A 224421-nucleotide genomic window follows, 5' to 3' on the forward strand; every position below is an offset into this window, starting at 1 on the left:
GCGCGTACCGGAGGTGAAGACGGTGAAGAACCGCCTGCACATGGACGTCCACGCGGCCCCCGGGGAGCGCGAGGCCGAGGTGGAGCGGCTCGTGCGCCTGGGCGCGGGCGTGCTGCGGACCGTCGACCACCCCGGGGGGTCCTGGCAGGTGCTCCTGGACCCGGAGGGCAACGAATTCTGCGTCCACTGACAGGGCCGACCGTCCCCGCAGGTCAGCGGCGTACGGCGGGAGGCCGATCTCTCTAGGCTGACCCTCATGTTCACGCCACTCGCCGCATACACCCTCGTCGCCACGGATCTGGACGGCACCCTGCTGCGTCCGGACGACTCGGTGAGCCCCCGCTCCCGCGCCGCCCTCGCCCGCGCCGCGGGGGCGGGCGCGCGGCATCTGATCGTCACGGGGCGCCCGGTGCCCGGCATACGCGCCCTGCTGGCGGACCTCGGTTACGACGGCCTCGCGGTCTGCGGACAGGGCGCGCAGGTGTACGACGCCGGGGCGGGCCGCATGGTGAGTTCGGTGACGCTGGACCGGGACCTGGCGGACACGGCGCTCGGCAAGATCGAGGCCGAGGTGGGCCAGGTCTTCGCCGCGGTCGACCAGGACGGCGCTGAGGGCAGGACCCTGATCGAGCCGGGCTACCGCATGCCGCACCCCACCCTCCCCGCCCGGCGGGCCGAACGGCGCGAGGAGCTGTGGGCGGAGCCGGTCGTCAAGGTGCTCATACGCCACCCCGCGCTGACGGACGACGAGCTGGCCGCCGCCGCGCGCGGCGCCGTCGGTGACCTGGCCTCCGTCACGATGGCGGGGCCGGGCACGGTGGAGCTGGCGCCGTACGGCGTCGACAAGGGCACCGGGATCGCGCGGGCCGCCGGGCTGCTGGACCGCGATCCGGCCGGGGCGGTGGCGTTCGGCGACATGCCCAACGACCTGCCGATGTTCCGGCTCTGCGGGCACCGGGTGGCGATGGCCGGCGCGCACGCGGAACTGAAGGCCGAGGCCGACGAGATCACCCTGTCCAACCGCGACGACGGGGTCGCGGTCGTCCTGGAGCGGCTGTTCGCCTGAGAGCAGGCTCCCCCGCGGAAGCGACGGCCGAAAAGCATCCCCCAAAACTTCATGCACGTGCACCTTCCTCTTCCTGCTCGGCAGCAGCCGCTCCGGCGGCAACACGGAGACCCTCGCCCGGCTCGCCGCCGAACAGCTGCCGCCCGGCACCCAGCAGCGATGGCTGGACCTGCGGGACCTCCCGCTGCCCGACTTCGAGGACCGGCGGCACTCGGACGGCCACACCAGCCCCACCGGGCACGCGGCGATCCTGCTGGAGGCGACCCTCGCGGCGACGGACGTGGTCGTGGCCTCACCGCTCTACTGGTACGCCGTCTCCACCTCCACCAAGCGCTACCTGGACCACTGGTCGGGCTGGCTGGAGACACCCGGGGTCGGCTTCGAGCGGCGGATGGCGGGGAAGACCCTCTGGGGCGTCACCGCACTCGCCGACCCCGACCCCGGAGCCGCCGACCCTCTCGCGGGCACCCTGCGCAGTGCGGCGCGCTACCTCGGGATGCGCTGGGGCGGGGTGCTGCTGGGCAACGGCAGCAAGCCCGGTGACGTACTGTCCGACACCGCGGCCACGGCCCGGGCGAAGGACTTCTTCGACTGAGACGGCCCGGCGGCAGGCGTCTTCAGCCGCCGGTAGCCGCGGGAGCGTCCACGGCGGGATCGGCCGGGACGGCGCGCAGGGACCGCAGGACATGGGCCACCAGCGCGGCGACGGTCTCCTCGTCCTGAGGGGGCTTGCGCAGCACCAGGCGGTAGTAGACCGGGCCGTAAATCATCTCCACGGCGAGCGGCAGGTCGGCGCCGGCGGGTATCTGCCCCTGCTCCTGCGCCCTGCGCATGCGCCCCACGGCAGCCTCGAAGCGCGGGCCGACGACGTCCTCGCGCACGGCCCGCCCGAGGACGTCGTCGTGGTGCAGCTCCGTGAGGATGCCGGCGTAGGCGGGTCCGTAGGGGGGCGTGGAGAGCAGCTTCACCGCCCCGGTGACATGGGTCCGCAGGTCGGCGTCGATGTCACCGGTGTCGACGAACGGCGTGGCGTTGACGAAGACTTCCGCGAACGCCTCCAGCAGCACCGCGCCCTTCGACGGCCACCAGCGGTAGATCGTCTTCTTGCTCACACCGGCGCGCGCCGCGATGGCCTCGACGGTGACGCGGCCGTAACCCCTCTCCGTGCACAGCTCCAGAGCGGCGTCCAGCGTCGCCCGCCGTGACCTCTCACTGCGACGCAGGGAACTCGGCGATGTGATCATTCGGTGAGCATAGGGGGATTCCACCCACCGCTTGTTGACAGGTCGTCGCCAGAAGTCGAACAATGACCAGGCTGGAAACGGAACGTACCGTGTCGTGACGCTCCGTCCCGCACACCGTTCGTGCCGTTCGTGCCGCGACGAGCCGATCGGGGGACGGCTCGACCGGCCGACGGCGCGCACGGAACGTGCGAGGCTCTCAGACGGTGATGTCCTTCGTCGTGAACCGCGCCCAGGCCGCTGAGCCGAACACCGCCGCGTAGAGCGCCTGCAGACCCAGGTTGCGCACCATCTCGTCCCCGTAGACGGGTTCGCGCAGCAGGTCCGTGAAGGACAGCCAGTAGTGCGGGAAGAGATACGGATGGATCGCGTGCAGCTGCGGCATCGTGTCCAGGATCTGCACGGTGACCAGGACTCCCACGGTGGCGGCCATCGCCGCGATCCCGCTGCCGGTGAGCGTCGAGACGAACAGCCCCAGCGCCGCGAACCCTGCCAGGGACACGGCCACCACCAGCGCGATCAGGCCCGCCCGCAGCAGTCCCTCACCGAAGCCGATGCGCGTCCCCGAGATCGTCGTGACCTCTCCCACCGGGAAGAGCAGCGCTCCGGTGGCGAGCGCCGACGCCGCCACGACGAGGGTGGCGAGCAGGCAGAACACGAGCACGGACGCGTACTTCGCGAGCAGCAGCCGGGTGCGGCCCGCCGGGGCGACCAGGAGGTACCGCAGGGTGCCGCCGCCGGCCTCGCCCGCGACGGAGTCCCCCGCGACGACGCCGACGGCCATGGGGAGGAAGACGGGGAGCGTCGCGGAGAGGGCGGCGAAGACGAGGAACAGGCCGTTGTTGGTGACCTGGGAGAGGAACGCGGGACCGCCTCCCCCGCCCCCGGGACCGCCCTGCGGCCCGTCGCCCGTCTCGATCCGGACGGCGATCCCGATGAGGACGGGCACGGCCGCGAGCACTCCGAGGAGCGCCACGGTGCGCCACCGGCGGAGCATGGTGGCCAGCTCGGAGCGGAGGATCCCGAGGCTCCACAGCGCGTGGCGCGGTGTGCGGGGCGCGGACGGGGCGGTGAGCTCAGCCTGCGACATCGAATCCCTCTCCGGTGAGTGCGACGAAGGCGTCCTCCAGCGAGGCCCGTTCGACGCCGAAGGCGCGTACGCGGACACCCCCGCGCACCAGGGCGGCGTTGAGGTCGGCGAGTTCCACCTCGCCCGGCGGCGCTTCGGCGCTGACCCGGTCCCCGTCGGTGACGAGCCCCTTCGCGCCGTGCTCCGCGAGGATGCGGGCGGCCGGGCCCGGGTCCGGAGTGGTGACCGCGAGCCGGCCCCGGGTGCCCGCGGCGAGCGCGGCGACGGGGCCCTGGACGAGGAGCCGGCCGCGGGCCATCACCGCCGCGTGGGTGCAGACCTGTTCGATCTCGTCGAGCAGGTGGGAGGAGAGGAAGACGGTGGTGCCCTCGGCCGCCAGTTCCCGGATCAGCGAACGGATCTCGCGCATGCCCTGCGGGTCGAGGCCGTTGGTCGGCTCGTCCAGCACGAGCAGTTTGCGCGGCCGGAGCAGCGCGGCGGCGAGCCCGAGGCGCTGCTTCATCCCGAGCGAGTACGCCTTGGCCTTCTTGCCCGCCGCGGCGGCGAGACCGACCCGTTCCAGGGCGTTCTCGACGCGGGCGCGCCGGGTGCGCGGATCGGCCGTCGGGTCGGCGGAGTCGAAGCGTACGAGATTGGCGCGGCCCGTCAGGAAGCCGTACAGGGCGGGGCCTTCGATCAGCGCGCCGACCTGGGGGAGCACGGTCCGGGCCGCTCCCGGCATGGCACGGCCCAGGACGTGGGCGGTGCCGGAGGTCGGGTCGATGAGGCCCATGAGCATCCGGATCGTGGTGGTCTTGCCCGAGCCGTTGGGTCCCAGGAAGCCGAAGACGCTGCCGCCCGGGACGGTGAGGTCGAGGCCGTCGACGGCCGGCTGCCCGCCGCGGTAGCGCTTGGTGAGACCACGGGTCTCGATCACGGCGCCGCGCCCCGGCCCCGCCTCCGGTCCGGCCACCGCGGCCTGTGTGTCGGTCATGCGCACTCCCGGTCCTGTCCCGCCGTGTGCGGGGAATCCCTCCGGCCTCCGGCGCCCCGTCCCGGCGTGTCCCGCCGCGCACGGCTCCCGCTCCGGCCGCGTACGGCTCCGCCCCGCCGTACGGAGCGTACGGCGGGGCGGGGGCGTACGGTGCGCCTTACCGGGCGGTGTCGGCCGCCTTCACCAGGGCGTCGGGGGTGACCGCGCCGACGTAGACCTTGCCGTCGTCCGTCATCAGCGCGTTGACCAGGCGCGTCTTGAAGACCGTGCCCGAGCCGAACGAGCCGGTGACCTTGTCGCCGAGGGCGTCCAGGAACTGCTGTGCCTGGGCCGGCATGTCACCGGAGCCCTGCGTGGGGAGGCCGGCGCCGCCCGGGATCTCGATCTCGGCGACGGTGTTCCAGCCCTCACCGATGACGTCGGGGCCCTTGAAGTCCTTCAGGGCGCCCAGGTCCTCGTGGGCCTTGTCCCCCGCACCGTGCTTCCCTGCCTCGTCCTTCAGCTCCTCGGCCTCGGTCACCTTCGCGCCCTTGGGCGGGGTGAAGGTGAAGGAGGACGCGTCGGGCTTCGAGAAGTCCACCTTGGTGAAGCCGGCGTCGATCGCGGCCTTGCCGCCGCTGGTCGGGGCCAGGGTGAACTTCAGCGGGACGCCGGTCGAGGCGTCGACCGCGACGGTGACGGACTTGACGGTGGAACCGGACTGCTTCGGCTTGATCAGGAGCTGGTAGGCGTCGCGCCCCGCCACCTGTGCCGTGCCGTCGACCGTGACGGACGTGGTGTCACCCGCCGCGGCGAGCGCCTCCTCGGCGAGCTCCTTCGGGGTGGTGGGCACGCCTTCGGGGGTCGCGCGCTTTTCGGTGCCGGCCTTCTCGGCGGACCGCGCGTGGTAGACCTCGTTGCTCTCGCTGTCGTATCCCCAGACGTCGTCGCCGTTGTGGACGACGCTGTACTCGGAGCCCTCGCCGAGGATCGAGAGCCGCTGCTTGTCGGGGCCGTCGACCGCCACCCGGAGCGTGTGCGTCCCGGAGGCGAGCTCCATGAGCTTCGCGTCCGGGGAGGCGCTCGACCCGTCGCCGCCCGTCTCCGGGGCGAAGGAGCCCGCGAGTCCGCCGAGCGCGGGGATGCCGAGGTCGGTGCTGACCTTGAGCGTCCCGGAGAGCTGCTCCTCGTCCGATGCGGCGATCTTCTCGATCAGTTCCTGCGCCGTGATGTCAGGGAGCTCGGGGTCTCCGGAGTCCGCGAGTGCCGGGACGAGTCCGATCGTCGCCGCCGCCACTCCCGCCACCGCGAAGGGGACGATGTAGCGCGCCGCCTTCCGGCGGCCCACGACAGTGCCCGTGGCCTCGCCGTTGGTCTCTGCGCTGTCGTTCGGTGCCATGTGTGCTCTACCTCCGTGGTCGGCGGCTGCCATCCCGTTGCACGTCCACTCCCCGCCGCCATTCTCACCCGATGTGGTCAGGAGTGGTTGTCATCCATCTGACCAAATCGGGCGCGAACAAGCGTCAGTCCTCGGGAGCAACTCCGTGTACCTCTCCGGGATGACCCGGGAGCACGGAGGGCGCGGGCACCCCTAGGGGTTCAGCCCGCGCGGTGCACCACAGCGTCGCACAGCTCTTCGAGCGCCGCCTTGGCATAGCACTCGGGCAGCGGTGCCAGGGTCGCCCTGGCCTCCTGGGCGTAGCGGACGGTGTCCCGCCGCGCCTGCTCCAGCGCGGGGTGGGCGCGCAGCCGGCGCAGGGCCTCCGCGAGCCTGTCGTCGTCACCGAGGTCGCCGTCCAGGAGCTCCACGAGCTCCTTGTCCTGCGGGTCGTCCCCGGCCGCCGCCCGCGCGCGCAGGTGGAGTACCGGCAGGGTGGGGATGCCCTCACGCAGGTCGGTGCCGGGCGTCTTGCCCGACTCGTGGGAGTCGCTGGCGATGTCCAGGACGTCGTCGGCGAGCTGGAAGGCGATGCCGAGGCGTTCGCCGTACTGGGTGAGGATGTCGACGACCGACTCGTCCGCTCCGGCCATCAGGGCACCGAACCGGCCCGAGACGGCGACCAGGGACCCGGTCTTGCCGCCCAGCACGTCCATGTAGTGGTCGACCGGGTCGCGGCCGTCCCGCGGGCCCGCGGTCTCCAGGATCTGGCCGGTGACCAGGCGTTCGAACGCCTCGGCCTGGATACGTACGGCTTCCGGGCCGAGGTCGGCCAGGATGTGGGAGGCGCGGGCGAAGAGGAAGTCGCCCGTCAGGACGGCGACGGAGTTGCCCCAGCGCGTGTTGGCGCTGTCCACCCCGCGGCGCACGTCCGCCTCGTCCATCACGTCGTCGTGGTACAGCGTCGCCAGGTGCGTCAGCTCGACGACGACGGCCGCGGGGACGACCCCCGGGGCGTCGGGGTCGCCGAACTGCGCGGCGAGCATCACCAGCAGCGGCCGGAAGCGCTTGCCGCCCGCGCTGACCAGGTGCTGTGCGGCCTCCGTGATGAAGGGGACCTCACTCTTGGTCGCGTCCAGGAGCCCCGCCTCGACAGCGGCCAAACCGGCCTGGACATCGGCCTCAAGCGCCTGGTCCCGCACGCGCAGTCCGAACGGCCCGACGACGGTCACGAGGGGATCTCCTGTCTGCTGACGATCACACTGAATGTCGATGTGTCGCTGTCATCACTCAACTCAGCGTATCCGGTCCCCTTTGGATCACCGTGGGCGCCTTCCCGCCACCGCCGGTATGTTCGGGATCAGCTCATACGATCAGGAGTTGTCGCTTTGTCCCACACCGCGACCGGTACCGAACCGGCCCAGCCGCCGCCCGGAGACGACACGGCCTTCTTCGGCCAGCCACGGGGGCTGATGACCCTGTCCGGGCTGGAGGTCTGGGAACGCTTCTCGTTCCTCGGGATGCAGGCGATCCTGGTCCTCTTCTTCGCCGACACGGTCTCCGGCGGCGGCATGGGCATGGAGCCGGGCACCGCCGCCTCGGTCTCCGCCGCCTACGGCACCCTGGTCTATCTGGTCTCGGTCGCCGGCGGCTGGCTGGCCGACCGGATCCTCGGTTCGTACCGTGCCGTGCTGTACGGCGGCATCCTCATCGCCTGCGGCCACTACGCCATGGCCGTGCCGACCGCCACGATGACCTGGGTGGGCCTCGGGCTGATCAGCGCGGGCACGGGTCTGCTCAAGCCCAACGTGGCCTCGATGGTCGGCAAGCTGTACCGCACGGAGGACGACCGCAGGGACGCCGGCTTCGCGCTCTACTACATGGGCATCAACATCGGCGCCTTCGCCGGCCCGCTCGTCACCGCCTGGCTGGGTGACCACGCCGGCTGGCACTGGGGATTCTCGGCCGCGGCGTTCGGCATGACGCTCGGCCTGATCCAGTACGTCGCGGGCCGGCGTCACCTGGCCGGGCGAAAGCACGGCGCGGAGTACGCCCTCGCGCCCGGCCCGATGCGCCGGGCCGTGCTGCTCATCGTGGCCGGCGTCGTGGTGGCCGCCTTGGCGGCGACCGCCCTGACGCTGGCCGGGTGGCTGACCATGGACCGCTTCGTCGACGTCCTCACCCTCGTCTCGGTGATCGCGCCCGTCGTCTACTTCGTCGTGATGTTCAGGAGCCCGCGGGTCAGCCCGGAGGAGCGCGGCAGGCTCAGGCCGTACGTCGTCCTCTTCCTGGCGTCCGTCGTCTTCAACTTCATCCTCTTCCAGGCGTACTCCACGATGATGCTGCTGGCCTCGACGAACGCCCGTACGGAGATCTTCGGCTTCCACTTCCCGGCGGGCTGGTACGCCTCCGCGCTGGGCGCCTTCGAGGTGGCGCTCGCACCCGTCGTGGCGGCCGTCTGGGCCCGGATGGGACCGCGCCAGCCGCACGCGTCGAACAAGATCGCGATCGGCGTGATCCTCGGCGGTCTCTCCTTCCTGCTGATGGTCCTGCCGACCTCCGGGCACGCCGACGACACCTACCGGATGACCGCCTGGTGGATCGTCGGCTCCTACCTGCTGCTCGGACTCGGCGACATCCTGCTGGAGACCTCCGGCATGTCCGCCACCACGAAGCTCGCCCCCAAGGCGTTCGCCAGCCAGACGATGGCGCTGTGGTTCCTGTCCCTGGCCCTCGCCAACGGCATCCAGGCACAGATCGTGAAGCTGTACGGCGAGGTCTCCAACCCCGCCTACTTCGGTGTCAATGGTGCCGTCGCGGTGGTGGCCGGTCTGGCCGTCGTCGCCGCCGCTCCCTGGCTCAGGCGCACCATGCACCCCGTCCACTGAGGTACGCCATGCACATCCGCACCGCATTCCCGTACGAGACCATCCACGAGGACCTGTACATCCCGCTGGCGGACGGCACCCAGCTGTACGCACGGATCTGGCGGCCGGTCACCGACGAACCGGTGCCCGCCCTGCTGGAGTACCTGCCCTACCGGCTGAGCGACTGGACCGCGCCGCGCGACTGGCAGCGCCACCCCTGGTACGCGGGCCACGGCTACGCCTCCGTACGCGTCGACGTACGCGGGCACGGCAACAGCGAGGGGATGCCGGGCGACGAGTACGACGCGACGGAGCTCGCCGACGGGGTGGCGGTCGTGCACTGGCTCGCGCAGCAGGAATGGTGCTCGGGCCGGGTCGGCATGTTCGGCATCTCCTGGGGCGGCTTCAACTCGCTCCAGATCGCCGCCCTCGCCCCGGAACCGCTGAAGGCCATCGTCACCGTGTGCTCGGCCGACGACCGCTACGACAACGACGTGCACTACATGGGCGGCTCGGTCCTCGGCGTGGACATGCACGCCTGGGCCTCCACCATGCTGGCGTTCGTCTGTCGGCCCCCGGACCCGGCGGACGTCGGCGAGGACTGGCGGGACATGTGGCTGCGGCGGCTGGAGAAGGTCGATCCGTTCATCCACACCTGGCTGGCGCACCAGACCCGTGACGACTACTGGAAGCACGGCAGCGTCTGCGAGGACTACGGCGCGATCAAGGCGAAGGTCCTGGCGGTGGGCGGCTGGCACGACCCGTACCGCGACACGGTCCTGCGGCTCGTGGAGCACCTGGACCCCGGGCAGGTGCGCGGGCTGATCGGCCCCTGGTCGCACCAGTACCCGGACCGCGGGCTCCCGCCGGGCCCCGCGATCGGCTTCCTCCAGGAGACGCTGCGCTGGTGGGACGAGCACCTCAAGGACAAGGACACCGGGGTGATGAACGAGCCGCTGCTGCGGTCCTGGATCAGCGGCTCGCACCCTCCCGCCACGGTCTACGAGACGCTGCCCGGGCGCTGGGTCGGCGACGCGGCGTGGCCCTCGGAGAATGTCGCGCCGGTGGCGTACGCGCTGGCGGGCGGCCCGCAGACCGTCCGCTCGCCCCAGCAGACGGGACTGGACGCGGGACGCTTCTTCCCCTTCGGCAACGAGGCCGACCTGCCGCCGGACCAGCGGGACGAGGACGCCAAGTCGGTCTGCTTCGAGTTCCCCGTCGAGGACGCGCCGATCGAGATCCTCGGCCGACCCCGGGTGTCGCTGCGCATCCGGATGGACGTACCGCGCGGGCAGGTGATCGCGCGGCTCTGCGACGTGGCCCCCGACGGCGCCTCGACCCTGGTGACCCGGGGCGCCCTCAACCTGGCCGCCCGTCACGGACGCGACCGCTCCGACGACTGGCCCGCCGGGGAGACCGAGGACGTCAGCTTCGAGCTCAACGGCATCGGCCACACGTTCCCGCCCGGGCACCGCATCAGGATCGCGGTCTCGTCCTCCTACTGGCCGTGGATCTGGCCGCAGGCCGGCTCGGAGGGCTTCACCCTGAAGGCCGACGGGAGCATCGTCGAGCTCCCCGTCCGCCGGCACACCGAGGACCCGGGGATCACCTTCGGCGAACCGGAGCAGGCGGAGCCGCTCGGTGTCGTGTATCCGGTGACGCTCGAAGAGCCGCGACCCGAGCGTCTGGTGGTCCGTGACGTCGCCAAGGGCGAATGGCGTCTGGAGGTCGATCCGCGCTACGGCGGCACACGGGTCTATCCCGACGGGCTGGAGTTCACCGAGGACGCGCTGGAGACCTACACGATCCAGCAGGACGACCCGCTGTCGGCCCGGGCCCGCTCGGACTGGACGATCCGGCTCCACCGTCCCGAGATGGCCTGGGACGTGCGGATCGAGACGCGTTCGGAGACGAGCGCGGACGCGGACGACTTCATCACCTCCAACGAGGTCGTGTGCAAGGACGGCGAGGAGGTCGTCTTCCACCGGACCTGGGAGAAACGCATCCCCCGCACGGCGGGCTGACCAGGGTTATCACGTAACTTTCCGGGCATTACGCCTACTTGAGGCACTGCCGCCGACCGGCGCCGCCGACGTACCGTGTTCCTCAAGCCACTGGAAAGGGGCAGCGACAGATGCCCGAGCAGAGCAGTCCGCTCGATCTGGCCGAGGGTGATCCCTTCGGCCCGCACAATCTCCCGTACGGCGTGTTCTCCACCCCTGGGCACCCGCAGGAGCGCAGGGTCGGCGTCCGCGTCGGCGGTCATGTACTGGACGCGGGAGCGGCGGCGCACGCGCTCGGCTCGCCGTACGCCCGGCTGCTGGCGCAGCCGAGCCTCATGCCGCTCCTGGCGGCGGGACGGACCGCGTGGCGGGACGTGCGGCGGGCCCTGACGGCCTGGGTGACCGTCCCGGCGCACCGCGCCGACATGGAGCCCCTGCTGTATCCGCTCGACGGGGTGACCCTGCACCTGCCGTACGAGGTCGCCGACTACGTCGACTTCTACGCCAGCGAGCACCACGCCACCAACGTGGGGAAGATCTTCCGTCCCGATGGCGCGGCCCTCACACCCAACTGGAAGCACCTGCCCATCGGCTACCACGGCCGGTCCGGCACCGTCGTCGTCTCCGGCACGGACGTGGTGCGCCCCTCCGGGCAGCGCAAGGCACCTTCCGATCCGGTCCCCGTGTTCGGCCCCTCGGCCAAGCTGGACATCGAGGCCGAGGTCGGCTTCGTCGTCGGCGTCCCCTCGGACCAGGGCGTCCCCGTGGCGCTCGGCGACTTCAGGGACCACGTCTTCGGGCTCTCGCTGCTCAACGACTGGTCGGCGCGCGACATCCAGGCGTGGGAGTACGTGCCGCTCGGCCCCTTCCTGGGCAAGTCCTTCGCCACCTCCGTCTCGGCGTGGGTGACTCCGCTGGAGGCCCTGGACGCGGCCCGTACGGCACCACCCGCCCGGGACTTCGCACTGCTGCCGTATCTCGACGACGCGGAGGACGAGGAGCTGGGCGGCTTCGACATCCGGATCTCGGTCGCGATCAACGGCCAGGTGGTGTCCGAACCGCCGTTCTCCTCCATGTACTGGACGGCGGCGCAGCAACTGGCCCAGATGACCGTCAACGGCGCCTCGCTGCGCACCGGTGACCTGTACGGCTCGGGGACGGTCAGCGGCGCCGAGCCCGGGCAGCGGGGCTCCCTGCTGGAGCTCACCTGGAACGGTCGCGATCCGCTGGACCTGCCCGAGGGCAAGCGGACGTTCCTGGAGGACGGGGACACCGTCACCCTGACCGCCTGGGCACCTGGTCCGCACGGAACCCGGGTCGGGCTCGGGGAGGTCACCGGACGGATCGTCGCCTCGCCGTGAGCGACCCGGCGCCGACGCCCCCCGAGGGTCGCCGCTGCTCGCCCTGGATCCCGTCCGCGGGAAGCCGTACCGCTCCGGGAGTACGGCGTCGCCGGGGCCGTCCTGGCGGAGCCGGGCCGTCCTGGCGGAGCCGGGGCTCCCGGTGCGGGGCGCCGGCGCAGCGCTGGCAGTGGCGGCCCGGGCGACGACCGAGGAGTAGGGCCGAGGAGTAGGGCCGGGATACCGGCCCCGCCCTGGGATCACCCGAGGATCAGTCGAACTCCGGCGGCTCCTCGTCCCAGCCGAACTCCGGGTCCGATTCCTGCGTGGCCGGCCGGGCCGCCGGCACCGAGGCCGGTGCGGGGGCCGCTGCCGTATCCGGAGCGGCGGACGGTTCCATGTCCCCCAGCCCCGCCAGCACCTCCAGCACGCCTTCGCCGTACGTCGCCAGCTTCTTCTCGCCGAGGCCGCTGACCCCGCCGAGCTCCGCGAGCGACCCGGGGCGCAGGGTCGCGATCTCCCGCAGGGTCGCGTCGTGGAAGATCACGTACGCCGGGAGGCCCAGCTCCTTGGCCTGGGCGCCGCGCCAGGCGCGCAGGGCCTCGAAGACCGGGACGGCCTCGGCCGGCAGGTCGGCCGCCACGGCGGCCTTGCCCTTGCGCTCGCCGCCGGAGGACGACCGGGACGTGGGGCGCTTCGGCTCCTTGCGGAGCATCACCTCGCGCTCCCGGCCGAGCACGGAGCCGCTCTCCTGCGTGAGCACCAGCGTGCCGTACTCGCCCTCGACGGCCAGCAGTCCCTGGGCCAGCAGCTGGCGCACGACACCCCGCCACTCGGCCTCGGACAGCTCCTCGCCGATACCGAAGACCGAGAGTTGGTCGTGGTCGAACTGGATCGTCTTGGCCGTCTTGCGGCCCAGCAGGATGTCGATGATCTGACCGGCCCCGAACTTCTGGTTCCGCTCGCGCTTCAGCCGGACCACGGTGGACAGCAGCTTCTGGGCGACCACCGTGCCGTCCCAGGTCTCGGGCGGGGTGAGGCAGGTGTCGCAGTTGCCGCAGGTCTGCTCGCCGGGTTCCTGGCCGAAGTACGTCAGGAGCTGGGCGCGGCGGCACTGCACGGTCTCGCAGAGCGCCAGCATGGAATCGAGGTGCGAGGCCGCCCGGCGCCGGAAGGCCTCGTCGCCCTCCCCGCTCTGGATCAGCTTGCGCTGCTGGACGACGTCCTGGAGTCCGTACGCCATCCAGGCCGTGGACGGCGCACCGTCACGCCCGGCACGGCCCGTCTCCTGGTAGTAGCCCTCGACGGACTTCGGCAGGTCGAGGTGGGCGACGAAGCGCACGTCGGGCTTGTCGATGCCCATGCCGAAGGCGATCGTCGCCACGACGACGAGGCCCTCCTCGCGCAGGAAGCGCGCCTGGTGGGCGGCGCGCGTCCCGGCGTCCAGACCCGCGTGGTACGGCACGGCCTCGATGCCGTTGCGGCAGAGGTACTCGGCGGTCTTCTCCGTGGAGTTGCGCGAGAGGCAGTAGACGATGCCGGCGTCCCCCGCGTGCTCCTCCTTGAGGAAGGTGAGCAGCTGCTTCTTCGGGTCGGACTTCCCCACGATGCGGTACTGGATGTTGGGACGGTCGAAGCTGGCCACGAAGTGCCTGGCCTCGGGCATGCCCAGCCGCTGGGTGATCTCCCGGTGGGTCGCGTCGGTCGCCGTGGCCGTCAGCGCGATGCGGGGCACGTCGGGCCAGCGCTCGCCCAGCACCGACAGGGCCAGGTAGTCGGGGCGGAAGTCGTGGCCCCACTGGGCGACACAGTGCGCCTCGTCGATGGCGAAGACGGAGATCTCACCGCGGGCCAGCAGCGAGAGCGTCGAGTCGAGACGCAGCCGCTCCGGGGCCAGGTACAGCACGTCGAGCTCACCCGCGAGGTACTGGGCCTCCATCGAGCGGCGCTCGTCGAAGTCCTGGGTGGAGTTCATGAAGCCCGCGCGGACACCGAGGGCGCGCAGGGCGTCCACCTGGTCCTGCATGAGCGCGATCAGAGGGGAGACGACGATGCCGGTGCCGGGCCTGACCAGGGCGGGGATCTGGTAGCAGAGGGACTTGCCGCCGCCGGTGGGCATGAGCACGACCGCGTCGCCGCCCCCGACGACGTGCTCGATCACCGCGCCCTGCTCGCCGCGGAACGCCTCGTACCCGAACACCCGGTGCAGCGTCTGCTGCGCAGCGCTCTCGGTCGTCACACTCATCGTCCGCCCGCTCCGTTCCGTACCGCCGCACCCGTCCACTGCAACCATAGGCGCCCCCTACGACAACGCCGGACGGGCTTGACTTCCAGGGCCCGTCCGGCGTCGTCGTGGTGCTGCCGTGCGTCACCGCACGAACACGCCCGCCTGGCTCGCCAGGTCGAGGAAGTACTGCGGGGCGAGGCCCAGCACCAGGGTCACGGCGACCCCGACGGCGATCGTGGTCATGGTCAGCGGGGAGGGGACGGCGACCGTGGGGCCGTCCGCCTTCGGCTCGCTGAAGAACATCAGGACGATGACCCGGATGTAGAAGAACGCGGCGATGGCCGACGAGATCACACCGACCACGACGAGGCCGCCGGCTCCGCTGTCCGCCGCCGCCTTGAAGACGGCGAACTTGCCGGAGAAGCCCGAGGTGAGCGGGATGCCGGCGAAGGACAGCAGGAACACGGCGAAGACCGCCGCGGTCAGCGGGGAGCGCCGGCCGAGGCCGGCCCACTTCGACAGGTGGGTGGCCTCGCCGCCCGCGTCGCGTACCAGCGTGACGACGGCGAAGGCGCCGACGGTCACGAAGGAGTACACGCCGAGGTAGAAGAGGACCGAGGAGACACCGTCGGGGCTGGCCGCGATCACACCGGCGAGGATGAAGCCGGCGTGCGCGATCGAGGAGTAGGCCAGGAGCCGCTTGATGTCCGTCTGGGTGATCGCCACGATCGCCCCGCCCAGCATCGTGACGATCGCGACGCCCCACATGACGGGACGCAGGTCCCAGGTGAGGCCGGGCAGCACGACGTAGAGCAGGCGCAGCAGCGCGCCGAACGCGGCCACCTTCGTCGCGGCGGCCATGAAGCCGGTGACCGGGGTCGGGGCGCCCTGGTAGACGTCCGGGGTCCACATGTGGAACGGCACCGCGCCGACCTTGAACAGCAGGCCCATGAGGATCATCGCGCCGCCGATCAGCAGCAGCGCGTCGTTGCCCATGGTGTCCGCGAGCGCGGGGTCGATCTCCTGGACCGTGCCGTCCACGACGTTGGCGATGCCGGCGTACGAGACGGTGCCCGCGTATCCGTAGAGCAGGGCGATCCCGAAGAGGAGGAACGCCGAGGAGAACGAACCCAGCAGGAAGTACTTCACCGCGGCTTCCTGCGACATCAGCCGCTTGCGGCGGGCCAGGGCGCACAGGAGGTAGAGCGGGAGGGAGAAGACCTCCAGCGCGACGAACAGGGTCAGCAGGTCGTTCGCCGCGGGGAAGACGAGCATGCCCGCCACGGCGAAGAGGGCCAGCGGGAAGACCTCCGTCGTGGTGAAGCCGGCCTTGACGGCGGCCTTCTCCCCGTCGCTGCCGGGGACCGCTCCGGCCTGTGCGGCGAAGGAGTCCACGCGGTTGCCGTGGGAGACCGGGTCGAGACGGCGCTCGGCGAACGTGAACACGGAGATCATCGAGACGAGCAGGATGGTGCCCTGGAGGAACAGGGCCGGTCCGTCGACGGCGATGGCGCCCATGGCGGCGACGTGCGCGCTCTTCGCGGCGTAACCGTCGGCGGCGAGCCCCACCACCGCGGCGAACGCGGCGGCGAGGGCGACGACCGTGAGGAACACCTGCGTGGTGTAGCGCGCCCGGCGCGGGAGGAAGGCCTCCACCAGGACGCCGAGGACGGCGGCGCCGACCACGATCAGGACAGGGGCGAGCTGGGCGTACTCGATGTCCGGTGCGGTGAACCTGTCCCCCGCGGCGGCCGATGTCACCTCGCCCGCCGTCGTCCACAGGCTGTGGACAGCTGTTGCGCTCACTTGGCGGCCTCCACCTCGGGCTGGGGGTCCTGCTTCTGTACGTCGTGCATGGTGTGCTGGACCGCGGGGTTGACGACCTCGGTGAGCGGCTTCGGGAAGACGCCCAGGAAGATCAGCACGGCGATCAGCGGGAGCGCCACCGCGAGCTCACGGACCTTGAGGTCGGGCATGTCCCCGATCCCCTCCCTGACCGGCCCCGTCATCGTCCGCTGGTAGAGGACCAGGACGTAGAGGGCCGCGAGCACGATGCCGACGGTCGCGATGATGCCGACCACCGGGTACGCGCTGAACGCGCCGACCAGGACCAGGAACTCACTGACGAACGGGGCGAGTCCGGGCAGTGAGAGGGTGGCCAGACCGCCGATCAGGAAGGTCCCCGCCAGCAGGGGCGCCACCTTCTGGACCCCGCCGTAGTCGGCGATGAGACGCGAGCCCCGCCGTGTGATCAGGAATCCGGCGACCAGCATCAGCGCGGCCGTCGAGATGCCGTGGTTGACCATGTAGAGCGTGGCACCCGACTGTCCCTGACTGGTCATCGCGAAGATCCCGAGCACGATGAAGCCGAAGTGCGAGATCGACGCGTAGGCGATCAGCCGCTTGATGTCGCGCTGGCCCACGGCGAGCAGGGCGCCGTAGATGATGGAGATCAGCGCCAGGACGAGGATCACCGGCGTCGCCCACTTGCTGGCCTCCGGGAAGAGCTGGAGGCAGAAGCGCAGCATCGCGAACGTGCCGACCTTGTCGACGACCGCGGTGATGAGGACGGCTACCGGGGTGGTCGCCTCCCCCATCGCGTTGGGGAGCCACGTGTGCAGCGGCCAGAGCGGGGCCTTCACCGCGAAGGCGAAGAAGAACCCGAGGAACAGCCACCGCTCGGTGGAGCTCGCCATGTCCAGCGAGCCGTTGGCCCGTGCCTCGGCGATCTCGGAGAGCGAGAAGCTCCCCGCGACGACGTAGAGCCCGATGACGGCGGCCAGCATGATGAGCCCGCCGGCCAGGTTGTAGAGGAGGAACTTCACCGCGGCGTAGCTGCGCTGCGCCGCGGCGTTCTCGTCGCTGCCCGTATGGGCCCGGTCCCCGAAGCCGCCGATGAGGAAGTACATCGGGATGAGCATGGCTTCGAAGAGGATGTAGAAGAGGAAGACGTCGGTGGCCACGAAGGACAGGATCACCATCGCTTCGACCATCAGGATCAGGGCGAAGAAGCCCTGGGTCGGCCGCCACCGGCTCGAGTTGGTCTCCAGGGGGTCGGCGTCGTGCCAGCCCGCCAGGATGACGAAGGGGATCAGCAGCGCGGTGAGCGCCAGGAGCGCCACCCCGATGCCGTCGACGCCCAGTTCGTAGCGGACGCCGAAGTCCTTGATCCAGGCGTGCGACTCGGTGAGCTGGTAGCGCTCGCCGCCGGGCTCGAAGCGGGCGAACACGATGCCGGCCAGGACGAGCGTGGCCAGCGATACGGCCAGCGCGAGCCACTTGGCCGCGGTGCGCCGGGCGGCCGGGACCGCCGCGGTGGCGATCGCGCCGATCGCCGGGAGCGCCGCCGTCGCTGTCAGCAGGGGAAAGGACATGGGATCAGACCGCCCTCATCAGCAGGGTCGCGGCGATGAGGACCGCCGCACCGCCGAACATCGAGACCGCGTAGGAGCGGGCGTAGCCGTTCTGCAGCTTGCGCAGCCGGCCGGAGAGCCCGCCCATCGTCGCGGCCGTGCCGTTGACGACGCCGTCGACCAGGGTGTGGTCGACATAGACCAGGGAGCGGGTGAGGTGTTCGCCGCCGCGGACCAGGACCACGTGGTTGAAGTCGTCCTGGAGGAGGTCCCGGCGGGCCGCCCTGGTGAGCAGGGAGCCGCGCGGGGCGACGGCGGGGACGGGCTTGCGCCCGTACATCGCCCAGGCGATGGCGACACCGATGACGAGCACCACCATGGTGGCGGCGGTGACGGTGGTGGCGCTGACCGGGGCGTGTCCGTGCTCGTGCCCGGTGACCGGCTCCAGCCAGTGCATGAAGCGGTCGCCGATGGAGAAGAAGCCTCCGGCGAAGACCGACCCGAAGGCCAGCACGATCATCGGGATGGTCATGGACTTCGGTGACTCGTGCGGGTGCGGCTCGTGGCCCTCGGCGTCCGGCTGCCAGCGCTTCTCGCCGAAGAACGTCAGCAGCATCACGCGCGTCATGTAGAACGCGGTGATCGCGGCGCCCAGCAGGGTGACCGACCCGAGGATCCAGCCCTCGGTGCCGCCCTTGGCGAAGGCCGCCTCGATGATCATGTCCTTGGAGAAGAAGCCGGACAGGCCGGGGAAGCCGATGATCGCGAGGTAACCGAGGCCGAAGGTGACGAAGGTGACCGGCATGTACGTCCGCAGGCCGCCGTACTTCCGCATGTCCACCTCGTCGTTCATGCCGTGCATGACCGAACCGGCGCCGAGGAAGAGCCCGGCCTTGAAGAAGCCGTGCGTCACCAGGTGCATGATCGCGAAGACGTAGCCGATGGGGCCGAGGCCCGCGGCGAGGATCATGTAGCCGATCTGCGACATCGTCGACCCGGCGAGGGCCTTCTTGATGTCGTCCTTGGCGCAACCGACGATGGCACCGAACAGGAGCGTGACGGCGCCGACGACCACGACGACCAGCTGCGCGTCGGGCGCGGCGTTGAAGATCGCGCCCGAGCGGACGATGAGGTAGACGCCCGCGGTCACCATGGTGGCCGCGTGGATGAGGGCCGAGACCGGGGTCGGGCCCTCCATCGCGTCACCGAGCCAGGACTGCAGCGGGACCTGGGCCGACTTGCCGCAGGCCGCGAGGAGCAGCATCAGGCCGATCGCGGTGAGCTTGCCCTCGCCGGTCTCCCCGGTCGCCTCCAGCACCGGCCCGAAGGCGAAGGTCCCGAAGGTGGTGAACATCAGCATGATCGCGATGGACAGGCCCATGTCGCCGACGCGGTTGACCAGGAAGGCCTTCTTGGCGGCCGTGGCCGCGCTGGGCTTGTGCTGCCAGAAGCCGATCAGCAGGTACGACGCCAGGCCGACGCCCTCCCACCCGACGTACAGCAGCAGGTAGTTGTCGGCGATGACCAGCAGGAGCATCGCCGCGAGGAAGAGGTTCAGATAGCCGAAGAAGCGGCGCCTGCGCTCGTCGTGCTCCATGTAACCGATGGAGTAGATGTGGATCAGCGTGCCCACACCCGTGATCAGCAGGACGAACGTCATCGACAACTGGTCGAGCTGGAAGGCCACGTCGGCCTGGAACCCCTCGACGGGGATCCAGCTGAACAGCTTCTGGTGCAGGGCGCGGTCCTCGGCGCCCTTGCCCAGCATGTCGGTGAACAGCACGACGCCGACGGCGAAGGAGGCGGCGGCGAGCACCGTGCCGATCCAGTGTCCGGTCCGGTCGAGCCGACGGCCGCCGCAGAGCAGGACCGCCGCTCCGAGCAGGGGCGCCGCGACCAGCAGCGCAATCAGGTTTTCCACGATTCCGACCCCTTACAGCTTCATCAGGCTGGCGTCGTCGACCGAGGCCGAGTGGCGGGAGCGGAACAGCGACACGATGATCGCGAGCCCGATGACGACCTCGGCGGCGGCGACGACCATCGTGAAGAAGGCGATGATCTGGCCGTCGAGATTGCCGTGCATCCGGGAGAACGCGACGAGCGCGAGGTTGCAGGCGTTGAGCATCAGCTCGATGCACATGAACACCACGATCGCGTTCCGCCTGATCAGCACGCCGGAGGCGCCGATCGTGAACAAAAGGGCCGCGAGGTAGAGGTAGTTGACCGGATTCACTTGGCGACCTCCTCCTCTTCCTCTGCCGCGTCACGGCCGAGCCGCTCCCCGGACCGCTGTTCCAGCGCCTTGAGTTGGGCGAGCGATTCGCTGGACACGTCGCGGATCTGGCCGCGCCGGCGCAGCGTCTGCATGACGGTGAGCTCGGACGGCGTGCCGTCCGGGAGCAGTCCGGCGATGTCCACGGCGTTGTGCCGGGCGTAGACGCCGGGGGCCGGCAGCGGCGGTACGTGGCTGCTGCGCACCCGCTCCCGGGAGAGCTCCCGCTGGGTCTTGGCGCGTTCGGTGCGCTCGCGGTGCGTGAGCAGCATCGCGCCCACGGTCGCCGTGATCAGCAGGGCGCCGGTGATCTCGAACGCGAAGACGTACTTGGTGAAGATGAGGTTGGCGAGGCCTTCGACGTTTCCGCCGTGCCGGGCGTTCGCCGTGCCGAGACCGTTGAAGGTCCGCAGCGAGGCCTGCCCGATCCCCGCGATCAGCAGGACACCGAAGCCGAGACCGCAGGCGGCGGCCAGCCAGCGCTGTCCCTTCAGGGTCTCCTTCAGGGAGTCCGCCGCGGTGACGCCGACGAGCATGACCACGAAGAGGAACAGCATCATGATCGCGCCGGTGTAGACGACGATCTGGACGATGCCGAGGAAGTACGCGCCGTTGGCGAGGTAGAAGACGGCCAGCACGATCATCGTGCCGGCCAGCGACAGCGCGCTGTGCACCGCCTTCTTCATCAGGACGGTGGAGAGCGCGCCGATGACGGCGACCGAACCGAGCAGCCAGAACTGCACGGCCTCGCCGGTCGACGTGGCGGTGGCGGCGGCCAGGGCGGGGGTCATGCGTCCACCTCCGTGTCCGCTTCTCCCTTGGACACGGCGGTCTGGCGCTCCGTGCCGGGTGCGGCCTGGGTCACCAGGCCCCGGTAGTAGTCCTGTTCGTCCATGCCCGGGTAGATCGCGTGCGGGCTGTCGACCATGCCTTCCTCCAGCCCCGCGAGCAGCTCGTCCTTGGTGTAGATGAGGCTCTCGCGCGTGGTGTTGGCGAGCTCGAACTGATTCGTCATGGTCAGTGCCCGGGTGGGGCACGCCTCGATGCAGAGCCCGCACAGGATGCAGCGCGCGTAGTTGATCTGGTAGACCCGGCCGTAGCGCTCCCCCGGGGAGTAGCGCTCCTCGTCGGTGTTGTCCGCGCCCTCGACGTAGATAGCGTCCGCCGGGCACGCCCAGGCGCACAGCTCGCAGCCGACGCACTTCTCCAGCCCGTCCGGGTGTCGGTTGAGCTGGTGGCGCCCGTGGAAGCGCGGCGCCGTCACCTTCTGCGTCTCCGGGTACTGCTCCGTCAGCCGCTTCTTGAACATGGCCTTGAAGGTCACGCCGAAGCCGGCCACAGGATTCTGGAACTTCTCCCCTGAGGGCTCTGAGGACTCAGACATCGTCGGCCTCCCTTCCGTCACTCGCACTTCCGGCGGTCGCCGGGTCGTCACTCTGAGTATCCGGTCCGCCACTGACAACGAGCTCCCGCTCGCGTCGCGGCCTGCGGCGCGGCACCGGCGGCAGGGTCTGGCCGGGCAGCGGCGGCACGGGATATCCGCCCGCCATCGGGTCGAAGGCCGGCTCGGGCCCGGCCGCCTCCTCGGCGGCCTTCGCCTTGCGGTCCCTGAAGACGTCGGCGACGAAGGAGAGCAGCAGCACCGCGATGACGGCTCCGGCGACGTACAGCAGGATCTGCGAGAAGTCGTAACCCTCGTTGTTCAGCGCCCGCACGGTGGCGACCATCATCAGCCAGACCACGGAGACCGGGATCAGGACCTTCCAGCCGAGCTTCATCAGCTGGTCGTAGCGGACGCGGGGAAGCGTGCCGCGCAGCCAGATGAAGAAGAAGAGGAGCAGCTGCACCTTGAGGACGAACCAGAGCATCGGCCACCAGCCGTGGTTCGCGCCCTCCCAGAAGGTGCTGACCGGGTACGGAGCCCGCCAGCCGCCGAGGAAGAGGGTCACGGAGACCGCGGAGACGGTGACCATGTTCACGTACTCGGCGAGCATGAACATCGCGAACTTGATCGACGAGTACTCGGTGTTGAAGCCGCCGACGAGGTCGCCCTCGGACTCCGGCATGTCGAACGGGGCGCGGTTGGTCTCGCCGACCATCGTGACGATGTAGATGATGAAGGAGACCGGCAGCAGCAGGATGAACCAGCGGTCCTCCTGCGCCGCCACGATCTCCGACGTGGACATCGACCCGGAGTAGAGGAACACCGAGGCGAACGCGGCGCCCATGGCGATCTCGTAGCTGATCATCTGGGCGCACGAGCGCAGACCGCCGAGCAGCGGGTACGTCGATCCGGAGGACCAGCCGGCCAGCACGATGCCGTAGATGCCGACCGAGGCCACCGCGAGGATGTACAGCATCGCGATCGGCAGGTCGGTCAGCTGCATCGTCGTGCGGTGCCCGAAGATCGAGACCTCGTTGCCGGCCGGGCCGAACGGGATCACCGCGATCGCCATGAACGCCGGTGCGGCGGCGACGATCGGGGCCAGGACGTAGACGACCTTGTCGGCCCGCTTGACGACGACGTCCTCCTTCAGCATCAGCTTGACGCCGTCGGCGAGCGACTGGAGCATGCCCCAGGGTCCGTGCCGGTTGGGGCCGATGCGCAGCTGCATCCAGGCGACGACCTTGCGCTCCCACACGATGGAGAAGAGCACGGTCACCATCAGGAACGCGAAGCAGAACACCGCCTTGACGACCACGAGCCACCAGGGGTCCGTGCCGAACATCGAGAGGTCCTCGGCCGCGAGGACGGCGCTGTGCGGTGCCGCGGCGAGTTGGGCGAGGCCGGTCACTCTCCTACCTCCGATGTCACGACGTGGGAGCCCGGGGCCGCGGGGCCGATCCGGACGAGTCCGCCCGGCTGGACGCCGGTGTCGGCGGGGACGCCCCGCCCGACGGAGTTGAGCGGCACCCACACCACCCGGTCCGGCATGTCGGTGACCACGAGCGGCAGTTCGGTGGAGCCCGCGGGTCCGGTGACGGCCAGCAGATCGCCGTCCTTGACCCCGGACTCGGCGGCGGTGGCCGGGGAGAGCCGGGCGACGGCCGCGTGCCTTGTACCGGCCAGCGCCTCGTCGCCCTCCTGGAGCCGGCCGCGGTCGAGCAGCATCCGGTGGCCCGCGAGGACCGCCTCGCCGTCGCCGGGCCGGGGCACCGGCCGGGACGTCGCCCGCGGGTCCTGGGCGTGGCCGCCCTCCCGGCCGCCGAGGCGGTCGAGTTCGCGGCGCGCGGCCTTCAGATCGGGCAGGGCGAGCGAGACGCCGAGGGCGTCGGCGAGCATGTGCAGCACCCGAGCGTCGGTCGGGCAGAGCGTCCTCGGCAGCTGCTCGGGCTTGAGCGCGGCCTCGAACATCCGGGCCCTGCCCTCCCAGTTGAGGAAGGTGCCGGGCTTCTCCGGGACGGCGGCGACGGGGAGGACCACGTCGGCGCGCTCGGTGACGGCTCCGGGGCGCAGCTCCAGCGAGACGAGGAATCCGACCTCGTCCAGGGCCTGAAGCGCCCGGGCGGGGTCGGGCAGGTCCTCGGGGTCGACCCCCGCGACCAGCAGTGCGCCCAGCTCGCCGGTGGCGGCGGCCTCCACGATCTGGCCGGTGTCACGACCGAAGCGCGAGGGCAGCTCGGCGACGCCCCAGACGGAGGCCACCTCCTGCCTGGCCCGTGGGTCCGTCGCGGGACGGCCACCCGGCAGCACCGACGGGAGCGCGCCCGCCTCCAACGCGCCGCGTTCGCCGGCCCGGCGCGGGATCCACACCAGCGCGGCGCCGGTGGCGGCGGCGGTGCGCAGCGCGGCGGTGAGTGCGCCGCGTACTGCGGCGAGCCGCTCCCCCACCACGATCACGGCGCCCTCGCCGCGCAGCGCCTCGGCCGCCACGGCCCCGTCGCCGTCCAGGCCGACACCGCCCGCGAGCGCGTCCAGCCATTCGGTCTCGGTGCCCGGTGCGGCGGGGAGCAGGGTGCCGCCCGCCTTCTCCAGACCCCGGCTGGCGTGCGAGGCGAGCGCGAACGTCCGCTGCCCGTGCTTGCGGTGGGCCTTGCGGAGCCGCAGGAAGACGCCGGGCGCCTCCTCCTCGGACTCGAAGCCCGCCAGGAGGACCGCCGGCGCCTTCTCCAGCGAGGTGTACGTGACCCCGCTGCCGTCCAGGTCGCGTCCCCGCCCGGCCACACGGGCGGCCAGGAAGTCGGCCTCCTCACCGCTGTGGACCCGGGCCCGGAAGTCGATGTCGTTGGTGTCGAGGGCCACCCGCGCGAACTTGCTGTACGCGTAGGCGTCCTCGACGGTCAGCCGGCCGCCGGTGAGCACGCCCGTCCTGCCGCGGGCCGCAGAGAGCCCTGCGGCTGCCGCCTCCAGCGCCTCGGGCCAGCTCGCCGGTTCCAGCACCCCGTCCGCGGAGCGCACGAGCGGCGTGGTGAGCCGGTCGCGCTGCTGGGCGTACCGGAAGCCGAAGCGGCCCTTGTCGCAGACCCACTCCTCGTTGACCTCGGGGTCGTTGGCGGCGAGCCGCCGCATGACCTTGCCGCGCCGGTGGTCGGTGCGGGTGGCGCAGCCGCCGGCGCAGTGCTCGCACACCGAGGGCGAGGAGACCAGGTCGAAGGGCCGGGAGCGGAAGCGGTACGCCGCCGAGGTGAGCGCCCCGACGGGACAGATCTGGATGGTGTTGCCGGAGAAGTACGACTCGAAGGGGTCGCCCTCGCCCGTACCGACCTGCTGGAGCGCGCCGCGCTCGAGCAGCTCGATCATCGGGTCGCCCGCCACCTGGTTGGAGAACCGGGTGCACCGCGCGCAGAGCACGCACCGCTCACGGTCCAGCAGCACCTGGGTGGAGATGGGGACGGGCTTCTCGAAGGTGCGCTTCTTCCCGTCGAAGCGGGATTCCGCGCCGCCGTGCGACATCGCCTGGTTCTGCAGGGGGCACTCGCCGCCCTTGTCGCAGACCGGGCAGTCCAGCGGGTGGTTGATGAGCAGGAGCTCCATCACCCCCTTCTGGGCCTTCTCCGCGACGGGCGAGGTGATCTGCGACTTCACGACCATGCCGTCGGTGCACGTGATGGTGCAGGACGCCATCGGCTTGCGCTGGCCCTCGACCTCGACGATGCACTGTCGGCAGGCGCCGGCCGGGTCGAGGAGCGGGTGGTCGCAGAAGCGCGGGATCTCGATGCCGAGGAGTTCGGCGGCGCGGATGACGAGGGTGCCCTTGGGCACGCTGATCTCGATGCCGTCGATCGTGAGCGTGACGAGGTCCTCGGGCGGAACGGCCGCCTCGCCGCCCCCGGAGGGCGCACTCGTGGTGACTGTCATGCGTTCACCCCCCGGTGAGCGTTCTTGTCGTCTTTTTCGTCGGCCCAGACGGTCGACCTGGCGGGATCGAAGGGGCAGCCCTTGCCGGTGATGTGCTGCTCGTACTCCTCGCGGAAGTACTTCAGCGAGGAGAAGATGGGCGATGCGGCACCGTCGCCGAGGGCGCAGAACGACTTGCCGTTGATGTTGTCGGCGATGTCGTTGAGCTTGTCGAGGTCGTCCATCTGCCCCTTGCCGGCCTCGATGTCGCGGAGCAGCTGGACGAGCCAGTAGGTGCCCTCGCGGCAGGGGGTGCACTTGCCGCAGGACTCGTGGGCGTAGAACTCGGTCCAGCGGGTGACCGCCCGCACGACGCAGGTGGTCTCGTCGAAGCACTGCAGGGCCTTGGTGCCGAGCATGGATCCGGCGGCGCCCACGCCCTCGTAGTCCAGGGGGACGTCGAGGTGTTCGTCGGTGAACATCGGGGTGGAGGAACCGCCGGGCGTCCAGAACTTGAGGCGGTGCCCCTCCCGGATGCCGCCGCTCATGTCGAGCAGCTGGCGCAGGGTGATGCCGAGCGGGGCCTCGTACTGGCCGGGGCTGGTGACGTGCCCGCTGAGCGAGTACAGCGTGAAGCCCGGGGACTTCTCGCTGCCCATCGACTTGAACCAGTCCTTGCCCTTGTTCAGGATCGCGGGAACCGAGGCGATGGACTCGACGTTGTTCACCACGGTGGGGCAGGCGTACAGACCGGCGACCGCGGGGAAGGGGGGCCGCAGCCGGGGCTGGCCACGCCGTCCTTCGAGCGAGTCGAGGAGTGCGGTCTCCTCGCCGCAGATGTACGCGCCGGCGCCCGCGTGCACCGTGAGTTCGAGGTCGAGCCCCGACCCCAGGATGTCCGTCCCGAGGTAACCCGCCTCGTAGGCCTCGCGCACGGCCTCGTGGAGCCGCCTCAGGACGGGAACGACCTCGCCGCGCAGATAGATGAAGGCGTGCGAGGAGCGGATCGCGTAACAGGCGATCACGATGCCCTCGATGAGGCTGTGGGGATTGGCGAAGAGGAGCGGGATGTCCTTGCAGGTGCCCGGCTCCGACTCGTCGGCGTTGACGACCAGGTAGTGCGGCTTGCCGTCGCCCTGCGGGATGAACTGCCACTTCATCCCGGTGGGGAAGCCCGCGCCTCCACGCCCGCGCAGACCGGAGTCCTTGACGTACGCGATGAGGTCGTCGGGCGACATGGCGAGCGCCTTGCGCAGTCCCTCGTACCCGTCGTGCCGGCGGTAGGTCTCCAGCGTCCAGGACTCCGGCTCGTCCCAGAAGGAGGAGAGGACCGGGGCCAGGAGCTTCTCCGGGCTCGTCCCGTTCTTGTCGATCTCGGCTGCCAACGTCATCACTCCCCCTCCTCGGCTGCGGGTCCGGCCGGGTGTTCCGGGTCGGATGCCGATGTCTGCTGCGGTGCGTCGTGCGAGCTGAGGTGCTCGGTCGGCGACGGATCGTGCGGGGCCGCGTCCTCGGGCGCCGTGTCCCGGGGCCGCTCGCCCCTCGGCCCGACCACGCGGGCGTGCGGCGAGGCCTCGCCCCTGGCGAGCTTCAGCCCGACCAGGGAGGCGGCCCCCGCTCCGCCGCTCGCCTCGACGGCGCCGGGGCGCTGGTCGGGGAAGCCGGCGAGGATGCGGGCCGTCTCCTTGTAGGTGCACAGCGGCGCTCCGCGTGTGGGCTCCACGGTCCGGCCGGCGATCAGGTCGTCGACGAGACGCGTCGCGCTCTCCGGCGTCTGGTTGTCGAAGAACTCCCAGTTCACCATCACGACGGGCGCGAAGTCGCAGGCCGCGTTGCACTCGATGTGTTCGAGGGTGACCTTGCCGTCCTCGGTGGTCTCGTCGTTCCCGACGCCCAGGTGCTCCTTGAGGCGGTCGAAGATGGCGTCGCCGCCCATGACCGCGCACAGGGTGTTGGTGCAGACCCCGACCTGGTAGTCACCGCTGGGCCGGCGGCGGTACATCGTGTAGAAGGTCGAGACCGCGGTGACCTCGGCGGTGGTGAGGCCGAGCTGGTCGGCGCAGAAGGCGATGCCCGTGCGGGAGACGTATCCCTCCTCGGACTGCACCAGATGGAGCAGCGGCAGCAGCGCGGAACGGCTGCCGGGGTAGCGGGCGATCACCTCCTTCGCGTCCGCTTCCAGCCGGGCGAGCACCTCGGCCGGGTAGGCGGGGGCAGGGAGCTGCGGCATCCCCAGGCTGACTTCTCGGTTGGCTGCGGTCACCGGTCGACGCCTCCCATCACGGGGTCGATGGACGCGACGGCGACGATGACGTCGGCGACCTGGCCGCCCTCGCACATCGCCGCCATGGCCTGGAGGTTGGTGAAGGACGGGTCGCGGAAGTGCACCCGGAAGGGCCGGGTGCCGCCGTCCGAGACGACGTGCACGCCGAGTTCGCCCTTGGGCGACTCCAGGGCGGTGTACGCCTGCCCGGCCGGGACCCGGAAGCCCTCGGTCACCAGCTTGAAGTGGTGGATCAGGGCCTCCATGGAGGTGCCCATGATCTTCTTGATGTGGTCGAGGGAGTTGCCGAGCCCGTCGGGCCCCAGCGCGAGCTGTGCGGGCCAGGCGATCTTCTTGTCCTCGACCATGACCGGGCCCGGCTCCAGCCGGTCCAGGCACTGCTCGACGATCCTGAGCGACTGGCGCATCTCCTCGAGCCGGATGAGGAAGCGGCCGTAGGCGTCGCAGCTGTCCGCGGTGGGCACGTCGAACTCGTAGTTCTCGTAGCCGCAGTACGGGTCGCTCTTGCGCAGGTCGTGCGGGAGCCCGGCGGACCTGAGGATCGGGCCGGTGGCGCCGAGCGCCATGCAGCCGGTCAGGTCGAGGTAACCGACGTCCTGCATGCGTGCCTTGAAGATGGGGTTGCCGGTGGCGAGCTTGTCGTACTCCGGCAGGTTCTTCTTCATGGTCTTCACGAAGTCGCGGAGCCGGTCGACCGCGCCCATGGGCAGGTCCTGGGCGAGACCACCGGGCCGGATGAACGCGTGGTTCATCCGGAGTCCCGTGATCAGCTCGAAGAGGTCGAGAACGAGTTCACGATCGCGGAAACCGTAGATCATGATCGTCGTCGCGCCGAGCTCCATGCCGCCGGTGGCGACGCACACCAGGTGGGAGGAGATCCGGTTGAGCTCCATCAGGAGCACGCGCAGGACGGTGGCCCGGTCCGGGATCTGGTCCTCGATGCCGAGGAGCTTCTCGACCCCGAGGCAGTACGCGGCCTCGTTGAAGAACGGGGTCAGGTAATCCATGCGGGTGACGAAGGTGGTGCCCTGCGTCCAGTTCCGGAATTCGAGGTTCTTCTCGATGCCGGTGTGGAGGTAGCCGATTCCGCAGCGGGCCTCGGTGACGGTCTCACCGTCGATCTCCAGGATCAGCCGCAGCACGCCGTGGGTGGACGGATGCTGGGGACCCATGTTGACGATGATGCGTTCGTCGTCCGACTTCGCGGCGGACTCGACGACCTCGTCCCAGTCGCCGCCGGTGACTGTATATACAGTCCCCTCGGTCGTGGCGCGGGGGTCGGAGAGAGGCGTGCCGGAGGGACCCGATGAGGTCTGGTGGCCGGGCGAGGGGTGGGAGTGGGACGTGGTCATCAGCTGTACGACCTCCGCTGGTCCGGAGCCGGGATCTGGGCGCCCTTGTACTCGACGGCGATGCCGCCGAGCGGGTAGTCCTTGCGCTGCGGGAAGCCCTGCCAGTCGTCCGGCATCATGATCCGCGTCAGGGCGGGGTGCCCGTCGAAGATCAGGCCGAAGAAGTCGTAGGTCTCGCGCTCGTGCCAGTCGTTGGTGGGGTAGACCCCGACGAGGGACGGGATGTGCGGGTCGCTGTCGGGGGCCGACACCTCCAGACGGATCAGCCGGCCGTGGGTGAGCGAGCGCAGGTGGTAGACCGCGTGCAGCTCGCGCCCCTTGTCCCCCAGGTAGTGGACGCCGCTGACGCCCGTACAGAGTTCGAAGCGCAGGGCGGGGTCGTCGCGCAGGGTGCGGGCGACCTGGACCAGGTGCTCGCGCGCGACGAAGAAGGTGAGCTCGCCCCGGTCGACGACCGTCTTCTCGATGGCGTTGCCGGGAAGGAGGTCCTGTTCCTCCAGGGCCCCTTCGAGCTCGTCGGCCACCTCGTCGAACCAGCCGCCGTACGGCCGCGAGGTGGCTCCCGGCAGGGTCACCGTGCGGACGAGTCCGCCGTAGCCGGAGGTGTCGCCGCCGTTGTCGGCGCCGAACATCCCCTTGCGTACGCCGATGACCTCGCCGGAGTCGTCCCGCGGGGTGGGCACCTGGCCGCTGTTGGTGTTCTGTTCGTCGCTCATCGCAGCAGCCCCTTCATCTCGATGAGGGGAAGTGCCTTGAGGGCCGCCTCCTCCGCCTCGCGGGCGGCCTCCTCCGCGTTGACCCCGAGCTTGGTGCCCTGGATCTTCTGGTGGAGCTTGAGGATGGCGTCGATCAGCATCTCGGGGCGCGGCGGGCACCCCGGCAGATAGATGTCGACCGGGACAATATGATCAACACCCTGAACAATGGCGTAATTGTTGAACATTCCACCCGATGACGCACAAACCCCCATGGAGATCACCCACTTGGGGCTCGGCATCTGGTCGTAGACCTGCCGGAGAACGGGCGCCATCTTCTGGCTGACCCGTCCCGCGACGATCATCAGATCCGCCTGCCGCGGTGATCCGCGGAAGACCTCCATCCCGAAACGGGCCAGGTCGTACCGGCCGGCGCCGGTCGTCATCATCTCGATGGCGCAGCAGGCGAGGCCGAAGGTGGCAGGGAAGACGGAGGACTTCCGCACCCAGCCGGCGGCCTGCTCGACAGTGGTCAGCACAAAGCCGCTCGGCAGCTTCTCTTCGAGTCCCATGGTGTGCCCCTCAGCCCCTCAGTCCCATTCCAGGCCGCCGCGGCGCCACACATACGCGTAGGCGACGAAGACGGTGAGCACGAAGAGCAGCATCTCCACGAGCCCGAAGATCCCCAGGGCGTCGAAGGTGACCGCCCAGGGATAGAGGAAGACGATCTCGATGTCGAAGACGATGAACAGCATCGCCGTCAGGTAGTACTTGATGGGAAAACGGCCGCCTCCGGCTGGAGTGGGGGTGGGTTCGATGCCGCACTCGTACGCTTCGAGCTTTGCTCGGTTGTACCGCTTCGGGCCGATAAGCGTGGCCATGACCACGGAGAAGATCGCAAACACTGCCCCGAGGGCGCCGAGCACGAGGATGGGCGCGTAGGCATTCACGCTCCTCGCTCCTTCCAGTCGTCCTTGACCGTTGGACCGCATCGGGCGACCGGCTCGCCACCTCATCAAGATCGTGCACATGTGAGGCAGTTCACAAGCCCGACTGCCCCGCATCCTATGCCTGCTGTCCTGTGATCTGCGACACGGGGTACGCCAACGTCTTTGTGATCTCCACCACCTGACGAACGATCATGAAGTCGGATGAGCGGTGATCTTCGTACGCGAAGCGGCCGAGCGGTTACGAGACGTGACATCTCGCGCTGTTACCGCTGGTCAAAGGCGTACGGCACTATCAATCGACGGCCTCTACATGCAAATTGGCGATGAACACGTACGGGGTGATATAGGGAGCGACCCCAGATCGCGGCCACCCGGACGAGGGGCTTCCGGTACCGATGTGGACAATGCGCACGCATTCACGAACTTCCGGACGCCCACCCGGAGCTCCACCGCCGACCACCGACGGCGCCCGCCGGGAGGCGCGGGAGAGGCGGCCGACGCGCGGGCATGGAAACGGACATGACTCACCAATAGGTCACGCACGCCGAAGCAGCCGCCGCACGGGGGCGGGCACGCGGCGGGCGCCCGCGCGGTTGCCTCTCACGACAGGGTCACGCTGTGACCTGCATCACTCCACGCGCACACCAAGAGAAGCGGGCTTGGCCATCCGTGTGAACGGATGGTAAGCGACGGGCAATTCGGGCGTATTGAAAGAACGCCGTGATCACGGCCGTGATCGTGGCTGTCCGTTTTGCCCGTTAGGGCGTCAATAAGAGCCCGCAATAAGCGGATTCACAGATTCCGAACGTAACTGTGTCGCAACACACGTTTCTTGATGGGACCCCTACAGCCCTGATAGCGCTAGTACTCATGTCCCACACCGCTCACATACCCAGCCACCGGAAGCCCCGCCAGAGCGCCTCGAAGACGGCGCTGCGGGCAGGAGTTGCCGGTGGCGTCCTCAGCACCATCGCGGTCGCGGGTGCCGCCGGACCGGCCCAGGCCGAGCCGGTGACCCAGACCATCGAGATGCCCACCATCACGGCCGGTCTCTCCACCTCCGTCGCCGCGTCCGCTCAGGCGACCCAGGCGGTCGCTCTCGACCTCGAGACGCAGGCCCACGAGGACGCCGCGGCCGAGAAGGCCGCCAAGACGGCCAAGAAGGCCAAGGCCGAGGCCGTCCGCAAGGCCGAGGCCGAGAAGAAGGCCGAAGCTGCCGCCAAGGCCAAGGCGGAGGCCGCCGAGCGCGCCTCCCGTACCGCCGAGCGCACCACGCTCAGCGCGCCGGCCTCCTCCTCGTCCTCGTCCTCCTCCTCGTCGTCGAGCGCCACCGGGTCCGCGGCCTCCGTCATCGCGTTCGCACAGGCCCAGGTCGGCGACGCATACGTCTCCGGCGGCACCGGCCCGAACTCGTGGGACTGCTCGGGCCTGGTCCAGGCGGCCTTCGGCTCGGTGGGCATCGACCTGCCGCGCGTCTCACAGAGCCAGTCGACGGCGGGCACCCAGGTCTCGCTCGACAACCTGCAGCCCGGCGACATCCTCTACTGGGGCGGTGCGGGCAGCGCGTACCACGTCGGCATCTACGTGGGCGGCGGCCAGTTCGTCGGCGCGCAGAACTCCAGCACCGGCGTCGTGCAGAAGTCCCTGGACTACGACCCGCCGTCGGGCGCGGTCCGCGTTCTCTGATTCACAAGCCGCGCACGCCCGGGCAGGACGGGGCACGCGCGCACGAACAGCACGGCCGACGGGCCGTCACTCCCCGCTCGGAGTGACGGCCCGTCGGTGTGCCGTGGTGGCGTGGGGCTCCACGGCGGCGTCGGCCGGCCGGCGCTGGCCCGGTACGCGGGCTCCGGGCGCCGTGGCGCGCTCCCTGCGCAGCAGCACACCTCCCGCCCCGCACACGAGAGCGGCCAGCACGAAGCCGTAGGCGGGGGTGGAGCCCGAGGGCTGTGTCTCGTAGCCGAGAGCCGCCGAGAGCACGACGACGACGTCGCGGACCGTGCTGCCGGCCGCGGTAGCGGCGAGCACGACGGTCCCCCAGAGCAGATACCACGGCTGCACCATCGGTGAGAGCGCCACCAGGGCCACCAGCCCGAGACCCAGCCCGTGCACCGCGTCCAGGCGGCCGGCGGCGGCACGCCACGCCGCCAGCAGGATCAGCGCGACCCCCGCCGCGAGCCCGAGGTTCTGCACGGCGGCCTTGACCGGGTCGGGGTCGGTCCCGGCCAGCAGCCGCAGGAGTTCGCCGAGCCCGAGGCCCAGATCGCTGGTCGGCGAGAGCGCGGTGTGGATGCGGCCCGCGACACCCTGGGTGGCCACCCAGCCGAAGCCGGTTCCGCCGAGCAGGGTCGTCAGCACCACGACGGCCCCCGCCACCGCCCCGGGCCCGAACAGCCCCTTCGCCGCCCTGCGTACGAGCCCACCGGTCGCGGCCCGGCCCACCAGGACGGCGACGAACAGCAGCGCCACCGCCGCCGGGGTCTTGACCATCATGGCGAGCCCGACGAGCACGGAGCCGCCGATCCACCTTCCCCGCAGCGCGAGCACGACGCCCACCAGCATGAGGCCGATCATCAGCCCGTCGTTGTGCAGACCGCCCGCCACGTGCATCAGCAGCAGCGGGTTCAGCGCGCCCAGCCACAACGCGGCGCCGGGGCTGCGGCCGTGCTCCCGGGCCAGGTGCGGCAGCGCCCAGGCGATCAGCGCCAGGGAGGCCAGGGCGATCAGCCGCATCAGGAGGACGGCGGGCACGATCGTGCCACCGGTCGCCCAGGCCACGCCCCGTGCCAGGAGGAGGAAGAACGGGCCGTACGGCGCCGGGGTGTCGGTCCAGTGGCCCCCGACGCTCGCGGCGGCGTCACCGCCGGGACCGGCGGGGTCGAGGACGGACGGTCCCACCTCGTAGACGTCGTGGCCTTCGAGGACCATCGCGCCCTGGGCGATGTAGCTGTAGACGTCGGCGCTGTAGAGCGGCGGCGCCACCACGAACGGCGCCGCCCACCACACCAGGGTGACCAGACTGTCCCGTACCCCGGCTCCCGTCCTGCCGTACAGCCACCAGGCGACGACGAGCGCCGTGAGTCCGCCGTACGCCAGCGCGTAACCGGCCGCCGTGAGGGCGGTGCCGCGCGGCACCCACAGGCCCCACGGGTCGTGGGCCGGCAGTGTGCCGACGGCCCAGCCGCCCGCGACCGCAGCCGCCGCTCCTGCCGCGCCCAGCAGGCGATACCTTCCGCCGTTCCCCGCCCCGGTTGCCCGCATGGTCCGCAAACCTATCGCAGGGGCCCGGGCGCCTTCAGGTGTGGACGTCCACACCCCTGCGCGCGGGCCATGGCGGCGCCCCTCCTCCTCACGGGACTCCCGCCACCACCCGCGAGCTCGCGCCGCGAGGCGGAAGCAGAGCCGCCGCACGGAACGAGGTGCGTTCCGCGGGGCGGCGGCAGCCGGGAGGTCAGGCCTTCGGGGCGACCTTCGAGAGGCCGTTGATGATGCGGTCCATGGCGTCGCCGCCCGTCGGGTCGGTGAGGTTGGCGAGCATCTTCAGCGTGAACTTCATCAGCAGGGGGTGGGTCAGACCGCGCTGCGTGGCGATCTTCATGACCTTCGGGTTCCCGATCATCTTCACGAAGGCGCGGCCCAGCGTGTAGTAGCCGCCGTAGGTGTCCTTGAGGATCTTCGGGTAGTGCTGGAGCGCCAGTTCCCGCTGCGCCGGGGTCGCCCGGGCGTGCGCCTGGACGATGACGTCGGCGGCGATCTGGCCCGACTCCATGGCGTACGCGATGCCCTCGCCGTTGAAGGGGTTGACCAGCCCGCCCGCGTCACCGACGAGCAGCAGGCCCTTGGTGTAGTGCGGCTGCCGGTTGAAGGCCATCGGGAGCGCGGCCCCGCGGATCGGCATCGTCATGTTCTCGGGGGTGTAGCCCCAGTCCTCCGGCATCGAGGCGCACCAGGCCTTGAGGACCTCGCGCCAGTCCAGCTCCCGGAAGGCCGACGAGGAGTTGAGGATGCCGAGGCCCACGTTGGAGGTGCCGTCGCCCATGCCGAAGATCCAGCCGTAGCCGGGCAGCAGCCGGTCCTCGGCGCCTCGGCGGTCCCACAGCTCCAGCCACGACTCCAGGTAGTCGTCGTCGTGGCGGGGCGAGGTGAAGTACGTACGGACCGCGACGCCCATCGGGCGGTCCTCGCGGCGGTGCAGGCCCATGTTCAGGGAGAGCCGGGTGGAGTTGCCGTCGGCGGCGACGACGAGCGGGGCGTGGAAGGTGACCGGGGTCTTCTCCTCGCCGAGCTTGGCGTGGACGCCGGTGATGCGGCCGGTGCGCTCGTCCTTGATCGGCTCGCCGACGTTGCAGCGCTCGTGCAGCCGCGCACCTGCCTTCTGCGCCTGGCGGGCCAGCTGCTCGTCGAAGTCGTCGCGCTTGCGGACCAGACCGTAGTCCGGGTACGAGGCGAGGTCCGGCCAGTCCAGCTGGAGGCGGACACCGCCGCCGATGATGCGCAGGCCCTTGTTGCGCAGCCAGCCGGCCTCCTCGGAGATGTCGATCCCCATCGAGACGAGCTGCTTGGTGGCACGCGGGGTGAGACCGTCGCCGCAGACCTTCTCCCTCGGGAAGGCCGTCTTCTCCAGGAGGAGGACGTCGAGTCCGGCCTTGGCGAGGTAGTACGCGGTCGTGGAGCCGGCTGGGCCCGCTCCGACGACGATCACGTCCGCGCTGTGTTCGGAGAGGGGCTCGGTCACGGTCGGATCTCCCGAAGACTCGAATTCGCGTGCCGCGCGGCACATGTCGCGTGCAGTCTATGGGTGCCTGCTGATCAACCTCCCGAAGGGCTCCCCGATGCCGCACGCGCCTGAATCGACCCCGTCCGTCCATCTGCGTGTCCCCACCGACGAGGACGCCCTCGCCTGGTACCGGGTCTTCGACCATCCCGAGGTGATGGAGTTCCACGGCGGGCGTTCGGCGGAGTACTCCGTGTACGAGGAGTTGACCGCCCGTCAGCGCCGGCACGACGCGGAGCTCGGCCACTGCCTGTGGACGGTGCTGGACGACGCCGGTGAGGTGCTCGGCTTCACGGGCGCCCAGCCGTGGCCCCACACGTCCTTCGGGCCGGTGGGCGAGATAGAGATCGGCTGGCGGCTGGGGCGGGCCGCCTGGGGGCGCGGCTACGCGACCGCGGCCGCCCGCGCCACCCTGGACCGGACGCGCGCTCTCGGGGTGCGGGAGGTCGTCGCGATGATCAACGTACGCAACGCGCGCTCGGTCGCGGTGGCGGAACGCCTCGGCATGCGGCAGGCCGAGACGTACACGAGCCCGGTGTCGGGGCAGGAGGCGTACTGCTTCCGGCTGGAGCTCTGAGGCCGCCCCTGACGGGTGGCCGGCCGGCGGCCGGGGCTCCGAGCCCTCGCCGCCGGGCGGTGCCCTGGAGCGCCCGCCGCCGGGTGGTCAGTCGCGCACGCCCCGGTGCAGGGCCACCACGCCGCCGGTGAGATTGCGCCAGGCCACCTTCGACCAGCCGGCCTTCCGCAGCAGGGTCGCGAGGCCGGCCTGGTCGGGCCAGGCGCGGATCGACTCGGCGAGATAGACGTACGCGTCGGGGTTCGAGGACACCGCCCGGGCGACCGGCGGCAGCGCGCGCATCAGGTACTCGGTGTAGACGGTCCGGAACGGCGCCCAGGTCGGCTGCGAGAACTCGCAGATCACGACCTTGCCGCCGCGCCGGGTGACCCGGTACAGCTCGCTCAGCGCGGCCCCGGTGTCCTGGATGTTGCGCAGCCCGAAGGAGATCGTGACCGCGTCGAAGGTCTCGTCCTTGAACGGCAGTTTCGTGCCGTCGCCGGCGGTGAAGGGCATCCACGGGTGGCGCTGCTTGCCGACCCGGAGCATCCCGAGCGAGAAGTCGCAGGGCACCACGTAGGCCCCGGCCCGCGCGAACGGCTGCGAGGACGTGGCCGTGCCCGCCGCCAGGTCGAGGATCTTCTGGGCCGGGCGGGCATCGACGGCGCGGGCGACTTCCCTGCGCCAGAGCCGTGCCTGTCCGAGCGACAGCACGTCGTTGGTGAGGTCGTAGTTCGCCGCCACGTCGTCGAACATCGAGGCGACTTCGTGCGGCTGCTTGTCCAGGGAGGCTCGGGTCACCCTCCCATTCAAGCAGCCCCCACCCCGGGCCCTCGCGGCGGCGTGGAACGGCTTCGGCCTTTCGGGGCCGGCAGCGCTCGTACCGGGGTCGGGGCGCGGCTGCGGCGCGCCTCCGTCAACTCCCCGGAGACCACATCCACGCCGATCACCTTCGAATTCGGGAACAGCACGGTCCTGATCGACGTCTCACCGGACGAGGAGAAAGGGGTTTCCGCGCCGGTGAGCGCTCAGCGGCTGCGGGACGGGGTGAGGGGGAGCGGGCTGCTGGACCTCGTGCCGTACGCGGACGAGCACCCGGTGCTCCCGAAGCAGGTCAGCGTGCGGGGCGGGTGAACCCACCCGCGCCGCACGGACGTTCCGAGACCACGGACAGCCACCAGAAGATGCACAGCGACGACAGACATCGATCACGGGACGCCACGGGCGCCCGCCGGGGGGCCGGAGCACCCGCTCCGCGGACGCGGCCTTCGCGCGCACAGGCCGGGACAGGAGTCATGGACCGCCGAAGACGGATGCGAAGGCGGCGCACGCTCGTCGCCGGGGCCGTGGTGGCGGCGGCCGTCGCCGCGTTGCTCCATGCCACTCCCCCGTGGCAGGACGACGGCGCCGCGGTGGCAGCGGGCCGGGAGCACGAGCGGAGCGCCTCGCCGGCGGCCGGCACCCCGTCCGGCGCACCGGCTTCGCCGCGGGTGCCGGTGAGCCCCGCGCCCTCGAAGTCCGCCGCGCCGCCGAAGGCATCGCCGCGGGAGGAGAAGGCCGTGGACCCGGACTCCGTACCGTCCTCGGGCCCCGGCACGTTCACGGTGGCGCACGCGGGCGTCTCCCCGGGCGGCAGCGGGAGCCGCTACCGCGTCGAGGTGGAGGACGGCATCGGGGTGGACCCGGACAGGGCCGCCGTGGACATCGCGGAGATACTCGCCGACCCGCGTGGCTGGGGCAAGGGCGGGGCCCGCAGCTTCCGTCAGGTCGCGGACGACTCGGCCGGGCTGGTGATCCGGATAGGGACGCCACGGACCACGGACCGGCTCTGCGGGCAGTACGGCCTGGACACCGGGGGCGAGGTGAACTGCCGCGGCGGGAAGAACGTCATGGTCAACCTCTCCCGATGGCAGCTGGGTTCACCGACGTTCGACGGGACCGCGTCCGAGTACCGCGCGCTGATCATCAATCACGAGGTCGGCCACTGGCTGGGCCACGGCCACGAGACCTGCCCCGGGCCCGGGCAGCCCGCGCCCGCGATGATGCAGCAGATCAAGGGGCTGAAGGGCTGCGTGTCCAACGCCTGGCCGTACGACGAGAAGGGACGCTACCTGGGCGGTCCCTCCGTGCGGTGAGTCCGGCGGCCGGTGTGCCGGAGCCGTCACCCGCGCCGGTACACCGGCCGCCCGCCGGGCACCGCGACCGCACAGGAGCCCGGAGCCGTCACCGCCGCCGGTGGACGAGCCGCCCGCCCAGCACCGTGGCCACACACGTGCGGGCGCCCGCCGCGCACAGCGCCGCCTCGTCGGGCACGTCGAAGACCGCGAGGTCGGCCCGGCCGCCGACGGCGAGGGGGCCGTGCGCGGATCCCGGCAGGTCGCGGCCCCGTACGAAGGGGTCCAGGCCGGGTTCGCCCGGCAGGGGCCCCGCAGGCGGGACCTCCGTCAGGCCCGCACGGCGCACCGCCGTCCGGACGGCGGGTTCGGCGAAGCCTCCCGCGAGATGCGTGGTGCCATGGCTCAGCATGCGCTGCAGTCCGCGCCGTACGCTGCCGGCCCGCCGGGGCTCGTCCAGCCGGCCGCCGAGCCGCTCGAACTCGGCGCCGCTCAGGGGGCGTTCACCGAACTCGTCCGCCTCGCGCGGATCGGGGTGGTACAGCCGGGTCAGCAGGGCGACGCCGTCCCACTGGCGCAGCCCGGGGGTGATCACGCCGGGCCACTGCCGGACCCGGGCCGTGGGGTGCGCGTCCACCACCCGGTCGTACGGCCCGAGGGCCACGATCCGGTCGCCGTCCACAGCGACCGCGCCCCCGGGGACGGCGGCCGCGCCGAGCGGAAGGAGCAGCGGCGCGGCGTGGACGGTGAGCACGGTGCGTCAGTTGGCGTCGAGGAGCTTCAGCTCCGGGTGTGCGGTGCCGCCGGCGATCGCCGTGGAGGAGATGTGCGAGACGACGCGCTCGTCGACCGGGTCGTTCGCCGGGTCGTCGTGGACGACCAGGTGCTCGTAGGTCGTGGCGCGCTGGGCGGGGACGCGGCCCGCCTTGCGGATGAGATCGATGATCTCCAGCCGGTTGGAGCGGTGCTTGGCACCGGCCGAGGAGACGACGTTCTCCTCCAGCATGATCGAGCCGAGGTCGTCCGCGCCGTAGTGCAGCGACAGCTGGCCGACCTCCTTGCCGGTGGTCAGCCAGGAGCCCTGGATGTGCGCGACGTTGTCGAGGAAGAGCCGGGCGATGGCGATCATCCGGAGGTACTCGAAGAGGGTGGCCTGCGTCTGCCCCTTCAGCTTGTTGTTCTCCGGCTGGTAGGTGTACGGGATGAAGGCGCGGAAGCCGCCCGTACGGTCCTGCACGTCACGGATCATCCGCAGGTGCTCGATGCGTTCGGCGTTGGTCTCGCCGGTGCCCATCAGCATGGTGGAGGTGGACTCGACACCGAGGCCGTGGGCGATCTCCATGATCTCCAGCCAGCGCTCGCCGGACTCCTTGAGCGGGGCGATCGCCGTACGCGGCCGGGCGGGCAGCAGTTCGGCGCCGGCACCGGCGAAGGAGTCGAGGCCGGCGGCGTGGATCCGCTCGATGGCCTCCTTGGCGGAGACGCCCGAGATGCGGGCCATGTGCTCGATCTCGGAGGCGCCCAGGGAGTGGATGACCAGCTGGGGGAACGCCTTCTTGATGGCGGAGAAGTGCTCCTCGTAGTACTCGACGCCGTAGTCCGGGTGATGGCCGCCCTGGAACATGATCTGCGTGCCGCCCAGCTCGACGGTCTCCGCGCAGCGGCGCAGGATGTCGTCGAGGTCGCGGGACCAGCCCTTGCCGGTGTCCTTGGGCGCCGCGTAGAACGCGCAGAACTTGCAGGCGGTGACGCAGACGTTGGTGTAGTTGATGTTGCGCTCGATGATGTACGTCGCGATGTGCTCCGTGCCCGCGTAGCGGCGACGGCGCACGGCGTCGGCCGCGGCGCCCAGTGCGTGCAGCGGTGCCGACCGGTAGAGGTCGAGCGCCTCCTCCGGAGTGATCCGCCCGCCTTCGGCGGCGCGGTCGAGGACGGGCTGAAGGTCGGCCTTCTCGGTCACCGGGCTGTCACCTTTCGGCGGTTCTTCTGCGGATCCACGGACCGATCCAGCCTACGCCAGCCCGTGCCGGGGTCAGCCTCCGGACCGGGTCAGCGTGCCCTTCGGCGTGCCCGCCGCCTCCTCGTGGGACTCGTAGAGCAGGGTGCCGCCGGAGGTGAGGGTGAAGTCGAGGTCGGCTTCACCGCCGGTGCACAGCGCGCCGCCCCGGGCGTCCGGGTCGACCCGCTCCCTGATCTTCAGCTCGGTGGCGGTGCCGGAGACGAGCTTGCCGATGCCCTTGCAGACGACGCTGGTCCCGAGCGCCTCGAAGCGGTACGAGAGCCGGACCACGTCCTCACCCTTGCGCCCTTCGGTGAACACGGCGGTGACGGTGCCGTGCGGGGCTCCGCTCCGCTCGGTCGCGGGGCCCTTCCAGGTGCCGGCGAAGGCCTTGGGCAGTGCGCCGACGGGCGCGGACGCCGCGGGGGTCCCCGGCGGCGTGCCGTCGCCCGGCTCCTTCGACCCGGTGGCCGCGGGCGGCTGCGCGGCGTCGTTGCCGTGGTCCTTCCCGCCGCCGCCGAACAGGTCCCCCGTCGTCGCGAGGCCGACGGTCACCGCGGCGAGGGCGCCGGCGACGGCCAGCGCGACGGTGCAGCTGACCCTGCGCCCCCGGCCCGGGCCGGAGCGCGGGCCGGAGTCCATGGTGACGGCGACCCGGGCACCGGAGTCGCGCTTCCCCGGCGGCTCGGACGGCGGGGGCGGCAGGGGCGGGCCGAAGGTGCCGAGCGGCGCGCTCCCCAGCGAGGCGTTGCTGAAGGGCACGGGCCCCGACTGCACCGGCGCGTCCTGCGGCTCCAGGTCCAGCAGGGCGACCGCCGACCGGCTGACCTCCCGCACGAGGGGGCCGGGCAGCCAGCCCGGGGCCACCAGCGTGGCCGCCCCCGCGGGTGCGAGTCTGCGGGCGAGCTCGGCGGGGGCGGGACGGGCGGCGGGGTCCTTGGCGAGGCACCCGGCCACCAGCTCCCGCAGTTCGCCCTCCAGGTCGCCGAGTTCGGGCTCCTCGTGCACCACCTTGTAGAGGAGTACGGCGGAGGAGTCGCCCGGGAAGGGGGCGGTCCCGGTCGCCGCGTACGCGAGGACGGCGCCGAGCGAGAAGACGTCGGCGGCGCCGGAGATGTCCAGGCCCCGGATCTGTTCGGGCGCCATGTAGCCGGGCGAGCCGACGGAGACCCCGGTGGAGGTGAGGGAGACAGTCGCGCCGAGGGCCCGGGCGATACCGAAGTCGATCAGCCGGGGACCGTCCAGGGCGAGCAGGACGTTGGAGGGCTTCACGTCGCGGTGGATGAGGCCGTGGGCGTGGACCGCGTCGAGCGCCTCACCGAGCCCGGCCCCCAGGGTCCGCACGGCGTACTCGGGCAGCGGTCCGTGGCGGGTGACCGCGTCGGAGAGCGGCGGCCCGGCCACGTAACCGGTCGCCACCCAGGGCACGGCCGCGTCGGGGTCGGCGTCCAGGACCGGGGCCGTCCACCGGGCCCCGAGACGGCGTGCGGCCTCCACCTCACGCCTGAACCGCGCGCGGAACTGCTCGTCGAGGGCGAAGTGGGGGTGGACGACCTTGACCGCGACGGTACGGCCGCCCGCGCTGCGGCCCAGGTAGACCCGGCCCATCCCTCCGGCGCCGAGCCTGCCGAGCAGCCGGTAGGCACCGATGGTGTGCGGTTCGCCGGCTTCCAGCGGCTGCATGCGGTCTCCCCCTGTGGACCCCGGGACTCGGACCGCAGCCTAGGGTGCCCGGCCCGTACGGTCACCGACACCCCTTCCTCCGATTTCGCCCCTATGGGCACGAAGCAGGGATTTCGCCACACCGAAAGGCGCGAATACGCCGTTCGTCCGCGCCTATCGGGCGTTCACCGGGGGGATACCGGAAGGCGTTGCGGGAGTCGTCCGCTATTCCGCGGCGTGTGCGGCGGCGGGGACTCCCCGACAGAACTCCGGACATTCGTCCCCTTTCCCGGGAACGGAATGCCGGATCCATGCGTCCGCACTAAAGGGGCACTCCGGGGAAGGGCCGGCAAGAGGCAGGGAGGCCGCCCGGGAAGGCGCCCGAGAAGGTGCAACATTCATCTTCTTTGCCGCACCATTCCCGAGCGCGGCGGCTCAGCCGCCGAGCAGTTCGACCTTCACGTCGGCGGGGAAGCCGGTGGTCGGTCCCGTACGCCGGGCGAACTCACGGACGCCCGCCAGCTGCTCCGGCCCGAAGCGGAAGTCCAGGGTGGTGAAGTAGCGCTCCAGCACCTCGGCGTCGAAGGCCTCCCAGCGCGCCGCCTGCTCGGCGACCTTGGTGACCTCCTCCAGGGAGAGGTCACGGGAGGCCAGGAACGCCTCGTGCACCTTCTCCACGTACGTGGGATGGGAGGCCAGGTAGTCCTTGCGGGCCGCCCAGACGGCGAAGACGAACGGCAGCCCCGTCCACTCCTTCCACATCCGGCCCAGGTCATGGACCTGCAGCCCGAGCCTGGGGGCGTCGTGCAGATTGGCGCGCAGCGCCGCGTCCCCGATGAGGACGGCCGCGTCGGCCTCCTGCATCATCAGGCCGAGGTCCGGCGGGCAGGTGTAGTAGTCGGGTGCGACGCCGTACCGCTCGGCGAGCAGCAGCTGCGCCAGCCGCACGGAGGTCCGCGAGGTCGAGCCGAGGGCCACCCGGGCCCCGTCCAGCTGCTCCAGGGGGAGCTGGGACACGATCACGCAGGACATGACGTCGCCGTCGCAGCCCACCGCGATGTCGGGGAGGGCGACCAGGTCGTCGGCGTTGCGCAGGAACTCGACCAGGGTGACGGGACCGATGTCCAGATCCCCCCTGACCAGCTGCTCACTGAGTCTTTCCGGGGTGTCCTTCGAGAGCTCCAGGTCGAGCAGTGTCCCGGTCCGTGCCAGGCCCCAGTAGAGGGGGAGGCAGTTCAGGAACTGGATGTGGCCGACGCGCGGCCTGCTGCGACGGTCGTCGCCTTCTACGGGAGAGACGGTTGAATTGTCCACATCGCGAGGCTAGACCCGTGGCCTCCGGCGGGTGCCATCGGGGCGCCCGGACGGCCTTCCCGTGCCCTCCTGCGTCACCTCTCCGGCGGCTCAATCAAACATCCGGGTGAAGTGATCTTTCCCTCTACCGCTCCCTGTGGACTGCGTGCTAGGCTCATTCGCAAGTTGCAGTTTGGTTTCCCTTGCAGTACAGAGCCTGCGGAGCATGTAACCCGCAGGCTTTTGTAGTTTTCAGACTTGTTTGCAGGTTCTGGAGCAGGGCAACCCTTTGGCCCAAGGAGGGCTTATGGCTACCGGAACCGTCAAGTGGTTCAACGCTGAAAAGGGCTTCGGCTTCATCGCCCAGGACGGCGGCGGCCCGGATGTCTTCGTCCACTACTCCGCGATCAACGCGTCCGGGTTCCGCTCCCTCGAGGAGAACCAGGTCGTGAACTTCGACGTCACTCAGGGACCCAAGGGTCCGCAGGCTGAGAACGTCACCCCGGCCTAGTTGCCCGGGTCGGCCGATCGCGGCCGAGTGAGCATTACCCAAGGAGCCCCGTTCCCCCGCCTCGGCGGGGGAACGGGGCTCCTGCCCGTTCCCCCACGCCCCACCCGTCACGCGCCGCCGTACGTCCCGGACGCGTCCTCGCCCCCGATCGTTGTCGAGGGCCTGTGCAGAGCGTCACCCGATGCTGACGAGTCAGCCCGTTACAGGGCAGACTGTTGACCGCGATACCAGCGGTACGGAGCCGAGCGGGATCAGCGGGACCGGCGGGGCAGGCAGAACCGGCGGGATCAGCGGGGCCGGCGGGACCGGCGGGGCAAGCAGGACCGGCGGGGTGAGCAGGACAGGGGGCATCATGGACCGCGACAACGGACCCGGCGTGCGCGTCCCGGAGCAACGCGCTCCGCGGAAACGGCCGGCCGGCGCCGACCTGCGCTTCACCGTACTGGGCCCGGTCCGCGCCTGGCGCGAGGACGAGCTCCTGCCGTCCGGCTCACCGCAGCAACGGGCCCTGCTCGCCGCCCTGCTCCTGCGGGACGGCCGCACGGCCACCGCCGCCGAACTCATCGACGCCCTCTGGGGCGACGACCCCCCGTCCCAGGCGCTGGCCACCGTACGGACCTATGCGTCGCGGCTCCGCAAGACCCTGGGCCAGGACACCCTGGTCAGCGAGTCCGGGGGGTACGCCGTCCGGATTCCGCGCGAGGCGCTGGACCTGACGGTCGCTCAGGACCTGGCCGCCGAGGCGGAGAAGGTGCGCGGCGGCGGCGACCGCTCCCAGGCGCGCGCCCTGATCAACAAGCTGCTCGGCCTCTGGGACGGCGAGGCGCTCGCCTCCCTGCCCGGCCCGTACGCCGAGAACCAGCGCACCAGCCTGGAGGAATGGCGCCTCCAGCTCACCGAGACACGCCTCGACCTGGACCTGGAGCTCGGCTGCCACGCGGAAGCCGTCTCCGAACTGACCGCCCTCACCGCCGCTCACCCCCTGCGGGAACGGCTGCGCGAACTGCTCATGGTCGCCCTGTACCGCAGCGGCCGACAGGCCGAGGCCCTCGCGGTGTACGCCGACACCCGCCGCCTGCTGGCGGAGGAACTGGGCGTCGACCCGCGCCCCGAGCTCGCCCAGCTCCAGCAGCGGATACTCCAGGCCGACGAGGAGCTGGCCCGCCCGGCCGACGAGCCCGCCCCGGCCTCCGCGCCGGTCCGCCCCGCCCAGCTCCCGGCCACCGTCCCGGACTTCACGGGCCGCGCCTCCTTCGTACGGGAGCTGGGGGCCAGACTCGCCACCGCCGAGGGCTCCGTCATGGCCGTCTCCGCGCTGGCCGGCATCGGCGGCGTCGGCAAGACCACCCTCGCCGTGCACGTCGGCCACCAGGCACGCCCGCACTTCCCGGACGGCCAGCTGTACGTCGACCTCCAGGGGGCGGGCGGCCGGGCGGCCGAACCCGAGACCGTGCTCGGCTCGTTCCTGCGCGCCCTGGGCACACCGGACTCCGCGATCCCGGACTCCCTGGACGAGCGGGCCGCCCTCTACCGCTCCGCCCTCGACGGCCGCCGCGTCCTGGTCCTGCTCGACAACGCCCATGACGCGGCCCAGATCCGGCCGCTGCTCCCCGGCACGGCGGGCTGCGCCGCGCTGGTCACCAGCCGGGTCCGCATGGTCGACCTGGCCGGCGCGCACCTCGTGGACCTGGACGTGATGTCGCCCGAGGAGGCGCTCCAGCTCTTCACCCGCATCGTCGGCGACGAGCGCGTCCGCTCCGAGCGCGAAGCGGCCCTGGACGTGGTGGCCGCGTGCGGCTTCCTCCCGCTGGCCATCCGCATCGCCGCCTCCCGGCTGGCCTCCCGGCGCACCTGGACGGTCTCGGTGCTGGCCGCGAAGCTCGCCGACGAGCGCCGCCGTCTCGATGAACTCCAGGCGGGCGACCTCGCGGTGAAGGCCACCTTCGAGCTCGGCTACGGCCAGCTGGAGCCGCCCCAGGCCCGCGCCTTCCGTCTCCTGGGCCTGGCGGACGGCCCGGACATCTCCCTCGCGGCGGCGGCCGCCCTCCTCGACCTGGACCTCCACACGGCGGAGGACCTTCTGGAGTCCCTGGTCGACACCAGCCTCCTGGAGTCGGCTGCCCCGGGCCGCTACCGCTACCACGACCTGGTGCGCCTCTACGCGCGTGCGTGCGCGGAACGCGACGAACAGCCCCCGGTGGAGACGGAACTGGCGCTGTCACGGCTGCTGGACTTCTACCTGGCGACGGCTGCGGGGGTGTACGCGCTGGAGCGGCCGGGAGACCGTCTGGTGGACCACCTGGAGCCGACGGAGCACGCCGGCCTGACCTTCGCGGACCGGCACTCGGCGCTGGACTGGCTGTACGCCGAGGCGACCAACTTGCTGGCGTGCGTGCGCCAGTCGGTCCGCCCCGCCACCCTGGCCCGCGCCGTGGACCTTCTCTACGCCGCCCTGGACCTGGGCGAGTCGGGCGCCAACTCCAAGCAGTACGAGGCGGTGGCGGTGACCGTCAGGGAGGCTTCCAGGGCCTGCGGTGACCCACGGGCGGAGGGCCGCGCCGTCATGTCGCTGGCCAACGTCCACCAGCTGGCCGGGAGGTTCGACCACGCCGACCGTGAGGCCCAGGAAGCCCTGAGGCTCGCCGGGACCGTCGACGACAGGCTGCCCGCCTGCTGGGCCTCCAACGCCCGGGGCATCATCGCGCTGTACCAGAACCGCCACGCGGACGGCGAGACGTTCCTGAACCAGGCGATCGAGGCGTTCCGGGGCGACGAGAACCGCCCCGGCGAGGCCAGCGCCCTGTGCAACCTCTCCCGCATCCACCTCGCCACGGGCCGTACGGAGAGCGCCATCACCCTGGCGACGGCCGGCATCGAGATCTACGACTCCCTCGGCCACGCCCTGCGGGGGGCCAACGGCCGCTACGCCCTGGGCATGGCGCTCACCCAGAGCGGCAAGTCGGCGGCGGCGGCCGAGCAGCTGAACGAGGCCCTGGCCATATTCCGTGACAGCCGGCAGCGCCTGTGGGAGGGCATGGCACTGTTCCGCCTCGCGGAGGTCGACCTCGCCTCGGGCCGGCCCGCCCAGGCGGCCCAGTACGCCGAGCTGGCCCTCACGGTGCTGCGTGGCATCGGCGGGGAATGGCGCAGGGGCAACGTCCTCACCGTCCTGGGCCGAGCGCTCTCCGGGATCGGGCAGACCGGCCGTGCCGAGGTCTGCTGGGCCGAGGCGCTCGCGATCTACGAGGAGCTCGCCTCGCCCGAGGCGGCCGAGGTCCGGTCGCTCCTGTCACCTGCGGCAGCCGCCTGAGAACGACGCGTTCATCGTTCGTTTATCGCCACCCTGCATGCTCATGCCTGTCGATCCGTCGCGTCGGGGGGCAGACGGGGGCGACAGCGGCCGTGCCACTAGGGTGAACGGCCCCGAGAGGCCCGTCCGGCAGTCCACGGGGGAACAGCCGGACGGGCCTCGCAAACCCATCGTGCAGTGCAGAGAGGGAGTTGACCATCATGGCCGACGCCAGCAAGCAGGACCCGATCTTCAAGCCGGCCGACCAGCACGCCACCGGCGAGCCGGAGACGCCGATCACCACGCAGGACCAGCACGCGACGGGCGAGGAGATCACGACCCTCGACCAGCACGCCACGTCCGAGCCTGCCAAGTAGACCTCATCCGCACGGGGAGTGGCCGCGGCGGCGCGGAGGGGGAGCCGTCGCGGCCACTGCGTGCGCGCGTACCGATCGAGCCGCCCGGCACCGAGCCGGGCGGCTTCGTCACATCGGCTCCGCCGTGACCAGGCAGCGCTTCACGCGGGAGACCAAGCGCGGGCTGTCCATCGTCACGCTCAGGGTGCGGGTCTCGTCGTGGTCGAGTTCGACCGTGGCCTCGCCCGTGTCGACCGTCAGGCCCTTCGCGTCCACGAACGTCACGTCCACGTCGTACGTCCGCGTGCCGTATCCGGTCGAGCGGATCTCGATCGTGGACGAGGTCACCGCCTTGCGCTTGCCCTTCCTGGGCTGGGCGCAGCGGATGACGCGGATCTCCGGGGCGTCGGAGGCCGTGGGGCTGGGCGTCGAGTTCGACGAGCTGCCCGAGGAACCCGAGGAACCCGACGAGCTGTCGTAGTCGTCGTCGTCGTAGTCGTGGTAACCGCCGTTGCTCTTCTTGGAGTTCGAGCAGCCCCCGCCGCTGCTGGAGCCACTGCTGCGGCTCTTCCCGCTCTTGCCGCCGTGGCTGGACGTCGAGAATCCGGTGAGCGCGAGCACCACCACGACCAGCACCGCCGCGAACCTCATCTGTCGCCGCACCATCGTTGCAGCCCCCTCGTCGTCGTCGGTCTCCTCGGCCGCCGCACGGCCGCGCGACACCCTGACGCACAGCATTCCGGATCCTCGCCCATGGTTGCGTCATGGCCCTGTCACGGTCCTGTCATGACCTCCGCCCGGCCCGGCGCCGCTGCCCTCCGGGCCTCCGCGCGCCGGTGTCCGGGCGGCCTCCGGCCTGGCCACGGCCTCCGATGGCAGGACAGATCGGCCAGGCGTAGCGTCGTTCCGGGGAGCGGTGCGCACAGCCGTGCGCCATGGCCCGGGAGGCTGTCGATGATCCGCAATGTCCTCGGCTCCGTCGTCGCTCTCGTAGGCGCCGCGGCGGCCGTGCAGAGCCCCTTCCACAGCTGGTACAACACCCGTCCGGGCAGGGACTACCGCGTCCAGGACCCGTTCACCGGCATCACGCAGGTCTCGTCGTCCGTGATGGGCTCGATCCTGCTGCCGTTCCTGTTGGCCGCCCTGGTCACGCTCGTCGGAGTGGTGCTCCGCTCCCGCTGGGTGGTGGCCCTGGCCGGCCTGATCGTGCTCGGCTTCACGGTGCTGTGGATGGTCCGGCTGGGGCAGGCCGTGGGCAGCCTGACGGTCGGCGACGGTTCCGGGCTCCGCTGGGGCGTGGCGCAGGCGCTGGCGGGCGGGGTCCTGCTGCTGCTCGGCGCGCTGCTGATGTCGGGGAGGCAGCGGGCGCGACGGGGGGACCGAGGTGCCGAGCCGTATCCCGTGCCGCCGGACGACCGTCCGGACACCTGGCCGCCCACGCAGGAGCCCGGTCCGGCCGCGCAGACGTCTCCCGGCCCGGAGCCGGAGGCGCGTCCGTACACGGGGCCGGGCCGTCACCGCGCGGCCCCCCAGGACGAGGACACCGCCCAGTACCCCGTGCAGGACGACGGCCCTCACCCCCCCGCGGGACGAGGGCCAGGACCGCTACCACCCGCCCCATCCCTGAGGGGTGAGGGCGCAGCCACGCCGCCGGGCCGGGCCCGGGAGGGTCAGGCCCGCGCCCTGCTGCCCCTCCCCGTGCCCTTCAGGGCGTCCAGGGCGTACACGCAGCGGTCCTTGCTGCAGGCGTACACCACGCCCGCCTCCGCCACCGGGGAGCCGGTGATCTCGCCACCGGTGGCGAGCTTCCAGCGGAGCTGGCCGCCCGCCGCGTCCAGCGTGTACAGCACGTGGTCCGCCGATCCGAAGTGGACCCGGCCGTCCGCGACCACCGGAGTGCCGATCACGTCGCCGCCGGCCGCGAAGCGCCACTTGGGCGTGCCGGTCACCGCGTCCAGGGTGTACAGCGCGCTGCCGCTGCCGACGTGTACGTTGCCCGCCGTCACCAGCACGGGCTCGACGGACTGCCGGGCCTCCGTCGCGATCCGCCAGCGGTCCTTGCCGGTCGAGGCGTCCAGGGCGTACACGGTGCCGAGGTAGTCCGCGAGGTAGACCCCGCCGCCGGTGACCGCGGGCCCGGGCGCGAAGGCGGGCGGGGAGAGGAAGACCGCCGGCGACTCGAAGTGCCAGCGCACCCGGCCCGAGGCCGTGTCCACGGCCAGCACGCGGGTGCCCGCGGAGACGTACACGAAGCCGTCGGGGGCCGGGGCGACCCGGACCGGGACCCCGCCGCAGGAGGCCGCGTCGCCGACGGGGTACGACCACCGCTCGGCACCGGTCCTCGCGTCCACTGCGCGCAACCGGGCGTCCTGCCACAGGTAGACCGTGCCCTCGTGGATGACGGGCCCCGCCTCCGGCGTCTCGAAGTCCGTCTGGACCCCGGTGGTCGCCCACAGCTTCTCGCCGCTGGACGCCTCCCACGCCTGCACGCCGCCGCCTCGCGTCGCCGTCAGGACCGTCCCCCGGTCGGCCTTGAGGGCGTACACCCAGGCGTCGGTGCCGAGCCGCCACCGCTCGGCGCCGGTCGCCGCGTCCAGCGCGTACAGCGAGGGGCCGTCCGAGGCGTGGATGCGCCCGCCGTCGACGGTCATCGACCAGGCGACGTCGCGGGTCTTGAACTGCCGTCTGCCGTTGCCCACGTCCAGCGCGTGGACCTCGAAGGACGTCACGTAGAGCAGGTCGCCGACCACGACGGGCGTGCCCCACACGTCGTTCGACATGCGGAAGCGCCAGGGCCGCCAGCGCTCGGGGGCGGTGTCCGGGGCCTGCGCGGGGGCGGGGACCGGAGCGGTGGGCGCGACGGTGCCGGCCTGTCCGCCGGGCGGGCGCACCCAGCCGGTGGCAGGGTCGGCGTGCGCGGCGGCGGGCCCCCTCACGTCCACGGGACGCGGTCCGGGGCCGATCGGCACCTTGGCACCCGCCAGCCGCACGGGGCCGCCGTCGGGGACGGGCGCGGGGGCGGTCCGCACCTCCCCGCCGGGCCACGCGCCGTCCTGGTCGGCGGCGGGCCGCGGCGGCCGGGACGGGGGCGGCGGCACGACCACCGGGGCGGGCGCGACGGTGACGGTACGGCCACCGCCCCGGCGCTGCTCGATCATCGCGGTCGCGGCGGCGGGCAGCCAGGCGGACGCCGTGCCGCTGTCGTCGCTGCCGGAGGCGAACAGGTGCGGGGCCAGCTGGGCCTGCAGGTCCGCCGGGCTCGGCCGCCGGGCAGCGTCCATCTGCATGCAGGACTCTATGAGCGGGCGCAGGTCGTCGGGCAGCCCCTCGGTGTCCGGGCCCTCGCGCAGCAGCATGAACACCGTCTCGACCGGGTTGGCCCCGTGGAAGGGCGCGTGACCGGTGGCCGCGAAGACCAGGGTGGAGCCGAGCGAGAAGACGTCGCTGGCGCCGGTCACACTGCGCGAGTCGCGGGCCTGCTCCGGGGACATGTACGCGGGCGTGCCCACCGCGACGTTCGTCATGGTCAGCCGGGTGTTGGAGACCCCGGACGCGATACCGAAGTCGATCACCCGCGGCCCGTCCTCGACCACGAGGACGTTGGAGGGCTTCAGGTCACGGTGGACGAGACCGGCGCCGTGGATCGACTGGAGGGCCTCGGCGATCCCGGCGGCCAGCCAGCGCACGGCCTGCGTCGGCATCGGCCCGCACTCACTCACTATCTCCTCGAGCGAGGGGGCCGGGACGTAGGCGGTGGCCAGCCAGGGCACGGCGGCCCGGGGGTCGGCGTCCACCACGGCGGCCGTGTAGAAGCCGCTGACCGCGCGTGCGGCCTCCACCTCGCGCGTGAAGCGGACCCGGAACAGCTGGTCCTCGGCCAGTTCCGTGCGAACCGTCTTGATCGCCACCCGCCGGCCCGACGCCGACCGCGCGAGATAGACCAGCCCCATGCCGCCGGCCCCGAGCCGTCCCAGCACCTCGAACGGGCCGATCCGCCTCGGGTCATGCTGCGTCAGCTGCTCCACTTGCCTGCCACCTCCCCGTACGGACCCCAGGAAACAGAAGTCCGCGAAATCCCGCCCTGTGCAGCGTCTCACCACTGGGCACCACCTGGCGGTGCGCACCCTGATTCTTCCTGGCGCGGGGCCCGGTTGCGAACCCGGGGGCAGATCCGGGTGTCTTGTGGCACTCCACCCCTTTCAGGACACCTTCCGGCCGGCTACGCGCGCAGCTCGGTCGGCTGGAGCACGGCGAAAGCCGCACCCTGGTCGTCCTGGAGGACGGCCATCCGCCCGTACGGGATGTCCAGGGGCGGGGCCGTGATCCGGCCACCGAGGCGCACGGCGGTCTCGGCGGTGCGGACGCAGTCGGCGACCGCGAAGTAGGTGAGGAAGTAACTGGGCAGCATCTCGGGGAAGGCGTCCGTGAGGACGGCCCTGCCCCCGATCGCGGTGTCCTCCCCCGGCTCGGTCCCGGCGGGTGACCACACACGGAACGCCTCCGGCTCCCGCGTGCCGTCCGGTGACCCGGGCAGCTCGATGTCGGTCCCCTGGAAGCCGAAGACGGCCTCGTAGAACGCGTCCACCCGCGCGGGCTGCCGGGTGTAGACCTCGGTCCAGCAGAAGGCGCCCGGCGCGTTCTGCTTCTCGAAGCCGGGCCGGTCGCCGGCCTGCCAGAGGCCGAAGACCGCACCGCCCGGGTCGGCCGCCTGCGCGAGGACACCGGCCCGTTCGGCCCGCACCGGCTCGGTGATCACCTGTCCGCCCGCCTCCCGGATCCGGGCGACGGTGGCGAGGATGTCGTCGGTGGAGAAGTAGACGCCCCAGGTCGTGGGCATGCGGCCGTCCTGCTTGGCGGCGAGCGCGGCCACGAGGGCGCCGTCGCTGTACGCGTCGGCGAAGGGCATCCCGTCGCCCGCGCGGAACGTCCACCCGAACAGACCGCCGTAGAAGCGCTTGCCGGCCTCCAGATCGGAGAGCTGGACATCCACCCAGCACGGCGCGGACTGCGCGAATACGGCCATGACCCGGGTCCTTCCGTCGCGGTGAGGGCGCGCTGCGGTCGCGGTGCCCTCGCCACGGGAGGGCTGTGGATTCACTGGTGACCATGGCGAGGCAGGCGGTGACGCCCGTCACACTCAACGTAGCGTCGAGGGCGGCTCGGCGCGCCCCGGGGAGGTCAAATAGAACGTTTGCCCGGATCGTGAAGATACGGCGGTCCGCGTGGACGACGGTTGTCCACCGAAGTTATCCACAGGCTGTTGATAACACGATCACTCCGGGGCACCCCGGCGCGCTCGGGCAGCGCAATGCGAAAAGGCTTTGCGCCCGCGGAAATGCGGCTTCCACCTCACCGGGAAATGCGCTGTTCGCCGCGTACGCACTGGGCCGTTCCCCATTTGCAGTCGGCCAAATCGCGCTCGGATCACCCCTCGGTAAGCTGACGGCATGACAGGACAAGTACGCACCGTCGACGGCCGCGTGGCTGGTCGGCGAGGTCAGGCGACGCGGCAGAAGCTGCTCGACTGCCTCAGCGAGATGCTCAGCTCCTCGCCGTACCGGGACGTCAAAGTCATCGACGTCGCCCGGAAGGCCGGGACTTCACCCGCGACTTTCTACCAGTACTTCCCCGATGTCGAGGGCGCCGTTCTCGAACTCGCCGAGGAAATGGCCAAGGAAGGTGCCGGACTGACCGAACTGGTCAGCGGCCGTTCCTGGGTCGGCAAGGCCGGCTGGCAGAGCTCCGAAGAACTCGTCGAGGGATTCCTCGACTTCTGGCGGCGTCACGACGCGATCCTCCGCGTCGTCGACCTCGGCGCGGCCGAGGGCGACAAGCGGTTCTACAAGATCCGCATGAAGGTCCTGAACTCGGTGACCGGTTCCCTGACGGAGTCGGTCAAGGAGCTCCAGGCCAAGGGCAGGGTGGACAAGGACGTCAGCCCCGCCGCGGTGGCCGGCTCCCTGGTCGTGATGATGGCGGGGGTCGCCTCGCACCAGAAGGGCTTCACGACCTGGGGCGTCAAGCAGGCCGAACTCCGCCCGAACCTCGCCCTCCTGGTCCACCTGGGCATCACCGGCAAGAAGCCGGTCAGGTAGGCCCCGACAGCACCGACTCCTCCGCATCCAGCCGGGCACCGCGGTCCTCCGCGGTTCCCCGCGTCCTGTCTCACCGACGGCGGGCCACCCCTGTGGTCCGCCGTCGGCGCTTTCCGCACCTGGCGTGAGGCGGTGGAATGGGGCCATGAGCGATGCACAGAAGTCCTTCAGGGAACTGCTCCACGCCCAGCGCGTCTGGGACGTGCCCCTCCCCCGCCTCGACCCGTCCTCCGTCCCCGCCGATCCCCTCCCCCTCTTCCACGCCTGGTTCGCGGAGGCGGTGGCCGCGGGCCAGACCGAGCCGCACACGATGACCCTGGCGACGGTGGACCCGGAGGGCCGGCCCGACGTGCGGACGCTGATGATGCACGACGCGGACGGGCGCGGCTGGCACTTCGCCACGCACGCGACCAGCGCGAAGGGCAGACAGCTCGCCGCCCGGCCGTACGCGGCCCTCGGCTTCTACTGGCCCGCCCAGGGCCGCCAGGTGCGGGTGCGCGGCCCGGTCGCCCCCGCGAGCCGCGAGGAGAGCCGGGCGGATCTGCGGGCCCGGTCCACCGGCGCCCTGGCCTCCGCGCTGACCGGGTCGCAGAGCGAGGTGCTGCCCACGTACGAGGACCTGGTGCGCGCCTCCGAGGCGGCCTGGGAGCGCGCGGCGGCCGAGCCGGACGCGGAGGCGGAGACCTGGACGCTGTACGTGGTCGAGCCGCGCGAGGTCGAGTTCTTCCAGGGCGACGCCCGGCGCAGGCACGTGCGGCTGCGCTACCGCCGCGAGGGGGACCGCTGGGTCCGGGAGCTGCTCTGGCCCTGAAACGCACCTTTCATCCCGTTTTCATGGCAGAGGAGCATCATGGGAGGCAGAGGAACCGCTGGAGGCCCCCATGGCACGAGCCCGCTCCCGCTACGCCCCGGACCGCGGCCTGACCACCCGCATGGTGAGCACCATGTTCTTCATCGGGCTGCTGTACGTCGTCCTGGTGGGCGTGCTCCTCGCCGTCCTGCGCGGTGCGTGGCCGCTGATCCTGGCCGCCACGGGCGCTCTGTTCGTCGCGCAGTTCTGGTTCAGCGACCGCATCGCCGCGTACGGGATGGGCGCCCGCGAGGTCACCCCGCAGGAGGCGCCCGAGCTGCACGGCGCGATCGACCGCATCTGCGCCCTCGCCGACATGCCCAAGCCCCGGGTGGCCGTCGCGCGGAGCGACGTACCGAACGCCTTCGCGACGGGGCGCAGCGAGCGGACCGCCCTGGTGTGCGCCACGACCGGGCTGCTGCGCAGGCTGGAGCCCGAGGAGCTCGAAGGCGTCCTGGCCCACGAGATGTCGCACGTCGCGCACCGCGACGTCGCCGTGATGACCATCGCGTCGTTCCTGGGCGTCCTCGCCGGGATCGTCACCCGGGTCGCCCTGTGGGGCGGCTTCGCCCGCAGCCGGGGCAACGACCCGGCGGGCGTCGTCCTCATGCTGATCCCGCTGATCAGCGCGGTCGTCTACGCCCTGAGCTTCCTGCTGACCCGGCTGCTCTCCCGCTACCGCGAGCTCTCGGCCGACCGCACGGCCGCCCTGCTCACCGGCCGTCCGTCGGCGCTCGCCTCGGCCCTGACCAAGGTGAGCGGGCAGATGGCCCGGATCCCCACGGAGGACCTGCGCAAGGCCGAGCCGTACAACGCCTTCTACTTCGTACCCGCCTTCGCCGCCAAGGAGAGCCTGGGACGGCTGCTCTCCTCGCACCCGACCCTCGAACAACGACTGGACCAGCTGGCGCGCATCTCCGCCGGTCTGTCCCGTCCGTGAGGAGCTCCCCCGTGGGCCTGCTCGACAGCATTCTGGGCCGCGCCCGGCCGGTCCGCCCCGACCTCGACCAGCTGTTCGCCGTGCCCTCCGCCGCGCTGACCCTCCAGGCGGGGACGGGTTTCGCCCCGACCGGGCTCGGTTCGGTGTGCTTCGCCGGGGTGGAGGGCGGCGCGTTCGCCCGTGTCCGGCAGGACGTGCGGGAGTTGCTCGACGCGGACACGGCACGGGGCGGGATCCCGGTGGAGTTCAGCCGGGACAGCTACGGCTACACCTGGCTGCTCTCCCGGCAGGAGCCGGACGACACGGCCGCGCTGGTGAACGACCTGCACGCGGTCAACACCCTGCTGCGGGACGGCGGGTTCGGCCCTCATCTGCTCTGCTCGATGATCGGCTTCCGTGACCCGCAGGGGCGTCCGCTGGCGCTGGTCTACCTCTACAAGCGCGGCACCTTCTACCCGTTCGCCCCGGCCCCGGGCGGCGGGGAGAAGCGCGACAACGAGCTGGAGCTCCAGGTCCGCGCGGTGCTCGGTGACGACCTGCGGCTGGAGGGGGACCTCTCGCGCTGGTTCCCGGTGTGGGGCGCGCCCGGTCTCTGAGGCCGTCCTCCACGGCGGGCGCCCGTGATCATTTCGCAACCGATTCCCACCCGAACCGGGACCCATCATGTCCATGTCCTATTACGCTCCGAAGCATGCCCGAACCCACCTCCGCCTCCGGTGCCCCCCTCCCCGCCTCCATCGACCGGACCGACGGCAGGCCGGTCTATGTGATCGGCGGTGGCCCGGGCGGTCTCGCCGCCGCGGCAGCCCTGCGGGAGCAGGGGGTGAGGGCGGTGGTGCTGGAGAAGTCCGAGCACGTCGGCGCGTCCTGGCGCCGCCACTACGACCGGCTGCACCTGCACACCACCCGCCGCTGGTCCGCTCTGCCGGGACTGCGCATGCCGCGCCGCTTCGGGCGCTGGGTCGCGCGCGCGGACATGGTCCGCTACCTGGAGAAGTACGCCGTCCATCACGAGCTGGAGGTCGTGACGGGCGTCGAGGTGTCCCGGATCGACCGGGCGCCGGACGGTGACGGCTGGCAGCTGAGCGCGACCGGCGGGCGGGTGCTCACCGGGCGCGCGGTCGTGGTGGCCACCGGCTTCAACCACACCCCGCGGATACCGGCGTGGCCCGGCCGCGAGGGCTTCACCGGTGAGCTGCTGCACGCCGCGGAGTACCGGGCCCCGGAGCCGTACGCGGGCAAGGACGTCCTGGTCGTCGGCATCGGCAACACGGGGGCGGAGATCGCCGTCGACCTGGTCGAGGGGGGTGCCTCCCGGGTGCGGATCGCGGTCCGCACGACCCCGCACATCGTGCGCCGTTCGACGGCGGGCTGGCCCGCGCAGGGGACCGCCGTCCTCGTCCGCAGGCTGCCGGTGCGGCTCGTCGACGCCGCCGCGCGCCTGCTGAGCCGTGTCGCCGTGCCCGACCTGTCGGCCCACGGCCTGCCCAGGCCGGACACCGGTCTGTACAGCAGGGTCAAGGAAGGTGCCGTCCCGATCCAGGACGTGGGTCTGATCGACGCGGTGCGCGGCGGCACAGTGGTCCCCGTCGCCGCGGTCGAGTCCTTCGACGGTGACGCCGTGGTCCTGGCGGACGGCACCCGGCTCACCCCGGAGGTGGTGATCGCGGCCACGGGCTACGAACGCGCGCTGGAACCGCTGGTCGGCCATCTCGGCGTACTGGGCCCGGGAGGGCGCCCCGTGGTGCACGGCGCCCGCACGCCCGACAGCGCCCCGGGCCTCTACTTCACCGGCTTCACCAATCCCATCAGCGGCATGCTGCGTGAGATCGCCCTGGACGCCCGCAGGATCGCGGGACGGCTGGCCAGGCACTGACCGCAGGAGTCAGGGAGCTGCCCTGACGAGGGCCCGGACGTCACCGGCGTCCGGGTCACCCCACAGCACGTACGGCTCGGGCCGTTCCTCCGTGCCGCCGGACGTCCGGCCCGCCACCGGGCAGGACGTCCGTCCAACCCTGATGGCCCGTCACCGTGGCCGGTCCTGGCCCGGCGGCCGTCAGCGGGCCGGCAGCGCGTCCGAGGGCTCCCGTGTGCGGCGGATCACCAGGGCCATCAGGGCAGCTGTCGCGCACAGGGCGCCGGAGGCGTACCAGACCAGGTCGTAGGAGCCCGTCACGTCACGGGCCACGCCCCCGAGGAAGGCGACCAGGGCCGCGCCAACCTGGTGCGAGGCCAGGACCCAGCCGAAGACGATGGCGCTGTCCTCGCCGTACTGCTCACGGCAGAGGGCGAGGGTGGGCGGCACGGTGGCGACCCAGTCCAGGCCGTAGAAGACGATGAAGAAGACCATCGGCGGGTGCACCGTCGGCGCCATCAGCATCGGCAGGAACAGCAGCGAGACACCGCGCAGCGCGTAGTAGACGGCGAGCAGCCGGCGGGCGTCGAAGCGGTCGGTGAGCCAGCCGCTGAAGATCGTCCCGATGACGTCGAAGATCCCGATGACGGCCAGCAGCGAGGCGGCGGCGGTGATCTGCATGCCGTGGTCGTGCGCCGAGGGCACGAAGTGGGTGCGGATCAGCCCGTTGGTGGACGCGCCGCAGATCGCGAACGACCCCGCCAGCAGCCAGAACGGTCCGGTGCGGGCCGCGTCGACCAGGACGCGCACGGCGCGGGTCGCGGCGCCCGTCGCGGGCGGCGGCTTCTCCGCGTACGCACCGCCGTAGGGGGCGAGGCCGACGTCGGCGGGGTGGTCGCGCATCAGGAGCCACACGAAGGGGACGACGACGAGCGCGGCCAGCGCGACCGTCACGGAGGCAGGGCGCCAGCCGTGCTCGTCGACGATCCAGGCGCACAGGGGGAGGAAGACCAGCTGCCCTGAGGCGCCCGCCGCGGTCAGGATGCCGGTCACCAGGCCCCGCCGGGCCACGAACCAGCGGTGGGTGACGGTCGCGGAGAAGGCCATGGCCATCGAGCCGGTGCCCAGGCCGACGAGGAGGCCCCAGTAGAGCATCAGTTGCCAGGACGCCGTCATCCAGACGCTGGCCAGCGCCCCGGCGGCCACCGCGCTGAGCGCGACGACCACCACCCGGCGGATGCCGAAGCGGTCCATCAGCGCGGCGGCGAACGGCGCGGTGAGGCCGTAGAGCGCCATGTCGATGGAGACGGCGAGTCCGATCTCGCCGCGCGACCAGCCGAACTCGGTGTGGAGGGGGTCGATGAGGAGGCCGGGGAGCGAGTTGAAGGCGGCGCCGCCGATGATCGTCACGAAGGTGACGGCCGCGACGATCCAGGCGCGGTGGATACGCGGCCGGGGGGAGCGGCGGCGGGGCGCGCTCTCGACGGTCGCGCTGTCGGTTGTCTGGGTCACGCCGCTCAGCATCGGGCCGGCGGCCGTGCCCGCACGAGCGGCTGGGAGGACACCCTTCGCAGGAATCGGGCCATCAGGTCCGGGCCCCGCTCCGGGGGCTCCGGGACAGCAGCAGGCTGTGGACGGCCCAGGCCAGGCAGGCCCCCACCACGTACCAGAACAGGTCGGGGGCGTTGAACGTCGAGCCGAGCACCAGCCGCGCCACCGTGCTCCGGGCCGACAACTCGGCCGGTACGCCGGTCAGCTGGGCCAGCTCCACCACCCAGCTCACGGCCACGGCGATGCCCGCCGCCACCGAGGGCCGGACCTTGGGTGCCAGGGCGGTGACGAGGATGTGGACCAGCGTCGCGTACAGGGCGTCGCCCACATATGCCGCCGGGCCCCCGCTCGCCGCCGAGCGGACCCCGAGGCCCGCCGCGACGGTCACGAGTCCCACCGCCACCGCCGTCGCGCGGATGACGGCGGTGCGGGGAATGGCTGCACGGGCACGCGGCATGTCCTTCATGGCCGGTACGTTTATCAGTCCGCAGCCGTCACCTCCAACGCGTGGGAGAGCAGGGGCCCAGATGCGCCACCGCGTCGCCGTACTCGCCCTCGACGGGGTGATCCCCTTCGAACTGGGCATCCCGCAAAGGATCTTCGGCCGTGCCCTGAAGGCGGAGCCGCCCGGCGAGGGCGAGCCGTTGTACGAGATCGTGACCTGCTCCCTGCGCCCGCCGGGCCCGGTCCGCACCGACGCCGACTTCAGCATCATGGTCGAGCACGGCCCCGAGGCGCTGGCCACCGCGGACACCGTCGTCGTACCGGCCTCCTACGAACTGGGACCCATGTACGAGGAGGGACGGCTCACCACCGAACTGGCCGCCGCGTTCGCGTACATCAGGCCCGGCACGAGGATGGTCGCCATCTGCACGGGTGGTTACGCCCTCGCCGCCGCCGGATATCTCGACGGCCGCCCCGCCACCACGCACTGGGCCTCCGCCGACCACTTCCAGCAGCTCTTCCCCCAGGTCCGCGTCGATCCGGACGTCCTGTTCATCGACGACGGGGACGTGCTGACCTCCGCCGGGGTGGCCGCCGGGATCGACCTCTGCCTGCACATCGTGCGGCGCGACCACGGCACCGCCGTCGCCAACGACGTCGCGCGCCGCACCGTCGTGCCCCCGCACCGGGACGGCGGCCAGGCCCAGTACATCCAGCGCCCCCTCCCCGAACCGCGGTCCGCCACCACGACGGGGGCGCGGGCCTGGGCGCTGGGGCGGCTGGAGCAGCCGATCTCGCTGAGCGACCTGGCCCGGCGGGAGTCGATGAGCGTACGCACCTTCACCCGGCGCTTCCGCGAGGAGGTCGGCGTCAGCCCGGGCCAGTGGCTGACCCAGCAGCGGGTGGAACGGGCGCGGCAGCTGCTGGAGTCCTCGGACCTGTCCATCGACCAGGTGGCACGCGACGCCGGCTTCGGCACGGCCACCTCCCTGCGACAGCACGTGCAGGCCGCGCTGGGGGTGTCGCCCACGGTCTACCGGCGGACGTTCCGTTCCGAGGTCGCGGGGCGCTGACCGGACGCCGGACCCACGCCGGAGGGGCGGCGCCCCTCAGAGGCGGGCCCGGTCGCCGGGCTGTTCCTGGATCACCGGGACCATGACCGGGGCGCCTCGGTCCACCTCGCACCAGATCCGCTTCCCGGCGCCCTCCGGCTGCCAGCCCCAGCGGTCCGCCAGGCCGTCGACCAGCTCAAGCCCACGGCCACCGGTGTCCTCACCCGCCGCGTGACGCGGCTGGGGCGGCCGGGTGCTGGTGTCGGCCACCTCGACCCTGACGGTCCCCGCCGAACCCTGGGCGCCGAACAGCATCCGCAGCACGGCCGGACAGCCCGTGTGGACCACCGCGTTGGTGACGAGCTCGGAGATCAGCAGGATCAGCGTCTCCGCGAGCGGCTCGTCGTCCTCCATCCCGGACCCGATCAGCCGCGACCGCGCCCATCTGCGGGCCCGTCCCACCTCCGCGGGATCCGGCCCGACCTCCAGCTGAACCTGAAGCACCTGCACCGCTCACACCATCCGAACCGGCGGACACATCGCCTCGCGCCTCCTCAGGGTCACGGAACGTGACTCCCCTGCGAGACAGCATGGTTGACGTACAGTCACCGCAACAAGCGCTTCGGGCATATTCCAGCGCGAAGGAGTACGCGTGGTCCATACTGTGCGACGCGTGCTGCGGAGAGTCGAACAGAAGCGCGTCGACGGCTCGGGGACCATGTCCCCCGCGGGTCCGGCGCAGCTCCGTGGGCCTCGGGCAGCGCACCGTTCGCCGACCGGGGCGCCCGTTCGGGCCACAGCCGGATCCTCCGGTTCCAGTACCGCTCGCATCCCACGGAGCGTACCCGAGCCGGAGGGCGCGACTCCGCCCGGTGACGGTCCGGGCCCGGGGCGCATCGGATCACCGGATGCGCTGCGTCACCCACGCTCCACTTTCCGTACGCCCCCCGAGGCCCCGCCACCTCCCGTGACCCGGGACCGGTCCCCGGCGCGCGAACGCCGGGGGCCGGGTCGCCGAGAGGAGCGAACTGCTCGCGCCGTTGGCCGTGTTGTGGCGGGCGACGCGGCCCGTGCGGGGGCGGGAAGGCTTCGCGTCCCGCCGCACACCGTGCGCGCCCGGCCCGGCGGAGAGCGGGGCGCGCCCGGCCGGCCCGTCCTAGGCGTCGGGTCCGATCACGGTGAAGTAGGCGGAGAAGGCGGCGACCGCGTCCGTCTCGGCGATCCGGCCGTCCTGGTCGGCGTCCAGGCTTCTGGCCGCCACGCTCGCGATGTCGTCCTCGGCCCCCAGGACCCGCAGGGCGCGCTCGACCGCGGTGACGGGGGCCGAGGCGGGTGCGGCGCCTTCGGGGTCCTCGCCGGCCGCGACGGCGAGCGCCGCCCGCAGGAAGGGGCGCGCGATCTCCGCGAAGCGCTCCGGGCTGTCCCGCAGCCGCTTCACCGCCCCGCCGACGAACTCCTCCCGGGTTACGCGCTGGTCCCCGTCCACGTCCGCGATGCCCGCCATGCCCTGCCAGAAGGCCTCGGCGCCCGTGTAGAGCGCCTGGCCTCTGTCGCAGCGGGCCGTCGTGCCGAACTCCGTGAGCAGACGGGCCGCGGCGGCGTTGAAATCGGCGCGGTCGATGTAGCCGTTGCCGTCCTGGTCGAAGGCGGCGAAGCGGTGAGCGATCTTGCGCTCGTACTCTGCGCTGTCCATGCGGGGAGCGTACGTGGCCGGGCGGGGTCACGTGTCACCAACTCCCACCGGGGCCGTCACAACCTCGCACCGCCCCGGCGCGTCAGGCCGTGAGCGGTGTGGATTCCTCGTCGGTCGCGGCGTCCGCGTCGGGGTAGACGTCGAAGAGCCGGCGTACCCCCAGGGCGCCGAGCACCTTGTTGACGTGCGACCCGTCCACCGCGCCGCGAGCCGGAAGGATCAGCCGCAGACTGCCCCCGCAGGACTTCATGAGGCGGCGGGAGGCGATCAGGACGCCGACGCCGCTGGAGTCGCAGAAGAGGACACCGGAGAGGTCCAGGACCACCTCGTGCCGGCCCGCGGCCACCGCGCGGTGGACCGACTGCCGCACGACGGGGGAACTGACGAGGTCGAGCTCGCCGTGGATGCGCAGCACCGTCCACGCGTCCTGCTGGGTCTCGTCCACCTTCAGCGTCACGCGACTCGGCCTCTCGTCCGGGGTCTCCGGAGGATCCGGAAGTTACCGTTCCTCCTCGCGGCTGCCCCCGTGAGCTCCCGCGAAACACGATCCACGCATCGCCGGCAGATGATTCGTCCAGAAATGATCGCCTGAGGACCGTTTACCCGGTCGGGAAACGGCAAGGCGTCGTTCATTCCTTATCATTCGCCGCCACTCGGGGGACGTACTTGCCCCAAAGGTACGTGCACGGCCGATGCCGCCGACTACATTCGACGTGACGAGGGGAACAGGGCTGGGGGCTCGATGGCGAAGGACGCACCACCGCGCTGGGACCGCCGCATGCAGCAGCGGCTGGCGCGGGGCGAGGCGGCGGCCCTCGGCGAGCTCTACGACCGGTTCGCCGCCCTGGTGCACAGCCAGGCCCACCGGATGCTCGACGACGAGGAGGCCGCGGACCAGGTGACCCGCGAGGTCTTCGGCCACGTCTGGGAGAACCCCGACGCCTACGACCCCAAGCACGGCTCGATGCGCTCCTGGGTGGCACGCCTCACTCACCGCGAGTCCGTGCGCCGGCTCCGCAGCGCCCACGGCGAGACCCAGGAGGCCGGGCACACGGCCGGGGACACGGACGCCGGGGCCTGGGCCGAGGAGCTGGAGAACCGGGTGCTCAAGGCCACCGCCGCCGCCCGCGCCGACTACATCGTCGCCTCGATGCCCGCCCCGCTGCGCGCCGCCCTGGAGCTGGCGTACGTCCAGCGCCGGGACTACCGCCAGGCCGCGTCCGACCTCGGCGTCACCGGCGAGGAGGCCAGGCGCCGGCTGCGGCTCGGTCTGCAGCTGCTCTCCACGGCCGGCACCCGGCCCTCGGCGGACTCCGCGCCTCCCGGATACGGGCCGACGCCGTGAACCAGGACCAGGGCGACGGCGCCCGCGAGGGCGAGCACCCGGTCGAACGGCGCATACCGGGCCCCCGGGCAGCCGCCGACGACTGCGAGAAGCTCCCCGAGGCGAAGCCCGGCGGCTGGGAGCCGCCGGGTCCGCCGTTCTCCCACCGGGTGCTCACCTCGCTCCTCGGAGCCTGGGCCCTGGCCGCGTGCTCCGCCGAGGAGACCGCGGCGGTCGAGGAGCACCTCACCTCCTGCGCTCCCTGCGCGGACGAGGCGCTGCGACTGCGCGACGCCGTGGGGCTGCTGCACACCGACGGCACCCTGGACCTGGACCCGATGCTCAGGTCCCGCGTCCTGGAGGGGTGCCTCGGGCGCCGCCCGGCCCGCATCCCCGTCCCCGCCTGGGCCGCTCCGTACGACGCGGAGACCGCCAGGCTCGACGCCCTGCTGCGGGACATAGGCGACTCCGAGTGGCACGCCCCGGTGCGGCTGAAGTGGTTCGAGGGCGAGCGGCAGGTGAATCGCAAGACGACGGTCGCCGGGGTGATCGGCCACCTGATGGCGGTCGACGGCCTGGTGTCCACGGCGCTCGGCCTGGACGACCCGCTCGGCGAGGGCGACAGACCGGTGTCACCGACCGAGCGCACCGAGTCCCTCTGGGCGTCCGCGCACCGGCCGCCCACCCGGGCCGTCCGGGTGCCGTGGCGTGACCAGAGCCATACGCTCGTCCGCACGGTGTCCTTCGCCGGCCGTGGTGTCGCGGACCTGTCCGTCCCCTACGGCGGCTTCGCCCTGCCGCTCCACGACGCGCTCCTGGAGCGGGCCTTCGAGTGCTGGATCCACGGCGGTGACATCGCGGACGCGGTGGACTATCCCTACGAGCCGCCCGCCGCGGCCCATCTCCACGACATGATCGACCTGGCCGCCCGGCTGCTGCCCGCCACGCTCGCCGGACGCCGCCGGGCGGGCCTCGCCGGCCCGGCCAGGCACCTGGTCACGGCGGGCCGGCCGGGGCGCTCGCTGCACCTGGAGGTCGAGGGCCGCGGCGGTGGTGACTGGTACATCGCGCTGGACTCGCCGGCCGCGCTCGGCTCCCCCGCGCACACGGTCGCGCAGGTCGCCCTCGACGGGGTGGAGTTCTGCCGGCTGGTCGCCGGGCACGTGTCGCCGGTCGAGGCGGCGGCGGGCCAGGAGGGCGACCGCGAGGCCATCCGCGACGTCCTGAGCGCCGCGGCCTCCCTCAGCCGGCTGTGAGGCGGGCGGGCGCGCGGCTCAGGCGAAGACGACCGTACGGCGGCCGTTGAGCAGGATGCGCCGCTCCGCGTGCCACTTCACCGCGCGGGCCAGCGCCTGGCACTCCACGTCGCGCCCGACGGCGACGAGCTGGTCCGGCGTGACGCCGTGCCCGACGCGCTCGACCTCCTGCTCGATGATCGGCCCCTCGTCGAGGTCGGCGGTCACGTAGTGCGCCGTGGCGCCGATCAGCTTCACGCCCCGGGCATGGGCCTGGTGGTACGGCTTCGCGCCCTTGAAGCTCGGCAGGAAGGAGTGGTGGATGTTGATGATCCGGCCGCTCAGCTGCTTGCAGAGATCGTCCGAGAGGACCTGCATGTAGCGGGCCAGCACCACCAGCTCGACGTTCTCCCCGCGCACCAGCTCCAGCAGCTGTGCCTCGGCCTCCGGCTTGTTGTCCCTGGTCACGGGGATGTGCCGGAAGGGGACGCCGTACGAGGCGACGAGCTCCGCGAAGTCCGTGTGGTTGGAGACGACGGCCACGATCTCGACCGGCAGCGCGCCGGTGCGGGAGCGGAACAGCAGGTCGTTGAGGCAGTGGCCGAACTTGCTCACCATCAGCACGATCCGCATCCGGTCGCTCGCGCGGTGGATCTGCCACTCCATCCGGAACGAGTCGCCGATCGCGGCGAAGCTCGCCCGCAGCTTGTCCACGGTCACCGTGGCGTCCGCCGAGAAGTGGACGCGCATGAAGAAGAGACCGGTGTCGTGGTCGCCGAACTGCTGACTGTCCTCGATGTTGCAGCCGGTCATGAAGAGATAGCTCGACACGGCGTGCACGATGCCCTGCTTGTCGGGGCACGAGAGGGTGAGGACGTACTGCTCGGCGGTGGCGTCCGAGGCAGCGGATACGGATTCGGCGGGCTGCGGCGCGGTCATTCCCGTAGGGTGCCACACCGCCCGCGCGTCACGCCGATCTGGTCATGATGCGGAGCACGTCCAGCGACCGGGGCGGGGTGTCCGGGTCCTCCCCGTCGTTGGTGGCGAGCATCACATGGGCCTCACGGGCGGCCACGACCGCCTCGTTCCAGCCCGGGTGCTCCAGGTACGCGGAGACGGGGGCGTCCGCGCCTATCTGGTGCATGATGCGCAGCACCCGCAGGGCGGCGACGTCCACCAGGGCGGCCTCCGCCGAGTCGCGGAAGATCGTGCCCACGTACTTCTCGGCGGACCAGTTGTCGAGCCAGGTGTCCTCGACCAGGCGGTACACGGCGTCGGTGACGTCGCCGTACCCCTCCCGGCCGGCCAGCCAGCACTCGTGGTGGAAGACGGGGTCGGAGAGCATGTGCAGCGCCGAGCGCACGTTGCTGCGCCAGCGCCACCACGGCATGTCGTTGAGCGGCATGCCGCCCATGGTGGAGGAGCGACGGCCGCGACGGGAAGTGTTCTCCGAACCTTGCTGCACGGTTGTCGATCGTACGTTCCCCTCGGGGAGCCGTGCACGGCCCCCCGTAATTCACCTTCACGTCACCGAGCGTTGACCACCGCACACTGCGGCGTTACCCGTGAGGCGCAAAAGTTCATGACCATGACCGGATGGCGACGCCTCACCTCCTCCCGCCCCTGCAGACTCCTCACCTCCACGGCGGCCGGAGCGCTCCTCATATCCGGCTGTGGCGTCGTCCCCGGGGCGTCGGGAGGCTCAAGGGAGCCGGTCACCGTGATGACCTGGGCTCCGGACACCACCGGGGCCGACTCGGTGAACATGGCGGGCATGGCGGCCATGGCGAGAACCTATGCCCGCTGGATCAACGAGCAGGGCGGGATCGACGGCCACGAGCTGCGGGTGCTCACCTGCAACGAGCAGGACACCGCGGCCGGGGCCTCCGCCTGCGCGCGGCGGGCGGCCGACAATGACGTGGCGGCGGTGGTCGGCTCGTACAGCCGGCACGGCCGGGCGTTCCTGGCCCCGCTGGAGGCCGCGGGCATCCCGTACATCGGCGGGTACGGCGCTTCCGCCGACGAGTTCACCAGCTATCTGTCCTACCCCGTCAACGGCGGGCAGCCCGCACTCGTCGCGGGCAACGGGGAGCAGCTGGCCGCCACGTGCGAGCGGGTCTCGCTCGTCCGGCCCGACACCCTGGTCGGGGACACCATGCCCGGGCTGATCGACACGAGCCTCAGCCGCAGCGACCGCCCCGTGTCCTACGACATCAGCGCCCCGGAAGAGGCCACGTCGTACGACACCCAGGCGGCCAAGGCCCTCGACCAGGCGGGCGACGGATGTGTGACCGCGGTGCTGGGGAAGGGCACCGGCACGTTCTTCGACTCGTTCCGCCGACTGGAGCCGCAGGGCAGCCCGGTGCGGATCTCGTCCGTGCTGGGCAGCGTCGGCCAGGGCCTCATCGACCGCTCGGGAGGGCCGAACAGCCCCTTCGAGGGGGCCTTGGTGACCGGCTGGTACCCGGCCCCCGGGGACGCCGCCTGGGACGAGATGCGCCAGGTGATCGACACGTACGCCTTCGGGGACAACCGGATCGATCCCGAGGACCCGGGGGTGCAGACGACCTGGATCGCCTACACCGTCCTCAAGGCGGTCGTCGAGGCGATGGACGAGACCTCGATCACGGCCGGAGGCATCTCGGTCAGCCTCAACCGCGGCGCCGAGGTGGACACCGGCGGGCTCACACCCGTCCTGCGGTGGCGCTTCCAGGACATGGTCGGCACGTCGCCGTACGGGAGGATCGTCAACGCGCGGGTGACGTTCCAGGTGGTCCGCGAAGGCCGTCTCACCTCGGCGAAGAAGGGTTTCGTGGACGTCACGGAGACCCTCGTGGGCGCCGATCCGCACAGCTGACGCCCCACCGGCCTCCGCCCCCGTGGTCTCGGGGCCGGAGGCCGTCGCCTTCAGAGCTGCGTGGGAGCGCGCTCGGTCAGGTCGTACTTCCGCGCGATGGAGTTCCACAGCCCCGAGGCCTTGCGCTTCTCGATGGTGGCATCGCTGCTGGACTGCTCGGCCTTGGCCGTCTCACCCGTCGACCGGGCACTGCCGCCCTTGCAGACCTTCTTGTCGTTCTTTGCCTGCCCGGCCCACGCGGCGTAGTGCTCGTCGGCCTCCGCGGACGCCTGCCAGGCCTTGGTGAGCGAGTCCTTCAGCTGGGCGTGGGCGGGGAGCTGGTCGACGGACAGCTCCTCCAGCCGGGTGACCAGGCTGCGGCGCTGTGTGGCGGCGCCCGTCAGGTCGGTCGCCGCCTGGTCGAGCGCCCGGCAGCCCTTGATCTTCTCGACGGCGCTGATGACCGCGGCGCGGCTGTCGTTGCTGTCGGCGAGGAGCTTGTCCAGCGCCTCCGCCTGCGGCTTCGCGGGGTCGGCCTCGGGTGCGGCGGACTCGGCCGCAGGGGAACTCTGCGAGGCCACCGGCTGCTTGTCGTCCGAGGGGCTTTCCTCGCCGCCGCTCATCAACGCGCCCGCGCCGAGCCCGATGACGGCGCAGCCGATGACGACCGCGGCGATCAGCGGGATGTGCGCGGACCGTCTGCGCGGAGCGCCCCCGGCCTGGTCCGGCTCTCCGCCGCCGTGCCCCCCGTGCCCGCCGGAGAGGTTCTGCGGCCCGGGCTGGTACGGCTGGGCGGCCTGCGGCTGCTGCGCCTGGTAGGGCCGCTGCTGCGGCTGCTGGTGACCCTGGTCGAAGCGGGGCATCTGCTGCGTGGCGCCCGCGGGCTCGTCGCTGCGGAAGAGGCTGTCGAACTCGGCGGGCGGCTGCCGGTCGCCCGGGGCCCCCGGCCGGATTCCGTACGGAGCACCGCCGGGCACCGGGGGTATGTACTGGGTCGCGTCGCTGTCGGACGGCTGCCCGGGCGCGGCGGACTGCCCCAGGTACTGGGTGGACTCGGCCTGGCGCTCGGGCGGCAGCCCGCCGGGCAGCGGGCCGCCGGGCAGCGGCGCGATGTACTGCGTGGCGTCCGCGTCCCCGCCGAGGCCCGCGCCCGGTCCCCCGGCGTGACCGGTGCCGGGTGCGGCCTCGGGCGGCAGGGGCTGGGCGTAGGGCTGCTGGTACGGGTCCCGCTGGTACGGGTCCTGTTGCGGGGCGTACGGCTGCTGCGGGGGCTGGTACTGCCCCTGCTGCGGGGCGTAGGCGCCCGGTTGGTGCTGCTCCGGTGGCAGCTGCCCCGGTGCCTGGCCGTCCTGCGGCGCGGCCTGGGGCCCCCAGGGCTGGCCCCACGGCTGCCCGCCCGCGGGGACGGCCTGGTCCGGCTGCCCGGCCACGGGCCAGGGAGCGCCACCCTCCGCGGGCAGCACGACACCTTCGTGCGCGGGCCGTACGGCGGGAAGCTGCCGCTCGTCACCCTGTCCGCTCTGCGTCACCGGGACTCCTACGTGTCAACCTATGGAATCGTCGGCTCACGCTACCGGGTGGTCCGCGTCCGGCGCCAAGCGCCCAAGTCCCCTCACCACCCCTCCACACGGCGAGCCGCCCGGCACGGCCCCCGGCGGCCCCCGCGTCCCCCGGTCAGGCGGCCTGGAGTTCCAGCCTGGCACCGAACTCCCGTACCACCGGCTCGTTCCCGAACGGCTCCAGCCGCTGCTGGAGGTCGTCGAGGTACTCCGCGCCCCGGCTGGAGCGGACCGTGCCCAGCAGTTCCAGCGCCCGCAGCCCCGTGTGGCAGGCCTGCTCCACCTCGCGCTGCTGCACCTGCGCCGAGGCCAGCAGGACGAGTCCGATGCCGCGGCGCCTGGCGCGGGACTCCGGGAGGGCGGACAGGGCCTCCTTCGCGCGGCGTGCGGCGGGCTCGGCCTGGCCCAGGTCGCGGTGGCAGTGCGCCAGTTCGTCCGCGAGGTAACCCGCGTCGAAGTGCGTGATCCAGGCGGGGTCGTCGCCGGTGTCCGGGTCGGCCTGTTCCAGGGCGGCCAGCGCCCGGCCCGCGGCGGCCTGGCAGGTGCGGGCGTCGCCCATCAGCGCGTGGCCGCGCGCCTCCGCGGCGTGGAACATCGCCTCCGCGCGGGGGGTGACCCGGCCCCGGGCACCCTCCTGGGCCGCCCGCGCCAGCTGGGCGATCTCCCGGGGGTTGCCGAGCTGCGCGGCGAGGTGACTCATCGAGGCGGCGAGCACATAGCCCCCGTACGCCCGGTCGCCGGCGGCCTGGGCCAGCCGCAGCGCCTGGATGTAGTACCGCTGGGCCAGCCCCGGCTGTCCGGTGTCCACGGCCATGTAGCCGGCGAGTTCGGTGAGCCGGGCCACGGCGCCGAACAGCTCCCGTCCCACCGATTCGCGGTACGCCCCCGAAAGCAGCCCGGACACCACGCTGTTGAGGTAGTGCACCAGGACGGGACGCACGTGCCCACTGCCGAAGCGGTGGTCCAGGTCGACGAGCGCGGCCGTCATCGCCCGCACCGCCTCCACGTCGGGCATGCCGACCCGGCTCCCGGCCGCCCGCGCCACCTGCGGGTCTGCACCGGTGATCAGCCAGTCACGGCTGGGCTCCACCAGCGCGGAGGCGGCGACCGCGGACCCGGACAGCAGGTCACGGCGGCCCACGTCGCTGCGCCACAGCTCACAGACCTGCTCGATCGCCCCGATCACGGTCGGCGCGAACTGGAGCCCGACGCCGGACGCGAGGCTCTTGCCGTTGGCCATGCCGATCTCGTCGATCGTGACCGTACGGCCGAGCTTGCGGCCGATCGCCTCGGCGATGATTCCCGGGGCCCTGCCACGCGGTTGCTGGCCCCGCAGCCAGCGCGCCACGGACGTCTTGTCGTAGCGGAGGTCCAGTCCCCGCTCCGCGCCGACCATGTTCACCCGGCGTGCGAGGCCGGCGTTGGAACACGCCGCCTCCTGGATGAGCGTCTGGAGCCGTTCGTTCGGCTGACGGGCGACGAGAGGCCTGGCTGCCATGTTTCCCCCTGGGACCACGGTGATTTCGGTGAGGCATCACTGCCCGGCACGGCACGAGAAATGCGCATATTCGTCTGCGCCGGGCACGGGCGGTGACGAGTCGTCACGGTCCTGCGGACGATTACCCCCGCATCGGTGTGCTTGCCCGTGCGCGCCCCCGTCCGTGCCTCCGTGCGCCCCATATGCAGGATCGATCCGCCGAGATGAGCGCACGCGCGCCCGTAACCCCTGGTGGCGGCCGGAGTTGTGTGGTGCGTGGAAGAGCCCATCGGAGTGACGGAAGCCGCACGCATCCCCCAGCAGCGGAGCGAACAGCTGCTCGAAGCCGCTGCGTGGTACACCCAGGAGAGGCACTGGGACGTGGTTCCCGGCACCTGGCTCGAAGCCGTGGCCGGTGGCGAGCGCTGCTCGTGCGGCGACGACCGCTGCGAGGAACCAGGGGCGCATCCCAGCCGCCCGGACTGGGCGGGCCAGGCGACCGGCAGCGCGGCCACGGCCCGCAGGATGTGGTCCAGGCAGCCCGGTTCCTGCGTCCTGCTGCCGGCCGGCCGCACGTTCGACGTCCTGGACGTACCGGAGACCGCGGGCTTCCTGGCGATGGCCAGGATGGAGCGGATGGGCATCACGCTCGGCCCGGTGATCCGCTCCCCCGACCGCCGCACGCTCTTCTTCGTCCTGCCGGGGGCCGCGGCCAAGGCGCCCGCCCTGGTCCAGCAACTGGGCTGGGAAGCGCGGGCCGTCGGCCTGGTGGGGCGCGGCGAGGGGCATTACGTCGCCGGGCCGCCGACCCGGGTGGGCGGGCTCGGCGTCGTGCAGTGGGCCCGCCGTCCCTCCCGTGCGAATCTGTGGCTGCCGGACGTGGAGGAGCTGATCAGCCCGCTCGCGTACGCCTGTGCCAGGGAGGCGGCCGACGCCCGCGCGCGCCTTTCGTAGGCTGGTCCCCACTCGTGGGGATACCGAAAGGCAGTGCCATGCCGGACCAGACGCAGAGCTCGGGCGGGACGGACGGGGCGGGCACGGTGCCGTCCGCGGACGTGGCGCCGCCTCGGGGCGCGGCGCCGCCCGCGGGGGGCGTGACGGGCGCACCGGCGGCCGTGCGGGTCGAAGGGCTGTGGAAGCGGTTCGGTGAGCAGATCGCCGTCGCCGGGATCGACCTGGAGCTGCCCGCGGGCAGGTTCATCGGTCTGGTGGGCCCCAACGGTGCGGGGAAGACCACCACGCTCTCCATGGTGACCGGGCTGCTCAGGCCCGACATGGGACGGATCGAGGTGGGCGGCCACGACGTGTGGCGCGACCCGGTCGAGGTGAAGTCCCGTATCGGGGTGCTCCCGGAGGGACTGCGGCTCTTCGAGCGGCTCTCGGGCCGGGAGCTCCTGGCGTACAACGGCCGGCTGCGCGGGCTGCCGGGTGCGGAGGTGGACAAGCGGGCCACCCAGCTGCTCGACGTCCTCGATCTGGCCGGGGCGCAGCACAAACTGGTCGTGGACTACTCCACGGGGATGCGCAAGAAGATCGGCCTGGCGACGGCGCTGCTGCACAACCCCGAAGTCCTGTTCCTCGACGAACCGTTCGAGGGGGTGGACCCCGTGTCCGCCCAGACCATCCGCGGGGTACTGGAGCGCTACACCCGCTCGGGCGCGACCGTGGTCTTCTCCAGCCATGTGATGGAACTCGTCGAGTCCCTCTGCGACTGGGTTGCCGTCATGGCGGCGGGACGGATCCGCGCGCACGGCACGCTCGCCGAGGTGCGCGGCGACGCCGCCTCCCTCCAGGACGCCTTCCTCGAACTGGTCGGCGCGGGTGGCCGGTACGCCACCGAGGACTCCCTGGACTGGCTGGGCGGTGCCCGATGACCGTCCTGGACGCCGCCCCCACCGGGTCCGCGGTACCGGCCGTACGCGGTCAGGGCCTCGTCCCTGTCTTCGTACGGCTCAAGCTGACGCTGCTGCGCAACGGTCTGCGCCAGTCGTCGGGGCGCCGGGCCGCCTATGTCGCCTCCCTCGTCGTCACGCTCCTGCTCGCCGCCGGCCAGGTGATCGGCCTCGTCGTGCTCCGGGGCCACGCGCAGGCGGACACCCTGGTGGTGCTGCTGAGCGCGGTGGTGGCGCTGGGCTGGGCCGTGATGCCGCTGTTCTTCCCGAGCGGGGACGAGACGCTGGACCCGAGCCGGCTGGTGATGCTGCCGCTGCGGCCACGGCCGCTGATCGGGGCGCTGCTGGTGGCCTCGCTGATCGGCATCGGGCCGCTCTTCACCCTCGCCCTGTCCCTGGGCTCGGTGATCGCGGTGGCGCACGGCGCGGTGGCGACGGTGTTCGGGGTGGTCGCGGTGCCGCTGACGCTGCTGGTGTGTGTGGCGCTGGCGCGGTCCGTCGCCACGGCGAACACCCGGCTGCTGACCTCGCGCAAGGGCCGTGACCTCGCGGTGCTCAGCGGCCTGGTGATCGCCGTGGGCATCCAGTTCGTCAACCTCGGGGCGCAGAGCCTGAGCCGGGCGGGCGGGCTGTCCGCCCTGGAACCGTTCGCCGACGTGGTGCGCTGGCTGCCGCCCGCCTCGGCACTCGGGGCGGTGGGGGCCGCGTCCGAGGGCGCGTACGGGACGGCGCTCGGGCAGGTGCTGATCTCGCTGCTCGCGCTCGGGGCGCTGATGTGGCTGTGGCAGCGGAGCCTGGTGAAGCTGATGACGGCGCCCGACGGGTCGACGATCGCCGCCGCGGAACCGTCCCGCGACCGGTCGGGCGAGGGCCGCGCCGGGCTCTACGGACTGCTCCCCGAGGGGCGCACGGGGACGGTGATGCGGCGGAGCCTGCGCTATGTCGTCCGCGACCCGAAGACCAAGGCGTCCTGGGTGACGGCGCTCGCGATCGGCCTGATCGTTCCGGTGCTCAACGCGGTGCAGGGAGCCGGATCGGTCTACTTCGCCTGCTTCGCGGCCGGCATGCTCGGCATGCAGATGTACAACCAGTTCGGGCAGGACACCTCCGCCTTCTGGATGGTGGCCCTGTCGGTCTCGTCGGCCCGGGACGCCTACGTCGAACTGCGCGCGCGGGCGCTGGCGTTGCTGCTGATCACCCTCCCGTACACGGTTCTGGTGACGGTGCTGACGGCGGGACTGCTCGGCGAGTGGGAGGCGCTGCCCGCCGTCATGGGGCTGTCGTTCGCGCTGCTCGGCGCGATGCTGGCGACGGGCGCCCTGGCCTCGGCGCTGTTCCCGTACTCGATCCCGCAGGACGGGGCGTTCAAGAACGTCGTGCCGGGGCAGGCCGGGCTCGCCTGGATCTCCCTCTTCGGCGGCATGCTGGCGTCGGCGGTGCTCAGCGCTCCCGTGATCGCGCTGACGGTCTGGCTGCACGTGGCGGACCGTCAGGACTGGCTCTGGGTCCTGCTGCCGCTGGGTGCGGTGTACGGCGCGTTCATCGGCCGGCTGGGAGTACGCCTCGCGGCGCCCCGCACGGCCGACCGGCTCCCGGAGATCCTTGCGGCGGTGAGCAAGGGCTGACCGCGGGCGGGCGGCGTCACGGAGGCACGGGCTGACGGCCGGTTGCCCGTCGGGGCGGCCGGGCCGCCGGGCCGCCGGAGCGTGGGGCCGCCGGAGCGTGGGGCCAGGGAGCCCGTCAGGGGCTGACGGGCTCCCTGTCGTCCCTGACGTCCTCCGCGAGCTGCTCCAGGAACGGCTCCACCGCCGCGCGCCAGCCGTCCGGCTGGTCGTAGTGGACGAGGTGCCCGGCGTCCGCCACCTCCGCGTACTGCCCGCGCGGCAGGACCCTGACCATCTCCTGCGCCTCGGCCCTGCCCAGCTCGCCGTCGATGCCTCGCAGCACCAGGGTGGGGCAGCGCACCTGCGCCAGCTCCTCCCAGTGGGCGTCGTGGACCCAGGTGGCCCGGGAGGTGAGCATCTGCTGCCGGGAGAAGACGGGCCGCCAGCCGTCGGGGGTCTCGGCCATCACCTCGGCGAAGAAATCGCCGCGCGAGGGGTTCGGCCGCTCGACCCAGGGGTCGTCCTCGCCGAACCACTTCCGTACGTCGGCGAGCGTCGCGAAGGGGAGCGGCCAGGCGTCGAACCAGTCCTCCCACTCACGCTGCGAGGCCCCGCCGAGCGCGGAGGCCCGCATGTCGCAGATGATCAGCGCCTTGACGAGATCGGGGCGCTTCGCGGCGAGTTGCCACGCGGTGAGGGCGCCCATGGAGTGACCGATGAGGGTGACGGGGGCGAGCCCCAGCTGTTCGATCGCGGCCTCGGCGTCGCCGACGTAGGCGTCACGGGTGTACGGCCCGTCCGCCGGCTTCTCGCTCCGTCCGTGGCCCCGCTGGTCAAGGCCCACCGGCCGGTGGCGTTCGGACAGCCAGCGGGCGGTGGAGGCCCAGTGCGCCGACCGCCCCATCAGCCCGTGCAGCAGTAAGATCCCGGGAGCCTGCCCGGCGTCCGGGCGCCCTTTGGGCTGATCGGCGAACTCCCAGGCCGCGAGGCGTAGGCCGTCGGACCCGGTCACATCAACGCGCCGCACCATAGGTCTGGCACCCCCTTCTGGTCCTCGATCACCGTGAGCTGCGTGCGCGCCAGACTATCGAACTCTTATTCGAAAACCGGAGTCCGGCTCGCAACATCCCACGTTTGAGTGACAGCGGTTCAGGATTGACGCCCGCGGCCCAGGGGAGACCTTGTGCGGGAAGCGGATCGCTCGGGGACAAGGGGTCCGCGGGGACTGACCTCGAGAGCTCGGGGCTCCAGGTCAGCACTGGGGAGGACCGGCCCCGGCGCCTTCGGGCGCCGGGGCCGCCCCCTGTTCCGGAACACATACGTCCGCCCGCCTCTCGGGCACCCCTGAGCGACAGGGCGGTCCGGTCGACGGGCGGAAGGGCCTGGCCGGCGGGCGGTACGGTCCGGCGGCCCGGCGGGACGGCTACGGAGAAGGCCCGGACCGTCCGGCAGTACGGCAGGACGATTACGGAGAAGGCCCGGACGGTTCCGTCGACCGGCGGGACGGCTCGGCGGGCCCGCGGGATCGTGGCTCGGTGGGCCCTCGGGGTCCCCCTCTGGGCGTCGCGCAGTCCGGAAGCCCCCTCACGGCGCACATACCAGTGCGACGGGCGCATTTCCTGCTCCCTCCCCGACCGCGCGGCAGGATGTGCCGGCGCCCTCAGGTCAATGCCTGGCCACAGCCTGGCACGCGTTTCGCCCGGGCGCTGCGATTCCGGGCGGAAAACAGAAAGCGGGCTTACCTGCCCAGATCTGCACGTGCATCCGCACCCGCGCCTGCACATGCGCCCGGCGCGCGGGGGCGCGCATCGGCGCAGTTCCGGCGCCCGTGGCAGGCACGTGAGCGCCGCCCCGGGCCATCGAACGCCGCCGGACCACCGCGCACCACCCCCGGGTCGCCCAGCACTTCCGGGCGGCACACCGCCGCCCGGAACCGCTCGGCTCAGCTCTAACGCTTCGCCACGAACACGTGCGACGCGACCTCGGTGGCGAGCTCTGCCGCCTCGCCGCTGGACCCGACCAGCACCCCGCCGGCCGACTCGGTCACGCTGACGACGGATCCGGGCTGCACGCCCGCCCGCCGCAGCGTGTACATCAGCTGGGCGTCGGTCTGGATGGGCTCACCGATCCGGCGCACCACCACGGTCTTGCCGTCCGCACCCGGGTCGAGCTCGGCCAGGCTGACCATGCCCTCGTCCAGGAACGGATCGGCCTCCGCCTGCTCGCCCAGTTCCTCGAGGCCCGGGATCGGGTTGCCGTACGGAGACTCCGTCGGGTGGCGCAGGAGCTCCAGCACCCGCCGTTCCACGGCCTCGCTCATCACGTGCTCCCAGCGACACGCCTCGGCGTGCACCTGCTCCCACTCCAGGCCGATGACGTCGACGAGCAGGCATTCGGCGAGCCGGTGCTTGCGCATCACCCGCGTCGCGAGGCGCCGGCCCTCGTCCGTGAGCTCCAGGTGCCGGTCCCCGGCCACCTGGACCAGCCCGTCCCGCTCCATGCGCGCCACCGTCTGGCTGACCGTCGGACCGCTCTGGTCCAGCCGTTCGGCGATCCGGGCGCGCATCGGGACCACGCCTTCCTCTTCGAGCTCGAGGATGGTGCGGAGATACATCTCCGTTGTGTCGATCAGTCCGGACATACGTGCCCCTCGATGCTGTGACATGAAGTCGTCGTGCGATGGCCCTGCACCAATTCTGACGCATGACGCCGACAACCGTGCCCCGCCGTCGCATGCCTGTGCTGCCGGCCTCCCCCAGGGCCTATTGACAGCCCACTGGTCCAGACCGCAACGTGATCCGCGACATGCGCGCCGCACGGACCCCCACTCCCGCAGGAAAGGCCTCCTCGATGAGCGACAGCAAGCTCGCCGGTCAGTTCTTCGACGCAGCGATCGGCCTGCTGGAGCGGGTGCGCGACGAGGAGTCCGGCTCCGTCGCCGCCGCCGGGGCCGCGATCGCCGACACCGTCGCGGCGGGCGGACGGCTCTTCGCCTTCGGGGCGGGGCACTCCTCGCTCGCCGCCCAGGACGTCGTCTACCGGGCCGGCGGACTCGCGCTGATGAATCTGCTCGCCGTGCCCGGCACCGTCGGTGTCGACGTCATGCCGGCCACGCTCGGCTCCGCCCTGGAACGGGTGGACGGCCTGGCGAGCGCCGTGCTCGACTCCAGCCCCGCCCGCGCGGGCGACCTCCTCGTCATCATCTCCCTGTCCGGACGCAACGCGCTGCCCGTGGAGATGGCGCAGAACGCGCGGGCGCTCGGGCTGACGGTCGTCGGGGTCACCTCGGTCGCGTACACGGAGGGCACCAAGTCCCGGCACGCCTCGGGCGGTTTCCTCCGGGACCACTGCGACATCGTGCTCGACAGCAAGATCTCCATCGGGGACGCGGAGCTGACGGCGGAGGGCGTCCCGGCACCGTTCGCACCCGCTTCCACCGTCGTCACCAGCGCGCTGATGCAGGCCATGATGGCCGCCGCCGCCGAGGAGCTCGTCGCGCGCGGCATCGAGCCGCCGCTGCTGCGCTCGGGCAACGTCGACGGCGGACACGAGTGGAACGGCCGGGTGATGCGGGAGTACGGCGACCGCGTCTTCTACCGGCACTGAGGCCCGGTCAGGCCACCGGCCCCGCGGTCAGCCGCGCCAGGTCGACGGCCGAGCCGACTCGGACCGCCACGCTCTCCGCGTACATCACGTCCGGCCGTTCGAACGCGCCGCGGTTCGCCGCGCGCAGGAACGTCACCACGCCCAGCGTCCGCCCCCGGCTCCGCAGCACCGCGCACAGGGCGTGCACCGAGTCGCCCGGCCACTGGTGCTCCACCGCCCACGTCTCACCCGCGCCCGCCGGCGCGGCGGCACGGACGGATCCCGTGCGCTCCACCGCCTGGAGGGCCGGGTGGCCGGGGGCGTAGCGCACGGGGATCGAGCCGCCGGAGACCGGAAGGCACGGGCCGGGCGCGTCGGACGGCGTCGCCGCGGCCCGTACGAGCCGCTCCCCCGAGGCCAGGTCCACCAGCAGGTCCACCACCACGTGGTCGGCGAACCCCGCCAGGGCGTAGTCCAGCGACGTGGTCGCCGCCTCCATCGGGTCCTCGCACTCGGCGGCCTGGCGGGCGGCGCGGTGCAGCTGGTTGGAGCGGAAGCGGACCCGGTCCGCGTCCTGCTCCGCGAGCTTCGCCGCCGTGACGTCCCGGAACAGCCAGCCGACCCCCAGCGGGACGGGCTCCTGCGCGAGCGGCGACGCGAGCCGCAGGAACCCGCTGCGCCAGCAGCGCCGCCGGTCGCCCTCGGCGGTCCGCAGCGTCACCCAGAGCTCGGCGGGGGCGGGCGGTGCGCCCTCGGCGAGGACGTGCTGCAGCGCGCCCTCCAGGTCCTCGACCCCCTGCACGATCAGCTCGCCCAGCGGACGCCCCAGCAGCGTGGTGCGCCCGCCGCCGAGCGCCCGGGCCGCGTATCCGTTGACCACGGTCGGGCGCAGGTCGACGTCGACGGCGACGACCCCCCAGGAGGCCTCCTCGAACAGGGCCTCGCTCAGCGCGATGGACCGCTCCAGGTCGATCTGGGCGTGCACCTCGCTGAACGCGCAGTACACCCCGGCGGCCTTCCCGTCCTCGCCGCGCACCCCCGAGGACTGGGTACGCACGAGGACGCGTCCGCCGTCCTTGCGCAGCAGCGCGAACTCGTGCACCTGACGTCCGGGAGCCTCCATGGCGGCCATCAGCCGCCCCTGCACGTCCCCGGCGTCCGCACTGCGCACGGCCCATCCGGCGAAGCCGCGCCGCCCGACGGCCTCGGCCGCGCTCCAGCCGAGGATGCGCTCGGCCTCACGGTTCCAGTGGGTGATGGTGCCGTGCGCGTCGAAGGCGCAGAGCGCGGCGTCCATCCCGTCGAGCAACGCGGCCAGCAGCCGGGAGCCCGGAATGGCGGCCGTGGACGGCTCCCGTCCCGGATCCTCGTCGGGCCCGATCGCGTCGGTGGTCCCGGTGCTCCTGGAAGCACTCACTCCGTACCTCCCGCAGGGCGTGTTCCGCTTCGCGTTCCGCATTGCCGCACGTCAGACCATTGAACTCGAACGTGAGCCACCACACAGCCAGTTCCCGGAAATCCGGCGTCCACCGGGGGTCCCGTTAATTCGCTTGTGCGGTCGCGGGGGGCGTTCCTAGGCTGTGGGCACACGCTGAAAGGAGGTGATCCGAAAAGTGCAGTCTTATCGGATTCGTGAGGTGGCTGCGGGCTGACAGCCCGTCGTCGCACACCGTGCACCTCGGCAGGCTGTCTGCCGAAACCCAAGCAGTCACCGACCCGCAGGCTCGCCGGTAAGTCCGGCCGGCTCCTCCGTGAGGAGGGACCAGAGCCTGCGGGTTCCTGCGTGACGGGGGTACTCCGGGCAGGCTCAGTACTGCTCGGACTGGCCGCCGTCGATCGGGACGACCGTGGCGTTGATGAAGCCGGACTCCTCGGAGAGCAGGAACGCGACCAGGCTGCCGACCTCCTCGGGCCTGCCGAAGCGCTTCATCGGGTTGACGCTGACGAAGGCGGCGCCGGCCTCCTCCCAGTTCTCCGCGTCGATCTGCTTGAGCGAGGCCTCGACCATCGGGGTCATGATCGCGCCGGGGGCGATCGCCTTGACGGAGACGCCGAACTGCCCGTACTCCACACCGGAGTTGCGGGTGAGGCCGACGACGCCGTGCTTGGCCGCCGCGTATCCGGACTGGTTGCCCACGCCCCGGATACCGCCGACGGAGGCCGTGTTCACGACCGAGCCCGAGCCCTGGCCCTTCATGACCGGCAGGACGTACTTGAGGCCGAGGAACACACCGCGGAGGTTGATCGACACCACACGGTCGAACTCGTCGGTGCCGAAGTCCTGGGTGAGGTTCTGCTTGCCCTCGATGCCGGCGTTGTTGAAGAAGCCGTCGATGCGCCCGTAGGCCTCGACGGTGGCGGAGACGTACCGCTGGACGTCGGCCTCGGAGCTGACGTCGGCCGTGATCCGCAGAACCTCGGCGCCGGGTACCGCCTTCTCGATCTCGCCCGCGGTGTCCGCGAGACCCTGCTCGCTGACGTCGACGAGGGCCAGCCTGGCGCCTTCGGACGCGACCCGCACGGCCGCCGCGCGACCGAGACCGGACCCACCGCCGGTGATGAGGACGACCTTGCCGCTGAACCGGTCTTCCATGACTGAACCTCCACGCTGAGATGGCCGAATGACACTAGACTAGACAGTACGTACAGTCTAAATATTCCCGCCGTACCCGGCCGCCCCGCATCCGGAGGTTCCATGGACGACCGTTCCGCCGCCTCGCGCCCCCGGCGCGGCCCGCACCGCGACCCCGAGGCCCACGCGGCCGTCCTGGCCGCCACCCGCGAGCTGGTGGCGGAGCTGGGCTACAAGGGCGTGACGATGGACCGCATCGCCTCACGCGCCGGGGTGGCCCGGATGACGGTCTACCGCTGGTGGCCCAACAAGGCGGCGGTGATCACGGAGGCGGTCGCCGACCGGCTCGCGCCGGGACCGGCCCCCGACACGGGTGACGTGCGCGAGGACGCGCTGCTGTGGCTGCGGAACCTGGTGCGCACCCTGACCCTGCTCGGGGACCCCAGTGTGGTGACGGGGGCGCTGACGGAGCGCGGGGAGGCCGGACGGGCCGATCTGCGGGATCTCCTGAAGGCCCACTCGGAGCCCGCGTCCCTGCTGCTGCGCAACGGCGTGGCACGGGGCGGCCTGCCGCAGGACGCGCCGCTGGAGGCGATCGTCGACAGCTGGGTGGGTTACGTCGTGTACCGCACGGTGTTCCTGGGCCAGGAGATCGCCGACGCCGACCTCCTGGACCTCGTACGCCTGCTGCCGCCGGCTCCCGGGGCGTCCGGGGCCGGGGCGGGCTGACGGGTCACGGGCAGAGCCGCTCCACACGCCAGCCGGCGGCCGGGCTGTCGCGCACGTAGCGCAGCCGGTCGTGCAGGCGGTTCTCCCGGCCCTGCCAGAACTCGATCGCGGCCGGTACGACGCGGAACCCGCCCCACTGCGGCGGCGCCGGGACCTTCTCGCCCTCCGGGTAACGGGCCGCGAGCTCCTCGTAACGGTCGACCAGCTCCTGCCGGGAGCCGACGACGGCCGACTGGTCGCTCGCCCAGGCACCCAGCTGGGAGCCGTGCGGACGCGTGCGGAAGTACGCGACCGTCTCCTCGCGTCCGACCCGGGCCGCGGTGCCCGTGACGATGACCTGGCGGGCCAGGGGGTGCCAGGGGAAGAGCAGCGAGACGTGCGGGTTGGCGGTCAGCTCGCGGCCCTTGCGGGAGCCGTAGTTGGTGAAGAACACGAATCCGCGCTCGTCGTAGTGCTTCAGCAGCACCGTGCGGGACGAGGGACGGCCCTCGGCGTCGGCCGTGGAGACCACCATCGCGTTCGGCTCGTGGAGCGCGCCTCCCCCGGCGACCTGGCGGAACCACTGGGCGAACTGGTCCATGGGATCGGCGGCGAGATCCTTCTCGGTGAAGTCCTCGGAACGGTACTGCTCGCGCATCGCGGCCGGATCGGTGGTGCAATCGGATGACGAGGTGCGGGAGGAGGCGGAAGCGGAGGACGGAGTGGCATCAGCTGTGGGCACGGGGCCATCCTGCCGCAGCGGGCCGGTGTTCCCTGCGGGCAGGGGCTCGATCGCCGGTTCGCGTTCCGGCGGGCTGTGCCGGACGTCACCCTTCCCCGCGTCGTGGGAACCCGCCAGTATCGTGCACAGGCCTTTGTGGCCGTCGTACAGCCGCCGAGTCTAGGGAGCCGCCCGATGTCCGACTTCGTACCCGGACTTGAAGGAGTCGTCGCGTTCGAGACGGAGATCGCCGAGCCCGACAAGGAAGGCGGCTCGCTCCGTTACCGCGGCGTCGACATCGAGGATCTCGTCGGCCATGTGTCGTTCGGCAACGTCTGGGGCCTGCTGGTGGACGGGGCGTTCAACCCCGGCCTGCCGCCCGCCGAGCCGTTCCCGATCCCGGTGCACTCCGGCGACATCCGTGTGGACGTGCAGTCCGCGCTGGCCATGCTCGCGCCCGTGTGGGGCCTGAAACCGCTGCTCGACATCGACGAGGAGACCGCGCGCAACGACCTGGCTCGGGCGGCCGTGATGGCCCTGTCGTACGTGGCTCAGTCGGCCCGCGGCCAGGGCCTGCCGATGGTCCCCCAGAGCGAGATCGACAAGGCGGGGTCCGTCGTCGAGCGGTTCATGATCCGCTGGCGCGGCGAGCCCGACCCCAAGCACGTCAAGGCGGTGGACGCCTACTGGACCTCGGCCGCCGAACACGGCATGAACGCCTCGACGTTCACCGCCCGTGTCATCGCCTCCACGGGGGCGGACGTCTCGGCCGCCCTCTCCGGCGCGGTCGGCGCGATGTCGGGCCCCCTGCACGGCGGGGCGCCCTCCCGGGTCCTCGGCATGATCGAGGAGATCGAGCGCACCGGCGACGCCACGGCGTACGTGAAGCAGGCGCTCGACAAGGGTGAGCGCCTGATGGGCTTCGGCCACCGCGTCTACCGCGCGGAGGACCCCCGGGCCCGCGTCCTGCGCCGCACGGCCCGAGAGCTGGCCGCTCCCCGCTTCGAGGTGGCGGAGGCGCTGGAGAAGGCGGCCCTGGAGGAGCTCCACGCACGCCGTCCCGACCGGGTCCTCGCGACGAACGTCGAGTTCTGGGCGGCGATCGTGCTGGACTTCGCGGAGGTCCCGGCGCACATGTTCACGTCCATGTTCAGCTGCGCCCGCACGGCCGGCTGGTCGGCGCACATCCTGGAGCAGAAGAGGACGGGACGCCTGGTGCGCCCCTCGGCGACCTACGTCGGTCCCGGCTCACGCGACCCCCGCTCGATCGCCGGGTACGACCAGCTCGCGGACCTGGGCAACTGACACCTGACGGAGGGCCGGCTGCGGGACGCGCCTCAGGTCGCGTCCCGCTCCGCCTGCTCGGCGAGCCGCTTGACGCGGTCGAGGCGTCTGTCCCATTCGCCGGCCAGGGCGGACATCCAGCGGGCCGTCGCGTCCAGCGCGGAGGGCCGCACGGTGTACCGGACCTCGCGTCCCTCCCGGCGGCCCACCGCCAGTCCGGCGGCGTCCAGGACGGTGAGGTGCTTGACCACCGCCTGGCGCGAGACGGGCAGCGCTTCGGCGAGGGCCGTGGCGGTGGCCTCCCCCCGCGCGGCGAGCAGGTCGAGTATGCGGCGCCGCATGGGGTCCGCCAGCGCGCCGAGGACGCCTTCGACGCCCTCGGCCGCGTCGGGGGGTCCTCCGGTCACGCCGCCTGCCGTTCGGCCCGCGCCTTCAGCGCGTCCAGCACCTGCGGCCAGCCACCGGTGTTGTCCTCGTGCGCCTTGGCGCGGAGCTCCTCGGACCCGGCCAGGGCGGCGAATCCGCTCTCCACCACGCGGAGCCTGGTGGAGTCGCCCTCCGGCGTGAGGGTGAACTCCACGAGGGTGCTGTTGCCCTCGGCCAGCCCCTCGCCGGGGAAGGCACTGGCCCAGCGGTAGGCCACGTACGTGACGGGCTCGACCTTCTCCACGTGCACCGGGAAGTCGCCGTACTCGGCGTTCTTCACCACGGTCGTCGCGCCCTCCTGAGCCACCGTGCCGGGCAGGCTCGCCTCCTCGGCCACCCAGAAGCCGGGCTGGGTCACCAGCGACCAGACCCGTTCCTGGGATGCCGCGATCAGGGTCTCGCGCTCGATGCGGTCCTCGCTCACGACGAACTCCTCTGCTTCCGTGCCCGATTACATGCAACTCCAGGGTTGCACGTGCGGGAGCCAGGAGCAACCTTTCGGTTGCGCGAGTCGGCCCGGACCGGCCCGCCGGCCCGCCGGGTCGTAGGGCCCGGCCCGATCAGCCCAGCGCTTCGTCGAGCAGGACTGCCCACTGCGTGACGACCCGGCGCCGGCGCGCCCCGTCGTCCGTCAGCAGGTTGGCGAGGCCGAGGCCCCGGGCCATGTCGAGGAGGCCCTGCACCGTCTCGCGGACGCCGGGGCGGGTCTCGTCGGCGCCGAGGAGGTTGACGGCGATGCGGTGGGTCTCCCGGCCGACGCGGGCTTCGAGTTCGGTGACCCGGGGCCGCAGCTGCTCCTCGTTCGATGCGGCGACCCAGAGCTGGAGCGCGGCGCGGAAGAGCGGCCCGGTGTAGAGGTCGACGAGCGCGGCGACGACCTCCGCCCGGCCCTGGACGGGCAGCGCCCGCAGGGCGGCCGAGCGCTCCTCGGCGACGTACTCGACGGCACCGGTGAACAGGTCCTCCCGGGTAGGGAAGTGGTGCTGGGCGGCGCCCCGGGAGACCCCGGCGTGTTCGGCGACGACGGAGACGGTGGACCCTGCCCAGCCGTGTACGGCGAGGCAGGCCACCGCGGACTCCAGGAGCCGTTGCCGGGTGGCGCGGCTCCTGTCCTGCTTCGGGGACGTCACAGCGCCCATGAGGGATCCCGTCGTTCGAGGAAGGCCGTCATCCCCTCCCGCGCGTCGTCGGAGGCGAAGAGCGCCGCGGAGCGGGCGATGAGGTCTTCGGCATGCTGGTCGAAGCTGTGCAGCACAGTAGTCGTGACCAGCTCCTTCGATGCCGCCAGGCCCTGCGGGGAGGCCTTGCGCAGTCCGTCCAGCACGGGGACGAGCGCCTTTCCCACGTCGCCGCCGGGGCCGGCGGTGAGCGTCACGAGACCGATGCGGGCGGCCTCGTCCGGGCCGAAGCGTTCGCCGGTGAGGTAGTAGCGGGCGGCGGCGCGCGGGTCGAGCCGGGGCAGCAGGGGCATGGAGATGACGGCGGGGGCGAGGCCGAGGCGGGACTCGGTGAGGGCGAAGGTGGCGTCCGGCCCCGCCGCCGCGATGTCGCAGGCCGCCAGGAGCCCGAGCCCGCCGGCCCTGACGTGCCCGGCGACCTGGGCGACGACGGGCTTGGGCAGGGCGACGATCGCGCGCATCAGGGCGACGAACGCCGTCGGTTCGGGCGGGGCGGTGAGGTCGGCGCCCGCGCAGAAGGTGTTCCCGGTGTGGGTGAGGACGACGGCCCGTACGGTGTCGTCGTCCGCGCAGCCGGCCAGCGCCTCGGTCAGCTCGCCCACGAGCCGGGCCGAGAGCGCGTTGCGGTTGGCCGGGGAGTCCAGGGTGAGCGTGGTGATGCCCCGGTCGTGGGCCGGAGGTGCCAGGGTCATGACCGCTTCTCCCTGTCGCGCAGCTCACGCCGCAGGATCTTGCCGGACACCGCGCGGGGCACGGCCTCGATGAACTCGGCCTGTCTGACCTTCTTGTACGGGGAGACCCGGTCGGCGACGTAGCTGATGACGTCGTCCTCCGTGAGGTCCTGCGCGCCGGCCCGGCGCACCAGATAGGCCTTGGGGACCTCGTTGCCGTCGGCGTCGTACACCCCGATGACGGCGGCGTCGTCGATCGAGGGGTGGGTGAGCAGCAGCGCCTCCAGGTCGGCGGGGGCGACCTGGTAGCCCTTGTACTTGATGAGTTCCTTGACCCGGTCGACGACGTACAGCCAGCCGTCCTCGTCGACCCGGCCGACGTCACCGGTGTGCAGCCAGCCGTCCTCGTCGATCATGGCGGCGGTGGCCTCGGGGCGGCCGAGGTATCCCTTCATCACCTGCGGGCCTCGGATGAGGATCTCTCCGGGGGTGTCGGTGCCGACGTCGATCCCGGGGTCGGTCAGCGAGACGATCCGCATCTGTGTGCCGGGCAGCAGCTTGCCGACCGTGCCGGGCGGCGGGTTCTCGGCGTCCAGGGGCACGACGTGGCAGGCGGGCGAGAGTTCCGTCATGCCGTAGCCCTGCCGCACCGCGGGCACGTCGAGCCGGTCGGAGCAGGCCGCGGCGAGCCCGGCGTCCAGGGGGGCGGCGGCGCTGAGGACGTACTCCAGCGAGGAGAGGTCGTACTCACCGACGAGCGGGTGCTTGGCGAGGGCCAGGACGATGGGCGGGGCGACGTACAGGCCCGCGATGCGCCGGTCCTGGATGGTCTCCAGGAACTGGGCGAGGTCGAAGCGGGGCAGGACCACGACGGTGGCGCCGTAGCGCAGCGGCCCGTTCATGAGGGCGGTCAGCCCGTAGATGTGGAAGAAGGGCAGCACGGCCAGGATGCGGTCCCGCTCGCCGAGCGGGACGAAGGGGCGCAGCTGCTCCAGGTTGGTGGCGATGTTGCGGTGGGTGAGCATGACGCCCTTGGGGGTGCCGGTGGTCCCCGAGGAGTACGGGAGGACGGCGATGTCCTCGGCCGGGTCGAAGGTGATCTCGGGTTCGGGGGCGGTGGAGCCCAGCATGTCGAGCACGGAGGTGTGGCCGTCGGCCTGGTCGCAGACGTAGATCTCCTGGATGCCGCCCGCGAGTTCGGCGGCGCGGCGGGCCACGTCCAGGAGCGGGGAGACCGTGACGATCCAGCGGGCCGAGGAGTCCTGGAGCTGCTTGGCGAACTCCTCGGCGGTGGCCAGGGGATGGATGGTCGTGACGGTGGCGCCGGCCCGGGTGGCCCCGTAGAAGACGGGTGGGTAGGCGACGGTGTTGGGGCTGTGCAGGGCGAGCACGTCGCCCTTGCGCAGGCCGGCCTCGGCGAGGTGGGCGGCGATGCGCCGGTGGAAGGTGTCGAGCTGGCTGTAGGTGACGGTCATCCCGTTGGTGCCGTCGATCAGGGCGGGGGTGTCACCGAAGTCCGCGGCGTTCCCGAGGACGGCTTCGTGGATGGGTGTGTCGACGGCCGGGACATCTGCGTACTCGCTGTGGAACACCATGGCGGTCCCCTTACGCGGGTGGAGAGCCGGAACCGCCCCTGCGGGGGCGGCGGGGGGCCCGGGACGGGCCGGGTGGGTCAGTACGACTTCGGCAGGCCCAGGGTCTGGTGGGAGACGTAGTTCAGGATCATTTCCCGGCTCACGGGGGCGATCCGGGAGACACGCGCGGCCGTCACGAGGGAGGCGAGGCCGTACTCGCGGGTGAGACCGTTGCCGCCGAGGGTGTGGACGGCCTGGTCGACGGCCCTGACGCAGGCTTCGGCGGCGGCGTACTTCGCCATGTTGGCGGCCTCACCCGCGCCGATGTCGTCGCCCTCGTCGTAGAGCCTGGCGGCCTTCTGCATCATCAGCCGGGCGAGTTCGAGTTCGATGTGTGCCTGGGCGAGCGGGTGGGCGATGGCCTGGTGGGCGCCGATGGGGGCGCCCTTCCAGACGGTGCGGGTCTTCGCGTAGTCCACGGCCCGTTCCAGGGCGTAGCGGCCCATGCCGATGGAGAAGGCCGCGCCCATGATCCGCTCCGGGTTCAGCCCGGCGAAGAGCTGGAGCAGGCCGGCGTCCTCGCTGTCCTCGCCGACGAGCGCCCCGGCGGGCAGCCGCACGTCGTCGAGTACCAGCTCGAACTGCTTCTCCGCGGCGTGCAGTTCCATGTCGATCCGGGTGCGGAGGAAGCCGGGGGCGTCGCGGGGGACGATGAAGAGACAGGGCTTGAGCCTGCCGGACTTCGCGTCCTCGGTGCGGCCGACGATCAGGGTGGCGTCGGAGATGTCGACGCCGGAGATGAAGACCTTGCGTCCGCTGAGGATCCACCCGCCCTCGCCGTCGCGGCGGGCCGTGGTGGTGATGCGGTGCGAGTTGGAGCCGGCGTCCGGCTCGGTGATGCCGAACGACATGGTCAGGGAGCCGTCGGAGAGGCCGGGGAGCCAGGCCCGCTTCTGCTCCTCGGTGCCGAAGCGGGCGATGACGGTGCCGCAGATCGCCGGGGAGACGACCAGCATGAGGAGAGGGCTGCCGGCGGCGCCCAGTTCCTCCAGGACGATGGAGAGCTCGGCCATGCCGCCGCCCCCGCCGCCGTACTCCTCGGGGAGGTTGACGCCGAGGTAGCCGAGCTTGCCCGCCTCGCTCCACAGTTCGCGCGGGTGCTCGCCCTTGCGGGCCAGCTCGGTGCTGTAGTCACGGCCGAAGCGCTTGCCGAGGGCGGCGACGGCGGCGCGGAGTGCCTGGTGCTCTTCGGTTTCGAGGACGGTGCTCACGTGGTCTCCTCCTGGTGCGCGGATGCGGGCGCGGGCGCCTGCGCGGATGCGTCCTGTACGACGGCGAGCAGAGCGCCGACCTCGACCTGGAGTCCGGGGGCGGCGTGCAGCGCGGTGAGGGTGCCGGCGGCGGGGGCGAGGATGCGGTGTTCCATCTTCATCGCCTCCAGCCAGATCAGCGGCTGCCCGGCCTCGACGGCCGAGCCGGGCGCGAGTCCGTCGGCGAGGCGGACGACGGTGCCGGGCATCGGGGCGAGCAGGGAGCCGGGTTCGGTGCGTTCGGCCGGGTCGGTGAAGCGGGGCAGGGCGGTGAAGGCGTACGAGCCGGAGGCGGTGTCCACATGGACCCGGTCGCCGTGGACGGCGACGGTGAAGTGCCGGGTCACCCCGCCGGTCTCCAGGGTGACGGCGCCGGGCCGCACGGCGAGGGGGCGTTCTCCGGTCTCCGGCACGGGCGTGCCGTCCCGGCCGGTGCGGTAGGCGATCTCGTACGCCGTGCCGTCGGGTTCGCCGCGGTAGCACCTGACCTGCGGCTGCGAGGCGAGGTTGCGCCAGGCGCCGAAGCGGGCGGGGCCGGGGGCGCCGCCCGCCGTCGCGGCCGAGGCGAGCGCCGCGGCGGTGGCGGCGAGGCGGCGGGCCTCCCCGTCACCGGGGGCGGCGGTCGTGGTCAGGGCGGCCAGGTTCCGGTCGTAGAAGCCGGTGTCGAGGCGGGCCGCGAGGAAGTCGGGGTGGCGCAGGGAGCGTACGAGCAGCTCCCTGTTGGTGACGGGGCCGTGGATGCGCGCCCGTTCGAGGGCGCGGGCGAGGAGGCGGACCGCCTCGGTGCGGGTGGGGGCGTGTGCGATGACCTTGGCGAGCATCGGGTCGTAGTGCACCCCGACGGTGTCGCCCCCCGTGTAGCCGGTGTCGAGGCGCAGGCCCGGTTCGGCCGGCACGTCGAGCGTGTGCAGCGTTCCGGTCTGCGGCTGCCACTCCCGGGCCGGGTCCTCGGCGTACAGCCGGGCCTCGACGGCGTGCCCGCCGGGTCCCGGAGGCTGGACGGGGGGCAGCGGTTCGCCCTCCGCGACGCGCAGTTGCAGGGCGACGAGATCGAGACCGGACACCGCCTCCGTGACGGGGTGCTCGACCTGGAGGCGGGTGTTCATCTCCAGGAAGTACGGGCGGCCTTCGGCCGAGACGAGGAACTCGACGGTCCCCGCGCCCTGGTAGCCCACCGCCTGGGCGGCGGTGACGGCCGCGTCGTGGAGCCGTTCCCGCAGGCCGTCGTCCAGGTCCGGCGCGGGGGCCTCCTCGATGACCTTCTGGTGGCGCCGCTGGAGCGAGCAGTCGCGGGTGCCGAGCGCCCACACCGTCCCCCGGCCGTCCGCCATGACCTGGACCTCGACGTGCCGGCCGCGCTCGACGTACGGCTCGGCGAAGACCTCGCCGTCGCCGAAGGCCGAGGCCGCCTCGGCGGACGCCGCCGTCAGCTCCGAGGGCAGCGCGGCCAGTTCGCGCACGATCCGCATCCCGCGCCCGCCGCCGCCCGCCGCCGCCTTCAGCAGCAGGGGGAGGTCGCCGGCGGTCGCCTCACCGGGGTCGACCGGGGCGAGGAGCGGCACGTCGGCGGCGGCCATCAGTTCCTTGGCCCGGGTCTTGGACGCCATCAGCTCGATGGCCTTGGGCGGGGGGCCGACCCAGACGAGTCCGGCGTCCTGCACGGCCCGGGCGAAGCCGGCGTTCTCCGAGAGGAAGCCGTATCCCGGGTGGACCGCGTCGGCTCCCGCGGCCAGAGCGGCGGCGACGACGAGGTCGCCGCGCAGATAGGTGTCGGCCGCCGCGGCGCCCGGGAGCCGTACGGCGGTGTCGGCCTCCCGGACGTGCAGGGCACCGGCGTCCGCGTCCGAGTACACGGCGACGGTGGTGATGCCCAGCTCCCGGCAGGTGCGGAAGATCCGGCAGGCGATCTCGCCCCGGTTGGCGACAAGCAGTGCGGTGATCATCCGATGCCTCACATCCGGAAGACGCCGAAGCCGCGCGCGCCTTCGACCGGTGCCGTATGGATCGCTGACAGGCACATCCCGAGGACGGTCCTGGTGTCACGCGGGTCGATGACCCCGTCGTCGTACAGCCGCCCCGAGAGGAACATCGGCAGCGACTCGGACTCGATCTGCTGCTCCACCATGGCGCGCAGCCCCGCGTCGGCCTCGTCGTCGTAGGGCAGCCCCTTCGCGGCCGAGGAGGCGCGGGCCACGATCGACAGGACTCCCGCGAGCTGCTGGGGGCCCATGACGGCCGACTTGCTGCTGGGCCAGGCGAAGAGGAAGCGCGGGTCGTAGGCCCGGCCGCACATGCCGTAGTGGCCGGCGCCGTAGGAGGCGCCCATCAGCACGGACAGATGGGGGACCCTGGAGTTCGACACCGCGTTGATCATCATCGCGCCGTGCTTGATGATGCCGCCCTGCTCGTACTCCTTGCCCACCATGTAGCCGGTGGTGTTGTGCAGGAAGAGGAGGGGGATGTCCCGCTGGTTGGCGAGCTGGATGAACTGCGCGGCTTTCTGCGACTCCTCGCTGAACAGCACGCCCTGGGCGTTGGCGAGGATGCCGACGGGATAGCCGTGCAGACGCGCCCAGCCGGTGACCAGGCTCGTCCCGTAGAGCGGCTTGAAGGCGTCGAAGTCCGAGCCGTCGACCAGCCGGGCGATGACCTCGCGCGGGTCGAAGGGGACCTTCAAGTCGCCGGGCACGATCCCCGCCAGCTCGTCCTCGTCGTACTTCGGCGGCTCGGCGGGTCCCGGATCGGGGTGCGCCTTGCGCCAGTTGAGCCGGGCGACGATGCGGCGCGCCTGGCGCAGCGCGTCGTGCTCGTCGACGGCGAAGTGGTCGGCGAGACCGGAGGTGCGGGCGTGCATCTCGGCGCCGCCGAGCGACTCGTCGTCGCTCTCCTCGCCGGTGGCCATCTTCACCAGGGGCGGGCCGCCGAGGAAGACCTTGGACCGTTCCCTGATCATCACGGTGTGGTCGGACATCCCGGGGACGTACGCTCCGCCCGCCGTGGAGTTCCCGAACACGACGGCCACGGTGGGGATTCCGGCGGCCGAGAGCCGGGTGAGGTCGCGGAAGAGCGCTCCGCCGGGGATGAAGATCTCCTTCTGCGAGGGCAGGTCCGCACCACCGGACTCCACGAGCGAGACGCACGGCAGCCGGTTGGTGAAGGCGATCTCGTTGGCGCGCAGGGCCTTCTTCAGGGTCCAGGGGTTGGAGGCCCCTCCGCGTACGGTCGGGTCGTTGGCCGTGATCAGGCACTCCACGCCGGAGACGATCCCGATGCCGGTGACGAGCGAGGCGCCGACCGCGTAGTCGCTCCCCCACGCGGCCAGCGGGGACAGCTCCAGGAAGGGGGTGTCCGGGTCGACCAGGAGCTCGATGCGTTCGCGGGCGAGCAGTTTGCCGCGCCTCCGGTGGCGGGCCACGTACTTCTCGCCGCCCCCGGCGAGGGCCTTGGCGTGCTCGGTCTCCAGTTCGGCGAGCTTGGCGAGCATCGCCTCGCGGTTCGCCGCGTACTCGGGCCCCGCGGTGTCGAGTGCGGTGGGCAGGACGCTCATGCGGTCGCCTCCGGTTCGGGGAGCAGTCGTACGGGGACGGGCACGTGCCGGGACCGCAGCCACTCCCCCACCGCCTTGGCCTGCGGATCGAAGCGCGCCTGCGCGGCGACGCCCTCGCCGAGAAGGCCGTGGACGACGAAGTTGAGGGCCCGCAGCCCGGGCAGGACATGGCGTACGACGGTGAGCCCGGCCGTCTCCGGCAGCAGTTCGCGGAAGCGTTCGACCGTCAGCTCGTGGGCCAGCCACCGCCAGGCGTCGTCGGTGCGGACCCAGACGCCGACGTTGGCGTCGCCGCCCTTGTCGCCGCTGCGGGCGCCGGCGACCAGCCCGAGCGGCACGGTGCGGGCCGGCCCGGCGGGCAGCGGCTCGGGCAGGGCCGGCTCGGGCACCTCGCGCAGCTCCCGGTACGGCCCGGCGGCGGGGACGGGCTCGCGTGATCCGTCCGGCAGGACGGCGATGTGCCGGACCTCCTCGGCCGGTACGTACGCGGACTCGAACACCCCGTAGGGCGCGCCCTTTCCGGGCGGGGCGGTCACATGGAAGCCCGGGTAGCTGCCGAGTGCCAGCTCCACGGCCGCCCCGGAGACCGCCCGGCCGACCGCGTCCGCGTCCTGGTCGCGCACCACGAGCCGGAGCAGCGCGCTCGCGGTCTCCTCGGTCGGGGCGTCGGCCCGGTCGGTGCGGGCGAGTTCCCAGCGCACCTCGGCGGGTTTCGAGCCGGCCCGGTCGAGGGCGTCGGCGAACTGGTCCCGCACGAGCCGCGCCTTGGCCTCGATGTCGAGCCCGGTGAGCACGAAGACCACCTCGTTGCGCCACCCGCCGAGCCGGTTGAGCCCGACCTTGAGCGTGGGCGGCGGGGCCTCTCCGCGTACGCCGCTGATCCGCACCCGGTCGGGGCCCTCGCGCTCCAGCGTCACGGTGTCGAGCCGGGCGGTGACGTCGGGCCCGGCGTAGCGGGCGCCGCCGGTCTCGTAGAGCAGCTGGGCGGTGACGGTGCCGAGGTCGACGACACCGCCCGTGCCCTCGTGCTTGGTGATGACGCTGCTGCCGTCCTCGTGGATCTCGGCGAGCGGGAAGCCGGGGCGGCGGACGTCGTGCTCGCCGAAGAAGGCGTAGTTCCCGCCGGTGGCCTGCGTCCCGCACTCCAGGACGTGCCCGGCGACGACGGCCCCGGCGAGCGCGTCGTGGGCGTCCGGCGCCCAGCCGAAGTGGGCGGCTGCGGGCCCGGTGACGAGGGCGGCGTCGGTGACCCGGCCGGTCACCACGATGTCGGCCCCGGCGCGCAGGCAGGCGGCGATACCGGCGCCGCCGAGGTAGGCGTTGGCGGTGAGGTAGCCCTCCGGGACGGGCCGGCTGTCGCCCTCGACGTGCGCGACGCGCACGGGGACACCGGTCCGCTCGGCCAGTTCACGCACGGCGCCGGCGAGCCCGGCGGGGTTCAGTCCGCCGGCGTTGGTCACGATCTTCACGCCCCGCTCGTGGGCGAGCCCGAGGCTCTCCTCCAGCTGGCGCAGGAAGGTCGAGGCATAGCCGCGCCGCGGGTCCTTCAGGCGGCTCCTGCCCAGGATCAGCATGGTGAGCTCGGCGAGGTAGTCCCCGGTCAGGACGTCGAGCGGGCCGCCGGTGAGCATGTCACGCAGGGCGTCGAAGCGGTCGCCGTAGAAGCCGGAGGCGTTGCCGATACGCAGGGGCCGGGTCATCGGTCCGCCTTGCGGGGGCGGCCGGGGCCGGCCGGCCCGGCGAAGGCCTGCGCGATGTCCAGCCACCGGCCGGCGTCCGCGCCCTCCGCCTCGACGTCCAGGTCGTCACGGTGGGCCCGCTGGGTGACGAGCAGGCAGAAGTCCAGGAGCGGCCCGCTGACCCGCTGGGCGGCGTCCTCGGGTCCGTACGCGAATGTCTCGCCGTCCTCCGCCACCAGCTCCACCCGGAACTGCTCGGCGGGCGGTTGCAGCCCGCGTACGAAGTAGGCGTAGTCCCTGGCCCGTACGCCGATCCTGGCGACGTGCCGCAGCCGGGCGGTCGGTTTCCGGGCCACGCCCAGGGCGTCGGCGATGTCCTGGCCGTGTGCCCAGGTCTCCATGAGCCGTGCGGACGCCATCGACGCGACGCTCATCGGCGGCCCGTACCAGGGGAGCTTCGCCCCCGCCGGTGCGGCGCGCAGGGCTTCCTGGAGCCGGGCCCGCCCCTCCCGCCATGCGACGAGGAGGGCCTCGGGCGGCAGGGCCGCCACCGTCTCCCCTGCGGCCTCGTCGACGAAGGTGCCGGGCGCCGCCAGTGCCCGTTCGACCTCGACGGCGAAGGCGCCGGGCTCGGTGGCGGCGACCAGGGCGACCTCGTCCGTCCAGTGGAGGTGGGCGATCTGATGGGCGACGGTCCACCCCTCGGCGGGTGTGGGCGCGGACCACTCGGGGGCGCTCGACCCCGCGACCAGCAGGTCGAGTTCGTCGCCCTCCAGACGAAGATCGTCGAGCACGGCGGCGGTCACGGCCGAAGCGTCGGACACGGTGCGCTCCCCTCGGGGCGTGGCGGTGTGCCCCGGAGCATGCCAGCGCCCCGTAAAACAAGCAAGCATGCTTGCATGATTTTTTCGCCCGCGTTTCCGGCAGCCAGGCGCTCGGCTCGCGTACGGCGGAGGGCCGGGACGGGCTCACCGGGCCTGGGGCGGCGCACGAGACGCCGCCCCCTGCGAAGGGCTCCGGCCGGCCCGTGCGCACGCGGTGGGCGCCGTCCTTGCCGACCGGTACCGACGGACCGCGTCGTCACTCTCGACCAGCGGGACCTCAGGGCCGTCACACCGCTGACGCCCGGTCCCACCGCGTTCCGCATCCTGTCTGGGGACTTGCCGAGAGGCCCCGGCTCACTCCGCCTGCCTGGGGACTGCTGAGCGGCCCCGGCTCACTCCGCGCGGTCGCCCTCGGCCTGCGAGGGTTCGGTCCGCGGGACGTCGGGGTGCGTTTCAGGGGCCCGGCCGCGCTCCGCCGGCTCGTCGCGCTCCCCCTCGGCCTGCGAAGGGGTGTGCGAGTACAGCCCGGCGTACTCGTCGGTTTCCTTGGTGGCTCCCATGCGCGGGCCTCCTTCCTCGGCTCCCTTCCATCGTCCCTCCGGCGCCCCGTCCCGGCGCGGTGGGCCCGTCACCGCCCCATCGCGGCCTCCTTCATCCGCATCGTGGTGCTGGAACCGTCCAGTGCCTCGCGGATGATGTCGGCGTGGCCGCTGTGGTGGGCGATCTCGCGGAAGACGTGCCACAGGACGTGACGCACGGTCCGGACCACCGGCTCGGGCGGCGACCAGGGGTACGACGGCAGCGTGACCTCCCGGTCGAGATCGGGCTCCTCGCGCACCGCGCGGTCGAAGTCCGCCGCCGCCGCGTGGAAGGCCTCCAGCAGTCCGGGCAGCGTCTCGGCGTCGGTCATCCGGTTGCCGTCGGGGTCGAGGTCCGCCCAGCCGACCTCGGCGGGGGCGGTGCCCTCGACGACGTCGAGCCAGCTGCGCTGCACGAGTCCGAGGTGCTTCAGAAGCCCGCCGAGTGTCAGCTCGCTGACCGTCGTCCGGGCGCGGGCCCCCGCCTCGTCGAGTTCCGCGACGGCATAGAGGAAGTTGGTGCGCTGATCGGTCACGAGGGCGAGCAGATCGTCACGTTCCGGCATGGGTCCCTCCAGGTCGGCCGAGACGACCACCCTAGGATCGGACGCCCGCCCGCGCAGCCGGAACGGTCCGGTCCCCCTGCCGAGCGGGTTCACCGCTTCCGGGAGCCCCGGCCCTGACTGCGCACCGCGCCCATGCTCGCCCCGATGACCAGGGCGATGGCCAGGGCGTCCGTCGTGGAGAGGGCCTGGTCGAGGACGAGGAAGCCCGCCGTGGCCGCGATGGCCGGTTCCAGGCTCATCAGGATCGCGAAGGTGGGGGCGGGCATCCTGCGCAGGGCCATGAGTTCGAGGGTGTACGGGAGGACCGAGCTCAGCATCGCGACGGCCGCGCCGAGTCCCAGCGTGGTGGGGACCAGGAGCTTCGAGCCCGCCTCCATGATGCCGAGGGGCAGCGAGAGGACCGCCGCGACGACCATGGCCAGGGCCAGGCCGTCCGCCTGCGGGAAGCGGCGGCCGGTGCGGGCGCTGAAGACGATGTACGCCGCCCACATGGCCCCCGCGCCCAGGGCGTAGGCGGCGCCGGCCGGATCCAGGCGGTCGAAGCCCCCGCCGCTCAGGAGGACGACACCGCCGAGGGCCAGCGCCGCCCAGACGAGGTTGGCCAACCGCCGGGAGGCCACGACGGACAGGACCAGGGGGCCCAGGACCTCCAGGGTCACCGCCGCGCCCAGCGGGATGCGCTCGAGGGCCTGGTAGAAGAGCGTGTTCATCCCGCCCATCGCGACCCCGAAGGCCACCACGGTGCCCCAGTCGGCGCGCGAGTGCCCGCGCAGTTTCGGCCGGCAGATGACGAGCAGCACGAGGGCGGCGGCGGCGAGACGCAGCGTGACGACGCCGAGCGCTCCCACCTTCGGCATCAGCAGGACGGCGACCGCCGCGCCGAACTGGACGGAGAGCCCGCCCGCCACCACCAGCGCCACCGGGCCGAGTGCCGCCCTGCGGGCGCCGGGGCGCCGGCCGTCCGGCGCGGAGCCGCCGGGAGGAGCGGTCCCCGGGTCGAGCGCCGTCACCGCCTCGGGTACGGCAACGGCTGCGGCCGGCTCTGCGGCACCTCGCGGGTCGTTCACCAGGAACCTCTCGTCCGGTCCGGCCGAGGTCGACCGGTACAACATAATGCACTGACTCATACACGATACGGCACCACTGGTGAGCCGCTCACCTCCTCACCGTAGAGACCCGCGCGCCGCCGGTGAAATGCCTTGTGTGCTCCCGTTATGCTCCGGACGCATGAGCACTGGACAAGGCACCGGCACCGCCGGGCGCGGTATCGAGATCCGCCATCTGCGGGCCTTCCTCGCCGTCGCCGACGAGGGCAGCGTCACCCGCGGCGCCGCACGGCTCGGGGTCACGCAGCCCGTCGTCTCCCGGACACTCGCCGCCCTCGAACGGCAGCTGGGTGTCCGTCTCGTCGACCGGTCGACCCATCACCTCGTCCTCACCCCCGAGGGGGTGGCCTTCCGGGACAAGGCCACCGCCGCGGTCGGTGCCTTCGAGGAAGCCATCGATCCCGGCCGGCTGCGCCACCGGCCGCTGCGGCTCGGGCACGCCTGGTCCGCGTTCGGCCCGTACACCACTCCGCTGCTGCGGACCTGGCAGCAGCGCCATCCGGGAACCCCCCTCGAGCTGCTCCGCATCGACGACCGGACGGCCGGGCTCACCCGGGGCGAGGTGGACGCGGCGCTGCTCCGCGGACCTGTGGACACGCCGGGGCTGGTCACGGAGGTGCTGTTCACCGAGACCAGGGTGGCCGCCGTCGCCGCCGACGGCCCTCTCGCCGCTCGCGCCTCGCTCTCCCTGGCCGACCTGACCGCCGACGCGGTCGTCCTGAACACGGTCTCGGGCGCCACCACCCTCGCCCTGTGGCCCCCGCACGCGGCCCCGGCCGCCACGCTCGCCGTCGCCAACACCGACGACTGGCTCACCGCCATCGCGGCCGGTCAGGGCAACGGGGTCTCCGGGGCGTCGACCGCACAGATGCACCCGCACGCCGGGGTCGTCTACGTACCGCTCGACGACGCCCCGCCGCTGCCCGTGCTCCTGGCCCGCCGGGACGGGCCTGGCCACCCGGAGCTGCCCCGGCTCGCGGCGCTCGCGCGGGAGATCGTCGCCGGACAGCGCCCCGGGCCGCCGTCGCGGGGGAACGGTCCCGGCCGGCCGGGGATTCCCTCCGCGGATGGGGAATGAAGCCCCTGCGTAAGGGAGTTGGGAGCCGTGTACCGATCGGTTCGATCACTCCAGGGGGCGCCACAATGACGGACATTAGCGACACCGTCACCGTGCACGGCACGGTGGCTGCGGGCTTCGAGGGCGTACGGGAGGAGTTCGCCGCCGTACTCGCCGCCGACCACACCGAACCGGGCAGCCAGCTCGCCGTGTACCACCACGGCCGCCGCGTGGTGGACCTGTGGGCCGGGGAGGGCATCGCCGCCGACTCGCTGCCCGCCGTGTACTCCTCCACCAAGGGCGCCGCCCACCTCGTGGTCGCCCTGCTCATCCAGGACGGCACCGTCGACCCCGACCGCACGGTGGCCTCCTACTGGCCGGAGTTCGCGGCCCAGGGCAAGGGCGAACTGACCGTCCGCGAGCTGGTGTCCCACCGTGCGGGGCTCATCTGGGCGGACGGCGGCTTCACCGTCGAGGGGCTGGCCGACGACCGCGTCGTCGCCGAGCGCCTGGCGGGCCAGCGGCCCTACTGGACGCCCGGCACGGAGTACGGCTACCACGCGCTGACGATCGGCGCCCTCACCGGCGAGGTGGTGCGGCGGGTCACCGGACGGTCCATCCAGCAGATCTTCGAGGAGCGGGTGCGCGCCCCCTACAGCCTGGACTTCCACCTCGGCCTGCCCGAGGCGCTCGAACCCCGCTACGTCTCCATCCGTCCCGGCATCCCCGCGCCAGGTCCCGCGGCGGGCGGCCCGCTCGATCCGGACAGCCTGCGGGCGCTCGCGTTCGGCTTCGCGCAGGACCCGCCGCTCGATCTCGTCGCCCTCCCGAACACCCGGGCGGTACGGGCTCTCGGCCCGGCCTCGGTCGGCGGCGTCGGCTCCGCGCGCGGGCTCGCGGGGATGTACGCGGCGGCCGTCTCCGAGGTGGACGGGCGGCCCCCGCTGCTCACACCCGAGACGATCGCCGAGGTGGGCCGGGTGCAGGGGAAGGGCACCGATCTCGTGACCGACGAGACCGACCACTTCGCGCTCGGCTTCGAAGCGGTGCGTGCCACCTACCCGGCCCTCGGCGAGGGCGCGTTCGGGCACTCGGGAGCCGCGGGCTCGCAGGCGTACGCCGATCCGGTCCACGGCGTGGCCTACGGCTACACCCGGCGCCGCTTCGCGCTGCCCGGCGGCGCGGCACCGGAGAACGAGCGGCTCTCCGCGGCGGTGAGCGAGGCGGTCGCCGGGCTCTGACGCCGGTCCCGGCACGCCCGCCGGGCGCCCACCCGGCACCGGGCCGCCGAGGTCCGCCGGGCCGTCGCGAGCGGTGCCCTACGGCCGTCGCCGGGGCTCCGTCCCGGAGGCGTCCGGCGGCAGCCCCTCCGCCAGCAGCTCGGCGAGGTGCCGGGCCCTGCGCCCGGCCAGCTGGTCCAGCTGGGTGCGGCAGGAGAAGCCGTCGGCCAGCAGCTCCGTGCCGGGTTCCGCCGCCCGCACGGCGGGCAGGAGCTGCTCCTCGGCGCACGCCACGGAGACGTCCCAGTGCCCCCGCTCGAAGCCGAAGTTGCCGGCCAGCCCGCAGCATCCGCCGCTCAGTTCACCGGTCAGGCCCGCCCTCTCGCGCAGCCCGCGCTCGGCGGCGTCGCCGAGCACCGCGTGCTGGTGGCAGTGGGTCTGGCCGGCGACGGGCCGGTCGAGCCGGGGCGGCGTCCAGCCGGGCGCGTACTCCTGGAGGTACTGGGCCAGGGTGCGCACCGACGAGGCGAGCAGGGCGGCGCGCGGGTCGTCGGGGAGGAGCTCCGGCAGGTCCGTGCGGAGGGCGGCGGCGCAGCTCGGTTCCAGTACGACGAGGGGCTCGCCGAGCGTCCCGTCCATCAGGTCCAGGGTCCGGCGCATGACGGCGCGGGCCGCGTCCAGCCGGCCCGTCGAGACATGGGTGAGGCCGCAGCACACGCCCCGGGCGGGCAGCACGGGCATCCGGCCCGCCGACTCCAGGACCCGTACGGCCGCCCGGCCCACCTCCGGCGAGAAGTGATCGGTGAAGGTGTCCGGCCAGAGCAGGACGGCCGGGCCGTCCGGCCGTGACCGACGGCCGGCGAACCACGCCCGGAACGTCCGCCGCGCCAGGACCGGGAGCGTGCGCCGCTGCTCGATGCCGCCGAGCCGCTTGGCGAGTGCGGCGAGCGGACCGATCCGGGCCAGGGCGTTGAGCGGGCGGGCGAAGGGGGCGGCCGTCCGCAGCAGGCGCGGGAGCCCGCCCATCGCGTAGTGCGCGGCGGGGCGCAGCCGTCCCTTGTAGTGCTGGTGGAGGAACTCCGCCTTGTACGTGGCCATGTCGACGCCCACCGGGCAGTCGGTGCGGCAGCCCTTGCAGGACAGGCACAGGTCGAGGGCGTCACGCACCTCCGTGGACCGCCAGCCCTCCGTGATCACCTCCCCCGCGAGCATCTCGTGCAGCAGCCGCGCACGTCCCCGGGTGGAGTGCTCCTCCTCGCCGGTGGCCCGGAAGGAGGGGCACATGACGTCCTGGCCGGGCTTCTGCGTACGGCACTTGGCGACGCCGACGCAGCGGCGCACGGCGGCCGTGAAGTCGCCGCCGTCCTGCGGGTAACCGAAGGCCACGTCCACGGGCCGCCCCGGGAGGACGGCGAAGCGGAGGTTCTCGTCGAGGCGTGCGGGGCGGGCAAGGATGCCCGGGTTGAGGCCGCCGTCGGGGTCCCAGAGGTCCTTGAAGCGGGTGAACAGGCCCACCATCTCCTCGCCGTACATCCGGGGCAGGAGCTCCGCCCGGGCCTGCCCGTCGCCGTGTTCGCCGCTCAGCGATCCGCCGTGCGCGACGACGAGGCCGGCCTGGTCCTCCGAGAACCGGCGGAAGCGGGCCACGCCCTGCTCGCTCAATAGGTCGAAGTCGATGCGCACGTGGATGCAGCCGTCCCCGAAGTGGCCGTACGGAGTGCCGCGCAGGCCGTGTTCGGTCAGCAGGGCGCGGAAGTCGCGCAGATACGGGCCGAGCCGGCCGGGCGGCACGGCGCAGTCCTCCCAGCCCGGCCAGGCCTCGGTGCCGTCGGGCATCCGGGTCGCGGTCCCGGCGGCGTCCTCGCGGATGCGCCACAGGGCCCGCACGGCCGCGGGATCGGTCACGACGCTGCCGTCCAGGGCATCGGCTGCGCGCAGGATCTCCGTGGCGCGGGCGCGGGCCTCGGCGGGAGTGGCGCCGCCCGTCTCCACGAACAGCCAGGCGGCGCCCCGGGGCAGCCCGGCCGGTTCGCGTACGAGGTCCTCGGCCATGCCCTCGACGGTGAGCGGGCCGAACGGCAGGAGCCCGGGGGCGGCTTCGGCGGCGGCCGACTCGTCGGCGTACCCGAGGACGGCCAGCGCGCGGGCGCGCGGCGTCTCGACGAGGCGGACGGTCGCCTCGGTGACGACGGCCAGGGTCCCCTCGCTGCCGCAGAGGGCACGGGCGGGGTCGGGGCCGTTCTCGGGGAGCAGGGCGTCCAGGGCGTAACCGGAGATGCGGCGCGGGAGGGCGGGGAAGCCGGTGCGCAGCGGGGCGAGGTGGGCTGCGGCGAACGCGTGGAGGCCGGGCGGTGCGCCGGGCAGGTCCCGGCCGACGTGCAGGCTCTCGCCGCCGTACCGCAGGACGCGCAGGCTCCGGACGTTGTCGGCGGTGGTGCCCCAGGCGACGGAGTGGGAGCCGCAGGAGTTGTTGCCGATCATCCCGCCGAGCGTGCAGCGGCTGTGGGTGGACGGGTCGGGGCCGAAGGTCAGCCCGTACGGGGCGGCGGCGGCCCGCAGGTCGTCCAGGACGACGCCCGGCTGGACGACGGCGGTGCGGGAGCCGGGGTCCAGCGCGGTGATCTTCCGCATGTGGCGGGTGAAGTCCAGGACGACGCCGGTCCCGGTGGCCTGGCCGGCGATGGAGGTGCCGCCGCCCCGGGGGACGACGGGGGTGCCGTGCTCCCGGCAGACGCGCAGGGCCTCGGCGACGTCCGCCGCGTCGCGGGGCAACACGACCGCGACGGGGACGCGGCGGTAGTTGGACGCGTCCATGGTGGTCAGCGCCCGGGCGGTCCTGGTGGTGTCCACCTCGCCGCGGACGGCCGCGGTGAGATGGTGGGCGAGGTCGCTGGGCTGGGTGGCCATGAGCCCAGCATGGACCACCTGCCGGCCGGGGACGCGCCGATGAGTTCGCCCGGTCCGGGGAGTCTCCCCACCGTTGTCGCGATCGAGGAGGAACACGTGGCTCAACTGCTGAGGGTCCAGAACTTCAACGTCTCGTCCGACGGGATCGGCGCCGGCGAGGACCAGACCCTGGAGAGGCCGTTCGGTCACGTCGATCCGGGGAGGCTGTTCGCCTGGGCGGGCGCCACGGCGAGCTGGCCGATGCGCACCGAACCCGGCGGGAGCCGGGGTCTGGACGACTGCCTCACGCGGGACTACGCCCGGAACATCGGCGCCGAGATCATGGGCCGCAACAAGTTCGGACCGCTGCGCGGGCCGTGGCAGGACGAGGAGTGGAAGGGCTGGTGGGGTGACGAGCCGCCGTTCCGCACCCCGGTGTTCGTCATGACCCACCACGAGCGGCCGTCGTTCACCCTCTCCGACACCACGTTCCACTTCGTGGGCGGCGAGCCGGCCGCGGTCCTCGCACAGGCGCGGGAGGCAGCGGGCGGCAAGGACGTGCGGCTCGGCGGCGGGGCCACCACCATCCGGCAGTTCCTCGACGCCGACCTGGTGGACACCCTGCACGTGGCGGTCTCGCCGGCGAAGCTCGGGACGGGGGTGCGGCTCTGGGAGTCCCCGGACGAGCTGCTCGACCGGTTCCACCTGGACGTCGTGCCCAGCCCGAGCGGGGTGACGCACCACCTGTTCTGGCGGAAGTGACCCTCGCCGGGGCGCCCCGGAGGGGCCGTCCCGGGGCCGTCCGGACTCCTGACGGACATGCCCCGCCCCGGAGCCTGGTGCACGGGACCGGCCGCCCGGGCCCGCCGCCGGGGGCGGCCCCGCAGGCCTGACGGCTACTTGGCGCAGACCGCCTTGTCCGCCTCCACGCGCTGGATGTCCTCCGGGGCCTTCTGCGGTGCGCTGAGCGGGCTGCCCGCCGTCTTGAAGTCCGGGCCCAGCGTCAGCACCATCGGGTCCATGTCACCGGCGTCGGTCTCGGTGGGCTTGAGGGCCGAGGCCGACAGGCCCATCAGGTCGGCGAGCCGGCGCGCCTGGTCCGCCTGGTTGGGGGCGTAGACGAGCTGCGTCTTCTTCACGTCCTCCGGCGCGTTCGCCTTGTTCGTGGACTTCAGCACGCCCTTCTCGTTCTGCAGCCAGTCCAGGGCGTTCTGCGCGGAGCCGGCGGGGGCACCGCCGTTGAAGACGTCGACCCGCACGTCCGCCGGGTCGGCCATGTCGCCCTTCAGCTTGGCGTCCGCCGCTGCCTTCGCCGCGGCCTTCTCCTGCTTCTCGACGGCGGTGAAGGAGACGTCCTCGCGCATCATCGAGAAGACCTGGGGGGCCTTGGACTCGTCGAGGATGACGGTCGCCTTGTCGTTCGGGTTGTCCAGCACCGGGACCGTGGTGAACGTGATGTTCTTGGGGTCGACCGAGGCCAGCTCCATGCCCAGTTTGCGCAGCTGGTTGATGTCGGCGATCTTGTCGTCGACGGTGAGCGCCTTGGTGGCCGCCTCCGCGAGCGACCACATCTTGGTGGGGCTGGTCAGGGTGTCGTTGGACTTCAGTTTGCGCATCAGCGAGCCCAGGAACTGCTGCTGGATCTCGATGCGGCTCAGGTCGCTGCCGAAGCCGACGGAGTGCCGGGTTCGCAGGAAGGCGAGGGCCTGCTCGCCCTGGAGGGTGTGCTCGCCCTTGGACAGCTTGAGGTGCGAGTCCTTGTCGTCGATGTCCTTGGCGAGACAGACGTCCACGCCGTCGACGGCCGTCGTCAGCGACTTGACCGCGTTGAAGTCGGCCACCATGAAGTGGTCGACCTTGATGCCGGTGAGCTCGGTGACGGTGCGCATGGTGCAGCTGGGGGTGCGCTCGGACTGGCCGAGGCTGGTGTTGAAGCGTCCGCCCGCTGTGCCCGGGATGTCCTTCTCGGTGCCGTCGGCCAGCTGGGTCGGACAGTTCGGGATGTCCGTTATCAGGTCACGCGGGATGCTGAGCGCGGTCGCGTTCGTCCGGTCCTTGGAGACGTGGAAGAGGATGTTGGTGTCGGCGTGACCGACGCTGCCCGCGTCCCCGTAGCCCTCGTTGCCCTTGCCGGTGCGCTTGTCGGTGCCGATCACCAGGACGTTGATCGCCCGGTCCTTGCTGAAGCCGCCGGTCCCCGCGCCGTCGGTGGAGACTGAGGTGATGTTGCCGTTGAAGTGCTGGTAGACGAGATAGCCCGCGGTGCCGGTGCCCACCAGCAGGAAGGCGAGCACCCCACCGGTCCACACCAGCGCCTTCTTCTTCCCGGACTTCTTCTGCTTCGCCTTGCGGCGCCCCTGGGCCGGCGGGGCGGCACGGCCGCCCGCCTTGCGGGACTCCTCCCGGCTCCCGCGTCCGGACTCGTCACGGCCGCCGCGCCCGCCTTCGGCACCCCTGCGACCGCCACGCTGCCCGGGGACGGAGGCCCGGTCGCCCGGCGGGGGCGCCGAGGGCCCCGGCCTGCGGCGCGAACCGGACGTCCTGGTGTCCGAGGAACCGGAGGCCGCGGACGATCGCCCTGAGGAAGGGGTCAGTCGCAGTTCGTAATCACCGGTGTCCGGGTTGAGTACCCACTGGTCTGCGGGGTCGATGCCCTCGTCCCGCCCACGGCCTTGCGCGTCCACGGTTGCTGCGTCCTCCGTCGGGGCCACGCGGCGCCTCCCCCTTCAAGGCGCGCGGTGTGTCTTACGGCAGTGCCCGACCTGGCAGGCCGACTGCACCGGAGCGCTCACATTAGCTGGCCACCGGCCCACGAGCGACGATCGTGACAATTCAAGCCTGACACAGGGGACATAGCGTTACATATACCTCTAGTTCCCGGCCCCCACGCAGGTCCGACCCGGCGCCGAACGACTGAGAGAGGGCCCGGGAATCCATTCAAGCCACTTTTCAAACAGAAGTGGCCACAAGGAATCCCCAAACAAGTCGCCAATTCTCCTATAGTTGCCGTGACTTGATCAGGAACAATCAGCTCCAGTTGTGGTCCTTTCACCACCACAACACCGGAACATCCCTGGTTGTCCCGTTCCGTCGTACCTGCCCCCATCCCCCGCACCGTCCGCCCCAAGGACTCCGATTGCGCCCTTCACTCCGGCAGACCGCGCTCGCCCTGCTGATCTCGGCAGCCGTTACCGGTTCCCTGTGCCTGTGGGCGGTCTCCGCCGCCCCCGACTCGGTACGGGCCCCGCTGTCGTGGGGGGCGGGAGCCGCCGCCGTGCTGCTCTGCGCCGCGGTGGCCGTCACGGTCCACACACTCGCCACCGCCCGCAATCTGCGGGCCCTGCGCGCGGCCGACGCCGAGCGCTTCACCGCCGAGACCTCCAGGCTCGTCTCGACCTCCGCCGCCGAGGCCCAGCGCTTCACCGCGGAGACCGCACGCATCAGGGCCGCCGCCTCCGCCGAGTCGGCCCGGGTCACCGCCCAGGCGGACGAACGGGTGGCCAGGATCACGGCCGAGGCCGGCGAGCAGCACGAGCGGCTCACCGCCGAGGTGGCCCGGCTCACCGCACGCGCCCGCCGCAGCGAGACCGAGCGCTCCGCGGCGATCGCCGCCTGCGCCAACGCGGCGGGCCGGATGCAGGCCCTGGCCACCAGCATGCTGGCCGACCTCCGCGAGATGGAGCACCGGCACACCGCCGAGGACGTGCTGGAGGACCTGCTGCACCTGGACCACCGCACGGCCCAGGCGGGCCGTCTCGCCGACTCCATCGCCGTCCTGACCGGTGCGCGCTCCGGGCGCCGCTGGGCCAAGCCGATCGTCATGGAGTCGATCCTGCGCGGCGCGATGGGCCGGATCGGCAGCTACCAGCGCGTCCGCCTCCACTCGACCAGTGACGTGGCGATCGCCGGCCACGCGGCCGAGGGCGTGATGCACGCCCTCGCCGAGATCCTCGACAACGCTGCCAACTTCTCGCCGCCCACCGCCGAGGTGCACGTGTACGTCGAGGAGGTGCCGGCGGGCATCGTCGTCACCGTCGAGGACAGCGGGCTGGTGATGAGCGATGTGCAGCTGCGCCGCGCCGAGCGGGCCGTGTCCGCCGACAACCAGGACCTCACCGCCATCTCCGGCACCCGGCTGGGTCTCGCCGTCGTCGGCCGGCTGGCACGGAAGCACGGTCTGACCGTCTCCTTCCGGCCCTCGGCGCGCGGCGGTACGGGCGCGCTGATGATGCTGCCGCAGGAGCTCATCTCCCGTACGGCCGCGCCCGCGTCCCTCCCGGAGGCGGCCGGGCGCGCCGAGCCCGAGCCGGACCACTCGACGCCGCGCACGGAGGACCCGGCCGCTGCCAGGCCCGCGGCGGCCGGCGCCCCGGCCGCGTCGGGAACACCGGAGAACGCGTCCGGCGCATCGGAGTCCGCGTCCGAATCCACCGGCACCGTCCCCCAGTTCGGCGAGAGCGGCCTGCCCAAGCGCCGTCGTGGCCGCACCCTGGCCGCCGCCGAAGCCCGTACCGGCAACGCCACCCCCGGCGACGCCGGCTCCCCCCGGCCGCGTACCACCGACCCGAAGGTCCAGGCTGCCCGCTTCAGCACCTTCAGCCAGGCGGTACGAGCCAATTCCCCGCACCCGGAAGGCAACACCCGATGAGCGCGACGACCGACGAGAAGCTCAACTGGCTGCTGGAGGGGCTGCTCGACCGCACGCCCGGCGCCCGGCACGCCCTGGTCCTGTCCCGGGACGGGCTCAAGCTCTGCCGCACCCCCGAGCTCTCCGTCGACCAGGCCGACCAGCTGGCCGCGATCTCCGCCGGAATCCAGAGCCTGTCGCACGGCGCGTCCATCGAGTTCGGTGACGGCACCGGTGGCGTCAGGTCCGCGATGACCGAGTTCTACGGCGGTGTGCTCTTCATCGTCGAGGCGGGTGCGGGCGCCCACCTCGCGGTGGTGGCGGCGGAGGACTCCGACGTCGGCCTCGTCGGCCACAACATGAGCGAACTGGTCGAGCAGCTCGGCGAGTACCTGGTCGCCCCGCCGCGCGACACAGCGGCCCCGGCCGCGGAGACCGCGGACGTATGACGCCGCTCCCGCGCCCCCGCCCCGGACGCGACGACGACCCGGACCGGCTGTACACCCTCACCGGTGGCCGCAGCCGGTCCGACTCGGCCGCGTTCGACCTGGTGACGCTCGTCGTCGCCGAGTGCGAACCGAGCCCCGGGATGCAGTCGGAGCACGTCGCGATCCTGCGGATGTGCGACAGCCCCACCGCGGTCGTCGAGATCTCGGCCACCCTGAATCTGCCCGTCAGCATCGTCCGCATCATGCTGTGCGACCTGCTCGACACCGGCCGGATCAGCGCCCGCCACCCCCGTACTGCCCGTGTCGAGGACCGGCTCCCCGACACCGACACCCTGGAACAGGTGCTCGTTGGACTCCGCAACCTCTGACCGTGCCGCCCTGCAGGCGACGGCCGACAACGGACTGAAGATCGTCGTCGTCGGCGGCTTCGGGGTCGGCAAGACCACCATGGTCCGATCCGTGAGCGAGATCCGCCCGCTCAACACGGAAGAGACCATGACCCGCGCGGGCGAGGCCGTCGACGACCTCGACGGTGTGCACTCCAAGACGTCCACCACGGTCGCCTTCGACTTCGGCCGCATCACGCTCGACGCGCGGTCGGTCCTCTACCTCTTCGGCGCGCCCGGGCAGGAACGCTTCTGGTTCCTGTGGGACCGCCTCTTCTCCGGCACCCTGGGCGCCGTCGTCCTCGTCGACACGCGGCGGCTCGCCGACTCCTGGTACGCGATCGACCGCCTGGAGCACCACGGCACCCCGTTCATCGTCGCGTGCAACGACTTCGGCGGGCCGCTCCACACCGAGCAGCAGATCCGCGAGGCGCTGGACCTCTCGCCCGAGGTCCCGCTCGTGGAGTGCGACGCCCGGGACCGGTCCTCCAGCAAATACGTCCTGATCACCCTGGTCGAGCACCTCTACGCGCTCTCCGTCGCCCGTGAGAAGGACGCCGCCGCGGCCCTCCCGGGTGCCAGGGCCGCCGCGGCGATGACACCGGAGCCCACGCCGTGACCCAGTGCCCCCTGCCGACCCCGGAGCGCGAGCTGTGACCAAGTGCCCCATGTCCCGGACCTTCGCCCCGCTGTCCGGGCCGCGCTTCCAGACGGACCCCGTCCAGCTGTACCGGGACATGCGCCGCGACCACGGCTCGGTGGCCCCCGTGGTGCTCGACGGCGACGTACCCGCGTGGCTGATCCTCGGCTACCGCGAACTGCACCAGGTCACCAACGACCCGGTGCTCTTCAGCCGGGACTCGGAGCTGTGGAACCAGTGGGAGCACATCCCGGAGAACTGGCCGCTGCTCCCGATGATCGGGCACAAGCAGCCGTCGATCCTCTACACGGTCGGTGAACGGCACACCGTCCGCGCCGCCATGATCAGCAACGCGCTGGAGGGCGTCGACCCCTTCGAGCTGAAGCGGTACGCCGAGGAGTTCGCCGACGGTCTCATCGACCGCTTCTGCTCCAGCGGCCGGACGGACATCATCGCCGAGTACGCGATGCTGCTCCCGGCGCTCGTCCTCGCGAAGCTCTACGGCTTCGACAACGAGGTCGGGTTCGCCCTCGTCGGGTCGATCAACGACATGATCGACGGCCGCGAGCGGGCCCTGGCCGGCCAGCAGCACCTGGCGGCCTCCATGGTGCAGCTGCTCGTCGACAAGCACGCCGAGCCCGGCGACGACGTGGCGACCCGGATGCTCCAGGACCCGGGCGGCTTCACCGACGAGGAGGTCGCCCAGGACCTCATGGTGATGATGGCCGCGGGCCACCAGCCGTGCGCCGACTGGATCGGCAACTCGCTGCGCCTGATGCTCACCGACGACCGCTTCGCCGCGTCGCTCTCCGGTGGCCGGCACAGCGTCGGCGAGGCCATGAACGAGGTGCTCTGGGAGGACACCCCGACCCAGAACGTGGCCGGCCGCTGGGCGTCGCGCGACACCCACCTCGGCGGGCGCCACATCCGCGCCGGGGACCTGCTGCTCCTCGGGATCGCCGCGGCCAACGGCGACCCGCAGGTACGCACCGACGGCTCCGCCCTGACCGGCGGCAACAACGCGTTCCTCTCCTTCGGCCACGGCGAGCACCGCTGCCCGTTCCCGGCCCAGGAGACCGCGGAGGTCATCGCCCGTACGGGGATCGAGGTGCTCCTCGACCGGCTCCCGGACGTCGACCTCGCCGTCCCCGCGGACCAGCTCACCCGGCGGCCGTCCCCCTGGCTGCGCGGGCTCACCGACCTGCCGGTGCACTTCACGCCCACCCCCGCACTTGGAGGCCAGAAATGACCCGGATCGCCCTCGATCCCCTCGTCGCCGACCTCGACGGCGAGAGCGCCGCGCTGCGCGCCGCCGGCCCGCTGGCCGAGGTGGAGCTCCCCGGCGGGGTGCACTGCTACGCGGTGACCCACCACGCCGAGGCCCGCCAGCTGCTCACCGACAGCCGGGTGGTCAAGGACATCAACGTCTGGAACGCCTGGCAGCGCGGCGAGATCCCCATGGACTGGCCGCTGATCGGCCTGGTCAACCCGGGCCGTTCGATGCTGACGGTGGACGGGGCCGAGCACCGCAGGCTGCGCGGCATGGTCGCGCAGGCGCTGACCGTGAAGCGGGTGGAGCGCCTGCGGGCCGGGATCGAGGCGCTGACGAACGCCTCCCTGGACCGGCTGGCCTCCCTGCCCAAGGGCGAGACGGTCGACCTGAAGGCGGAGTTCGCCTACCCGCTGCCGATGAACGTCATCAGTGAGCTGATGGGCGTGGACGCGGCCGACCATCCGCGGCTCAAGGAGCTGTTCGAGAAGTTCTTCTCGACGCAGACGCCGCCGGAGGAGGTCCCGCAGATGATGGCGGACCTCGGCGCCCTCTTCACGAAGATCGTCGACGACAAGCGGGCGAACCCGGGCGACGACCTGACCAGCGCCCTGATCGCGGCCTCCGAGGACGGCGACCACCTCACCGACGAGGAGATCGTCAACACGCTGCAGCTGATCATCGCGGCCGGTCACGAGACCACGATCAGCCTGGTCGTCAACGTGGTGGAGGCGCTCCAGACCCACCCCGAGCAGCGCGAGCGCGTGCTGAACGGGGAGGTCCCGTGGGAGAACGTGATCGAGGAGACCCTGCGCTGGAACACCCCGACCTCGCACGTCCTGATCCGCTTCGCGACCGAGGACGTGCCCGTCGGCGACAAGGTCCTGCCGAAGGGGGAGGCCCTGATCGTCTCCTTCGGCGCGCTGGGCCGCGACGAGGCGCAGTACGGGCCCACCGCGGGTGAGTTCGACATCACCCGCTCCCCGAACCGCCACATCGCCTTCGGGCACGGCCCGCACGTCTGCCCGGGCGCCGCGCTGTCCCGGCTGGAGGCCGGGGTCGCCCTGCCCGCGCTGTACGAGCGCTTCCCCGGCCTGGAGCTGGCGGTACCGGCCTCCGAGCTGCGGAACAAGCCGATCGTGACCCAGAACGACCTCTACGAGCTCCCGGTCGACCTGGGCTGACCGCCTCACCCGCACCGGTCCGCTCCGGCGCCGCCCGCACCGCACCACCGTGCGACGGCGTCCGCACCGGTCCGCTGGCGCCGCGTCGTCCGCACCGCACCCGTCCGTGCGGTGCGGGCGACGCACCGCCGCGGCACGGCTGCGGCGGACCCCGCGCCCCCCTCCGCGCACAGCCGTCCACGCCACGGAGTGGGCGTCTCACCGGACGGACATGGTGCTCGGCCGCTTCCGGGAGGGACTACGCTCCGGTTCGTGGCTGATATCCAGATTCCCGCAGACCTCAAGCCCGCCGACGGCCGTTTCGGCGCCGGGCCCTCCAAGGTGCGGACGGAGGCGGTCGACGCGCTGGCCGCGACCGGCACCTCCCTTCTCGGTACGTCCCACCGCCAGGCCCCGGTCAAGAACCTGGTCGGCGAGGTACGCGACGGCGTGCGCAGCCTCTTCTCCCTCCCCGAGGGTTACGAGGTCGTCCTGGGCAACGGCGGCTCCACCGCCTTCTGGGACGTCGCGACGCACGGCCTGATCGAGTCGAAGTCCCAGCACCTGAACTTCGGCGAGTTCTCCTCCAAGTTCGCGAAGGCGGCCAAGCTGGCCCCGTGGCTGGCCGACCCGACCGTCATCGCCTCGGACCCGGGCACCCACCCGGACCCGCAGGCCGAGGCGGGCGTCGACGTGTACGCCTTCACCCACAACGAGACCTCCACGGGTGTCGCGGCCCCCGTCAAGCGGGTCGCGGGCGCCGACGAGGGCTCCCTGGTCCTGGTGGACGCCACCTCCGGTGCGGGCGGCCTGCCCGTCGACATCACCGAGACGGACGTCTACTACTTCGCCCCGCAGAAGTCCTTCGCCTCCGACGGCGGCCTGTGGATCGGTGTCTTCTCCCCGGCGGCCCTGGAACGCGCCGCGCGCGTCCACGCCTCGGGCCGGCACATCCCGGAGTTCTTCTCGCTGCCCACGGCGATCGACAACTCCCTGAAGAACCAGACGTACAACACCCCGGCGCTGGCCACCCTCTTCCTGCTGAACGAGCAGCTGAAGTGGATGAACACCCAGGGTGGTCTGGAGTTCACGACCGGCCGCACGGCCGCGTCCGCGCAGAACCTGTACGGCTGGGCCGACGAGTCCAAGTACGCCACCCCGTTCGTCACCGACCCGGCGAAGCGCTCGCAGGTCATCGGCACGATCGACTTCGAGGACGGCATCGACGCCGCGGCCGTCGCCAAGGTGCTCCGCGCCAACGGCATCGTGGACACGGAGCCGTACCGCAAGCTGGGCCGCAACCAGCTGCGTGTGGCGATGTTCCCGGCGATCGACCCGGCGGACGTCCAGGCACTGACCGCGTGCATCGACTACGTGATCGACAAGCTCTGAGCCCCATGCGTCCCGGACGGCCCCGCACACCCCGTGTGCGGGGCCGTTCGCGCTTCACCGGGCCGTGCCATCCGGCGGACGGCGCCCGCCGGATGGCACGGCCCGCGGTCACTGCGCCCCCTGACTTCCCGTCAGGCTCGCGCGGAGCTCTCGGACCCCCGCGCTCCACTGCTCGCCCTCTCCCACGTCCGCCCACAGGTCCAGCAGTTCGGACTCCTTCGCGACCACGCGCTCCAGTGCCCGCACGGCCAGTTCGCACAGGTCGGGGGTGAGCAGCGGGGGCAGGGCCTCGTCAGGGGCGTACACGGAGTCCACGGGGGTGCCGCCCGGTCGCTGAGCGGCGAGCAGGGCCGCCGCCGCGACGGCCACCACCCCGTCGTCGGCGTCGAGATACTCCTCCGGGCCCGTGCGGGCCGCGAAGGCGAGGGCCTCCCGGATCATCTCCCCGCGTCTGCCGGGCGGGGCGTCGTCGAGGCCGCCCGCGAAGTCCGCGGCGGTGTCGCTGTCGAAATGGCCCATCCCCCAGGTCCCCACAAGGTCCCCTCCTCAGTCGGTGTCCCCATCCTGCCGCCCGCCACTGACAGTCGGCTTCCGCGCCATCACGAAGGCCTGCGGCGCGGTCTCCGGGAAGGCGCTCTCGGTTTCGATCTCGCGCACCGTCCGGACCCGCACCGACAGCCCCGCAGCGGTCAGGAGTTCGGCCACCCGCTCGGGCTGCCGTCGGCGGAAGTCGAGCACGACGTCCCGCCCGAAGGCCTCGTCCAGGTGCAGCACCGAGTCGCCCGCCTGGAACCCGAGCAGGAGGTGGCCGCCGGGGGCGAGGACACGGAAGAACTCGGCGAAGGCGAGCGGGAGGTGCTCGTCGGGTACGTGGATCGTGGAGTACCACGCCAGCAGCCCGCCCAGTTCTCCGTCCGGCAGGTCCAGCGCGAGCATCGAGCCTTCCTCGAACCGCAGTTCCGGATGGTGGCGCCGGGCCTCCGCCAGCATGCGCGGGGAGAGGTCGATGCCGAACGCGTCCAGCCCCAGGTCCCGCAGATGGCCCGTCACCCGCCCCGTGCCGCATCCGACGTCGGCCACCGGGCCTCCGCCGTCCGCCCGTACGCATTCGGCGAAGCTCGCCAGCACGGCACGCTCGACGGGCTTGGTGGCGAGTTCGCCCTGGAAGCGGGCGGCGTACTCGTCGGCGATGGCGTCGTACGACGCCCGGGTGGTGTGCAGGAAGTCGGCTTCGGTCACGGTCGGGCACTGTAGCGGAGCGCGGGAGGAACGGCGCCGGGATCCGGACACCCTCGGCGGGGCGCGCCGGGAATCAGCTGCCGCCCTGCGGGGCGGCTCCTCCGGGCGCCTCGTACCGCCAGCGCACCTCGCCGTCCTCCCACTCCGGGGTGGGCAGCAGTCCCGCCGCCGAGGCCACGGCGGCGGAGGCCGCGTGCTCCGGATGGATGTGGGCGACGACGGTACGCACGTCCCCCCGCTCCAGCAGGTGCCGGACCAGGCCCGTGGCCGCCTCCTTCGCGTATCCCCTGCCCTGCCACCGGGTCCCGACCACCCAGGCGACCTCCGCCCGCGAGCCGCGCACGGTGGCCTGCACATAGCCGGTCAGGCACCCGGCGGTCCGTTCCCGGAGCACCCAGTTCCACCAGCGCTCGGCCGGGTCGGGCGAGCCGGCGCCCTGGCGCTCGTAGCGGGCGCGCAGGGTCTCGGCGTCCTCCGGGGCGCCCCCCGTGTAGGCGTGCAGGGCGGGATCGAAGAGGACGGCCGCCATCTCCTGCGCGTACGCGACGTCGAGGGGCAGCGCCTGGAGTCGGGAGGTGGAGAAGGGCTCGGGGCCCCCGTCGGCCTGCATGGACAGCAGACTACGCGGGCTCAGCGGCTCCCCCTCCGGACCTTGCCTGCCGCGCCCGCCGAACGGCGCGCCGCCGGCGGATGCGCTCGGCAGCGGCTTCGCCCACCGCGCGGACGGCCCGAAGACCCCGTGCGGCAGCGCACACAGCGCCGACCGAAAGGCCCGGATCATCCGCTTTTGCTGCACCATGGAATACATGGAGACGATCCACGAACTGGAGCCCTTCGTGAAGCAGTACACCGTCCTGCTGAGCAGCCGCAGGCCGGACGGATCGGCTGCCCGCACGCCCGTCAGCATCGCCGTCGAGGGCGACCACGCCTACATCCGGACGTTCTCCTCGGCGTGGAAGGTGGACCGGATGCGCAACCACCCGGTGGTGGAGATCGCCCCCTGCACCGTCCGGGGTGTGCCGACCGGGCCGCCCGTGAAGGCCTGGGCACGGCTCCTGCAAGAGGGCTCGAAGGAGGACACCCACGCCTCCCGGACGATGTCCAGGAAGTATCCGGCGCTCCAGGGCGTGGCGGTCCCGCTCGCCCATCGCCTCAAGCGTGACCACACGCTCCACTACGAGCTGCGGCCGATCGTCGACGACATCTGAAGCAGGCCGCGCGGCCCGGCGTCGTGCGGCACTCCACGGCGGCGCACGGCTCTCCACGGCGACGCTACGGGGCCTCCGCGCCCTCGACCGCCTCGCCCGCGGGGCCGCTCGCCGCGCTACCGCTGTCCTGCGCCGCGACCGCCCGGCCTTCCCAGTCAAGGACCCGCCAGCCCTCGCCGGGGGCTCCGGAGAGGATGACGACACCGGTGTTCCGCAGCTCTCGGGCGGACGCGAACCGCACGTCGATGTTCCCCGCCCGGGCCGCCGCCCACATACGGATCGCGGCGCCGTGGCTGACCATCGCCACGGTCCCGGCCCCGGTCGCCGCGGCCTCCTCGACGACGGCGTCGTACCGCCGCAGGGCCTCGGCCCCGCTCTCCCCGCCCGGCATGCGGAGCCCGGTGTCCCCGGCCGACCAGGCGAATGCGGTGGCCATGTAGGTCTCCACGGCCTCGTCGTCCCCGCGCATCTCCAGGTCACCGGCGATCAGCTCCCGGATGCCCTCCCGTACGCGGACCTCCAGGCCCGTCCGGGCCGCCAGGGGCGCCGCGGTGAGCTGGGTGCGCAGCAGGCTGGACGCGTAGAGGGCGTCGATCGTCTCGTCCGCCAGGGCGTCCGGAAGCGCCGCCGCCTGCTCCTGTCCCAGCGGGGTCAGCGCGGGGCCCGGTACGGCCGTGTCCAGCAGGCGCTTGACGTTGGACGGCGTCTGGCCGTGGCGAATGAGCAGCAGCCGCATCAGCAGATCTCTCTCGAGGGGCGGGTCTTCCACTGTGCCACCACGGCCGGCCCACCGGTCACCCGGCCCGGATCACCCCGCCGTGACGCCTCCGGCTCACCGGTCGTACGTGCCCCTCCACGACGGCCCGGCTCTCACCCGCGCCGTCGCCTGGCCGCGATCAGTGCCAGCACGACGACCGCCACGGCCACGGCGCCGCCCGTCGCGGTGCCCGTCTTCGAGCCGCCGCCGCCGTCCTCGTCGCCGGGCGACGTCCCGCCGCCCCCGCCGTTCGGCGAGGGTGCCTTGCTCCCGCCGCCCTCCACCTCCACGCGTACCACTTCGCTGTGCTCGCCCTCGGAGCCGAACATCATCGCCGAGCCGTCCGCGGTGTAGGTCACCGACTCGGACTGCCCCTGGAGCGGCACGCTCACCGCGTGGTCCTCACCGAGCCTGCCGTCCTCGAAGGCGTAGCGCCGGGCGCTGAAGTACGAGCGCAGCACCAGTTCCCCGCCGTCCGGCGAGAAGGCCCCGTCGGTCACCCATGGCACCTCGCCCACCCGCCGGAACACGTTGCCCGCACCGGCCGTCAGCTTCTCCGGGCCCTCGTACAGCCCGCCTCCGTCCTCGTTCTTCGAGGCGATGTACACGCGGCCCGTCTCGGGGTGGACCATCATGGCCTCGGCGTTGCGCGCCCCGTCCGCGTACGTCACGTCGAACTGCGTCGCCCGCACGGTGGCGTCCGCGAGCCGCTTCGGTTCCGGGAAACGGTAGATCCACACGTGGTCCCACGACCCGTCGAGGTTGTCGCCGATGTCACCGACGTAGACGTTCCCGTCCGGCCCGATGGAGATCGCCTCCACGTCGCGGGGCTCGCCGACACCCTTCATGGTGATCGTCGCGACGGTCTTCCCGGTCCGGGAGTCGACGGCGTAGACGTAGGGACCGTCCTCGCTGTCGTTGTGCGTCCAGTAGATCCCCGGGTGGATCGTGCTGGCGGCGAGGCCGCTGGACTCGGTGATCCGGGAGTCCTCGATCGTGAAGGACCGGTCCGCACCGTCCCCGTCGTCCGCGGAAGCGGGGACCGCCCCCGTCACGAGCAGGAGGGCAGCGGCGGCGGAGACGGTCAGCAGCGATCTCATGGCACAAGTGTCCACCGTCACGTCGCAGGCCGGAGTGGTGATCGGCCATGATGTCGCCATGCGTTTTCTCTTCGTCGGCGACAGCATGACCGTGGGCAAGGCCGGCGACTTCACCTGGCGTTACCGCATGTGGCAGCACCTGGAAGCGACCCTCGGCGAGGGCGGTTACGCGATCACGGGCCCGCGCACCGAGCTGTACGACGCCGAGGCGAACGCCCCGCTCTCCCACGCCTACGGCGATCCGGCGTTCCCCGCAGCCGCGCGCCGGCACCTGTCGGGCTGGGGCGAGGGCTGGCTGCACATGGCCCCCGTCATCGGGGACACCGTGACGGCCACGCGGGCCGACGTCCTGCTGGTGTCACTCGGCCTGATAGACCTCGGCTTCTACACGGACAGCACGCAGACGGCCGCCAACGTCAGGGCGTTCATCGCCGCCGCACGCTCCGCGAACCCGCGGATCAGGATGGTGCTCCTCCCCGTCATACCCAACGTACGGGCGGAGTCCGACGTCCCCTTCGCCGCCGAGTGCGCCGGGTTCAACGCGCTCCTGGCGCGGGCGGTGGCCGATCTGCACACCCCTGCTTCGCCGGTCCTGCTGGCCTCGCACCCGGCGGGTTACGACATCCACACGGACACCTACGACGGCACCCACCCCGGCCCGACCGGTGAACACAAGCTGGCCGGGGCGTTCGCCGACGCGATGTACCAGGCCTGGGGCGTGGGCGGACCGTACGCGGGAGCGCTGGCGGCGGCCTGAGCCTTTGTGGGCCCACCGCAACCGGATGAGCGGCCTCCGCGTCCTCGTCACGAACGGCCCCATGCGGGGACGCCGGGAGCGGAGCGGGAGCCAGTGACGAAGAAGCCGGACGGACGGGCGGCGGGCTGGAGCGGGAAGCGCGGTCGCGTGACCGCCGTGCTCTGCCTCCTGGTGGCCGTCCTGCTCGTCTTCCCGGGTCTGGTTCCCCAGACTCCCGGCCGGGCGGGCAGTCTGCTGGAGACCTTCCTCCCGTGGCTCGGCCTGGCCGTCCCCGTCCTGCTGACGGCGGCGCTCCTGCGTCGCTCGCCGCTCGCGACGGCCGCTGTGCTGCTGCCCGCCGCAGCCTGGTGCGGCGTCTTCGGCGGTCTGCTGTTCTCCGGCGGGGCGGCCGGCGACCTCATGGTGGTCCAGCACAACATCAGCGACGTGAACCCCGACCCGGCGGCCACCGCACGGGCCCTGGCCGGTACGGACGCCGACCTGATCGCCGTGGAGGAGCTGACGGCCCCGGCCCTGCCCGCGTTCGCAGCGGCTCTGGCGGCGGACCGTCCCCATCACGCGACGAAGGGCACGGTCGGGCTCTGGTCGAAGTACCCCCTCAGCGGCGTACGACCGGTGGACATCAGGCCGAAGGGTGTCGGGGAGGGCTGGAACCGCGGCCTCCGGGCGGCCGTCCGCACCCCGCACGGGGAGATCGCGGTGTACGTCGTCCATCTGCCCTCCGTGCGGATCGGCCCGGCCACCGGGCTCTCGTCCGGGCGGCGCGACGAGAGCGCCGGGCTCCTCGCCGAGGCCCTGGCCGCCGAGCCGCTGGACCGGGTGATACTCCTCGGCGACCTCAACAGCACGCTGGACGACAGAGGGCTGGAGCCGGTCACCTCGCTGATGAACCCGACGGGGCCCGGCTTCGCCTTCAGCTGGCCCGCGAAGTTTCCGGTGGCCCGCATCGACCAGGTCCTGGCCCGGTCGGCGACGGTCACCCGGGTCCGGTCGCTGCCCGCCACCGGGAGCGATCACCTGCCCGTGGCGGCGGACATCACGCTCTGAAGGAACCCTCACCCGCGCCGCCTTCGCGCCCCTCAGGCCACCTTCTCCACCCCCAGCATCGCCAGCCCCAGCTTGGTCAGTTCCTCCGAGACCTCGTCGGGGCGGGCCCTGCGCGGGCGGCGGGCGTGATGGGCCATGAGTTCGTGGACCGTGCCGACCATCACCATCACCACGACCCGGTGGTCCCGCTCCTCCACCTCCCCGCGCACGGCGGCTCGTTCGGCCTCGCCGTTCAGGAAGTCGGCCCACAGGTCACGCCACCGCTTGCAGTGGGCGTCCACGGCCGGGCTCACCCCCAGCACCTCGACGAAGGTCACCCGCGCCTCGCGCAGGTCGCGCGTCACCGCGGCGACGTACACGTCGAAGAGCCGCCGGAAGCGCTGCTCCAGCGGACAGTCGTCCATCCCCTCGGAGAGCAGGGCCTGTTCGGCCGCCCGCAGCCCGCTGGTGGTGATCTGGTTGTGCAGGGCCATCAGCAGGCCCTCGCGGGAGCCGAACTCCTCCCAGAGCACCTCCTCGGGCACACCGGCCATCACGCACACGGCCTGCTCCGAGGTCTGCGCGTAGCCGTACACCCCGAAGAGCTCCAGGGCCGCGTCGAGGAGTTTCGCGCGGGCCCGCGTACGCGCACCGTCGACCGTACCGATCAGCTGGTCCACCGGGACATCCACCACGGATCCTCCTTCGTCGGCCACAACTCCGGTGTGTGCGACGGCGGGTGAGCGGGTCGCGAGGGCCGAAGAGGGCTTGGTCGCGTCTGGATGGCGCGTGCGCCATTCTCCCGTTTCGTCCTGCCGTACGCCGCCCACGCCGCGCCGCCGACGCCACAGACCGCCCGGGCCGGTGACGCCTCGCACAGCCGTGCGGCGGGCTTCCCCGGGAACGGTCACGCGCCCGGAACGGGCGGCCCACCGGCCGTCGCCCCCGGCACCGGTCCCCGTCGCACGGAAGGCCTGGCGCAGTGGGGCCCTGCGGCCCGCTCCTCGGACGCGTCGGACGGGAGGCTCGCCCCCCCCGGCGACAGGTCCGGGTGCCACTCCCGCCTGCTGTCCGCGCCATGGACATCCAGACCCTCGACGCCGGCGCGCAGGGCCGGCGTCGGCCACTGCCTCCACCGGTTCCAGCTGGTAGAAGCATGAACGAACCACCCTCGCGCCGTGGCCGGTTGGGCGACACCCGGGGGTTTCCCGGTCGGGCACGGCCCGAGTTGCGGGATGCCACGAGGGGGCCAGAGTGGAAATGACGCCCGTACGCCGTTGAGCTGCGGACCTCCGGTGGCTGAGGGGCGTCACGAGAGCGAGGCCCACAAGGGCGGAGCTACGCGTCGCGAGTGCACCTGGAGCCAAGCATGGCCACACTGTCCCGGCGACGGATCTCCCGCATTGTCGGCACATCCTGCGTGGCCGCCACCATCGCCCTGTCCGGCGTGGGCGCCGCGACCGCGGCCCCTCCGGCGGACCGGGCCGCGACCTCGCCGCAGGACCCCACCCCGCCGCCGACCCCCGAGCCGCCCTCCGAGCCCCCGGGCACGCCCCAGCCACCGGACACACCACCGCCGCAGCAGAACACCGAGCCCCCGGACACGCCCCCGCCCTCCGACCCGAGCGAGCCACCGGACTCGCCCCCGCCCTCCGACCCCGACCGGACAGGGGAGCCCGAGAAACCGGGCGAGCTGAAGAAGGACGTCCAGGACGGCCTGGCGCACGCGCCCCACGAGGTGAGACAGAAGGTCGAGAAGGCGCTGACGCAGATGCTCGACCTCATCGACGACCCGGACACGCCCCCCGCGGAGCGGAAGGCCTACACGAGCATCCTGAAGGGGATCACCGCGACGCTCGACACCCTCGGGGACCCGGACACACCGCCCGAGGACCGGGCCGCGTACACGAAGATCATGAAAGCGATGTCCGAAGCCGTGACCCTGACCCAGGAGCAGCCCGCATCCGGGTCCCAGGAGGCCAAGCCGTCCAGGACCCCGGTCGTCCTGGGGCTGCTGGCCGCGTCCGGCGACGCGCTGGTGGCCCTCCAGGATCCCGGTACGACGCCGCCGGACCCGAAGGACAGGAAGAAGATCCAGCAGATCGTGGCCGAGGCCTGCGAGGCGGCGAGGACGATCCAGGACCCGGACGCCTCGGCGGAGGAGAAGCAGAAGGCGGAGAAGGTGCTGGCCCGGCGGGCGGCGGTCTTCAAGAACGCGCAGTACCTGGACCTCATGAAGGAGATCAAGCAGTACAAGGCACGGGCTGCCTGCGTGGACACGGTGGAGAACCGGACGCGCCAGGCCGGCTGGGCCGACGGCTCCCTCTGGGGTCTGTCCGATCCGGCCTGCGCCGCATCCGTGGCCGCGGGTGCCCGCCAGGAGGACTCGCAGTGGCACGCCCTCATGGCCTGCGTGCTGCGGAACCCGTTCTCCACGTGCGTGGGCCACGTGCCCGGCGGCTGAGAGTGCGGTGGCGCGCAGGGCCCTCACGCGCACCCCGCCTCACGAGGGCGGCATCCCACGGACCCCTTTCAGCTTGGCGCCCGTGAGGCGCGCGTCGACCAGGGTCGCACCGGTCAGGTTCGCACCGGTCAGATCGGCCCCCGAGAGGTCCGCGCGGGTCAGATCCGCACCGATCAGTTCAGCGTCGGCCAGATCAGCGCCGGTCAGGTCCGCGTCGGCCAGATTGGCGAACGTCATCTCGGCGGCCCTGAGTTCCGCGCCGGTCAGGTCCGCCTCCTGAAGCCCGGCACTCGTCATGAGGGCACCGGACAGATCCGCGCCACGCAGGACCGCCCCCTTCATCACCGCGGAGCTCAGCGTGGCACCGCTCAGCTCGGCGTCGTCCATGCGCGCGGCGTCCAGATACGCGGAGGTGAGGTTGGCGGCGGTCATCAGCGCACCGGAGAGAATCGCCTTTCCCATCCCGGCATTGGCCAGGGAGGCGTGGTCCAGATCCGCGCGGCGCAGGACCGCTCCCTGGAACACCGCGCCGGACAGATTCGCGTGCGCCAGCTCCGCCCTGCTCAGATCGGCCTCCTGGAAGATCGCGTCGGCGAACTCGCTCCTTCCCTGGCCCGCCGTCAGGCCGCTCAGATCGGTCCGTGCCAGGTCGAGCACGGGTACGTCACCGGCCCCGAGCGGCCGTGCGGCCAGGACGTGCATCACCGCCTCGATGTCGGTCGGCGGCTGCCCGCCCGTCGAGCCGGACCGCCGCTCGTCCCCGCCCTTCGCGGGGAACGGGGCGTGCCGGCGTACGTACGCGGTCAGGACGGAGACGACCGTGGCACGGTCCCGGACGGAGTCCTGCATGATGCGCTCCAGGGCGTAGATGCCCCCCAGACGCACATCCAGGGAATCCGATCCCAGGTTGGTGACCGCCGCGTTGAACCGGTTGGTGATCTGCCCCTGCTCGCTGATCCGCAGTTCCTTGTTCGCCTGGTCCACCTGTATCCAGGTGAACAGCAGGGCGGCCAGCGCCGCCAGCCCCGGCAGGCTGACGACGGCGAGCCCGATCCACTCGGCCCGGCTGCGGGCCGGTGCCTTCTCCTGCCCGCCGCGTCGGGTGTCCCCGTGCTCCCGACGCCGCTCCGCGGTCCGGCGCAGCCGTCCGATGCCCAGCTTCCTCGTCACGCCCCCATGGCACGCGACGAAGCGGGGGCGGCGCCGACGCCACACCGCCGGGACACACGAACGGGCGGCCACCTGCGCCTCCAGTACCTCCAGTACCTCCGGTGGCCCCGGCCCGGGAACGGGCGGGCCGCCGGAGAGGGCTGCCGCGGGCCCGACCCGCCCGGGCCGCCGCGGCTACGGCGCGCAGGGCGCCGCCTCGCCACCGGAGGCGGGCGCACCGAGGCGCGCGAAGCGTTCCCGCCACGGGAGGGGATCGGGTTCGGCCTCCGCCAGAGCCCTCTGCCGCTCCCAGAGCTCCCGGGCGGCCCGCCGACGGCACGGGCCGCACTCGGTCTCGTCGGCGACCGGCCGGAAGACGTGCTCCTCCTCGTCCGGCGCCCCGCAGAGCTTCAGCTCCACGACGGGCGGCGGGTCGGCGGGCCGGGGTGCGGATTCCACGGGGAGCTCCGGCGGCATCTTGTGCAGCAGCCTGAACCGCAGGAACCCGACCGCCGACCGCACTCCCTCACCCGGCAGTTCACTGGTCAGTACGCGCCGCAGCTCTCCCGCCGAGACCCCACGCAGCAGCCAGCGCGCGGCGAGTTCGGCGAGGACCCTGGCCTCCTTCGCCCCGAGGTACAGCTCCCGGCGCACATGGCGCAGCGACAGCAACACGCGTTCCCCCTCGGCGACTTCGGGAGCGACCTCCCGGCCCCCGAAGGCGGTCCCAGCGGCTTCGGAGGCGGGCACGGCCTCCGGCTCGGGCTCGCCCTTCGGCTCCGGCTCCGGCGTGCACCCCGGCTCCCTCGCAGTCACGCGCTCACGCCCGGCTTCGGAGGGTGGGTGGGGAGAGTTCTTCTCCCGTTCTTCCTCCACCGGTAGATGATGACCGGCCACCCGAACGGCTGGTCCACCGACCGCCGGTTCCGGCGCACTCGGAGACACCGGGTCACACCCCCGGCGCAGCGCGGCGGCCTCCTCGGCTGTGAGGGGCACGTTGGACAGCAACTGCTCGGTCACCCAGCGCCCGCGTTCCCCCTGCTCGCGCCACTCATGGACGTAACCGTGCGCCACCAGCAGTTCCTTGGACTTCTGATACGCACGACCGGTGATCCCGAGCCTGCGCGCGTGCTCGCTGAGCGGACGGCCCGCCTGCTCGTCGGGGAGCCCCTGCACGGCGAGGAGCAGAATCTTCGCGTCGCTGGTCAGCCGCACATGGCGGACCACGTCGTGCGAAGCCTTCGTGAAGCGCCGGGAGGGCGCGATAGCATGCCGAAGCATCTCGGTGGAGGTCCATCCACTCGTGGGTGAAGGCCCTCGGGCTGGTGTTGGTAGCACCTCCGAGGGCCGCCCGCACACCGCATGTGTACGGAACGTGATGACGCGATTACGGTACCGCATGCTCAGGGATGCCGTTTCGCATATGCCCCGGCTTCTCGATCAGGGGCAACTCGCGGCGTCAGGGCGGGTCCTGCCCTCCTGGCCGGCGATCTCCTCCCGTCGAGGGTCCACCGGCCGACGGACCCACCCCGGGGGTGCCGCCGCCCGGGGCGGCCGGGTGAAGTCGCCCTCACCGCCCCGGTGTTCACAGCACCGGCACGCCGCCTTCCGCCGGATGCCGCGTACGGGCTGTGACGTCCCAAGGGACGCCCCCTGCCACGAGCCGTCCTGCCGCTGCGGCGGGAGTGAGGACGACCTCCCGCCGGGGACGCCGGGGCCCTTGGCCCTGACCGCTCACCGTTCGGGGACGGCGGGCCGACACCGGTCGGCGACCCACCTCTACGCCCCCGTGAAACCGGGCCGGCAGCGTTCACGCAGGAGGGCCACCCCGTCCCCTTCGAGCGCGTCGCAGTGCGCCGCGCGTCCCGTCATGGCCATCACCAGGGCCAGCGTGGGCCCCGTCACGAGCGGGCCTGAGCCTGCCGTGAACGGGCCGTCGTCGGCGACCAGCCGCAGGCCGCCGACGCGGCCACGGGCGAGAACCACCATGTCGGAGCCCTGGTAGTACGCGGCCACCCGCGTGAGGACTTCGACCGGGGGCGCGTGCCGGATGCCCAGGGGGTGCCGGATGTCCTCCCCGTGCACGATCACCTCGCCCAGCATGGCCACCACCGGCAGGGGAGGCTTGGTCGTGCTCGGGACGGCGCGCCGGAACCGTTCGAGCGTCTCGGCCGGGGTTCCGCCCAGCTGCTCGGCCAGCCGCACGGCCACCTGCTTGTCGAAGTCGAACCGGCAGCGGATCACACCCGCCATCCACCGTACGGAGTTGAGCGTCGCCCCCGCCGTGAGGTGGGCGAGTACCTCACGCACCGTCAGTCCCGCACAGAGCGACGGTGTCTCCCACCGGCCGTCCTCCAGGCCCGCCAGGTCGGCGGCGAGCGCCGCCCGCTCGGTGTGGACCGCGGGCCAGAGCCCGGCCCGTTCGCCGCGGCCGGTCTGCGTTCGGGGGTTGCTCATGGGGATCGGGTCTCCTGTCAGGGGGCGGCACTCCTGTCACAGGCCTGCGTCATCCCCCGCCGTGGCGGAAGCGTCCGCGGGCCTGCGAGGAACAGACTCCCGCTCCCGCCCGGATTCATCGCTCCACGACCTCCGGTTCCTGACGGGGCGCCGCAGGGACGGCCTCCTGGCGGGGTGCGGTGGAGACCACGACGGTGTTGGCGGCGACGATCACGGCGACGGCGGACCAGGAGGCGGCATCGAGGTGCTGGTCCAGGACGACGAGCCCGATCAGTGCCGCGAAGACGGGGTTGACACTCATGAAGACGCCGAAGAAGTGCGGAGGCACCCGGCGCAGCGCCAGCAGGTCGGCCACGAACGGCACGGCGGAGGAGAGCACCCCGGCCGCCAGCGCGCAGCCCAGCGCCCCGGGTGTCGGGGGGTGCTCCCGGAGCACCCACACGCCTGGCGGAAGGTACAGCGCGCCGGAGACGAGCGCCGCGGCGGCCGAGCCCTCCAGACCCGGCAGCCGGGCGCCGACGGCGCGGTTGCACAGGATGTAACCGCCCCAGCAGACCGCAGCCAGCAGGGCGAGACCGATACCCAGGTAGTCGGTGGCGGGCGTGGGACGCGCGAGTACCGCCACCGCGACGGCCGCGGTCAGGGCCGCGGCGAGATTCGTCCGGCGCCGGGAACCGGCCACGGCCACGGTCAGCGGGCCGAGGAATTCGAGCGTGACGGCCAGCCCGAGCCCGATCCGCTCGATCGCCGCGTACAGCGAGAGGTTCATCCCGGCGAACACCAGGGCCAGCCCCAGCACCGGACGCCACTGCGCGGCGGTGAACCCGCGCAGCCGTGGCCGGCCGGCCACGCCGAGCACGAGGGCGGCCACCCACTGGCGCACCGCGACCACACCCGCCGGACCGAGCACAGGGAAGGCGAGCGCCGCGACCGCCGCACCGCTCTGGTTGGACAGTCCGCTGCCCAGCATCAGCGCCACGCCTCCCCAGCGCCCCGGGCGACGCGTGGGGCCGTGCGGTGCCGGCCCGGCGGCGGGAGCGACGGCTATGGGAGAGGGCACGGGCTTCATGCGCCCACCATGGGACGCGGTCCCACGTGCGCAAAATGCGATCCGCGCCCCTTCTATACGCTGGACGCATGGAAGGGACGGGCAGGAAATCCCGGGCGGTGGAGCTGAGACACCTGCGCTGCCTGGTCGCCATCATCGACACCGGCAGCTTCACGGACGCCGCGCACGAGCTCGGCGTCTCCCAGGCCGCCGTCTCCCGGACGCTCACCGCGCTGGAGGGCGCGCTCGGGGTGCGGCTGCTGCACCGCACCAGCCGCTCCGTCGCCCCCACGACCGTGGGCGTGCGGGTCCTGGCCCGTGCGCGCGTCCTGCTGGCGGGGACCGACGAGCTGGTCCGCGAGGCGACGCTCGGTCACTCCCGCCTCCACATCGGTCACGCCTGGTCCGCCTTCGGCCGCCACACCACCGGGTTCCAGCGCCGCTGGCAGGAAGAGCACCCCGGGACCGAGCTGCGCCTGGTCCGCCACAACAGCCCGACCGGCGGCCTCGCCGAGGGGCTGTGCGACGTGGCCGTCGTACGCGCCCCTCTCGACCTCACGTCCTGGTCCCATGTGCTGATCGGTCACGAGGCCCGGCACGTCGCCCTGGCCTCCGACGACCCCTGGGCCCGCCGTCGCGGCGTCCGCCTGGACGAGCTGCTCGGCCGCACCCTGGCCATCGACCGCCGCACCGGGACGACCACGCTGGACCTGTGGCCCGCACACGACCGGCCCGCCGTCGAGTACACCCACGACATCGACGACTGGCTCGCCGCCATCGCCACCGGCCGCTGCGTCGGCCTCACCCCGGAGGCGACCGCCGCCCAGTACCGCCGCGACGGCATCGTCTACCGCCCGCTGCGCGACGCGGACCCCGTCCCCGTGCACCTCATCTGGCGCACCCACGAGGTCCACCCGGCCACCCGGACGGCCGTCGCCCTCGCCACCGGTCTCTACCGGGGGCGAGGGCGGGACGGCGGCCCGTCGGGTCCGCTCACGCGGCCACGGTGACGGCGTCGACGGCCGGCGTACGCAGTGTCCTGCGCGCGGTGCCGACGCTCGTGCCGAGGGTGACGACCGCGGCGACGGCCATGATGGCCAGCCAGGTGGCCGGTCCCTGGTCGGGAAGGACCTGGTCGGTGCGGACGGTCGTGAAGGGGATGATCCCCGCGATACCGGCGACGGTGCCCAGGAACAGTCCCGTCACGGTGAGGATGAGCGCTTCCGCGCCGACCACGCCCAGGACCTGCCCGGGCGTCGCCCCGGCGAGGCGCTGCTGCCCGAACTCCCTGCGGCGGTAGGTGGTCGCGGCGTAGAGGCTGTTGATCAGCATGATGCAGGAGAAGACGACGATGATGCCGACGACGACCAGGTTGAGGGTCTCCAGGTTCTTGTCCTCGACGGTCTTGTCCAGGCCGGACGCCGTCACCCAGGAACTCTCGACGGCCTGGATGTAGAGCGTGGCGGTGGCCATGCCGGTGAAGATGATCATCGGCATGAGCACACCGGCCAGCTCCGCACCCCGTCGGCGCAGGTTGCGGGCGCCGAGGTAGCCGCCCGCGCCGCCCACCGCGGCCAGCGGCCCGCTCAGCAGACCCAGCAGCCGGCCGAGCAGGGACGGGGCGAGGACGGCGAAGCCCACGGAGAGCAGGATGGCGCCGTAGGCGGGGAACGCCATCAGCATCTGCTCGGTGCTGTCGACGGCGTACGTCGTCAGCACCCCGCCCGCCCCCGCCACCAGCGCGGCACAGCCCGCCACGGTGCGGCCACGGCCACGCGACGGCTTACGGGCCCCGGAGGGGGTCCGGGTCGCACGGCGTACGGCGAGGAACGCGGCGCCGACCGAGGCGAGGACCGCGATGCCGATTCCGGATCCGAGCGCCATCGCGCCGAAGACGGGCTCGACCTGGGCGGCGACCTGGCCGCTGTCCTTGAACAGGTCGAGCAGGAGTCGGCCGCCGAGCACGGCGGGCCCGATGGCGAGCACCGTGCCGACCAGCGCCACCACGGCCGACTCCCCGACGACCATGCGCGTGATCTGGGCGGGGGTCGCCCCGGTGCAGCGCAGCAGATGGATCTCCTCCGCGCGCTGACGGACGGAGACGGTCAGGGTCGAGGCGATGGCGAAGAAGACGAGGAGGGAGCCGTATCCGCCGACGACGCTCGCGGAGAGGGTCATGGACTCCGAGCTGACCTCGTCGACCCCGGGAGCCGCCGCCGTGTCGTGCAGGGAGCTGAAGGTCATGATGACCACCGCGCCCAGGAACGCGGACAGGAGCGTGGCGAGGAAGCGTCCGGGACGCTTGCGGACCGAGCGCACGGCGAGGAGCAGCACGGCTCACACCTCCATCAACGGGAAGTCGTCCGCGTGCCGTTCGGCCACGCGGTCCCCGAGACGGGTCATCCGTTCGGCGACGGCCTCGGCGGTGGGCGCGGCCAGGTGCCCCGCCAGCCGCCCGTCCGCGAGGAACAGCACCCTGTCGGCGTAGGAGGCCGCCACCGGGTCGTGGGTGACGAGCACGACGGTGCTTCCGTGCACCTGGACGGTCTCCCTCAGCAGGGCGAGGACGTCGCGTGCGCTGCGGGTGTCCAGGGCGCCGGTCGGTTCGTCGGCGAAGATCACGCCCGGCCGGGTCACCAGGGCGCGGGCGATGGCGACGCGCTGGCGCTGCCCGCCGGAGAGCTGGTCCGGGAGGTGGCCGAGACGGCGTCCGAGACCGACCTGCGTGAGGACCGCCCGGATCCGTTCCGGGTCGGTCCGCCGGCCCGCGAGCCGCAGCGGCAGCGCGGTGTTCTCCTCGACGGTCAGGGTGGGCAGCAGGTTGTACTGCTGGAAGATGAAGCCGATCCGCTCCCGCCGGAACTTCGTGAGCGCCGCCTCGCTGCTGCCGCCCATCTCCGCGCCGTCCACGAGGATGCGCCCGCTGTCAGGGCGGTCCAGGCCGGCCGCGCACTGGAGCAGCGTCGACTTGCCGGAGCCCGACGGGCCCATGACCGCCGTGAAACTGCCGGCGGGCAGCCGCAGGCTCACGTCGTCCAGCGCGGTCACCGCGCCGTCCCCGGTCCCGTACACCTTGCTCACCGATTCGAGCCGCAGCGCCTCTGCTGTCCGGCTCGGGGGCTGCCTCTTGCGATCGAACATGGCCATCACCCTCTGCTCGTCGGACGCCCTCTGCGTCACGCTCTCGACGCTACGGAGAAGGCCGGGCGAGCACAGTGGAGCACGCCCCCGAGATCAGGGTGGGGCTGGAGACACCTCCGGCCGGGGGGCCGCACCGGCCGGGTGGGGCTGGGGACACCCCCGGCCGGGGGGCCCGCACGCTAACATACCCCTAGGGGTATGAAGCTCCTGATACGCAGACGACGCAGGAGGAACCGTGCAACTCGACATGGCGGCCGACGAGCTGAAGTCCGTCCTCAACCGGCTGCGCCGCGCACAGGGACAGATCTCCGGGGTGATCAGGATGATCGAGGAGGGCAAGGACTGCGAGGACGTGGTGACCCAGCTCGCCGCCGCGTCCCGGGCCCTGGACCGTGCGGGCTTCTCCATCATCGCGACGGGGCTCGAACAGTGCCTGGCTGACGAGGCGCAGACGCCCGCCGACAAGGACCGGATGCGTGCCCGCCTGGAGAAGCTGTTCCTGTCCCTGGCCTGAACCGGGCGGGCCCGGACGGGCCGGCCCCGACGGACGGGACGGTCTCCGGCCCGGCGGCTCGGTACCGCCCTGGCGGGCCCCGCACCGGGCCGGCGGGCCCGGCCGGGGACTACCGCTCCGGGAACGCCTCCCCGCACGCGCTGCAGAACTTCGGTGCCCGGTCCGCCGACAGCCGCCCGCACCGCGCGCACACCAGGTCCAGCATGCAGGGGGCCTCGCCGCCCTCGTACGCGGGAGCCCGCACGGCCGGCTTCACGGTAAGTCCCGGCCTGCGGCGGTGGACCGTGAGGTAGGTCAGCCCCTCCGGCCCCGCCAGCAGGGCGCGACGCGAGGTGCGCGGGAGCCACACGACCTCGGTGGGGGCCAGGCGCAGCGTCTCACCGGCCCCCGTACGCAGGCTGCCCTCGCCCGCGAGGACGACGAGCAGCACGTCCAGGACGTCCTCCTGGTGCTCGCCCACCCCCGCCTCCGGCGGCAGCCGGACGACGTTGGCGTCCAGCTCCCGGCCCTGTTCGGCGAGATGCCACAGGGCGCCGCGCCGGCCGGGGGCCACCGAGGCGAGCAGCTCGTCCAGCACCGCCAGGACCCGCGGGGTGGCGTTCACGCGGCGGCCTCCTCGTCGTAGCGCTCCCGGGCCTCGTGGACCTGGTCGAAGTGGGTCTCCGCCCAGGTCTTCACGGCGAACAGCAGGTCGCTCAGGCTGTGGCCGAGTTCCGTCAGTTCGTAGTCGACGCGCACGGGCACGGACGGCGTCACGGTGCGCGTGACCAGGCCGTCCCGCTCCAGGGAGCGCAGCGACTGGGTCAGCATCTTCTGGCTCACCCCGGCGATCCTGCGGCCGAGGTCGCTGTAGCGCATGGGGCCGTCGCGCAGGGCGCTCACGATGAGGCTGATCCACTTGTCGCCGAGCCGCCCCAGCAGCTGGTTGGTGGGGCACTCCCGGAGGAACGCGTCGTACGCGAATCGGGCTTCCTCGCGGCGCTGGGCCGCGGTGCGGGTCGCCATGGGTTCCGGCCTCCGGTCCTACCTGGGGGTGGGCTACGCACCTGGAGGTACGTACTTACGGAAAGAGAGTAACTCTTCCTAGGTTTGTGGAGGCGGGAGAACCCGCCATCGATACCGAGGAGTTGTCGGCATGCGTGCTGTGGTGGTCAAGACGTTCGGCGGTCCCGACGCGGTGGAGCTCGTGGAGACCGCGGTCCCCGAGCCCGGCCCGGGCCAGGTGCGGATCAAGGTGGCGGCGGCGGCCGTGAACCCGGTCGACGCGGCGTACCGCGAGGGCATCCTCGTCCCGCTGCCCGAGGACGGGCTGCTGGGACTCGGCTGGGACGTGGCGGGGACCGTGGACGCGGTGGGGGCGGGGGCGCCGTACGCCGTCGGGGCCGAGGTGGTCGCGCTGGCGTACGGCCCCGCGCCGGTCAAGACGCACGCGGACCACGTGGTGGTGGACGGCTCGGCGGTCGCCGCCGCTCCCGCCTCGGTGGACGCGGCGCACGCCTCGACCGTGCCGCTGAACACGCTCACCGCCGCGCAGGCGCTGGACCTGCTGGACCTCGCACCCGGCTCCACATTGCTGGTCACGGGCGCCGCGGGGGCCGTCGGCGGATACGCGGTGCAGCTCGCCCACCAGGCCGGGATCACCGTCGCCGGGGCGGCCGGAGCGGCGGACGAGGAGCTCGTACGGTCCTTCGGGGCGGACCGGTTCGTGGAACGCGGCGCGGCGGCGGGCGGGTTCGACGCCGTGCTGGACGCCGCCGTCATCGGCGCGGACGCGCTGGCCCGGGTGAAGGACGGCGGGCAGTACGTCGGTGTCATCCCGCACGCGGCCCCGGCGAGTGTGCGGGGCGTCCGGGTGCAGGTGGTGGAGGTGGCCGCCGACGGGAACCGTCTCGCGGAGCTGGTGAAACTGGTCGACCAGGGCGTCCTCTCGCCCCGGGTGGCCCACACCTACCCCCTGGAGCGCGCGGCCGAGGCGCACGCCCGTCTCGCGGAGGGCGGGGTACGGGGGCGTCTCGTCCTCGTCCCCTGAAACCGGCAGGTCAGGGCGGTGCGGGGCGGACGGCGAACCTCCGTAAGTGGAGGCTTGCGCCGTCCGCCCCGAAACGGCCGGGACCGGCACGGTGATCGCGGTACCGTCGCCCCCGTGACGCCCTTGACGCCCCCGGTCTCCGACGACGCCGACTGCGTCGCACTCACCCGGAGCCTGCGCCGCAGGGGCACCGTGGTCCTGTCGGTGTTCGCCCTGGTGTGGGCCTTCGCCGGGGCGTCCGGCCTGACGTCGCCGGGCGCCGGCCTGGCCGTCGAGATCGTCGCGGTGCCGGTCACCGCGGCGGCGATCGTCCTGGCGTACCGCAAGGGCGCCGCGCCCTCGCCCCGCCTGGTCGACCTGCCCGCGAACTGGGCGCGCTCGGTGGGGATCGTCAACGTCGCCGAGCTCGTGGCGGTCCTCGCGGTGATCGCGGCGTCCCGCGCCTCGGGCCACCCCGGGGTCATCCCTCCGGCCCTCGCGCTGGTGGTCGGTCTGCACTTCGTCCCGCTCGCGCGCCTCTACGACCAGGGGCAGTACAGGGGGACGGCCGCGGCGCTGTGCCTGGTCGCGGTCGCCGGCTTCGCGCTGGCCGCGGCCGGGGTCCCGGACGGGAGCGTGCGCGCCGTCGTGGGGTGCGCCGCCGCGCTGACGCTCTGGACCTCGGCGTACCACGTGGCCGTCAGGGGCTGACGGCCACGGCGGTGACGGCGGGGCACCCGGTGCGGGCTCGCCCGCGGCCCGGCGCCCCGGCCCGGTCGGAGCAGCCGGCCGCCCAGGAGCGGCCCTCGGTAGGGTGGACGCGACAGACCGTCGTGAACCGGACCGAGGAGCAGACGTGAGCGAGCCGGCGAACATCGCCCTGCAGCAGGAGATCGCCCGGGAGCTGGAGGTCGCGGAGACCTTCGACGCCCAGCAGGAGATCGAGCGGCGCGTGGCCTTCCTCGCCGAGCGGCTGACCTCCACGGGGCTGCGCTCCCTGGTGCTCGGCATCAGCGGCGGTGTCGACTCCACGACCGCGGGGCGGCTGTGCCAGCTCGCCGTCGAGCGCGCCCGCGCCACGGGCCACGAGGCGCGCTTCTACGCGATGCGGCTCCCCTACGGGGTCCAGGCGGACGAGCACGACGCCCAGCTCGCGCTCTCCTTCATCCAGGCCGACCAGGTGCTGACCGTCGACATCAAGCCCGCGACCGACGCCATGCAGGAGTCCCTGCTCGGCGGCGACGTGGCCTTCCGCGACCCCCACCACCAGGACTTCGTGCTCGGCAACGTCAAGGCGCGCCAGCGCATGATCGCCCAGTACGCCGTCGCGGGAGCGCACAGCGGTCTCGTCGTCGGCACGGACCACGCCGCCGAGGCGGTCTCCGGCTTCTTCACCAAGTTCGGGGACGGCGCCGCCGACCTGGTCCCGCTGACCGGCCTGACCAAGCGCCGGGTGCGCGCCGTGGCCGACGCCCTGGGGGCCCCGGCCGAGCTCGTGTGGAAGGTACCGACCGCCGACCTGGAGACGCTCGACCCGGGCAAGGCGGACGAGCACGCGCTCGGGGTCACCTACGACGCCATCGACGACTTCCTGGAAGGCAAGCCGGTCGACGAGAAGACCTTCGACACGATCGTCGGCCGCTACCGTCTCACCGACCACAAGCGCCGTCTGCCGCTCGCCCCGTGACGCGCGGGCGCACCCTCGACCGGGCTCTCAAATCGACCTGCGCCAGGGAGAATTGAGGGGCGCCGCCCTGTCCCGCTCGGTATCCTGGGCCGCTCGACCGATCGTGCCGAGCCCGCAGGGGGATCCCGCGTGTCCAGCCCACCGCCCCCGCCCCCGGGTCCCCCGGTACCGCCCCCGCCCCCGCACCCGCCGAACCCGCGGGGCGAAGGCCATCGGGTGCACATCATCGCCGCCGTGATCACGGCGGTGGCGACGCTCGCCGCCGCCGTCATCGCCGCCGCGGCGTCCGGCGACGACTCCCCGGACGTTCTGCGGGCCGGACCGCCGACGACGTCCGTGGCGGCTCCCCCCTCGGTCACGGAGCCCACCGCCACGGCCGGCACGTCCGGCCCCCCGGTACAGACCCTGCCGGCGACCGATCCCACGACCCCGGACTCCGGGCCGCGCGTGGCCGTGACCCCCGACATGGCGGCTGTGGGTGACACGGTGACGATCGAGGCCGGCGGCTTCGCGCCGGGCGAGCGGATCCGCATCACGCTCCGGGACAGCGGGGCCGTGGAGAAGGACCTGCGTGACGTCACCACGGACGAGGACGGCCGGTTCGTGGCGGAGGTGCGGGTGCCCGAGGAAGTGAGTTCGGGGACCGAGACCCCTGCCTTCCGGGTGTGGAGCGTGGACGACGTGGACTCCGCGAACACGGCCGACACCCCGTTCACCTACATCGAATGACGCACCGGCCGAAGGGAACCGCCGCGGTGGACAGGCAGCCAGGCGAGAAGTACCCGCCGATCGAGCCCCACGACCAGGGGATGCTGGACGTGGGCGACGGCAACCTCGTGTACTGGGAGGTCTGCGGCAACCCCGAGGGCAAGCCCGCGCTCGTCGTCCACGGCGGGCCGGGCTCGGGGTGCGGCACACGCCCCCGGCAGTACTTCGACCCGGACCTCTACCGCGTCGTGCTCTTCGACCAGCGCAACTGCGGCCGGTCCACCCCGCACGCGAGCGACCCCTCCACCGACCTGCGGCACAACACGACGGCGCACCTGGTCGCCGACATGGAGCTCCTGCGGGAGCACCTGGGCATCGAGACGTGGCTGCTGTACGGCGGCTCGTGGGGCTCCACGCTGATCCTGGCCTACGCCGAAGAGCACCCTGAGCGGGTCTCGGAGGTCGTGATCAGCGCCGTGACGACGACCCGGCGCAGCGAGATCGACTGGCTGTACCGGGGCGCCGGGCAGATCTTCCCCGAGGCGTGGGACCGGTTCCGGGCGGGTGTGCCGGAGGCCGGGGGCCCGGGGGACCTCGTCGCCGCGTACGCCCGGCGGACGGAGAGCCCCGACCCGGAGGTACGGGCGAGGGCCACCGCCGACTGGTGCGCGTGGGAGGACGCGGTGCTGTCCATGGAGGCGCGCCCCGGCCCGCCCCCGTACAGCGGCAGGCCCGGCCGCGACCGGCTGGCCTTGGTGCGGATCTGCGCGCACTACTTCGCGCACGCCGCCTGGCTGGAGGAGGGGCAGCTGATCCGCGACGCGGGCCGTCTGGCGGGCATCCCCGGCGTCCTGGTCCACGGCCGCTTCGACCTGGGAGGCCCGCTGATCACCGCCTGGGAGCTGGCCAGGGCATGGCCGGACGCCGAGCTGACGGTGATCGACGGCGCGGGGCACCTCGGCGGCCCGGCGACCTCCCGGGCGGTGCTGGCCGCCCTGGACCGGTTCGCGCGGCGCGTCTGAGATCACGCTTGCTTCGAGCCCGCTCGAAGGAGTTGGCTTGGGCACCATGAAGTACACGCAGCTCGGACGCACAGGACTCAAGGTCAGCCGCCTCGTGCTGGGGACGATGAACTTCGGCCCCCAGACCAACGAGAGCGACAGCCACGCGCTCATGGACGCCGCACTGGACGCGGGCGTCAACTTCTTCGACACGGCGAACGTCTACGGGTGGGGCGAGAACAAGGGCCGCACCGAGGAGATCCTCGGCACCTGGTTCGCGCAGGGCGGCGACCGCCGTGACAAGGTCGTGCTCGCCACCAAGGTCTACGGCAACATGGGCGCGGACGGCGAGGCGTGGCCCAACCACGACAAGCTCTCCGCCCTCAACATCCGCCGGGCCGTCGACGCCAGCCTCAAGCGGCTCCAGACGGACCACATCGACCTGTACCAGTTCCACCACGTCGACCGGGACACCCCGATCGACGAGATCTGGCAGGCCATCGACGTACTGATCCAGCAGGGCAAGATCCTCTACGCCGGCTCCTCCAACTTCTCGGGCTACAAGATCGCCCAGGCCAACGAGCGGGCCGCCCGGCGCGGCAGCTACGGCCTGGTCAGCGAGCAGTGCATCTACAACCTGATGGAGCGCGGCGCCGAGATGGAGGTGATCCCGGCGGCCCAGGAGTACGGCCTCGGGGTCATCCCGTGGTCCCCCCTGCACGGCGGACTGCTCGGGGGCGCGATCCGCAAGGAGCGCGAGGGCGGCGGCGCCCGGTCCACCTCGGGCCGCTCCGGCGAGGCGCTGGCCGACCCGAAGGTGCGGGCCCAGGTCCAGGCCTACGAGGACCTGCTGGAGAAGCACGGCCTGGAGCCCGGCGAGGCCGGTCTCGCCTGGCTGCTGACCCGCCCCGGCGTCACCGGCCCGATCTCCGGCCCGCGCACACGCGAGCAGCTCGACTCGGCTCTGCGCGCGGTGGAGCTGGAGCTGACGGACGAGGTGCTGTCTGCGCTCGACGAGATCTTCCCGGGCCCCGGCCCGTCGCCGGAGAACTTCGCCTGGTGACGCCCGGGTGTGCGGCTTCCGCGCCCGGGGGCTCAGCCCCCGAGGGCGGAGGCCGCCGCCACGACGACGAACATGAGCACGAGCACGGCCGCCATGATGCGGTTTCTGGTCTTGGGGTCCACCCGACGAGCGTAACCGCCCCGGTCACCTTCCCAGCGGCCAGGCCCGCACCACCTCGTACCTCGGCTGCTGCCCGGGCACCCCGCCCACGGGCAGTTCGCTGCGCACGAGACTGAGCTCACCGGCCTCCCAGTGCCGGCCCTCGAAGCCCTCCAGCGCCGCCGTGTACGGGGTCAGGTCCGTCGGTACCCGGCTGCGGGCGAGGGTGAGGTGCGGGGTGTAGCGGCGGTGCTCCTCCATCGGCACCCCGGACCTGCGGGCGGCGGCGTGCGCGCGTTCCGCCAGCAGCCGCAGCGTGTCCAGCCCGCCCGCCGCTCCCGCCCACAGCGCCCGTCCGTCGAACCTGCCGCCGCCGTGGACGCGCAGCGGAAAGGGTTCCGTCCGGTGCGCGGCCCGTTCCAGCCGGGTGTACAGCTCCGGCAGCAGTTCCTCGCCGACCTCCCCGAGGAAGGCCAGCGTGTAGTGCCAGCCGGCCCGCGCGGTCCAGCGGAGGTTCACGGCCCCGGGCAGCCGGTGCAGGGGGGCGACGGCGCCCGCCAGCTCGTCGGCGGCGGGCTCCGGCGGCAGGACGGCGGCGAAGAGTCTCTGGCTGCTCATGCGGCGAGTGTCCCAGTCACCACGTCGTCGAGCGGTCCCGTGCCCGGCGCACCGCCGGACACCACGACGCCGCCCCCTCCGGCAGGGAGGGGGCGGCGTACGCGGGTGGCTCAGGCAGCCGTCGCCAGCTGCTCGCGCGGGACGAACCGCACGTGCGGGCGGCCCGGGCGCAGGTCGACCTTGAGGCGCAGGCCGCCGACGCGGGTCAGCATGAAGCCGACGCCGAGCGCGGCCACCATCGAGATGGCACCGCCGGCCGCCATACCGGTCCTGGCGCCGTAGACGTCGCTGATCCAGCCGACGATCGGGGCGCCCACGGGCGTGCCCCCGGCGAAGACCATCATGTAGAGGCTCATCACCCGGCCCCGCATCTCCGGGTCCGAGGCCATCTGGACGCTCGTGTTGGCGCTGATGTTGGTCGTCAGGCCGATCATGCCGATCGGGACGAGCAGCAGCGAGAAGAGCCAGACGGACGGGGACAGCGACGCGGCGATCTCCAGGGCACCGAACAGGGTGCCCGCGGCCACCAGCATCCTCAGCCGCGAGGAACGGCGGCGGGCGGCGAGCAGGGCCCCGGCCAGGGAGCCGGCCGCCATGAGGATGTTGAAGAACGAGTACATCCCGGCGCCGCCGTGGTAGATCTCGTCCGCGAAGGCGGTCAGCCAGATCGGGAAGTTGAATCCGAAGGTGCCGACGAAGCCGACGAGGACGATCGGCCAGATCAGCTCGGGTCTGCCCGACACGTAGCGCAGTCCTTCGCGCAGCTGGCCCTTGGCCCGCTTCACGGTGACGGACGCGTGGAGCTCGCTCGTACGCATCATGAGCAGGCCGACGAGCGGGGCGATGAACGACAGCCCGTTGAGCATGAAGGCCCAGCCACTGCCGACCGTCGTGATCAGGACACCCGCGACGGCGGGGCCGACGAGCCGGGCGGACTGGAAGTTCGCCGAGTTCAGGCTGACCGCGTTGCGCAGCTGCGCGGGGCCGACCATCTCGGAGACGAACGACTGGCGCGCCGGGTTGTCGACGACGGTCACCATGCCGAGCAGGAACGCGATCAGGTAGACGTGCCAGACCTGGACGACGCCGGAGAGGGTCAGGACGGCGAGTGCGATGCCGCACAGGCCGAGCGCTGCCTGGCTGATGAGCAGCAGACGCCGCTTCGGGAGCCGGTCGGCGATGACGCCGCCGTACAGGCCGAAGAGCAGCATGGGGAGGAACTGGAGGGCCGTGGTGATGCCGACGGCCGCGGCGGACCCGGTGAGGCTCAGGACGAGCCAGTCCTGCGTGATGCGGGACATCCAGGTACCGGTGTTGGAGATCACGGCGCCCGTGGCGAACAGGCGGTAGTTACGGATCTTCAGCGACGAGAAGGTCCCGCCGGTCTTGCTCTCGTGGGTGGAAGTCGGTGCGGGGGCGGAGTCTGCTCCGGATCCCGTACTCAAAAAGGTTCGCCTCCTCGGGCGTACACGGCGTTCGGACTGACGAGGACGTGACGGCGGGCGCCAGGGGCTCCGGACTGCGAGCCCGCGAGCGCCCGCGGGGTCAGAGGTGGGCGAGCTTCTCCAGCACGGGCGCGGCGGCCCGCAGCGTCTCCCACTCGTCCTCGTCCAGGCCCTCGGCGAGGTTGGCCAGCCAGGCGTTCCGCTTGGAGCGGGACTCGGCGAGCATGGCTTCCGCCTGCTCGGTCCGGCTGACCCTCTTCTGCCGACGGTCATCGGGGTGCGGTTCCAGTCTGACCAGTCCCTTGGCCTCCAGCAGCGCGACGATGCGGGTCATCGACGGAGGCTGCACGTGCTCCTTGCGGGCCAGCTCACCGGGGGTGGCCGAGCCGCAACGGGCGAGAGTGCCGAGCACCGACATCTCGGTGGGGCTCAGCGACTCGTCGACGCGCTGGTGCTTCAGCCGTCGGCCCAGCAGCATCACGGCGGAGCGAAGGGAGCTCACGGCGGCGGCACTGTCGCCGTCGTGGATCAGGTCAGGCATGTTCCTTAGCGTAACTCATTAGCTATGCTAAATACCACTCGATGGTACACGCGCGAGAAACTGATCACCCGAACGAGTGAGTATGGGGCGGAAAGAGCCACGAGAAGGCCATGTGTGCCGCGACCCTGCTTGGCATGGGATCGACAGTGCTCAGCCTGCGCATAGACGGTGAGCTGCTCGACCGGCTGCGCCGGCACGCCGCCAGACGCGGCATGAGCGTCCAGGACTACGTGGTCCGGACGCTCGTCCGCGACGATTTCGACGAACGCTTCCACGCGGCCGTCGACGAGACGGAGAAGTTCTACGGGGCGGACCCCCGTCACGCGGACCCGGCCGACCGGGTCACATGACGGAGATCCGCCCCGTAGGGGTGAAGGCTCCGCGCGTGCGCCTACGCGCTCACGTGAGGCCGAGCGCCGGCATCGCGTAGTAGAAGACGAAGACCGCGGACACCACGTACATGGCCACCGGGACCTCCTTGCCCCGGCCTGCCACCAGGCGCATCAGGCTGAAGGCGATGCAGCCGATGCCGATGCCGTTGGTGATCGAGTACGTGAGCGGCATCATCAGCATCGCGAGGAAGGCCGGGATGGCGAGCGTGTAGTCGCCCCAGTCCACGTCCCGCACATTGCCCGCGAGGATCAGGAAACCGACCGCGATCAGGGCCGGGGTGGCCGCCTGCGAGGGGACCATCGTCGCCAGCGGCGTCAGGAACAGCGCCACCGTGAAGAGCAGTCCGCTCACCACGCTCGCAAGCCCCGTACGGGCGCCCTCGCCGACGCCCGCCGTGGACTCCACGAAGCACGTCGAGGCGGAGGAGGAGCTCGCGCCACCCGCGGCGACGGCGACACCGTCGATGAGCAGGACCTTGTTGATGCCCGGGAAGTTGCCGTCCTTGTCCATCAGCTTGGCCTCGTCGCCGACGCCGAGGATGGTGCCCATGGCGTCGAAGAAGCAGGACAGCAGCACGGTGAAGACGAAGAGGATGCCGGTCAGGTAGCCGACCTTGCCGAAGCCGCCGAAGAGACTGACCTCACCGATCAGCCCGAAGTCCGGTGAGGAGACCGGGTTGCCCGGCCACTCCGGGACGGTCAGGCCCCAGGCGCCGGCCGGCAGGTCCGCGACCGCATCGATGACCAGAGCGACGACCGTCATGGCGACGATGGAGAGCAGGATCGCGCCCGGCACCTTGCGGACGATCAGCCCGAGGGTCAGCAGCGTGCCCAGGATGAAGACCAGGACGGGCCAGCCGTTGAGGTGGCCGTCGCTGCCGAGCTGAAGCGGCACCGTGGTGTGCGCGGCGTCCGGGATGCGGGAGACGAAGCCCGAGTCGACCAGGCCGACCAGCAGCACGAAGAGGCCGATGCCCATCGCGATGCCCTTGCGCAGGGAGCGCGGCACGGCGTTCATCACGCGCTCACGCAGCCCGGTGGCGACCAGCAGCATCACGACGATGCCCGCGAGGACGACCATGCCCATCGCGTCCGCCCAGCTCATCCGGGGGGCGAGCTGGAGGGCGACGACGGTGTTGACGCCGAGACCGGCGGCGAGCGCGATCGGCACGTTGCCGATGACACCCATCAGGAGCGTGGAGAACGCCGCGGTGAGCACGGTGGCCGTGACGAGCTGCCCGCCGTCGAGCTGGTGCCCGTACATGTCCTCGGCACTGCCCAGGATGATCGGGTTCAGCACGATGATGTACGCCATCGCGAAGAACGTGGCGAACCCGCCGCGGATCTCCCGGGCGACCGTCGACCCCCGCTCGGAGATCTTGAAGTAGCGATCGATGAATCCGTGCGGCGGCTGCGGCATCGGAGGCTGATCGACCGTGGCGGTGGCCGAGGAGGACATGTATGACCTTCAGTCGTGCATCGGAGGATGGAATCAGACAGATTTGGATGTTCACACGAATAAATCGAGCCACCCATAAGCAGATTCAGTATGAATACATAAGGGGAAGATCGCTATCTCCGCGCGTAGATCCTTGCGCCGACTGGCCTTCGGCGCCCCGGCTAGACTGGCCGTATGCAGAAGTGGACACCGAAGCACGAGGCACCCGAGCCCCTGGAGGGTCCCGTCGTCGCCACCATCACCGGCGGCACGATCCTCTGGTTCGTCCTCTTCCTCGTGCAGGTGCCCTTCTACGGATGGTTCGACGACCGCGGGCACGCCTGGTGGATCTGGGCCTGCCTGGCCGGTGCCGGACTCGGCCTGATCGGCATCTGGTACGTCCGTGGGCGGGACGCCGCGATCAAGCGGGCGGCGGCGCGGGCCGAGGCCGCGGACGCCGGCGTGACGGCCCCCGGCGGGCGCTCCTGACGCACGGCTCCGGGGGGGGACCGGGCCGGACCCTCACCCCGGGACCGGGTCCGTCCCGTACGACTCCAGGACCATGCCGCTCCTCCCCCGGTCGGAACTTCCGGCCCCCGGCGGGTGAACCGCCCCTTCCGCCCGTACGGTCGGAATCATGACGCAGCGGGCACTCGACTCCTTCGGCGATCGGCCGGACCCCCTCCGGCCCCCTCCCCCGCCCGCGCCACCGGGCGGGCTGAGCACCTCCGAGGTGGCCGAACGGGTCGCGCGGGGGGAGGTCAACGACGTACCGGTCCGCTCGTCCCGGTCCGTCACGGAGATCATCCGGGCGAACGTCCTCACCCGGTTCAACCTGATCATCGGCGTCCTCTGGGCGATCATGCTCTTCGTCGCCCCCATCCAGGACAGCCTCTTCGGCTTCGTGATCGTCGCCAACACCGGCATCGGCATCGTCCAGGAGTGGCGCGCCAAGAGGACCCTGGACAGCCTCGCGGTGATCGGTGAGGCGAAACCGACGGTGCGGCGTGACGGGGTGTCCGCCGAGGTCTCCGTCTCCGAGATCGTCCTCGGGGACCTGATCGAGCTGGGCCCCGGCGACAAGGCCGTCGTCGACGGCACCGTCTCCGAGGCCGAGGGCCTGGAGATCGACGAGTCGCTCCTGACCGGCGAGGCCGACCCGGTGGTCAAGCACCCGGGCGACCCCGTGATGTCCGGCAGCTTCGTCGTCGCGGGCGGCGGGGCCTTCACCGCCACCAAGGTCGGCCGCGAGGCGTACGCCGCGCAGCTCGCCGAGGAGGCCTCCCGCTTCACCCTGGTCCAGTCCGAGCTGCGCAGCGGCATCAGCACGATCCTGAAGTACGTGACCTGGATGATGGTGCCGACCGCGATCGGGCTCGTCATCAGCCAGCTCGTGGTCAAGGACAACAACGTCAAGGAGTCGGTCGCCCGGACGGTCGGCGGGATCGTCCCGATGATCCCCGAGGGCCTGGTCCTGCTCACCTCGGTCGCCTTCGCGATCGGCGTCATCCGGCTCGGGCGCAAGCAGTGCCTCGTGCAGGAGCTGCCCGCCATCGAGGGGCTGGCCCGGGTGGACGTCGTCTGCCTGGACAAGACCGGCACGCTCACCGAGGGCGGGATGGACGTCACGGAGGTCCGCCCGCTGAACGGCTCCGACGCGGGGTACGTCCGCCGGGTCCTGGGTGCGCTCGGCGCCTCCGACCCCCGGCCCAACGCGAGCCTCCAGGCCATCATCGACGCCCACCCCGACGGCGAGGGCTGGGGCGTCACGCAGGCCCTGCCCTTCTCCTCCGCCCGCAAGTACAGCGGGGCCGCCTTCACCGAGAGCGACGGCCGCGCCTCCGCCTGGCTGCTCGGCGCCCCCGACGTGCTCCTGGATGCCGGCGACCCGGCCCTCGCCGAGACCGGCCGGCTCAACGAGCAGGGACTGCGGGTGCTGCTGCTGGCCCGGGCGAGGAACGCGCTGGACGCTCCGGACGCCGCCTCCGGGGCCGAGCCCACGGCGCTCGTCGTCCTCGAACAGCGCCTGCGGCCGGACGCCGGGGAGACGCTGGCCTACTTCGGCGACCAGAACGTCGCCGCGAAGGTCATCTCGGGCGACAACGCGGTCTCGGTGGGCGCGGTGGCCCAGAAGCTGGGGATGCCCGGCGCGGAGGACGCGCTGGACGCCCGCCGGCTGCCCTCGGACCCCGACGACATGGCCTCGCAGATCGAGCGGAACACGGTCTTCGGCCGGGTCACCCCGCAGCAGAAGCGCGACATGGTCGCCGCCCTCCAGTCGCGGGGGCACACCGTCGCGATGACCGGGGACGGGGTCAACGACGTACTCGCGCTGAAGGACGCCGACATCGGTGTGTCGATGGGCTCGGGCTCGGAGGCGACCCGCGCGGTGGCCCAGATCGTGCTGCTGAACAACAGCTTCGCGACGCTGCCCTCGGTCGTCGCGGAGGGCCGCCGGGTCATCGGCAACATCACCCGGGTCGCCACGCTGTTCCTGACGAAGACCGTCTACTCGGTGCTGCTGGCGATCCTGGTGGTGTGCTTCCAGGTGGAGTACCCGTTCCTGCCCCGCCACCTCACGCTGCTGTCCACGCTGACCATCGGCGTGCCGGCGTTCTTCCTGGCTCTGGCCCCCAACAAGGAGCGGGCCCAGCCGCACTTCGTACGCCGTGTCATGCGGTACGCGATCCCGTCCGGGGTCATCGCGGCGGCGGCCACCTTCGCGACGTATCTGGTGGCCCGCCACCACTACGCCGGTACGGGAGCCCTCGACGCGGAGACGAGCGCGGCGACCCTCACGCTCTTCCTGGTCTCCATGTGGGTCCTGGCGATCATCGCCCGCCCGTACACGTGGTGGCGGATCGCCCTGGTGGCGGCGATGGGCCTGTGTTTCCTCGTCGTCCTCGCGGTGCCCTGGCTCCAGGACTTCTTCGCGCTGAAGCTGGTGGGGTCGGTGATGCCGTGGGCTGCGGTGGGGATCGCGGTGGTGGCGGCGGCCGTCCTGGAACTGACGTGGCGTGCGGTCGGCCGCCGCTTCCGTTCGTGAATCCCCCGTGCGGACCGGTTACTTCACGTCGACGAAGTCACCCGCGGTCGTGACGGCCGGGGTGGTCGACGTACCGGCGAAGCTGTAGCGCCAGTAGCCGTCCACCGAGGCCTTGACCGTGGTCTTCAGCGCACCGGTGCTGTTCGAGTTGATGGTCTTGACGGTGCTGTAGGTGCTGCTGGTCTTCTTGCGGAACTGCAGCTTGACGGGCTGCGCGGTGTAGCCCTTGTAGGTGCCGGTCTCCCAGTTGGCGCGCGACAGCTTGCCGGTGGCCGTGATGGTCGCGCCCTTCTTGACGGGCTCCGGGGAGGCGTTGACGGTCAGCTTGGAGAGGCGCTGGACGCGGGCCGTCGTCTGGTAGTCGTTCCAGGCGAAGTCGCTCTCGTCACCGGCGAGCGCGCCCGCGGTGACGTGCCAGGTGCCGGCCAGGGCGTTCTTGTACAGGTCGTAGCCGGGGAGGATCGTGATCGTGAGCTTGCAGGTCGCGGTCGTGGCACTGGAGTGCGTGCAGGTGGCCGCTTCCTCGTTCGGGATGAGCGCCCCGTCGAGCTCGGACGACGTCCCGTGCCACAGGTCGATGTAGCCGTCGGCGATGCCCGACGGGTGCGAGGCGGTGACGGAGACGGTGATCTTCTTCTCGGCGGTGGTGCCGACCACGATGTCCTTGCCGCCGTTGATGACGACCTTCGAGATCACGGGCGTCGTCACCGCCGCGCGTGCGGAAAGACGGGAGGTCTTGGCGCCGGTGCCGAAGACCTCGGCGGCGGTGGGCTTGTCCAGGTTCGGAACCGCCTGGTCACCCGCCTGCGCCGCCGGTACGGCAAGAGCGGACAGAGCCAGGGCGCCGGAAACAGCGGCGACGGTGGCACGAATACGCATGAAGTCCCCTGTGGAGCAGGGGACCTGCCGGGGTGTGTTCCTCCCGGCAGGCCCCATCTGGTCGTCGAGTCTGATGACTCGCAGGTTCAGACGGAGTTCACCTGTGAATGGTTGTGCCCTCAGGACGTATTTTCTGTGAAGATCACATGAGTCAGTCGAACCAGCGGTCCCGGGCCAGCTCGTCGGTGCGGGACGGGTCCTCCAGGAGGGCCGCCACCTCGAAACGCCTCGGCCACTGCCCCGCCGCCCAGGCGAGCCCGGCCGCCACCCCCTCCACCGTCGACGCGTGGACCACGCCGTCCGGGGTGCGCCGCCAGTCCAGCTCGACGCCTCCCGCGCGCAGCTCCTCGTGCTCGACGTAGCTGTCGGGGGTGCCGACGCCGAGCAGGATGCGCACGGACTCCGGCACCTGGTGCTCCTCGCCCGCCGTCGTCACCCCGGCCTCGACGCTCTCCCCGAGCCGCCGCACCTGGAACAGGTCCGCCAGCTCGGCGGCGCGCGCCGGGGCCACCGGCAGCAGCGGGAGACCGGCGGTCAGCGGGAGCAGATCGGGGGCGTCGGCGATCACGGCGTCGGCCGCGTCGACCACCCGCACCTCGTCGTCCACGACGGCCCGCAACTCGTCCGGCAGCGTGACCTGTTCGGGGTCGAGCTCGGCGAGCGCCGTGTAGAGCGAGTGCAGCTGTACGGGCCCGACGGGCCGCTCCTCGTCCGCGAGCCGGCCCAGCAGCTCGGCCGCCCCGCCCGGCTCGTCCAGGAGCGCGGCCACCGAGGTCCGCACGCCGAGCGCGCGCAGCACCTGCGCGTCGTCGAAGCCCGTCGCGTCGGCCGGGTCGTACAGCCCCGCCAGCCGCGGGTCGCCGCCCGCGGCGCGCAGCCCCGCCGGGCGGCGGCCGTCCAGGACGGGATGGTCGCGCAGCCACCACGCGGTGTACGGCCGGACCGACTGCGTGGTGCCGTCGGGCAGCAGCACCCGTACAGGCTGGGTCAGCGCGTCGCGCAGCGGCGGGCGGGCGAGCATGGCGAGGGCCTGCGGCCAGGCGTCGTCGTCGACGAGGTCCAGATCACGTACGGCGACGAGCTCCGTGGCGACCGGCGGCACCGGGGTGTCAGGGAGCTGGTCGAGGATGTCCTCGCACCACACGTCGACGGCGTCGAGCAGCCCGGCGTCGTCCGGCTCGGCGAAGTCGCTGTCGCGCGGCTCCAGTTCGTCCGGGTCCAGGACGACGTCGGTGGCCCGTACGAGGGCGAAGGTGGCCAGCACCCCGCAGGCGGTCAGCGGCTGTTCACCCCATCGCTCGGCCAGTTCCCCGTCGCACAGGGCGAGTTCGCCCTCGCGCATCACCTGGGCGAACGGGCTTCCCGGCAGCACGAGTTCACCGGCGGGCGCGGCCTCGCCGTCCTCGTCGGGCAGGGCGAGGGCGCCCAGCCAGGGCTCGTCACCCGGCTCCAGGTCCGCGTCCCGCACGAGCGTGAGGACGGTGTCGGCGAGTTCGTCGCCGTCCAGGCCGTCCTCGTCCCAGATCTCGCCCGCGTCCAGCGAACCGGCCACGGCGGCCCGGACCTGCGGGGTCCTCAGGACGGCGCGGGGAGTGGCGGGCAGGGCCCCCAGCTTCTCCAGCAGCGGATGGGCGGCGTCGGGATGGGCCACCTTCAGCCCCAGCCGGGCCAGCCGCGCGAGCACGGGGGACGTCAGCGCGTCCGGCATCGGCAGGAGGACCTGGCGGGGGCCGATGGTGGTACGGGGCGGGGCGTCCGCGGGGCCCGCGAGGGGCACGGGCAGCCCGGAGAGCCGGTCGGGATCGACACCGGCCAGGCTGTCGTACAGCCGGTGCCACCAGTCCGGGTCGCGCTCCAGGCCGGCCAGCCGGTCGATGGCCTCGGTCAGCGGGACACGGGCGACGCCGAGCGTGCGCAGCTCGGCGCGGCGCTCCAGCCCCGCGGGCAGCAGACAGGGCAGGACCTCGGCCAGGACCCGCACGGTCCCGGCTCCCACGCCCTCGACCACCTCGGCCTCGACGGGACGCAGCGCGGCCGTCCTGCGCCCGGAGGGGGCGGCGTCGTCCCACTCGTCCCACTCGCCCGCGGCCTCGGCGGGGTCCCTGGGCGCGGCGGGCTCCAGGAACGCCACCCGTGGCAGCCGCTCCAGGATCGCGGCCCGCAGCGCGCCGTCGAGCCGCCCCTTCCCCAGCACTCCGGGCACCAGCCCGATCGTGGCCACGGAGACGGGCTCCCAGCCGGCGAGCAGTTCGGCGTACGCCTCGGCCGCCCGCTCCACCAGGAAGTCGGTCAGCGGACCGGGCGCGGGGTGCCTGCGGGTGGTGTCCAGCGGCAGCGAGGCGATCAGCAGGGCGGGGACGCCCAGGGGCTCGTCGGTGGGGGTCGGCGCGTGCACGACGGGTGCCGTACGCGGATGCTGCGGGGCTCCGTCCTCGTCCACCGGCACGGCCCAGGTGAGCGACCAGTGGGGGCGCAGCCGCTCCTCCACCGGCCGGTCGGCCAGCAGCTCGCGCTCGACGGCGCCGCCGGCAGAGGCGGTGCGCCAGCGGTGGAGGCCGTGCGCCGAGTCGTCGACGTGCGTGTACGGACCGTGCTGTGAGCGGGTCAACGTCCGTACGTCGTCCGGGGTTTCGATCACGACCTCGTCGAGACCGGACAGCGTGAGCAGCAGGGCGTCGTCCACGCCCTCGAGCAGCCTGCCGACCAGGTCCTCGGCGACGCCGTCGCGCAGCGGCAGCACGACGACCGTGTCGTACCCCTCGGGCGCGGTGCCCTCGGCGGGCAGCGGCAGCCTCAGCAGGGGTACGTGCCCGTCGCGGCGGCGCAGCTCGTCACCGAGTCCGGGGCTGCCGACGGCGGCCTGCCGCGCGAGGTCACGGGCCTCGGCGAGGGACCAGCGGACTCCGCCGTGGCGGCCGATGACGGCGGGCTCGTCGCTGACGGCGAGCACGGCCGCGAAGCCGACGCCGAAGCGGCCGACGGAGGACTCGTGGCCCTCACGCTTGGCCGAGGCCCGCAGCGTGCTCAGCGATTCCACACCGGTCGCGTCGAGGGGGGCGCCGGTGTTGGCCGCGGCGAGCACAGCGGGGCCGCCGGGGTCCGTGTGCAGGGTGAGGCGGAGCCGTCCCGGGACGCCGGCCCGGGCGGCGGCGTCGGCGGCGTTCTGTGCCAGCTCGACGACGAGGCGGTCGCGGTAGCCGCCCAGGACCAGGTCCTCCTCGGCGTTGGCGTCCTCGCGGAAGCGTGCGGGACCCGCGCCCCAGGCGTCGAGCACGCCGCGCCGCAGTCGCGCCGTCCCGAACGGATCGGCCCCCTCGGTCGCATTCATGCCCACGCTCGTACTCCGCTCTTCCGGTGACCCGTGACGCCCAGTGTGCGCCCGAAGGTACCGCGAGCGGAAAGCCGCCGGTGCCGCCCCTGCTCACGCCCGGGGAGCGGCCCCCTCCGCCCGGGCCCGCCCACGCGGGGCGGCCGGGCGGGAGCGTCAGGAGTGGCCCAGGTCCTCCGTCAGGCCGTCCGGCTGGGGCGGGACCGAACCCGAGTCGTCCGCGGGGCGCAGCGGGTAGTCGTCCACCTGCATCGTGTCCAGCGCGTGCGGCAACGGCCTCGGCGGCTTCGGCATGACCGCCGCCTCGGAGTGCCCGCCGCATCCGTAGGAGAGCGAGACCACGCGGCCGTCCGCCGGGGCGAACTCGTTCGCGCAGACGCCGAAGGCCTGGCGCAGCGAGCCCGCCATCGGCACCAGGAACGCGCAGGTGACGCACGAGGCGGGCGCCGCCTGCGCCATGGGCGTCTTCGCGCCGAACTCCTCGTCCCAGCGGTCCGCGGCCAGCCCCAGTCCGTACCGGGACAGCACCCGCGCACGGCGCGTGCCGAGCTCTTCCGCGACCGAGGCGATCGAGCCGCGGCTGGTCACGGGCAGCGGGGTCAGCTCCGCGTCCTCCGCGTCGGCGAGGGCGGCCAGCTCCTGCGACACCTCGGAGACGGCGGAGTTCGGCAGGGGCTCGTCCTCGCCGGTCCAGCCGGGCTCCAGGCGCGGGTCCTCCGCCTCGGTGGGCAGGAGGTCGCCGGGGCCCATGTCGCCGGGCCTCAGCCGCTCGCTCCAGGGCACCCACTCCGGGGCGAGGAGGGCGTCGGGCCCGGGCAGCAGCACCGTTTCGTCAAGGGTGACGTTCTTGGCGCGGGATGCACGGGCGACCGTCACCGCCCAGCGCCAGCCCCGATAGCCGGGCTCCTTGGACTCGAAGTAGTGCGTGACGACCCGGTCCCCTTCGGAGACCGTCGCCACGTGTTCACCGACCACCCCGGGCGCGGCGGCCTCCTCGGCCGCCGCGCGGGCGAGGTCTACCGCCTCGGCGCACAGACGGTCGGGGGCGGGGGTACGGGCCGTACGGCTTCGCGTCGTCGCAGCACTCACAGGTCTCGCTTCTCTCCATACGCCGTCTCACGAGCGCGCCAGCGGCTCCATCGATGTCCGATTTCGGCCAAGACGGATGTGAGCGGAGCGGACCTGGGGGCCGCGTCGACGTCCACACCCGTAGTGCCTGCCTCGGGCGCGCCTTCTGCCACCCATTCTGCGGGATCGCGGAGAGGCGCGCGGCCAAGAACAACCGCCGGTGGCGCGTGAGTGCACGCTACCCTCTCCGTCGCCCGGCGCCCACCTGCCCGTCCCAAACAGGACCGTAACTGGTGCGGAAAGGGTTCGGTCCATGGCCGGACGGGCTCTGATTCACGACGGTTCCCTGTCGGATCCCAGCCAATTCCGGACCGATGCCGACTCACCCGACGGAGCGTCCGCCGCCGCGTCCCGCCCGATCTTGGGTTCGTGACGGCAGGGGGTGGGGCACTATGACCCCGTGGCCACCGCCAGGTCGTCCGACGGATCCGGCCCGCTCCGCAGGGCGGGCCGGGCGATGGGCCGTGCCCTGCGCGCCCCGTTCACGGGCACCGCGCGGGGTATCCGCAAGGCGACCCACGCCCACGGCGCGGGCGAGTCCGGTCTCGGCAAGCTCATCGAGCTGCACGCGGTCAACGGCGCGGGTGACGTCATGATCACCGTGGCGCTCGCCTCCACCGTGTTCTTCTCCGTGCCCACCGACGAGGCACGCGGGCGCGTCGCCCTCTACCTGGCCATCACCATGGCCCCCTTCACCCTGCTCGCCCCGGTGGTGGGACCGCTCCTGGACCGGCTGCCGCACGGCCGGCGGGCCGCGATGGCGGGCGCGATGTTCGCCCGGGCCGTGCTCGCGATCACCATGTCGTCCGCGGTGGCCACCGGCGGCCTGGAGCTCTATCCGGCCGCCCTGGCGGTCCTGGTCTGCTCGAAGGCGTACGGCGTCGTGCGCAGCGCGGTCGTGCCGCGTCTCCTGCCACCCCGCTTCTCCCTGGTGAAGGCCAATTCACGGGTCACCCTGGCGGGGCTGCTGGCGACCGGGATCGCGGCGCCGATCGGGGCGGGGCTCCAGAGCGTCGGTTCCCCGTGGCCCCTGTACGGCGCCTGCGTGATCTTCCTCGGCGGGACCATCCTCGCCTTCACGCTGCCGCACAAGGTCGACTCGGCCAAGGGTGAGCGCAAGGCACGCCTGGTCCTGCCGCACGAGGAGGCGGCCCGTCCGCCCGCCCCCGCCGTCCGCAAGGGGAACCGGGGCGGCAGCACCCGGGCCGGCAGGAGGAACGGACGGGAGAGGCCGCCGGGGCTGCGGTCCGTGGGCCCCTCCGTCCTGCACGGCCTCCAGGCCAACGCCTCGCACCGCGCGCTCTCCGGGTTCCTGATCTTCTTCCTGGCCTTCCTCCTGCGCGAGCACCCGCTCGCGGGCCAGAGCGCCGCCGTCTCCCTCGGCATCGTGGGCGTCGCGGCGGGCACCGGCAACGCCTGCGGCACGGCGGTGGGCTCCTGGCTCAGGGCGCGCGGCCCCGAGGTGATCGTCGCCACGGTGCTGGGCCTCGCCCTGACGGTGGCGGTGCTCGCCGCGGCGTTCTTCAGCACGGTGATGGTCGCCGCCCTGGCCGCGGTCGCCGGCTTCACCCAGGCCCTGTCGAAGCTGTCGCTGGACGCGATGATCCAGCGCGACGTTCCGGAGGAGGTGCGCACGTCGGCCTTCGCCCGGTCGGAGACGCTGCTCCAGATGTCCTGGGTGGTCGGCGGCGCGATCGGCATCGCGCTCCCCCTCAACGGAGTACTCGGCATGTCCGTCGCCGCGGGCATCCTCGCCCTCGGCGCCGCCGCCTCCGTACGGGGCCTCCTGGGGGCCGCACGGCGCGGCACACCGCACCCCCGCGTGGCGTGAGCGGCACCGACCGATAACCTTCGGCGCATGACCGTTGCGTTCTTCTCCGGTAAGGGCCGTCGAATCGGCGTCGCTCTCGGTGCCGTGTCCGCGGGACTCCTTGTCCTGTCCGCCTGCGACAAGCCGACGCCGCTCGCCACCGTGACGGTCGGCGACACCTCGGTGAGCACCGAGGCCGCCTGCTACAACGACGGCAAGGCCCTCAAGGAGTCCGAGATCCAGGGCTGCCTCAACAAGAAGGCGGAGAAGTCCGTCAAGGTCGCGATGGACGACAAGGTCCGCTTCGGCGTCGACCCGGAGGTCGCGGAGAAGGGCTGGACGCTCTTCATCAACGGCCAGCAGGCCGAGCAGGAGCCGTACAAGAAGACCTACCGCTCGATCCCGGGCAGCGCCTTCTTCGCCAGCCAGACCGGCGAGACCACGGCGGACAAGACGCAGGTCAGCATCGTCGAGACCAAGGGCCAGAAGCTCACCGGCATCTGGCACTTCCAGCTCAAGAAGACCTCCTGACCCCCTGACCGCGAGGACCACCGCTGTGCGGGTGCTTGTCGTGACCGCTGTCCCGGCCGAACGGGACGCGGTCACGCGTGCGTTCGGGGGTGAGCCGGAGGTCCGTGAGGTGCCCGGCGCCCGGCTGCACCGCGCCGGGCCGTTCGACGTCGTCGCGGGGGGCGCCGGCCCTGCGGCAGCGGCGGCCGTGACCGCCTTCGCCCTCGCCGCCGCCCCCGCGGCCGAGCCGTACGCACTCGTCGTCTCGGCGGGGATCGGCGGCGGTTTCGCGTCCGCCGCACCCGTGGGCTCCCTCGTCGTGGCGACCCGCATCGTCGCCGCGGACCTGGGCGCCGAGACCCCGGACGGCTTTGTGCCCGTCACCGGTCTCGGCTTCGGCAGGGACACCTTCCTGCCGCCCGAAGCGCTCGTACGGGACGTGGCGGCGGCCACCGGCGCCGTGCCGGGCCCCGTCCTGACCGTCTCCACCGCGACGGGCAGCGCCGCGCGCACCGCCGAGCTGCTGGCGGCCCATCCCGCGGCGGCGGCCGAGGCCATGGAGGGCTTCGGCGTCGCGGAGGCCGCCGCCGGGCTCGGAGTGCCGGTCCTGGAGCTCCGGGCCGTCTCGAACACCGTGGGGCCGCGCGACCGCGCGGCGTGGCGGATCGGGGAGGCCCTGGCCGCGCTCACCGAGGCGTTCGGGAAGACAGCACCTGTAGTGGAAAGTTGGAACCGGCATGACCGACACGACCGACACCGTGACTGACACCGCGGCCGAAGCCGCCGACGCGGCTCCCCCGGCCCTGCGGATCGCCTTCTCGCCGTGCCCGAACGACACCTTCGTCTTCGACGCCTGGGCGCACGGAAGGGTCCCCGGCGCACCCGCCCTCGACGTCACCTTCGCCGACATCGACCTCACCAACGGCATGGCCGAGCGCGGCGAGTTCGACGTGCTGAAGGTCTCGTACGCCGTCCTGCCGTGGGTGCTGGAGGAGTACGCGCTGCTGCCGTGCGGCGGGGCGCTGGGACGCGGCTGCGGGCCCCTCGTCCTCACCAGGGAGCCGGGTACGGACCTGACGGGCAGGACCGTCGCCGTGCCGAGCGAGCGCTCCACCGCGTACCTGCTGTTCCGGCTCTGGGCGGCCGAGGCCGTCCCGGGCGGCGTGGGCGAGATCGTCGTGATGCCCTTCGACGAGATCATGCCCGCGGTGCGTGACGGCCGGGTGGACGCCGGGCTCGTGATCCACGAGGCCCGCTTCACCTACCGGAACTACGGCCTGCACAGCCTCGCCGACATGGGCGAGCACTGGGAGACGACCACCGGCCTGCCGATCCCGCTGGGCGCGATCATCGCCAAGCGCTCGCTGGGCGAGGAGACGCTGAAGCGGCTGGCGGAGTCCGTCCGTACGTCGGTGCGGATGGCCTGGGACGACCCGGAGCGCTCGCGCCCGTACGTCCTGGAGCACGCGCAGGAGATGGACCCTGCCGTGGCCGACCAGCACATCGGGCTGTACGTGAACGAATTCACCGCGGACCTCGGTGAGCACGGCTACGCGGCGATCCGCGGCCTGCTGACCCGCGCGGCGGCCGAGGGGCTCGTCCCGGCACTGGCCCCCGACGCGCTGTCCTTCACCGCCGGCTGAGCCCTCGGGGCCCGCCCCGCCGGGCGGGCCCGCGGAGGCCGGCGGGCGGGACGGGTGGCGCGGCTCAGACGTCGAGCTGGTCGGCGACCGCCCGGAGCAGACCGGCGATCTTCGCGCCGGCGGCCTTGTCGGGGTAGCGGCCCCGCTCCAGCATCGGCGTGATGTTCTCCAGCACGGTCGTCAGGTCCTGCACGATCGAGGCCAGCTCGTCGGGCCTGCGCCGCTGCGCGGCGGCGACGGACGGGGTGGGGTCGAGGATCACCACGGAGAGCGCCTGGTCACCGCGCTGCCCGGCGACCACGCCGAACTCGACGCGCTGACCGGGCTTGAGTGCGTCGACGCCTGCCGGGAGCACCGAGGAGTGGACGAAGACGTCGGCGCCGTCGTCGCGCGAAAGAAAGCCGAAGCCTTTTTCCGGATTGAACCATTTGACCTTACCCGTGGGCACGTCTGTCCTCGTCCTCGTACTCGTCGGTGCGCGGGAGAGCCGCCATACGGCTCCGGATAGCAGTACAGCGGGTCACCGACCCGCCAGGTCCCAGGCTAATGGCCCGGAGGCCGGACACAAGACGTCGCCGAACGGTTCCGCCGAGCTGGGAACTACCCTGGCCGGGTGAGTACTACTCCTTCAGGCGCAGGCGACCGGCTCGTACAGGTCGGCGCGATCGTCTTCTTCGTCGGCGCGCTGGCCACTCTGGTCACCGTGGCCCCGCTGTTCCTGGGCACCGAGCCGTTCCCGTCCGTCGCGTACGCGGTGTGCATGCTGATGGGCGTGGGCTTCCTGATCGCCGGCGCGGGGGTGGTGCGCTCGGTGTGGAAGAACTCCCCGAAGCGCGCCGCGGCGAGGTAGCGAACGGCCCCCGGCGCTATCCGGCGCGCCACTCCCGGGCGTACTCGTCGAAGATGACGCGCAGGTGGTGGCCGATCTTCAGGTAGTCGAGGTCGTCCAGATTGGCGAGCGACACCCGGACCGACCACTCGGGCCCGTCGAAGCCTCCGCCGTTGAGCAGGACCACGGAGGTCTGCTCGGCGAGCCGGAAGAGCGGGTCGACGGGCTCGTAGCTCCGCTCCAGGAAGTCCGCGAACTCCTTGCCGTGGACGCGTTCGGCCTCGGCGAGCAGATCCAGCTCGATGTAGTACGCCGCGCGCTTCGCGTCCTCGGAGATCTTCATGTGGGCGCCCTCAAGCAGGAGGCCCAGCCGCTGCCGGACAATGGCGCGAATACGGTGCTTGTACTCCTGGCCCTCGTCGAGCATGTCGAAGAGCGAGAACAGCGTCATCATCGTCTGCTGCGGCAGCGAGAGCCCGGCGGTGTGGTTCAGCGCCACCTGCCGCGAGTCCGCGACCATGCGGTCGATGAAGCGGATCCTCCCCGGCTCCAGGGACAGCGTCCCGTACCTCCGGTCGAGCCGCGCCTTCTGTTCCGGGTCCTGGGCGGCGAGCATCGCGTCGATCACGTTGTCGTCGTGGAGCCCGATCACACCGAGCCGCCAGCCCGTCGCGCCGTAGTGCTTGGAGTAGGAGTAGACGAGCAGGGTGTTGCGCGGCAGGTCGGCCGCGAGGGAGCGGAAGCCCTCGACGAAGGTCCCGTACACGTCGTCGGTGACGATGATCAGGTTCGGGTTGCGCTCGGCGACCAGCGAGACGATCTGCTCCGAGACCCGGGTGGACAGGGCCAGGGAGGGCGGGTTGCTCGGGTTGACGCAGCAGACCATCTTCACGGACGGGTCGGCGAGCTTCTCGATCTCCTCCGCCGGATAGCGCCACTGGCGCACCCCGGTCTCGGTGAAGAGGCTCGCCTGCACGTGCACGACGTCGAAGCCGTACGTGTCCAGCTCCGGGATCTCCAGGTACGGCGTGAAGACCGGCACCATCAGGGCGATCCGGTCGCCCCGGTGGAGGATGCCGTTCTTCATCAGCGAGTCGAAGATGTAGCACATCGCCGCCGTACCGCCCTCGGTGGCGAACAGGCTCAGGTTCTGCCCCTCCGGTGGCCGGTGGTCGAACATCTCGTCCGCGAGGTAGCCCCGCACGATCTGTTCGGTGTGGTGCAGGATGCGGTCCGGCACCGGGTAGTTGTCGCCGATCGAGGAGTCCGCCAGCTCGTGCACGAGGGCGTCGGGCACGAAGCCGAAGCGCTTCACCGCCAGGTCGACGCACGCCTTCAGCAGCTCGATGCCGGGCAGCCCGGGGTTCGTACGGACGAAGTGCTCGAAGCGCTCGGCGCAGCCCTCCACCTCCGGCATGCCGCCGAGGTTGTCGGCGGTCCACACCCGCCGGGACTCGCTGATCGCGAAGTAGCCGAGCGCGTGGTAGGCCTCCCGGGGCCCGGTGGCCACCCAGTTCGGGTTGCCGCGTCCCGCGTTGAGCATCGCCCGGGTGGTCTTTCCCTTCTGCCCCGGCCGGTCGCTCTGCGCGGCGGTCGCGATCTGGATGAACTTGTCCTTCAGCTCGAACGGGGAGAGCTGGGCGAAGGACCGGATCTGTTCCCGGCTGAGTCTCGTCTTCGGCATGGTGGTCTCCGCTCCCGTGCGTGTTCGGTGCCGGCTCGGTGGCTACGGCTGGCTGCTTCGGCTCGTGGCTCCGGCCCGGTGGCTCCGGCCCGGTGGCCTTCGGCTCAGTGGTTGAGGAGGACGATCACGGCCCCCCACACCGTCAGCAGGACGTTGCCCACGGCGTACGGGATCGTGTAGCCCAAGGTGGGGATCTGGGACTTCGAGGTCTCGTTGACGGCACCGATCGCCGCCGTCGTCGTCTGGCCCCCTGCCAGGACGCCCATCAGGACGGGGAACCGGATCTTCTGCACGTGGTGGCCGACCAGGAAGCCCACGATCAGCGGGACGACGGTCGCCACGGCCCCGAGGACCAGCAGCCCCCAGCCGGCCGAGGACAGCCCGCTCGTGAAGCTCGGACCGGCGTTGATGCCGACGACCGCCACGAAGACGCACAGCCCGAGGGTGTCCATGAACCACTGGGCTCCCGGCGGCACATTGCCGTACGTCGGGTACTTCCCCCGGATCCAGCCGAAGACCAGACCCATGATCAGGCCGCCGCCCGAGGTGGACAGCGAGATCGGCACCCCGCCCGCGGTGAGCGCCGGGATGCCGATGCAGCCGCCGAGGAAGATGCCGAGCCCGACCCAGATCATGTCGGTCGCGAAGCTCGTCGGCACCGGCTTGCCCAGCGCCTTCGCGGCGGGGCCCACCAGCCGCTCGGGACCGGTGAGGACCACCGTGTCACCCCGCTCCAGCCGGGTGGAGAGCCGGTAGGGGAACTCGGCACCGGCCCGGTACAGCTTGTCGACGTACACCCCGGTCATGAACGGTTCGCGGCGCACCTGCTCGATCGTCCGGCCGGTCTGCGCCCGCTCCGACACCACCACGTGCAGGGTCTCGGTGCGGTAGCCCAGCAGGCCGACGTCGTCGGTCTCCGTGCCGAGGTGGGTGCCGGGGTCGAAGTCGACGAGGTCGCCACGGATGGCGCTGACCGCGACGGTGTCACCGAGCCGCAGGGCGCGGGACTGGTCGGGCTCCAGGACCGTGCCCTCGCGGCGGATGCCGGTGAGGTAGACGCGCCGCCCCAGCCGCTTCTGCTGCTCCTCGAAGTCCGCCACCGAACGGCCGGCCAGATCGGGGCGTTCGATTCGGTAGGCGCGCAGAACGACCTCGTAGTAGCCCTCGCCCTCGTCCGGGTTCTCGTCCGGGGCGTCGAGCTCGGCGGCGAGTTCGGCGCTCTCCTTCGCCAGATCCCTGCGGTACAGCTTCGGCAGCACGTCGGCCAGGAGCATCGCGCAGAGGATGGTGCCGAGCGGATACGTCACGGCGTAGCCGACGGCCACCAGGTTCTGCTGGGACTTCGCCTCGGCGGAGGACAGCCCGGGCAGCGTCCCGATGGCGTCCTGGGCGACCCCGATCGCGGCGGACTGGGTGAGGGCGCCGCTCATCAGGCCGGCGCCGAGCCCCGGTCCGTAGCCGAGGAGGCCCGCGAACAGCCACGAGACCAGCAGCCCGGTCACACAGACGACGACGGCGTTGAGGGCCTGGGGCAGCCCGTCCTTGCGCAGCCCCCGGAAGAACTGCGGACCGACCCGGTAGCCGAGGGCGAACAGGAACATGATGAAGAACAGGTTCTTCACCGTGTCGTCGATCTCCACCTCGAACTGCGCACCGAGCACCAGCCCCGCGACCAGACAGCCCGTCACCGATCCCAGTGCGATGGTCCGGTAGCGCACCTTGCCGAGCAGGAAGCCCAGGGCGATCACGAGGAAGACGAGCAACTCGGGGTGGGGCCGGAAGATGTTCCGGTCCAGGAAGTCGATCACGTCATGCCCCCAGTACGCCGACGAGGATCGGGCCGGTCAGGGGCAGCAGGAAGTTGGAGAGCGTGTACGTGATCGTGTAGCCGAGGAGCGGGACGGAGCTCTGGGCCACCTGGGTGATGGCGGTGATCGCCGGGGTGGAGCACTGCTGTCCCGCGATGGCGCCGATCAGGAGCGGCTTCTCGATCTTCAGCAGTTTCGTCCCGACGGCCAGTGAGATCGTCGCGGGGATCAGGACCATGGCGATCCCCGCCACGGGCAGCAGCGCCCCGTACTCCTTGAGCAGCGGCCACGCCTGGGGCCCGGCGGCCAGGCCGGTGCAGGCGATGAAGACGGCCAGGCCCATGTCCTTCAGGGTGCTCGCCGCCTGCGGCGGGAAGGCGCCGAAGGTCTGGCTGCGGGACCGGAACCAGCCGAACACCAGCCCGGAGACGAGGCAGCCGCCGCCGGTGCCGAGGGACAGCGGGACGTCGCCCGCCTGGATCACGATCTGGCCGAGCAAGGACCCCGCCACGATGCCGAACCCGAGGTAGATGAAGTCCGTCGAGTCGTTCTTCACCACCGCGCCGAGCTTGGCGACCAGCCGGTGCAGGCCGCCCCGGGCGCCGACCAGGGTCAGCACGTCGCCCCGGGCGAGGGTGGTCTCCCCGCTCGCCGGGAGGTGCTGTTCGTTGCGCAGGACGTCGGTGATGTAGACGCCGTCCCTGCGGAATTCCGGGTGGCGCTTCTCCAGCCGGTCGATCGTGGCCCCGACGGTCTCCTTGTCGGTGACGGCGACCTGGCTGGTGGCGAGCGGGGTGTCCAGTCCCGGTACGGCCGGGGTCTCGGGGCCGATCTCCCGGCCCGCGTCGATGATGGCCGAGCGCAGGCCGACCACCTGGATCAGGTCACTGAGCGTCAGCTCCAGCCCGGCCTCCGGGGTGAGCAGCTTGCTGCCACGCTTGACGCCCTCGACGGTGATCCGGCCGCCGGACGCACGCTCCAGGTCCCCGACCGTCCGCCCGTCCGCCCTGGTCACCAGGTAGGTACGTCCGACCATGGCGGGCAGGGCCTCGCGCTCGTCGGCCTCCAGACCGGCCCGGCCGCCGCGCATCTTCTCCCACAGCTCACGCGAGGCGACCGCGAGGTCGATACGGAGAAGCATCGGCATGATCTGGCTGGTGAAGAGCACGATGGTGATCAGGCCGAACAGGTAGCAGACCGTGTACGCGGTGGCCACGTGCCCCTGGTACCGGGTGATCTGTTCGGAGGTCAGGCCGCCGAGCTCGGCGATGGCCTCGGTGGCCGTACCCACGACCGCGGACTCGGTGGCGGCGCCCGCCAGGATCCCGGAGGCGGTGCCGACGTCCAGGTCGAAGGCCTGGGCGAGCCCGTAGGCGATGCCGAGCACGCACACCAGCTCGATGAAGCAGAGGGTGAAGAAGCGCAGGCTGCCACGGTTGAGGTTGGAGAAGAACTGAGGGCCGGCCATGTAGCCCAGCGAGAAGATGAAGAGGGCGAAGAAGACCGTCTTCACGTCGTCGTCGACGCTGACGTGCTGGGTGCCGATCAGCAGGGACACGATCAGCGTGCCGCAGATCCCGCCGAGCGTGATCGGACCGACGCGGAGCTTGCCGATCAGGTATCCGGCGGCGAGGCAGAGGAACAGGGACAGTGCGGGATTGTCGCGGAGAACCCCCACCGGGCATCAGCCGCCGATCCGGCACAACGGGTGCTGGTGTGACATAAGGGCGAAATTAACAGCAGACCCGCCGGTCGGCACCCGCACGGAGGCCGGCCCCGCACCAGGCCCCTCCGGCGCGCGAGGGCGTGGAGGGCCGAGCCCCGCAGGCCCGGCACGTGGAGCGGCCCGGCACGGCGCGGGCGCGGCCCGGCGGGGCCCGGTCGGGGCGCCGGGCCGGCGGGGTCAGGCCGTCGTGTGGCTCCGCAGCCAGGCGGGGAACGCGGTCAGGTCCGGCAGGATCACCTCGGCTCCGGCGGCCCGCAGCTCCTCCTCGGCGCACGGGCCGGTGACGACGCCGACCGACAGGGCGTTCGCGGCGTGCGCGCCTCGGACGTCACCCGTGTGGTCGCCGACGTAGATCCCCGCGCCGTACTCGAGGAGCGCCTCCGCCTTGCCCTCCGCCCAGAGTCCGCCGATCAGCACGTCCGCCCCGATACCGAGGTGTGCGAGGTGGAGCTTGGCGTTCGGCTCGTACTTCGCGGTGACGACCATCGCCCGCCCGCCGAGCGCCTGGACGGCCTCGACGGCCTCCCGGGCGCCGGGGAGCGCGGTCGTCGGCGTGATGGCCTCGTCCGGGTAGATCGCGCGGTAGCGGTCGCAGGCCTCGGCGACCGCGTCGGCGGGGAACCAGTTGGCCATCTCCTCCTCCAGCGGCGGGCCGAGACGGCTGACGACCAGGTCGGTGTCGATGTACACACCCGTCTCGGAGGCCAGCGTCTCGTAGGCCGCCCTGATGCCGGGCCGGGAGTCGATGAGCGTCATGTCGAGGTCGAAACCGACCGTCAGGGTGGGTGCAGGCATGGAACCATTGTGCCGACTGCCCCGCCGGGGTGACCGGGCCGTCCACGAGGCGCGGGTCCACCGTGCTCTCCCCACCCGCCGAGCGCGCCGCCGCCCCCGGCCGAGGACCGACCGTTGACCCCGTACTCCCTGGCCTTCTACGTCGATGCCGTGCGCACCGGCACCGTGCTCGGCCTGCGCCCGGCCGACTCCCCCGACCGGGTCGCCGAGGTGATGGGGACGGACTTCGCCGAGAACCGGGTGGGGAAACGGGCGATGTTCCGCGACTACGGCCTCGCGGAGTTCCACTGGCACCGCGCCGCCGCCGGTGACCCCTGGGACGGGCACCACGTCAGCCTCCAGGTGCACCGGCTCACCCACGGCGACCCGGCCCTACCGGGCGAGGTGCTCCGCGCCAGGTACGGGAGGTTCGCGCCCCGGCTCTCCTTCGGGAAGCTGCGGCGCCTGCTGGACAGGCGCGGAGTGCCGCTGGTGGAGATCCCGGAGTACGCGGCGAACGCACCGCGCTTCCGCACGTTCTGGCAGCCCGGCTCGCTGACGGCCGTCTCCTTCGTCGCGGCCCGCGACCCCCACCGCACCCCGGGCGACCTGCGGGTCGGCGACGTCTGGCGGATCGAGGCGCCCGTGACCGCCCAGCAGGTGGCGTGGCGCGAGGAGCAGCACGCCCGGGCCGCGGGCAAGGACCTGCGCGCCCCGTGACGAGCCGGGTCACTCCGGCCCGGCGGTACGGCGGAGCCCGTGGGGTCCGGGGTCAGGTCCGGACCCCACGGGCGGTTCGGGTGCGGCGCCGGGCGCCGTTGCGGGGGCCGGGCGCCGGGCGGGCACGGGCGCCGGATCGGACCCGCACGCCGGGGCGCCGCGTCAGGCGCCGGATCCGGGGGCCGAAGTCAGCCGTCGTACCGCCAGCCGGGTCAGCTCGCGGTCGTGCGGCTCGGTGTCGAGCGACCGGTGCAGGGAGAGCCCTTCGATCAGCGCGTCCAGCTGACGGGCCGTGTCCGGGTCGAAGTGCTGCTCCAGCAGACGACGGCTCCGGTTCATCCACGCGTGGGTGAGCTCGCGGTACTCGTCCCGCCGGGCGGCCAGCGTGTAGAGCTCCTGCGTGAGGACGAGCTCGCGGCGCGGCCCCTCCGAGAGCAGGTGGATGAGCTCGACGACCGCCTCCCGGGCCTCCTCCGGCGTGCCCGCGCGGCCCAGGTGCAGCTCGAAGACGGCCACGAACTGGTCCGCGAAACGGGTGAAGGCCTCGCGCAGCAGCTCGTCCATGCCGCCGAAGTGATAGGTCATCGACCCCAGCGGCACATCGGCACGGAGCGCGATCTTGCGGTGGGAGACACCGGCGACGCCCTCGTCCGCGATGTGGTCCAGCGTGGCGGCGAGGATGCGCTCGCGACGCTGCGGGTCCGCGTGCCCGGTGGCCATGGCGTCGTCAGATCTCGCGCACGACGCGGGCGGGGTTGCCCACGGCGACGACGTCGGCCGGGATGTCCTTGGTGACCACGGCACCGGCTCCGATCACGGAGTTGTCACCGATGGTCACTCCGGGGCAGACGATGACGCCGCCGCCGAGCCAGACGTTGTCGCCGATGGTGATGGGGAGCGCGGCCTCCAGCTTGTCCCGCCGGGGGCCCGGCTCCACCGGGTGGGTGGGCGTGAGGAGCTGGACGTTGGGACCGATCTGGCAGTCCTCGCCGATGGTGATCCGGGCGACGTCCAGCGCGGTGAGGTGGTAGTTGACGAAGGTGCGGGCGCCGATGGCGATGTTGCTGCCGTAGTCGACGTACAGCGGCGGGCGGAGCTCGACGCCCTCGCCGACCGATTCGAGCAGCTCGGCCAGGATCGCCCGGGCCTGCCCGGCGTCCTCGGTGAACGTGGCCTGGTACCGGGCCGCGAGCCGCATCGCCCGCTGCTGCTGCCGGGCGATCTCCGGGTCGTCGGCGATGTAGAGGTCACCCGCACGCATGCGCTCCAGGTTGGTACGCGGATCCTGGGCGAAGTAGTCCGTCGTCATGCGTACGAGCGTACACCTGGAATGTACGAACGTACACTCTCGCTCATCCGGCCAGCCGCCGGGCCCGCCACACCAGATAGAGCGCCGAGGCCACCGCCGCCACCCGCACCACCACCGGCCAGACCTCCGTCATCGCGTCGCCCATCGCGTCCGCGGCGAGCGGGGCGCCCCAGCGGCCCTCAATGCGGCCCCACAGCCAGACGAAGGCGCCGGCCACCACGACCCCCGGCAGGCCCATGGCGACCCATTTCGCCTCCGCGCGCGAGAACCTGCGCGAGCTGTAGGCGAGCAGCCAGCCGCCCGCGAGCGCCAGCCACGATCCGAGCACCGCGCCCGCCACCAGCAGCGCCGCGGCCAGCAGCAGCAACGGGTTCGACAGCCGCACCTTCCCGGCGCCCTCGGCCGCCACGGGCCGGGGCCGCCGCAGCCGCAGCTTCCGCCGTGCCCGCCCCCCGGTCTCCTCCTGGTCCCCCGGCCGCGCGGGCGCCGCCTCGCCGGCTTCGGGTGCTTCCGGCCCGTCGCCCTCGTCCTCCACGGGCACGCGCGGTCCCGGCGGCCTGGGCGTGGCGGGCATCCCGAACAGCTCCGGGCTCTCCAGGCCGCCCACGAACCCGGGCACGGCCGTCCCCGGGCCGGTCATGCCCGGTCCGCCCGCGCCACCGAAGGGCCCCGGCTCGATCCGCCACCACTCGGGCTCACCTCCGGACGGCGCCTGGTCCAGCCCGGCCATGTGCGGCGCCGAGGCGGACGGCCAGTCGGCGGCCGGCTCCTCGCCCCGCGCCTCCGGAGCCGCGCCGGCCGGCTCCGGCGACGCGCCCTTGCGTGACGCGTCTTTGCGGAGCATCCCGCGCCGCGCCCGGGGCACCGCGCCCTTCCCCGGACCCTCGGTCCTCGCCGTGCCGGCGTCCGCCCTCGGCTGCGGCAGCGGCACCGTGCCGTCGCCCGATTCGGCCGCCGCGGCGACGAGTTCGTCCGGGGCACCGAGTCTGCCGAGGATGCGCCGGACCACCGCGGGAGAGTCCGAACCGTCCGTACCGCGCTGCCGGTCGATCTCGCCCCGCACCGTCGCCACGAGCCTCATACGGGCGCCCGAGGACAGCTGTTGCTGCTGCGCCAGGTCACCGACCCGGCTGAGATAGTCGAAGACAAGCTGGTCGCTCTCGATCCCCACGCGATGGTTCTCCCTCTACCCGCCCTGCTCCGACGGTAGCGCTCCAGGGGCTACCGTGGGACGGATGGGGACGACCACACCACCGCGCACGCTCGCCGAAGCTCTGCGCGCCCGGGGCGACGAATCGCTGGCGGGGCTCCTGCGTGCCCGCCCCGACCTGCTCAGCCCCGTACCGAACGACATCACGCAACTGGCGACGCGCGCCGGCACGCGCGCCTCCGTGGTGCGTGCGCTGGAGCACCTCGACCGCTTCGCCCTCCAGACCGCCGAGGCACTGGCCGTGGCGCCGGACCCCGCTCCGTACGACACGCTGCTCGCGCTCCTCACCGGTGACGGCCAGGACGACGGCGACGCGCGCGACGACGCGGGCGCCGCCGTGACCGCCGCGCTGCCCGGCGCCCTGACCACCCTGCGCGAACAGGCCCTGGTCTGGGGCGAGGACGCCCGGCTGCACCTCGTGCGTACCGCACGCGAGTTGCTGGCCCCCTCGCCGCAGCACCCCTCCCCCACCGGCCTCGGCCCGACCGTCGCCGAGGCCACCGCCGGCATGTCCCCGGGCCGGCTCCAGGAGATCCTGGCCGCGGCGGGGCTGCACGCCACCCACGACCCGGTGTCCGCCGTCGCCGCGCTGGCCGGGCTCTTCACCGACCGGACCCGGATGGCGGAGCTGCTGGACACCGCGCCCGTCGAGGCGCTGTCCGTGCTCGACCGGCTGGTCTGGGGTCCGCCGTACGGCGAGGTCACCCCGAATCCCGCACCGCCGGTGCAATGGCTGCGCGACCGCGGGCTGTTGCTGCCCGTCTCGACCCGCACGGTCGTCCTGCCGCGCGAGGCCGCGCTGCATCTGCGGGCCGGCCGCGCCCACCGGGTGCCGGAGCCCGTGCCCCCGGAGCTCGTGGCGGCGGCCGAGCGTGATCCCCAGGCTGTGGACAGGGCGGCGGCGGGCCAGGCGTTCACGGCGCTGTCCACCGTCGAGGAGCTCCTGAAGCTCTGGAACAACGGCGGCCCCGCCATCCTCAGGGCGGGCGGACTGAGCGTGCGTGAGCTGAAGCGGGCCGCGAGTTCGCTCGACGTCTCCGAGCCCGTCGCCGCCTTCTGGATCGAACTCGCCTACGCGGCCGGCCTGCTGGCCTCCGACGGCGAGACCGACGAACGCTATGCGCCCACGCCCGCCTCCGACGAGTGGCTCGACCTCCCCGCCCAGGACCGCTGGACCCACCTGGCCACCGCCTGGCTCGCCGCCACCCGGACCGCGGGACTGATCGGTGGCCAGGACTCCAAGGGCCGTGCGCTGTCGGCGCTGGGCCCGGATCTGGACCGTTCCGCCGCGCCCGAGGTGCGCCACCGGGTGCTGGCCCTGTTCGCCTCGCTGCCGCCCGGCACCGCGCCCGATCCGCAGACCCTGCTGGCCAGGCTCCGCTGGGAGAGGCCGCTGCGCACCTCCAGACCCGGCGAGGCTCCGGCGCCGGGCGAGGTCTCGGATCTCCGCTCGCGGCTCGCCCTGTGGACGGTCAACGAGGCGGAACTCCTCGGCATCACGGGCCGTGGCGCCCTGTCCTCCCAGGCCCGCGCGCTGCTCGACGAGGGCCCCGGGGAGGCCGCGGCCACGCTCGCCCCGCTCATCCCCGAGCCGCTGGACCACGTGCTGCTCCAGGCCGACCTGACGGCCGTCGCGCCCGGCCCGCTGGAACGCCCGCTCGCCGACACGCTCTCCGTGCTCGCCGACATCGAGTCCAAGGGCGGCGCGACGGTCTACCGCTTCACCCCCGGCTCCGTACGCCGCGCACTCGACGCCGGGCAGGCCGCGTCCGATCTGCACGCCTTCCTCGCCACCCACAGCCGCACACCCGTCCCGCAGCCGCTGAGCTACCTCATCGACGACGTGGCCCGACGCCACGGTCACCTGCGGATCGGCGCCGCATCGGCCTACGTACGCTGCGACGACGAGGCCGTGCTCAACGAGATCCTGGCCGACAAGCGCTCGGCCACCCTGCGCCTGCGCCGCATCGCGCCGACCGTCCTGGCCGCCCAGACCGACCCGGGATCGCTGCTCGAAGGCCTGCGCGAGATGGGCTACGCCCCGGCAGCGGAGTCCGCCGAGGGCGATGTCCTGATCACCCGCGCGGGGGCCCACCGCACCCCGCCCCGGACGCCTCCGGCTCCCGTGCCCGAGGGCCCGCCGGTTCCGGACGCGACCCTGCTCACCGCCGCGGTCCGGGCGATCAGGGCCGGGGACACGGCCGCCACGGTGGTCCACAAGGACGCCCCGGCGGCCGGCGCCGGGGGCTCCCTGCCCCGCACCACCCCCGCCGAGACCCTGGCCACGGTGCAGGCCGCCGCGATGACCGGCTCGGCCGTCTGGATCGGCTACGTCAACGCCGACGGCGCGGCCAGCCAGCGCGTGATCGCCCCGGTCAAGGTCGAGGGTGGCTTCGTCACCGCGTACGACCACACCGCCGACGAGGTGCGCACCTACCCGCTGCACCGGATCACGGGTGTCGCCGAGCTCGCGGACGAGGAGCCGGCCTGACACGGCCGGCGCCGTCACGTCAGGCGGGCTGCCTGTCCCGGAAGCGCGCGTAGGTCTCCGTACCGGTGGCGCCCTCGTCCCACTCGGCGGACAGGGTGTGCCCGGTCCGGTCGAGGTCGCCGACGCGGTCCTGCGTCCTCGGTCCGCACCCCGTCCTGCTAGCGGAGCAGAGCCACCTCCAGGAAGCCGCCGCTCTCGTCCTCCTGCCACCGGCCCTCGCACTCCAGGCCCTTGCGGTCGCTCCTCCCTTTCCACCAGCCGTTCCTGACCCCCCGACGGCCCAGCGGTCAGCCGGCGGGGAGACCCGCGAGGGCCGCGGCCTCGCGGAGCACGCCGACGAGCATCGGCAGGGTGAGCCGTCCCGTGAACGTGTTGCGCCGGCTCGGGTGGTAGGCGCCCAGCAGACGCAGTTCCTGCCGGCGCACGGTGGCGGGCAGAAGGACGTGCGCGCCGTGGCCGAAGACCGGCCGGGGGCGCGGCAGGTCCCACCCCGCGTCGGCGAGCACCGGCAGCAGCGCCTGCCAGCCGAAGCCGCCGAGGGCCACCACCACGCGCAGTCCGGGGCTCAGCAGGTCCAGTTCGGCCGCCAGCCAGGCCCGGCAGGTGTCGCGTTCACCGGGGGTGGGCTTGTTCGCCGGGGGTGCGCAGTGCACGGGAGAGGTGAGGCGTACGCCGCGCAGGCTCAGTCCGTCCCCCGCGTGGCCCGAGCCGGGCCGCGAGGCGAGACCCACGGTGTGCAGGGCCGTGAAGAGGAAGTCACCGGCGTCGTCGCCGGTGAACATCCGGCCGGTCCTGTTCCCGCCGTGCGCCGCGGGCGCGAGGCCGACGACCGCCACGGAGGCGTCCGCCGGGCCGAAGCCGGGGACGGGACGGGCCCAGTACTCCTGGTCCTGGAAGGCCGCCCGCCTCACCTCGGCGACCTCCTCCCGCCAGGCCACCAGCCGGGGGCAGGCCCGGCACCCCGTGAGGCGCGCTTCCAGCTCACCGAGGGTGGCGCACCGGGGCGCGTGGTGCGCGGGGAAACCCGCGTCGTCGGGCCCCGGCACCTGACCTGCCGCCCTGATCGCGTCCATGCCTCCACGCTACGGCCCGGCGGTGGGCGCCCACGGCCGGAGCCCGCGCGTCGCCCGGGCCGGCTCCGTCACCCCCGGCCCGGCGGTGGTCCCGGGGGCCGGGGCTCGTACCGGGGGGCCGGGCTGCCCGAGGGTGAGCCGCTGTCCAGCTCGGCCATGCCGGGAGCCTCCGGGCGTGCGGGGCTGTCGGCGAGCGCAGAGCCGGTCGGGGCCGCCCCACCGGCGGGGGCCCGCCGGTGGTTCCCGCTCGTGCGGCCGACGTAGCCGCCCGGTCCGGGCCCCGATGCGGCACACTGGACGTTTGGCCGTTCACGGCCGTCCCCGGCGGCGGATCCCAGCAGCAGGGCAGAAGCAGAACAGAAAGGGCTGACGCGCGTGCCCGGACCCCTCATCGTCCAGAGTGACAAGACCCTGCTCCTCGAAGTCGACCACGACCAGGCGGAGGCCTGCCGTCGTGCCATCGCACCCTTCGCCGAGCTGGAGCGTGCGCCCGAGCACATCCACACCTACCGGGTCACCCCGCTGGGCCTGTGGAACGCCCGCGCGGCCGGGCACGACGCCGAGCAGGTCGTCGACGCCCTCGTGGAGTACTCGCGCTACCCCGTGCCGCACGCGCTCCTCGTCGACATCGCCGAGACGATGGCGCGGTACGGCCGCCTCACCCTGTCCAAGCACCCCGTGCACGGACTGGTGCTGACCTCCAACGACCGTCCGGTGCTGGAGGAGATCCTCCGCTCGAAGAAGGTCCAGCCGCTGGTCGGGGCCCGCCTCGACCCGGACACGGTGGCCGTGCACCCCTCCGAACGCGGGCAGATCAAGCAGACGCTGCTGAAGCTGGGCTGGCCCGCCGAGGACCTCGCCGGATACGTGGACGGCGAGGCGCACCCGATCGATCTCGACCAGGACGGCTGGGCGCTGCGCCCGTACCAGCGGCAGGCCGTCGACGGCTTCTGGCACGGCGGCTCGGGTGTCGTCGTGCTCCCCTGCGGCGCGGGCAAGACCCTCGTCGGCGCGGGTGCGATGGCCGAGGCCAAGGCGACCACGCTGATCCTGGTCACCAACACGGTCTCGGCGCGGCAGTGGAAGCACGAGCTGGTGAAGCGGACCTCGCTGACCGAGGACGAGATCGGCGAGTACAGCGGTACGCGCAAGGAGATCCGGCCGGTCACGATCGCCACGTACCAGGTGCTGACCACCCGCCGTAAGGGGATCTACCCGCACCTGGAGCTGTTCGACTCCCGCGACTGGGGGCTCGTGATCTACGACGAGGTGCACCTGCTGCCGGCGCCCGTCTTCAAGTTCACCGCGGACCTCCAGGCCCGCCGCCGCCTCGGGCTCACCGCGACGCTCGTACGGGAGGACGGCCGGGAGTCGGACGTCTTCTCCCTCATCGGGCCCAAGCGTTTCGACGCCCCGTGGAAGGAGATCGAGGCGCAGGGCTACATCGCGCCCGCAGACTGCGTCGAGGTCCGGGTGAACCTCACGGACTCCGAGCGCCTCGCGTACGCGACGGCCGAGGCCGAGGAGAAGTACCGGTTCTGCGCGACGACGGCGACGAAGCGGAAGGTCACCGAGGCGCTGGTGCGCAAGCACCGGGGTGAGCAGACCCTCGTGATCGGGCAGTACATCGATCAGCTCGACGAGCTGGGCGAGCACCTGGACGCCCCCGTGATCAAGGGCGAGACGAGCAACGCGCAGCGCGAGAAGCTGTTCGAGGCGTTCCGCCAGGGTGAGATCAACGTGCTGGTGGTGTCCAAGGTCGCGAACTTCTCGATCGACCTGCCGGAGGCGACGGTCGCCATCCAGGTGTCCGGGACCTTCGGTTCCCGCCAGGAGGAGGCACAGCGGCTCGGGCGGGTGCTGCGCCCGAAGGCGGACGGGCACGAGGCCCGGTTCTACTCGGTGGTCGCGCGCGACACGATCGACCAGGACTTCGCGGCGCACCGCCAGCGGTTCCTGGCCGAACAGGGATACGCCTACCGGATCGTGGACGCGGACGAGCTGCTGACGGAGAGCTGACCGCACCGGGGCACCGGCGGAGCGCTCACCGGGCCGCCGGGACGCGGAGCGGCCGGTCCGGGGCCTGAGGGCGCCGGTGGACGAAACCCGCCTCCTCCGCGTACTCGCCGAGGACGGCCACACCGAGCGCGGTGCGCGCGAAGACCGACACGGCGCGCACCGCGTCCCCGACGCGGTGGCTGGGCGGATGACCGGTGGCCGCGGTCGCGCCGTGCGCGGGCCCGGTCCTGCGGGGGTCCAGACGAAGGGTGCTCATGCATTCCATGGTGCTCCGCCCGCCCGCCCGAGGGCATGGACCGAGCGGCCGGCGTACGAGCGGGGCGGGAGCGGCCGATGCGGGGCCCGGGGCCGGACGGCACCGCGGCACCGGAAAGGGCCCGCCGACGGGCAGCAGGCACGCGGCGCCACCGGCCCCCGGCAGCAGGCCCACGATGCCACCGACCGGTGGCAGGCACGCGGCGCCGGGGCCGAGGGGCCGGGGCCACGATCTAATCGGTCGCCCCCGGCAGCACCGGCCGATACAATCGCCGGTCTGCCCGCCTCCCGCACCGTGGTACCGGCCCGCGCCTCTGAGCGGCCGGCAGCCGGGGGAGCGCCGCCGACCGGACGGAAACCGGCCGACAAGTGAGCCGCACGCGCCCACCCGCGTGCGCATCCGTGTGAACGTCCCCGAGCGGGCCGGGCGGTGAGCCCTGCCCGCCGTCCTGCGTCGAAAAGCCGGAGGCAACACCGTGCCCGCGCACGAAGAATCAAGCAATCCACTGGTCAGCGAGCGGGCGCATCTCGCCGCGTCCCGTGCCGCGCTCCGCGCCATGCGCGAGGACGTGCAGGCGCTCGACATCCGTGACGTCACGGCGAACTGGGTCAACGCCGCCGTCCTGCAGGCCCAGATGGACGACCGCATCAAGGCGCTGGCCGACCTCTCCCACACCCCGCTGTTCTTCGGCCGCCTCGACTACCTGCACGTGGTCGGCGCCGAGCAGGCGGAGGGCTCGGAGGGCGAGCAGTTCTACATCGGGCGCCGCCATGTCCACGACGCCCACGGCGATCCCATGGTCATCGACTGGCGCGCGCCGGTCTCCCAGCCGTTCTACCAGGCCTCCCGGAACAACCCCCTTGACGTCGACCGCAGGCGTCGTTTCGGTTACACCGGCGGCGAGCTGACCGCGTACGAGGACGAGCGCCTCACCGACCCGGCCGAGCAGGAGCAGACCAGCAAGCTCCTCCAGGCGGAGATCGAGCGGCCCCGTGTGGGCCCGATGCGCGACATCGTGGCGACGATCCAGCCCGAGCAGGACGAGATCGTCCGCAGCGAGCTCGGCGGGACGGTCTGCGTGCAGGGAGGCCCCGGCACCGGGAAGACGGCCGTGGGCCTGCACCGGGTGGCCTACCTCCTGTACGCGCACCGCGAGCGGCTGGCCCGCACGGGCACCCTCGTCATCGGCCCGAACCGTTCGTTCCTCCACTACATCGAGCAGGTGCTGCCCGCCCTCGGCGAGCTGGAGGTCAAGCAGGCCACCGTCGAGGACCTGGTGACCGCGCAGGTCGAGGTGCGGGGCACGGACGAGTCGGCCGCCGCCGTGATCAAGGGCGACGCCCGCATGGCGCAGGTCCTGCGGCGGGCGATCCGCTCCCACGTCTCACCCCCCACGGAGCCGGTCGTGGTGGTGCGCGGCTCCCGGCGCTGGCGGGTACCGGCGTACGAGATCGAGGAGATGGTGCACGAGTTGCTGGCCCGCGACATGCGGTACGGCGCCGCCCACGAGGCTCTTCCGCAGCGCATCGCGCACGCCGTCCTCGTACGGATGGAGGAGGCGGGCGAGGCCCCGGACGACCGGGTGCATAACGCGGTGGCCCGCAATCCCGCGGTGAAGGCGGCCGTCAAGGCGATCTGGCCTGCCGTGGACCCCGCGAAGCTCGTGCTGCGGCTCCTGACGGACGCGGACTTCCTGGCCGCGCACGCGGACGGGATCCTCACCGTCGAGGAGCAGAAGCACGTCCTGATGGCGAAGCCCGCCCGCAGCGTGAAGTCGGCGAGGTGGACGGCGGCGGACGCGGTCCTCATCGACGAGGCGAGCGATCTGGTGGCCCGCACGGCGTCGCTGGGCCACGTCGTCGTCGACGAGGCCCAGGACCTGTCCCCCATGCAGTACCGCGCGGTGGGCCGCCGCTGCTCGACCGGATCGGCGACGGTGCTCGGCGACCTGGCACAGGGGACGACGCCGTGGTCCACGCAGAGCTGGGAACAGGCGCTGTTCCATCTCGGCAAGGCGGACGCGGTGGTGGAGGAGCTGACGGCCGGATTCCGTGTGCCGCGCGAGGTGATCGCGTACGCCTCCCGGCTGCTGCCCGCCATCGCCCCCGGCCTGGCCCCGGTGGAGTCGGTGCGTGAGACACCGGGCTCCCTGTCGGTACGGGAGGTGACCGGGGCCGCCGCGCTGGACGCGGCGGTGGTCGCGGCGTGCGAGGAGTCGCTGCGCCACGAGGGGTCGATCGGCCTGATCGCCGCCGATGCCCGCGTCCCCGCCCTGTCGGCCGCGCTCGCGGCGGCGGGCCACGCGGTCCTCTCCCCGGGCGAGGAGACGACCGCCGACTCGCGGCTGACTCTGGTCCCGGCCTCGCTGGCGAAGGGCCTGGAGTACGACTACGTGGTCCTGGACGAACCGGCGGCCGTGGTCGACGGCGAGCCCGACGAGCGCACGGGCCTGCGCCGCCTCTACGTGGCACTGACCCGTGCGGTCTCGGGTCTCGTGGTCCTGCACGCCTCGCCGCTGCCGGAGCAGCTCGGCTGACGCCGGACGGGTGTCCGCCCGTGGCGCCTGCCCGGCCCCCGGGCGGGCGCCCGTCAGCCGTCGAGCGCCACGCGCCACTCCCGTACGGCCGCCTCGCCCACCGGGCCGTCCCAGCCGTCCGGCCGCGCCGCGCCTCCGATGTGGAAGGCCTCGATGCCCGCGGCGCGCAGGCGCGGCAGGTGGTCCAGGCGGAGGCCGCCGCCGACCATGATCTGCGGTTCGTAGCCGGGCAGGTCCGAGCGCCCCGCCTCGGCCAGCAGGACGTCCATGCCCGCGTCGACACCGTCGGGCGAGCCGGCGGTGAGGTAGGTGTCCAGCCCCGGCAGGTCCGCGAGGTGCTTGCGGAGCACGTCACGGTCGACCGCGCGGTCGATGGCGCGGTGGAAGGTCCAGGGGCAGCCGTTCACCTCGGCCACGAGCCGTTCGACGGCCACCAGGTCGGCGTGGCCGTCCTCGTCGAGGAAGCCGAGGACGAACTCCTCGGCGCCCGCCGCGCGCATGGCGTGGGCCTTGTCCACCAGGACACCGATGTCACCGGCGGCGAAGCCGTCCGTGACCCTGAGCATGACCCGCAGGGGGATGTCGACGGCGGCCTTGATCGCCGTGAAGGCCGCCACCGACGGCGTCAGGCCGTCGGCCGCCATGTCGGTGACCAGTTCGAGGCGGTCCGCACCACCCGCCTGCGCCGCGACCGCGTCCTCCTCGTCGAGGGCGATCACCTCCAGGACTGCACGGTTGCTCATGGTGTTCCATTCCCTCGGAGCGGCTACGGACTACAGGTCTAGTCCAATAACCAGACTACGGGCCTGCCCCTCGGTGCGCAGCTTCCCGGGGGAACGCATGCGTGAACATACGCGAGGCCGTGGCGCCATCCGCGGAGCGGACACGCCACGGCCTCGCGGGTCGCGGGAACGGGCCGTCAGGGCTGGATCGGCATCGACCAGCAGTTCGAGGACGCCTTCCGGCCGGAGAGCCGGTCGGTCATCCAGGCCACGGCACTGCCCTGGTCGGTGAGGTAGGGGGCGAGGTGGTTGGTGAGGATCTTGTCGCCGAGGTTGGGCAGCTGAACGGCCTCGTACGTCACACTGGCGCCCTTGCGGCACCAGTCCACGGCGAGCTGCCTGGCCTGCGCGTGCCCCACGATGTCGTCCTGGACCCCGGTCGCCAGCCGCACCGGGGTCGCCGGCTTCAGGTTGCCGATGCGCTGACGGTCCAGGACCGCCCGCAGTTCCGGCTCGGCCGCGATGATCGCGGCGAGCGACCTGCCGTCGGCCGTCCACTTCCTGGAGTCGGTGAACCCGTGACCGAGGATCGCGTCGCCCACGCACATGGTCGAGGTGTCCTTCAGCGCCGCCTTGCCGACGTCGTTCGTGTGGGCGTCGATCACCGGTCCGAGCTCCGGGTACGTCTGGGCGAAGCCGTTGATCGACCAGCCCAGCGCACCGGCCAGGGCGCTGCCGTCGATGCCCTTCATGACCTCGGTGAGGTCGGCGGGCGGCGCTCCGGCGTAGGTGCCGACCAGGTTGACGTCGGGGGCGTACGAGGGCTGGAGCTCTGCGGCCGAGGCGCTGGCGCCGCCGCCCTGGCTGTATCCGTAGAGGCCGACCCGCGACTCGGGGGTGAGCGAGGTGCCGGCGACCGAGCGGGCCGCGCGGGCCGCGTCGAGGAGGGCGTGCCCCTCGTCGAGCCGGTTGACGTAGGTGTGCAGCCGGTCGGTCGCCCCGAGCCCGGCGTAGTCGGTGACGACGACGGCGGCACCGGCGGCCAGGAAGCGGTAGACCGCGAGGTTGTCGTAGCCGATGGACACGGTGCCCTCGCCGATGGTCAGCGGGTGCTGGAGCGAGAGCGAGGGGGCGCACTGGTCGCCCTGCCCCATGGTCCCCGAGGCCAGGGCGACCAGGGGACGCGGGCCGCCGCCCTTCCAGGCGGCGGACGGCTCGATGTACGCGCCGGTGACGGCGACGGGCCCCCCGCCCGCGTCGGTGGACTTGTACATCAGCCGCGTCGCGGTGCCGGGCAGCCGGCGGCCGTCCAGCCCCGGAAGACTCAGGCCCAGGGGCAGCGGCTCCGTGCGCACGAGCGTCCCGTCCGCGGCGGGCAGCTGCGCCGGCGGGTTGTAGAAGGCGGGGATGGTGACCCCCCGGGACACCACCGGCTCCTGGCCGGCGGACGTCGGCCCGGCGGCCGAGGCGGGCACGGCGGTCGCGCCCAGGCAGGCGGCGGCAGCCACCGAGGCGGCGACGAGGCGCCCCGCACGGCGTCCCGGCCGGCGGGGTTCCCGAAGGTGGGGGGCGTTCTCGGTCGAGCTCGAACGGGTGATCTTGCGCGGGCTCACGGCTCACTCCTCGCTCTGCTCCGATGAAGGGTGAGCGCAAGCTAACACCGAGGCGTTACCTGGGGTAACTCACCGGTAAGTTACGCTTCGGTAACGTGCGGGCAGGGCAGGACCGGCCCGCACGCCCCAGGCACCGACCCGGCCCGCGACCAGGCCCGCCAGGGGCTCGCCGTCGCCACTCCCCCCGCCGGCCGCCGGGGACGCGGCGCGCGTCGGCGCCCGCGTCCGGGTTCCCGTCACGCCCGCACGAATCTCACCGGTGTCCCCGGGGCCGCCTGCGCCGCCCCGGCCAGCGCGGATTCCGCGACCACCCCGACGACCGGATAACCCCCCGTCGTCGGATGGTCATTGAGGAACACCACGGGCAGCCCGTCCGGCGGCACCTGCACGGCGCCCAGCACCATGCCCTCGCTGGGGAGTTCGCCGTCCCGGGCGCGCGTCAGGGCGGGACCCTCCGTCCGCAGCCCGATGCGGTTGCTCCGCTCCGAGACCCGGTACGGGGCGCTCGTCAGCGTGCGCAGGGCGCCCTGCGTGAACCAGCCGTCGCGCGGCCCCGGATACAGGGGCAGCACCAGTTCGGTGGGCACACCCGGCCAGGGCACGGTGTCGGCGGCCGGGGCCGCGCACGCGGGCCCCAGCGGGAGCACGTCGCCCTCGCGCAGCACCGGCGGACCGAGCCCGGAGAGCAGATCGGCGGACCTGCTGCCGAGCACCGGCTCGGGCACCAGCCCGCCCGCGAAGGCCAGATAGCCGCGCAGCCCGTGCACCGCGGGCCCCGCCTCCAGGACGGCTCCGGGCGGCACGCGCACGGGCGCGCCCCACGGGGCCGGACGGCCGTCCACCGTGACCGGGCACCCCGCACCCCCGACGACGGCGAGCACCGGCCGGTCCCCCGTGACCCGGACCGCGCATCCGGTGACCGTGGTCTCCAGCACCGCGGCGTCGCGCGCGTTGCCGACGAGCCGGTTGGCCAGCCGCCGGGCGGGCCCGTCCAGCGCCCCGGCCCGGGGTACACCGAGGTGCGCCCAGCCGGTGCGTCCCTCGTCCTGCACGGTGGTCAGGGCGCCCGCCCGGACCACCTCGATCCCCGCGCTCACGCCCGCACCCGCGCCGGCACGAAACGCACCCGGGCCCCGGGGCCGAGCAGCGCGGCGGGTTCGCGCGCCGGGTCCCACAGGGTCTCCGGCCCCGGCATCCGCCCGATGAGCTGCCAGCCGCCGGGCGACGGGCGCGGATAGACACCCGTGTACGGCCCCGCCAGGGCCAGCGCCCCGGCCGGCACCCGTGTCCTCGGCGTGGCCCGGCGCGGCACGCTCAGGTGCCCCGGCAGACCGGTGAGATATCCGAACCCGGGGGCGAACCCGCAGAAGGCCACCCGGAATTGCGTACGCGCGTGGATGCGCGCCACCTCCTCGACGGCGACGCCCCACGCCCCGGCCACGTCGGCGAGGTCCGGGCCGTCGTAGACGACGGGTATCTCGACGGCCTCACCCGCCCCGCGGACCAGCGGCGGTACGGTCCACGACCTCAGCCGCGCCGCGAGCGTGCGGTCCTCGACCCCGTCCAGCAGCACCGTCCGGGCCCCGGGGACGATCTCGCCGACGGCGGTGAGCTCACCGGCGGCACGACGGCGCAACAGCTCCGCGTGGAAGGCCTCGGCCTCCTCGCCGGAGGCGAGCTCCACGAGCAGGGCACGCGGTCCGGCCTCCAGCACCGTGACACCGGCCCCGCCACCACCCACCGCCCGGCCGCCCCGCGCACCGGCGCCCTCCGGCGCCCGGCCCCCGCCCGCCCCGGCGGCGCTCACGTGAACGCCCGTACGCGGACGCCGGCGTACTCCAGCGCGGTCCTGACCCGCCGGGCCAGCGCGGCGGCCCCCGGAGTGTCCCCGTGGACGCACAGCGAACGCGCCGCCACGGCTATCCGGCCGCCGTCCGCACCGGTCACGGCGCCCTCGACCGCCATGCCGACACTGCGGCGCACGACCTCGTCCGCGTCGTGCACCACCGCCCCCGGCTCGCCGCGCGGAACGAGGGTGCCCTGCGGGGTGTACGCGCGGTCGGCGAAGGCCTCCTCGACGGCGGTCAGCCCCGCCGCCTCCGCCCGCGCGAGCAGCCGTGACCCGGGCAGCCCGAGCACCGCAGGACGGCCTCCCGCGAGCAGCACCCCCTCGACGACGGCTGCGGCCTGCTCCTCGTCGTGGACGACGCGGTTGTAGAGGGCGCCGTGCGGCTTCACGTACGAGACGGTGGATCCGGCCGCCTCGGCGAAGACCCGCAGGGCGCCGATCTGGTAGGCGATCTCGGCCGTGAGCTCGCGGGCCGGTACGTCCATGGCGCGCCGCCCGAAGCCGGCGAGGTCGCGGTAGGAGACCTGCGCCCCGATGCGCACGCCCCGCTCCGCCGCCGTGTCACAGACCCTCCGCATCACGGAGGCGTCGCCCGCGTGGAAGCCGCAGGCCACGTTGGCGCTGGTGACACAGGTCAGCAACGCCTCGTCCTCGGTGAGGGTCCAGCGTCCGAACCCTTCTCCCAGGTCCGCGTTGAGGTCGATGAGGTACGTGGATTCAGCGGGTTCCGTCACGGCCGCACGCTAACCACCGGCCACCCCGCCCGACAAGGCGCGCCCGGCCCTACAGTCGCTGCATGACCGATGCCACCGCGCTCCGTGTCCGCTGGCAGGACGCCCTCGTCGCCGCCAGGGGCGGCGCACCGGGCCCCGACCCCCTGCCGTACGCCGACCATCTCCTGGACCGCTGGGCCGAGCCCCAGCGGCGCTACCACACCACCGGGCATCTGGCGCAGGTCCTGGACCGCGTCGACATCCTGGCCGGCCACGCCGCCGCCCCCGAGCTGGTGCGTCTGGCCGTCTGGTTCCACGACGCGGTCTACCGACCCGACCGCACGGAGAACGAGGAGCGCAGCGCCGCCCTCGCCGAGCGGGCCCTGCCCGAGGCGGGTGTCTCCGACGCGGCGACGGCCGAGGTCGCCCGGCTGGTCAGGCTCACCGTCACCCACGACCCGGCGGAGGGCGACACCAACGGCGAGGTGCTGTGCGACGCGGACCTCGCAATCCTGGCGGCGGCCCCGAAGGAGTACGCGGCCTACGCGGCGCAGGTCCGCGAGGAGTACGGATTCGTCCCCGACGACACCTTCCGCGAGGGGCGGTCGGCGGTGCTGCGGCAGCTGCTGGAGCTGCCGAGGCTGTTCCGTACGCCCCACGGGCGGGCGGAGTGGGAGCCGAGGGCCCGGCAGAACCTCACGACCGAGCTGGACCTCCTCAGCCACTGAGCCTCACCCGGCGCCACCACCGAATCGCTGCCACATCGGCCCGCCCACCCATCGAACCGCTGCCCCACCGGCCCTCTCACCCACTGAGACAGGGGAATGGGGGAACTGCGGGCGCTGTTGGCCACTGTCATGCCCGACTCTGCTTCCAGCCGCCGCATGCCGCTGGCCGTCTACATCCTCGGCCTCTCGGTCTTCGCCCTCGGTACCAGTGAGTTCATGCTGTCCGGGCTGCTGCCACCCATCGCCGCCGACATGGACGTGTCGATCCCGAAGGCCGGACTGCTGATATCCGCCTTCGCGATCGGCATGGTGATCGGCGCCCCTCTGCTCGCCGTCGCCACCCTGCGGCTGCCACGCCGTACGACGCTCATCGCGCTGATCTCGGTCTTCGGGCTGGGGCAGATCGCGGGCGCGCTGGCACCGACGTACGAGGTGCTGTTCGTCTCCCGGGTGGTGAGCGCGCTGGCGTGCGCCGGTTTCTGGGCGGTCGGAGCGGCCGTGGCCATCGCGATGGTGCCGGTGAACGCCCGTGCCAGGGCGATGGCCGTGATGATCGGCGGGCTGTCGATCGCCAACGTGCTGGGCGTACCGCTCGGCGCGTTCCTCGGCGAGAGCTTCGGCTGGCGCTCGGCGTTCTGGGCGGTGGGCGCGGCGTCCGCCGTCGCCCTGGTGGGCGTCGTCACCCGCATCCCGCGCATCCCGCTGCCGGACGAGAAGCCACAGCTCAAGCGTGAGCTGGCGATCTACAAGGACCGCCAGGTGTGGCTGTCGATCGTGATCACCGCGCTCGCCGCGGGCGGGGTGTTCTGCGCGTTCAGCTATCTCGCGCCGCTGCTGACGGACGTGGCGGGGCTGAGTTCGGGCTGGGTGCCGTGGGTGCTCGCGCTCTTCGGCGCCGGTGCGCTGATCGGTACGACGATCGGCGGCCGGGTCGCGGACGCGCATCTCTTCGGTGTGCTGCTGAGCGGCATCGGCGCCTCGACCGTCTTCCTGGTGGCGCTGGCCCTGTTCGCGTCGAGCCAGGTCGCGGTGGTGGGCCTGGCGTTCCTGCTCGGGCTGTCCGCGTTCTACACGGCACCGGCGCTCAACGCCCGGATGTTCAACGTGGCGGGCGCCGCCCCCACGCTGGCGGGAGCGACGACCACGGCCGCGTTCAACCTGGGCAACACGAGCGGTCCGTGGCTGGGCGGCACGGTGATCGACGCGGACTTCGGCTTCCAGGCCACCGCCTGGGCGGGCGCCGCGATGCTGCTGGTCGGGCTGGCCGCCGTGACGGTCTCCCTGCGGCTGCGCGGGGACGGCACCCCGTCGCGGCTGGTCGCCACGGCGACGTCCACGACGACCGGCACGGGCGGCAAGGACCGCGAAGCGGCGCCGTCACCCCTCGACCCGGCCCGTAGCGCGGACAGGGCCTGAGCGAGGCCCCGCCAGGGCCGGGCTCACCCGCCGGAACAGCGGAGGCGGGCTCACCCCCGGATCGCTCGGGCCGGGCTCACTCAGGCGGGCACAGCAGGGCCGAGGGCTCACCCCGGATCACCGGGGCCGGGCGCACCCCCGGCTCATCGCCCGCCTCTCCGGACCGCCGCGAACGGCTGGGGCTCCGAACCGAGGGCCACCGACGTGCCGAGAACGGTGAGTCCGCCACGGTCGGCGACCACGGCGCGCGCCGTGTTCTCCGTGGTCTCCGGCAGCCCCGTCCCCGCGGGCTGCGGCAGCCCCAGCATCGTCCACCGGCCCCCGGCCGTACCGTTCACGCCCCCCTCGACGGCCGGGTCCCACTGCCAGGCGATCGCCTCGCGCCGCTCGCCCAGCGTCTGGCCGACGACGACGATGCCGCGCCCCGGGACCGGGGTCACGCCGAAGAGCCGCGCCCGGATGTCGGGGACCGCCGTCCTGCGCCACTTCGTGCCGTCGTGACGCGCCACGAGGGCCCGGGTCGTTCCGTCGGCCGGGGACCAGTCCTCGCCCACCAGCCAGACCTCGCCCCCGGGGGTGACGGCGAGTCCCTGCGCGTGTCCGGGCCGGTCCGTCACACCGGGAGCGGTGACCTTCCGCCAGGACGTGCCGTCGTGGTGCATCAGGAGCGGCCGTCCGCTGTCGCCGTCGTAGCCGGCGGCCCAGACGTCGTCGGCGGAGACGGCCTGCACCGCGTTCAGATACCAGAGGTCGCCCGGCAGGTCGGGCAGCGGCATGTCACGCCACGCGGTCCCGTCGAAGTGCCTGGCGATCCCCGCCTGCCTCGACTCGGTGATCCAGACGCCCTTCTCCTCGTTCCACGTACGCGACACCTCGATCTGCGCGACGCCCACGGCCCAGGTGCCGCCGGACCCGGTGTCCACGTCCAGCAGCGCCGCGGATTCGGCCTTCTCCGGCAGGCCCGCCGGGACGACGCTCCACCGGGCGCCGTCGTAGTGCTGGGTGTGGATCCGTCCGTCGAGGGCCGAGGCGTCGTCCCCCACCAACCACACGTCACCGGGGCCTGCGGCGTCGATCGCGTTGACCCGGCTGCTCACGGTGGAGGCGGCTTCCGTGGCGGCTTCGACGGGGGTCCACGCCCCGTCGGCGGTCGCGCGTTCCGCCACCACCGGGGTGAAGCGGGTCACCTTGCCCTCCAGGCGCAGGGTGAATCCGGCGGCCCAGGTGCGGCCCTGCCCCATGTTCACGGCACCGACGGGAGTGGCGTCGGTGAACGGCAGCGGCTGGGCCGACCAGGTGGGTGGGGCGTCGGAGCCCCCTGCCTGCGCCGTCGCGGGCCGTGGGGTGAGCAGGACGGCCGGCAGGGCCGCCAGGGCGGCGGTGGAGCGGAGAAGCGACCGGCGGGTGAGCTCGGGCATGCGGGGGTCCTTCCGGGTTCTGGGTCTCACCCGGTAAGTGCGGCGGGCCGTGCCGCAGGTTGCACCGCCCTGACGGCAGGGCGGTGCCCGTCAGCGCGGGGCAGGCCGCCCCTTCGGCCGCCGCAGCCCCGCCTCGGTGAGCAGGCGCACGATCTCCTTCGACCCGACCTCCCGCGCACCGGCGCGCACCGCGTCGGCGTAGTGCGCCTCGGGCACGTCGTAGTGGTCGCGCTCGAAGGCGCGGGGCGGGCAGCCGATCGTGGCGGCGAAGGCGTGCAGTTCCTCGAACGACACGTCGCTGACCAGGTGGGACCACATCCGCCCGTGCCCCGGCCAGGTCGGCGGATCGATGTAGACGGTCACCGGCCGAGCGCCCCGGCCAGCGAACCGACGGGGGCGACGGACACCGTGGCCTTCGTGCAGACCCAGTGCGGGTCGGGGCCGAGCTCCGGCTCGACGTCCAGCGCGTGCGGTCCCTCCTCCGTGCACACCGGGCACAGGGGCCAGCGGCCGTACTGCTCCAGCAGGGCGTCCTGGACGTCCTGCGCCACGAGCCCGGTGACGAAGGACACGCCTTCGGGCCACTGCTCGACCCACCACCGCCGGTGGGTCACCGCGTCCTCGACCATCGAGACGATCCCGGCCTCGGCGACGTCTCCCGCGACGAGGTCGGCCATCACGAGCGCACGCGCGGTGTGCAGCTCCTGTTCCAGGCGGTTCAGCTCCATGACCCCATTGTCCCCTGCCGCCGCGGGCGTCCGGCTGATCCTTCAGAGGTAGGGACCAAAGGGGGGTTGACGGGCTTTCCCGGTGAAAATATCTTTCATGTGTGACCAATGACGTGAAGGAAAGTTTCAACGTGGACTCGCCGCCCGCCCCTGCGGCCCTGGCTGCCAAGGTGCGGACCCTCGCGCCCTCCATGACCCGCTCGATGCAGCTGGTCGCCGAAGCGGTCGCGGGTGACCCCGCCGGGTGTGCCGCCCTCACCGTCACCGGTCTCGCCGAGCTCACCGGCACCAGCGAGGCGACCGTCGTCCGCACCGCCCGCCTGCTCGGCTATCCCGGCTACCGGGATCTGCGCCTCGCGCTCGCCGGGCTCGCCGCGCACCAGCAGTCCGGCCGGGCACCCGCCGTCACCGCCGACATCGCGGTCGACGACCCGATCGCGGACGTCGTCGCGAAGCTGGCCTACGACGAGCAGCAGACCCTCGCCGACACCGCCGCCGGACTCGACACCGTGCAGCTCGGGGCCGCGGTCGCCGCCGCGTCGACCGCCCGCCGCATCGACATCTACGGCGTCGGGGCGTCCTCGCTGGTCGGTCAGGACCTGGCGCAGAAGCTGCTCCGCATCGGACTGATAGCCCACGCCCACATGGACCCGCACCTCGCGGTGACCAACGCCGTGCAGCTCCGCTCCGGTGACGTGGCCATCGCGATCACCCACTCCGGTTCCACGGGTGACGTCATCGAGCCGCTCCGGGTCGCCTTCGACCGCGGCGCGACCACGATCGCGATCACCGGCCGCCCCGACGGACCGGTCTCGCAGTACGCCGACCACGTCCTGACCACCTCCACCGCCCGGGAGAGCGAGCTGCGGCCCGCCGCCATGTCGAGCCGCACGAGTCAGCTCCTCGTCGTGGACTGCCTGTTCATAGGCGTCGCCCAGCGGACCTACGAGACGGCCGCACCGGCTCTCTCCGCCTCGTACGAGGCACTCGCCCACCGCCACACCCCGCGCAGCCGCTGACCAGGCCGCAGCCACCCCGACCCACCCCGCACCCGCACCCGCGGAGCCGTACGAGCACGAGAAAGCAGAGCCGCTGTCCATGTCCTCCACCACCGACGCCGACGCCGCCACCCCCGGCGGCTACGGCGAACTGCGCGCCGAGCTCGCCACCCTCACCACCGAGGCGTTCCGGCCGGAGCTCGCCGAGATCGACCAGCTGCCCACCCAGGAGATAGCCCGCATCATGAACGGCGAGGACACCACGGTCCCCGCCGCCGTCGCGGAGAAGCTGCCCCAGATCGCCGCCGCGATCGACGCCACCGCCGAACGCATGGCGCGCGGCGGCCGGCTGATCTACGCGGGCGCGGGCACGGCGGGCCGCCTCGGCGTGCTCGACGCCAGCGAGTGCCCGCCCACCTTCAACACCGACCCGGCCGAGGTCGTCGGCCTGATCGCGGGCGGCCCCTCCGCCATGGTCAAGGCCGTCGAGGGCGCCGAGGACAGCAAGGAACTGGCCGCGGCCGACCTGGACGAGCTCGGCCTCACCGCCGACGACACCGTGGTCGGCATCTCCGCCTCCGGCCGCACCCCCTACGCCATCGGGGCCGTCGAGCACGCCCGCGCGAAGGGCGCGCTCACCCTCGGCCTCTCCTGCAACGCCGACTCCGCGCTCGCCGCCGCCGCCGAACACGGCCTGGAGATCGTCGTCGGCCCCGAGCTGCTCACCGGCTCCACCCGCCTCAAGGCGGGCACGGCCCAGAAGCTCGTCCTCAACATGCTATCGACGATCACGATGATCCGGCTCGGCAAGACGTACGGAAACCTCATGGTCGACGTACGCGCCTCCAACGAGAAGCTGCGCGCCCGCTCCCGCCGGATCGTCTCCCTGGCCACCGGCGCCGGTGACCAGGAGATCGAGGAGGCGCTCGCCGCCACCGACGGCGAGGTGAAGAACGCCATCCTCACCATCCTCGGCGGGGTCGACGGACCCACCGCCGCCACGCTCCTGGCCGATTCCCACGGCCACCTCCGCGCCGCACTCGCGGCCGTCCGCACCACCTGAGGCACCACTCCCCGCACAGCAAGGCACCACGCACCATGGCTACTGAAGACAAGAACCGCGCCACCGCCGCCGCGATCCTGCCGCTTGTCGGTGGCGCCGCGAACGTCAGCTCGATCGCCCACTGCATGACCCGGCTCCGGCTGGGCCTGCACGACCGCTCGCTCGTCGACGACGAGGCCCTGAAGGCGGTCCCCGCCGTCATGGGCGTGGTCGAGGACGACACCTACCAGATCGTCCTCGGCCCGGGCACCGTCGCCCGGGTCACCCCGGAGTTCGAGCAACTGGTCGAGGAGGGCCGCGCGTCCGAGGCTCCCGCCGCCCGTACCGCCGAGGAACTGGCCGGCAAGGGCGCGGCCCTCAAGGCGCAGCAGAAGGCGAAGAACGCCACCCCGTTCAAGCTCTTCCTGCGCAGGATCGCGAACATCTTCGTCCCGCTGATCCCCGCCCTGATCGGCTGCGGCATCATCGCCGGCCTCAACGGCCTGCTGGTGAACCTCGGCTGGCTCACCTCGGTCACCCCCGCCCTGGCGGCGATGGCCTCCGGTTTCATGGCGCTCATCGCGGTCTTCGTGGGCTACAACACCGCGAAGGAGTTCGGCGGCACGCCGATCCTCGGCGGCGCGGTCGCGGCGATCATCGTCTTCCCCGGTGTCGCGAACATCGACGCCTTCGGCCAGACCCTCTCCCCCGGTCAGGGTGGCGTCCTCGGCGCGCTCGGTGCGGCGGTCCTCGCGGTGTACGTCGAGAAGTGGTGCCGCCGCTGGGTGCCCGAGGCGCTGGACGTCCTCGTGACCCCGACGCTCACGGTGCTGATCTCCGGCCTCGTCACGATCTTCGGCCTGATGTACGTGGCCGGTGAGGTCTCCTCCGCCATCGGCACCTTCGCCGACTGGCTGCTCTCCACGGGCGGCGCGGGCGCCGGCTTCCTCCTCGGCGGCTTCTTCCTGCCGCTGGTGATGCTGGGCCTGCACCAGGCCCTGATCCCGATCCACACGACCCTGATCGAGCAGCAGGGCTTCACGGTCCTGCTCCCGATCCTCGCCATGGCCGGTGCCGGCCAGGTCGGCGCGGCGGCCGCGGTCTACCTCCGCCTCCCGCGCAACGAGTCGATCCGCAAGACCATCAGGTCCGCCATGCCCGCAGGCCTCCTGGGCGTCGGCGAGCCGCTGATCTACGGCGTCTCGCTCCCGCTGGGCCGCCCGTTCGTCACGGCCTGTGTGGGCGGCGCGTTCGGCGGCGGGTTCGTGGGGCTGTTCAACCAGCTCGGCGACTCCGTCGGGTCCACGGCCATCGGCCCGTCCGGCTGGGCGCTGTTCCCGCTCCTGGACGGCAACCACGGACTCGGCTCCACGATCGCCATCTACGCCGGCGGTCTGCTCGTCGGCTATGTGGCGGGCTTCGTCGCCACGTACTTCTTCGGCTTCAGCAAGGCGCTGCTGGCGGAGTTCAACGTCTCCCAGGAGCCCGTCCCCTCCACGGTCGCCGCCACCGGTCCGGCCGCCCCGTCGGGCGGCACCTCGGCGAAGGAACCCGCGGGGGTCTGAGCAAGCCGCTCGCCGTGATCGCGTGGTCACGGAAAGTCCCAGAAATTTTCCTCACGAACACGTGTGTGTAGGAAAAGGATCGCCGGGCACCAGAGGTCTCGGAGGTTGATAACAATGGTTCCCCTGCTTCTCGTTCTTCTGCTCGCCCTGATCCTTTTCGGTGCCGGTTTCGCACTCAAGGCACTCTGGTGGATCGCCGTGATCGTCCTTGTGGTCTGGCTTATCGGGTTCTTCGTCCGGCCGGCGGCCAGCGGTGGTAAGCGCGGCCGGTGGTACCGCTGGTAAAACGGCCTGACCAGCAGCAAACGCGGGTGGCGCAGGGCTTTCGAGCCCTGCGCCACCCGCGTTTTCCGTATTTCTCCGAAAGTGCCATGTGTGGACCGAAAATGCCGGGGAAGCCGTTGAGTGAGCGGCGAAAAGCCCCCTTCACAAGGGGATTTTGCCGCGCCGAATGAACCGTCGAGGAAGGAGCCAGATATGAGCGACAACCTGTGGGGCTACCAGCCTACGAGCGGTCACACCGCGGGCGCCGACCTGACCGGATTCTCGGTCGAGGCGACGGACGGAAGCATCGGCAAGGTCGACAAGCACTCCGACGAGGTGGGTTCCGCCTACATCGTCGTCGACACCGGTGTCTGGATCTTCGGAAAGAGCGTCCTGCTCCCCGCGGGCACGGTCAAGGGGATCGACACCGAGCACAGGACGATATTCGTCGACCTGACCAAGGACCAGATCAAGGACTCCCCGGAGTTCGACAAGCACAAGCATGCGGGTGACCCGGGCTACCACGCCCAGGTCGGCACCTATTACGACAGCTACCGCATCTGAGTACGCGACGCACGCGCACAGAAGCGGGGTCGGCTTCCCTCGAGGAGCCGGCCCCGCCGTCAGTGTGTGCGGTGTGTGCCAGGTGCGCTCAGACCGGGAAATCCGCCGTGGGCAGGGTGACGTCGAAGGGCTCCGGCAGCAGGAGCGGCTTTCCGAAGGGCACGGGGTCGGAGCGCTTGTACGTCCCGTCCTCGTTCGGCTCGGTGAACAGAGTCGCCATCGCACCACGCGTGTCGAACCTGTCCAGCAGCAGATACACCGGGATCCCGGCCCGCGCATAGGCGCGGTACTTCTTCGTCCTGTCCTCCCGGGCGTTCCCCCGGGAGGTGATCTCGACGATCAGCAGGGCTTCCGACGCGTCCATCGGGTCGCTGGTCTCCGGGTCGGCGGCCGCGATCAGCTCTCTCGGCATCACCACCAGGTCCGGGACGTACAGCTTGTCGAGAGGCGCGACGTGCACACCGAGCGTCTGGTAGATCCCCAGCTCATCGGGGAGGCCCCGGTACAGAACACGCTGCACCATCTCGGCGATGCCGTTGTGGTGCGCGTGAGGCGGCGGTACCAAGACGATCTGCCCTTCGTCGATCTCGGCGCGCCACCCCTCGGGCACGTCCAGTTCCTGCCAGGTGCGCAGCAGGTAGTCCCACGGGCGGCCTTCAGAGCCCTGATCGCTTTCGACCATCGCGGCGGTCATCGCAGGTCCCTCCTCCTGTGGCCTTGCGTGGGAGCGTAGATCGACTTCTGCGCGGCGTTCCGCCGCTTCCCCCAGCGTCCCACGATCGTGTGACGCTCGCAGTGACCTATCGCCAGGTGTCCCCGCGCGCTCCTCGGGAAAGCGCGGGCAGTCGACACAGAGGCGGGGGTCCGCCCGGCGAACCACGGGCGCTGTCCCCCGCCGTTCCGCTGTGCGTGGCCGAAGACCGGCCCCCGGGGAGCGCTCTTCGGCCACATCACAACGCCCCGTTGGATGTGCCATGGGTACGTGGGATGGTTGCCCTTCTTGCAGTGGCGGGGGGCCCATGTGAGCGAGAACCACAGCAATGGACCGATGCGCTGGGACGAGCACGCGCGCGGGGGCGCGGGCGGCTGGGTACGCGCCTCGGCGGACCCGCAGGGGCCTCCGGGCGAGCCGGCCCCTGGAGCCGACCCCGGCCAGGGACCCGCACCGGACCCCGGACCGGGACCCGCACCCGACCCGGGCCGTCGCACGTTCCCGAAGAAGCACGTCCTGCTGGCCGTCGGCGGCGGGCTGGCTTTCGCCGCCGTGGTCCTCGTCACCGCCCATGCCGTCCGCCCCTCCCCTCCCGAGGCCGGTCACTCCGCCGCCCCCTCCGTCTCCGGTTCGCCGGCACCGGCCGTCGAAGGCTCCACCGCCTCCGGCGCCGCCGGGCCGTCCGGCCCGTCCACCGCGACGGCCGAGGAACAGGCCACGGCCGTCGACGCGCTCCTGGAGCGCAGCGAGTCGGACCGCCAGCAGGTCATCGACGCCGTCAACGCCGTGGAGGCGTGTGCCTCGGAGAGCTCCGTCGCCGACGCGGGCACGGCCCTGGACGCCGCCGCCGTCCGCCGCGAGGAACTGATCACCGGCCTCGCCGAACTCGACCTGGGCGAGCTCCCGTCCGGGCCGCCCGCGGCGCGCAGCCTCCGTACGGGATGGCAGCACTCGGCCGACGCCGACCGGGCGTTCGCGGACTGGGCCCACGACGCGCGGGGCTGCTCCCCCGGCTCGGTCCCCCGCACCGCCTCGTACCGGCAGGGCGTGCGCAGCAGTGAACTCGCCACCGAGGCCAAGCAGGACTTCCTCTCGCTCTGGACGCCGATCTCCGATCGCTACGGGCTGCCGGAACGCGACACGGCACAGCTCTGACGACGGGTCACGTCCCGCCGGTACCGCGCTCTTTCTCCTTCGTCCCGACGGAAAGCCGCCTCCCGCCATGACCGATCCCCAGGGCCCACCGCCCCCGCCGCCCCCCGCACCGGTGCCGCCGACGCCTCCGCCTCCCGGCCCCGGCAGCCGCCTGTGGGAGCTGGTCCGCTCCCAGGCCGGGAACCGGCCCGGCAACGCCACGGCCTATCTGCGCGGCGCCGCCCATCTGGACCGCCGGTTCAGGAACGCCGTGGTCAAGGAGCTCGCCGAGAACCCGCACCGTCTGCCCCCGCCGTCGTACGGGGTGGATCTGGCGGCGGTCCTCAAGGAGTGCTTCGTCGCGCGCAAGGAGGTCTCCACCCGCGCCAAGCTGATGCTGGCGCTGCCCGTGCTGCTGCTTCCGCTCAGCGTCACCGGGGCGATCGTCCCGCCCCTGCTGGTCCTGTTCGTGGGGCTGCTGCGCACGGTCTGGCGCGCGCTGAAGTCCACGATGGCCGGGCGCGACCGGCCGGACGCCGATCCGAGGTCCCGCTCGGGGCAGGGCGTCGTCACGTTCCTGCTGCTGCTCGTCCTCGTCTGGGTGCTGTGGCGGGCGGTGAGTCTGTCCTTCAACGCCTTCATGCTCCTGACCGGCGGCTTGCCCGGCGGGGGCAAGCACCTCTTGGCCGCCTCGGTGGTCCTGGCGGGCTGGGCCGCCATCGCCACGGTCTACCGGTACCGCACGGAGCACCGCCTGTACCTCCTGGCCATCGGGCGGAGCGTGGAGGTCTCCGACCCTCCCGCGATCGCCCGCAGGCTCGGCGAGATCCGTGAACAGCAGGCCGACCCCGATGTCGTGTACAGCGACTACGCCCCCTTCGTCGGAGCAGGCATCGAGCTGGACCACTGGTCGTTCGCCATCGAGCTCGTACCGGACCTCATGAAGCGGGACCACGGCGCCGCCGGCCGTCGCGCCGCGTTCACCGTGCCCGAGGTCCACGCGCGGATACGCAGCGAACTGCGCCGGTTCGGCGAGGGCGTGACCTACCCGGGCGACCGGCTGCGCGGGCTCCAGGTGGACGACAACGTCATGAAGAGCGGCAAGCGGCTCGGCCCCTCCCGGGACTGGAGCGGCACCTCTCCCGGTACCCCCTTCCACGACCTCGCCCCCGAGGCCCGCGCCGAGGCCGCCGCGCTGCTCCGCACCCCACCGGACGCGCAGCCGCCCGCGACCTGGTGGCCGGACAGCCTCGACCTGTTCGCCGAGGAGCGGTTGCGCCACTACCTGACGGTCCGGGTGGGCAGTTGGGGCGACGAGGTGGTGCTCACGGTCTTCAGCCGCGTGCAGATGCAGGGCGGCCTGCTGTTCCTGGAGTCGCGGGCCTTCCTGCTCCCGCCGATCGCCCGTTTCTACCACTCCATCGACGACATCCTCCCGCCGAAGAACGCCGGGGACTGGGCCGATCTGGTCCGTGCGGCGACGGCTTCGATGTTCTCCGTGGTCGCCGACGCCCCGAACGACCTCACGGCGCCCTCGCGCACGGCCACCCGCACCGCGCAGTCCAGGATCTGGTACGACCGCATGTGCAAGACGGACCGCCCGGTCGACCACGGCCCCGCCTACTCGATCCGCGAGCTGGCGGCGGAGCCCCAGTTCCAGCAGCTCTTCCAGGAGATGGACGTTCGGCGGTTCCTGAAGAGCATCCAGACCAGGACGGTCACGGCGGTACGCAACAGCCTGAGCGACGCGGGCTACAGCACGAGCGAGTTCGACGCCCGCACCACCGTCCTCTTCGACCGCTCCGTGCACGTCAACGGAACGGTCAACGGGAACGTCCAGACGGGCGACCACGCCCGGGCCAACCACCAGACGATCACCACACCGCAGCCGCAGGTCGGTCCGGCCGGCGGCTCCACGGGTTCCAGCTGAGGGAGTCGACACGATGACGGACGCACAGGCCGGAGAAGGGCGCGGAATCCATGTGAGCGGCACGTTCACGGGGAACGCCCAGACTGGCGACAACAGCACCGCCGAGTACGTGAGCCACGCCGGAGGGGCGGCCGGGGCCGAGGGGGAATCCGCCGAGGTCCTGCGGCTGCGCGAGGCCGTCGAGGTCCTGCGCCGCCAGGTCCGCGCCCTGGATCCGGCCGAGCTGTCCTCCGCCGAGGGAACAGCCGCGGAGTCGGCGCTCGCCGAGGTCGAGGACGCGCTCCCCAGCACCGACGAAGCCGGTCAGGGCCGCGTGCGGAACGCGATCTTCACGGTGTCCGGCGCACTGGCCTCGGTCGCCTCGCTCTCCGAGTCCGTCCGAGCACTGCGGGAGGCGGCGGCCCCCTGGTTCTGACCACCCGACCCGCTCACCGTGCCGGCTGCCCTTCCCCTGCGGGGAACCGCCCCGCCGTCCGTCCGCATCACACTCTCAGGACGTTGATCCTGACCATCGTGCAGCGCGACCGGGCGGTAAGAGGCGATAGACATGACGAAGGGCCCCGCGACCGAGGACGGTGTCCCCCGCCGGGAACGGCCCGCGGACGAGGGGCGCGGCGTCGTCCGCACCGCGTTCGCCGTCCTGCGGCGCGACGGACGCCGCCTGTTCGGACGGGCGGCAGGCGTCGCGGGGGCGGCCGGGCTGGGCGGGCTGCTGGTGACGGCCGTGGGGTTCGCCGCAGCCTGGCCCGAGTTCACCGAGATGCGCCAGGGCGCGCTACAGGCCCGCGTCGACGAGGATTCCTACGCCCCCGAGGGCAGCCGCGTGAACACCCTCTGGCTCATCCTGCTCGTCTGTCTGCCGTTCCTGATCCTGCTGCTGCACCTCGGATGCGCCGCGATCCAGACCGCCGCCGTCCGGGCCCACGGCCGTTTCCGCGCGGTCCTCGGCGTGTACGCGCTGCGCGGACTGCTGGTGTGGGCCCCCGTGGTGATCGGAGTCCTGGTGGAGGAGGCATTCACCACCACCCTGTTCAGGGAACACACCGTGATCGTGCCGAAGTGGGAGTACCCCGGCCTGTTCGCCCTGCTGCGTTACGGACCACCGCTGCTGGGAGCGGCCATCGCGCTGCTGCTCCGGCTCGGCTGGACCCTGGCCCCGGCCGTCGCCGCGACGGAGAAGCTCCCGCCCCTGGCCGCGCTGCGCCGGTCCTGGTCGCTGGTGTGGGGCGGGGCAGCCGCCTGGTTCCGCACCGTGGCCGTCGCACTCCCCCTGGCCGCGCTCACCGTCAGCGCGTACCTGCTGCTCCACCAGGCCGCCCGGCCCCTGCGCTCCGGCACGGTCTCGCTCTTCCTGGACCAGGGCCCGGACAACACCTACGCCGCGTACGTCGCCGGGCTGCTCGCGCCGATCGCCGTCGCCCTGCTGCTCGCCGGTGTCCTGACGCTGCCGCCCGCGCACACCGCCTTCGCGGTACTCCACCAGCGGCTCGTCACCGACCGGGAGCGGCGGCCGGCACCCACGGCGCTCCCCCGGCCCTGACCCCGCCGGGGTGCACTCCTCAGGGCAGCCGCCCCTCCCGGTTGATCTCCGTCACCCGCGCCCGGAGGACGAGCCCCGGAGGGGCCGGCCGGACGGCCTCCGGCGGGCATTCCCACTCCGGGCCGCCGCCCGGCGGGCGCAGCTGTACGTACGGGCCGACACGGCCCATCACCCGGCCCACCCTGCCGTCACGGCCGTCCACCGCGAACGTCCCGGGCTCCGGCGTACACGGTTCCGGTCCTTCAACTGTCATGTGCCGCCGCCGCTTCCAGCTGAACACTCAGCCGCAGCGCCGTCTCGATCGAGCACCGGCCGAGGTCCACGAGCGGGTTGGGCTCGTTCCCCGCGAACGACACCGGGTCGATCCGCAGCGAAGGCAGCTTGACGCCGACCCCCGCGAGACCGGCTCTCAGCCGCTCCACCGCGTCCTCCGCGGCCCGCACTCTGCCCGCTGCCTCTTTGCGCCGTTCCGTAGCCGTCATCATGATCTTCCCCATTTCCACGCTGAGTAGTGGCTATGCCTACTCAGCGTGTCCAATTCCCCGCTACCGTGGAAGAGGTGCAGTTCCAACACCCGGACGTGTGCAACAGGGAGTCGCCTTGCCCGGACCCAAGAAGCTCGATCCCTCCTCCTCACCCCGCGCCCTCCTCGGGGCCGAGCTCCGCCACCGCAGGGAGGCGGCCGGCCTCTCGCAGGAGGACCTCGGCGCCCCGCTGTTCGTCAGCGGCTCATTCATCGGCCAGCTGGAGTCCGGTACGCGCCGCATGCAGTTGGACCAGGCCCAGAAGCTGGACGAGGTGCTGGACGCGTCCGGCTTCTTCGTACGGAACTGCGCGGCGCTGAAGAAGTCGAAGTACCCGGACCACTTCGCGGAGGCTGCGGAGGCGGAGCGCGAGGCAACCACCATCAGGGAGTACGCCCCCCTGCTGATCCCGGGCCTGTTACAGACCGAAGCCTATGCGCGGGCGGTGTTCCGGGGCGGCCTGCCAACCGCCACCGAGGAGGCCATCGACGAGCTGGTAGCGGCCAGGTTGGAGCGAGGACAGCTACTTACCGATCCAACAACGCCCCTGGTTTGGGTGGTGCTCGACGAAGCTGTCCTACGCCGCCACAAGGGTGGCGGGGCCGTGATGGCTGCGGCCCTCCGTCACATCACCGCACTGGCCGCGCGGCACCGCGTGATTGTGCAGGTCCTGCCCTTCTCCGCCGGTGCACACATGGCACTGGAAGGCCCTCTGAAACTGATGTCGTTTTCGGGCGCGCCTCCGCTTGCCTACCTACAGGGCCTGGGAACAGGGCAGTTGCAGGACGATCCAGCGACGGTCAGCCGGTACGAACTGACCTACGATCTTGTGGTGGCCAGCGCCTTGTCACCGGAAGCGTCCCTGGCCCTGATCCAATCGGTGGCGGAGGATTACGACCATGAAGATCAGCAGTTCTGACTACGACCTCTCCACGGCGACCTGGCACAAGTCCTCGTACAGCGGCGCAAGTGGCGGCGACTGCCTGGAGATCGCCACCTGGCGCAAGTCCACGTACAGCGGCGGTGACGGCGGCGACTGCCTCGAAGTCGCCGACGGCGTCCCCCACATCGTCCCCGTACGCGACTCCAAGGTCACCGACGGCCCGGCGCTCGTGTTCCGGACCGCCGCCTGGACCGCCTTCGTTTCGGGCCTCAAGCGCCCGTAGACCGCTGGTATCCCCCCGGTGGCCAGGGGAACGGCCGTCCCGCCCCGACGCGCGCCGCGTGGGGGCCGAGGGCAGGCACGCCGACGGACTGACCCGCACATCCCGGTGGATCAGCGCCCGGCGTCGCAGCGAAGTGCGATGCCGTGGCTGCCGCTGTGACCGGCCGGAAAGTACGGAGCAGCCTGCCGCGGCGAGTCGGCCCGAAGCCTCAGCGGCCCCCGGCGCACAGGGCCGCGTCGACCGCCCCCTGGAGGTGGCGCAGGCTCGTGCCTTCGGCCGCCCACGTCGTGGTGTAGACGGTCACGGTGCCGCGGTGGCCCATTGCCCGGCCGCCGCCTACCGAGTCGCCGGGCAGATCACCGCCGTGGCCCCAGTAGACGCCGCCGCAGCTGAGCGGGATCGAGGCGACGCCGTAGCCGTAGCGGCTGCCCGCCGGGTAGACGTCACGGCCGCTGACGTCGCTGGTGTCGCGGGTCATCAGGCGCGTTGCCCAGCCAGGGAGGAGCCGGCCGCCGAACAGGCCGTCCCAGAAGGCGTTGAGGTCCTCGGGTGTGGAGACGAGCCCGCCGGATGCTCCGAACTCGTAGCCCGGCAGCTCCGTCACGTCCACCCGCCCGGCCTCCGGGTGTGCCGGGTGGAAGCCGTAGTTGCGGGCGTGCGGTCCGCGCAGGTCCAGTTCGCCCGGCGCGGGCCAGTAGGTGTCGTCCAGGTGCAGCGGTCGCAGAACGGTGCGCTCGATGTAGGTGCGGAAGTCGACCCCGGCCACCTTGTCGATCACCATGCCGAGCACCAGGTAGTTGGTGTTCGAGTAACCCCAGTCGGCGCCGGGCTCGAACGCGGGCTCCGCCCGGAGCGCGAGCCCCAGATAGTCCTCGGACGTGCCGGGCGGCAGGGTCCAGTCGACAAGTGCGGTGTACTCCGGGAGCCCGGTCCTCTGCTTGAGCAACTGGCGTACGGTGATCCCGCGTCCGACAAGCTGGGGCACGTAGGTTCCCGCGCTCTCGTCGAGCCGTATCCGGCCGTCGACCACCAGGCGCATGACGGCTGCGGCGGTGAACGCCTTCGTGTTGCTGGCCACCCGGAACCGGCCCTGCTCGTCGACCATCGACCGGCCGGACTCCAGGTCGGCGACGCCCGCCACACGTGTCGTCCTGCCGTCGTACGCGAGGGCGCCCGGCACTCCGTCCCGTTCGACGAGCGCGTCCAGCTGCCGTTGCACCGGATCGGGCTGCCGGGCCGCTGCCACGGGAGCGAAGGCCCCGGTCAGTGTGGCGGCGAACAGGACTGCGGCGGCGATGCGCTTGCTCAGCATGGTTCTTCCCCCTGGTCGAGGCCCTGCTCCGTGCGGGCCGGTCGATCTCTCATGGACGACCTTGCCAGCGCCTCGGCGCGAGATCAGTACGACAACCCCCCGAACCGATGGTGCGTCCGTGTCCCTTGACACGGGAAGGATCGCCGGGTGCCGTACCGAGGGCGGCGACCTTCGTCGTACGCCGCCGCGACGAACGGTGACAGCGGTGTCCTCCCCGGGTCCCTACCGTGGGCGTGTGACTCGTGTGGATTCCCTGGCCCCCGCAACTCCAGCCCGGCAGCCCTCGGCGGTGAGGGCGCGACTGGCGTCCTGGTCTGCCGTACCGGGGCGTGCTCTCTTCGCACCAGGGATGTGGCCCACCGGGCGCATCGTGGGCGAGTCGCTTCTCAGCCTGGCCCTCACGCTGCTCGCGGTGGCCGCCGGGCTCGCGGACGACCAGGGCATGCTCCCGGCCATCGGCATCGGCCTGGCGGCCGGTCTGCTGTCGCTCCTGCGCCGTGGGCTGCCCGCCTCCGTGCTGCTGGCGACCGGTGCCGGCTCAGCGCCGTTCTTCGGTTTCGCGCCTCTGCTCCTCGTCGTCGCCTGGTCCGCCGGGCGGCGCATCGACGGCCTCGGCAGGGCCTGCGGAGCCTTCGGGCTGGCCTACGGCCTCACCCTGGCTCTGAGCATGTTGTCGGGACCGAACACGTCGTGGTCGATCCTGGCACTCGCCGCGATGTTCCTGCTGATCGCGATCCTCGTACCGGGTCTCGCGGGCCGTTACTGGTCGCAGCGCCGGACACTGACCGACACACTTCACGAGTACAACGCCCAGCTCCTGCGCGAGAGGGTGATGCTCGTCGGCCAGGCCAGGATGCTGGAACGTCAGCGCATCGCACAGGACATGCACGACAGCCTCGGCCATCAGCTCGCGCTGATCGCGGTGCACACCGGCGCGCTGGAGGTGGATCGCGAGCTGACCGGACAACAGCGCGAGGCGGTCGGCGTGCTGCGTGAGGCGTCGGTGGCCGCGATGCACGAACTGCGGGACGTCGTCGGCGTGTTGCGGGCGGGCGAGGACGCCGGGCGCACCGGGGGGAGCGCTCAGGGCGCGGGCGGTGAGGAACCGGGGACGCCGTCACGTGGGGTGGCGGGCATCGACAGCCTGGCCGAGGCCTCCCGTAGAGCCGGTTCGGACGTGGAGATCCGGCGCTCGGGCGAGGTGCGCCCGCTCGCTCCGACCGCCGACCACGCGGCCTACCGAGTGGTCCAGGAAGGGCTGACCAACGCCCACAAGCACGCTCCGGGAACTCCGATCACCATCGGGCTGCGTTACGAGCCGGACTCGCTGGTCGTGGAGGTCGCCAACGGCCCGGTGGCGGTACCCGTGGGCGGCGGTGTGGCGAGCGGACGTCAGGGTCTGACCGGCCTTGAGGAGCGGGCCCGGCTCATCGGCGGCATGGTGCACGCGGGCCCCACCGCGGACGGCGGGTTCCGGCTGGCGGGCGTACTGCCGTACACGTCGTCGGGTGACGGCTTCCCGAGCCCGCCGCCAGGCGACGCGACGCCGACGTTCGTCGCTGCGCAGAGCGACTTTCGGGCGCAGAATCCGGCGGGCTCCGCGGGCGACAGTGATCCGGTCATCGACTGGAACGCTCTCCCCAAGGAGTTGGCCAAAGCAGTGAACAGGACCAAGAGGGGCAACGGCATAGCCATCGGGTGCGGAGTGGTGGCGCTCGTCGCCGTTGTGCTCGTGATCGTGGTGGTCGTCGCGGGGGTCTTCCTCGTGCGTGAGGTGGACAAGGCGATGATCGACCCCGAGCAGTACGACGCCGTGACGGTCGGCCAGACCGAGGAATCCGTCCGCGAACTCCTTCCGCAAGGCGACTCGTTCCTGAACACCGGCCCGGGAGACGGCGCCCCTCCGGTGCCCGACGGCGCGAAGTGTCTCACCCTCCTCTCCTCCGACTTCGGCAGCAGCTGGGACGCCGAGCCGGTCTTCCGGTTCTGCTTCAAGGACGGCAAGCTGATCGAGAAGAAGTCCTTCGAGACGGCTTGAGGGGCCCCGGGCTCGCGGCCCGACGGGCAGGGCGATCGGGGATGATGAGGGCCGGATGCCCGCAGAGTTGACCGCTCAGGACCGTTCAGGAGAGTCGTGATCAGGGTTCTTGTGACGGACGACGAGCCGCTCATCCGGGCGGGCATCAGGATGATCCTGTCCTCGGCCGACGACATCGACGTGGTGGCCGAGGCGGCGAACGGCCGCGAGGCCGTCGAAGTCGCCCGCTCGCAACGGGTCGACGTCGCACTCCTCGACATCCAGATGCCGGTCATGGACGGGCTGACGGCCCTGACGGAGCTGCGCCGGACGGTCCCCGGGGTGCGGGTGCTGATACTGACGACGTTCGGGGAACGGCACAACGTGCTGCGGGCCCTGACCGAGGGAAGCGCCGGCTTCCTGCTGAAGGACTCCGCGCCCGCTGAGCTCATGCGTGCGGTGCGGGCGGCGGCGTCCGGGGAGGCGTACCTGTCCCCCGGAGCCACCCGGCACGTGGTGGACTCGCTGGCATCGGGCGGGACCACGCAGCGCGCGGAGGACGCGCGCCGCAGGCTGGAGAAGCTGACCGGCCGCGAACGGGACGTCCTGGCCCTCCTGGGCGAGGGCCTGTCCAACGCGGACGCCGGCCAGCGGATCCACATGAGCGAGGCCACGGTGAAGACCTACGTGAGCCGCATCCTGGCCAAGCTGGAGTGCGAGAACAGGGTGCAGGCCGCACTGCTCGCGCGGGACGCCGGCCTGGGTGTGTGACGCGGGGCGTCTCACACCACCCGCACCACATGCTTCCCCCGCACACCCCCCGCCTCCAGCGCCCGGTGAGCGGCGGCGATGCCGGAGAGTTCGTGGACGGTGTCCACGACGGGGCGGATGGCGCCGCTCTCCACGTAGGCGGCAAGCTTCGCGAAGAGGTCGTGCTTCGGGTTCCCGCTGAAGAAGCGGACCCGGCGTGATCCATGGGCGGTGGAGGCGAGCAGATAGGAGAGGCTCGCGGCCGGGTGGTCGATGTCGAAGGCGATGGAGACCATGCGCCCGCCGGGGGCGAGGAGCTTCCGGAAGGCCCGGTGGTCGGTGCCGACGGTGTCCAGGACGACGTCGAAGGGGCCCAGGTCGTCCGGCCCCGTGGTCCTGTAGTCGAACGCCTCGTCGGCTCCCAACTCCCGCACGAAGTCGAGGTTCTTCCCGCCGGCCAGGGCGGTCACACGGGCCCCCAGCGCCTTGCCGAGCTGTACGGCGACGCTGCCCACCCCTCCGGCGGCGCCCCGCACGAGCAGGCGCTCGCCCGCCTTCAGCCGGGCCTTGGTCTCCAGCGCGGTGATGGCGGTCGTCCCGGCGGGCAGCGACGCGGCTTCGACGAGCGAGATGTTCGCGGGGGCGTAGGAGAACCGGCGCGGCCGGACCGCGACGTACTCGGCGGCGCTTCCGAAGGTGCGGCCCAGGAGGCCCCAGACCCGGTCACCCTCGCGCAGCCCCTTCACCGCGCTGTCCACGCGGGCGATCTCACCCGCGAAGTCCATCCCTGTACGCAGGGGGAAGCGGCTGCCCGTCACCAGGCGGACGCGGCCGGCCCGGCCGTACAGCTCGCCCCCGTTGACGCTCAGCGCGTGGACGCGGACCAACACCTCGCCCTGTCGGAGTTCCGGGACCGGGACCCGGCCTTCGTAGAGCACCTCGGGAGGGCCGTAGCTGTCGTAGAGCGCCGCGCGCATATCGTCCATACGTCTCACGCTAGACGCGTAAGTGGATGGCACCCTCCATTTGGACCGAAGTGAGAAACATGCCTGATCAGACCTCTCAGAAACCCGCCGAGGCCCTGCGCTCCGACGCCCGGGAGAACCGTGAGCGCATCCTCGCCGCAGCTCGCGAGGCGTACGCCCTCCAGGGGATCGACGTGCCCATGGCGGCGATCGCCCGGCGCGCGAAGGTCGGGGTCGCCACGCTCTACCGGCGGTTCCCGACGCGCGCCGCGCTGGTGTCCGAGGCCTTCTCCGAGCAGCTCACCCACTGCGTCGCGGCCCTCGACGAAGGGCTGGACGACCCAGATCCCTGGCGCGGCTTCTGCTCGGTCGTCGAGAAGGTCTGCATGATGCAGGCGGCGGAGCGGGGCTTCACGGAGGCGTTCCTGTCCCAGTTCCCCGACCACGCCGGATACGCCGAGGAGCGCCGTCGCGCCGAGGAGGGGCTCGCCCTGCTGATCCGGCGGGCCAAGGACTGCGGGCGGTTGCGCCGGGACTTCGACGTGCAGGACTTCACGCTGCTGATCCTGGCCAACTGCGGGGCGACGACGGGAGCGGGCGAGGACGCGCCGGCCGCGTCCCGGAGGCTGGTCGGCTACCTCCTCCAGTCCTTCCGCGCCGAGGCGGCGGCCCCTCTCCCGCCTCCCGCGCCGCTGGGGCTCGACCGCATCCACGCGTAGCAGCGCAGCCGTCACCCCGTATGACGCACGTCACATTCCTCCGTGTCACAGATTGAGGGCGAGCTTGCGTCTCGTGGCCGTCATCAGGAAGCAGCGGAGAAGAGGCGGACGCGATGAACACGCACACGACGCGGGAAACGGCCCCCCACCACATCGTCGTCCTCGGCGCGGGGTACGCGGGCATGGCCGCGGCCGTCCAACTGGCCGCCAGGACCGGGCGGATCAAGACCCCGGCGACCGTCACCCTCGTGAGCGCGCAGGAACGCTTCACCGAGCGGCTGCGGCTGCACATGACGGCGACAGGCCAGGAGGTCGCGGAGCTGAGCGTCCCGGAGATGCTGGAGGGAACCGGGGCCCGCTTCGTCCGCGGCTGGGTCACGGCGTTGGACGCGGACGCGAGGACCGTGCGGATCGACGACGACCGGGTCCTGCCCTACGACACCTTGGTCTACGCCCTGGGCGGCGTCACCGACACGGCGGCGGTTCCGGGCGTCGAGGACCACGCGTTCACCCTGAGCGGCCCCGAGGAAGCACAGGCGCTGGCCGGCCGGCTGGCGCGGCTGGGCAGCGGCACCGTGGCCGTCGCGGGCAGCGGACTGACGGGCGTCGAGTCGGCCGCGGAGATCGCCGAGCGGCACCCGGAGCTCGATGTCGTCCTGGTGGGGCGCGGCGAACCGGGCGCCGCGATGAACCCGAGGGCCGGAGCGCATCTGCACGCGGCACTCGACCGGCTGGGCGTGGCCGTGCGCAGCGGGGTGGAGGTGGCCGAGGTGCTGCCCGACGCGGTCGTGTCGTCGGACGGGGAGCACATCGCCGCCGACGTGGTCCTGTGGACGAGCGGCACCCGGGTGTCACCGCTGGCGGCGGCGGCCGGGCTGGAGGTGGACGAGCGCGGGCGCATCGTCACCGACACGGCGCTGCGGTCGGTGTCGCACCCGGACGTGTACGCGGTGGGAGACGCGGCGGCGATCCGCCAGGGGTACGGAGTCATGCACGGCACCTGCCAGGGCGGGATGCCGACCGGGGTGCACGCGGCCCTGTCGATCGTCCGGGTGCTCCGGGGCAGGCAGCCCAAGCCCTTCCGCTTCGGCTACTACCACACGCCCGTGAGCCTGGGCCGTGACGACGCGGTCGTGCAGTTCACCCGGCCCGACGACAGCCCGCGGCGGATCTGCCTGACAGGCCGTGCGGCTGCCAGGTACAAGGAGACGGTGACCGCGTCGCCCTGGCCGACCTACGGCCGTATGAAGAAGATGCCCGCCTCGGGTGCGTTCTGGCCGCGCGGCGGCCGTTTCACCAGGATCCGGGGGGACCGATGAACGAGCAGGACACCGACCAGGAGCTGTTCCAGCGCTACCGGAGCCTGTTGTTCTCCGTGGCCTACCGCCTCCTCGGCTCCGCCGCCGATGCCGAGGACGCGGTGCAGGACGCCTGGATCAAGTGGTCGGCCGCCGACCGCTCCCAGGTCGCCGACCCCAAGGCGTATCTGGTGCGGATCGTGTCCCACCTGGCGATGGACCGCCTGCGTTCGACCCGGCACAAACGCGAGGTCTACGTGGGTCCGTGGCTCCCCGAGCCCATCCTCACCGGCGGGGACGCCTCGGACACGGTCCTGGACGCGGAGTCCGTGTCGATGGCGATGCTGGTGGTCCTGGAGACCCTGAGTCCTCTGGAACGCGCGGTGTTCGTGCTGAAGGAGGTCTTCGACTTCAGCCACGCCGAGATCGCGGACGCGGTGGAGCGCTCGGAGGCCGCCGTGCGGCAGGCCGCCCATCGCGCCCGCGAGCACGTCCGCGCCAGGCGCCCGCGCTTCACGGCGGACCGGGCCAGGCAGCGCGACGCGACGGAACGGTTCTTCGCCGCAGCGACCGGCGGGGACATGAACTCCCTGATGGAGCTGCTGTCCCCGGACGTCACCCTGTGGACCGACGGCGGGGGCAAGGTCCGCCAGGCCCTGCGTCCGGTCGTGGGAGCGTCCACGGTGGCAGCCTGGTTCGCGGCGATCGGAACGGTCTCGTACCAGGGCGTCGAGCCCTCCGACATGCGTGCCGATCTGGTCGAGATCAACGGCGGGACGGGCATGGTCTTCAGCGCACCGGACCGGGTGATCGCCACGGTGACGTTCGACTTCGACGCCGAGGGGCGGATCTCCGCCCTCCACAACGTCGCCAACCCCGACAAGCTGAGGGCTGTCGGCGAGGGGACGCACCACGCGATGCCCACGCGCTGAGCCGGCGCGGGGCGCCGTCGTCGGTCGTCCCGGCGATCTCCTGACGCGCCACGCCCGGGTACGCGGCGAAGGTCATCCGTCCGGGCGCGCCACGTGTGGGCATGTGCCCGGAGCTCAAGTCCTGGAGTCCGGGCGCTCTTTCAGAGGAAGGGAAGGAGGGGTCCTTTCCCCCCCACCCTCCCTCGTTCGCCACGAAGGGTTGACTTTTCGTGCTCGGCTTGCCACGGATCGTGACGACGCTCTAGCGTGCGGGGTGCAGACAGAACGACCCCCGTCGGTGCGCCAACACCAAACAGGGGTCTGACCACCTAGATCGAAGGCCCGACCTAAATGACTGTCACCCAGCTTAGTGCTGCCCCCTTGCCCCCGCAGGGCTCCACACACCCCATGGTCAACCCGGGCTACGGCAAGCGATCCGCACCGGACCAACGCCCCCGCGCCGCCGCCGACTTCGGGCACCTGCCGCCACGGGAGGCCGCCATCGCCTCGTACATCGACCGGCTTCCCGACGGCTCCGACATCTCCGTGAAGACGCTCGCCAAGGTCCTCCCGTACGGGCAGTGCGCGCTGCGGACCGCGCTCAACAGGCTCCAGGCCGCCGGGCATCTGCGCCGGGGCAGCGAGTGCGTCGCCACCGACGAGGTCATGCTCTGGGTCACCCGGACGTTCTTCTCCAGGACCGCGCGGGACGACGCGTGGTGGGCGGCGTTCACGCGGGGCGACGTACCCCGGGAGACCCCACAGCCACAGACCCGCTCACGGGCGTTCGTCCTGCTGGCCGCGCTGGGCCGCACCGCGCCCTCGCTGAGCCTGTCGGCGGCGGAGTGCGCGAGCCTGGAGCCGCAGGTCAGCGAGTGGTTCGAGCGGGGTGCCACGACCGCCGAGCTGATGCACGCCCTGACCGACGGGCTCCCCACACCCGTGCACCACGCGGCCTCACTGCTCCGCAGGCGGCTCACCGACAAGCTGCCGCCGCACCGGCCCGCCCCCGAGCGGCGCACGACGCTGCTCGCCCTGGAGTGCGGCGAGTGCCGCGCACCGGGCAGCCCGGAGGCCCTCGCGGGCGGCCTCTGCTCAGCGTGCCGGGGCGAGGCCGCTCCCGCGCCCTCAGGGCCGCCCGGCACCGTACCCACCGATGCGGTGCGGGAGCGGATGGCCTCGGTGCGGGCCGGCCTGGTGCCCCGTGCGGACAGGACGGCGTGGGGCCGGGGCCGCCGCTGAGCCCGGCCGGGCGGAGGGCCACCCCGCCTGCGCTCGGGCAGCCACGGAGGCCCGGGCTCCGGCGCGCTCGGCTTCGAGCAGGCAGCTGGCGGGCGAAGCGGCGGCCTGATCGGAGCCCTCTTGATGCGTGCGGCATCGTGCATGGAAGTCTGGCGCGCATGGACACGTTCGCGGACCGGCTCGACGGCGGGTGGGAGTGGTGGGAGGCCGCTGTCGAGGAAGCGCAGGAAGGGCGCTGGGTCCGTGACGCCGTGGAACGGCACGTCATCAAGGACATCGGCGCCGCCACGAACCCTCTCACCGGCGGGCGGACGGCCCCGTTCACCGAGGACGCGTGGCACGTGCGCATCGGGAGGATCGCGAACTGGGCCGGGGTGCTGCGACTCGCGGCCCGTTCGGGCGGATGGGTGCTCCAGCCAGTTGCCGGGCGCCGCCCCCCGCGCCCGGCAGGCATGGCCGAGCTGCTGTCCGGCATCTACGCGGTCGGTGAGCAGGGAGAACTCTGGATGAGGCAGTTCCTGAAGGGCGAGCTGCCACCGGAAGGCGAGATCGCCAAGGCTGAGGGCTTTTTCACCGGGCCGGGATCCATCGAGGACCTTGCGCTCTTCTTCTACGACTGACAAGCCGTCACTTCGCGTCCCCACCCTGTCCGGACGAGGAGGGCACCACGGCCGCCCTGGTCGGCGGGTCGTCGCAGTTGCCCTCGCGGGGGCGGCGGAGCACTCACCCGGTGGATGCGCCGACGCCGGTCCGGCACCGCCTGACCAGGCAGGACGGCCGAACGAAACCGGTCCCCGGGAGTTCCCGCCGAGGGCGAGCTCCCCGCGCCCCGGACGAGCGGGGCACTCGGCGCTGTCCTACGCTCATGCCCGCACCGGCCGCCCGTGCCGATGGATCGCACCAGCAGAGGTGGCGTGTGTCGCGTTCCCGCAGGGGCCTCCTGGCCCTCTCTCCCGCCGTGCTGGCCCTCGTGGCCTGCGGCAGGCTCGCCTTTCCGCCGGTTCCCGACGGTGAGGCCGCCGAACTGCCCCACGCCCGGGGGACCGTCACGTGGACGGACTCCAGCGGTGGCACTCTGGAGCTGAAGCCGGACGGCACCGTCGCCGCCCACCGGGTGTGCAGCGACCACGACATCATCGACGGCACAGACGCGCCCAGGTCGGGGCGGGTACCTGGACGAGCTACGAGGACGAGGGGCAGAGCCGCGTCCAAGTGTCGTTCGACGCCGACAGCACCGCCGCGACCACCTATGCGGCACTGCGCGACGGCCGGAAGCTCAAGCTCTGGACGTACGTCGGTGACCCCGACGAGGGAACGCCGCTCTGCATACTGACCACCCCCGTGGGCTGACACCTGCACGCACGACGACGCCGGCCCCCGGGAGGGTTCCTCCCGGGGGCCGGCGTCGTACAGGTACTGCGAGGAGCTGCTGATCCCGGGGGATCAGAAGTCCATGTCACCGCCCGGCATGCCGCCCGGAGCAGCCGCAGAGGCCTTCTCCGGCTTGTCGGCGATGACGGCCTCGGTGGTGAGGAAGAGCGCGGCGATGGACGCGGCGTTCTGCAGGGCGGAGCGCGTGACCTTCGCCGGGTCGATGATGCCCTCGGCGATCATGTCGACGTACTCGCCGGTCGCGGCGTTGAGGCCGTGACCGATCGGCAGGTTGCGCACCTTCTCGACGACGACTCCACCCTCGAGACCACCGTTGACGGCGATCTGCTTGAGCGGGGCCTCCAGCGCGAGCTTCACGGCGTTGGCGCCCGTGGCCTCGTCACCGGTCAGGTCGAGCTTCTCGAAGACGGCCGAGGCCTGGAGCAGAGCCACGCCACCACCGGCGACGATGCCCTCCTCGACGGCGGCCTTGGCGTTGCGCACCGCGTCCTCGATGCGGTGCTTGCGCTCCTTGAGCTCCACCTCGGTGGCGGCGCCGGCCTTGATGACGGCCACGCCGCCGGCCAGCTTCGCGAGGCGCTCCTGGAGCTTCTCGCGGTCGTAGTCCGAGTCGGAGTTCTCGATCTCGGCACGGATCTGCTTGACGCGACCCTGAACCTGGTCGCTGTCGCCGCCACCGTCGACGATCGTCGTCTCGTCCTTGGTGATGACGACCTTGCGGGCGGTGCCCAGCAGGTCCAGGCCGGCGTTCTCCAGCTTGAGACCGACCTCCTCGGAGATGACGGTGCCACCGGTGAGGATGGCGATGTCGCCGAGCATGGCCTTGCGGCGGTCACCGAAGCCCGGAGCCTTGACGGCGACGGACTTGAAGGTGCCACGGATCTTGTTGACGACCAGCGTCGACAGAGCCTCGCCCTCGACGTCCTCCGCGATGATCAGCAGGGGCTTGCCCGACTGCATGACCTTCTCCAGCAGCGGAAGGAGGTCCTTCACGTTGGAGATCTTGGAGTTGACGATCAGGATGTACGGGTCGTCGAAGGACGTCTCCATACGCTCCATGTCGGTGGCGAAGTACGCCGAGATGTAGCCCTTGTCGAAGCGCATACCCTCGGTGAGCTCCAGCTCCAGACCGAAGGTCTGGGACTCCTCGACGGTGATGACGCCTTCCTTGCCGACCTTGTCCATCGCCTCGGCGATCTTGGCGCCGATCTCGGTGTCGGCAGCGGAGATGGAGGCCGTCGAAGCGATCTGCTCCTTGGTCTCCACGTCCTTCGCCTGCTCCAGCAGAGCGGCGGAGACGGCCTCGACGGCCTTCTCGATGCCACGCTTCAGAGCCATCGGGTTGGCACCCGCGGCGACGTTGCGCAGGCCCTCGCGGACGAGCGCCTGAGCGAGAACGGTGGCGGTGGTCGTACCGTCGCCGGCGACGTCGTCCGTCTTCTTGGCGACCTCCTTGACCAGCTCCGCACCGATCTTCTCGTACGGGTCCTCGAGCTCGATCTCCTTGGCGATGGAAACACCATCGTTGGTGATCGTGGGCGCGCCCCACTTCTTCTCGAGGACGACGTTACGGCCCTTCGGGCCGAGGGTGACCTTGACGGCGTCGGCGAGCTGGTTCATCCCGCGCTCGAGACCGCGCCGTGCCTCCTCGTCGAACGCGATGATCTTGGCCATGTGAAGTGGTCCTCCCGGACAGGGGTGGATTTCTCCGGACCGAGAGGCGCCCGCGACGGACGGCCAGCGTGCTCACCGGTTCCTTGCCCCGACAAGCGTGCGGGCCTCACCGGCCCGGTCCTAAGTTCTGTCACTCTCACCTGGAGAGTGCTAACGCCAATGATTAGCACTCGACCCCTTCGAGTGCAAGCGCCTCCGAAGAAGGCTCGCTGCGAGGAGAGGTGGCCGGGCGACGGGTGGGCGCGCGGGCACCCTCGCCGGATGTGGCCGCCCACAGGGCCCTGACCAGGGGACACGGGACGCACGCGGGGCCCGTACCCCGGTGGGAGTACGGGCCCCGCGTGTGTGAGTGGCGTCGTTGGCCGACCGTGCCGAGCTCAGCCGACGGCGAGCTTGACCATGTCCGCCTGCGGCCCCTTCTGGCCCTGCGAGATCTCGAATTCAACTCGCTGACCCTCTTCGAGGGTGCGGTACCCGTCCATCTGGATCGCGCTGTAGTGGACGAAAACATCCGCACCACCGTCGACCGCGATGAAGCCGTACCCCTTCTCCGCGTTGAACCACTTGACGGTGCCCTGAGCCATGCCTAACTCCCCTATTACTGGCCCTTGCACGAGCACCGCACTTCGCGGGCCCGGGTCAGAACTCACCCTCCGACAGGAGAGGGTGGCGTGCGCCGGAACGCGTCGACCGCGGCCGAATGTATCTGCCCAACTGCCCTCTGCAACAGGTCAATCGGACGAGAATTCTGAGCACACGTGAACGCCCGGATGGGCGGAATTCGTGAGGATCCTGGGCAACTCGGGCCTGACAAAGGCCACTTATGGCGCAAGGGGCTCACGTACTTTGGCTGCTTCTTGACGCGGCCGGGCGCATTCTCATATGCGGTTGGCACGGGCGGCAGCGGGGACTTCCCCAACTGTACCGTGCTCAACCATGCAGAATGGCCCCCTCCGCTTCTCTCGCGGAGGGGGCCACCCCGGTCACACCGTGCAGTCGGGACACCCGACCGGACCGTCAGCCTCCGGCGACGGCCGGGATGATCGAGACGCCGGCGCCGTCCGGCGTGGCCGCGTCCAGGCCACCCTCGAAGCGCACGTCGTCGTCGTTGACGTAGACGTTGACGAAGCGGCGCAGCTTGCCCTGGTCGTCCAGGACGCGGGCACCGATGCCCGGGTGGTTCTGCTCCAGGGACGCGATGACCTCGGAGAGGGTCGCCCCCTCGGCCGGGACCTCGGCCTGACCGCCCGTGTAGGTGCGGAGAATGGTGGGGATACGGACCTTGACGCTCATGTGGGTGCCTTTCTCGGGTCTCGGGTGGTCAGTTGGCGGCGGCGAGGCCCGCGTCGCGGAACGCGTCCAGGCTGGGCCGGATCGTCGCCGACAGGCCGGTCGTGGGGGCGACCGCGTCGAGCGTCTTCAGGCCGTCGCCGGTGTTGAGGACGACGGTGGTCAGGGCCGGGTCGAGCAGGCCGGCGTCGATCAGCTTCTTCGTCACGCCGACGGTCACCCCGCCCGCGGTCTCCGCGAAGATGCCCTCGGTACGGGCCAGCAGCTTGATCGCGTCGACGACCTGCTCGTCGTTCACGTCCTCCACCGCGCCGCCGGTGCGCCGGGCGATGTCCAGGACGTAGGGGCCGTCGGCCGGGTTGCCGATCGCCAGGGACTTGGCGATGGTGTTGGGCTTCTGGGGCCGGACGACGTCGTGGCCCGCCTTGAAGGCGGTGGAGACCGGGGAGCAGCCCTCGGCCTGGGCACCGAAGATCTTGTAGGGCTTGTCCTCGACGAGGCCGAGCTTGATCAGCTCCTGGAGACCCTTGTCGATCTTGGTGAGCTGCGAGCCCGACGCGATCGGGATGACGAGCTGGTCGGGCAGCTCCCAGCCGAGCTGCTCGCAGATCTCGTACGCCAGGGTCTTGGAGCCCTCGCCGTAGTACGGCCGCAGGTTGACGTTGACGAAGCCCCAGCCCTCGCCGAGCGGGTCGCCGATGAGCTCCGAGCAGAAGCGGTTGACGTCGTCGTAATTGCCCTCGATGCCGACCAGCTCGCCGCCGTACACCGCGGCCATGACGACCTTGCCCTGCTCCAGGTCGTGCGGGATGAACACGCAGGAGCGGAAGCCGGCGCGGGCCGCGGCGGCGCCCACCGCACCGGCGAGGTTGCCGGTGGAGGAGCAGGAGAGTGTGGTGAATCCGAAGGCGCGGGCGGCCTCGACGGCGATCGCGACGACGCGGTCCTTGAAGGAGTGCGTCGGGTTGCCGGAGTCGTCCTTGACGTACAGACCACCGGTGACGCCCAGCTCACGGGCAAGGTTGTCGGCCTTGACCAGCTTGGTGAAACCGGGGTTGATGTTGGGCTTGTCCGCGACGTCGGAGGGGACCGGCAGCAGCGGCGCGTAGCGCCAGATGTTGTTCGGGCCCTCGGCGATGCGCTTCTTCAGCTCTTCGGGGGAGCCGCTCGGCAGGTCGTACGCCACTTCGAGCGGCCCGAAACAGGACGCGCAGGCGAAAATGGGACCGAGCTCGAAACGCTCGCCGCATTCGCGGCAGGAAAGCGCTGCGGCGGGACCGAGGTCCACGGCGGAAGAATTGGTGTTCTCTGCAAGTGTCTGCACGGCCATGATGGCGGAGGCCCTTTCTCCTCATCTTCCTTGCGACGTATTTCGCCACAAGACGGAATTGGCACCTTCCCCACCGTGACCTCGCGGTCGGCAGGAGGGTTGCCGGGACTTCAACGGGCCGTTCCCTCAGTCCCTCTGGATGAGCGCTATGGCACCGGACCATGGATCCGGGCGTTTATTCGCGGACCGACCCCGACATGCGAGGGCCATCCGCGTTGTTCAAGACTGTAACCGAAGCACCGGACGATCGAGATAGTCGTCCGAACCGCGAGATGGATCACATACAGGGAGTATCGACCGTGCTGGAAGAGGTGGAACGCTGGCTGACCAGGCGTTCCTGGTCGGCCGCCGACCGCCCGCTCGACCGTCTCACGGCGGCGCGCGAGAGGGATCCGCACCGCTCCCGCGTCAGCGTCGTCCTGCCCGCGCTGAACGAGGAGGCGACGGTCGGCGCGATCGTCGAGGAGATCCGGCGCGAGCTGATGGAGAAGGTCCGGCTGGTCGACGAACTGGTGGTGATCGACTCCGGATCCACCGACGGCACCGCCGAGGCCGCCCGCCGGGCCGGCGCCCGCGTCGTGCACCGCGACTCCGTCCTCCCCCGGATACCCGCCCTCCCCGGCAAGGGGGAAGTGCTGTGGCGGTCACTGCTGGTGACCAGCGGGGACATCGTCTGCTTCGTCGACGCCGACCTCAGGGACTTCTCGGCGGACTTCGTCTCCGGCATCGTCGGCCCCCTGCTGACCGACCCCGCAGTGCAGTTCGTCAAGGCGATGTACGACCGCCCGCTCGGCGAAGCCGCAGGCCAGGGCGGCCGGGTCACGGAGCTGGTGGCGCGCCCCCTGCTCAACCTGCACTGGCCGAGCCTGGCCGGGTTCGTCCAGCCGCTGGGCGGCGAGTACGCCGTACGGCGCTCGCTGCTGGAGCAGCTCCCCTTCCCCGTCGGTTACGGAGTGGAGCTGGGCCTGCTCGTCGACGCCCTGCACACCGTCGGCCTGGACGCGCTGGCCCAGGTCGACGTCGGCGTGCGCAGGCACCGCCACCAGGACGGCCAGGCGCTCGGCAGGATGGCCGCCACCATCTACCGCACGGCGCAGCTGCGGCTCTCCCGGGGATCACTCGTACGGCCGGAGATCATCCAGTTCGAGCGGGGCCCCGGCGGGTTCGTCGCGCACACCCACGCGGTGGACACGGAGGAGAGGCCGCCGATGCGGGAGATCGCGGAGTACACCTCGCGCGACGCGGCGTAACGGTTCTTCGTGAGCCACTCCGCACCCTCGTCACGTTTGGAGGGTTCCCGAACGGGCTAGGTTCGGGTACATGGTCTCCGAGCACGCTGCCCAGGTACTCGTCGCGTCCAACCGCGGCCCGGTGTCGTACACCCGGCGGGAGGACGGAACCCTCGAATCGAAGCGGGGCGGTGGCGGGCTCGTCTCCGGCCTCAGCGCCGTCGACGACAAGCTCTGGGTCTGCGCCGCCCTCGGGGACGGCGACCGCGAGGCCGTCCGGCGCGGGGTGTCCGAGCCCGGCGTCCGGATGCTCGACATCGACGCCGGAGTCCACGCCGACGCCTACAACGGCATCGCGAACTCCGTGCTGTGGTTCGTCCACCACATGATCTACCAGACGCCGGTGGAGCCCGTCTTCGACGCGGAGTTCCGGCGGCAGTGGGCCTCCTACGAGACGTACAACCGGGCCTTCGCGGAGGCGCTCGCCGAGGAGGCCGCCGAGGGCGCGGCGGTCCTCGTGCAGGACTACCACCTCTCGCTGGTCCCCGGCATGCTGCGCGACCTCCGCCCCGACCTGCGGATCGGCCACTTCTCGCACACCCCCTGGGCTCCCGTCGACTACTTCCGGCTGCTGCCCGACGACATCGGCGAACAGCTGCTCAAGGGCATCCTGGGCGCCGACCGGGCCGCCTTCCTGACCCGTCGCTGGGCGGACGCCTTCATCAGCTGCTGCACGGAGATCCTCGGCGGGACCGGCCGCACCCGGATCGGGGTGCACGGGCTCGGCGCCGACGCCGACTTCCTGCGCCGCCGCTCCCACGAGACGGACGTCGACGAGCGCATGGAGATCCTGCGGGAGCAGGTGGGCGTGGACCGGCGCACGATCGTGCGGGTGGACCGCACCGAGCTGTCCAAGAACATCGTCCGCGGGCTGCACGCCTACCGGGCGCTGCTGGAGGAGCGGCCCGAGTGGCGCGAACGCGTGGTCCACGTCGCCTTCGCCTATCCGTCGCGTCAGGACCTCGCCGTCTACCGCGACTACACCGCGGAGGTGCGGCGCGTCGCCGACGCCGTCAACGCGGAGTACGGCACGCCGGGCTGGACCCCGGTCCTGCTCCACGTCGACGACGACTTCGCCCGCTCGCTCGCCGCCTACCGGCTGGCGGACGTGGCCCTGGTCAACCCGATCCGCGACGGCATGAACCTCGTCGCCAAGGAGGTCCCGGTCGTCTCCGACCACGGCTGCGCGCTGGTGCTGTCCCGGGAGGCGGGGGCCTACGAGGAGCTGGGCGAGGACGCGCTCGTGGTCAACCCGTACGACGTGTCGGCGACGGCCGCGGCCCTGCACGCGGCGCTGACGATGGACCACGACGAGCGCAGCGCCCGCACCAAGCGCCTCGCCGCCGCCTCGACCGCGCTGCCCCCGCAGCAGTGGTTCCTGGAGCAGCTGGACGCCCTGCGCGGCTAGGTCCCGGACCGCCTAACCGGCCCCGGACCGCTTCCGTGGGCGGAGCCCCGGCCCGCCCGGGGCCGGGGCGCCCTCCCGCCGGTCGGCGCCCTGACGGCGGACCGCTTCCGGCCGTAGCCGCCCACGGCAGCCGCTCCCGCCGCCCTGGCCGGCAGCGGGCCGCGTCGCACCGCACGGTGGAAGGAGGGCTGTCAGTCGGACTCCGGCCGAAGATGCCCGGCCAGCTCCCCGAGCAGGTCCGCCACCGCCGCAGGGCCGGCCAGCAACAGGTCGGCGCGTTCGGCGAGTTCGGGGACCTCCGTGCCGCTGCACACCAGCAGACCGGTGAGGCCCTGGGCGCGGAGCTTGTCGACGGCGGCGTACGCGGCGAGGTCACCGAGGTCGTCGCCTGCGTACAGCACGGTCTCGGCGCCCACCGCCTTCACGTACTCCTCCAGCGCTACGCCCTTGTCCACGCCCGGGGGGCGCAACTCCAGGACCAGGCGGCCCGGTTCGACGATCAGGCCGTGCCGGGCGGCGAGCTCGGACAGCGGGGCGCGCAGCGCGGCGAAGGTGGCGTGGGGGTCGGCGGCGCGGCGGGTGTGCACGGCCACCGCCCTGCCGCCCTTCTCCTCGATCCAGGTGCCGCTGTCCGCCCCGGCTCCCCGCTCCTCCAGTACGGCGGGGAGCTCCGCCCGGACGGCCTGGACGCCGAGGTCCGGGGCCGGGGCGGTGACGGCCCCGGTGGCGGCGTCCCAGCGTTCGGCGCCGTAGTGCCCGAGGACGACGAGGTGCTCCAGGCCCGGCGCCCCGGCGAAGCCGCCGTAGCGCACGGCGGTGTCGGCCGGGCGGCCCGTGATCACGGCGACGGCGGCGACGAGGGGGGCGAGCGCGGAGAGGGCCGGGACGACGCCGGGGTGGGCGCGGGACTGCTCCGGGTCCGGGACGATGTCGGCGAGCGTGCCGTCGAAGTCCAGTGCGATCGCCGCGCGGGAGGGCCGGGCGAGGAGCGCGGCGAGGCCTTCGCGGCCGGCCTGGGTGGACGGGGTCGGGAGGGAGTGTGCCGGATTGCCCATGCGGGTGAGCGTAGCGGCCGGGCCGCGGAGCCGCGCGGCTTCCCCCGTCAGCGGCGGCCCGCCCACCGAGGCGTCCACCCCTACGCGGGCGGGGCGTGCTCCACGGGCACGACCCGGCCGGGCCGCGGGCTGCGGCACGGGTCCCGGCGGGGACGGCAGGAGCCGACGCACGGCACCCCCGGTCACGGTGCCGGCGGGCCGCATGGCCTTCGCGGCTGCGCCGCACGGCTTTCGCGGGCTGCGGGCCGGCCGCCTGCCCCCTCGGCACGGTCCGCCGCCCCGGCCGAGCGGGCACCCGGCCCGGCCCAGCGGCGTACGCCGGGAACGGCGACGTGCGGGCCGGCAAGCGGTGCGCGGCCCGGCTCGGCAGGCACCTGCCCGCCCAGCGGCCCACGCGTCCGCCGCCGTCGCGGAGCGCGGGGCGTGGCGCTCAGCGGCGTCCGCGCCGGGCGTCCCGCACGCGGCGGAGGCGGTTCACCGTCACCGGGTCCTCCTCCAGCGCGCGGCGGTCGTCCAGGAGCGCGTTGAGCACCTGGTAGTAGCGGACCGGCGAGATCCCCAGCTGCTCCCTGACGGCCCGTTCCTTCGCCCCCGGGCCGGGCCAGGAGCGCCGCTCCAGGGCCAGTACCGCGCGTTCCTGCCCGGAGAGCGGGGCAGCCGCATCGGGGGCCTCGGCACCGGTCCCGGTGTCGGCGCGGGCGGGCTCTTCGGGGTCGTCGGGGTGGGCGGTCATATCAACCAACCTACCTACTTCGCGGTGTCCGCCTGCCGGGCCTCCGCCGCGATCCCCGTGAGCACGGCCTCGGGACTGCCGCCGGGCGCGACCGCGGAGCCGATCTTCTCCTTGATCGTCTCGCTGGCCTGCGCCCACGACGTCTTGCCGAACGGGTAGAGCTGCGAGTTCGGCAGCGCCGAGAGGAACTCGTGCAGCGACTCGTGCTTGCTGTCGGCCTCCATCGCGGCCGACGCGCTGCTGGTCACCGGCAGCAGGTCGTACCGGTCGGCGAAGGAGAGCACGTTCTCGTCGTCGTAGGCGAAGTCGAGGAACTTGCCTATCTCGGTCCGGTGGCCGTTCTGCTTGAAGCCCATCATCCAGTCGGCCACCCCCATCGAGCCCTTGGTCGGCCCGTCGATCCCGGGCAGCGGGACCATGCCCACCTGGACGCCCTTCTTCTCGGCCTCCTGCATGAGCGTCGGGTGGCCGTTCAGCATGCCGACCTCGCCCTCGGTGAACGCCTCGAAGGCCTTCGCCCGGTCGAGCTTGCCCGGGGCGACCGGGCCGGTGAGGCCCTTGCCGACGAGGTGGTCCTTCAGCCACTGGAAGGTGGCGATGTTGGCCGCGGAGTCGATGTCGTAGTTGCCGACCTCGTCCGTGTAGTTGCCTCCCCCGCTGAGCATCCACATCAGCGTCTCGGCCTGGGACTCCTCCTGGCCGAGCGGCAGGGCGAAGGGGTACGTCACGCCCTTCCGCTCCAGCGCCGCGGCGTCGCTCTCGATGTCGTCCCACGTCTCCGGCGCCCCGAGGCCCGCCTTGGCGAAGAGCCCCTTGTTGTAGAAGAGCAGCCGGGTGCTGGCCACGAACGGCAGGCCGTAGAGGTTGCCGTCGACCTCGCCCGCGGCGGTCAGGGAGGGCAGGAAGTTGGACCCCGTACGGATGGCGATCATCTCGTCGGCGGTGTAGAGCTTGCCCGCCGCCGCGTAGTCGGCGTACGCACCGATCTGCGCGATGTCGGGGGCGTTGCCCGCCTTCACCATCTCGGCGACCTCGCGGTCGACGTCCTTCCAGGAGTAGACGCTGACGTCCACGTGGATGCCGGGGTTCTCCTTCTCGAACTTCCCGGCGACGTCGGCCCAGTACTTCTCGGAGCTGCTCTCCGCGTCGCTCCCGTAGTCCGCCGCGACCAGCTTCAGGGTGACGTCGCCGTCTCCGGCATCCGATCCGCACCCTGACAACGTTGCCGTCAATCCGAGTGCGGCCACCACCGCGGTCAGTCCCACAAAGCGCCGCTGCACAGCCCGTTCCATCCCTACATCCGCCGTCCGCCGCCGCCGGGCGGCGGAGCCGTCTTCCCGCCCCGCGTTCACCCACGGAGGTCTACACCACCGGTGCATCGGTTCGGCAATCTAGCAGGACCGTTTTGTATGGGTGGTCAACAAACCACGATAGTGGACTAGACCTTTTAGGGGTCGGCGGGCGAAACTGTCTCCCGTGAGACACGTCATCGCCCTCGATGTGGGCGGCACAGGAATGAAGGCCGCACTGGTCGGGGCCGACGGCACCCTGCTCCACGAGGCGCGCCGGGCCACCGGCAGGGAGCGCGGGGCGGAGGCCGTCGTGGAGACGATCCTCGGCTTCGCCGCCGACCTGCACGCCTACGGCACGGAGCACCTGGGTGAGGGCGCGGTCGCCGCCGGGGTCGCCGTGCCCGGCATCGTCGACGCGGAACGCGGGATCGCCGTCTACGCGGCCAACCTCGGCTGGCGTGACGTCCCGCTGCGCGCACTGATCGGCGAACGGCTCGGCGGCATCCCCGTCGCACTCGGCCACGACGTCAGGACGGGTGGCCTCGCCGAGGGACGGATCGGCGCGGGCCGGGGCGCGGACCGCTTCCTCTTCGTGCCGCTGGGCACCGGGATCGCCGGCGCCATCGGCATCGCGGGCACCATCGAGGCGGGCGCCCACGGTTACGCCGGCGAGATCGGCCACGTCGTCGTCCGGCCGGACGGCCCGGACTGCGGCTGCGGCCAGCGCGGCTGCCTGGAGACACTCGCCTCGGCCTCCGCCGTCTCCCGCGCCTGGGCCGCCGCGTCGGGCGACCCCGACGCGGACGCCGCGGACTGCGCGAAGGCCGTCGCCTCCGGCGACCCCGCCGCCCGGCGCGTGTGGCAGGACGCCGTCGACGCCCTGGCCGCGGGGCTGGTCACCGCGCTCACTCTGCTGGACCCCCGCACGCTCATCATCGGTGGCGGTCTCGCCGAGGCGGGGGAAACCTTGTTCACACCACTGCGTGCGGCCGTCGAGGAACGGGTCACGTTCCAGAAGCTGCCTCACATCGTCCCGGCGGCCCTCGGGGACACCGCCGGATGCCTGGGCGCAGGGCTGCTCGCCTGGGATCTACTCTCCACGGAGGTATCCGCCTGATGGCCGGACGCGCAGACAGCACAGTTCTCGCAGGTGCCCGGGTGGTGCTTCCGACCGGGACCGTCGAGAACGGCCGGGTGATCGTCGAGGGCACCCGGATCGCCGGCAGCACGCCGGAGGGCGCCCGGACACTCGACCTCTCGGGCCACTGGGTGGTCCCCGGCTTCGTGGACATGCACAACCACGGCGGCGGTGGCGTCTCCTTCGCCACCGGCAGCGCCGAGGACGTCCTGACCGGGGCCCGGGCGCACCGCGAGCACGGCACGACCACCGTCGTCGCCTCCACGGTCACCGGCGACATGGACTTCCTGGCCCGTCAGGCCGGCCTGCTCTCCGAGCTGGTCGAACAGGGCGAACTCGCCGGCATCCACTTCGAGGGCCCCTTCATCTCCCCGTGCCGCAAGGGGGCCCACAGCGAGGGGCTGCTCCGCGACCCCGACCCCGCCGAGGTCCGCAAGCTCCTCGACGCGGCACGCGGCACCGCGAAGATGGTCACCCTCGCCACCGAACTCCCCGGCGGCATCGAGTCCGTGCGGCTGCTCGCCGAGCACGGGGTGATCGCCGCCGTGGGCCACACGGACGCGACGTACGAGCAGACCGTCGAGGCGATCGAGGCGGGCGCGACCGTCGCCACGCACCTCTTCAACGCCATGCCCGCCCTCGGCCACCGCGCCCCCGGCCCGATCGCGGCGCTCCTGGAGGACGAGCGGGTGACCGTCGAGCTGATCAACGACGGCACCCACCTGCACCCCGCCGCCCTGGAGCTCGCCTACCACCACGCGGGCGCCGACCGGGTCGCCCTGATCACCGACGCCATGGACGCGGCCGGATCGGGTGACGGGCAGTACCAGCTCGGCCCGCTGGCCGTCGAGGTCAAGGACGGCGTCGCGCGCCTCGTCGAGGGCGGATCGATCGCCGGCTCCACCCTCACCCTGGACACCGCGTTCCGCCGGGCCGTGACGCTCGACAAGATCCCCGTCGACGACGTCGTCCGCTCCATCTCCGCCAACCCGGCCCGGCTCCTCGGCCTCTACGACAGGGTCGGCTCGCTGGACCCGGGCAAGGACGCCGACCTGGTCGTCCTGGACGCGGACTTCGCGCTCAAGGGCGTCATGCGCCGCGGCGAGTGGGTCGTGGAGCCCCAGCTCGGCTGACGGCCCGCCACACGCACCCGACGGGCCGTTGAACACGTAACGAAGAGACGGCGGTTGTCCCGGACCCCTGGGAGGGCCGCCGCCTCTTTGGCATGATCGCCGGGGCAGCGCCGCAGGGAGACGGCGCCTGGGAGCGGACGACCAAGGAACCGGGGGCCGGTACAGGTGATACTGACCGTCACGCTGAACACGGCAGTCGACCTGACGTACGCCGTCCCCGCCCTCGTCCCGCACTCCAGCCACCGCGTCACCGAGGTGACCGAACGCCCCGGCGGCAAGGGCGTCAACGTGGCCCGGGTGCTCTCCGCACTCGGCCACGACACCGTGGTCACCGGCTTCGCGGGCGGCGCCACCGGAGCCCAGCTGCGCCGGCTGCTCGGCACACTCCCCCACGGCCCCGCCGACGCGCTCGTCCCCGTCGCCGGGAACACCCGCCGCACCCTCGCCGTCGTCGACCGCTCCACCGGCGACACGACCCAGCTCAACGAGCCCGGCCCGCACATAGGCGCCGACGAATGGGCGGCCTTCCTCCGGACGTACGGGGACCTCCTCCCCGGGGCCGAGGCCGTCGCCCTGTGCGGCAGCCTGCCGCCCGGCATCCACGTCGGCGCGTACGCGGAACTGATCCGGCTCGCCCGCTCCGCCGGGGTGCCCGTGCTCCTGGACACCGGCGGCGAGCCCCTGCGCCGCGGCATCGCCGCACGCCCGGACCTCGTGAAGCCGAACGCCGACGAACTCGCGAAGCTCACCGGCGCCCGCGAACCCCTGCGCGCCACCCGCGACGCCCGCCGCCGCGGCGCACACAGCGTCGTGGCCTCGCTGGGCGCGGACGGGCTCCTCGCCGTCACTCCGGACGGCATCTGGCGCGCGGCACCGCCCTCCGCTGTGCGGGGCAACCCGACGGGTGCGGGGGATTCCGCCGTGGCCGGGCTGCTGTCCGCCCTCGCCGAGGGACTGGGCTGGCACGACCGGCTGACCCGCGCGGTGGCCCTGTCGACGGCGACCGTACTGGCCCCGGCGGCAGGGGAGTTCGACCGCCCGGCCTACGAGGACCTGCTGACCCGCGTGTCCGTCGAGCAGCACGCGCCGGCGGCCTGAGCCGCAGAGACGTCCGCGGGCCTCGCGAGCCGGGAACGGGGACGGACACGACGAAGGGGGAGGCAGCGCCGAGCGCGGCCTCCCCCTCCGGTACCCCTAGTCCTTGACGTGACCCGACTTCAGCGACAGCTGGTCGAGGTTCGCGTCGCACGAGTCGCCCTCGTTGCACGAGAGCATCAGCGTGTTCGAGCCCTTCTCCAGCTGGACGTACGCGTACGTCGTCGTCCAGCCCTTCTCCAGGTCGCCCTCCGCGGCGTTCGCGAAGTTCTTCATGTTGATGGAGCGCGGGTCCTCGTCGTTGACCGTCAGGGACGTCTTGGCGTCCTTGCCCGGCACGCCGTACGTCACGAACAGCGTGTACGGGCCGCTGTCGGGCACGTCCACCGTCCAGGTGGCCGACCGGCCGACCTCGTTCAGGCTGATGTATTGCCCGTTGGCGCTCTTCGCGCCCTTGACGGTGTTGTCCAGCGAGGCCGTGCCACCGAGCGTCAGCGTCGCCGCGTCCTGCTGGGGCAGCTCGACGGGCTCCTGGGACGCCTCGGCGGACTTCTCCGGCTTCGGCGACTCCTCGACCTCGTCGGCGGGACCCGCCGACGAACCGGCCTCGTCCTTCTTGCCCTCGCTGTCGTCGCCCGTCATCAGCGCGGCACCGATACCGATGAGCACCACCGCGACCACGGCGACGGCCGCGATCAGCAGCGCCTTGGTGTTGGGTCCCCCACGGCCGGAGCCCCCGCTCCTGCCACCGCCGTGCGGCGCGGACTGGCTCACGGTCGTCACGCCGCCCGGGTAGGTCTCCGGGGCCGCGTACTGCGGGTTCGGCTGGCCGTACTGCGGCGGGGCCTGCTGGCCGTACGCCTGCTGCGGCGGGACCTGTCCGTACTGGCGCTCGCCGACCGTCCGCACCTGGTTGTACGACGTTCTGGGCACGCCGGGCTGAGCAGCCGGGCCCGGGTAGCCGTAGCCGCCCTGCCCGGGCGGCTGTGCGCCCGCCGCCTGCCCGTCCGCGTACAGATAGCCGAACGGATCGTCGTCCTCGGGCTTGCTCGCGCCGTTGTTCCCGGCCGTCATCCCTGGGTCACTCCTCACCATGTCGCCAGCCGTCGCCGACCGGCCGAGCCTACCCCGAACGGAGCACGCGTCGAATTGCCATCGGCCCCCCGGGAAACCCGGCGGGATACGGGAACAGCCGGGGCGTGAACGTCAGCCGGCTCGGCGGTGAACCTTCGACCGGGACCGCTTTTCCACGTACATCCGCTGGTCGGCGGAGTGCAGGACCTCTTCCTCGGTCATGCCGCACTCGGCCCAGCCGATACCGAAACTCGCCCCGACCCTGACTGCCCGGCCGTCCACCCGGATGGGCGGAATGATGGCGTTACGCAAGCGTACGGCCAGATCTGCGGCATCTGCCGCCCCGAGGCCGTCCGCGAGGACGACGAATTCGTCACCCCCGAGCCGCGCGACGGTGTCACCGTCCCGTACACAGGTCGTCAGCCGGCGCGCGACCTCGATGAGAACCGCGTCACCCGCGTGGTGCCCGAAGCGGTCGTTGATGGACTTGAAGCCGTCCAGGTCGCAGAAGAGCACCGCGAGCCCCTTCGTGCCGTCGTCGCGCTCCGCGTCGGGCGCCACGATGTGCACATGGTGGTCGTACGGGCCGACACCCGGCACCGCGTCCGCCTCGTAGCCGTCCGCCCGGTAGCCGTGCGAGGCGTCGACGTCCCCGTAGGCCGCGTCCAGCGCCTCGATCGCACTGGACGTCACCGAGTGAGGCCTCTCACAGAGCCGCGCGCCGAGCCGGGAGCGGAGCTCCGCGCTGTTGGGCAGACCCGTGAGCGCGTCGTGCGAGGCGCGGTGCGCGAGATGCAGCTCGTTGCGCTTGCGCTCCTCGATGTCCTCGACGTGGGTGAGCAGGAAGCGCGGGCCGTCGGTGGTGTCGGCGACGACGGAGTTGCGCAGCGAGACCCAGAGATACGTTCCGTCCCTGCGCCCGAGCCTCAGCTCGGCCCGGCCGCCCTCGGCCGAGGTCCGCAGCAGGGTGCCGATGTCCTCCGGGTGCACGAGGTCGGCGAAGGAGTAGCGGCGCAGGACGGAGGCGGGACGGCCCAGGAGCCGGCAGAGGGCGTCGTTGGTGCGCAGCAGCCTGCCGTGCTGGTCACCGCCCATCTCGGCGATGGCCATGCCGCTGGGGGCGTACTCGAAGGCCTGGCGGAACGACTCCTCGCTGGCCCGCAGCGCCTGCTGTTCGCGCTCCAGCCTGACCAGCGCACGCTGCATGTTTGCTCGGAGCCGGGCGTTACTGATCGCAATCGCGGCCTGGGAGGCGTACATCTGGAGGGCCTCGCGGCCCCAGGCGCCGGGGCGGCGGCCGTTGCGGGGCCTGTCGACCGAGAGGACCCCCAGGAGGTCCAGACCTCCGCCGGAGGCGTACATCGGGGCGTAGAGGCGGTCCAGGGGGTGCCACTCGTCCTCGAAGCGGGGCTCCGGCCCCTCGGTGTGCCACTGCGGTACGTCGTCGTCGAGGAGCACCCAGCCCTCGGTGTGGGGTATGAAGCGGAGCCCGTCCCAGGCCTCACCCATGGAGAGCCTGCGCTCCCAGGACTCGCGGGAACCGACACGGCCGGTGATCAGGGATTCCGCGGCCGGATTGCCGGCGAAGGCGGCGACGACGAGATCACCGTCGGGGCGCACGAGGTTGACGCAGCCCAGTTCGTAGCCGAGACCGGCGACGATGCCGTCGGCCACGGACTGAAGCGTGTCCGCCAGGCTCCGCGCCGTGTTGAGATCAGCGACGGCCTGGTGCAGCTGCCGCATGGTCGCAAGGCGGACGTACGGCTCCGACTCGGCCTCCATTGCTCGCACTCCCTGAGACCTCGACAGCAACTCCAGGTTTCATATCGACGTACTTGTTGCACTGTCACGGCCACTGAATCACAGTGAGCTGTGCACCCGGTACACAGGGTCAACAAATATTGCTCTCTGTGACTCAAGTCACAACAGTTGGTAAAGACTTCACGAGCCCGCTGCCGCCTCTGCCGTCGTTTACCGAACGCAAATCCGCAACAGTCCTTCCGGAGTCCTAGGACCCGGCTGGTCCCTCGGCCCGATGCGACGGCGCGTCCGGCGGCACTAGCGTGCCCCCTGTGCTGCAGAAGACTCCCCCCTCCCCGCGTCCCGAAGCCGTCCCCCATCCTGAAGGGGTGAGCAACGACGAATTCCGCGCCGCCCTGTCCCGCCTGGCCGCCGGTGTGGTGCTGGTCACCGCCGAGGAGCCGCCGCTCGACGAGGACGGCCGCGGCGAGGACGTCGGGATGACGGCCACCGCCTTCGTGTCGGTCTCCCTCGATCCGCCCCTGGTCATGGTGAGCCTGCGCAACGACTCACGGATGGACGACCTGCTGTCCGAGCAGCCCCTGTGGGCGGTGTCGGTGCTGGCGGAGAGCCAGCGGCACATCGCGGGTCGGTTCGCCATGAAGGGACGCATCAGCGACCGCCTGCTGTTCCAGGACCTCCCCCTCATACGGGGCGAGATCACGGGCGCCCCCCTGATGGACGGCGCACTGGCCACCCTGGAGTGCCGCACCGAGCAGCGCGTCCTGGCGGGCGACCACACCCTGGTCATCGGCAGGGTGCTGACGGCGTCACTGCCGAGCGCGGACGGAGAGCCGCTGACGTACTTCAAGGGGCGCTACCGGCACCTGGGCTGAGCCGCCTTCCGCCCTCCGGTGGGGGCGGGGCGCCTGCCGGACGGCTGCCGCCGTGGCGGCCACCGGGCGCCGGGCAAGGCCGCCGGTCGCCACGGAGGGGGCCCGCCGGGCCGTGGCCGGGGCCTCCCCTACCAGTCGCGGCCGGAGCGTCCGCGCTTCGTGTCGCCGCGCTGCTTCTTCTCCCGCAGCCGCCGCTCGTTGATCCCCCGCGGGATCTTCTTCTTGAGGCGCGGCTTGGGGGGCGGCGCCGTCGCCTCCGCCAGCAGCGCGGCCAGCCGCACGGCGGCCGTCTCACGGTTGCGCCACTGGGAGCGGTGCTCCGACGCGCGCACGGACACGACCCCGCCGACCAGCCGGCCCGCGAGCCGCTCCAGCGCCCGGGCCTTCCACACCTCGGGGAGCGCCTCGGTCGCCGCCAGGTCGAACCGGAGCTCGACCTGGGAGTCGCTGGTGTTGACGTGCTGACCGCCAGGCCCCGAGGACCGCGAGAAACGCCACATGAGCTCGGCCTCCGGCAGGGAGACCGCACCGCGGATGACATAGGGCCCGGACATGACACCCATGTTCCCCGGCCCACGACCTGTTCGTCACCTTGTTTTGCGAGCGTTCGGCCAGAAGTTCGGCAAAGAAAGTAAAGCGAGCAGGAACCTCGTGGTCTCTTGTCTGCGTTAGGACGGGTGACGGTAGCTTTCGTGATGGCACGAAGCCCGCACATGACGAGGAAAGGGACTTCCCATGGCTGTAAGCCTGTCCAAGGGCGGCAACGTCTCGCTCACCAAGGAGGCCCCGGGCCTGACCGCCGTCACGGTCGGCCTCGGCTGGGACGTCCGCACCACCACCGGCACCGACTTCGACCTCGACGCCTCGGCGATCGCGGTCAACGCCGCCGGCAAGGTCTTCTCCGACGGTCACTTCGTCTTCTTCAACAACAAGGCGACCCCGGACCAGACCATCGTCCACACCGGTGACAACGTCACGGGCCAGGGCGAGGGCGACGACGAGCAGATCAACGTCAACCTGGCGGGCCTCCCGGCGGACATCGACAAGATCGTCTTCCCGGTCTCGATCTACGACGCCGAGTCGCGCAGCCAGAACTTCGGCCAGGTGCGGAACGCCTTCATCCGCATCATCAACCAGGCCGGCGGCACCGAGATCGCCCGCTACGACCTCAGCGAGGACGCCGCCACCGAGACCGCCATGGTCTTCGGCGAGCTCTACCGCAACGGCGCCGAGTGGAAGTTCCGCGCGGTCGGCCAGGGTTACGCCTCGGGCCTGCGCGGCATCGCCCAGGACTTCGGCGTCAACCTCTGACGTAACGGCTCGCCCTCCGGGAGCCCCCGCCCGACCTCGGTCGGCCGGGGGCTCCCGCGCGTTCACCCCGCATAGCGGACACCCGTGAACCCCAGTCGGACAAGAGCTGGTCAAAAACTTGTGAGGTAATTGTCGGCGTCCCGTCAAATTCGCTCATCCGGTGGCACGCTCTCCGCTCGTACCCCCCACAGGAACGAGCAACGGAGAAGGCATGACCCCCCACATGAACACCCGTCGCGCCGCCGCCCTGGCCGCAGTTGCCGCGATGGTCGCCGTCGGCGTGCAGACCGGCACCGCGACGGCCGGCACCGGTAACGGCGCCACCGGCACCACCGGCACCAGCGCCTCTTCCTCCGGCGCCACCATCCTCGGCGTGAACACCGCCGCCCGGCGCACCACCGCCCTGCGCGCCGCACAGAGCGACGCCCCGGCCGCGGCGGAGGCCCTCGGACTCGGCAGCCAGGAGAAACTGATCGTCCGTGACGTGATCACGGACGCCCGAGGCACCGTCCACACCCGTTACGAGCGCACCTACGCGGGACTCCCGGTCCTCGGCGGCGACCTGGTCACCCACACCGCGTCCGACGGCAGGTCGAAGGGTGTGGACAGGGCGACCGAGGCCCGCATATCCGTGCCCTCGACACAGCCGAAGCTGAAGTCCGCGGCGAACGCGCGCACGGTCGTCTGGGCGCGCGGCGCGAAGCCGGTCCTGGCCTTCGAGACCGTCAGGACCGGTGTCCGGAAGGACGGCACGCCCAGCAAGCTGCACATCATCACGGACGCCACCACCGGCAGGAAGCTGCACCGTTTCGAGGCGGTCGAGACCGGCACCGGCAACAGCCAGTACAGCGGGCAGGTCACCCTGTCGACCACCGAGGGCGGCTCGGGCTTCGAGCTGACCGACGGCGACCGGGGCGGCCACAAGACGTACGACCTGAACCAGGGCCGGACCGGCACCGGCACCCTCGTCACCGACGCCGACGACACCTGGGGCGACGGCACCGGCGACGACCGCCAGACCGCCGCGGTCGACGCCCACTACGGCGCGGCGAAGACCTGGGACTTCTACACGTCCGAGCTGGGCCGCGACGGCATAGCAGGCGACGGCAGGGCCGCGTACTCCCGCGTCCACTTCGGCACCGGCTACGTCAACGCCTTCTGGGACGACAGCTGCTTCTGCATGACCTACGGCGACGGGGCCGACGACAAGAGCGCGCTCACCGCGATCGACGTCGCCGGCCACGAGATGAGCCACGGCCTGACCGCCGCCACCGCGAATCTCGACTACGCGGGGGAGTCCGGAGGCCTGAACGAGGCGACCAGCGACATCTTCGGCGCCTCCGTCGAGTTCTACGCCGACAACGCCACCGACCCCGGCGACTACCTCATCGGCGAGAAGATCGACATCAACGGCGACGGCAGCCCTCTGCGCTACATGGACCAGCCCAGCAAGGACGGCGGCTCGGCCGACTACTGGGACGAGAACGTCGGCGACCTCGACGTCCACTACTCCTCGGGCGTCGCCAACCACTTCTTCTACCTGCTCGCCGAGGGGAGCGGCGCCAAGACCGTCAACGGCGTCGACTACGACTCGCCGACCGCCGACGGCTCCACGGTCACCGGCATCGGCCGCCAGAAGGCCTACCAGATCTGGTACAAGGCCCTGTCGGTCTACATGACGTCGAGCACCGACTACGCCGGAGCGCGCGTCGCGACCGAGAAGGCGGCCACCGACCTGTTCGGCGCCGGCAGCGCCGAACTCGCTGCAGTCGGCGCCGCCTGGACCGGCGTCGCCGTCAAGTAACCTCAGCGGACACGGGAGCCGGTCAGCCCCGCGCGGGCCGGCTCCCGCCGTTCAGCCAGGTCTCCCACACCTCGTGCAGAACCGTCAGCTCCAGGCCGGACTCCTCCTCCACGTAGGCGGTGAAGTCGTCCGTCGAGGCGTTGCCGTGCCGATGCGCCCGCAGCCAGCCCCTGACGAGGCCGAAGAACGCCTCGTCGTCGCCCATCTCCTGCCGGATCCGGTGGACGACCATCGCACCCCTCCCGTACACCGGAGGCCGGGACAGGTCGGCGGGGCCGGGCGGACGGGCCGCCGGGAAGGCCCAGTTCGCCTCGTCCGCGTACGCCTTCCCGAAGCTCTCCTCCACGGGCACACCGTCGTGCTCCTCGCTCCAGAGCCACTCCGCGTACGTGGCGAAGCCCTCGCTGAGCCACATGTCGCGCCAGGTCCGGGGGGTCACGGAATCGCCGAACCACTGATGGGCCAGCTCGTGGACGAGCAGCCCGGAGTCCGGCGGCCCGGGGAAGAACGGCCTGTTCTGGGTCTCCAGCGCATATCCCGCGTCACCGGGCACGCCCACGATCGCCCCGGCCGACGAGAAGGGGTACGGGCCGAAGTGCTTCACCCCCCAGGCGACGACCTCGGAGATCCGGGCCGGCAGCGCGGGGGTCCTTCCCGCCACCTCCGGGTCCACGGCGGTGATCACCGGAAGGCCGTCCGCGGTGACGGTACGCCGCACCTCGTACGGCCCGACCGCGACCGTCGCGAACGAGCTCGCCATCGGCTCGCGCACGACCCAGCGGAAGGTGGTGCGGCCCCCGGCCGTACGACGGGACGCCAACTCACCGTTGGACACGGCACTGCGCCCCTCGGGCACGGTGATCCGCACGTCGTAGGTCGCCTTGTCGCTCGGGTGGTGGTTGCCGGGGAACCAGACCGGCGAGCCTGCCGGTTCCCCGAGCGCGACCGTGCCCTTCGCGGTCCGCAGCCAGCCCTCCTCGGAGCCGTCCGCGTCGGTGACCGTCCTGGGCTCGCCGTCGTAGCGGACCACCGTACGGAAGGTCCGTCCCGCACGGAGCCGGTCCGCCACCGGACGGTCCGGACGCAGCGTCAGCTCCGCACCCGCCCTGTTCACGGCGGCAGGCCGTCCCTCGACCGTCACCGAACGGACCTCCAGCCCGGAGAGGTCCAGGTTGAACGCGCTGAGGTCCTGCGTGGCACGCGCGGTGATCACGGCGGTACCGCTGAGCCGGCCCGACGCGCCGTCGATGCGCAGATCCAGGTCGTAGTGCGCGACGTCGTAACCGCCGTTGCCCAGCCGCGGGAAGTACGGATCGCGCACTCCCGCCGCACCGGGGGTGCCCACGACCCCGCCCCGCCCGGCCAGGCAGCCGGTGGCGAGGGTGACCAGGGCCAGCAGCAGGGCGGCGCCGGGCGCGGTGCGGCGTGCCGCTGATCGTGGGTCCACCCCGCCGATCCTAGGTTCGCGCCGAGGCTCCACCGCGCGCTGCGCACCGCGATGGCGCCGCGTGCCGAGGGGTCGTGACGCGTGGGCGCCGCGTGCCGAGGGTCCGCGACGCCCGCGGACGCTACTTGCCGAGGGCCGCGACGCCCGCGGACGCGAACTTCTCGTCGAGGTCGCCGCTCGGCGCGCCCGCCACCCCGATGCCGGCCACCGGAGCGCCCTTGACCTGCACGGGGGCGCCGCCGGCCAGGAAGAGGGTGCCGGGGATGTCCTTCAGGTTCGGGGCCTGCTCCAGGCGCTTGACCAGCTCGGAGGTGGGCGCGTTCCAGGAGACGGCGGTGTACGCCTTCTTCACGGCGGACTCGGGGGACTGCGGGCCCGCGCCGTCGCCGCGCAGGGTGACGAGGGTGTTGCCGTTGCGGTCCACGACGGCCACCGAGACGCGCTGGTTCTCCTTCTTCGCGGCGTCCAGTGCGGCCTGCGCGGCCTTGGTGGCGGCGGCGAGGGTCAGGTGCGTGGACTGCTGGAGGTTACGGTCGGCGGTGTCGGCCTTCACGGCGGCGGCAGGGGCGGCGGCGGGCGTGGACGCGCTCGCCGACATCGCGCCGAAGGTCCCGGCACCCAGGGCAGCGGCGGCGACGGCACCGGTCAGGACACGGGTGCGCAGCGACATCTTCTTCATGGGGACTCCTCGAGTGACTTCGGGCCCGGACCCGACCGACATCGGCCGTGGCCTCGAACCGTTCTGCTTCCGCTGTCGATCCTCCGGCCGGAACCGGGCCCGTACGGTCGGCGTACCGGCTCGACGCCGCCTCCAGGTCGGCCGACCGCCCTGTCAGCCGATCGGCTGATGCGGAGGTGGGCGCGAAGGGTGACGATGGGATGTCCGCGCAGGTCAGCGGCCGACGCGGGGCACCGAGGCGGGGCGTCGCGAGGCGCACGGCCCGGCGCGGACAGGGTGGCGGGTCTGCGGGGCGAGGTGACAGGACGGCCGGGCGGCCGGGCGGAACAGGTCACGGCGGCATGCGGCACAGCACGGCACGGAACAGCACGGTCGAGGGAACGCGGGGTCACGAGGTGCGGCGGAACGGAACCGGTCCCGACGCGGACCGGACGGCGGCCACAGCGGCAGCAGGACCGGCGGAAGCGGCCGGACCTGCCGCGCCCTTCCGGACTCCTGACCGCGACCAGGACACGGAGGGCCCGGTCTCCTCGGGGGCACGGGCGACGGCAGGCGACCCCGACGCCCGGTGGCTGGCCCTCCTCATGCACGCCGCGTTCTTCCTGCTCCTGAGCGCCTCTCTCGCCCGTTTCCTGATGCGCCACCCGGGCGAGACCCGCACCCCGTGGATCATCGCGCTCTCGGCCGTGCTCGCCGTGCTCCATCTCCTCGGCCCGGTGTTCGGCTCCCGGCCCACACCCCGCCGGCTGACCTGGCTCGGCGTCCTCGTCGCCGTATGGATGGTCCTGGTCGTCCTCGCCCCGAGCTTCGCCTGGTGTGCCGTCCCGCTCTTCTACACCGGGCTGCGCATCCTGCCGCCGCGCGCCGCCCTTGCGCTCGTCGCCCTGCTCACCGTCTTCGTCGTCGCGGCCCAGCTGCGGCTCGCCACGGGCTTCGACCCGAATCTCGTGCTGGCCCCGCCCGCCGTGGCCGCCGTCGCCAGCGCCGTCTTCGTCCACATGCAGCGCCAGGCCGTACGCCAGCGCGAACTGGCCGCACGCCAACGCGAGCTCATCGACGACCTGCTGCGCACCCGGCGGGAACTGGCCGCCACCGAACGCAGGGAAGGCACCCTCGCCGAACGGCAACGGCTCTCCATGGAGATCCACGACACCCTGGCCCAGGGCCTCTCCAGCCAGCAGATGCTGCTCCAGGCCGCCGACCGCTCCTGGGACACCGACCCCGCCACCGCCCGGCGCCACGTCCTGACCGCGACCGGCATCGCCGAGCACAACCTCGCCGAGGCCCGCCGCTTCGTGCACGACCTCGCCCCGGCCGACCTGGCGGAGGGCGGCGGTCTGGAGGCGGCGCTCCGGGCGCTCGCCGCCCGCGAGACCGCGCAGGCGGACGCGCACCTCACCGTGCGCTGCCACGTCGAGGGCGTCCCGGCCGCGG

Annotated in this window: 208 protein-coding genes and 1 riboswitch (2 of these 209 only partly in view); of the genes, 92 read left to right on the plus strand and 116 right to left on the minus strand. The window is 72.4% G+C overall.

Translation table 11 applies throughout. The annotated features are described in order from the left end of the window. From ACFY8O_RS05175 to ACFY8O_RS05185, 3 genes are all read left to right on the plus strand, one after another. Window positions 1-190, plus strand: the 3' end of a protein-coding gene (locus tag ACFY8O_RS05175) for a VOC family protein (RefSeq protein ID WP_145804148.1). Its footprint begins 260 nt before the window's first position; 190 of the gene's 450 nt are visible here — the last part of the coding sequence; the start codon falls outside the window, past its left edge; it ends in the stop codon at window positions 188-190. A 66-nt stretch (window positions 191-256) separates the two neighbouring features. Then, window positions 257-1066 carry an HAD family hydrolase gene (locus tag ACFY8O_RS05180; RefSeq protein ID WP_387898934.1) on the plus strand — a complete coding sequence of 270 codons (810 nt, stop codon included), beginning with the start codon at window positions 257-259 and terminating at the stop codon, window positions 1064-1066. Between the two features lie 73 nt (window positions 1067-1139). Then, window positions 1140-1661 carry a flavodoxin family protein gene (locus ACFY8O_RS05185; RefSeq protein ID WP_387899596.1) on the plus strand — a complete coding sequence of 174 codons (522 nt, stop codon included), beginning with the start codon at window positions 1140-1142 and terminating at the stop codon, window positions 1659-1661. A 22-nt stretch (window positions 1662-1683) separates the two neighbouring features. On the opposite strand, the gene ACFY8O_RS05190 is transcribed toward ACFY8O_RS05185, so the two are convergent. From ACFY8O_RS05190 to ACFY8O_RS05210, 5 genes are all read right to left on the minus strand, one after another. Further along, window positions 1684-2310, minus strand: coding sequence for a TetR/AcrR family transcriptional regulator (locus ACFY8O_RS05190; protein ID WP_387898937.1), 627 nt, complete (start codon window positions 2308-2310; stop codon window positions 1684-1686). A gap of 196 nt (window positions 2311-2506) precedes the next feature. Further along, a complete protein-coding gene (locus ACFY8O_RS05195; protein ID WP_387898945.1) occupies window positions 2507-3397 on the minus strand; it encodes an ABC transporter permease in 891 nt (296 codons plus the stop codon). Then, window positions 3384-4370, minus strand: a complete 987-nt coding sequence (locus ACFY8O_RS05200) for an ABC transporter ATP-binding protein (RefSeq protein WP_387898948.1) — start codon at window positions 4368-4370, stop codon at window positions 3384-3386. Before ACFY8O_RS05200 ends, ACFY8O_RS05195 begins: the two co-directional genes overlap by 14 nt. A gap of 157 nt (window positions 4371-4527) precedes the next feature. After that, on the minus strand, window positions 4528-5748 hold the full coding sequence (locus tag ACFY8O_RS05205) for a LolA family protein (protein ID WP_387898950.1): 1221 nt from the start codon (window positions 5746-5748) through the stop codon (window positions 4528-4530). Between the two features lie 200 nt (window positions 5749-5948). Next, on the minus strand, window positions 5949-6959 hold the full coding sequence (locus ACFY8O_RS05210; RefSeq protein WP_145804162.1) for a polyprenyl synthetase family protein: 1011 nt from the start codon (window positions 6957-6959) through the stop codon (window positions 5949-5951). 156 nt (window positions 6960-7115) lie between these two features. Between ACFY8O_RS05210 and ACFY8O_RS05215 the strand changes: the two genes are divergently transcribed. The 3 genes from ACFY8O_RS05215 (at window position 7116) to fahA (ending at window position 11958) form a co-directional block, all read left to right on the plus strand. Continuing rightward, the gene (locus tag ACFY8O_RS05215) at window positions 7116-8615 is read left to right on the plus strand and encodes a peptide MFS transporter (RefSeq protein WP_387898954.1); all 1500 of its coding nucleotides are present in this window, start codon (window positions 7116-7118) and stop codon (window positions 8613-8615) included. An 8-nt stretch (window positions 8616-8623) separates the two neighbouring features. Then, entirely contained in the window at window positions 8624-10618 is a 1995-nt protein-coding gene (locus ACFY8O_RS05220) for a CocE/NonD family hydrolase (protein ID WP_145804165.1), read from the plus strand. A 110-nt stretch (window positions 10619-10728) separates the two neighbouring features. Beyond that, on the plus strand, window positions 10729-11958 hold the full coding sequence (gene fahA, locus ACFY8O_RS05225; protein ID WP_387898957.1) for a fumarylacetoacetase: 1230 nt from the start codon (window positions 10729-10731) through the stop codon (window positions 11956-11958). Between the two features lie 250 nt (window positions 11959-12208). Here the strand turns inward: fahA and recQ are convergent, their stop codons facing one another. The 15 genes from recQ to ACFY8O_RS05300 all read right to left on the minus strand — a co-directional run bounded on the left by recQ (window position 12209) and on the right by ACFY8O_RS05300 (window position 30348). Continuing rightward, on the minus strand, window positions 12209-14182 hold the full coding sequence (gene recQ / locus ACFY8O_RS05230) for a DNA helicase RecQ (protein ID WP_387898960.1): 1974 nt from the start codon (window positions 14180-14182) through the stop codon (window positions 12209-12211). Window positions 14183-14305: 123 nt separating this feature from the next. Then, the gene (nuoN, locus tag ACFY8O_RS05235) at window positions 14306-15970 is read right to left on the minus strand and encodes an NADH-quinone oxidoreductase subunit NuoN (protein ID WP_387898963.1); all 1665 of its coding nucleotides are present in this window, start codon (window positions 15968-15970) and stop codon (window positions 14306-14308) included. Continuing rightward, window positions 15967-17538: an NADH-quinone oxidoreductase subunit M gene (locus tag ACFY8O_RS05240; protein ID WP_387898966.1), complete on the minus strand. Its 1572-nt coding sequence runs from the start codon at window positions 17536-17538 to the stop codon at window positions 15967-15969. Before ACFY8O_RS05240 ends, nuoN begins: the two co-directional genes overlap by 4 nt. A gap of 4 nt (window positions 17539-17542) precedes the next feature. After that, entirely contained in the window at window positions 17543-19438 is a 1896-nt protein-coding gene (gene nuoL, locus ACFY8O_RS05245) for an NADH-quinone oxidoreductase subunit L (protein ID WP_387898969.1), read from the minus strand. A 12-nt stretch (window positions 19439-19450) separates the two neighbouring features. Further along, window positions 19451-19750 (minus strand): NADH-quinone oxidoreductase subunit NuoK, encoded by a 300-nt coding sequence (gene nuoK, locus ACFY8O_RS05250; protein ID WP_033297526.1) that lies wholly within the window; start codon window positions 19748-19750, stop codon window positions 19451-19453. After that, window positions 19747-20580 carry an NADH-quinone oxidoreductase subunit J gene (locus tag ACFY8O_RS05255; protein WP_387898972.1) on the minus strand — a complete coding sequence of 278 codons (834 nt, stop codon included), beginning with the start codon at window positions 20578-20580 and terminating at the stop codon, window positions 19747-19749. The genes nuoK and ACFY8O_RS05255 overlap by 4 nt, the downstream gene beginning before the upstream one ends. Then, window positions 20577-21173 carry an NADH-quinone oxidoreductase subunit NuoI gene (gene nuoI / locus ACFY8O_RS05260; RefSeq protein WP_145804178.1) on the minus strand — a complete coding sequence of 199 codons (597 nt, stop codon included), beginning with the start codon at window positions 21171-21173 and terminating at the stop codon, window positions 20577-20579. The genes ACFY8O_RS05255 and nuoI overlap by 4 nt, the downstream gene beginning before the upstream one ends. Then, on the minus strand, window positions 21166-22584 hold the full coding sequence (nuoH, locus tag ACFY8O_RS05265; RefSeq protein WP_387898975.1) for an NADH-quinone oxidoreductase subunit NuoH: 1419 nt from the start codon (window positions 22582-22584) through the stop codon (window positions 21166-21168). The genes nuoI and nuoH overlap by 8 nt, the downstream gene beginning before the upstream one ends. Further along, a complete protein-coding gene (locus ACFY8O_RS05270) occupies window positions 22581-25088 on the minus strand; it encodes an NADH-quinone oxidoreductase subunit G (protein WP_387898977.1) in 2508 nt (835 codons plus the stop codon). The genes nuoH and ACFY8O_RS05270 overlap by 4 nt, the downstream gene beginning before the upstream one ends. Beyond that, a complete protein-coding gene (gene nuoF / locus ACFY8O_RS05275; protein WP_145804184.1) occupies window positions 25085-26458 on the minus strand; it encodes an NADH-quinone oxidoreductase subunit NuoF in 1374 nt (457 codons plus the stop codon). The genes ACFY8O_RS05270 and nuoF overlap by 4 nt, the downstream gene beginning before the upstream one ends. After that, window positions 26458-27297: an NADH-quinone oxidoreductase subunit NuoE gene (nuoE, locus tag ACFY8O_RS05280; protein ID WP_145804839.1), complete on the minus strand. Its 840-nt coding sequence runs from the start codon at window positions 27295-27297 to the stop codon at window positions 26458-26460. Before nuoE ends, nuoF begins: the two co-directional genes overlap by 1 nt. Before the next feature lie 29 nt (window positions 27298-27326). Further along, window positions 27327-28703, minus strand: coding sequence for an NADH-quinone oxidoreductase subunit D (locus ACFY8O_RS05285; protein WP_145804186.1), 1377 nt, complete (start codon window positions 28701-28703; stop codon window positions 27327-27329). After that, on the minus strand, window positions 28703-29419 hold the full coding sequence (locus tag ACFY8O_RS05290; protein ID WP_387898980.1) for an NADH-quinone oxidoreductase subunit C: 717 nt from the start codon (window positions 29417-29419) through the stop codon (window positions 28703-28705). The genes ACFY8O_RS05285 and ACFY8O_RS05290 overlap by 1 nt, the downstream gene beginning before the upstream one ends. Beyond that, window positions 29416-29970, minus strand: coding sequence for a NuoB/complex I 20 kDa subunit family protein (locus ACFY8O_RS05295; RefSeq protein ID WP_145804190.1), 555 nt, complete (start codon window positions 29968-29970; stop codon window positions 29416-29418). The genes ACFY8O_RS05290 and ACFY8O_RS05295 overlap by 4 nt, the downstream gene beginning before the upstream one ends. Window positions 29971-29988: 18 nt before the next feature. Next, window positions 29989-30348, minus strand: coding sequence for an NADH-quinone oxidoreductase subunit A (locus ACFY8O_RS05300; RefSeq protein ID WP_387898984.1), 360 nt, complete (start codon window positions 30346-30348; stop codon window positions 29989-29991). Between the two features lie 870 nt (window positions 30349-31218). On the opposite strand from ACFY8O_RS05300, the gene ACFY8O_RS05305 reads away from it, so the two are divergent. Then, window positions 31219-32034: a C40 family peptidase gene (locus ACFY8O_RS05305; protein WP_145804192.1), complete on the plus strand. Its 816-nt coding sequence runs from the start codon at window positions 31219-31221 to the stop codon at window positions 32032-32034. A gap of 66 nt (window positions 32035-32100) precedes the next feature. On the opposite strand, the gene mptB is transcribed toward ACFY8O_RS05305, so the two are convergent. Together mptB and ACFY8O_RS05315 are read right to left on the minus strand one after the other, a co-directional pair. Beyond that, window positions 32101-33609, minus strand: coding sequence for a polyprenol phosphomannose-dependent alpha 1,6 mannosyltransferase MptB (gene mptB / locus ACFY8O_RS05310; RefSeq protein ID WP_387898987.1), 1509 nt, complete (start codon window positions 33607-33609; stop codon window positions 32101-32103). A 190-nt stretch (window positions 33610-33799) separates the two neighbouring features. Then, window positions 33800-35083 carry a geranylgeranyl reductase family protein gene (locus ACFY8O_RS05315; protein WP_145804196.1) on the minus strand — a complete coding sequence of 428 codons (1284 nt, stop codon included), beginning with the start codon at window positions 35081-35083 and terminating at the stop codon, window positions 33800-33802. Window positions 35084-35180: 97 nt separating this feature from the next. Between ACFY8O_RS05315 and ACFY8O_RS05320 the strand changes: the two genes are divergently transcribed. Next, a complete protein-coding gene (locus ACFY8O_RS05320; protein WP_387898991.1) occupies window positions 35181-35699 on the plus strand; it encodes a GNAT family N-acetyltransferase in 519 nt (172 codons plus the stop codon). Between the two features lie 87 nt (window positions 35700-35786). On the opposite strand, the gene ACFY8O_RS05325 is transcribed toward ACFY8O_RS05320, so the two are convergent. Beyond that, entirely contained in the window at window positions 35787-36479 is a 693-nt protein-coding gene (locus tag ACFY8O_RS05325) for a demethylmenaquinone methyltransferase (protein WP_145804198.1), read from the minus strand. A gap of 42 nt (window positions 36480-36521) precedes the next feature. Here ACFY8O_RS05325 and ACFY8O_RS05330 point away from each other — a divergent pair, with 42 nt between their 5' ends. After that, window positions 36522-36812, plus strand: a complete 291-nt coding sequence (locus ACFY8O_RS05330; protein ID WP_387898994.1) for a hypothetical protein — start codon at window positions 36522-36524, stop codon at window positions 36810-36812. A gap of 161 nt (window positions 36813-36973) precedes the next feature. After that, window positions 36974-37813, plus strand: a complete 840-nt coding sequence (locus ACFY8O_RS05335) for a DUF3152 domain-containing protein (RefSeq protein ID WP_387898997.1) — start codon at window positions 36974-36976, stop codon at window positions 37811-37813. 88 nt (window positions 37814-37901) lie between these two features. Here the strand turns inward: ACFY8O_RS05335 and ACFY8O_RS05340 are convergent, their stop codons facing one another. From ACFY8O_RS05340 to ACFY8O_RS05355, 4 genes are all read right to left on the minus strand, one after another. Then, on the minus strand, window positions 37902-38546 hold the full coding sequence (locus ACFY8O_RS05340; protein WP_387899000.1) for an imidazolonepropionase-like domain-containing protein: 645 nt from the start codon (window positions 38544-38546) through the stop codon (window positions 37902-37904). A gap of 6 nt (window positions 38547-38552) precedes the next feature. Continuing rightward, complete coding sequence (gene mqnC / locus ACFY8O_RS05345; protein ID WP_145804204.1) at window positions 38553-39752, minus strand: cyclic dehypoxanthinyl futalosine synthase; 1200 nt, start codon at window positions 39750-39752, stop codon at window positions 38553-38555. A gap of 72 nt (window positions 39753-39824) precedes the next feature. Beyond that, window positions 39825-41474, minus strand: a complete 1650-nt coding sequence (locus ACFY8O_RS05350) for a serine/threonine-protein kinase (RefSeq protein ID WP_387899004.1) — start codon at window positions 41472-41474, stop codon at window positions 39825-39827. Between the two features lie 414 nt (window positions 41475-41888). Then, complete coding sequence (locus ACFY8O_RS05355; RefSeq protein ID WP_145804209.1) at window positions 41889-42767, minus strand: menaquinone biosynthetic enzyme MqnA/MqnD family protein; 879 nt, start codon at window positions 42765-42767, stop codon at window positions 41889-41891. Window positions 42768-43053: 286 nt separating this feature from the next. Between ACFY8O_RS05355 and ACFY8O_RS05360 the strand changes: the two genes are divergently transcribed. The 3 genes from ACFY8O_RS05360 (at window position 43054) to ACFY8O_RS05370 (ending at window position 46923) form a co-directional block, all read left to right on the plus strand. Further along, window positions 43054-43257, plus strand: coding sequence for a cold-shock protein (locus tag ACFY8O_RS05360; protein WP_003967102.1), 204 nt, complete (start codon window positions 43054-43056; stop codon window positions 43255-43257). Window positions 43258-43609: 352 nt separating this feature from the next. After that, window positions 43610-46567 (plus strand): AfsR/SARP family transcriptional regulator, encoded by a 2958-nt coding sequence (locus ACFY8O_RS05365; protein ID WP_387899599.1) that lies wholly within the window; start codon window positions 43610-43612, stop codon window positions 46565-46567. Between the two features lie 200 nt (window positions 46568-46767). Further along, complete coding sequence (locus ACFY8O_RS05370; RefSeq protein ID WP_167526143.1) at window positions 46768-46923, plus strand: hypothetical protein; 156 nt, start codon at window positions 46768-46770, stop codon at window positions 46921-46923. Window positions 46924-47031: 108 nt separating this feature from the next. Here the strand turns inward: ACFY8O_RS05370 and ACFY8O_RS05375 are convergent, their stop codons facing one another. The 4 genes from ACFY8O_RS05375 to ACFY8O_RS05390 all read right to left on the minus strand — a co-directional run bounded on the left by ACFY8O_RS05375 (window position 47032) and on the right by ACFY8O_RS05390 (window position 51925). After that, window positions 47032-47568, minus strand: coding sequence for a hypothetical protein (locus tag ACFY8O_RS05375; RefSeq protein ID WP_387899602.1), 537 nt, complete (start codon window positions 47566-47568; stop codon window positions 47032-47034). Between the two features lie 389 nt (window positions 47569-47957). Continuing rightward, window positions 47958-48122: a hypothetical protein gene (locus tag ACFY8O_RS05380; RefSeq protein ID WP_387899008.1), complete on the minus strand. Its 165-nt coding sequence runs from the start codon at window positions 48120-48122 to the stop codon at window positions 47958-47960. Between the two features lie 450 nt (window positions 48123-48572). Next, complete coding sequence (locus tag ACFY8O_RS05385) at window positions 48573-50927, minus strand: serine/threonine-protein kinase (RefSeq protein ID WP_387899011.1); 2355 nt, start codon at window positions 50925-50927, stop codon at window positions 48573-48575. A gap of 194 nt (window positions 50928-51121) precedes the next feature. Next, entirely contained in the window at window positions 51122-51925 is an 804-nt protein-coding gene (locus tag ACFY8O_RS05390) for a VOC family protein (RefSeq protein ID WP_387899013.1), read from the minus strand. Between the two features lie 424 nt (window positions 51926-52349). Between ACFY8O_RS05390 and ACFY8O_RS05395 the strand changes: the two genes are divergently transcribed. The 5 genes from ACFY8O_RS05395 (at window position 52350) to ACFY8O_RS05415 (ending at window position 56663) form a co-directional block, all read left to right on the plus strand. Next, window positions 52350-52997 carry a TetR family transcriptional regulator gene (locus tag ACFY8O_RS05395; RefSeq protein ID WP_145804219.1) on the plus strand — a complete coding sequence of 216 codons (648 nt, stop codon included), beginning with the start codon at window positions 52350-52352 and terminating at the stop codon, window positions 52995-52997. A 145-nt stretch (window positions 52998-53142) separates the two neighbouring features. Then, window positions 53143-53808, plus strand: coding sequence for a pyridoxine/pyridoxamine 5'-phosphate oxidase (locus ACFY8O_RS05400; protein WP_387899017.1), 666 nt, complete (start codon window positions 53143-53145; stop codon window positions 53806-53808). A gap of 70 nt (window positions 53809-53878) precedes the next feature. Further along, on the plus strand, window positions 53879-54787 hold the full coding sequence (htpX, locus tag ACFY8O_RS05405; RefSeq protein ID WP_387899019.1) for a zinc metalloprotease HtpX: 909 nt from the start codon (window positions 53879-53881) through the stop codon (window positions 54785-54787). A gap of 11 nt (window positions 54788-54798) precedes the next feature. Further along, complete coding sequence (gene pspAB, locus ACFY8O_RS05410) at window positions 54799-55383, plus strand: PspA-associated protein PspAB (RefSeq protein WP_145804225.1); 585 nt, start codon at window positions 54799-54801, stop codon at window positions 55381-55383. Between the two features lie 95 nt (window positions 55384-55478). Then, complete coding sequence (locus ACFY8O_RS05415) at window positions 55479-56663, plus strand: flavin-containing monooxygenase (protein WP_387899021.1); 1185 nt, start codon at window positions 55479-55481, stop codon at window positions 56661-56663. 180 nt (window positions 56664-56843) lie between these two features. On the opposite strand, the gene ACFY8O_RS05420 is transcribed toward ACFY8O_RS05415, so the two are convergent. Beyond that, entirely contained in the window at window positions 56844-58166 is a 1323-nt protein-coding gene (locus tag ACFY8O_RS05420) for an MFS transporter (protein ID WP_387899024.1), read from the minus strand. 61 nt (window positions 58167-58227) lie between these two features. After that, window positions 58228-58659: a ribosomal maturation YjgA family protein gene (locus ACFY8O_RS05425; protein WP_387899026.1), complete on the minus strand. Its 432-nt coding sequence runs from the start codon at window positions 58657-58659 to the stop codon at window positions 58228-58230. Window positions 58660-58720: 61 nt separating this feature from the next. Between ACFY8O_RS05425 and ACFY8O_RS05430 the strand changes: the two genes are divergently transcribed. Continuing rightward, complete coding sequence (locus ACFY8O_RS05430) at window positions 58721-59710, plus strand: GlxA family transcriptional regulator (RefSeq protein WP_387899029.1); 990 nt, start codon at window positions 58721-58723, stop codon at window positions 59708-59710. A gap of 36 nt (window positions 59711-59746) precedes the next feature. Here the strand turns inward: ACFY8O_RS05430 and ACFY8O_RS05435 are convergent, their stop codons facing one another. The 3 genes from ACFY8O_RS05435 to ACFY8O_RS05445 all read right to left on the minus strand — a co-directional run bounded on the left by ACFY8O_RS05435 (window position 59747) and on the right by ACFY8O_RS05445 (window position 61839). After that, a complete protein-coding gene (locus ACFY8O_RS05435; protein WP_145804248.1) occupies window positions 59747-60199 on the minus strand; it encodes an ATP-binding protein in 453 nt (150 codons plus the stop codon). A 646-nt stretch (window positions 60200-60845) separates the two neighbouring features. Continuing rightward, a complete protein-coding gene (locus tag ACFY8O_RS05440; protein ID WP_387899032.1) occupies window positions 60846-61382 on the minus strand; it encodes an EF-hand domain-containing protein in 537 nt (178 codons plus the stop codon). 82 nt (window positions 61383-61464) lie between these two features. Next, on the minus strand, window positions 61465-61839 hold the full coding sequence (locus tag ACFY8O_RS05445; protein ID WP_145804252.1) for an STAS domain-containing protein: 375 nt from the start codon (window positions 61837-61839) through the stop codon (window positions 61465-61467). Window positions 61840-62124: 285 nt separating this feature from the next. Between ACFY8O_RS05445 and ACFY8O_RS05450 the strand changes: the two genes are divergently transcribed. After that, on the plus strand, window positions 62125-62727 hold the full coding sequence (locus ACFY8O_RS05450; protein ID WP_387899035.1) for an RNA polymerase sigma factor: 603 nt from the start codon (window positions 62125-62127) through the stop codon (window positions 62725-62727). Continuing rightward, window positions 62724-63962, plus strand: a complete 1239-nt coding sequence (locus ACFY8O_RS05455) for a zf-HC2 domain-containing protein (protein ID WP_387899037.1) — start codon at window positions 62724-62726, stop codon at window positions 63960-63962. The genes ACFY8O_RS05450 and ACFY8O_RS05455 overlap by 4 nt, the downstream gene beginning before the upstream one ends. Before the next feature lie 18 nt (window positions 63963-63980). Here the strand turns inward: ACFY8O_RS05455 and purU are convergent, their stop codons facing one another. Together purU and ACFY8O_RS05465 are read right to left on the minus strand one after the other, a co-directional pair. After that, a complete protein-coding gene (purU, locus tag ACFY8O_RS05460; RefSeq protein ID WP_145804259.1) occupies window positions 63981-64880 on the minus strand; it encodes a formyltetrahydrofolate deformylase in 900 nt (299 codons plus the stop codon). A gap of 28 nt (window positions 64881-64908) precedes the next feature. Further along, window positions 64909-65355 carry an SCO4402 family protein gene (locus tag ACFY8O_RS05465; RefSeq protein WP_145804260.1) on the minus strand — a complete coding sequence of 149 codons (447 nt, stop codon included), beginning with the start codon at window positions 65353-65355 and terminating at the stop codon, window positions 64909-64911. A 174-nt stretch (window positions 65356-65529) separates the two neighbouring features. Here ACFY8O_RS05465 and ACFY8O_RS05470 point away from each other — a divergent pair, with 174 nt between their 5' ends. After that, entirely contained in the window at window positions 65530-66798 is a 1269-nt protein-coding gene (locus ACFY8O_RS05470) for an ABC transporter substrate-binding protein (RefSeq protein ID WP_387899605.1), read from the plus strand. Between the two features lie 50 nt (window positions 66799-66848). On the opposite strand, the gene ACFY8O_RS05475 is transcribed toward ACFY8O_RS05470, so the two are convergent. Both ACFY8O_RS05475 and ACFY8O_RS05480 read right to left on the minus strand, forming a co-directional pair. Further along, window positions 66849-68306 (minus strand): hypothetical protein, encoded by a 1458-nt coding sequence (locus tag ACFY8O_RS05475; protein ID WP_387899040.1) that lies wholly within the window; start codon window positions 68304-68306, stop codon window positions 66849-66851. A 145-nt stretch (window positions 68307-68451) separates the two neighbouring features. Further along, entirely contained in the window at window positions 68452-69834 is a 1383-nt protein-coding gene (locus tag ACFY8O_RS05480) for a transcriptional regulator (protein WP_387899042.1), read from the minus strand. 255 nt (window positions 69835-70089) lie between these two features. On the opposite strand from ACFY8O_RS05480, the gene ACFY8O_RS05485 reads away from it, so the two are divergent. From ACFY8O_RS05485 to ACFY8O_RS05495, 3 genes are read left to right on the plus strand one after another with little or no spacing between them, the layout of a single operon-like run. After that, entirely contained in the window at window positions 70090-70767 is a 678-nt protein-coding gene (locus ACFY8O_RS05485) for a bifunctional DNA primase/polymerase (protein WP_387899044.1), read from the plus strand. A gap of 38 nt (window positions 70768-70805) precedes the next feature. Continuing rightward, window positions 70806-71687: an ABC transporter ATP-binding protein gene (locus ACFY8O_RS05490; protein WP_145804265.1), complete on the plus strand. Its 882-nt coding sequence runs from the start codon at window positions 70806-70808 to the stop codon at window positions 71685-71687. After that, window positions 71684-73330, plus strand: coding sequence for a transporter (locus ACFY8O_RS05495; protein WP_387899047.1), 1647 nt, complete (start codon window positions 71684-71686; stop codon window positions 73328-73330). Before ACFY8O_RS05490 ends, ACFY8O_RS05495 begins: the two co-directional genes overlap by 4 nt. Before the next feature lie 115 nt (window positions 73331-73445). Here the strand turns inward: ACFY8O_RS05495 and ACFY8O_RS05500 are convergent, their stop codons facing one another. Together ACFY8O_RS05500 and ACFY8O_RS05505 are read right to left on the minus strand one after the other, a co-directional pair. Further along, window positions 73446-74339 (minus strand): alpha/beta fold hydrolase, encoded by an 894-nt coding sequence (locus tag ACFY8O_RS05500; RefSeq protein ID WP_387899050.1) that lies wholly within the window; start codon window positions 74337-74339, stop codon window positions 73446-73448. 918 nt (window positions 74340-75257) lie between these two features. Further along, window positions 75258-75950 carry a metal-dependent transcriptional regulator gene (locus tag ACFY8O_RS05505; RefSeq protein WP_145804271.1) on the minus strand — a complete coding sequence of 231 codons (693 nt, stop codon included), beginning with the start codon at window positions 75948-75950 and terminating at the stop codon, window positions 75258-75260. 209 nt (window positions 75951-76159) lie between these two features. On the opposite strand from ACFY8O_RS05505, the gene ACFY8O_RS05510 reads away from it, so the two are divergent. Next, window positions 76160-76915 (plus strand): SIS domain-containing protein, encoded by a 756-nt coding sequence (locus tag ACFY8O_RS05510; RefSeq protein WP_145804274.1) that lies wholly within the window; start codon window positions 76160-76162, stop codon window positions 76913-76915. Between the two features lie 7 nt (window positions 76916-76922). Here the strand turns inward: ACFY8O_RS05510 and ACFY8O_RS05515 are convergent, their stop codons facing one another. Further along, complete coding sequence (locus ACFY8O_RS05515; protein WP_387899052.1) at window positions 76923-78311, minus strand: PAS domain-containing protein; 1389 nt, start codon at window positions 78309-78311, stop codon at window positions 76923-76925. Window positions 78312-78701: 390 nt separating this feature from the next. Beyond that, the gene (locus tag ACFY8O_RS05520; protein ID WP_387899055.1) at window positions 78702-79487 is read right to left on the minus strand and encodes an SDR family oxidoreductase; all 786 of its coding nucleotides are present in this window, start codon (window positions 79485-79487) and stop codon (window positions 78702-78704) included. A gap of 102 nt (window positions 79488-79589) precedes the next feature. Between ACFY8O_RS05520 and ACFY8O_RS05525 the strand changes: the two genes are divergently transcribed. Next, on the plus strand, window positions 79590-80195 hold the full coding sequence (locus ACFY8O_RS05525) for a TetR/AcrR family transcriptional regulator (RefSeq protein ID WP_387899057.1): 606 nt from the start codon (window positions 79590-79592) through the stop codon (window positions 80193-80195). Between the two features lie 4 nt (window positions 80196-80199). On the opposite strand, the gene pdxH is transcribed toward ACFY8O_RS05525, so the two are convergent. Beyond that, window positions 80200-80832 (minus strand): pyridoxamine 5'-phosphate oxidase, encoded by a 633-nt coding sequence (pdxH, locus tag ACFY8O_RS05530; protein ID WP_387899608.1) that lies wholly within the window; start codon window positions 80830-80832, stop codon window positions 80200-80202. A gap of 258 nt (window positions 80833-81090) precedes the next feature. Between pdxH and ACFY8O_RS05535 the strand changes: the two genes are divergently transcribed. After that, window positions 81091-82200 carry a citrate synthase 2 gene (locus ACFY8O_RS05535; protein WP_145804282.1) on the plus strand — a complete coding sequence of 370 codons (1110 nt, stop codon included), beginning with the start codon at window positions 81091-81093 and terminating at the stop codon, window positions 82198-82200. Window positions 82201-82232: 32 nt separating this feature from the next. Here the strand turns inward: ACFY8O_RS05535 and ACFY8O_RS05540 are convergent, their stop codons facing one another. The 13 genes from ACFY8O_RS05540 to ACFY8O_RS05600 form a co-directional block, all read right to left on the minus strand. After that, window positions 82233-82586, minus strand: coding sequence for an ArsR/SmtB family transcription factor (locus ACFY8O_RS05540; protein WP_387899060.1), 354 nt, complete (start codon window positions 82584-82586; stop codon window positions 82233-82235). Further along, window positions 82583-83029: an SRPBCC domain-containing protein gene (locus tag ACFY8O_RS05545; protein ID WP_145804286.1), complete on the minus strand. Its 447-nt coding sequence runs from the start codon at window positions 83027-83029 to the stop codon at window positions 82583-82585. Before ACFY8O_RS05545 ends, ACFY8O_RS05540 begins: the two co-directional genes overlap by 4 nt. 136 nt (window positions 83030-83165) lie before the next feature. Next, window positions 83166-83744, minus strand: coding sequence for a TetR/AcrR family transcriptional regulator (locus ACFY8O_RS05550; RefSeq protein WP_387899064.1), 579 nt, complete (start codon window positions 83742-83744; stop codon window positions 83166-83168). Then, window positions 83732-84475 (minus strand): enoyl-CoA hydratase family protein, encoded by a 744-nt coding sequence (locus ACFY8O_RS05555; protein WP_387899065.1) that lies wholly within the window; start codon window positions 84473-84475, stop codon window positions 83732-83734. Before ACFY8O_RS05555 ends, ACFY8O_RS05550 begins: the two co-directional genes overlap by 13 nt. After that, window positions 84472-86049, minus strand: a complete 1578-nt coding sequence (locus ACFY8O_RS05560; RefSeq protein WP_387899067.1) for a 4-coumarate--CoA ligase family protein — start codon at window positions 86047-86049, stop codon at window positions 84472-84474. The genes ACFY8O_RS05555 and ACFY8O_RS05560 overlap by 4 nt, the downstream gene beginning before the upstream one ends. 77 nt (window positions 86050-86126) lie before the next feature. Further along, a complete protein-coding gene (locus ACFY8O_RS05565) occupies window positions 86127-87299 on the minus strand; it encodes an acyl-CoA dehydrogenase family protein (RefSeq protein WP_145804294.1) in 1173 nt (390 codons plus the stop codon). Then, on the minus strand, window positions 87296-89281 hold the full coding sequence (locus ACFY8O_RS05570; protein ID WP_387899070.1) for an ATP-binding protein: 1986 nt from the start codon (window positions 89279-89281) through the stop codon (window positions 87296-87298). Before ACFY8O_RS05570 ends, ACFY8O_RS05565 begins: the two co-directional genes overlap by 4 nt. A gap of 8 nt (window positions 89282-89289) precedes the next feature. Continuing rightward, window positions 89290-90885: an acyl-CoA carboxylase subunit beta gene (locus ACFY8O_RS05575; RefSeq protein ID WP_387899073.1), complete on the minus strand. Its 1596-nt coding sequence runs from the start codon at window positions 90883-90885 to the stop codon at window positions 89290-89292. Further along, complete coding sequence (locus tag ACFY8O_RS05580; protein WP_387899076.1) at window positions 90882-92585, minus strand: acyclic terpene utilization AtuA family protein; 1704 nt, start codon at window positions 92583-92585, stop codon at window positions 90882-90884. The genes ACFY8O_RS05575 and ACFY8O_RS05580 overlap by 4 nt, the downstream gene beginning before the upstream one ends. Further along, entirely contained in the window at window positions 92582-93388 is an 807-nt protein-coding gene (locus tag ACFY8O_RS05585; RefSeq protein WP_387899078.1) for a TIGR03084 family metal-binding protein, read from the minus strand. Before ACFY8O_RS05585 ends, ACFY8O_RS05580 begins: the two co-directional genes overlap by 4 nt. A gap of 392 nt (window positions 93389-93780) precedes the next feature. Further along, window positions 93781-93948, minus strand: a complete 168-nt coding sequence (locus ACFY8O_RS05590; protein ID WP_387899081.1) for a hypothetical protein — start codon at window positions 93946-93948, stop codon at window positions 93781-93783. Window positions 93949-94016: 68 nt separating this feature from the next. Further along, window positions 94017-94532 carry a DinB family protein gene (locus ACFY8O_RS05595; protein ID WP_387899084.1) on the minus strand — a complete coding sequence of 172 codons (516 nt, stop codon included), beginning with the start codon at window positions 94530-94532 and terminating at the stop codon, window positions 94017-94019. Between the two features lie 89 nt (window positions 94533-94621). Next, window positions 94622-95599: an EamA family transporter gene (locus tag ACFY8O_RS05600; protein WP_387899611.1), complete on the minus strand. Its 978-nt coding sequence runs from the start codon at window positions 95597-95599 to the stop codon at window positions 94622-94624. A 160-nt stretch (window positions 95600-95759) separates the two neighbouring features. Between ACFY8O_RS05600 and ACFY8O_RS05605 the strand changes: the two genes are divergently transcribed. Together ACFY8O_RS05605 and ACFY8O_RS05610 are read left to right on the plus strand one after the other, a co-directional pair. Beyond that, window positions 95760-96716 carry a LysR family transcriptional regulator gene (locus tag ACFY8O_RS05605; RefSeq protein WP_387899087.1) on the plus strand — a complete coding sequence of 319 codons (957 nt, stop codon included), beginning with the start codon at window positions 95760-95762 and terminating at the stop codon, window positions 96714-96716. Between the two features lie 65 nt (window positions 96717-96781). Beyond that, window positions 96782-97936 (plus strand): serine hydrolase domain-containing protein, encoded by a 1155-nt coding sequence (locus tag ACFY8O_RS05610; RefSeq protein ID WP_387899090.1) that lies wholly within the window; start codon window positions 96782-96784, stop codon window positions 97934-97936. Between the two features lie 78 nt (window positions 97937-98014). Here ACFY8O_RS05610 and ACFY8O_RS05615 read toward each other — a convergent pair whose 3' ends face one another. Then, window positions 98015-100822, minus strand: coding sequence for an FAD-binding and (Fe-S)-binding domain-containing protein (locus ACFY8O_RS05615; RefSeq protein ID WP_387899093.1), 2808 nt, complete (start codon window positions 100820-100822; stop codon window positions 98015-98017). Between the two features lie 96 nt (window positions 100823-100918). Between ACFY8O_RS05615 and ACFY8O_RS05620 the strand changes: the two genes are divergently transcribed. Then, entirely contained in the window at window positions 100919-101563 is a 645-nt protein-coding gene (locus tag ACFY8O_RS05620; RefSeq protein ID WP_387899614.1) for a dihydrofolate reductase family protein, read from the plus strand. 134 nt (window positions 101564-101697) lie between these two features. On the opposite strand, the gene ACFY8O_RS05625 is transcribed toward ACFY8O_RS05620, so the two are convergent. Next, window positions 101698-103485 carry an LCP family protein gene (locus ACFY8O_RS05625; protein WP_145804853.1) on the minus strand — a complete coding sequence of 596 codons (1788 nt, stop codon included), beginning with the start codon at window positions 103483-103485 and terminating at the stop codon, window positions 101698-101700. Window positions 103486-103937: 452 nt separating this feature from the next. Between ACFY8O_RS05625 and ACFY8O_RS05630 the strand changes: the two genes are divergently transcribed. The 7 genes from ACFY8O_RS05630 (at window position 103938) to serC (ending at window position 110728) form a co-directional block, all read left to right on the plus strand. Next, window positions 103938-105449 (plus strand): sensor histidine kinase, encoded by a 1512-nt coding sequence (locus ACFY8O_RS05630; protein ID WP_145804314.1) that lies wholly within the window; start codon window positions 103938-103940, stop codon window positions 105447-105449. Then, window positions 105446-105877, plus strand: coding sequence for a roadblock/LC7 domain-containing protein (locus ACFY8O_RS05635; RefSeq protein WP_387899096.1), 432 nt, complete (start codon window positions 105446-105448; stop codon window positions 105875-105877). The genes ACFY8O_RS05630 and ACFY8O_RS05635 overlap by 4 nt, the downstream gene beginning before the upstream one ends. Continuing rightward, complete coding sequence (locus ACFY8O_RS05640; protein WP_145804318.1) at window positions 105874-106245, plus strand: DUF742 domain-containing protein; 372 nt, start codon at window positions 105874-105876, stop codon at window positions 106243-106245. The genes ACFY8O_RS05635 and ACFY8O_RS05640 overlap by 4 nt, the downstream gene beginning before the upstream one ends. Next, on the plus strand, window positions 106226-106882 hold the full coding sequence (locus ACFY8O_RS05645; RefSeq protein ID WP_145804320.1) for a GTP-binding protein: 657 nt from the start codon (window positions 106226-106228) through the stop codon (window positions 106880-106882). Before ACFY8O_RS05640 ends, ACFY8O_RS05645 begins: the two co-directional genes overlap by 20 nt. A gap of 49 nt (window positions 106883-106931) precedes the next feature. After that, on the plus strand, window positions 106932-108152 hold the full coding sequence (locus ACFY8O_RS05650) for a cytochrome P450 (protein WP_145804322.1): 1221 nt from the start codon (window positions 106932-106934) through the stop codon (window positions 108150-108152). Then, a complete protein-coding gene (locus ACFY8O_RS05655; protein WP_145804324.1) occupies window positions 108149-109357 on the plus strand; it encodes a cytochrome P450 family protein in 1209 nt (402 codons plus the stop codon). Before ACFY8O_RS05650 ends, ACFY8O_RS05655 begins: the two co-directional genes overlap by 4 nt. Before the next feature lie 252 nt (window positions 109358-109609). Beyond that, on the plus strand, window positions 109610-110728 hold the full coding sequence (gene serC / locus ACFY8O_RS05660; RefSeq protein ID WP_145804325.1) for a phosphoserine transaminase: 1119 nt from the start codon (window positions 109610-109612) through the stop codon (window positions 110726-110728). A gap of 108 nt (window positions 110729-110836) precedes the next feature. Here the strand turns inward: serC and ACFY8O_RS05665 are convergent, their stop codons facing one another. From ACFY8O_RS05665 to ACFY8O_RS05675, 3 genes are all read right to left on the minus strand, one after another. Beyond that, the gene (locus ACFY8O_RS05665) at window positions 110837-111262 is read right to left on the minus strand and encodes a DUF4259 domain-containing protein (protein WP_387899101.1); all 426 of its coding nucleotides are present in this window, start codon (window positions 111260-111262) and stop codon (window positions 110837-110839) included. Between the two features lie 12 nt (window positions 111263-111274). Then, the gene (locus tag ACFY8O_RS05670; protein WP_387899103.1) at window positions 111275-111967 is read right to left on the minus strand and encodes a class I SAM-dependent DNA methyltransferase; all 693 of its coding nucleotides are present in this window, start codon (window positions 111965-111967) and stop codon (window positions 111275-111277) included. 73 nt (window positions 111968-112040) lie between these two features. After that, the gene (locus ACFY8O_RS05675) at window positions 112041-112577 is read right to left on the minus strand and encodes a GNAT family N-acetyltransferase (RefSeq protein ID WP_387899106.1); all 537 of its coding nucleotides are present in this window, start codon (window positions 112575-112577) and stop codon (window positions 112041-112043) included. A 196-nt stretch (window positions 112578-112773) separates the two neighbouring features. On the opposite strand from ACFY8O_RS05675, the gene ACFY8O_RS05680 reads away from it, so the two are divergent. Beyond that, a complete protein-coding gene (locus tag ACFY8O_RS05680) occupies window positions 112774-113175 on the plus strand; it encodes a PPOX class F420-dependent oxidoreductase (protein ID WP_145804333.1) in 402 nt (133 codons plus the stop codon). Window positions 113176-113239: 64 nt separating this feature from the next. Here the strand turns inward: ACFY8O_RS05680 and ACFY8O_RS05685 are convergent, their stop codons facing one another. Beyond that, window positions 113240-113911 carry a histidine phosphatase family protein gene (locus ACFY8O_RS05685; protein ID WP_387899617.1) on the minus strand — a complete coding sequence of 224 codons (672 nt, stop codon included), beginning with the start codon at window positions 113909-113911 and terminating at the stop codon, window positions 113240-113242. A gap of 134 nt (window positions 113912-114045) precedes the next feature. After that, a complete protein-coding gene (locus tag ACFY8O_RS05690; protein ID WP_145804335.1) occupies window positions 114046-115032 on the minus strand; it encodes a WD40 repeat domain-containing protein in 987 nt (328 codons plus the stop codon). On the opposite strand from ACFY8O_RS05690, the gene ACFY8O_RS05695 reads away from it, so the two are divergent. Together ACFY8O_RS05695 and ACFY8O_RS05700 are read left to right on the plus strand one after the other, a co-directional pair. Next, on the plus strand, window positions 115031-115789 hold the full coding sequence (locus ACFY8O_RS05695) for a GDSL-type esterase/lipase family protein (protein WP_387899109.1): 759 nt from the start codon (window positions 115031-115033) through the stop codon (window positions 115787-115789). The two genes, ACFY8O_RS05690 and ACFY8O_RS05695, sit on opposite strands and share 2 nt — an antisense overlap. A gap of 93 nt (window positions 115790-115882) precedes the next feature. Beyond that, the gene (locus ACFY8O_RS05700; RefSeq protein ID WP_387899110.1) at window positions 115883-116836 is read left to right on the plus strand and encodes an endonuclease/exonuclease/phosphatase family protein; all 954 of its coding nucleotides are present in this window, start codon (window positions 115883-115885) and stop codon (window positions 116834-116836) included. A 32-nt stretch (window positions 116837-116868) separates the two neighbouring features. Here the strand turns inward: ACFY8O_RS05700 and ACFY8O_RS05705 are convergent, their stop codons facing one another. Beyond that, complete coding sequence (locus tag ACFY8O_RS05705) at window positions 116869-117510, minus strand: TetR/AcrR family transcriptional regulator (RefSeq protein WP_145804337.1); 642 nt, start codon at window positions 117508-117510, stop codon at window positions 116869-116871. 674 nt (window positions 117511-118184) lie between these two features. Between ACFY8O_RS05705 and ACFY8O_RS05710 the strand changes: the two genes are divergently transcribed. Continuing rightward, entirely contained in the window at window positions 118185-119279 is a 1095-nt protein-coding gene (locus tag ACFY8O_RS05710; RefSeq protein ID WP_387899114.1) for a hypothetical protein, read from the plus strand. 39 nt (window positions 119280-119318) lie between these two features. On the opposite strand, the gene ACFY8O_RS05715 is transcribed toward ACFY8O_RS05710, so the two are convergent. From ACFY8O_RS05715 to ACFY8O_RS05730, 4 genes are all read right to left on the minus strand, one after another. Further along, window positions 119319-120449, minus strand: coding sequence for a pentapeptide repeat-containing protein (locus ACFY8O_RS05715; protein ID WP_387899116.1), 1131 nt, complete (start codon window positions 120447-120449; stop codon window positions 119319-119321). A gap of 174 nt (window positions 120450-120623) precedes the next feature. Further along, window positions 120624-121709 (minus strand): hypothetical protein, encoded by a 1086-nt coding sequence (locus ACFY8O_RS05720; RefSeq protein WP_387899119.1) that lies wholly within the window; start codon window positions 121707-121709, stop codon window positions 120624-120626. A gap of 498 nt (window positions 121710-122207) precedes the next feature. Further along, window positions 122208-122885, minus strand: a complete 678-nt coding sequence (locus ACFY8O_RS05725) for a maleylpyruvate isomerase family mycothiol-dependent enzyme (protein WP_387899122.1) — start codon at window positions 122883-122885, stop codon at window positions 122208-122210. A 115-nt stretch (window positions 122886-123000) separates the two neighbouring features. Further along, on the minus strand, window positions 123001-123954 hold the full coding sequence (locus ACFY8O_RS05730) for an EamA family transporter (RefSeq protein ID WP_145804346.1): 954 nt from the start codon (window positions 123952-123954) through the stop codon (window positions 123001-123003). A 68-nt stretch (window positions 123955-124022) separates the two neighbouring features. On the opposite strand from ACFY8O_RS05730, the gene ACFY8O_RS05735 reads away from it, so the two are divergent. After that, complete coding sequence (locus ACFY8O_RS05735) at window positions 124023-124943, plus strand: LysR family transcriptional regulator (protein WP_387899125.1); 921 nt, start codon at window positions 124023-124025, stop codon at window positions 124941-124943. On the opposite strand, the gene ACFY8O_RS05740 is transcribed toward ACFY8O_RS05735, so the two are convergent. Then, on the minus strand, window positions 124927-126267 hold the full coding sequence (locus ACFY8O_RS05740) for an ABC transporter permease (RefSeq protein ID WP_387899128.1): 1341 nt from the start codon (window positions 126265-126267) through the stop codon (window positions 124927-124929). The two genes, ACFY8O_RS05735 and ACFY8O_RS05740, sit on opposite strands and share 17 nt — an antisense overlap. 3 nt (window positions 126268-126270) lie before the next feature. Next, the gene (locus ACFY8O_RS05745; RefSeq protein ID WP_387899620.1) at window positions 126271-127080 is read right to left on the minus strand and encodes an ABC transporter ATP-binding protein; all 810 of its coding nucleotides are present in this window, start codon (window positions 127078-127080) and stop codon (window positions 126271-126273) included. Between the two features lie 229 nt (window positions 127081-127309). Between ACFY8O_RS05745 and ACFY8O_RS05750 the strand changes: the two genes are divergently transcribed. After that, complete coding sequence (locus tag ACFY8O_RS05750; protein ID WP_145804352.1) at window positions 127310-127588, plus strand: metal-sensitive transcriptional regulator; 279 nt, start codon at window positions 127310-127312, stop codon at window positions 127586-127588. 109 nt (window positions 127589-127697) lie between these two features. Here the strand turns inward: ACFY8O_RS05750 and ACFY8O_RS05755 are convergent, their stop codons facing one another. Then, window positions 127698-128192, minus strand: a complete 495-nt coding sequence (locus ACFY8O_RS05755) for a hypothetical protein (RefSeq protein WP_387899131.1) — start codon at window positions 128190-128192, stop codon at window positions 127698-127700. Beyond that, window positions 128189-128593 (minus strand): winged helix-turn-helix transcriptional regulator, encoded by a 405-nt coding sequence (locus ACFY8O_RS05760; protein ID WP_145804356.1) that lies wholly within the window; start codon window positions 128591-128593, stop codon window positions 128189-128191. The genes ACFY8O_RS05755 and ACFY8O_RS05760 overlap by 4 nt, the downstream gene beginning before the upstream one ends. 130 nt (window positions 128594-128723) lie before the next feature. Between ACFY8O_RS05760 and ACFY8O_RS05765 the strand changes: the two genes are divergently transcribed. The 6 genes from ACFY8O_RS05765 (at window position 128724) to ACFY8O_RS05790 (ending at window position 134055) form a co-directional block, all read left to right on the plus strand. Further along, window positions 128724-129617 (plus strand): NADP-dependent oxidoreductase, encoded by an 894-nt coding sequence (locus ACFY8O_RS05765; RefSeq protein WP_387899134.1) that lies wholly within the window; start codon window positions 128724-128726, stop codon window positions 129615-129617. Window positions 129618-129731: 114 nt separating this feature from the next. Further along, window positions 129732-130307, plus strand: a complete 576-nt coding sequence (locus ACFY8O_RS05770) for a hypothetical protein (protein WP_387899136.1) — start codon at window positions 129732-129734, stop codon at window positions 130305-130307. Window positions 130308-130452: 145 nt separating this feature from the next. After that, the gene (gene nadE, locus ACFY8O_RS05775; RefSeq protein WP_145804362.1) at window positions 130453-131283 is read left to right on the plus strand and encodes an ammonia-dependent NAD(+) synthetase; all 831 of its coding nucleotides are present in this window, start codon (window positions 130453-130455) and stop codon (window positions 131281-131283) included. A gap of 216 nt (window positions 131284-131499) precedes the next feature. Next, on the plus strand, window positions 131500-132012 hold the full coding sequence (locus ACFY8O_RS05780; RefSeq protein ID WP_387899139.1) for a hypothetical protein: 513 nt from the start codon (window positions 131500-131502) through the stop codon (window positions 132010-132012). A 26-nt stretch (window positions 132013-132038) separates the two neighbouring features. After that, window positions 132039-133013: a prolyl aminopeptidase gene (pip, locus tag ACFY8O_RS05785; protein WP_387899142.1), complete on the plus strand. Its 975-nt coding sequence runs from the start codon at window positions 132039-132041 to the stop codon at window positions 133011-133013. 46 nt (window positions 133014-133059) lie between these two features. After that, window positions 133060-134055 (plus strand): aldo/keto reductase, encoded by a 996-nt coding sequence (locus tag ACFY8O_RS05790; protein WP_145804368.1) that lies wholly within the window; start codon window positions 133060-133062, stop codon window positions 134053-134055. 144 nt (window positions 134056-134199) lie between these two features. Here the strand turns inward: ACFY8O_RS05790 and thpR are convergent, their stop codons facing one another. The 3 genes from thpR to ACFY8O_RS05805 all read right to left on the minus strand — a co-directional run bounded on the left by thpR (window position 134200) and on the right by ACFY8O_RS05805 (window position 136758). Further along, a complete protein-coding gene (thpR, locus tag ACFY8O_RS05795) occupies window positions 134200-134772 on the minus strand; it encodes an RNA 2',3'-cyclic phosphodiesterase (RefSeq protein ID WP_387899145.1) in 573 nt (190 codons plus the stop codon). 110 nt (window positions 134773-134882) lie between these two features. Further along, the gene (locus tag ACFY8O_RS05800) at window positions 134883-136217 is read right to left on the minus strand and encodes an MFS transporter (protein ID WP_387899147.1); all 1335 of its coding nucleotides are present in this window, start codon (window positions 136215-136217) and stop codon (window positions 134883-134885) included. A 100-nt stretch (window positions 136218-136317) separates the two neighbouring features. Beyond that, window positions 136318-136758, minus strand: a complete 441-nt coding sequence (locus ACFY8O_RS05805) for a MarR family winged helix-turn-helix transcriptional regulator (protein ID WP_145804374.1) — start codon at window positions 136756-136758, stop codon at window positions 136318-136320. A gap of 134 nt (window positions 136759-136892) precedes the next feature. On the opposite strand from ACFY8O_RS05805, the gene ACFY8O_RS05810 reads away from it, so the two are divergent. Next, entirely contained in the window at window positions 136893-137108 is a 216-nt protein-coding gene (locus ACFY8O_RS05810) for a hypothetical protein (protein ID WP_208765974.1), read from the plus strand. Window positions 137109-137157: 49 nt separating this feature from the next. Here ACFY8O_RS05810 and ACFY8O_RS05815 read toward each other — a convergent pair whose 3' ends face one another. After that, a complete protein-coding gene (locus ACFY8O_RS05815; protein WP_145804376.1) occupies window positions 137158-138609 on the minus strand; it encodes an NCS2 family permease in 1452 nt (483 codons plus the stop codon). A gap of 174 nt (window positions 138610-138783) precedes the next feature. On the opposite strand from ACFY8O_RS05815, the gene ACFY8O_RS05820 reads away from it, so the two are divergent. Next, window positions 138784-139077, plus strand: a complete 294-nt coding sequence (locus ACFY8O_RS05820) for a DUF2530 domain-containing protein (RefSeq protein WP_387899152.1) — start codon at window positions 138784-138786, stop codon at window positions 139075-139077. A gap of 148 nt (window positions 139078-139225) precedes the next feature. Then, entirely contained in the window at window positions 139226-141634 is a 2409-nt protein-coding gene (locus ACFY8O_RS05825; RefSeq protein ID WP_387899154.1) for an HAD-IC family P-type ATPase, read from the plus strand. An 18-nt stretch (window positions 141635-141652) separates the two neighbouring features. Here the strand turns inward: ACFY8O_RS05825 and ACFY8O_RS05830 are convergent, their stop codons facing one another. From ACFY8O_RS05830 to ACFY8O_RS05840, 3 genes are all read right to left on the minus strand, one after another. Further along, window positions 141653-142513 (minus strand): DUF5707 domain-containing protein, encoded by an 861-nt coding sequence (locus ACFY8O_RS05830; RefSeq protein ID WP_387899157.1) that lies wholly within the window; start codon window positions 142511-142513, stop codon window positions 141653-141655. 151 nt (window positions 142514-142664) lie between these two features. Continuing rightward, window positions 142665-145841, minus strand: coding sequence for a sacsin N-terminal ATP-binding-like domain-containing protein (locus ACFY8O_RS05835; protein WP_387899160.1), 3177 nt, complete (start codon window positions 145839-145841; stop codon window positions 142665-142667). Window positions 145842-145997: 156 nt separating this feature from the next. After that, complete coding sequence (locus tag ACFY8O_RS05840) at window positions 145998-146930, minus strand: DUF3027 domain-containing protein (RefSeq protein WP_387899162.1); 933 nt, start codon at window positions 146928-146930, stop codon at window positions 145998-146000. Window positions 146931-147369: 439 nt separating this feature from the next. Between ACFY8O_RS05840 and ACFY8O_RS05845 the strand changes: the two genes are divergently transcribed. The 4 genes from ACFY8O_RS05845 to ACFY8O_RS05860 are packed head-to-tail and all read left to right on the plus strand — an operon-like array spanning window position 147370 to window position 150932. Continuing rightward, on the plus strand, window positions 147370-148800 hold the full coding sequence (locus tag ACFY8O_RS05845) for an MFS transporter (RefSeq protein ID WP_387899165.1): 1431 nt from the start codon (window positions 147370-147372) through the stop codon (window positions 148798-148800). A gap of 27 nt (window positions 148801-148827) precedes the next feature. After that, window positions 148828-149310: a DUF2771 domain-containing protein gene (locus ACFY8O_RS05850; protein ID WP_145804389.1), complete on the plus strand. Its 483-nt coding sequence runs from the start codon at window positions 148828-148830 to the stop codon at window positions 149308-149310. A 25-nt stretch (window positions 149311-149335) separates the two neighbouring features. After that, on the plus strand, window positions 149336-150055 hold the full coding sequence (locus ACFY8O_RS05855; RefSeq protein ID WP_387899167.1) for a futalosine hydrolase: 720 nt from the start codon (window positions 149336-149338) through the stop codon (window positions 150053-150055). Further along, a complete protein-coding gene (locus ACFY8O_RS05860) occupies window positions 150027-150932 on the plus strand; it encodes a 1,4-dihydroxy-6-naphthoate synthase (protein ID WP_387899170.1) in 906 nt (301 codons plus the stop codon). Before ACFY8O_RS05855 ends, ACFY8O_RS05860 begins: the two co-directional genes overlap by 29 nt. A gap of 64 nt (window positions 150933-150996) precedes the next feature. On the opposite strand, the gene ACFY8O_RS05865 is transcribed toward ACFY8O_RS05860, so the two are convergent. Continuing rightward, window positions 150997-151380 (minus strand): cold-shock protein, encoded by a 384-nt coding sequence (locus ACFY8O_RS05865; RefSeq protein ID WP_145804395.1) that lies wholly within the window; start codon window positions 151378-151380, stop codon window positions 150997-150999. Between the two features lie 165 nt (window positions 151381-151545). Here ACFY8O_RS05865 and ACFY8O_RS05870 point away from each other — a divergent pair, with 165 nt between their 5' ends. Further along, the gene (locus ACFY8O_RS05870) at window positions 151546-151782 is read left to right on the plus strand and encodes a hypothetical protein (protein ID WP_145804397.1); all 237 of its coding nucleotides are present in this window, start codon (window positions 151546-151548) and stop codon (window positions 151780-151782) included. A 16-nt stretch (window positions 151783-151798) separates the two neighbouring features. On the opposite strand, the gene ACFY8O_RS05875 is transcribed toward ACFY8O_RS05870, so the two are convergent. From ACFY8O_RS05875 to ACFY8O_RS05890, 4 genes are all read right to left on the minus strand, one after another. After that, window positions 151799-153445: a bifunctional aspartate transaminase/aspartate 4-decarboxylase gene (locus ACFY8O_RS05875; RefSeq protein ID WP_387899174.1), complete on the minus strand. Its 1647-nt coding sequence runs from the start codon at window positions 153443-153445 to the stop codon at window positions 151799-151801. Between the two features lie 104 nt (window positions 153446-153549). Continuing rightward, the gene (gene aspT / locus ACFY8O_RS05880) at window positions 153550-155253 is read right to left on the minus strand and encodes an aspartate-alanine antiporter (protein WP_387899176.1); all 1704 of its coding nucleotides are present in this window, start codon (window positions 155251-155253) and stop codon (window positions 153550-153552) included. Between the two features lies 1 nt (window position 155254). Continuing rightward, entirely contained in the window at window positions 155255-156931 is a 1677-nt protein-coding gene (gene aspT / locus ACFY8O_RS05885) for an aspartate-alanine antiporter (protein WP_387899179.1), read from the minus strand. A gap of 225 nt (window positions 156932-157156) precedes the next feature. Next, window positions 157157-157774, minus strand: coding sequence for an HAD family hydrolase (locus ACFY8O_RS05890; RefSeq protein WP_387899182.1), 618 nt, complete (start codon window positions 157772-157774; stop codon window positions 157157-157159). Between the two features lie 114 nt (window positions 157775-157888). Between ACFY8O_RS05890 and ACFY8O_RS05895 the strand changes: the two genes are divergently transcribed. Continuing rightward, on the plus strand, window positions 157889-158473 hold the full coding sequence (locus ACFY8O_RS05895; RefSeq protein WP_387899185.1) for a hypothetical protein: 585 nt from the start codon (window positions 157889-157891) through the stop codon (window positions 158471-158473). A 162-nt stretch (window positions 158474-158635) separates the two neighbouring features. Here ACFY8O_RS05895 and ACFY8O_RS05900 read toward each other — a convergent pair whose 3' ends face one another. Genes ACFY8O_RS05900 through ACFY8O_RS05910 form a run of 3 tightly spaced genes read right to left on the minus strand, consistent with a single transcriptional unit; the run spans window position 158636 to window position 160953 of the window. Then, window positions 158636-159193 (minus strand): TetR/AcrR family transcriptional regulator, encoded by a 558-nt coding sequence (locus tag ACFY8O_RS05900; protein ID WP_145804409.1) that lies wholly within the window; start codon window positions 159191-159193, stop codon window positions 158636-158638. A gap of 7 nt (window positions 159194-159200) precedes the next feature. Further along, window positions 159201-159782 (minus strand): sugar O-acetyltransferase, encoded by a 582-nt coding sequence (locus ACFY8O_RS05905; RefSeq protein ID WP_387899188.1) that lies wholly within the window; start codon window positions 159780-159782, stop codon window positions 159201-159203. A gap of 43 nt (window positions 159783-159825) precedes the next feature. After that, complete coding sequence (locus ACFY8O_RS05910; protein WP_387899191.1) at window positions 159826-160953, minus strand: hypothetical protein; 1128 nt, start codon at window positions 160951-160953, stop codon at window positions 159826-159828. A 64-nt stretch (window positions 160954-161017) separates the two neighbouring features. Between ACFY8O_RS05910 and ACFY8O_RS05915 the strand changes: the two genes are divergently transcribed. Continuing rightward, on the plus strand, window positions 161018-163483 hold the full coding sequence (locus tag ACFY8O_RS05915; protein ID WP_387899192.1) for a helicase-associated domain-containing protein: 2466 nt from the start codon (window positions 161018-161020) through the stop codon (window positions 163481-163483). Between the two features lie 287 nt (window positions 163484-163770). Here ACFY8O_RS05915 and ACFY8O_RS05920 read toward each other — a convergent pair whose 3' ends face one another. After that, window positions 163771-164556: a uracil-DNA glycosylase gene (locus tag ACFY8O_RS05920; RefSeq protein ID WP_387899195.1), complete on the minus strand. Its 786-nt coding sequence runs from the start codon at window positions 164554-164556 to the stop codon at window positions 163771-163773. A gap of 375 nt (window positions 164557-164931) precedes the next feature. On the opposite strand from ACFY8O_RS05920, the gene ACFY8O_RS05925 reads away from it, so the two are divergent. Next, a complete protein-coding gene (locus ACFY8O_RS05925; protein ID WP_145804418.1) occupies window positions 164932-166575 on the plus strand; it encodes a DNA repair helicase XPB in 1644 nt (547 codons plus the stop codon). A gap of 25 nt (window positions 166576-166600) precedes the next feature. Here ACFY8O_RS05925 and ACFY8O_RS05930 read toward each other — a convergent pair whose 3' ends face one another. Beyond that, window positions 166601-166831 carry a hypothetical protein gene (locus ACFY8O_RS05930; RefSeq protein WP_387899197.1) on the minus strand — a complete coding sequence of 77 codons (231 nt, stop codon included), beginning with the start codon at window positions 166829-166831 and terminating at the stop codon, window positions 166601-166603. A gap of 475 nt (window positions 166832-167306) precedes the next feature. Between ACFY8O_RS05930 and ACFY8O_RS05935 the strand changes: the two genes are divergently transcribed. Beyond that, on the plus strand, window positions 167307-169367 hold the full coding sequence (locus ACFY8O_RS05935) for a HelD family protein (RefSeq protein ID WP_387899200.1): 2061 nt from the start codon (window positions 167307-167309) through the stop codon (window positions 169365-169367). Window positions 169368-169420: 53 nt separating this feature from the next. Here the strand turns inward: ACFY8O_RS05935 and ACFY8O_RS05940 are convergent, their stop codons facing one another. The 5 genes from ACFY8O_RS05940 to ACFY8O_RS05960 all read right to left on the minus strand — a co-directional run bounded on the left by ACFY8O_RS05940 (window position 169421) and on the right by ACFY8O_RS05960 (window position 174255). Next, window positions 169421-170110: a copper homeostasis protein CutC gene (locus ACFY8O_RS05940; protein WP_387899203.1), complete on the minus strand. Its 690-nt coding sequence runs from the start codon at window positions 170108-170110 to the stop codon at window positions 169421-169423. A 176-nt stretch (window positions 170111-170286) separates the two neighbouring features. Next, complete coding sequence (locus ACFY8O_RS05945) at window positions 170287-171702, minus strand: lipase family protein (RefSeq protein WP_387899205.1); 1416 nt, start codon at window positions 171700-171702, stop codon at window positions 170287-170289. Window positions 171703-171938: 236 nt separating this feature from the next. Continuing rightward, entirely contained in the window at window positions 171939-172799 is an 861-nt protein-coding gene (locus tag ACFY8O_RS05950; RefSeq protein WP_387899207.1) for a 5-oxoprolinase subunit C family protein, read from the minus strand. Then, window positions 172796-173416 carry a 5-oxoprolinase subunit B family protein gene (locus ACFY8O_RS05955; RefSeq protein WP_387899623.1) on the minus strand — a complete coding sequence of 207 codons (621 nt, stop codon included), beginning with the start codon at window positions 173414-173416 and terminating at the stop codon, window positions 172796-172798. Before ACFY8O_RS05955 ends, ACFY8O_RS05950 begins: the two co-directional genes overlap by 4 nt. Before the next feature lie 89 nt (window positions 173417-173505). After that, window positions 173506-174255 (minus strand): LamB/YcsF family protein, encoded by a 750-nt coding sequence (locus tag ACFY8O_RS05960; RefSeq protein ID WP_387899626.1) that lies wholly within the window; start codon window positions 174253-174255, stop codon window positions 173506-173508. A gap of 92 nt (window positions 174256-174347) precedes the next feature. Here ACFY8O_RS05960 and ACFY8O_RS05965 point away from each other — a divergent pair, with 92 nt between their 5' ends. Further along, window positions 174348-174992, plus strand: coding sequence for an HD domain-containing protein (locus ACFY8O_RS05965; protein ID WP_387899210.1), 645 nt, complete (start codon window positions 174348-174350; stop codon window positions 174990-174992). A 156-nt stretch (window positions 174993-175148) separates the two neighbouring features. Further along, window positions 175149-176408: a Cmx/CmrA family chloramphenicol efflux MFS transporter gene (locus tag ACFY8O_RS05970; RefSeq protein ID WP_167526155.1), complete on the plus strand. Its 1260-nt coding sequence runs from the start codon at window positions 175149-175151 to the stop codon at window positions 176406-176408. Between the two features lie 143 nt (window positions 176409-176551). On the opposite strand, the gene ACFY8O_RS05975 is transcribed toward ACFY8O_RS05970, so the two are convergent. The 3 genes from ACFY8O_RS05975 to ACFY8O_RS05985 form a co-directional block, all read right to left on the minus strand. Beyond that, the gene (locus ACFY8O_RS05975; protein ID WP_387899213.1) at window positions 176552-177826 is read right to left on the minus strand and encodes a hypothetical protein; all 1275 of its coding nucleotides are present in this window, start codon (window positions 177824-177826) and stop codon (window positions 176552-176554) included. Between the two features lie 90 nt (window positions 177827-177916). After that, window positions 177917-178189, minus strand: a complete 273-nt coding sequence (locus ACFY8O_RS05980) for a DUF4031 domain-containing protein (protein WP_145804437.1) — start codon at window positions 178187-178189, stop codon at window positions 177917-177919. Then, complete coding sequence (locus tag ACFY8O_RS05985; protein WP_145804439.1) at window positions 178186-178554, minus strand: hypothetical protein; 369 nt, start codon at window positions 178552-178554, stop codon at window positions 178186-178188. The genes ACFY8O_RS05980 and ACFY8O_RS05985 overlap by 4 nt, the downstream gene beginning before the upstream one ends. Window positions 178555-178655: 101 nt before the next feature. Between ACFY8O_RS05985 and ACFY8O_RS05990 the strand changes: the two genes are divergently transcribed. The 5 genes from ACFY8O_RS05990 to ACFY8O_RS06010 all read left to right on the plus strand — a co-directional run bounded on the left by ACFY8O_RS05990 (window position 178656) and on the right by ACFY8O_RS06010 (window position 182987). Continuing rightward, on the plus strand, window positions 178656-179573 hold the full coding sequence (locus tag ACFY8O_RS05990) for a MurR/RpiR family transcriptional regulator (RefSeq protein WP_145804441.1): 918 nt from the start codon (window positions 178656-178658) through the stop codon (window positions 179571-179573). Between the two features lie 79 nt (window positions 179574-179652). Then, a complete protein-coding gene (murQ, locus tag ACFY8O_RS05995) occupies window positions 179653-180615 on the plus strand; it encodes an N-acetylmuramic acid 6-phosphate etherase (RefSeq protein WP_145804444.1) in 963 nt (320 codons plus the stop codon). A 35-nt stretch (window positions 180616-180650) separates the two neighbouring features. After that, window positions 180651-182159, plus strand: coding sequence for a PTS transporter subunit EIIC (locus tag ACFY8O_RS06000; protein ID WP_145804446.1), 1509 nt, complete (start codon window positions 180651-180653; stop codon window positions 182157-182159). A 114-nt stretch (window positions 182160-182273) separates the two neighbouring features. After that, window positions 182274-182444 carry a hydrophobic protein gene (locus tag ACFY8O_RS06005; RefSeq protein ID WP_104787922.1) on the plus strand — a complete coding sequence of 57 codons (171 nt, stop codon included), beginning with the start codon at window positions 182274-182276 and terminating at the stop codon, window positions 182442-182444. Between the two features lie 192 nt (window positions 182445-182636). Next, window positions 182637-182987 (plus strand): PRC-barrel domain-containing protein, encoded by a 351-nt coding sequence (locus tag ACFY8O_RS06010; RefSeq protein ID WP_356736899.1) that lies wholly within the window; start codon window positions 182637-182639, stop codon window positions 182985-182987. Window positions 182988-183075: 88 nt separating this feature from the next. On the opposite strand, the gene ACFY8O_RS06015 is transcribed toward ACFY8O_RS06010, so the two are convergent. Continuing rightward, a complete protein-coding gene (locus ACFY8O_RS06015; protein WP_387899220.1) occupies window positions 183076-183681 on the minus strand; it encodes a Uma2 family endonuclease in 606 nt (201 codons plus the stop codon). 327 nt (window positions 183682-184008) lie between these two features. On the opposite strand from ACFY8O_RS06015, the gene ACFY8O_RS06020 reads away from it, so the two are divergent. The 4 genes from ACFY8O_RS06020 (at window position 184009) to ACFY8O_RS06035 (ending at window position 188303) form a co-directional block, all read left to right on the plus strand. Further along, complete coding sequence (locus tag ACFY8O_RS06020; RefSeq protein ID WP_387899222.1) at window positions 184009-184854, plus strand: hypothetical protein; 846 nt, start codon at window positions 184009-184011, stop codon at window positions 184852-184854. Window positions 184855-184921: 67 nt separating this feature from the next. After that, complete coding sequence (locus ACFY8O_RS06025) at window positions 184922-186763, plus strand: hypothetical protein (protein WP_387899225.1); 1842 nt, start codon at window positions 184922-184924, stop codon at window positions 186761-186763. 13 nt (window positions 186764-186776) lie between these two features. Then, on the plus strand, window positions 186777-187178 hold the full coding sequence (locus ACFY8O_RS06030) for a DUF5955 family protein (protein WP_387899228.1): 402 nt from the start codon (window positions 186777-186779) through the stop codon (window positions 187176-187178). Between the two features lie 132 nt (window positions 187179-187310). After that, entirely contained in the window at window positions 187311-188303 is a 993-nt protein-coding gene (locus tag ACFY8O_RS06035; protein ID WP_387899230.1) for a hypothetical protein, read from the plus strand. Between the two features lie 19 nt (window positions 188304-188322). On the opposite strand, the gene ACFY8O_RS06040 is transcribed toward ACFY8O_RS06035, so the two are convergent. Further along, window positions 188323-188556: a hypothetical protein gene (locus ACFY8O_RS06040; protein ID WP_387899233.1), complete on the minus strand. Its 234-nt coding sequence runs from the start codon at window positions 188554-188556 to the stop codon at window positions 188323-188325. After that, on the minus strand, window positions 188546-188785 hold the full coding sequence (locus ACFY8O_RS06045) for a hypothetical protein (RefSeq protein WP_145804873.1): 240 nt from the start codon (window positions 188783-188785) through the stop codon (window positions 188546-188548). Before ACFY8O_RS06045 ends, ACFY8O_RS06040 begins: the two co-directional genes overlap by 11 nt. A 118-nt stretch (window positions 188786-188903) precedes the next feature. Between ACFY8O_RS06045 and ACFY8O_RS06050 the strand changes: the two genes are divergently transcribed. Beyond that, window positions 188904-189746: a helix-turn-helix domain-containing protein gene (locus tag ACFY8O_RS06050; protein ID WP_387899236.1), complete on the plus strand. Its 843-nt coding sequence runs from the start codon at window positions 188904-188906 to the stop codon at window positions 189744-189746. Continuing rightward, window positions 189727-189993, plus strand: a complete 267-nt coding sequence (locus ACFY8O_RS06055; protein ID WP_387899238.1) for a DUF397 domain-containing protein — start codon at window positions 189727-189729, stop codon at window positions 189991-189993. Before ACFY8O_RS06050 ends, ACFY8O_RS06055 begins: the two co-directional genes overlap by 20 nt. Window positions 189994-190201: 208 nt before the next feature. On the opposite strand, the gene ACFY8O_RS06060 is transcribed toward ACFY8O_RS06055, so the two are convergent. Continuing rightward, a complete protein-coding gene (locus ACFY8O_RS06060; RefSeq protein ID WP_387899240.1) occupies window positions 190202-191305 on the minus strand; it encodes a serine hydrolase domain-containing protein in 1104 nt (367 codons plus the stop codon). A gap of 349 nt (window positions 191306-191654) precedes the next feature. On the opposite strand from ACFY8O_RS06060, the gene ACFY8O_RS06065 reads away from it, so the two are divergent. Together ACFY8O_RS06065 and ACFY8O_RS06070 are read left to right on the plus strand one after the other, a co-directional pair. Beyond that, complete coding sequence (locus tag ACFY8O_RS06065; RefSeq protein ID WP_387899631.1) at window positions 191655-193343, plus strand: sensor histidine kinase; 1689 nt, start codon at window positions 191655-191657, stop codon at window positions 193341-193343. A 96-nt stretch (window positions 193344-193439) separates the two neighbouring features. After that, window positions 193440-194093: a response regulator gene (locus ACFY8O_RS06070; protein WP_145804464.1), complete on the plus strand. Its 654-nt coding sequence runs from the start codon at window positions 193440-193442 to the stop codon at window positions 194091-194093. An 11-nt stretch (window positions 194094-194104) separates the two neighbouring features. Here the strand turns inward: ACFY8O_RS06070 and ACFY8O_RS06075 are convergent, their stop codons facing one another. Continuing rightward, entirely contained in the window at window positions 194105-195058 is a 954-nt protein-coding gene (locus tag ACFY8O_RS06075) for an NAD(P)-dependent alcohol dehydrogenase (protein ID WP_387899243.1), read from the minus strand. A gap of 59 nt (window positions 195059-195117) precedes the next feature. Between ACFY8O_RS06075 and ACFY8O_RS06080 the strand changes: the two genes are divergently transcribed. The 6 genes from ACFY8O_RS06080 to ACFY8O_RS06105 all read left to right on the plus strand — a co-directional run bounded on the left by ACFY8O_RS06080 (window position 195118) and on the right by ACFY8O_RS06105 (window position 200557). Then, a complete protein-coding gene (locus tag ACFY8O_RS06080; protein WP_387899245.1) occupies window positions 195118-195756 on the plus strand; it encodes a TetR/AcrR family transcriptional regulator in 639 nt (212 codons plus the stop codon). Window positions 195757-195869: 113 nt separating this feature from the next. Continuing rightward, on the plus strand, window positions 195870-197075 hold the full coding sequence (locus ACFY8O_RS06085) for an NAD(P)/FAD-dependent oxidoreductase (protein WP_387899246.1): 1206 nt from the start codon (window positions 195870-195872) through the stop codon (window positions 197073-197075). Then, window positions 197072-197986, plus strand: a complete 915-nt coding sequence (locus ACFY8O_RS06090) for an RNA polymerase sigma-70 factor (protein WP_387899249.1) — start codon at window positions 197072-197074, stop codon at window positions 197984-197986. The genes ACFY8O_RS06085 and ACFY8O_RS06090 overlap by 4 nt, the downstream gene beginning before the upstream one ends. 387 nt (window positions 197987-198373) lie before the next feature. Then, window positions 198374-199207, plus strand: a complete 834-nt coding sequence (locus ACFY8O_RS06095; RefSeq protein WP_387899251.1) for a hypothetical protein — start codon at window positions 198374-198376, stop codon at window positions 199205-199207. A 158-nt stretch (window positions 199208-199365) separates the two neighbouring features. Continuing rightward, window positions 199366-199827, plus strand: a complete 462-nt coding sequence (locus tag ACFY8O_RS06100) for a hypothetical protein (RefSeq protein WP_387899253.1) — start codon at window positions 199366-199368, stop codon at window positions 199825-199827. A gap of 592 nt (window positions 199828-200419) precedes the next feature. Beyond that, on the plus strand, window positions 200420-200557 hold the full coding sequence (locus tag ACFY8O_RS06105; RefSeq protein WP_387899255.1) for a hypothetical protein: 138 nt from the start codon (window positions 200420-200422) through the stop codon (window positions 200555-200557). A 93-nt stretch (window positions 200558-200650) separates the two neighbouring features. Here the strand turns inward: ACFY8O_RS06105 and groL are convergent, their stop codons facing one another. The 4 genes from groL to thrC form a co-directional block, all read right to left on the minus strand. Continuing rightward, entirely contained in the window at window positions 200651-202273 is a 1623-nt protein-coding gene (gene groL, locus ACFY8O_RS06110; protein WP_387899257.1) for a chaperonin GroEL, read from the minus strand. Between the two features lie 377 nt (window positions 202274-202650). Beyond that, window positions 202651-202857 carry a cold-shock protein gene (locus tag ACFY8O_RS06115; RefSeq protein ID WP_003967346.1) on the minus strand — a complete coding sequence of 69 codons (207 nt, stop codon included), beginning with the start codon at window positions 202855-202857 and terminating at the stop codon, window positions 202651-202653. Between the two features lie 433 nt (window positions 202858-203290). Further along, on the minus strand, window positions 203291-203566 hold the full coding sequence (locus ACFY8O_RS06120; RefSeq protein ID WP_145804483.1) for a MoaD/ThiS family protein: 276 nt from the start codon (window positions 203564-203566) through the stop codon (window positions 203291-203293). Window positions 203567-203594: 28 nt separating this feature from the next. Continuing rightward, on the minus strand, window positions 203595-204893 hold the full coding sequence (gene thrC / locus ACFY8O_RS06125; protein WP_387899260.1) for a threonine synthase: 1299 nt from the start codon (window positions 204891-204893) through the stop codon (window positions 203595-203597). A gap of 18 nt (window positions 204894-204911) precedes the next feature. Next, window positions 204912-205039, minus strand: a riboswitch (SAM riboswitch). 153 nt (window positions 205040-205192) lie between these two features. Between thrC and ACFY8O_RS06130 the strand changes: the two genes are divergently transcribed. Both ACFY8O_RS06130 and ACFY8O_RS06135 read left to right on the plus strand, forming a co-directional pair. Then, window positions 205193-206143 (plus strand): glucosyl-3-phosphoglycerate synthase, encoded by a 951-nt coding sequence (locus tag ACFY8O_RS06130; protein ID WP_145804877.1) that lies wholly within the window; start codon window positions 205193-205195, stop codon window positions 206141-206143. A 70-nt stretch (window positions 206144-206213) separates the two neighbouring features. Continuing rightward, window positions 206214-207590 (plus strand): alpha,alpha-trehalose-phosphate synthase (UDP-forming), encoded by a 1377-nt coding sequence (locus ACFY8O_RS06135; protein ID WP_387899264.1) that lies wholly within the window; start codon window positions 206214-206216, stop codon window positions 207588-207590. A gap of 191 nt (window positions 207591-207781) precedes the next feature. On the opposite strand, the gene otsB is transcribed toward ACFY8O_RS06135, so the two are convergent. From otsB to ACFY8O_RS06150, 3 genes are all read right to left on the minus strand, one after another. Beyond that, window positions 207782-208645, minus strand: coding sequence for a trehalose-phosphatase (gene otsB / locus ACFY8O_RS06140; protein WP_387899266.1), 864 nt, complete (start codon window positions 208643-208645; stop codon window positions 207782-207784). Window positions 208646-209075: 430 nt separating this feature from the next. After that, window positions 209076-209378 carry a DUF3263 domain-containing protein gene (locus tag ACFY8O_RS06145; protein WP_387899268.1) on the minus strand — a complete coding sequence of 101 codons (303 nt, stop codon included), beginning with the start codon at window positions 209376-209378 and terminating at the stop codon, window positions 209076-209078. Between the two features lie 14 nt (window positions 209379-209392). Then, window positions 209393-210670, minus strand: a complete 1278-nt coding sequence (locus ACFY8O_RS06150; RefSeq protein ID WP_387899272.1) for an ABC transporter substrate-binding protein — start codon at window positions 210668-210670, stop codon at window positions 209393-209395. A gap of 223 nt (window positions 210671-210893) precedes the next feature. Between ACFY8O_RS06150 and ACFY8O_RS06155 the strand changes: the two genes are divergently transcribed. The 3 genes from ACFY8O_RS06155 to ACFY8O_RS06165 all read left to right on the plus strand — a co-directional run bounded on the left by ACFY8O_RS06155 (window position 210894) and on the right by ACFY8O_RS06165 (window position 214039). After that, on the plus strand, window positions 210894-211787 hold the full coding sequence (locus tag ACFY8O_RS06155) for an ROK family protein (RefSeq protein WP_387899633.1): 894 nt from the start codon (window positions 210894-210896) through the stop codon (window positions 211785-211787). Then, on the plus strand, window positions 211787-212941 hold the full coding sequence (nagA, locus tag ACFY8O_RS06160; RefSeq protein WP_387899274.1) for an N-acetylglucosamine-6-phosphate deacetylase: 1155 nt from the start codon (window positions 211787-211789) through the stop codon (window positions 212939-212941). The genes ACFY8O_RS06155 and nagA overlap by 1 nt, the downstream gene beginning before the upstream one ends. A 165-nt stretch (window positions 212942-213106) precedes the next feature. Next, window positions 213107-214039: a 1-phosphofructokinase family hexose kinase gene (locus tag ACFY8O_RS06165; protein ID WP_145804497.1), complete on the plus strand. Its 933-nt coding sequence runs from the start codon at window positions 213107-213109 to the stop codon at window positions 214037-214039. Window positions 214040-214135: 96 nt separating this feature from the next. On the opposite strand, the gene ACFY8O_RS06170 is transcribed toward ACFY8O_RS06165, so the two are convergent. Together ACFY8O_RS06170 and cdgB are read right to left on the minus strand one after the other, a co-directional pair. Next, window positions 214136-215110: a carbohydrate-binding protein gene (locus ACFY8O_RS06170; RefSeq protein ID WP_387899277.1), complete on the minus strand. Its 975-nt coding sequence runs from the start codon at window positions 215108-215110 to the stop codon at window positions 214136-214138. A gap of 132 nt (window positions 215111-215242) precedes the next feature. Beyond that, complete coding sequence (gene cdgB / locus ACFY8O_RS06175; RefSeq protein WP_145804501.1) at window positions 215243-216892, minus strand: diguanylate cyclase CdgB; 1650 nt, start codon at window positions 216890-216892, stop codon at window positions 215243-215245. Between the two features lie 347 nt (window positions 216893-217239). Between cdgB and ACFY8O_RS06180 the strand changes: the two genes are divergently transcribed. Next, window positions 217240-217746, plus strand: a complete 507-nt coding sequence (locus tag ACFY8O_RS06180) for a flavin reductase family protein (protein WP_387899281.1) — start codon at window positions 217240-217242, stop codon at window positions 217744-217746. Between the two features lie 128 nt (window positions 217747-217874). On the opposite strand, the gene arfB is transcribed toward ACFY8O_RS06180, so the two are convergent. Then, a complete protein-coding gene (arfB, locus tag ACFY8O_RS06185) occupies window positions 217875-218309 on the minus strand; it encodes an alternative ribosome rescue aminoacyl-tRNA hydrolase ArfB (protein ID WP_145804505.1) in 435 nt (144 codons plus the stop codon). A gap of 172 nt (window positions 218310-218481) precedes the next feature. Here arfB and ACFY8O_RS06190 point away from each other — a divergent pair, with 172 nt between their 5' ends. Both ACFY8O_RS06190 and ACFY8O_RS06195 read left to right on the plus strand, forming a co-directional pair. Beyond that, the gene (locus ACFY8O_RS06190; protein WP_145804507.1) at window positions 218482-219057 is read left to right on the plus strand and encodes a TerD family protein; all 576 of its coding nucleotides are present in this window, start codon (window positions 218482-218484) and stop codon (window positions 219055-219057) included. A 211-nt stretch (window positions 219058-219268) separates the two neighbouring features. Further along, window positions 219269-220861: a M4 family metallopeptidase gene (locus tag ACFY8O_RS06195; protein WP_387899285.1), complete on the plus strand. Its 1593-nt coding sequence runs from the start codon at window positions 219269-219271 to the stop codon at window positions 220859-220861. Between the two features lie 22 nt (window positions 220862-220883). Here ACFY8O_RS06195 and ACFY8O_RS06200 read toward each other — a convergent pair whose 3' ends face one another. Together ACFY8O_RS06200 and ACFY8O_RS06205 are read right to left on the minus strand one after the other, a co-directional pair. After that, entirely contained in the window at window positions 220884-222308 is a 1425-nt protein-coding gene (locus ACFY8O_RS06200; protein WP_387899287.1) for a M1 family metallopeptidase, read from the minus strand. Window positions 222309-222429: 121 nt separating this feature from the next. Next, window positions 222430-222987, minus strand: a complete 558-nt coding sequence (locus ACFY8O_RS06205; protein WP_387899290.1) for a GlcG/HbpS family heme-binding protein — start codon at window positions 222985-222987, stop codon at window positions 222430-222432. A 341-nt stretch (window positions 222988-223328) separates the two neighbouring features. Between ACFY8O_RS06205 and ACFY8O_RS06210 the strand changes: the two genes are divergently transcribed. Then, a protein-coding gene (locus tag ACFY8O_RS06210; protein ID WP_387899293.1) for a sensor histidine kinase crosses the window boundary here: on the plus strand, window positions 223329-224421 show its 5' portion. It continues 347 nt past the right edge of the window; 1093 of the gene's 1440 nt are visible here — the first part of the coding sequence; its start codon is at window positions 223329-223331; its stop codon lies off the right edge, out of view.

Source organism: Streptomyces argenteolus (assembly GCF_042902585.1).
Classification (GTDB): Bacteria; Actinomycetota; Actinomycetes; order Streptomycetales; family Streptomycetaceae; genus Streptomyces; species Streptomyces argenteolus.

Bases quoted from the DNA above. Each gene is read 5' to 3' on its own strand.
- nagA (WP_387899274.1), top strand. From the start codon at position 211,787: ATGGCCGGACGCGCAGACAGCACAGTTCTCGCAGGTGCCCGGGTGGTG.
- recQ (WP_387898960.1), bottom strand. From the start codon at position 14,182: ATGAGTGTGACGACCGAGAGCGCTGCGCAGCAGACGCTGCACCGGGTG.
- ACFY8O_RS05920 (WP_387899195.1), bottom strand. From the start codon at position 164,556: ATGGACGCGATCAGGGCGGCAGGTCAGGTGCCGGGGCCCGACGACGCG.
- ACFY8O_RS06135 (WP_387899264.1), top strand. From the start codon at position 206,214: ATGGTCTCCGAGCACGCTGCCCAGGTACTCGTCGCGTCCAACCGCGGC.
- nuoE (WP_145804839.1), bottom strand. From the start codon at position 27,297: ATGCCGCAGCTCCCTGCCCCCGCCTACCCGGCCGAGGTGCTCGCCCGG.
- ACFY8O_RS05640 (WP_145804318.1), top strand. From the start codon at position 105,874: ATGACGCCGCTCCCGCGCCCCCGCCCCGGACGCGACGACGACCCGGAC.
- ACFY8O_RS05790 (WP_145804368.1), top strand. From the start codon at position 133,060: ATGAAGTACACGCAGCTCGGACGCACAGGACTCAAGGTCAGCCGCCTC.
- ACFY8O_RS05975 (WP_387899213.1), bottom strand. From the start codon at position 177,826: ATGCCCGAGCTCACCCGCCGGTCGCTTCTCCGCTCCACCGCCGCCCTG.
- ACFY8O_RS05365 (WP_387899599.1), top strand. From the start codon at position 43,610: ATGGACCGCGACAACGGACCCGGCGTGCGCGTCCCGGAGCAACGCGCT.
- ACFY8O_RS05495 (WP_387899047.1), top strand. From the start codon at position 71,684: ATGACCGTCCTGGACGCCGCCCCCACCGGGTCCGCGGTACCGGCCGTA.
- ACFY8O_RS05930 (WP_387899197.1), bottom strand. From the start codon at position 166,831: ATGAGCACCCTTCGTCTGGACCCCCGCAGGACCGGGCCCGCGCACGGC.
- ACFY8O_RS05290 (WP_387898980.1), bottom strand. From the start codon at position 29,419: ATGAGCGACGAACAGAACACCAACAGCGGCCAGGTGCCCACCCCGCGG.
- ACFY8O_RS05695 (WP_387899109.1), top strand. From the start codon at position 115,031: ATGGCACAAGTGTCCACCGTCACGTCGCAGGCCGGAGTGGTGATCGGC.
- ACFY8O_RS05580 (WP_387899076.1), bottom strand. From the start codon at position 92,585: ATGACCCGGCCCCTGCGTATCGGCAACGCCTCCGGCTTCTACGGCGAC.
- ACFY8O_RS06015 (WP_387899220.1), bottom strand. From the start codon at position 183,681: ATGACCGCCGCGATGGTCGAAAGCGATCAGGGCTCTGAAGGCCGCCCG.
- ACFY8O_RS05370 (WP_167526143.1), top strand. From the start codon at position 46,768: ATGGCCGACGCCAGCAAGCAGGACCCGATCTTCAAGCCGGCCGACCAG.
- ACFY8O_RS05500 (WP_387899050.1), bottom strand. From the start codon at position 74,339: ATGGTGCGGCGCGTTGATGTGACCGGGTCCGACGGCCTACGCCTCGCG.
- ACFY8O_RS05915 (WP_387899192.1), top strand. From the start codon at position 161,018: ATGGGGACGACCACACCACCGCGCACGCTCGCCGAAGCTCTGCGCGCC.
- ACFY8O_RS05745 (WP_387899620.1), bottom strand. From the start codon at position 127,080: ATGGCCATGTTCGATCGCAAGAGGCAGCCCCCGAGCCGGACAGCAGAG.
- ACFY8O_RS05720 (WP_387899119.1), bottom strand. From the start codon at position 121,709: ATGCTTCGGCATGCTATCGCGCCCTCCCGGCGCTTCACGAAGGCTTCG.
- nuoF (WP_145804184.1), bottom strand. From the start codon at position 26,458: ATGACGTTGGCAGCCGAGATCGACAAGAACGGGACGAGCCCGGAGAAG.
- ACFY8O_RS05730 (WP_145804346.1), bottom strand. From the start codon at position 123,954: ATGAAGCCCGTGCCCTCTCCCATAGCCGTCGCTCCCGCCGCCGGGCCG.
- ACFY8O_RS05655 (WP_145804324.1), top strand. From the start codon at position 108,149: ATGACCCGGATCGCCCTCGATCCCCTCGTCGCCGACCTCGACGGCGAG.
- purU (WP_145804259.1), bottom strand. From the start codon at position 64,880: ATGACCGCGCCGCAGCCCGCCGAATCCGTATCCGCTGCCTCGGACGCC.
- ACFY8O_RS05480 (WP_387899042.1), bottom strand. From the start codon at position 69,834: ATGGCAGCCAGGCCTCTCGTCGCCCGTCAGCCGAACGAACGGCTCCAG.
- ACFY8O_RS06150 (WP_387899272.1), bottom strand. From the start codon at position 210,670: ATGGAACGGGCTGTGCAGCGGCGCTTTGTGGGACTGACCGCGGTGGTG.
- ACFY8O_RS05820 (WP_387899152.1), top strand. From the start codon at position 138,784: ATGCAGAAGTGGACACCGAAGCACGAGGCACCCGAGCCCCTGGAGGGT.
- ACFY8O_RS06195 (WP_387899285.1), top strand. From the start codon at position 219,269: ATGACCCCCCACATGAACACCCGTCGCGCCGCCGCCCTGGCCGCAGTT.
- ACFY8O_RS05350 (WP_387899004.1), bottom strand. From the start codon at position 41,474: ATGCAGCCGCTGGAAGCCGGCGAACCGCACACCATCGGTGCCTACCGG.
- ACFY8O_RS05970 (WP_167526155.1), top strand. From the start codon at position 175,149: ATGCCGCTGGCCGTCTACATCCTCGGCCTCTCGGTCTTCGCCCTCGGT.
- ACFY8O_RS05615 (WP_387899093.1), bottom strand. From the start codon at position 100,822: ATGGCCACCCAGCCCAGCGACCTCGCCCACCATCTCACCGCGGCCGTC.
- ACFY8O_RS05590 (WP_387899081.1), bottom strand. From the start codon at position 93,948: ATGGGAGCCACCAAGGAAACCGACGAGTACGCCGGGCTGTACTCGCAC.
- ACFY8O_RS05270 (WP_387898977.1), bottom strand. From the start codon at position 25,088: ATGACAGTCACCACGAGTGCGCCCTCCGGGGGCGGCGAGGCGGCCGTT.
- ACFY8O_RS05825 (WP_387899154.1), top strand. From the start codon at position 139,226: ATGACGCAGCGGGCACTCGACTCCTTCGGCGATCGGCCGGACCCCCTC.
- ACFY8O_RS06005 (WP_104787922.1), top strand. From the start codon at position 182,274: ATGGTTCCCCTGCTTCTCGTTCTTCTGCTCGCCCTGATCCTTTTCGGT.
- ACFY8O_RS06040 (WP_387899233.1), bottom strand. From the start codon at position 188,556: ATGACAGTTGAAGGACCGGAACCGTGTACGCCGGAGCCCGGGACGTTC.
- htpX (WP_387899019.1), top strand. From the start codon at position 53,879: ATGGCACGAGCCCGCTCCCGCTACGCCCCGGACCGCGGCCTGACCACC.
- ACFY8O_RS05690 (WP_145804335.1), bottom strand. From the start codon at position 115,032: ATGAGATCGCTGCTGACCGTCTCCGCCGCCGCTGCCCTCCTGCTCGTG.
- pdxH (WP_387899608.1), bottom strand. From the start codon at position 80,832: ATGCGCGAGCAGTACCGTTCCGAGGACTTCACCGAGAAGGATCTCGCC.
- ACFY8O_RS05375 (WP_387899602.1), bottom strand. From the start codon at position 47,568: ATGGTGCGGCGACAGATGAGGTTCGCGGCGGTGCTGGTCGTGGTGGTG.
- ACFY8O_RS05765 (WP_387899134.1), top strand. From the start codon at position 128,724: ATGCGTGCTGTGGTGGTCAAGACGTTCGGCGGTCCCGACGCGGTGGAG.
- ACFY8O_RS05875 (WP_387899174.1), bottom strand. From the start codon at position 153,445: ATGCCGAAGACGAGACTCAGCCGGGAACAGATCCGGTCCTTCGCCCAG.
- nuoI (WP_145804178.1), bottom strand. From the start codon at position 21,173: ATGTCTGAGTCCTCAGAGCCCTCAGGGGAGAAGTTCCAGAATCCTGTG.
- ACFY8O_RS05635 (WP_387899096.1), top strand. From the start codon at position 105,446: ATGAGCGCGACGACCGACGAGAAGCTCAACTGGCTGCTGGAGGGGCTG.
- ACFY8O_RS05835 (WP_387899160.1), bottom strand. From the start codon at position 145,841: ATGAATGCGACCGAGGGGGCCGATCCGTTCGGGACGGCGCGACTGCGG.
- ACFY8O_RS05320 (WP_387898991.1), top strand. From the start codon at position 35,181: ATGCCGCACGCGCCTGAATCGACCCCGTCCGTCCATCTGCGTGTCCCC.
- ACFY8O_RS06100 (WP_387899253.1), top strand. From the start codon at position 199,366: ATGGACACGTTCGCGGACCGGCTCGACGGCGGGTGGGAGTGGTGGGAG.
- ACFY8O_RS06045 (WP_145804873.1), bottom strand. From the start codon at position 188,785: ATGACGGCTACGGAACGGCGCAAAGAGGCAGCGGGCAGAGTGCGGGCC.
- mptB (WP_387898987.1), bottom strand. From the start codon at position 33,609: ATGCGGGCAACCGGGGCGGGGAACGGCGGAAGGTATCGCCTGCTGGGC.
- ACFY8O_RS06030 (WP_387899228.1), top strand. From the start codon at position 186,777: ATGACGGACGCACAGGCCGGAGAAGGGCGCGGAATCCATGTGAGCGGC.
- ACFY8O_RS05675 (WP_387899106.1), bottom strand. From the start codon at position 112,577: ATGCAGGCCGACGGGGGCCCCGAGCCCTTCTCCACCTCCCGACTCCAG.
- ACFY8O_RS05680 (WP_145804333.1), top strand. From the start codon at position 112,774: ATGGAGACGATCCACGAACTGGAGCCCTTCGTGAAGCAGTACACCGTC.
- ACFY8O_RS05900 (WP_145804409.1), bottom strand. From the start codon at position 159,193: ATGGCCACCGGGCACGCGGACCCGCAGCGTCGCGAGCGCATCCTCGCC.
- ACFY8O_RS05470 (WP_387899605.1), top strand. From the start codon at position 65,530: ATGACCGGATGGCGACGCCTCACCTCCTCCCGCCCCTGCAGACTCCTC.
- ACFY8O_RS05180 (WP_387898934.1), top strand. From the start codon at position 257: ATGTTCACGCCACTCGCCGCATACACCCTCGTCGCCACGGATCTGGAC.
- ACFY8O_RS05295 (WP_145804190.1), bottom strand. From the start codon at position 29,970: ATGGGACTCGAAGAGAAGCTGCCGAGCGGCTTTGTGCTGACCACTGTC.
- murQ (WP_145804444.1), top strand. From the start codon at position 179,653: ATGTCCTCCACCACCGACGCCGACGCCGCCACCCCCGGCGGCTACGGC.
- ACFY8O_RS05685 (WP_387899617.1), bottom strand. From the start codon at position 113,911: ATGCGGCTGCTGCTCATTCGCCACGGCCAGACGCCGTCCAACGTCAAG.
- ACFY8O_RS05570 (WP_387899070.1), bottom strand. From the start codon at position 89,281: ATGATCACCGCACTGCTTGTCGCCAACCGGGGCGAGATCGCCTGCCGG.
- ACFY8O_RS05805 (WP_145804374.1), bottom strand. From the start codon at position 136,758: ATGCCTGACCTGATCCACGACGGCGACAGTGCCGCCGCCGTGAGCTCC.
- ACFY8O_RS06095 (WP_387899251.1), top strand. From the start codon at position 198,374: ATGGTCAACCCGGGCTACGGCAAGCGATCCGCACCGGACCAACGCCCC.
- ACFY8O_RS06080 (WP_387899245.1), top strand. From the start codon at position 195,118: ATGCCTGATCAGACCTCTCAGAAACCCGCCGAGGCCCTGCGCTCCGAC.
- ACFY8O_RS05860 (WP_387899170.1), top strand. From the start codon at position 150,027: ATGACCGACACGACCGACACCGTGACTGACACCGCGGCCGAAGCCGCC.
- ACFY8O_RS05490 (WP_145804265.1), top strand. From the start codon at position 70,806: ATGCCGGACCAGACGCAGAGCTCGGGCGGGACGGACGGGGCGGGCACG.
- ACFY8O_RS06085 (WP_387899246.1), top strand. From the start codon at position 195,870: ATGAACACGCACACGACGCGGGAAACGGCCCCCCACCACATCGTCGTC.
- ACFY8O_RS05560 (WP_387899067.1), bottom strand. From the start codon at position 86,049: ATGGTGTTCCACAGCGAGTACGCAGATGTCCCGGCCGTCGACACACCC.
- ACFY8O_RS05205 (WP_387898950.1), bottom strand. From the start codon at position 5,748: ATGGCACCGAACGACAGCGCAGAGACCAACGGCGAGGCCACGGGCACT.
- ACFY8O_RS05505 (WP_145804271.1), bottom strand. From the start codon at position 75,950: ATGTCCGGACTGATCGACACAACGGAGATGTATCTCCGCACCATCCTC.
- ACFY8O_RS06115 (WP_003967346.1), bottom strand. From the start codon at position 202,857: ATGGCTCAGGGCACCGTCAAGTGGTTCAACGCGGAGAAGGGGTACGGC.
- ACFY8O_RS05200 (WP_387898948.1), bottom strand. From the start codon at position 4,370: ATGACCGACACACAGGCCGCGGTGGCCGGACCGGAGGCGGGGCCGGGG.
- ACFY8O_RS06065 (WP_387899631.1), top strand. From the start codon at position 191,655: ATGTGGCCCACCGGGCGCATCGTGGGCGAGTCGCTTCTCAGCCTGGCC.
- ACFY8O_RS06155 (WP_387899633.1), top strand. From the start codon at position 210,894: ATGAAGGCCGCACTGGTCGGGGCCGACGGCACCCTGCTCCACGAGGCG.
- ACFY8O_RS05535 (WP_145804282.1), top strand. From the start codon at position 81,091: ATGTCCGACTTCGTACCCGGACTTGAAGGAGTCGTCGCGTTCGAGACG.
- ACFY8O_RS06090 (WP_387899249.1), top strand. From the start codon at position 197,072: ATGAACGAGCAGGACACCGACCAGGAGCTGTTCCAGCGCTACCGGAGC.
- ACFY8O_RS05390 (WP_387899013.1), bottom strand. From the start codon at position 51,925: ATGGCCGTATTCGCGCAGTCCGCGCCGTGCTGGGTGGATGTCCAGCTC.
- ACFY8O_RS05940 (WP_387899203.1), bottom strand. From the start codon at position 170,110: ATGAGCAACCGTGCAGTCCTGGAGGTGATCGCCCTCGACGAGGAGGAC.
- ACFY8O_RS06205 (WP_387899290.1), bottom strand. From the start codon at position 222,987: ATGAAGAAGATGTCGCTGCGCACCCGTGTCCTGACCGGTGCCGTCGCC.
- ACFY8O_RS06190 (WP_145804507.1), top strand. From the start codon at position 218,482: ATGGCTGTAAGCCTGTCCAAGGGCGGCAACGTCTCGCTCACCAAGGAG.
- ACFY8O_RS05735 (WP_387899125.1), top strand. From the start codon at position 124,023: ATGGAAGGGACGGGCAGGAAATCCCGGGCGGTGGAGCTGAGACACCTG.
- ACFY8O_RS05190 (WP_387898937.1), bottom strand. From the start codon at position 2,310: ATGATCACATCGCCGAGTTCCCTGCGTCGCAGTGAGAGGTCACGGCGG.
- ACFY8O_RS06025 (WP_387899225.1), top strand. From the start codon at position 184,922: ATGACCGATCCCCAGGGCCCACCGCCCCCGCCGCCCCCCGCACCGGTG.
- ACFY8O_RS05195 (WP_387898945.1), bottom strand. From the start codon at position 3,397: ATGTCGCAGGCTGAGCTCACCGCCCCGTCCGCGCCCCGCACACCGCGC.
- ACFY8O_RS06055 (WP_387899238.1), top strand. From the start codon at position 189,727: ATGAAGATCAGCAGTTCTGACTACGACCTCTCCACGGCGACCTGGCAC.
- ACFY8O_RS05710 (WP_387899114.1), top strand. From the start codon at position 118,185: ATGGCCACACTGTCCCGGCGACGGATCTCCCGCATTGTCGGCACATCC.
- ACFY8O_RS05550 (WP_387899064.1), bottom strand. From the start codon at position 83,744: ATGGGCGCTGTGACGTCCCCGAAGCAGGACAGGAGCCGCGCCACCCGG.
- ACFY8O_RS05595 (WP_387899084.1), bottom strand. From the start codon at position 94,532: ATGCCGGAACGTGACGATCTGCTCGCCCTCGTGACCGATCAGCGCACC.
- ACFY8O_RS06075 (WP_387899243.1), bottom strand. From the start codon at position 195,058: ATGGACGATATGCGCGCGGCGCTCTACGACAGCTACGGCCCTCCCGAG.
- ACFY8O_RS05810 (WP_208765974.1), top strand. From the start codon at position 136,893: ATGGGATCGACAGTGCTCAGCCTGCGCATAGACGGTGAGCTGCTCGAC.
- ACFY8O_RS05985 (WP_145804439.1), bottom strand. From the start codon at position 178,554: ATGGAGCTGAACCGCCTGGAACAGGAGCTGCACACCGCGCGTGCGCTC.
- ACFY8O_RS05465 (WP_145804260.1), bottom strand. From the start codon at position 65,355: ATGGGCGGCATGCCGCTCAACGACATGCCGTGGTGGCGCTGGCGCAGC.
- ACFY8O_RS05395 (WP_145804219.1), top strand. From the start codon at position 52,350: ATGACAGGACAAGTACGCACCGTCGACGGCCGCGTGGCTGGTCGGCGA.
- groL (WP_387899257.1), bottom strand. From the start codon at position 202,273: ATGGCCAAGATCATCGCGTTCGACGAGGAGGCACGGCGCGGTCTCGAG.
- thrC (WP_387899260.1), bottom strand. From the start codon at position 204,893: ATGGCCGTGCAGACACTTGCAGAGAACACCAATTCTTCCGCCGTGGAC.
- ACFY8O_RS05830 (WP_387899157.1), bottom strand. From the start codon at position 142,513: ATGCGTATTCGTGCCACCGTCGCCGCTGTTTCCGGCGCCCTGGCTCTG.
- ACFY8O_RS05510 (WP_145804274.1), top strand. From the start codon at position 76,160: ATGAGCGACAGCAAGCTCGCCGGTCAGTTCTTCGACGCAGCGATCGGC.
- cdgB (WP_145804501.1), bottom strand. From the start codon at position 216,892: ATGGAGGCCGAGTCGGAGCCGTACGTCCGCCTTGCGACCATGCGGCAG.
- ACFY8O_RS05415 (WP_387899021.1), top strand. From the start codon at position 55,479: ATGCCCGAACCCACCTCCGCCTCCGGTGCCCCCCTCCCCGCCTCCATC.
- otsB (WP_387899266.1), bottom strand. From the start codon at position 208,645: ATGGGCAATCCGGCACACTCCCTCCCGACCCCGTCCACCCAGGCCGGC.
- ACFY8O_RS05240 (WP_387898966.1), bottom strand. From the start codon at position 17,538: ATGTCCTTTCCCCTGCTGACAGCGACGGCGGCGCTCCCGGCGATCGGC.
- ACFY8O_RS05610 (WP_387899090.1), top strand. From the start codon at position 96,782: ATGACGGACATTAGCGACACCGTCACCGTGCACGGCACGGTGGCTGCG.
- ACFY8O_RS05650 (WP_145804322.1), top strand. From the start codon at position 106,932: ATGTCCCGGACCTTCGCCCCGCTGTCCGGGCCGCGCTTCCAGACGGAC.
- ACFY8O_RS05725 (WP_387899122.1), bottom strand. From the start codon at position 122,885: ATGAGCAACCCCCGAACGCAGACCGGCCGCGGCGAACGGGCCGGGCTC.
- ACFY8O_RS05400 (WP_387899017.1), top strand. From the start codon at position 53,143: ATGAGCGATGCACAGAAGTCCTTCAGGGAACTGCTCCACGCCCAGCGC.
- ACFY8O_RS06035 (WP_387899230.1), top strand. From the start codon at position 187,311: ATGACGAAGGGCCCCGCGACCGAGGACGGTGTCCCCCGCCGGGAACGG.
- ACFY8O_RS05255 (WP_387898972.1), bottom strand. From the start codon at position 20,580: ATGACCCCCGCCCTGGCCGCCGCCACCGCCACGTCGACCGGCGAGGCC.
- ACFY8O_RS06120 (WP_145804483.1), bottom strand. From the start codon at position 203,566: ATGAGCGTCAAGGTCCGTATCCCCACCATTCTCCGCACCTACACGGGC.
- ACFY8O_RS05575 (WP_387899073.1), bottom strand. From the start codon at position 90,885: ATGAGCGTCCTGCCCACCGCACTCGACACCGCGGGGCCCGAGTACGCG.
- ACFY8O_RS05905 (WP_387899188.1), bottom strand. From the start codon at position 159,782: ATGACGACGGACTACTTCGCCCAGGATCCGCGTACCAACCTGGAGCGC.
- ACFY8O_RS05440 (WP_387899032.1), bottom strand. From the start codon at position 61,382: ATGGACAGCGCAGAGTACGAGCGCAAGATCGCTCACCGCTTCGCCGCC.
- ACFY8O_RS05420 (WP_387899024.1), bottom strand. From the start codon at position 58,166: ATGCTGAGCGGCGTGACCCAGACAACCGACAGCGCGACCGTCGAGAGC.
- ACFY8O_RS05360 (WP_003967102.1), top strand. From the start codon at position 43,054: ATGGCTACCGGAACCGTCAAGTGGTTCAACGCTGAAAAGGGCTTCGGC.
- ACFY8O_RS06170 (WP_387899277.1), bottom strand. From the start codon at position 215,110: ATGACGGCCGGGAACAACGGCGCGAGCAAGCCCGAGGACGACGATCCG.
- ACFY8O_RS05450 (WP_387899035.1), top strand. From the start codon at position 62,125: ATGGCGAAGGACGCACCACCGCGCTGGGACCGCCGCATGCAGCAGCGG.
- ACFY8O_RS06145 (WP_387899268.1), bottom strand. From the start codon at position 209,378: ATGACCGCCCACCCCGACGACCCCGAAGAGCCCGCCCGCGCCGACACC.
- fahA (WP_387898957.1), top strand. From the start codon at position 10,729: ATGCCCGAGCAGAGCAGTCCGCTCGATCTGGCCGAGGGTGATCCCTTC.
- ACFY8O_RS05890 (WP_387899182.1), bottom strand. From the start codon at position 157,774: ATGCCTGCACCCACCCTGACGGTCGGTTTCGACCTCGACATGACGCTC.
- ACFY8O_RS05815 (WP_145804376.1), bottom strand. From the start codon at position 138,609: ATGTCCTCCTCGGCCACCGCCACGGTCGATCAGCCTCCGATGCCGCAG.
- ACFY8O_RS05850 (WP_145804389.1), top strand. From the start codon at position 148,828: ATGACCGTTGCGTTCTTCTCCGGTAAGGGCCGTCGAATCGGCGTCGCT.
- ACFY8O_RS05520 (WP_387899055.1), bottom strand. From the start codon at position 79,487: ATGGAAGACCGGTTCAGCGGCAAGGTCGTCCTCATCACCGGCGGTGGG.
- ACFY8O_RS05305 (WP_145804192.1), top strand. From the start codon at position 31,219: ATGTCCCACACCGCTCACATACCCAGCCACCGGAAGCCCCGCCAGAGC.
- ACFY8O_RS05335 (WP_387898997.1), top strand. From the start codon at position 36,974: ATGGACCGCCGAAGACGGATGCGAAGGCGGCGCACGCTCGTCGCCGGG.
- ACFY8O_RS05425 (WP_387899026.1), bottom strand. From the start codon at position 58,659: ATGAAGGACATGCCGCGTGCCCGTGCAGCCATTCCCCGCACCGCCGTC.
- arfB (WP_145804505.1), bottom strand. From the start codon at position 218,309: ATGGGTGTCATGTCCGGGCCCTATGTCATCCGCGGTGCGGTCTCCCTG.
- thpR (WP_387899145.1), bottom strand. From the start codon at position 134,772: ATGAGCAGCCAGAGACTCTTCGCCGCCGTCCTGCCGCCGGAGCCCGCC.
- ACFY8O_RS05525 (WP_387899057.1), top strand. From the start codon at position 79,590: ATGGACGACCGTTCCGCCGCCTCGCGCCCCCGGCGCGGCCCGCACCGC.
- ACFY8O_RS05555 (WP_387899065.1), bottom strand. From the start codon at position 84,475: ATGACCCTGGCACCTCCGGCCCACGACCGGGGCATCACCACGCTCACC.
- ACFY8O_RS05430 (WP_387899029.1), top strand. From the start codon at position 58,721: ATGCGCCACCGCGTCGCCGTACTCGCCCTCGACGGGGTGATCCCCTTC.
- ACFY8O_RS05605 (WP_387899087.1), top strand. From the start codon at position 95,760: ATGAGCACTGGACAAGGCACCGGCACCGCCGGGCGCGGTATCGAGATC.
- ACFY8O_RS05285 (WP_145804186.1), bottom strand. From the start codon at position 28,703: ATGACCACGTCCCACTCCCACCCCTCGCCCGGCCACCAGACCTCATCG.
- ACFY8O_RS05220 (WP_145804165.1), top strand. From the start codon at position 8,624: ATGCACATCCGCACCGCATTCCCGTACGAGACCATCCACGAGGACCTG.
- ACFY8O_RS05760 (WP_145804356.1), bottom strand. From the start codon at position 128,593: ATGGCGACCCGCACCGCGGCCCAGCGCCGCGAGGAAGCCCGATTCGCG.
- ACFY8O_RS05965 (WP_387899210.1), top strand. From the start codon at position 174,348: ATGACCGATGCCACCGCGCTCCGTGTCCGCTGGCAGGACGCCCTCGTC.
- ACFY8O_RS06010 (WP_356736899.1), top strand. From the start codon at position 182,637: ATGAGCGACAACCTGTGGGGCTACCAGCCTACGAGCGGTCACACCGCG.
- ACFY8O_RS06000 (WP_145804446.1), top strand. From the start codon at position 180,651: ATGGCTACTGAAGACAAGAACCGCGCCACCGCCGCCGCGATCCTGCCG.
- ACFY8O_RS06060 (WP_387899240.1), bottom strand. From the start codon at position 191,305: ATGCTGAGCAAGCGCATCGCCGCCGCAGTCCTGTTCGCCGCCACACTG.